This window comes from Actinomycetospora sp. CA-084318 (genome assembly GCF_050955885.1).
Taxonomy (GTDB): Bacteria; Actinomycetota; Actinomycetes; order Mycobacteriales; family Pseudonocardiaceae; genus Actinomycetospora.
The window spans coordinates 2,876,087-3,100,051 of the sequence record NZ_CP192098.1 but is presented as its reverse complement, the minus strand read 5'-3'; the positions used below and the strand labels follow the sequence as shown (position 1 = coordinate 3,100,051).

At 74.1% G+C, this 223,965-nt stretch carries 227 protein-coding genes, 4 tRNA genes and 3 pseudogenes (2 of these 234 only partly in view); 99 read left to right on the top strand and 135 right to left on the bottom strand.

Going from position 1 to position 223,965, the window contains the following annotated elements; genetic code table 11:
* The 4 genes in view from ACQPYX_RS15110 to ACQPYX_RS15095 are tightly spaced (at most 8 nt apart) and all read left to right on the top strand, a layout consistent with a single transcriptional unit that may run on beyond the window.
* On the top strand, nt 1-1,031 hold the 3' portion of the coding sequence (locus ACQPYX_RS15110) for an anhydro-N-acetylmuramic acid kinase (protein ID WP_433798166.1). 160 nt of this gene lie to the left of the window's left edge; the window shows 1,031 of its 1,191 coding nt (coding positions 161-1,191); the start codon falls outside the window, past its left edge; it ends in the stop codon at nt 1,029-1,031.
* On the top strand, nt 1,028-2,143 hold the full coding sequence (nagA, locus tag ACQPYX_RS15105; protein ID WP_433798165.1) for an N-acetylglucosamine-6-phosphate deacetylase: 1,116 nt from the start codon (nt 1,028-1,030) through the stop codon (nt 2,141-2,143). The genes ACQPYX_RS15110 and nagA overlap by 4 nt, the downstream gene beginning before the upstream one ends.
* Nucleotides 2,140-3,144 carry an SIS domain-containing protein gene (locus tag ACQPYX_RS15100; RefSeq protein ID WP_433798164.1) on the top strand — a complete coding sequence of 335 codons (1,005 nt, stop codon included), beginning with the start codon at nt 2,140-2,142 and terminating at the stop codon, nt 3,142-3,144. Before nagA ends, ACQPYX_RS15100 begins: the two co-directional genes overlap by 4 nt.
* Nucleotides 3,145-3,152: 8 nt before the next feature.
* Nucleotides 3,153-4,652, top strand: coding sequence for a sodium:solute symporter (locus ACQPYX_RS15095; protein ID WP_433798163.1), 1,500 nt, complete (start codon nt 3,153-3,155; stop codon nt 4,650-4,652).
* Between the two features lie 7 nt (nt 4,653-4,659).
* Here the strand turns inward: ACQPYX_RS15095 and ACQPYX_RS15090 are convergent, their stop codons facing one another.
* Nucleotides 4,660-4,872 carry a DUF397 domain-containing protein gene (locus tag ACQPYX_RS15090; protein WP_433798162.1) on the bottom strand — a complete coding sequence of 71 codons (213 nt, stop codon included), beginning with the start codon at nt 4,870-4,872 and terminating at the stop codon, nt 4,660-4,662.
* 56 nt (nt 4,873-4,928) lie between these two features.
* The gene (locus ACQPYX_RS15085) at nt 4,929-5,426 is read right to left on the bottom strand and encodes a MarR family winged helix-turn-helix transcriptional regulator (protein ID WP_433798161.1); all 498 of its coding nucleotides are present in this window, start codon (nt 5,424-5,426) and stop codon (nt 4,929-4,931) included.
* A gap of 85 nt (nt 5,427-5,511) precedes the next feature.
* Between ACQPYX_RS15085 and ACQPYX_RS15080 the strand changes: the two genes are divergently transcribed.
* On the top strand, nt 5,512-6,735 hold the full coding sequence (locus ACQPYX_RS15080; RefSeq protein WP_433798160.1) for an FAD-dependent monooxygenase: 1,224 nt from the start codon (nt 5,512-5,514) through the stop codon (nt 6,733-6,735).
* Here ACQPYX_RS15080 and prpB read toward each other — a convergent pair.
* Nucleotides 6,690-7,586 (bottom strand): methylisocitrate lyase, encoded by an 897-nt coding sequence (gene prpB / locus ACQPYX_RS15075; RefSeq protein ID WP_433798159.1) that lies wholly within the window; start codon nt 7,584-7,586, stop codon nt 6,690-6,692. The genes ACQPYX_RS15080 and prpB overlap by 46 nt on opposite strands.
* Before the next feature lie 45 nt (nt 7,587-7,631).
* On the opposite strand from prpB, the gene ACQPYX_RS15070 reads away from it, so the two are divergent.
* Complete coding sequence (locus ACQPYX_RS15070; RefSeq protein ID WP_433798158.1) at nt 7,632-8,021, top strand: ACT domain-containing protein; 390 nt, start codon at nt 7,632-7,634, stop codon at nt 8,019-8,021.
* 7 nt (nt 8,022-8,028) lie between these two features.
* On the opposite strand, the gene ACQPYX_RS15065 is transcribed toward ACQPYX_RS15070, so the two are convergent.
* Genes ACQPYX_RS15065 through ACQPYX_RS15045 form a run of 5 tightly spaced genes read right to left on the bottom strand, consistent with a single transcriptional unit; the run spans nt 8,029 to nt 10,021 of the window.
* Nucleotides 8,029-8,229 (bottom strand): hypothetical protein, encoded by a 201-nt coding sequence (locus tag ACQPYX_RS15065; protein ID WP_433798157.1) that lies wholly within the window; start codon nt 8,227-8,229, stop codon nt 8,029-8,031.
* A complete protein-coding gene (locus ACQPYX_RS15060; protein ID WP_433798156.1) occupies nt 8,196-8,384 on the bottom strand; it encodes a hypothetical protein in 189 nt (62 codons plus the stop codon). Before ACQPYX_RS15060 ends, ACQPYX_RS15065 begins: the two co-directional genes overlap by 34 nt.
* A gap of 51 nt (nt 8,385-8,435) precedes the next feature.
* Nucleotides 8,436-8,762, bottom strand: coding sequence for a DUF6247 family protein (locus ACQPYX_RS15055; protein ID WP_433798155.1), 327 nt, complete (start codon nt 8,760-8,762; stop codon nt 8,436-8,438).
* Between the two features lie 24 nt (nt 8,763-8,786).
* A complete protein-coding gene (locus ACQPYX_RS15050; RefSeq protein ID WP_433798154.1) occupies nt 8,787-9,638 on the bottom strand; it encodes an alpha/beta fold hydrolase in 852 nt (283 codons plus the stop codon).
* Nucleotides 9,639-9,697: 59 nt separating this feature from the next.
* Nucleotides 9,698-10,021, bottom strand: a complete 324-nt coding sequence (locus ACQPYX_RS15045) for a hypothetical protein (RefSeq protein WP_433798153.1) — start codon at nt 10,019-10,021, stop codon at nt 9,698-9,700.
* 91 nt (nt 10,022-10,112) lie between these two features.
* Here ACQPYX_RS15045 and ACQPYX_RS15040 point away from each other — a divergent pair, with 91 nt between their 5' ends.
* Nucleotides 10,113-10,655: a quercetin 2,3-dioxygenase gene (locus ACQPYX_RS15040; RefSeq protein WP_433798152.1), complete on the top strand. Its 543-nt coding sequence runs from the start codon at nt 10,113-10,115 to the stop codon at nt 10,653-10,655.
* Nucleotides 10,656-10,729: 74 nt separating this feature from the next.
* Here the strand turns inward: ACQPYX_RS15040 and ACQPYX_RS15035 are convergent, their stop codons facing one another.
* Together ACQPYX_RS15035 and ACQPYX_RS15030 are read right to left on the bottom strand one after the other, a co-directional pair.
* Nucleotides 10,730-11,917 (bottom strand): fatty acid desaturase family protein, encoded by a 1,188-nt coding sequence (locus tag ACQPYX_RS15035; RefSeq protein ID WP_433798151.1) that lies wholly within the window; start codon nt 11,915-11,917, stop codon nt 10,730-10,732.
* A gap of 14 nt (nt 11,918-11,931) precedes the next feature.
* Nucleotides 11,932-13,029: a ferredoxin reductase gene (locus ACQPYX_RS15030; RefSeq protein ID WP_433798150.1), complete on the bottom strand. Its 1,098-nt coding sequence runs from the start codon at nt 13,027-13,029 to the stop codon at nt 11,932-11,934.
* A gap of 222 nt (nt 13,030-13,251) precedes the next feature.
* Here ACQPYX_RS15030 and ACQPYX_RS15025 point away from each other — a divergent pair, with 222 nt between their 5' ends.
* The 4 genes from ACQPYX_RS15025 (at nt 13,252) to ACQPYX_RS15010 (ending at nt 16,572) form a co-directional block, all read left to right on the top strand.
* Nucleotides 13,252-13,776, top strand: a complete 525-nt coding sequence (locus ACQPYX_RS15025) for a hypothetical protein (protein ID WP_433798149.1) — start codon at nt 13,252-13,254, stop codon at nt 13,774-13,776.
* Nucleotides 13,773-15,029 (top strand): FHA domain-containing protein, encoded by a 1,257-nt coding sequence (locus ACQPYX_RS15020; RefSeq protein WP_433798148.1) that lies wholly within the window; start codon nt 13,773-13,775, stop codon nt 15,027-15,029. Before ACQPYX_RS15025 ends, ACQPYX_RS15020 begins: the two co-directional genes overlap by 4 nt.
* Nucleotides 15,030-15,033: 4 nt before the next feature.
* A complete protein-coding gene (locus ACQPYX_RS15015; RefSeq protein WP_433798147.1) occupies nt 15,034-15,819 on the top strand; it encodes a hypothetical protein in 786 nt (261 codons plus the stop codon).
* A gap of 231 nt (nt 15,820-16,050) precedes the next feature.
* Nucleotides 16,051-16,572 (top strand): MarR family winged helix-turn-helix transcriptional regulator, encoded by a 522-nt coding sequence (locus ACQPYX_RS15010; protein WP_433798146.1) that lies wholly within the window; start codon nt 16,051-16,053, stop codon nt 16,570-16,572.
* 6 nt (nt 16,573-16,578) lie between these two features.
* Here the strand turns inward: ACQPYX_RS15010 and ACQPYX_RS15005 are convergent, their stop codons facing one another.
* The 4 genes from ACQPYX_RS15005 to ACQPYX_RS14990 form a co-directional block, all read right to left on the bottom strand.
* The gene (locus ACQPYX_RS15005) at nt 16,579-19,116 is read right to left on the bottom strand and encodes a LuxR C-terminal-related transcriptional regulator (protein WP_433798145.1); all 2,538 of its coding nucleotides are present in this window, start codon (nt 19,114-19,116) and stop codon (nt 16,579-16,581) included.
* A 159-nt stretch (nt 19,117-19,275) separates the two neighbouring features.
* Nucleotides 19,276-19,746: a BLUF domain-containing protein gene (locus tag ACQPYX_RS15000; RefSeq protein WP_433798144.1), complete on the bottom strand. Its 471-nt coding sequence runs from the start codon at nt 19,744-19,746 to the stop codon at nt 19,276-19,278.
* A gap of 128 nt (nt 19,747-19,874) precedes the next feature.
* The gene (locus ACQPYX_RS14995; protein WP_433798143.1) at nt 19,875-20,183 is read right to left on the bottom strand and encodes a hypothetical protein; all 309 of its coding nucleotides are present in this window, start codon (nt 20,181-20,183) and stop codon (nt 19,875-19,877) included.
* A 22-nt stretch (nt 20,184-20,205) separates the two neighbouring features.
* Complete coding sequence (locus ACQPYX_RS14990; protein WP_433798142.1) at nt 20,206-20,613, bottom strand: hypothetical protein; 408 nt, start codon at nt 20,611-20,613, stop codon at nt 20,206-20,208.
* A gap of 88 nt (nt 20,614-20,701) precedes the next feature.
* On the opposite strand from ACQPYX_RS14990, the gene ACQPYX_RS14985 reads away from it, so the two are divergent.
* Entirely contained in the window at nt 20,702-21,040 is a 339-nt protein-coding gene (locus ACQPYX_RS14985) for a DUF1330 domain-containing protein (protein ID WP_433798141.1), read from the top strand.
* 54 nt (nt 21,041-21,094) lie between these two features.
* Here the strand turns inward: ACQPYX_RS14985 and ACQPYX_RS14980 are convergent, their stop codons facing one another.
* A complete protein-coding gene (locus tag ACQPYX_RS14980; RefSeq protein ID WP_433798140.1) occupies nt 21,095-22,312 on the bottom strand; it encodes a cytochrome P450 in 1,218 nt (405 codons plus the stop codon).
* Between the two features lie 84 nt (nt 22,313-22,396).
* Here ACQPYX_RS14980 and ACQPYX_RS14975 point away from each other — a divergent pair, with 84 nt between their 5' ends.
* On the top strand, nt 22,397-23,035 hold the full coding sequence (locus tag ACQPYX_RS14975) for a TetR/AcrR family transcriptional regulator (RefSeq protein ID WP_433798139.1): 639 nt from the start codon (nt 22,397-22,399) through the stop codon (nt 23,033-23,035).
* Nucleotide 23,036: 1 nt separating this feature from the next.
* Here ACQPYX_RS14975 and ACQPYX_RS14970 read toward each other — a convergent pair whose 3' ends face one another.
* The 6 genes from ACQPYX_RS14970 to ACQPYX_RS14945 form a co-directional block, all read right to left on the bottom strand.
* Nucleotides 23,037-23,894 (bottom strand): SGNH/GDSL hydrolase family protein, encoded by an 858-nt coding sequence (locus ACQPYX_RS14970; RefSeq protein WP_433798138.1) that lies wholly within the window; start codon nt 23,892-23,894, stop codon nt 23,037-23,039.
* Between the two features lie 86 nt (nt 23,895-23,980).
* Nucleotides 23,981-24,220: a hypothetical protein gene (locus ACQPYX_RS14965; RefSeq protein WP_433798137.1), complete on the bottom strand. Its 240-nt coding sequence runs from the start codon at nt 24,218-24,220 to the stop codon at nt 23,981-23,983.
* Nucleotides 24,221-24,357: 137 nt separating this feature from the next.
* Nucleotides 24,358-24,603: a hypothetical protein gene (locus ACQPYX_RS14960; protein WP_433798136.1), complete on the bottom strand. Its 246-nt coding sequence runs from the start codon at nt 24,601-24,603 to the stop codon at nt 24,358-24,360.
* 379 nt (nt 24,604-24,982) lie between these two features.
* Nucleotides 24,983-25,258 (bottom strand): hypothetical protein, encoded by a 276-nt coding sequence (locus ACQPYX_RS14955; RefSeq protein ID WP_179792317.1) that lies wholly within the window; start codon nt 25,256-25,258, stop codon nt 24,983-24,985.
* Between the two features lie 336 nt (nt 25,259-25,594).
* Nucleotides 25,595-26,323 carry a tyrosine-protein phosphatase gene (locus tag ACQPYX_RS14950; RefSeq protein WP_433798135.1) on the bottom strand — a complete coding sequence of 243 codons (729 nt, stop codon included), beginning with the start codon at nt 26,321-26,323 and terminating at the stop codon, nt 25,595-25,597.
* A gap of 344 nt (nt 26,324-26,667) precedes the next feature.
* A complete protein-coding gene (locus ACQPYX_RS14945; protein WP_433798134.1) occupies nt 26,668-26,817 on the bottom strand; it encodes an NUDIX domain-containing protein in 150 nt (49 codons plus the stop codon).
* On the opposite strand from ACQPYX_RS14945, the gene ACQPYX_RS14940 reads away from it, so the two are divergent.
* Nucleotides 26,806-27,762 carry a tyrosine-type recombinase/integrase gene (locus tag ACQPYX_RS14940; protein WP_433798133.1) on the top strand — a complete coding sequence of 319 codons (957 nt, stop codon included), beginning with the start codon at nt 26,806-26,808 and terminating at the stop codon, nt 27,760-27,762. The two genes, ACQPYX_RS14945 and ACQPYX_RS14940, sit on opposite strands and share 12 nt — an antisense overlap.
* Before the next feature lie 52 nt (nt 27,763-27,814).
* Here ACQPYX_RS14940 and ACQPYX_RS14935 read toward each other — a convergent pair.
* The 4 genes from ACQPYX_RS14935 to ACQPYX_RS14920 form a co-directional block, all read right to left on the bottom strand.
* Nucleotides 27,815-27,886, bottom strand: a tRNA-Val gene (locus ACQPYX_RS14935).
* Nucleotides 27,887-27,906: 20 nt separating this feature from the next.
* The gene (locus tag ACQPYX_RS14930) at nt 27,907-28,401 is read right to left on the bottom strand and encodes a TIGR02611 family protein (protein WP_433798132.1); all 495 of its coding nucleotides are present in this window, start codon (nt 28,399-28,401) and stop codon (nt 27,907-27,909) included.
* Between the two features lie 43 nt (nt 28,402-28,444).
* Nucleotides 28,445-29,296, bottom strand: a complete 852-nt coding sequence (locus tag ACQPYX_RS14925) for an anti-sigma factor domain-containing protein (RefSeq protein ID WP_433798131.1) — start codon at nt 29,294-29,296, stop codon at nt 28,445-28,447.
* Nucleotides 29,293-29,850: an RNA polymerase sigma factor gene (locus tag ACQPYX_RS14920; RefSeq protein WP_433798130.1), complete on the bottom strand. Its 558-nt coding sequence runs from the start codon at nt 29,848-29,850 to the stop codon at nt 29,293-29,295. Before ACQPYX_RS14920 ends, ACQPYX_RS14925 begins: the two co-directional genes overlap by 4 nt.
* 331 nt (nt 29,851-30,181) lie before the next feature.
* On the opposite strand from ACQPYX_RS14920, the gene ACQPYX_RS14915 reads away from it, so the two are divergent.
* From ACQPYX_RS14915 to ACQPYX_RS14890, 6 genes are all read left to right on the top strand, one after another.
* Nucleotides 30,182-30,601 (top strand): SsgA family sporulation/cell division regulator, encoded by a 420-nt coding sequence (locus ACQPYX_RS14915; protein ID WP_018330195.1) that lies wholly within the window; start codon nt 30,182-30,184, stop codon nt 30,599-30,601.
* 92 nt (nt 30,602-30,693) lie between these two features.
* A tRNA-Gly gene (locus tag ACQPYX_RS14910) sits at nt 30,694-30,766 on the top strand.
* Nucleotides 30,767-30,792: 26 nt separating this feature from the next.
* Nucleotides 30,793-30,864: transfer RNA gene (locus ACQPYX_RS14905), tRNA-Cys, on the top strand.
* Nucleotide 30,865: 1 nt separating this feature from the next.
* Nucleotides 30,866-30,937 (top strand) — tRNA-Val (locus tag ACQPYX_RS14900).
* Between the two features lie 341 nt (nt 30,938-31,278).
* Nucleotides 31,279-32,340, top strand: coding sequence for a hypothetical protein (locus tag ACQPYX_RS14895; protein WP_433798129.1), 1,062 nt, complete (start codon nt 31,279-31,281; stop codon nt 32,338-32,340).
* Nucleotides 32,341-32,395: 55 nt separating this feature from the next.
* Nucleotides 32,396-33,154 carry an IclR family transcriptional regulator gene (locus tag ACQPYX_RS14890; protein ID WP_433798128.1) on the top strand — a complete coding sequence of 253 codons (759 nt, stop codon included), beginning with the start codon at nt 32,396-32,398 and terminating at the stop codon, nt 33,152-33,154.
* Here ACQPYX_RS14890 and ACQPYX_RS14885 read toward each other — a convergent pair.
* From ACQPYX_RS14885 to ACQPYX_RS14860, 6 genes are all read right to left on the bottom strand, one after another.
* Complete coding sequence (locus ACQPYX_RS14885; protein ID WP_433798127.1) at nt 33,151-33,597, bottom strand: OsmC family protein; 447 nt, start codon at nt 33,595-33,597, stop codon at nt 33,151-33,153. The genes ACQPYX_RS14890 and ACQPYX_RS14885 overlap by 4 nt on opposite strands.
* On the bottom strand, nt 33,594-33,773 hold the full coding sequence (locus ACQPYX_RS14880; RefSeq protein ID WP_433798126.1) for a hypothetical protein: 180 nt from the start codon (nt 33,771-33,773) through the stop codon (nt 33,594-33,596). Before ACQPYX_RS14880 ends, ACQPYX_RS14885 begins: the two co-directional genes overlap by 4 nt.
* Before the next feature lie 39 nt (nt 33,774-33,812).
* Nucleotides 33,813-34,601 (bottom strand): alpha/beta fold hydrolase, encoded by a 789-nt coding sequence (locus tag ACQPYX_RS14875; RefSeq protein ID WP_433798125.1) that lies wholly within the window; start codon nt 34,599-34,601, stop codon nt 33,813-33,815.
* 44 nt (nt 34,602-34,645) lie between these two features.
* Nucleotides 34,646-35,632 (bottom strand): NADPH:quinone oxidoreductase family protein, encoded by a 987-nt coding sequence (locus ACQPYX_RS14870; RefSeq protein ID WP_433798124.1) that lies wholly within the window; start codon nt 35,630-35,632, stop codon nt 34,646-34,648.
* A 36-nt stretch (nt 35,633-35,668) separates the two neighbouring features.
* Complete coding sequence (locus tag ACQPYX_RS14865) at nt 35,669-35,836, bottom strand: hypothetical protein (RefSeq protein ID WP_433798123.1); 168 nt, start codon at nt 35,834-35,836, stop codon at nt 35,669-35,671.
* A 144-nt stretch (nt 35,837-35,980) separates the two neighbouring features.
* Complete coding sequence (locus ACQPYX_RS14860; RefSeq protein ID WP_433798122.1) at nt 35,981-36,640, bottom strand: NADPH-dependent F420 reductase; 660 nt, start codon at nt 36,638-36,640, stop codon at nt 35,981-35,983.
* Between the two features lie 88 nt (nt 36,641-36,728).
* On the opposite strand from ACQPYX_RS14860, the gene ACQPYX_RS14855 reads away from it, so the two are divergent.
* Together ACQPYX_RS14855 and ACQPYX_RS14850 are read left to right on the top strand one after the other, a co-directional pair.
* Complete coding sequence (locus ACQPYX_RS14855; protein ID WP_433798121.1) at nt 36,729-37,535, top strand: class I SAM-dependent methyltransferase; 807 nt, start codon at nt 36,729-36,731, stop codon at nt 37,533-37,535.
* On the top strand, nt 37,532-38,797 hold the full coding sequence (locus tag ACQPYX_RS14850; RefSeq protein ID WP_433798120.1) for an IS256 family transposase: 1,266 nt from the start codon (nt 37,532-37,534) through the stop codon (nt 38,795-38,797). Before ACQPYX_RS14855 ends, ACQPYX_RS14850 begins: the two co-directional genes overlap by 4 nt.
* A 91-nt stretch (nt 38,798-38,888) precedes the next feature.
* Here the strand turns inward: ACQPYX_RS14850 and ACQPYX_RS14845 are convergent, their stop codons facing one another.
* Together ACQPYX_RS14845 and ltrA are read right to left on the bottom strand one after the other, a co-directional pair.
* Nucleotides 38,889-40,970 (bottom strand): DUF222 domain-containing protein, encoded by a 2,082-nt coding sequence (locus ACQPYX_RS14845; protein WP_433798119.1) that lies wholly within the window; start codon nt 40,968-40,970, stop codon nt 38,889-38,891.
* Nucleotides 40,971-41,066: 96 nt separating this feature from the next.
* A complete protein-coding gene (gene ltrA, locus ACQPYX_RS14840) occupies nt 41,067-42,329 on the bottom strand; it encodes a group II intron reverse transcriptase/maturase (protein ID WP_433798656.1) in 1,263 nt (420 codons plus the stop codon).
* 687 nt (nt 42,330-43,016) lie between these two features.
* Between ltrA and ACQPYX_RS14835 the strand changes: the two genes are divergently transcribed.
* Nucleotides 43,017-44,423 carry a glycoside hydrolase family 28 protein gene (locus ACQPYX_RS14835; protein ID WP_433803646.1) on the top strand — a complete coding sequence of 469 codons (1,407 nt, stop codon included), beginning with the start codon at nt 43,017-43,019 and terminating at the stop codon, nt 44,421-44,423.
* On the opposite strand, the gene ACQPYX_RS14830 is transcribed toward ACQPYX_RS14835, so the two are convergent.
* On the bottom strand, nt 44,420-45,055 hold the full coding sequence (locus ACQPYX_RS14830) for a class I SAM-dependent methyltransferase (protein WP_433803645.1): 636 nt from the start codon (nt 45,053-45,055) through the stop codon (nt 44,420-44,422). The two genes, ACQPYX_RS14835 and ACQPYX_RS14830, sit on opposite strands and share 4 nt — an antisense overlap.
* A 103-nt stretch (nt 45,056-45,158) precedes the next feature.
* Between ACQPYX_RS14830 and ACQPYX_RS14825 the strand changes: the two genes are divergently transcribed.
* Nucleotides 45,159-45,404, top strand: a complete 246-nt coding sequence (locus ACQPYX_RS14825) for a hypothetical protein (protein ID WP_433803644.1) — start codon at nt 45,159-45,161, stop codon at nt 45,402-45,404.
* 16 nt (nt 45,405-45,420) lie between these two features.
* Here ACQPYX_RS14825 and ACQPYX_RS14820 read toward each other — a convergent pair whose 3' ends face one another.
* From ACQPYX_RS14820 to ACQPYX_RS14810, 3 genes are read right to left on the bottom strand one after another with little or no spacing between them, the layout of a single operon-like run.
* Entirely contained in the window at nt 45,421-45,798 is a 378-nt protein-coding gene (locus ACQPYX_RS14820) for a hypothetical protein (RefSeq protein WP_433803643.1), read from the bottom strand.
* Complete coding sequence (locus tag ACQPYX_RS14815) at nt 45,795-46,970, bottom strand: cation:proton antiporter (protein ID WP_433803642.1); 1,176 nt, start codon at nt 46,968-46,970, stop codon at nt 45,795-45,797. Before ACQPYX_RS14815 ends, ACQPYX_RS14820 begins: the two co-directional genes overlap by 4 nt.
* 8 nt (nt 46,971-46,978) lie before the next feature.
* Complete coding sequence (locus ACQPYX_RS14810; RefSeq protein WP_433803641.1) at nt 46,979-47,461, bottom strand: cation:proton antiporter regulatory subunit; 483 nt, start codon at nt 47,459-47,461, stop codon at nt 46,979-46,981.
* 81 nt (nt 47,462-47,542) lie between these two features.
* Here ACQPYX_RS14810 and ACQPYX_RS14805 point away from each other — a divergent pair, with 81 nt between their 5' ends.
* A complete protein-coding gene (locus ACQPYX_RS14805) occupies nt 47,543-50,074 on the top strand; it encodes a DEAD/DEAH box helicase (RefSeq protein ID WP_433803640.1) in 2,532 nt (843 codons plus the stop codon).
* A 57-nt stretch (nt 50,075-50,131) separates the two neighbouring features.
* Here the strand turns inward: ACQPYX_RS14805 and ACQPYX_RS14800 are convergent, their stop codons facing one another.
* From ACQPYX_RS14800 to ACQPYX_RS14765, 8 genes are all read right to left on the bottom strand, one after another.
* On the bottom strand, nt 50,132-50,992 hold the full coding sequence (locus tag ACQPYX_RS14800) for an exodeoxyribonuclease III (RefSeq protein WP_433803639.1): 861 nt from the start codon (nt 50,990-50,992) through the stop codon (nt 50,132-50,134).
* 9 nt (nt 50,993-51,001) lie between these two features.
* Complete coding sequence (locus tag ACQPYX_RS14795; RefSeq protein WP_433803638.1) at nt 51,002-51,493, bottom strand: hypothetical protein; 492 nt, start codon at nt 51,491-51,493, stop codon at nt 51,002-51,004.
* A gap of 34 nt (nt 51,494-51,527) precedes the next feature.
* Complete coding sequence (locus ACQPYX_RS14790) at nt 51,528-52,070, bottom strand: DUF6790 family protein (RefSeq protein ID WP_433803637.1); 543 nt, start codon at nt 52,068-52,070, stop codon at nt 51,528-51,530.
* Nucleotides 52,071-52,155: 85 nt separating this feature from the next.
* Nucleotides 52,156-53,958 (bottom strand): LuxR C-terminal-related transcriptional regulator, encoded by a 1,803-nt coding sequence (locus ACQPYX_RS14785; protein WP_433803636.1) that lies wholly within the window; start codon nt 53,956-53,958, stop codon nt 52,156-52,158.
* 67 nt (nt 53,959-54,025) lie between these two features.
* Nucleotides 54,026-54,487, bottom strand: coding sequence for an SRPBCC family protein (locus ACQPYX_RS14780; RefSeq protein WP_433803635.1), 462 nt, complete (start codon nt 54,485-54,487; stop codon nt 54,026-54,028).
* Between the two features lie 57 nt (nt 54,488-54,544).
* Nucleotides 54,545-54,943, bottom strand: coding sequence for an FKBP-type peptidyl-prolyl cis-trans isomerase (locus ACQPYX_RS14775; RefSeq protein WP_433803634.1), 399 nt, complete (start codon nt 54,941-54,943; stop codon nt 54,545-54,547).
* Between the two features lie 23 nt (nt 54,944-54,966).
* Entirely contained in the window at nt 54,967-56,778 is a 1,812-nt protein-coding gene (locus tag ACQPYX_RS14770; RefSeq protein WP_433803633.1) for a thiamine pyrophosphate-requiring protein, read from the bottom strand.
* Between the two features lie 30 nt (nt 56,779-56,808).
* Nucleotides 56,809-57,846 carry a glutathione S-transferase family protein gene (locus ACQPYX_RS14765; RefSeq protein ID WP_433803632.1) on the bottom strand — a complete coding sequence of 346 codons (1,038 nt, stop codon included), beginning with the start codon at nt 57,844-57,846 and terminating at the stop codon, nt 56,809-56,811.
* Nucleotides 57,847-58,120: 274 nt separating this feature from the next.
* Here ACQPYX_RS14765 and ppc point away from each other — a divergent pair, with 274 nt between their 5' ends.
* Together ppc and ACQPYX_RS14755 are read left to right on the top strand one after the other, a co-directional pair.
* A complete protein-coding gene (gene ppc, locus ACQPYX_RS14760) occupies nt 58,121-60,895 on the top strand; it encodes a phosphoenolpyruvate carboxylase (RefSeq protein WP_433803631.1) in 2,775 nt (924 codons plus the stop codon).
* 143 nt (nt 60,896-61,038) lie between these two features.
* On the top strand, nt 61,039-62,121 hold the full coding sequence (locus ACQPYX_RS14755; protein WP_433803630.1) for a sodium:calcium antiporter: 1,083 nt from the start codon (nt 61,039-61,041) through the stop codon (nt 62,119-62,121).
* A 73-nt stretch (nt 62,122-62,194) separates the two neighbouring features.
* Here ACQPYX_RS14755 and pqqE read toward each other — a convergent pair whose 3' ends face one another.
* The 9 genes from pqqE to ACQPYX_RS14710 all read right to left on the bottom strand — a co-directional run bounded on the left by pqqE (nt 62,195) and on the right by ACQPYX_RS14710 (nt 68,486).
* Nucleotides 62,195-63,283 (bottom strand): pyrroloquinoline quinone biosynthesis protein PqqE, encoded by a 1,089-nt coding sequence (pqqE, locus tag ACQPYX_RS14750; RefSeq protein ID WP_433803629.1) that lies wholly within the window; start codon nt 63,281-63,283, stop codon nt 62,195-62,197.
* Nucleotides 63,276-63,557, bottom strand: coding sequence for a pyrroloquinoline quinone biosynthesis peptide chaperone PqqD (gene pqqD / locus ACQPYX_RS14745; RefSeq protein WP_433803628.1), 282 nt, complete (start codon nt 63,555-63,557; stop codon nt 63,276-63,278). Before pqqD ends, pqqE begins: the two co-directional genes overlap by 8 nt.
* Entirely contained in the window at nt 63,554-64,255 is a 702-nt protein-coding gene (gene pqqC, locus ACQPYX_RS14740; RefSeq protein WP_433803627.1) for a pyrroloquinoline-quinone synthase PqqC, read from the bottom strand. Before pqqC ends, pqqD begins: the two co-directional genes overlap by 4 nt.
* On the bottom strand, nt 64,252-65,127 hold the full coding sequence (gene pqqB / locus ACQPYX_RS14735) for a pyrroloquinoline quinone biosynthesis protein PqqB (protein ID WP_433803626.1): 876 nt from the start codon (nt 65,125-65,127) through the stop codon (nt 64,252-64,254). Before pqqB ends, pqqC begins: the two co-directional genes overlap by 4 nt.
* The gene (locus ACQPYX_RS14730) at nt 65,124-65,888 is read right to left on the bottom strand and encodes a ribonucleotide-diphosphate reductase subunit beta (protein ID WP_433803625.1); all 765 of its coding nucleotides are present in this window, start codon (nt 65,886-65,888) and stop codon (nt 65,124-65,126) included. The genes pqqB and ACQPYX_RS14730 overlap by 4 nt, the downstream gene beginning before the upstream one ends.
* Entirely contained in the window at nt 65,885-66,070 is a 186-nt protein-coding gene (rd, locus tag ACQPYX_RS14725; RefSeq protein WP_343054021.1) for a rubredoxin, read from the bottom strand. The genes ACQPYX_RS14730 and rd overlap by 4 nt, the downstream gene beginning before the upstream one ends.
* A gap of 91 nt (nt 66,071-66,161) precedes the next feature.
* Nucleotides 66,162-66,242, bottom strand: coding sequence for a pyrroloquinoline quinone precursor peptide PqqA (gene pqqA / locus ACQPYX_RS14720; protein WP_179797660.1), 81 nt, complete (start codon nt 66,240-66,242; stop codon nt 66,162-66,164).
* 64 nt (nt 66,243-66,306) lie between these two features.
* Nucleotides 66,307-67,995 carry a PQQ-dependent dehydrogenase, methanol/ethanol family gene (locus ACQPYX_RS14715; protein WP_230753357.1) on the bottom strand — a complete coding sequence of 563 codons (1,689 nt, stop codon included), beginning with the start codon at nt 67,993-67,995 and terminating at the stop codon, nt 66,307-66,309.
* A 26-nt stretch (nt 67,996-68,021) separates the two neighbouring features.
* A complete protein-coding gene (locus tag ACQPYX_RS14710) occupies nt 68,022-68,486 on the bottom strand; it encodes an MSMEG_3727 family PQQ-associated protein (protein WP_433803624.1) in 465 nt (154 codons plus the stop codon).
* Between the two features lie 423 nt (nt 68,487-68,909).
* On the opposite strand from ACQPYX_RS14710, the gene ACQPYX_RS14705 reads away from it, so the two are divergent.
* Nucleotides 68,910-69,665: a hypothetical protein gene (locus ACQPYX_RS14705; protein ID WP_433803623.1), complete on the top strand. Its 756-nt coding sequence runs from the start codon at nt 68,910-68,912 to the stop codon at nt 69,663-69,665.
* Here the strand turns inward: ACQPYX_RS14705 and ACQPYX_RS14700 are convergent.
* Genes ACQPYX_RS14700 through ACQPYX_RS14685 form a run of 4 tightly spaced genes read right to left on the bottom strand, consistent with a single transcriptional unit; the run spans nt 69,662 to nt 75,358 of the window.
* The gene (locus ACQPYX_RS14700) at nt 69,662-72,904 is read right to left on the bottom strand and encodes a sensor histidine kinase (RefSeq protein WP_433803622.1); all 3,243 of its coding nucleotides are present in this window, start codon (nt 72,902-72,904) and stop codon (nt 69,662-69,664) included. The two genes, ACQPYX_RS14705 and ACQPYX_RS14700, sit on opposite strands and share 4 nt — an antisense overlap.
* Nucleotides 72,901-74,154, bottom strand: coding sequence for a hypothetical protein (locus tag ACQPYX_RS14695; RefSeq protein ID WP_433803621.1), 1,254 nt, complete (start codon nt 74,152-74,154; stop codon nt 72,901-72,903). Before ACQPYX_RS14695 ends, ACQPYX_RS14700 begins: the two co-directional genes overlap by 4 nt.
* Nucleotides 74,151-74,819, bottom strand: coding sequence for a response regulator transcription factor (locus ACQPYX_RS14690; RefSeq protein ID WP_433803620.1), 669 nt, complete (start codon nt 74,817-74,819; stop codon nt 74,151-74,153). Before ACQPYX_RS14690 ends, ACQPYX_RS14695 begins: the two co-directional genes overlap by 4 nt.
* Entirely contained in the window at nt 74,810-75,358 is a 549-nt protein-coding gene (locus tag ACQPYX_RS14685) for a histidine kinase (RefSeq protein WP_433803619.1), read from the bottom strand. The genes ACQPYX_RS14690 and ACQPYX_RS14685 overlap by 10 nt, the downstream gene beginning before the upstream one ends.
* 195 nt (nt 75,359-75,553) lie before the next feature.
* Between ACQPYX_RS14685 and ACQPYX_RS14680 the strand changes: the two genes are divergently transcribed.
* From ACQPYX_RS14680 to ACQPYX_RS14670, 3 genes are all read left to right on the top strand, one after another.
* Nucleotides 75,554-77,032, top strand: coding sequence for an Hsp70 family protein (locus ACQPYX_RS14680; RefSeq protein WP_433803618.1), 1,479 nt, complete (start codon nt 75,554-75,556; stop codon nt 77,030-77,032).
* Between the two features lie 115 nt (nt 77,033-77,147).
* The gene (locus tag ACQPYX_RS14675) at nt 77,148-77,342 is read left to right on the top strand and encodes a hypothetical protein (protein WP_433803617.1); all 195 of its coding nucleotides are present in this window, start codon (nt 77,148-77,150) and stop codon (nt 77,340-77,342) included.
* Nucleotides 77,342-78,103, top strand: coding sequence for a PIG-L deacetylase family protein (locus tag ACQPYX_RS14670; protein WP_433803616.1), 762 nt, complete (start codon nt 77,342-77,344; stop codon nt 78,101-78,103). Before ACQPYX_RS14675 ends, ACQPYX_RS14670 begins: the two co-directional genes overlap by 1 nt.
* 1 nt (nt 78,104) lies before the next feature.
* On the opposite strand, the gene ACQPYX_RS14665 is transcribed toward ACQPYX_RS14670, so the two are convergent.
* The 4 genes from ACQPYX_RS14665 to ACQPYX_RS14650 all read right to left on the bottom strand — a co-directional run bounded on the left by ACQPYX_RS14665 (nt 78,105) and on the right by ACQPYX_RS14650 (nt 82,670).
* Nucleotides 78,105-79,313: a hypothetical protein gene (locus tag ACQPYX_RS14665; protein WP_433803615.1), complete on the bottom strand. Its 1,209-nt coding sequence runs from the start codon at nt 79,311-79,313 to the stop codon at nt 78,105-78,107.
* Nucleotides 79,313-79,918 (bottom strand): hypothetical protein, encoded by a 606-nt coding sequence (locus ACQPYX_RS14660; protein ID WP_433803614.1) that lies wholly within the window; start codon nt 79,916-79,918, stop codon nt 79,313-79,315. The genes ACQPYX_RS14665 and ACQPYX_RS14660 overlap by 1 nt, the downstream gene beginning before the upstream one ends.
* Nucleotides 79,915-82,143, bottom strand: coding sequence for an ArnT family glycosyltransferase (locus tag ACQPYX_RS14655; protein WP_433803613.1), 2,229 nt, complete (start codon nt 82,141-82,143; stop codon nt 79,915-79,917). The genes ACQPYX_RS14660 and ACQPYX_RS14655 overlap by 4 nt, the downstream gene beginning before the upstream one ends.
* 86 nt (nt 82,144-82,229) lie before the next feature.
* Entirely contained in the window at nt 82,230-82,670 is a 441-nt protein-coding gene (locus ACQPYX_RS14650; RefSeq protein WP_433803612.1) for a hypothetical protein, read from the bottom strand.
* A gap of 101 nt (nt 82,671-82,771) precedes the next feature.
* Here ACQPYX_RS14650 and ACQPYX_RS14645 point away from each other — a divergent pair.
* Nucleotides 82,772-83,791: pseudogene (locus tag ACQPYX_RS14645) on the top strand (GNAT family N-acetyltransferase); the annotation flags it as partial.
* A 62-nt stretch (nt 83,792-83,853) separates the two neighbouring features.
* Here the strand turns inward: ACQPYX_RS14645 and ACQPYX_RS14640 are convergent.
* From ACQPYX_RS14640 to ACQPYX_RS14625, 4 genes are read right to left on the bottom strand one after another with little or no spacing between them, the layout of a single operon-like run.
* Nucleotides 83,854-85,068 (bottom strand): glycosyltransferase family 4 protein, encoded by a 1,215-nt coding sequence (locus tag ACQPYX_RS14640; RefSeq protein WP_433803611.1) that lies wholly within the window; start codon nt 85,066-85,068, stop codon nt 83,854-83,856.
* Nucleotides 85,065-86,102, bottom strand: coding sequence for a GNAT family N-acetyltransferase (locus tag ACQPYX_RS14635; RefSeq protein ID WP_433803610.1), 1,038 nt, complete (start codon nt 86,100-86,102; stop codon nt 85,065-85,067). The genes ACQPYX_RS14640 and ACQPYX_RS14635 overlap by 4 nt, the downstream gene beginning before the upstream one ends.
* On the bottom strand, nt 86,099-87,538 hold the full coding sequence (locus ACQPYX_RS14630; protein ID WP_433803609.1) for an oligosaccharide flippase family protein: 1,440 nt from the start codon (nt 87,536-87,538) through the stop codon (nt 86,099-86,101). The genes ACQPYX_RS14635 and ACQPYX_RS14630 overlap by 4 nt, the downstream gene beginning before the upstream one ends.
* 5 nt (nt 87,539-87,543) lie before the next feature.
* Entirely contained in the window at nt 87,544-89,391 is a 1,848-nt protein-coding gene (locus ACQPYX_RS14625; protein WP_433803608.1) for a glycosyltransferase, read from the bottom strand.
* A 182-nt stretch (nt 89,392-89,573) separates the two neighbouring features.
* On the opposite strand from ACQPYX_RS14625, the gene ACQPYX_RS14620 reads away from it, so the two are divergent.
* The 3 genes from ACQPYX_RS14620 to ACQPYX_RS14610 all read left to right on the top strand — a co-directional run bounded on the left by ACQPYX_RS14620 (nt 89,574) and on the right by ACQPYX_RS14610 (nt 91,886).
* On the top strand, nt 89,574-90,599 hold the full coding sequence (locus tag ACQPYX_RS14620; RefSeq protein ID WP_433803607.1) for a methylenetetrahydrofolate reductase C-terminal domain-containing protein: 1,026 nt from the start codon (nt 89,574-89,576) through the stop codon (nt 90,597-90,599).
* Between the two features lie 11 nt (nt 90,600-90,610).
* On the top strand, nt 90,611-91,375 hold the full coding sequence (locus tag ACQPYX_RS14615; RefSeq protein ID WP_433803606.1) for a class I SAM-dependent methyltransferase: 765 nt from the start codon (nt 90,611-90,613) through the stop codon (nt 91,373-91,375).
* Between the two features lie 175 nt (nt 91,376-91,550).
* The gene (locus ACQPYX_RS14610; RefSeq protein ID WP_433803605.1) at nt 91,551-91,886 is read left to right on the top strand and encodes a hypothetical protein; all 336 of its coding nucleotides are present in this window, start codon (nt 91,551-91,553) and stop codon (nt 91,884-91,886) included.
* Between the two features lie 69 nt (nt 91,887-91,955).
* On the opposite strand, the gene ACQPYX_RS14605 is transcribed toward ACQPYX_RS14610, so the two are convergent.
* Both ACQPYX_RS14605 and gltB read right to left on the bottom strand, forming a co-directional pair.
* Nucleotides 91,956-93,419 carry a glutamate synthase subunit beta gene (locus ACQPYX_RS14605; protein WP_433803604.1) on the bottom strand — a complete coding sequence of 488 codons (1,464 nt, stop codon included), beginning with the start codon at nt 93,417-93,419 and terminating at the stop codon, nt 91,956-91,958.
* Nucleotides 93,412-98,085, bottom strand: coding sequence for a glutamate synthase large subunit (gene gltB, locus ACQPYX_RS14600; RefSeq protein WP_433803603.1), 4,674 nt, complete (start codon nt 98,083-98,085; stop codon nt 93,412-93,414). The genes ACQPYX_RS14605 and gltB overlap by 8 nt, the downstream gene beginning before the upstream one ends.
* Nucleotides 98,086-98,793: 708 nt before the next feature.
* Here gltB and ACQPYX_RS14595 point away from each other — a divergent pair.
* The 14 genes and pseudogenes from ACQPYX_RS14595 to ACQPYX_RS14530 form a co-directional block, all read left to right on the top strand.
* Nucleotides 98,794-98,973, top strand: a pseudogene (locus tag ACQPYX_RS14595) (DUF3072 domain-containing protein); the annotation flags it as partial.
* Complete coding sequence (locus ACQPYX_RS14590) at nt 98,959-99,165, top strand: DUF3072 domain-containing protein (RefSeq protein WP_433803723.1); 207 nt, start codon at nt 98,959-98,961, stop codon at nt 99,163-99,165. The pseudogene ACQPYX_RS14595 and the gene ACQPYX_RS14590, both read left to right, overlap by 15 nt.
* Nucleotides 99,162-99,911, top strand: coding sequence for a pyrimidine reductase family protein (locus tag ACQPYX_RS14585; protein ID WP_433803602.1), 750 nt, complete (start codon nt 99,162-99,164; stop codon nt 99,909-99,911). The genes ACQPYX_RS14590 and ACQPYX_RS14585 overlap by 4 nt, the downstream gene beginning before the upstream one ends.
* Before the next feature lie 119 nt (nt 99,912-100,030).
* Nucleotides 100,031-100,516 carry an Asp23/Gls24 family envelope stress response protein gene (locus tag ACQPYX_RS14580; protein ID WP_433803601.1) on the top strand — a complete coding sequence of 162 codons (486 nt, stop codon included), beginning with the start codon at nt 100,031-100,033 and terminating at the stop codon, nt 100,514-100,516.
* Complete coding sequence (locus ACQPYX_RS14575; protein ID WP_433803600.1) at nt 100,513-100,950, top strand: hypothetical protein; 438 nt, start codon at nt 100,513-100,515, stop codon at nt 100,948-100,950. The genes ACQPYX_RS14580 and ACQPYX_RS14575 overlap by 4 nt, the downstream gene beginning before the upstream one ends.
* On the top strand, nt 100,947-101,288 hold the full coding sequence (locus ACQPYX_RS14570; protein WP_433803599.1) for a hypothetical protein: 342 nt from the start codon (nt 100,947-100,949) through the stop codon (nt 101,286-101,288). The genes ACQPYX_RS14575 and ACQPYX_RS14570 overlap by 4 nt, the downstream gene beginning before the upstream one ends.
* Nucleotides 101,289-101,316: 28 nt before the next feature.
* Nucleotides 101,317-101,496 (top strand): hypothetical protein, encoded by a 180-nt coding sequence (locus ACQPYX_RS14565; protein ID WP_018334428.1) that lies wholly within the window; start codon nt 101,317-101,319, stop codon nt 101,494-101,496.
* On the top strand, nt 101,493-101,924 hold the full coding sequence (locus ACQPYX_RS14560) for an Asp23/Gls24 family envelope stress response protein (RefSeq protein ID WP_433803598.1): 432 nt from the start codon (nt 101,493-101,495) through the stop codon (nt 101,922-101,924). Before ACQPYX_RS14565 ends, ACQPYX_RS14560 begins: the two co-directional genes overlap by 4 nt.
* Entirely contained in the window at nt 101,924-102,457 is a 534-nt protein-coding gene (locus tag ACQPYX_RS14555; protein ID WP_433803597.1) for a DUF6286 domain-containing protein, read from the top strand. Before ACQPYX_RS14560 ends, ACQPYX_RS14555 begins: the two co-directional genes overlap by 1 nt.
* Nucleotides 102,454-103,056, top strand: a complete 603-nt coding sequence (gene amaP, locus ACQPYX_RS14550) for an alkaline shock response membrane anchor protein AmaP (protein WP_433803596.1) — start codon at nt 102,454-102,456, stop codon at nt 103,054-103,056. Before ACQPYX_RS14555 ends, amaP begins: the two co-directional genes overlap by 4 nt.
* Nucleotides 103,057-103,083: 27 nt before the next feature.
* On the top strand, nt 103,084-104,148 hold the full coding sequence (locus ACQPYX_RS14545; RefSeq protein WP_433803595.1) for an ATP-dependent DNA ligase: 1,065 nt from the start codon (nt 103,084-103,086) through the stop codon (nt 104,146-104,148).
* A gap of 138 nt (nt 104,149-104,286) precedes the next feature.
* Complete coding sequence (locus tag ACQPYX_RS14540) at nt 104,287-105,852, top strand: alpha/beta hydrolase (protein ID WP_433803594.1); 1,566 nt, start codon at nt 104,287-104,289, stop codon at nt 105,850-105,852.
* Between the two features lie 115 nt (nt 105,853-105,967).
* Complete coding sequence (locus ACQPYX_RS14535) at nt 105,968-106,960, top strand: SDR family NAD(P)-dependent oxidoreductase (protein ID WP_433803593.1); 993 nt, start codon at nt 105,968-105,970, stop codon at nt 106,958-106,960.
* Between the two features lie 113 nt (nt 106,961-107,073).
* Nucleotides 107,074-107,613 carry a hypothetical protein gene (locus ACQPYX_RS14530; RefSeq protein WP_433803592.1) on the top strand — a complete coding sequence of 180 codons (540 nt, stop codon included), beginning with the start codon at nt 107,074-107,076 and terminating at the stop codon, nt 107,611-107,613.
* 6 nt (nt 107,614-107,619) lie between these two features.
* On the opposite strand, the gene ACQPYX_RS14525 is transcribed toward ACQPYX_RS14530, so the two are convergent.
* Nucleotides 107,620-108,570 (bottom strand): NADP-dependent oxidoreductase, encoded by a 951-nt coding sequence (locus ACQPYX_RS14525; protein WP_433803591.1) that lies wholly within the window; start codon nt 108,568-108,570, stop codon nt 107,620-107,622.
* A 91-nt stretch (nt 108,571-108,661) separates the two neighbouring features.
* Between ACQPYX_RS14525 and ACQPYX_RS14520 the strand changes: the two genes are divergently transcribed.
* Together ACQPYX_RS14520 and ACQPYX_RS14515 are read left to right on the top strand one after the other, a co-directional pair.
* Entirely contained in the window at nt 108,662-108,865 is a 204-nt protein-coding gene (locus tag ACQPYX_RS14520) for a hypothetical protein (protein WP_433803590.1), read from the top strand.
* 28 nt (nt 108,866-108,893) lie between these two features.
* Complete coding sequence (locus ACQPYX_RS14515; RefSeq protein WP_433803722.1) at nt 108,894-109,616, top strand: TetR family transcriptional regulator; 723 nt, start codon at nt 108,894-108,896, stop codon at nt 109,614-109,616.
* A 16-nt stretch (nt 109,617-109,632) separates the two neighbouring features.
* Here ACQPYX_RS14515 and ACQPYX_RS14510 read toward each other — a convergent pair whose 3' ends face one another.
* Both ACQPYX_RS14510 and ACQPYX_RS14505 read right to left on the bottom strand, forming a co-directional pair.
* Nucleotides 109,633-110,490, bottom strand: a complete 858-nt coding sequence (locus ACQPYX_RS14510) for a DUF2127 domain-containing protein (RefSeq protein WP_433803589.1) — start codon at nt 110,488-110,490, stop codon at nt 109,633-109,635.
* A 37-nt stretch (nt 110,491-110,527) separates the two neighbouring features.
* Nucleotides 110,528-110,863: a bifunctional 3-phenylpropionate/cinnamic acid dioxygenase ferredoxin subunit gene (locus ACQPYX_RS14505; protein WP_230753267.1), complete on the bottom strand. Its 336-nt coding sequence runs from the start codon at nt 110,861-110,863 to the stop codon at nt 110,528-110,530.
* A 233-nt stretch (nt 110,864-111,096) separates the two neighbouring features.
* Between ACQPYX_RS14505 and ACQPYX_RS14500 the strand changes: the two genes are divergently transcribed.
* The gene (locus ACQPYX_RS14500) at nt 111,097-112,533 is read left to right on the top strand and encodes an MFS transporter (protein WP_433803588.1); all 1,437 of its coding nucleotides are present in this window, start codon (nt 111,097-111,099) and stop codon (nt 112,531-112,533) included.
* A 13-nt stretch (nt 112,534-112,546) separates the two neighbouring features.
* Here ACQPYX_RS14500 and ACQPYX_RS14495 read toward each other — a convergent pair whose 3' ends face one another.
* On the bottom strand, nt 112,547-113,728 hold the full coding sequence (locus ACQPYX_RS14495) for an NAD(P)/FAD-dependent oxidoreductase (protein ID WP_433803587.1): 1,182 nt from the start codon (nt 113,726-113,728) through the stop codon (nt 112,547-112,549).
* Nucleotides 113,729-114,055: 327 nt separating this feature from the next.
* On the opposite strand from ACQPYX_RS14495, the gene ACQPYX_RS14490 reads away from it, so the two are divergent.
* Together ACQPYX_RS14490 and ACQPYX_RS14485 are read left to right on the top strand one after the other, a co-directional pair.
* Nucleotides 114,056-115,201 (top strand): aromatic ring-hydroxylating oxygenase subunit alpha, encoded by a 1,146-nt coding sequence (locus ACQPYX_RS14490; RefSeq protein ID WP_230753261.1) that lies wholly within the window; start codon nt 114,056-114,058, stop codon nt 115,199-115,201.
* Nucleotides 115,202-115,242: 41 nt separating this feature from the next.
* Nucleotides 115,243-115,431, top strand: a complete 189-nt coding sequence (locus tag ACQPYX_RS14485) for a hypothetical protein (protein WP_230753259.1) — start codon at nt 115,243-115,245, stop codon at nt 115,429-115,431.
* A 187-nt stretch (nt 115,432-115,618) separates the two neighbouring features.
* Here the strand turns inward: ACQPYX_RS14485 and purU are convergent, their stop codons facing one another.
* Both purU and ACQPYX_RS14475 read right to left on the bottom strand, forming a co-directional pair.
* Nucleotides 115,619-116,467, bottom strand: a complete 849-nt coding sequence (purU, locus tag ACQPYX_RS14480; protein ID WP_433803586.1) for a formyltetrahydrofolate deformylase — start codon at nt 116,465-116,467, stop codon at nt 115,619-115,621.
* A 10-nt stretch (nt 116,468-116,477) separates the two neighbouring features.
* Nucleotides 116,478-117,851 carry an L-serine ammonia-lyase gene (locus ACQPYX_RS14475; protein WP_433803585.1) on the bottom strand — a complete coding sequence of 458 codons (1,374 nt, stop codon included), beginning with the start codon at nt 117,849-117,851 and terminating at the stop codon, nt 116,478-116,480.
* A gap of 97 nt (nt 117,852-117,948) precedes the next feature.
* On the opposite strand from ACQPYX_RS14475, the gene ACQPYX_RS14470 reads away from it, so the two are divergent.
* Entirely contained in the window at nt 117,949-118,617 is a 669-nt protein-coding gene (locus ACQPYX_RS14470; RefSeq protein WP_230753251.1) for a GntR family transcriptional regulator, read from the top strand.
* Here the strand turns inward: ACQPYX_RS14470 and ACQPYX_RS14465 are convergent.
* Genes ACQPYX_RS14465 through glyA form a run of 7 tightly spaced genes read right to left on the bottom strand, consistent with a single transcriptional unit; the run spans nt 118,610 to nt 127,770 of the window.
* A complete protein-coding gene (locus ACQPYX_RS14465; RefSeq protein WP_230753249.1) occupies nt 118,610-119,110 on the bottom strand; it encodes a cyclodeaminase/cyclohydrolase family protein in 501 nt (166 codons plus the stop codon). The two genes, ACQPYX_RS14470 and ACQPYX_RS14465, sit on opposite strands and share 8 nt — an antisense overlap.
* A gap of 27 nt (nt 119,111-119,137) precedes the next feature.
* On the bottom strand, nt 119,138-121,609 hold the full coding sequence (locus tag ACQPYX_RS14460; RefSeq protein ID WP_433803584.1) for a GcvT family protein: 2,472 nt from the start codon (nt 121,607-121,609) through the stop codon (nt 119,138-119,140).
* A 25-nt stretch (nt 121,610-121,634) separates the two neighbouring features.
* Nucleotides 121,635-122,213, bottom strand: a complete 579-nt coding sequence (locus tag ACQPYX_RS14455; protein WP_230753245.1) for a sarcosine oxidase subunit gamma — start codon at nt 122,211-122,213, stop codon at nt 121,635-121,637.
* Nucleotides 122,206-124,971, bottom strand: coding sequence for an FAD-dependent oxidoreductase (locus ACQPYX_RS14450; RefSeq protein ID WP_433803583.1), 2,766 nt, complete (start codon nt 124,969-124,971; stop codon nt 122,206-122,208). The genes ACQPYX_RS14455 and ACQPYX_RS14450 overlap by 8 nt, the downstream gene beginning before the upstream one ends.
* On the bottom strand, nt 124,968-125,234 hold the full coding sequence (locus ACQPYX_RS14445; protein WP_433803582.1) for a sarcosine oxidase subunit delta: 267 nt from the start codon (nt 125,232-125,234) through the stop codon (nt 124,968-124,970). The genes ACQPYX_RS14450 and ACQPYX_RS14445 overlap by 4 nt, the downstream gene beginning before the upstream one ends.
* Nucleotides 125,235-125,266: 32 nt before the next feature.
* On the bottom strand, nt 125,267-126,478 hold the full coding sequence (locus tag ACQPYX_RS14440) for a sarcosine oxidase subunit beta family protein (protein ID WP_230753240.1): 1,212 nt from the start codon (nt 126,476-126,478) through the stop codon (nt 125,267-125,269).
* The gene (gene glyA, locus ACQPYX_RS14435; protein ID WP_230753238.1) at nt 126,475-127,770 is read right to left on the bottom strand and encodes a serine hydroxymethyltransferase; all 1,296 of its coding nucleotides are present in this window, start codon (nt 127,768-127,770) and stop codon (nt 126,475-126,477) included. The genes ACQPYX_RS14440 and glyA overlap by 4 nt, the downstream gene beginning before the upstream one ends.
* A gap of 115 nt (nt 127,771-127,885) precedes the next feature.
* On the opposite strand from glyA, the gene ACQPYX_RS14430 reads away from it, so the two are divergent.
* On the top strand, nt 127,886-128,104 hold the full coding sequence (locus tag ACQPYX_RS14430) for a hypothetical protein (protein WP_433803581.1): 219 nt from the start codon (nt 127,886-127,888) through the stop codon (nt 128,102-128,104).
* Between the two features lie 50 nt (nt 128,105-128,154).
* A complete protein-coding gene (locus ACQPYX_RS14425) occupies nt 128,155-129,519 on the top strand; it encodes a PQQ-dependent sugar dehydrogenase (RefSeq protein WP_230753234.1) in 1,365 nt (454 codons plus the stop codon).
* Here ACQPYX_RS14425 and ACQPYX_RS14420 read toward each other — a convergent pair.
* On the bottom strand, nt 129,495-130,586 hold the full coding sequence (locus ACQPYX_RS14420) for a glycerate kinase (RefSeq protein ID WP_433803580.1): 1,092 nt from the start codon (nt 130,584-130,586) through the stop codon (nt 129,495-129,497). The two genes, ACQPYX_RS14425 and ACQPYX_RS14420, sit on opposite strands and share 25 nt — an antisense overlap.
* Nucleotides 130,587-130,710: 124 nt before the next feature.
* On the opposite strand from ACQPYX_RS14420, the gene ACQPYX_RS14415 reads away from it, so the two are divergent.
* Complete coding sequence (locus ACQPYX_RS14415) at nt 130,711-132,012, top strand: MFS transporter (RefSeq protein WP_433803579.1); 1,302 nt, start codon at nt 130,711-130,713, stop codon at nt 132,010-132,012.
* Here the strand turns inward: ACQPYX_RS14415 and ACQPYX_RS14410 are convergent.
* Nucleotides 131,907-133,637, bottom strand: a complete 1,731-nt coding sequence (locus tag ACQPYX_RS14410) for an FAD-dependent monooxygenase (RefSeq protein ID WP_433803578.1) — start codon at nt 133,635-133,637, stop codon at nt 131,907-131,909. The genes ACQPYX_RS14415 and ACQPYX_RS14410 overlap by 106 nt on opposite strands.
* A 433-nt stretch (nt 133,638-134,070) precedes the next feature.
* Between ACQPYX_RS14410 and ACQPYX_RS14405 the strand changes: the two genes are divergently transcribed.
* Complete coding sequence (locus ACQPYX_RS14405) at nt 134,071-134,454, top strand: hypothetical protein (RefSeq protein ID WP_433803577.1); 384 nt, start codon at nt 134,071-134,073, stop codon at nt 134,452-134,454.
* 11 nt (nt 134,455-134,465) lie between these two features.
* A complete protein-coding gene (locus ACQPYX_RS14400) occupies nt 134,466-135,218 on the top strand; it encodes an MBL fold metallo-hydrolase (RefSeq protein WP_433803576.1) in 753 nt (250 codons plus the stop codon).
* A gap of 23 nt (nt 135,219-135,241) precedes the next feature.
* On the opposite strand, the gene ACQPYX_RS14395 is transcribed toward ACQPYX_RS14400, so the two are convergent.
* The 5 genes from ACQPYX_RS14395 to ACQPYX_RS14375 form a co-directional block, all read right to left on the bottom strand.
* On the bottom strand, nt 135,242-136,216 hold the full coding sequence (locus ACQPYX_RS14395; RefSeq protein WP_433803575.1) for a glycerate kinase: 975 nt from the start codon (nt 136,214-136,216) through the stop codon (nt 135,242-135,244).
* A gap of 394 nt (nt 136,217-136,610) precedes the next feature.
* A complete protein-coding gene (locus ACQPYX_RS14390; RefSeq protein WP_230753225.1) occupies nt 136,611-136,847 on the bottom strand; it encodes a hypothetical protein in 237 nt (78 codons plus the stop codon).
* Nucleotides 136,848-137,075: 228 nt separating this feature from the next.
* The gene (locus ACQPYX_RS14385; protein ID WP_433803574.1) at nt 137,076-137,240 is read right to left on the bottom strand and encodes a hypothetical protein; all 165 of its coding nucleotides are present in this window, start codon (nt 137,238-137,240) and stop codon (nt 137,076-137,078) included.
* A gap of 179 nt (nt 137,241-137,419) precedes the next feature.
* On the bottom strand, nt 137,420-137,698 hold the full coding sequence (locus tag ACQPYX_RS14380; protein WP_433803573.1) for a hypothetical protein: 279 nt from the start codon (nt 137,696-137,698) through the stop codon (nt 137,420-137,422).
* 531 nt (nt 137,699-138,229) lie between these two features.
* A complete protein-coding gene (locus ACQPYX_RS14375; protein ID WP_433803572.1) occupies nt 138,230-139,300 on the bottom strand; it encodes a hypothetical protein in 1,071 nt (356 codons plus the stop codon).
* A 219-nt stretch (nt 139,301-139,519) separates the two neighbouring features.
* Between ACQPYX_RS14375 and ACQPYX_RS14370 the strand changes: the two genes are divergently transcribed.
* Nucleotides 139,520-139,810 carry a hypothetical protein gene (locus ACQPYX_RS14370; protein WP_433803571.1) on the top strand — a complete coding sequence of 97 codons (291 nt, stop codon included), beginning with the start codon at nt 139,520-139,522 and terminating at the stop codon, nt 139,808-139,810.
* 25 nt (nt 139,811-139,835) lie between these two features.
* On the opposite strand, the gene ACQPYX_RS14365 is transcribed toward ACQPYX_RS14370, so the two are convergent.
* Both ACQPYX_RS14365 and ACQPYX_RS14360 read right to left on the bottom strand, forming a co-directional pair.
* On the bottom strand, nt 139,836-140,312 hold the full coding sequence (locus ACQPYX_RS14365; RefSeq protein WP_433803570.1) for a hypothetical protein: 477 nt from the start codon (nt 140,310-140,312) through the stop codon (nt 139,836-139,838).
* 137 nt (nt 140,313-140,449) lie between these two features.
* The gene (locus tag ACQPYX_RS14360) at nt 140,450-140,719 is read right to left on the bottom strand and encodes a hypothetical protein (protein ID WP_230753214.1); all 270 of its coding nucleotides are present in this window, start codon (nt 140,717-140,719) and stop codon (nt 140,450-140,452) included.
* A gap of 227 nt (nt 140,720-140,946) precedes the next feature.
* On the opposite strand from ACQPYX_RS14360, the gene ACQPYX_RS14355 reads away from it, so the two are divergent.
* Complete coding sequence (locus ACQPYX_RS14355) at nt 140,947-142,542, top strand: molybdopterin-dependent oxidoreductase (protein ID WP_433803569.1); 1,596 nt, start codon at nt 140,947-140,949, stop codon at nt 142,540-142,542.
* On the opposite strand, the gene ACQPYX_RS14350 is transcribed toward ACQPYX_RS14355, so the two are convergent.
* Complete coding sequence (locus tag ACQPYX_RS14350) at nt 142,529-144,031, bottom strand: arabinosyltransferase C-terminal domain-containing protein (RefSeq protein ID WP_433803568.1); 1,503 nt, start codon at nt 144,029-144,031, stop codon at nt 142,529-142,531. The two genes, ACQPYX_RS14355 and ACQPYX_RS14350, sit on opposite strands and share 14 nt — an antisense overlap.
* 322 nt (nt 144,032-144,353) lie before the next feature.
* Between ACQPYX_RS14350 and ACQPYX_RS14345 the strand changes: the two genes are divergently transcribed.
* Both ACQPYX_RS14345 and ACQPYX_RS14340 read left to right on the top strand, forming a co-directional pair.
* The gene (locus ACQPYX_RS14345; RefSeq protein WP_433803567.1) at nt 144,354-145,172 is read left to right on the top strand and encodes a hypothetical protein; all 819 of its coding nucleotides are present in this window, start codon (nt 144,354-144,356) and stop codon (nt 145,170-145,172) included.
* Between the two features lie 84 nt (nt 145,173-145,256).
* Nucleotides 145,257-145,997, top strand: a complete 741-nt coding sequence (locus tag ACQPYX_RS14340) for a class F sortase (protein WP_433803566.1) — start codon at nt 145,257-145,259, stop codon at nt 145,995-145,997.
* 325 nt (nt 145,998-146,322) lie between these two features.
* Here the strand turns inward: ACQPYX_RS14340 and ACQPYX_RS14335 are convergent, their stop codons facing one another.
* The 12 genes from ACQPYX_RS14335 to ACQPYX_RS14280 form a co-directional block, all read right to left on the bottom strand.
* A complete protein-coding gene (locus ACQPYX_RS14335) occupies nt 146,323-146,970 on the bottom strand; it encodes a hypothetical protein (RefSeq protein WP_433803565.1) in 648 nt (215 codons plus the stop codon).
* Nucleotides 146,971-147,099: 129 nt separating this feature from the next.
* Complete coding sequence (locus tag ACQPYX_RS14330; RefSeq protein ID WP_433803564.1) at nt 147,100-147,525, bottom strand: GNAT family N-acetyltransferase; 426 nt, start codon at nt 147,523-147,525, stop codon at nt 147,100-147,102.
* Nucleotides 147,526-147,553: 28 nt separating this feature from the next.
* Nucleotides 147,554-148,429 carry a carbohydrate deacetylase gene (locus ACQPYX_RS14325; RefSeq protein WP_433803563.1) on the bottom strand — a complete coding sequence of 292 codons (876 nt, stop codon included), beginning with the start codon at nt 148,427-148,429 and terminating at the stop codon, nt 147,554-147,556.
* 150 nt (nt 148,430-148,579) lie between these two features.
* Complete coding sequence (locus ACQPYX_RS14320; RefSeq protein ID WP_433803562.1) at nt 148,580-149,326, bottom strand: class I SAM-dependent DNA methyltransferase; 747 nt, start codon at nt 149,324-149,326, stop codon at nt 148,580-148,582.
* Between the two features lie 511 nt (nt 149,327-149,837).
* Nucleotides 149,838-150,068 (bottom strand): hypothetical protein, encoded by a 231-nt coding sequence (locus ACQPYX_RS14315; RefSeq protein WP_433803561.1) that lies wholly within the window; start codon nt 150,066-150,068, stop codon nt 149,838-149,840.
* 469 nt (nt 150,069-150,537) lie between these two features.
* Nucleotides 150,538-150,915: a PH domain-containing protein gene (locus ACQPYX_RS14310; RefSeq protein WP_433803560.1), complete on the bottom strand. Its 378-nt coding sequence runs from the start codon at nt 150,913-150,915 to the stop codon at nt 150,538-150,540.
* Between the two features lie 454 nt (nt 150,916-151,369).
* On the bottom strand, nt 151,370-151,789 hold the full coding sequence (locus tag ACQPYX_RS14305) for a hypothetical protein (protein ID WP_433803559.1): 420 nt from the start codon (nt 151,787-151,789) through the stop codon (nt 151,370-151,372).
* A gap of 28 nt (nt 151,790-151,817) precedes the next feature.
* A complete protein-coding gene (locus tag ACQPYX_RS14300; RefSeq protein WP_433803558.1) occupies nt 151,818-152,207 on the bottom strand; it encodes a DUF732 domain-containing protein in 390 nt (129 codons plus the stop codon).
* Between the two features lie 266 nt (nt 152,208-152,473).
* Nucleotides 152,474-152,869: a DUF732 domain-containing protein gene (locus ACQPYX_RS14295; RefSeq protein ID WP_433803557.1), complete on the bottom strand. Its 396-nt coding sequence runs from the start codon at nt 152,867-152,869 to the stop codon at nt 152,474-152,476.
* 93 nt (nt 152,870-152,962) lie between these two features.
* Nucleotides 152,963-153,430, bottom strand: coding sequence for a hypothetical protein (locus ACQPYX_RS14290; protein WP_433803556.1), 468 nt, complete (start codon nt 153,428-153,430; stop codon nt 152,963-152,965).
* A gap of 4 nt (nt 153,431-153,434) precedes the next feature.
* Nucleotides 153,435-153,986 (bottom strand): hypothetical protein, encoded by a 552-nt coding sequence (locus tag ACQPYX_RS14285; RefSeq protein ID WP_433803555.1) that lies wholly within the window; start codon nt 153,984-153,986, stop codon nt 153,435-153,437.
* 148 nt (nt 153,987-154,134) lie between these two features.
* Nucleotides 154,135-155,982: a hypothetical protein gene (locus ACQPYX_RS14280; RefSeq protein ID WP_433803554.1), complete on the bottom strand. Its 1,848-nt coding sequence runs from the start codon at nt 155,980-155,982 to the stop codon at nt 154,135-154,137.
* Nucleotides 155,983-156,422: 440 nt separating this feature from the next.
* Here ACQPYX_RS14280 and ACQPYX_RS14275 point away from each other — a divergent pair, with 440 nt between their 5' ends.
* Nucleotides 156,423-157,310, top strand: a complete 888-nt coding sequence (locus tag ACQPYX_RS14275) for a hypothetical protein (protein WP_433803553.1) — start codon at nt 156,423-156,425, stop codon at nt 157,308-157,310.
* Nucleotides 157,311-157,361: 51 nt separating this feature from the next.
* On the opposite strand, the gene ACQPYX_RS14270 is transcribed toward ACQPYX_RS14275, so the two are convergent.
* On the bottom strand, nt 157,362-158,318 hold the full coding sequence (locus ACQPYX_RS14270) for a hypothetical protein (protein WP_433803552.1): 957 nt from the start codon (nt 158,316-158,318) through the stop codon (nt 157,362-157,364).
* Between the two features lie 514 nt (nt 158,319-158,832).
* Here ACQPYX_RS14270 and ACQPYX_RS14265 point away from each other — a divergent pair.
* The gene (locus tag ACQPYX_RS14265) at nt 158,833-159,507 is read left to right on the top strand and encodes a hypothetical protein (RefSeq protein ID WP_433803551.1); all 675 of its coding nucleotides are present in this window, start codon (nt 158,833-158,835) and stop codon (nt 159,505-159,507) included.
* Nucleotides 159,508-159,933: 426 nt separating this feature from the next.
* Here the strand turns inward: ACQPYX_RS14265 and ACQPYX_RS14260 are convergent, their stop codons facing one another.
* From ACQPYX_RS14260 to ACQPYX_RS14250, 3 genes are all read right to left on the bottom strand, one after another.
* The gene (locus ACQPYX_RS14260) at nt 159,934-160,467 is read right to left on the bottom strand and encodes a hypothetical protein (protein ID WP_433803550.1); all 534 of its coding nucleotides are present in this window, start codon (nt 160,465-160,467) and stop codon (nt 159,934-159,936) included.
* 195 nt (nt 160,468-160,662) lie between these two features.
* Nucleotides 160,663-161,148 (bottom strand): hypothetical protein, encoded by a 486-nt coding sequence (locus ACQPYX_RS14255; RefSeq protein WP_433803549.1) that lies wholly within the window; start codon nt 161,146-161,148, stop codon nt 160,663-160,665.
* A 272-nt stretch (nt 161,149-161,420) separates the two neighbouring features.
* Nucleotides 161,421-162,581: a hypothetical protein gene (locus ACQPYX_RS14250; protein WP_433803548.1), complete on the bottom strand. Its 1,161-nt coding sequence runs from the start codon at nt 162,579-162,581 to the stop codon at nt 161,421-161,423.
* A gap of 411 nt (nt 162,582-162,992) precedes the next feature.
* Between ACQPYX_RS14250 and ACQPYX_RS14245 the strand changes: the two genes are divergently transcribed.
* From ACQPYX_RS14245 to ACQPYX_RS14230, 4 genes are all read left to right on the top strand, one after another.
* Entirely contained in the window at nt 162,993-163,844 is an 852-nt protein-coding gene (locus tag ACQPYX_RS14245; protein ID WP_433803547.1) for a hypothetical protein, read from the top strand.
* Between the two features lie 447 nt (nt 163,845-164,291).
* Nucleotides 164,292-164,684 (top strand): hypothetical protein, encoded by a 393-nt coding sequence (locus tag ACQPYX_RS14240; RefSeq protein WP_433803546.1) that lies wholly within the window; start codon nt 164,292-164,294, stop codon nt 164,682-164,684.
* The gene (locus tag ACQPYX_RS14235) at nt 164,681-166,741 is read left to right on the top strand and encodes a DEAD/DEAH box helicase family protein (protein WP_433803545.1); all 2,061 of its coding nucleotides are present in this window, start codon (nt 164,681-164,683) and stop codon (nt 166,739-166,741) included. Before ACQPYX_RS14240 ends, ACQPYX_RS14235 begins: the two co-directional genes overlap by 4 nt.
* Nucleotides 166,734-169,106, top strand: coding sequence for a hypothetical protein (locus ACQPYX_RS14230; protein WP_433803544.1), 2,373 nt, complete (start codon nt 166,734-166,736; stop codon nt 169,104-169,106). The genes ACQPYX_RS14235 and ACQPYX_RS14230 overlap by 8 nt, the downstream gene beginning before the upstream one ends.
* Nucleotides 169,107-169,363: 257 nt before the next feature.
* Here the strand turns inward: ACQPYX_RS14230 and ACQPYX_RS14225 are convergent, their stop codons facing one another.
* Nucleotides 169,364-170,461, bottom strand: a complete 1,098-nt coding sequence (locus ACQPYX_RS14225) for a tyrosine-type recombinase/integrase (RefSeq protein WP_433803543.1) — start codon at nt 170,459-170,461, stop codon at nt 169,364-169,366.
* Between the two features lie 328 nt (nt 170,462-170,789).
* A complete protein-coding gene (locus tag ACQPYX_RS14220; protein ID WP_433803542.1) occupies nt 170,790-173,156 on the bottom strand; it encodes a CDP-alcohol phosphatidyltransferase family protein in 2,367 nt (788 codons plus the stop codon).
* A gap of 48 nt (nt 173,157-173,204) precedes the next feature.
* Here ACQPYX_RS14220 and ACQPYX_RS14215 point away from each other — a divergent pair, with 48 nt between their 5' ends.
* The 6 genes from ACQPYX_RS14215 to ACQPYX_RS14190 are packed head-to-tail and all read left to right on the top strand — an operon-like array spanning nt 173,205 to nt 177,954.
* Entirely contained in the window at nt 173,205-174,179 is a 975-nt protein-coding gene (locus ACQPYX_RS14215; RefSeq protein WP_433803721.1) for a zinc-dependent alcohol dehydrogenase, read from the top strand.
* On the top strand, nt 174,179-174,577 hold the full coding sequence (locus ACQPYX_RS14210) for a 6-pyruvoyl trahydropterin synthase family protein (protein WP_433803541.1): 399 nt from the start codon (nt 174,179-174,181) through the stop codon (nt 174,575-174,577). Before ACQPYX_RS14215 ends, ACQPYX_RS14210 begins: the two co-directional genes overlap by 1 nt.
* Nucleotides 174,574-175,572 carry a glycosyltransferase family 4 protein gene (locus ACQPYX_RS14205; protein WP_433803540.1) on the top strand — a complete coding sequence of 333 codons (999 nt, stop codon included), beginning with the start codon at nt 174,574-174,576 and terminating at the stop codon, nt 175,570-175,572. The genes ACQPYX_RS14210 and ACQPYX_RS14205 overlap by 4 nt, the downstream gene beginning before the upstream one ends.
* Complete coding sequence (locus ACQPYX_RS14200) at nt 175,530-176,351, top strand: SAM-dependent methyltransferase (RefSeq protein ID WP_433803539.1); 822 nt, start codon at nt 175,530-175,532, stop codon at nt 176,349-176,351. The genes ACQPYX_RS14205 and ACQPYX_RS14200 overlap by 43 nt, the downstream gene beginning before the upstream one ends.
* Entirely contained in the window at nt 176,348-177,358 is a 1,011-nt protein-coding gene (locus ACQPYX_RS14195; RefSeq protein WP_230753081.1) for a lysylphosphatidylglycerol synthase transmembrane domain-containing protein, read from the top strand. The genes ACQPYX_RS14200 and ACQPYX_RS14195 overlap by 4 nt, the downstream gene beginning before the upstream one ends.
* Before the next feature lie 5 nt (nt 177,359-177,363).
* A complete protein-coding gene (locus ACQPYX_RS14190) occupies nt 177,364-177,954 on the top strand; it encodes a histidine phosphatase family protein (RefSeq protein ID WP_230753079.1) in 591 nt (196 codons plus the stop codon).
* Here ACQPYX_RS14190 and ACQPYX_RS14185 read toward each other — a convergent pair.
* Nucleotides 177,939-178,502, bottom strand: coding sequence for a dihydrofolate reductase family protein (locus ACQPYX_RS14185; protein ID WP_230753075.1), 564 nt, complete (start codon nt 178,500-178,502; stop codon nt 177,939-177,941). The genes ACQPYX_RS14190 and ACQPYX_RS14185 overlap by 16 nt on opposite strands.
* 78 nt (nt 178,503-178,580) lie before the next feature.
* On the opposite strand from ACQPYX_RS14185, the gene ACQPYX_RS14180 reads away from it, so the two are divergent.
* Nucleotides 178,581-179,081: a putative immunity protein gene (locus ACQPYX_RS14180; protein WP_230753073.1), complete on the top strand. Its 501-nt coding sequence runs from the start codon at nt 178,581-178,583 to the stop codon at nt 179,079-179,081.
* A gap of 192 nt (nt 179,082-179,273) precedes the next feature.
* Entirely contained in the window at nt 179,274-181,133 is a 1,860-nt protein-coding gene (nhaA, locus tag ACQPYX_RS14175) for a Na+/H+ antiporter NhaA (RefSeq protein ID WP_433803538.1), read from the top strand.
* On the opposite strand, the gene serA is transcribed toward nhaA, so the two are convergent.
* Entirely contained in the window at nt 181,130-182,335 is a 1,206-nt protein-coding gene (gene serA, locus ACQPYX_RS14170) for a phosphoglycerate dehydrogenase (protein ID WP_433803537.1), read from the bottom strand. The genes nhaA and serA overlap by 4 nt on opposite strands.
* Nucleotides 182,336-182,526: 191 nt before the next feature.
* Here serA and ACQPYX_RS14165 point away from each other — a divergent pair, with 191 nt between their 5' ends.
* Complete coding sequence (locus ACQPYX_RS14165) at nt 182,527-183,294, top strand: PfkB family carbohydrate kinase (RefSeq protein ID WP_433803536.1); 768 nt, start codon at nt 182,527-182,529, stop codon at nt 183,292-183,294.
* 6 nt (nt 183,295-183,300) lie between these two features.
* Here the strand turns inward: ACQPYX_RS14165 and ACQPYX_RS14160 are convergent, their stop codons facing one another.
* Both ACQPYX_RS14160 and ligD read right to left on the bottom strand, forming a co-directional pair.
* Nucleotides 183,301-184,239, bottom strand: a complete 939-nt coding sequence (locus tag ACQPYX_RS14160; protein WP_433803535.1) for a methionyl-tRNA formyltransferase — start codon at nt 184,237-184,239, stop codon at nt 183,301-183,303.
* Between the two features lie 33 nt (nt 184,240-184,272).
* Nucleotides 184,273-185,331 (bottom strand): non-homologous end-joining DNA ligase, encoded by a 1,059-nt coding sequence (gene ligD / locus ACQPYX_RS14155; RefSeq protein WP_433803534.1) that lies wholly within the window; start codon nt 185,329-185,331, stop codon nt 184,273-184,275.
* A 27-nt stretch (nt 185,332-185,358) separates the two neighbouring features.
* Between ligD and ACQPYX_RS14150 the strand changes: the two genes are divergently transcribed.
* Nucleotides 185,359-185,661, top strand: a complete 303-nt coding sequence (locus ACQPYX_RS14150; protein ID WP_230753057.1) for a hypothetical protein — start codon at nt 185,359-185,361, stop codon at nt 185,659-185,661.
* Nucleotides 185,662-185,680: 19 nt separating this feature from the next.
* The gene (msrB, locus tag ACQPYX_RS14145) at nt 185,681-186,100 is read left to right on the top strand and encodes a peptide-methionine (R)-S-oxide reductase MsrB (RefSeq protein ID WP_230753053.1); all 420 of its coding nucleotides are present in this window, start codon (nt 185,681-185,683) and stop codon (nt 186,098-186,100) included.
* A gap of 1 nt (nt 186,101) precedes the next feature.
* Here msrB and ACQPYX_RS14140 read toward each other — a convergent pair whose 3' ends face one another.
* The 5 genes from ACQPYX_RS14140 to hemE form a co-directional block, all read right to left on the bottom strand.
* On the bottom strand, nt 186,102-187,436 hold the full coding sequence (locus tag ACQPYX_RS14140) for a DUF2252 domain-containing protein (protein WP_433803720.1): 1,335 nt from the start codon (nt 187,434-187,436) through the stop codon (nt 186,102-186,104).
* 102 nt (nt 187,437-187,538) lie between these two features.
* On the bottom strand, nt 187,539-188,279 hold the full coding sequence (locus ACQPYX_RS14135) for an SDR family oxidoreductase (RefSeq protein ID WP_433803533.1): 741 nt from the start codon (nt 188,277-188,279) through the stop codon (nt 187,539-187,541).
* Entirely contained in the window at nt 188,276-188,965 is a 690-nt protein-coding gene (gene hemQ / locus ACQPYX_RS14130; RefSeq protein ID WP_433803532.1) for a hydrogen peroxide-dependent heme synthase, read from the bottom strand. Before hemQ ends, ACQPYX_RS14135 begins: the two co-directional genes overlap by 4 nt.
* Nucleotides 188,966-189,011: 46 nt before the next feature.
* Entirely contained in the window at nt 189,012-190,439 is a 1,428-nt protein-coding gene (gene hemG, locus ACQPYX_RS14125; protein WP_433803531.1) for a protoporphyrinogen oxidase, read from the bottom strand.
* On the bottom strand, nt 190,436-191,539 hold the full coding sequence (gene hemE, locus ACQPYX_RS14120) for a uroporphyrinogen decarboxylase (RefSeq protein ID WP_433803530.1): 1,104 nt from the start codon (nt 191,537-191,539) through the stop codon (nt 190,436-190,438). Before hemE ends, hemG begins: the two co-directional genes overlap by 4 nt.
* 106 nt (nt 191,540-191,645) lie before the next feature.
* Between hemE and ACQPYX_RS14115 the strand changes: the two genes are divergently transcribed.
* The 3 genes and pseudogenes from ACQPYX_RS14115 to ACQPYX_RS14105 form a co-directional block, all read left to right on the top strand.
* Nucleotides 191,646-192,254, top strand: coding sequence for a DUF3000 domain-containing protein (locus ACQPYX_RS14115; protein ID WP_433803529.1), 609 nt, complete (start codon nt 191,646-191,648; stop codon nt 192,252-192,254).
* Nucleotides 192,255-192,891: 637 nt separating this feature from the next.
* Nucleotides 192,892-193,587: a response regulator gene (locus ACQPYX_RS14110; RefSeq protein ID WP_372460436.1), complete on the top strand. Its 696-nt coding sequence runs from the start codon at nt 192,892-192,894 to the stop codon at nt 193,585-193,587.
* A 53-nt stretch (nt 193,588-193,640) separates the two neighbouring features.
* Nucleotides 193,641-194,834 (top strand): annotated as a pseudogene (locus ACQPYX_RS14105) (HRDC domain-containing protein); the annotation flags it as partial.
* A 131-nt stretch (nt 194,835-194,965) separates the two neighbouring features.
* Here ACQPYX_RS14105 and ACQPYX_RS14100 read toward each other — a convergent pair.
* The 3 genes from ACQPYX_RS14100 to ACQPYX_RS14090 all read right to left on the bottom strand — a co-directional run bounded on the left by ACQPYX_RS14100 (nt 194,966) and on the right by ACQPYX_RS14090 (nt 196,814).
* Nucleotides 194,966-196,183 (bottom strand): sensor histidine kinase, encoded by a 1,218-nt coding sequence (locus tag ACQPYX_RS14100; RefSeq protein ID WP_433803528.1) that lies wholly within the window; start codon nt 196,181-196,183, stop codon nt 194,966-194,968.
* A gap of 45 nt (nt 196,184-196,228) precedes the next feature.
* Nucleotides 196,229-196,414, bottom strand: coding sequence for a hypothetical protein (locus ACQPYX_RS14095; RefSeq protein ID WP_230753039.1), 186 nt, complete (start codon nt 196,412-196,414; stop codon nt 196,229-196,231).
* A gap of 100 nt (nt 196,415-196,514) precedes the next feature.
* On the bottom strand, nt 196,515-196,814 hold the full coding sequence (locus ACQPYX_RS14090; RefSeq protein WP_230753036.1) for a hypothetical protein: 300 nt from the start codon (nt 196,812-196,814) through the stop codon (nt 196,515-196,517).
* Between the two features lie 199 nt (nt 196,815-197,013).
* Here ACQPYX_RS14090 and ACQPYX_RS14085 point away from each other — a divergent pair, with 199 nt between their 5' ends.
* Nucleotides 197,014-197,922 carry a 3-keto-5-aminohexanoate cleavage protein gene (locus tag ACQPYX_RS14085; protein ID WP_433803527.1) on the top strand — a complete coding sequence of 303 codons (909 nt, stop codon included), beginning with the start codon at nt 197,014-197,016 and terminating at the stop codon, nt 197,920-197,922.
* The gene (locus ACQPYX_RS14080; RefSeq protein WP_433803526.1) at nt 197,919-198,536 is read left to right on the top strand and encodes an OmpA family protein; all 618 of its coding nucleotides are present in this window, start codon (nt 197,919-197,921) and stop codon (nt 198,534-198,536) included. Before ACQPYX_RS14085 ends, ACQPYX_RS14080 begins: the two co-directional genes overlap by 4 nt.
* Before the next feature lies 1 nt (nt 198,537).
* On the opposite strand, the gene ACQPYX_RS14075 is transcribed toward ACQPYX_RS14080, so the two are convergent.
* The 7 genes from ACQPYX_RS14075 to ACQPYX_RS14045 form a co-directional block, all read right to left on the bottom strand.
* Nucleotides 198,538-199,209 (bottom strand): response regulator transcription factor, encoded by a 672-nt coding sequence (locus ACQPYX_RS14075; protein ID WP_433803525.1) that lies wholly within the window; start codon nt 199,207-199,209, stop codon nt 198,538-198,540.
* Nucleotides 199,210-199,276: 67 nt separating this feature from the next.
* Entirely contained in the window at nt 199,277-201,283 is a 2,007-nt protein-coding gene (gene dxs / locus ACQPYX_RS14070; protein WP_433803524.1) for a 1-deoxy-D-xylulose-5-phosphate synthase, read from the bottom strand.
* 73 nt (nt 201,284-201,356) lie between these two features.
* Nucleotides 201,357-201,941 carry a class I SAM-dependent methyltransferase gene (locus ACQPYX_RS14065; protein WP_433803523.1) on the bottom strand — a complete coding sequence of 195 codons (585 nt, stop codon included), beginning with the start codon at nt 201,939-201,941 and terminating at the stop codon, nt 201,357-201,359.
* Entirely contained in the window at nt 201,938-203,257 is a 1,320-nt protein-coding gene (locus tag ACQPYX_RS14060) for a M20 metallopeptidase family protein (RefSeq protein WP_433803522.1), read from the bottom strand. The genes ACQPYX_RS14065 and ACQPYX_RS14060 overlap by 4 nt, the downstream gene beginning before the upstream one ends.
* Nucleotides 203,254-204,450 (bottom strand): amidohydrolase family protein, encoded by a 1,197-nt coding sequence (locus tag ACQPYX_RS14055; RefSeq protein ID WP_433803521.1) that lies wholly within the window; start codon nt 204,448-204,450, stop codon nt 203,254-203,256. The genes ACQPYX_RS14060 and ACQPYX_RS14055 overlap by 4 nt, the downstream gene beginning before the upstream one ends.
* Nucleotides 204,450-205,670 (bottom strand): class I SAM-dependent RNA methyltransferase, encoded by a 1,221-nt coding sequence (locus ACQPYX_RS14050; RefSeq protein WP_433803520.1) that lies wholly within the window; start codon nt 205,668-205,670, stop codon nt 204,450-204,452. Before ACQPYX_RS14050 ends, ACQPYX_RS14055 begins: the two co-directional genes overlap by 1 nt.
* A complete protein-coding gene (locus ACQPYX_RS14045; protein ID WP_433803519.1) occupies nt 205,667-207,727 on the bottom strand; it encodes an amino acid permease in 2,061 nt (686 codons plus the stop codon). Before ACQPYX_RS14045 ends, ACQPYX_RS14050 begins: the two co-directional genes overlap by 4 nt.
* Nucleotides 207,728-207,823: 96 nt before the next feature.
* Between ACQPYX_RS14045 and ACQPYX_RS14040 the strand changes: the two genes are divergently transcribed.
* The 6 genes from ACQPYX_RS14040 to ACQPYX_RS14015 all read left to right on the top strand — a co-directional run bounded on the left by ACQPYX_RS14040 (nt 207,824) and on the right by ACQPYX_RS14015 (nt 212,447).
* A complete protein-coding gene (locus ACQPYX_RS14040; RefSeq protein WP_433803518.1) occupies nt 207,824-208,489 on the top strand; it encodes a potassium channel family protein in 666 nt (221 codons plus the stop codon).
* Between the two features lie 4 nt (nt 208,490-208,493).
* Entirely contained in the window at nt 208,494-209,177 is a 684-nt protein-coding gene (locus ACQPYX_RS14035) for a potassium channel family protein (protein WP_433803517.1), read from the top strand.
* Between the two features lie 65 nt (nt 209,178-209,242).
* Entirely contained in the window at nt 209,243-209,659 is a 417-nt protein-coding gene (locus ACQPYX_RS14030) for a protein-tyrosine phosphatase family protein (protein ID WP_433803516.1), read from the top strand.
* Between the two features lie 17 nt (nt 209,660-209,676).
* A complete protein-coding gene (locus ACQPYX_RS14025) occupies nt 209,677-210,024 on the top strand; it encodes an ester cyclase (RefSeq protein ID WP_433803515.1) in 348 nt (115 codons plus the stop codon).
* Nucleotides 210,025-210,133: 109 nt separating this feature from the next.
* Nucleotides 210,134-210,784, top strand: a complete 651-nt coding sequence (locus ACQPYX_RS14020) for a GOLPH3/VPS74 family protein (protein WP_433803514.1) — start codon at nt 210,134-210,136, stop codon at nt 210,782-210,784.
* 25 nt (nt 210,785-210,809) lie between these two features.
* Nucleotides 210,810-212,447, top strand: a complete 1,638-nt coding sequence (locus ACQPYX_RS14015; protein WP_433803513.1) for an alpha/beta-hydrolase family protein — start codon at nt 210,810-210,812, stop codon at nt 212,445-212,447.
* Here the strand turns inward: ACQPYX_RS14015 and ACQPYX_RS14010 are convergent.
* Together ACQPYX_RS14010 and ACQPYX_RS14005 are read right to left on the bottom strand one after the other, a co-directional pair.
* Nucleotides 212,444-213,190 (bottom strand): SAM-dependent methyltransferase, encoded by a 747-nt coding sequence (locus ACQPYX_RS14010; RefSeq protein ID WP_433803719.1) that lies wholly within the window; start codon nt 213,188-213,190, stop codon nt 212,444-212,446. The genes ACQPYX_RS14015 and ACQPYX_RS14010 overlap by 4 nt on opposite strands.
* 11 nt (nt 213,191-213,201) lie before the next feature.
* Nucleotides 213,202-213,888 (bottom strand): maleylpyruvate isomerase family mycothiol-dependent enzyme, encoded by a 687-nt coding sequence (locus ACQPYX_RS14005; protein ID WP_433803512.1) that lies wholly within the window; start codon nt 213,886-213,888, stop codon nt 213,202-213,204.
* A gap of 158 nt (nt 213,889-214,046) precedes the next feature.
* Here ACQPYX_RS14005 and ACQPYX_RS14000 point away from each other — a divergent pair, with 158 nt between their 5' ends.
* The 5 genes from ACQPYX_RS14000 (at nt 214,047) to ACQPYX_RS13980 (ending at nt 220,056) form a co-directional block, all read left to right on the top strand.
* Nucleotides 214,047-215,477, top strand: a complete 1,431-nt coding sequence (locus ACQPYX_RS14000; RefSeq protein WP_433803511.1) for a DUF222 domain-containing protein — start codon at nt 214,047-214,049, stop codon at nt 215,475-215,477.
* Between the two features lie 90 nt (nt 215,478-215,567).
* A complete protein-coding gene (locus ACQPYX_RS13995; RefSeq protein WP_433803510.1) occupies nt 215,568-216,554 on the top strand; it encodes an iron-siderophore ABC transporter substrate-binding protein in 987 nt (328 codons plus the stop codon).
* Between the two features lie 24 nt (nt 216,555-216,578).
* On the top strand, nt 216,579-217,619 hold the full coding sequence (locus ACQPYX_RS13990) for a FecCD family ABC transporter permease (RefSeq protein ID WP_433803509.1): 1,041 nt from the start codon (nt 216,579-216,581) through the stop codon (nt 217,617-217,619).
* Nucleotides 217,616-218,662, top strand: coding sequence for a FecCD family ABC transporter permease (locus ACQPYX_RS13985; RefSeq protein WP_433803508.1), 1,047 nt, complete (start codon nt 217,616-217,618; stop codon nt 218,660-218,662). The genes ACQPYX_RS13990 and ACQPYX_RS13985 overlap by 4 nt, the downstream gene beginning before the upstream one ends.
* On the top strand, nt 218,659-220,056 hold the full coding sequence (locus ACQPYX_RS13980) for an MSMEG_1061 family FMN-dependent PPOX-type flavoprotein (RefSeq protein ID WP_433803507.1): 1,398 nt from the start codon (nt 218,659-218,661) through the stop codon (nt 220,054-220,056). The genes ACQPYX_RS13985 and ACQPYX_RS13980 overlap by 4 nt, the downstream gene beginning before the upstream one ends.
* 3 nt (nt 220,057-220,059) lie before the next feature.
* On the opposite strand, the gene ACQPYX_RS13975 is transcribed toward ACQPYX_RS13980, so the two are convergent.
* From ACQPYX_RS13975 to dut, 4 genes are all read right to left on the bottom strand, one after another.
* The gene (locus tag ACQPYX_RS13975) at nt 220,060-220,794 is read right to left on the bottom strand and encodes a DUF3159 domain-containing protein (RefSeq protein WP_433803506.1); all 735 of its coding nucleotides are present in this window, start codon (nt 220,792-220,794) and stop codon (nt 220,060-220,062) included.
* 114 nt (nt 220,795-220,908) lie between these two features.
* Nucleotides 220,909-221,286, bottom strand: a complete 378-nt coding sequence (locus ACQPYX_RS13970; RefSeq protein WP_433803505.1) for an OB-fold nucleic acid binding domain-containing protein — start codon at nt 221,284-221,286, stop codon at nt 220,909-220,911.
* Between the two features lie 84 nt (nt 221,287-221,370).
* Nucleotides 221,371-222,102: a DUF3710 domain-containing protein gene (locus tag ACQPYX_RS13965; RefSeq protein WP_433803504.1), complete on the bottom strand. Its 732-nt coding sequence runs from the start codon at nt 222,100-222,102 to the stop codon at nt 221,371-221,373.
* A 48-nt stretch (nt 222,103-222,150) separates the two neighbouring features.
* Nucleotides 222,151-222,684 carry a dUTP diphosphatase gene (gene dut / locus ACQPYX_RS13960; RefSeq protein WP_433803503.1) on the bottom strand — a complete coding sequence of 178 codons (534 nt, stop codon included), beginning with the start codon at nt 222,682-222,684 and terminating at the stop codon, nt 222,151-222,153.
* Nucleotides 222,685-222,777: 93 nt separating this feature from the next.
* Between dut and ACQPYX_RS13955 the strand changes: the two genes are divergently transcribed.
* A complete protein-coding gene (locus ACQPYX_RS13955; RefSeq protein ID WP_433803502.1) occupies nt 222,778-223,260 on the top strand; it encodes a DUF3093 domain-containing protein in 483 nt (160 codons plus the stop codon).
* A gap of 51 nt (nt 223,261-223,311) precedes the next feature.
* On the opposite strand, the gene ACQPYX_RS13950 is transcribed toward ACQPYX_RS13955, so the two are convergent.
* Nucleotides 223,312-223,614 (bottom strand): DUF4193 domain-containing protein, encoded by a 303-nt coding sequence (locus tag ACQPYX_RS13950; RefSeq protein ID WP_018334507.1) that lies wholly within the window; start codon nt 223,612-223,614, stop codon nt 223,312-223,314.
* Between the two features lie 321 nt (nt 223,615-223,935).
* Here ACQPYX_RS13950 and cei point away from each other — a divergent pair, with 321 nt between their 5' ends.
* Nucleotides 223,936-223,965, top strand: the start of a protein-coding gene (gene cei / locus ACQPYX_RS13945) for an envelope integrity protein Cei (RefSeq protein ID WP_433803501.1). The gene runs 606 nt beyond the window's last position; only the first 30 of its 636 coding nucleotides appear in the window; it begins with the start codon at nt 223,936-223,938; its stop codon lies off the right edge, out of view.

The window sequence follows — 223,965 nt, the reverse complement described above, 5'->3', positions numbered from 1 at the left end:
CCGCGACGACCACGGTCGGCGAGATCGCGGCGCTCGACCACGCCGTCGGGCGGGCGGCCGCGGCGGCCGCGGTCGGGTACGGGGCCGACCTCGTCGCGTGGCTGGGGCAGACCGTCTTCCACGGCGTCCACGACGGGCGGGCGACCGGTGGTCTCCAGCTCGGCCAGCCCGCCTGGATCGCGGAGGCCACGGGCGCGCCGGTGGTCAGCGACCTGCGGTCGACCGACATCGCGGCCGGCGGCCACGGCGCCCCGCTGGCGAGCACGCTCGACGCGCTCTGGCTCGCCGGCCCCGAGCCCCGCATCGCGCTGAACCTCGGCGGGATCGCCAACGTCACGGTCGTCGCGCCGGGCTCCCCCACCCCGCGCGAGGGGAACCCTCATGCCGCTGGAGCGCTCGCATCCTCCCCTCACGTCACCGCGTTCGACACCGGGCCGGCCAACTGCTGGCTCGACGTCGTCGCGCAGCGCGCCACCGGAGCCGCGTACGACGTCGACGGGGCCCTCGCGGCGGCCGGGACGGTGCACGCCGGGCTGCTCGACCATCTCCTCGCGGAGCCCTACTACGCCGCGCCGCCGCCGAAGACGACCGGCCGCGAGCTGTTCACCGCGCCCGCCCTGGACGCCGCCGTCGCGCACGCCGCGCCCGGGATCGGCGCCGCCGACCTCGCCGCGACCCTCGTCGCCCTGACCGCCCGGACCGTCGCCGACGCCTGCCGCGCGCACGGCGCGGTCGAGGTCGTCGGCTCGGGCGGTGGCCTGGCGAACCCGGTCCTGCGGGCGGCGCTCGCCGCGGAACTGGACCCGGTCCCGCTGGTGTCCGCCGACGAGCGGGGCCTGCCGTCCGACGCGAAGGAGGCCGTCCTGACCGCCCTGCTCGGCGCCCTGACCTGGCACGGCGTGCCCGGGGTGCGGCCCGGGGCCACCGGGTCGTCGACCCCCCGCGTCCTGGGCCGCATCAGCACCGGTCACCGCCCGCTGCGCCTGCCCGAGCCGGTCGCGGCGGTCCATTCCCTGGAGGTGCTCGCATGAGGCTCGGGGTGTCGGCCGCCCTCGTCGGCAGGGTGCTGCACCCGGGCGACGTGGCCGTGGTCGACGGCCGGATCGACGCCATCGGGCTGCCACCGGCGCCGGGCGGGGCGATCGCCGTGCCGGGTCTCGTGGACGTCCAGTGCAACGGCTACGCGGGCGTCGACCTCACCGCCGCCACCGACGCCGACGAGGTGCACGCGTTCCGCGCCGCGCTGGCCCGTGACGGGGTCACGGCGGTCGCGCCGACCGTCATCACCGCGGCGCCGGACACCACGGCGACCGCGCTGTCCGTCCTCGACGCCGCGCGGCCGGCGCCGGGCGGGGCCCGCCTGCTCGGCGCGCACGTCGAGGGCCCGTTCCTGTCCGCGGAGCGCCCCGGCACGCATCCACCGCGGTTCCTGCGCGCGCCCGACCCGGCGGCGTTCGGGGCGTTCCTGGCGGCGGGCGCGGTCGCCCTCACCACGATCGCCCCGGAGCTCGACGGTGCCCACGCGGTGCTCGCCGTCGCGCTGCGCGCGGGCGTCACGGTGATGGCCGGGCACAGCGACGCCTCGGCCGCGCAGGCCCGCGCGGGGTTCGACGCCGGGATCGCGGGCGCCACGCACCTGTTCAACGCGATGTCCGGCTTCGACCACCGGGCCCCGGGGCTCGCGGTGGCCGCCCTCGCCCACCCGGCCGCCGTGGTCACCCTGATCGCCGACGGCCACCACCTCGACCCCGACGTGCTGCGGGTGACCGCCGCCGCCGCCCGGGGCCGCTGGGCGCTGATCACCGACGCGACGGCCGCCGCGGGCATGCCCGACGGCACCTTCCGGCTCGGCGACGTCGAGCTCACCCTCGCCGACGGCGCGGTCCGCAACCCCGACGGCACCCTCGCCGGCAGCGCCGCCACCCTCGCCGGCTGCGTGCGGGTCGCGGTCGCCGCCGGGCTCGGGCTCGTCGACGCCCTCGTCGCCGCCACCGCCACCCCCGCCCGGCTCGTCGGCCCGGCGCACCGCCCGCACCCCGACCTCGGGGTGCTCCGCCCCGGCGGCGTCGCCGACGTGACCGTCCTCGACGACGCGCTGGGCGTGACCCGGGTGCTCCTCGCCGGGGAGGAGGTGGACCGGTGACGTCGGCCCTCGAGACCGAGCTGCACGCCCAGCCCGCCGCGCTGCGCGCCTTCCTGACGACGGCCGCGGCCTCGGCCGCCGCCGTCCGCGACCTCGCCGCCGCCACCTGCGGGGTCGTCGTCGCCGCCCGGGGCAGCTCGGACAACGCGGCGCGCTACGCGCAGTACCTGATCCCCCTGGTGGCGGAGCGGGAGGTCACGCTCGCGACGCCGAGCCTGGTCACCATGTACGGGACCTCGCCGGAGGTCTGGCGGCGGCTCGTCGTCGGGGTCTCGCAGTCCGGGCGCTCCCCGGACGTCGTCGCCGTGCTGCGCGACGCCCGGGAGCAGGGCGCGCCCACCCTCGCCGTCACGAACGACCCCGACTCCGACCTCGCCGCCCAGGCCGACCTGGTGCTCCCGCTGCACGTGGTCGCGGAGCGGTCGGTCGCCGCGACCGGCACCTACACCGCCTCGCTCGCCGCCCTTGTCGTCGTCGCGGCCGGCCTCGCCCCGGAGCCCGCCGCGGACGCGCTGCTCGCGGACCTCGACCGCGTCCCCGACCTCGTCGAGCGGGCGCTGGAGACCGACGTCGACGAGGCCGTCGAGGTGTTCGGGGGCTCCTGGCGGGGCGTCACCGTCGGGCGCGGGGTCAACCTCGCGACCGCGCACGAGGCCGCGCTCAAGCTCACCGAGCTGACCGGGTCGCTGGTCACGCCCTTCTCCCCCGCCGACCTGCGCCACGGCCCGATCGGCGCGGTCGGTCCGGCGACCCCGGTCCTGCTCGTCGCACCCGTCGACGAGGCCGCGAGCGCGTCGGTCCTCGACCTGCGCCCCGAGCTCCGCGAGCGCGGCGCCCCCGTCGTCGTGACCGGACCCGACCTGCCCGGGCCGCTCCCGGGCCTCGTCTCCCCGATCGTCGCCGTCGTCCCCGCCCAGAAGCTGGCCTGGCGCCTCGCGCTCGCCCGCGGGGTGGACGTCGACGCGCCGGGCGGGCTGCACAAGATCACGGAAACCGAGTAGGAGCCGGGATGCACGACGTCGTCAACCTGGCCGTCATCGTCGCCTACCTCGTGGCGATCGCGGTGATCGGGCTGAAGCTCTCCGGGCGCCAGCGTTCGGCCACCGACTACTTCACCGGCGAGCGGTCGCTGCCGTGGTGGGCGGTGATGTTCTCGATCGTCGCGACCGAGACGTCCACCCTCACCGTGATCAGCGTGCCGGGCGTGGCCTACGGCGGGTCGTTCTCCTACGTCGAGCTCGCCGTCGGGTACCTCGTCGGCCGCATCCTGGTCTCGTTCGTGCTGCTGCCGCTGTACTTCCGCGGCGGGTTCGTCTCGGCCTACCAGTACCTCGGCGAGCGCTTCGGCCGGCACACGCAGGGGCTCGCGTCGCTGACGTTCCTGGTGACGCGCCTGCTCGCCGAGGGCGTGCGGCTGTTCGCCGGGGCGATCCCGATCAAGCTGCTGCTCGCCGAGTTCGGGCTCGACGTCAACTACTTCGTCATCGTCCTGGCGATCACCGCGGTGACCGTCGCCTACACCTACGTCGGCGGCATCAAGGCCGTCGTCTGGACCGACTTCCTGCAGATGGGGCTCTACCTCGTGGGCGCCGTGATCTGCGTGGTGGTGCTCTCGCTGCAGGTCGGCGCGGGGGGCTGGGCCGCGGCGTGGGACGCCGGCAAGTTCACGGTGTTCGACTTCTCCAAGCCGATCCTGACGAGCCCGTACGCGTTCGTCACCGCGATCGTCGGCGGTGCGCTGCTGACGATGGGGTCGCACGGCTCCGACCAGCTGATCGCCCAGCGGGTGCTCTCCTGCCGGTCGCTGTCCGACGGGCGGAAGGCGATGATCGGCTCGGCCGTGGCGATCGGCGTGCAGTTCGCGCTGTTCTCGCTGGTCGGCGCGCTGCTGTGGGCCCGCAACGGCGGGGCGCCGCTCGCCTCGCTCGGGCTGACCAGCGACCAGGTGTTCGGCGAGTTCATCCTGCGGGACCTGCCGATGGGCCTGTCCGGGCTGCTCGTGGCCGGCATCCTCGCCGCGACGATGGGGTCGCTCTCAAGCGCGCTGAACTCGCTGTCGACCTCGACCCTGGCCGACCTCGTGCAGGCGTGGGGCCGGTGGCGCCCGGGCGAGGAGACGATGCTGCGCGTCGCGCGATGGATGACCGGCGTCTGGGCGCTGGTGATGGTCGGGTTCGCGTCGCTGTTCACCACGACCGACGACCCGGTGGTCGAGCTGGGTCTCTCGATCGCGTCGTACACCTACGGCGCGCTGCTCGGGGCGTTCCTGCTCGGGCTGATCGTGCGCCGCGCCGACGGCGTCGCCGCGTTCGTGGCGTTCCTCGCCACCCTCGTGGGGGTCGGCTGGGCGGCCCTCGGCATCTCGATCGACGGCTCGCCCCTGGCGTTCCCGTGGTTCGTGCCGCTCGGGGTGGTGATCACCCTCTTCGTCGGGGGCCTGATCTCGCTCGTGCGGCCGCGCCGCGAGCCGGCGCCGACCGGCGAGCCGGAGCCCGCCGTGCCGGCGTGAGCGGGGCTCAGTAGGCGATCGACCCGGCCTGGCCGGCCTTGGCGGCGGCGATGAACGCCTGCCACTCCCCGCGCGAGAGGGTGAGCGTGCCCTGGTCGTCGTGCCCCCGGTGACGCAGCTGCACCTGCCCGCCGTCGAACCGCCACTCCACGCGGCCCGGGCCGCCGCTCGAGAAGGTGCTCGACTGCCACTGCTGACGCTGCTGACGCTGCGCGTTCACTGCTGACCACTCCGGCCGTGTCGGAAACATGAACGTAACAAGCGTACGTGACCGGCTCAGGCCGACGGGGCTTCACCCGAGCGGGCGCCCCGTTCCATCGCCTGGCGCAGACGGTTGAGCAGATCGAGGGCGAACGCGCGTTCGGCGTCGGACAGCGCCGCGCAGATGTCGTCGATCTCCCGGATCGTGGGGTACCAGGCCGCCCGGTTCGCCTCCCGGGCCGCGGGCGTCTCGGTGAGGACCACGCGGCGGCGGTCGGCGGTGTCCCGGACCCGCTCGACGTGGCCGGCCCGCTCGAGGCGGTCGACGAGGACCGTCGTCGAGGCCTGCGTGATGCCCAGGCGGGCCGCGAGGCCGGTGGTGCCCATCGGGCCGAACTCGGCGAGCAGGTGCACCGCCGCCATGTCGGTGGTGTTCATCCCCATCGCGCGCGCGGCCCGCACCGTGAGCTCCCGGGAGGCGCCGATGACGTCGTTGACGGCGAGCGTCGCGTCGTCGAGGTCGGCGAGCCCGGGCAGTCCGCGGATCGCCGCGTGGCGTACCTCGTCGGCCACCCGTCCTCCCGATCTTCTTAGAGAAACGAAGCTTAGATGTTCTAAGAGAGGTTATCCCAGGCCCACACCGACCGGGAGGACCCCCGTGCACACTCCGAGCATCCTGATCTCCGGCGCGGGCATCGCCGGCCCCACCGCCGCCGCCCGCCTCGCGGCCGCGGGCTGGGACGTGACCGTCGTCGAGCGGGCCGACCACCTCCGCGAGGAGGGCCAGAACGTCGACGTCCGGGGCATCGGCCGCGAGGTGCTGCAGCGGATGGGCCTCGAGGACGAGGTCGCCCACCTGCACACCAGCGAGACGGGCCAGGCCTTCGTGGACGCCGACGGCCACACCTTCGCCGAGTTCCCCGCCGGCGCGGGGGACGCCGACGGCGCCCCGACCGCGGAGCTGGAGGTCCTGCGGGGCGCCCTCGCCCGGGTGCTGTACGAACACTCCGCCGACGACGCGGAGTACGTGTTCGGCGACCACGTCGTCGCCCTGCACGACGACGGGTCGGGGGTCGACGTGACGTTCGCCCACGGCCCCGGACGGCGCTTCGACGCGGTGGTGATCGCCGAGGGCGCCCGCTCGCGGACGCGGGATCTGGCGTTCGGTCACGTCGACCTGCACGAGCTCGGCCTCGTCTTCGCCTACCTGACGATCCCGCGCACGGCCGACGACGACCGTCGCTGGCGGGTGCACGCGGCGGGCCGCGGGCGGCTCGTCCACCTCCGCCCGGACGCCGTCGGCACCACCCGCGCCATGCTCAGCCTGTACACCGACCTGCGCGGCCTGGGCGCCCTCGACCGCGCCGACCAGGTCGCCCTGCTGCGCGCGACCTACCGCGACGTCGGCTGGGAGACTACGCGCATCCTCGCCGGACTCGACGACCCGTCCCTGCACGTCGACCAGGTCGCCCAGGTCCGCCTGCCGTCCTGGCACCGGGGCCGCGTCGCGGTCCTCGGCGACGCCGCCTGGTGCGCGGGACCGTTCGGTACCGGGACCACGAGCGCGCTCGCCGGGGCCTGGGTGCTCGCCGGGGAACTCGGGACGACGCCCACCGACGTCCCGGCGGCCCTGGTGCGGTACGAGCGGGTGCTGCGCCCCCTGACCGACCGGGCCCAGGAGTTCGTCATGGGCCCGGCGAGCCACCCGCGCACGGCCGGGCAGCTCCGGCTGTTCCGGGCGGGTCTGCGCGCGATGGCCGGGCCGGTCGCCGCCACCGTCGGGCGCTTCCGGTCGGTCGTGCCCGCGCCGCCGGTGGAGACCATCGAGCTGCCGGACTACTCCGGGCGGAAGCCGGCCACGGAGTCGTCGAAGGTGGCGTAGGCGTCGTAGTCGAGGAACCGGTAGAGCTCGTCGCGGGTCTGCATCCGCCCGACCAGCGCGGCCTGGGTGCCGTCGGCGGCCAGGGCGGCGAGCCCGTCGGCGACGGCGCCCATCGCGAGCCGCAGCAGGGTGACCGGGTAGATCACCGCGTCGATCCCGAGGTCGGTCAGCTGCGCGGCGGTGAGCAGCTCGCTGCGGCCGAACTCGGTCATGTTCGCCAGCAGCGGGACGTCGATCGCGGCCCGGACCCGGGCGAACGCCGCCGCGTCGGCCATCGCCTCGGCGAAGATCATGTCGGCCCCGGCGTCGACGTAGCGGCGGGCCCGCTCGATCGCCGCGTCCGGCCCCTCCACCGCGGCCGCGTCGGTGCGGGCGCACAGCACGAACCCGGGGTCGCGGCGGGCCCGCACCGCCGCCGCGATCGTGCGCTCCATCGCCTCGACCGGCCGGACGTGCTTGCCGGCGAGGTGCCCGCAGCGCTTGGGGTTCTCCTGGTCCTCGAGGTGGCACCCGGCCGCGCCGACGTCCTCGAGGACCTGCACCGTCCGCGCCACCGACAGCGGCTCGCCGAACCCGGTGTCGGCGTCGACGAGCAGCGGCAGGTCCGTCACCCGGGCGACCTGACCGGCCCGCCCGGCGACCTCGGTGAGCGTCGTCAGCCCGACGTCGGGCAGCGCTAGATCGGCCGCGACGACGGCCCCGGAGAGGTAGACGCCCTCGAACCCGGCGTCGGCGATCATCCGCGCGGCGAGCGGGTTCGGTGCACCGGGGAGGCGTTGCAGCGTCCCGGACGCGAGGCCCGCCCGGAACCTCGCCCGCCGCTCGGCGGCGGTCGTCGTCGTGTGCAGCACGCCCCGATCATCGTCCCGGCCCTCGTCGGCTGCGAGGCTGTCCGGGTGAGCGGCTCGACGGACCTCGCGCAGATGCTCGCCACGCTCGACGCGGTCGTGCGGGACGGGGAGTTCGTCGTCGCCACGGTCCCCGGCGGGCACCCGGCCGTCGCCCGCGCCCGGGCGGTCGTCGTCGAGGAGGAGGGCGTCACGCTCGTCCTGCCCCGCACCGACGCCGACGACCTCGGCGTGACCTACGGGTTCGTGGCGGCGTGGCTGACGCTGACGGTCCACTCCGCCCTCGAGGCGGTGGGCCTGACGGCGGCGTTCTCCCGCGCCCTGGCCGACGCCGGGATCAGCTGCAACGTGCTCGCGGGGTTCCACCACGACCACCTGCTGGTCCCGACCGGCGAGCGCGACCGGGCCCTCGCGGCGCTCCGGTCGCTGCGGGGCTGACCGGCCGTCAGGCGACCGCGGGCCGCAGGAGGTCGTCGAGGCCGATGCGGCGGTAGAACTCGGTGCGGACGCGGTCGCCGACGGCGTTGACGACCTCGGCGCCGTCGTCGGCGGGGTCGACGTGGACGCGGAAGGGCCGCTGACCGGCGGGGTCGGCGGTCAGAACACCACCTCTTACACGACGACCACCCTCTGGGGCTCCGCCCACTTCCCGAAGTAGACGATCATGGTCCGGTCGGGCCCGATGGCCTCGGTCCGCATCCCCTCGGGCCGGTCCGAGGACAACGGCACCCCGACGTCGTCCGGCGCGACGGTCAGTGCGGCCCGGAGCTCGAGGTAGGGCCCGAGGAGTTCGGTCGGCATCGACGCGAGGGTGTCGGCCACGGCGCTGTCGTCAACCTCGTACACCCTGGGCTAGAGGCCCGCCTTGGACCGGGTGACCTCGAAGGGCTCGTCCACCGGGCTCTCCTGCCCGGTCGCCAGAGCGGCCGCGGCCCGAACGACACGGTGGTAGGCGCTTCGATCACGCTGCAGGAGCGCGAGCCGTCGGAACTCCTCGAGCACGGTGAACACCGGCGTGAGGTCGAGGTCGCGGCGCATGCGCTCGGACGCGGCATCCAGCGCGCGGCGGAACCGCTCCTGGTCCGGACCGTCCAGCGCCGCGTGGATCGCCTCCGGCGACGCACCGGCCCCGAGCGGCGTCGTCGGTGGCTCCGCGTCGATGCTCCACGAGGCGGTCATGGTCGGAGAATAGCGGCGGGCAGGTCAGGAATGGCCGGAACGAGCGCCGACGGCGTCCTCCAGCGTCGCCGCGAACCCGGCCGGGTCCTCGAGGTAGCCCAGGTGGCCGCCCGGGACCTCCACGGGCTCCAGGCCCAGCTCGCGGCCGAGCACGAGGTTCGGGCGGCTCGCGAGCTGCCCCTCCTCGCGGCTCGTCGCGCCGATCGCGAGGACGAGCCGGTCGGCGAGGGTGCGTAGCGCGGCGACGTCGAGCGGGTGGGCCGGGTACGACCGGTACTCGTGCTCGAACCAGAAGGCGGTGTTCGCGGGCCACCGCTCCTGCATCGCGGCGAACTCCGGCGGCACCGACACCGGCTCGACCTCGGCCGGGTCGGGTCGGCGGACCCCGACCCCGGTGAGCTCGCCGAACTCCCCCATGGCGGCGACGAGGCCGTCACGCCGATACGTCTCCAGCACGGCGTCGAAGCGGACGGCCAGGGCGTCACGGTCCGGGAGCACCCCGAGCAGCGGTGGCTCGTGAGCCACGGCGACCCGCACCAGCTCGGGTCGGCGCACCACCAGCTCGAGGACGACGATCGCGCCCGAACTGCTCCCGAGCAGGACCGCCGGGCCGCCGTGTCGTTCGACGAGCGCGGCCAGGTCGTCGACGTCGGCGGACAGCTTGTCCGGGCCGACCGCGCCGTCGACCGGGCTGCGCACGAACCCGCGTCGGACGTAGGTGAGCACCGTCCACCGGGGCGCGAGCAGTTCCGCGAGCGGCGCGAACACCGTCGGGTCGCCGTTCCCGCCCACCACGCACACCAGCAACGGACCCGCGCCGCGCACCTCGGTGTACAGCCGCGCCCCGGGCACGTCGACGTCCGCCACATTCGTCACCGGGTCACGGTAGGCCCGGCGGTCCGTCCGACGGCAGGTACGACGACGCCGACCCGTCGTCAGCCGGGGGTGGCGGGTCCCCCCGTGTCCGGGGTGCCGGGCACCGCGCTGCCGTCGGGGGCGTCGGTGGACGCACCCGCCGTCGAGCCGCCGACCGGCGGGACGACGAGGCCGTCGCGGTAGTAGACCCAGGTGGTGCCGGGGTGGTGCGCGGTGCAGTCCGCGTCGGGCACGCGGACCGCCGCCGACGAGGTGCACACCTCGCGGGTGTCGGCGTGGGCCTGCAGGTACGCGGAGGTCGCGAACAGCGCGACGATCGCGGCGAGACCCACCCAGACGGTGACGACGAAGCCGCCCAGCGACTCGCGGATGCGCTCCCACACGCCGATCAGTGTGCCGTTCACCGGAAGGCCCGGCGTCCGGGGTCGGGGCCGCGCCGCATGCTGGCGCCCCACCCGAGCGAGACGAGGACCGATGACCGCCGAGTTCACCACCCCCGCCGTCGGGCCGTCGCCCCTGCCCGGCCGGCCCGCGCCGTACGTGCTGGAGGCGGGCGACGGCGAGCGTGCGCACCTGTTCGACCAGCTCTTCACCGTCCTGCTCTCCGGGGACGAGACGCAGGGCCAGTTCGGGGTGTTCACGATGGAGGCGCCGCGCGGTCCGGCCGTCCCGGTGCACTCGCACCCCGACGTGCACGAGATCTTCTACGTGCTCGACGGACGGGTGCGGGTCGTCGTCGAGGACGGCGAGGGCGGTCGCGTCGACCGGGTCCTGACGACGGGCGACTTCGGCTACGTGCCGGCCGGTCACCTCCACTCGTTCCGCGTGGAGTCGCACCGGGCCCGCACCCTCGGGGTGAGCACGGGCGGGTTCGAGCGGTTCTTCGCCGCGGCCGGCGAGCCGACCGGGGCCCGGATGCCGCCGGAGCGCCCGGTCGTGCCGTCGCCCGAGCAGCTGGGCGCGGCCGCCCGGCGGTTCCGCAACGACTTCCACCACGACGTGCGGCTGATCGACTGAGCCGCCGTCGGAACGAGCGAACGGCACCGTCGCAGCATCTTCGTGCGCGACGGTGCCGTTCGTTCCGATCAGTCCTACGCGGCGACCGGAGCCTCCGCGCGGGCGGCGGCCTCGGCGGCCGGGGTGCTGGTCGCGTTCTCGCGGCGCAGCCCCGCCGACTCGTGCGCGGCCTGCTCCTCCGCGGCCTTGCGGTTCGGGAGGGCGAGCCGCCAGATGGTGCGGATCGACTTCCAGAACTGCTTCGGGAACGGCCCGATGTTGTAGGGCAGGTCGTACTTCTCGCAGATGGCCTGCACCCGCTCCGCGATCTCCGGGTACCGGTTCGACGGCAGGTCCGGGAACAGGTGGTGCTCGATCTGGTACCCGAGCGAGCCGGACATGACGTGCATGAGCCGGTTGCCGGTGAAGTTCGCCGAGCCGAGCAGCTGGCGCAGGTACCACTCGCCCTGCGTCTCGTTCTCGAGCTGCTCCTCGGTGAACACCTCGGCGCCGTCGGGGAAGTGTCCGCAGAAGATGATCGCGTAGGACCACACGTTGCGGATGAGGTTCGCGGCCATGTTCGCCGTGAGCGTCGTCAGGAAGAACGGCCCGGTCAGCAGCGGGAACAGGATGTAGTCCTTGCCCATCTGCTTGCGCATCTTGCGCCCGACCTGCTCGAGCTTGGCCTTGAACTCCTCCGGGTCCTCGATGTCCCGGCGCAGCAGGCCCTCGATGTCGAGGTCGTGGATGGCCACTCCGTGCTGGAACAGCAGCATCAGCAGGGTGTTGAACACCGGCTGCCCGATGTTGATCGGGTGCCACTTCTGGTCGGAGGTGACCCGCAGGATCTCGTACCCGACGTCCTTGTCCTTGCCGATGACGTTCGTGTACGTGTGGTGCAGGTAGTTGTGCGAGTGCTTCCACTGCTCGGCGGGGCAGGTGTTGTCCCACTCCCACGTGGCCGAGTGGATCTCGGGGTCGTTCATCCAGTCCCACTGGCCGTGCATGACGTTGTGGCCGATCTCCATGTTCTCGAGAATCTTGGCCACGCCCAGCAGGGCGGCGCCCGCCATCCACAGCGGCGGCACGACGCTGCCGAACAGCGCCGCGCGCCCCGCGATCTCGATGCGGCGCTGGGTCCTGATGATCGAGCGGATGTACTCCTCGTCGGCCGCCCCGCGCGTCGCCTCGACGTCGCGCCGGATCTGGTCGAACTCCTCGCCGAGGGCCTCGACGTCGGCCTCGGTCAGGTGGGCGAATTCCTTGATGTCGGAGATGGCCATCCCTGGCTCCTCTCTTACAGGTCGACGGTGCAGTCACCGGATGCGGCGGTGACGCAGGTCTGGACGGTGCGGGTGGACTGGTCGGTGTCGGCCACGCGGTGCTCGGAGCCGTCGCGCAGGTCGCGGACGGCGCCGGAGCGCAGCGGGGCGACGCAGGTGTGGCAGATGCCCATGCGGCAGCCGAACGGCATCGGCACGCCGGCCTGCTCGCCGGCCTGCAGCACGGTGGTGGCGCCGTCGGTCTCGACGGTGCGCCCGGAGCGGGCGAACGTGATCGTCCCGCCCTCGGCGGACCCGGAGAACGACGCCGCGAAGCGCTCGAGGTGCAGCGCCTCGCCGACGCCCGCGTCGGCGAACGCCTTCTCGGCGTCGTCGAGCATCTCGGCGGGACCGCAGGCCCAGGTCTGGCGCTCCCGCCAGTCGGCCACGACCTCGTCGAGCCCGGCGGGCAGCGTCAGGTGCCCCTCGGTGCGCGTGTGGCGCCGGACGATCCGCCACGTCGGGTGGCGGCGGGCCAGCAGGTCGAGCTCGTCGGCGAACAGGGTCCGCTCGGCGTCGGGGGCCGAGTGCACGAGCACCAGGTCCTCGGCGGCGTCGGTGCGCCGGTCGAGCGAGCGCAGCATCGCCATGACCGGCGTGATGCCGGAGCCCGCCGTCAGGAAGAGGACCTTCCCGGGCAGCGGGTCGGGCAGGACGAACTCGCCGGCCGGCGGGGCCAGGCGCACGATGGTGCCCGGCGCGACGCCCGAGACGAGGTGCTGCGAGGCGAACCCGTCCGGCATGGCGCGGACGGTGATCACGAGGCGCTTGCCGTCCCGCGAGGGCGGCGTGGTGAGCGAGTACGAGCGCCACACGAAGCGCCCGTCGATCTGCACGCCGACGCCGATGTACTGGCCGGCGGCGTGCGGGAAGTCCCAGCCCCAGCCGGGCTCGACGACGATCGTCGCCGCGTCCTCGGCCTCGGGGGTGACGCTGACGATCCGGCCCCGCAGCTCACGGGCGGACCACAGCGGGTTGATCAGGGTCAGGTAGTCGTCGGGGAGCAGCGGCGTGGTGAGGCGGGTCGCCAGGTCACGCAGGCGCCGAACGCGTGGTGAGAGTGCGGCCGTCACGGTGTCTCCTCTGCTGGTGAACTTCTAGGTACCAGGGGTACCGGAGACCGCCGGTAACCGCTACCCAAGGTACCGGATCAACCGCACGATCCGGCTCACAGTCGTCGCTGTGCGCCCGCTCACGCAGGCTGGAGCAGCTCGGTAATTAGTTCCCGACGACGCGCCCCCGCGGCTCCCGCGGAATCGGTTGACTCGCTGGTGACCGACTCCTGAGGAGGACCCGTGACGCTCGTGGATCTGGTGGTGCTCGCCGTCGTCGCCCTCGCCGCCTGGCGCGGCTGGCGTCGTGGCGGGACGTCCCTGGTGCTCTCGTTGGCCGGCGCCGTCGTCGGGGTGATCGTCGGGGCTGCGGTGGCGGGCTGGTGGGACGCCGCGTCCACGCCCCTGCTGATCGCCTGTGTCCTCGTCGCCGGGCTGATCGGGCTGGGCCTCGGGCGCCGGCTCGCCGACACCCTCGCCGCGCGGGCCGGTGGCCGCTACGCCCGTCCGGTGCTGGTCGACCGGGCCGTCGGCGTGGTGGCCCACGGCGGCCTCGCGCTCGTGGTGTGCGTGCTGATCGGGGCCGCGGCGATCGCGGTCGGACCCGCCTGGCTCGGGCGGGCGGCGGAGGGCAGCGGCGTCCTGACGACGGCCGCGTCGCACCTCCCCACGCCCACCCAGGTGGCCGACCAGGTGCCGGGCCTGGACCGGGTCGTGGCGGTGGGAGACGCAGCGCAGCGGAGCTCGACCCCGGCGGTGGGCGAGTGACCCGCACCCGGCTCGTCGCCGGCGGCTCCGTCGCCGCGCTGCTCCTGCTCTGGTGGGCCACCGGTTCCCTGCTCGTCGCCCTGCTGATCTGCGTGCTCGTGGCGCTCGCCGCCGGGCTCGCGGTCGTCGTCGCTGCCTGGGCCCGTCCGCGGCCGGAGCCGCTGGACGCTCCCCCGTCGACCACCGCGACCGTCGACCTCGCCGTCGCCCCGCCGACCGCCGCGCCCGTGCGGCGGGCGCTGCGCACGGTGCTCGCGCGCCCGTGGGTGCACGGCGACGGCCTGCTGCGGGTCACCGCGGAGCGCCTCGACGGCGACGACGCCCTGGTCTGGACCCCGCGCGGCCAGCAGGTCGCGGCCCCGCACCTGTGGGTGGAGTGGAACCCCGTCGACGGCGCCGAGGTGGCCGGGCGCCGCCCGCTGGAGGCGCTCGCCCGGGAGCTCGCCGAGGGCTACGTCGAGCACGGCCGCGAGCGCGGGGTGCGCCGCCTCGCCGAGCGGACCTGGGTGCACCTGCTGGTCTCCGACGACGTGCCGCTCGGTCGCGTCGTCGTCACCGCGGCGTTCTCGGAGCCGCAACAGACCCCCGTCGCCGCCGCGTGTGCGTCGACGGCGGTCCCGCTCGCCCCGGCGCGGGGCGCGGGCGGGGGCCCGGCCGCACTCCGGCCGGGCACCGGGTGGGACGGCCGGGGCAGCGGGCCCGTCCCGCCCGGGGCCGGGGGCGGGAGGCGCGCCCCCGGCCACCCAGGCGAGGCCGGCGACCGGCCGACGTCGGTCGTCCGGAACGGCCCGCGGCCGCTGCCCGGCCGGGCCGGGACCGGGCTGGCGGCGCTCGCCACGCGGGTGACCGGGGCGGTGCCGGCCAGGCTGCGCACGCTCGTCGTCGGGAACCCCGTCCAGGCCGTCCAGGCCGTGCTGGTCGTGGAGGACGCGGCGGGCGCCCGGCTCGGCGACACCGAACTGCACGGCACGGTCGAGCTGGGCCGCGACCCGGCGGCCGGGCTGCCGGTCGAGCACCCGGGCGTCTCCTGGCGGCACCTGCGCCTCGCGCCGGACCGCTCGGGCGGCTGGACCGCGACCGACCTCGGCTCCACCAACGGCACGCGGGTCGACGGGCGGCGGATCGCCGGGCCGACCCCGGTCCCGCCCGGCGCCGAGATCACCCTCGGCAGCGACGGCCCGCGGCTGCGCCTGCTCGCGGCCGCGGACGCCGACCCGGCGACGACCACGCGGGTCGCGGCCCGGGGATACTGACCGGGTGCGGAGCCAGTCCGGGGTCGGACGCCTGCCCCTCGGGGGTCTGGCGCTGCTCGACGTGCGCACCGAGCGCCGGCTGTCGGTCCCCTGGGGCGAGACGGCGACGATCGGGCGCAACGGTGCGAGCGACCGGCACGTCCAGGTCGACGACGACCAGGTGTCCCGGGTCGCCGCCGAGATCGAGATCCGCGACGACGCCTACCTCGTCATCAACCGGCAGCGTCACGGCGGACAGCTGACGCTCGTGGTCCCGGGGGTCGCCGGGCAGGACCGGATCCGGGCCGGCAACGGCCTGCTCGTCCGCGACTCGCGCGCCTCGCTCGGGCTGTGGCTCGCCGACGGGCGCGAGGTGACGCTGGCCCTGCTCGCGTTCGCCCCGACGGCCGCGGCGGCCGATCGCGACGACCTCGCCGGCGGCCGGACCGTGAACGCCGCGCTGCCCACCGACGAGACCTGGTGGTCGGTGCTGGTGGCCGCCTGCGGGCCGACCCTCATCGCCGCCGCCCTGAGCCCGGACGGGGTCGCGAGGGACGTCCACGGCGACGCCGACCAGATCGCGCAGTGGCACCGCACGGCGGGGCGGCCGGCGCCCAGCCCGAAGACGCAGAGCGAGGCGTTCCGGCACGCCCAGCGCTGGCTGCGCGGCGTGCGGCTCAACGACAAGACGCGGGGCTGGCGGGTGGCCGTCGTCGACCAGGTGATCGGGCTGCGTCTGGTGACCCTCGACGACGTCCGGCGGCTCTTCCCGGCCGAGGTCCCGGCCCCGCTGCTCCCCCGTCCGTCCTGACGGTTCGCGGCGCGTCCGGACGGGTCCTCTCGCCTACCGGTGGGGTCACGTCGTAGCGTGCACGATGAAGTCGCGTCACGCGACGTGAAGGGGGGAAGCGTCGCCGTCCACGCCGGACGGGTGACGCGAGGTACGCGTCGGACGGAGGACGCGGTCGGTCTTCAGACCCGAGGACGACTCCTCGTGACCGCCCGCGCCCGTCATCCGGCGCCCGGGGGAACGAGGAACGGGATGAGCGGAGACGACGACGGGACCACGGCCGCGGGCGCGGCACCGACCCGCGACCAGGGCCGACCGGCGACGCCGGAACGGCTGCGCGGTTCGCCCGGGTTCCTGGCGCGGCGGATCTACCAGGCCTACTCGGCCGCCTGGCTGCGGCACGTGGACACCACCCTGACGGGCCCCCAGTTCGCGGTGCTGACGGCCGTGCGCGAGTACCCGGAGGTCGACCAGGGGTCGCTGGCCGCCTGCGTGGCCCTCGACCGCTCGACCATGGCCGACGTCTGCCGCCGGCTCGAGGACCGGTCGCTGATCCGGCGCGACACCGCGCCCTCGGACGGCCGCCGCAAGCTGCTCACGCTGACCGAGCAGGGCGCGGCGCTCTTCGACGACGTCACCGCGAAGGTGGCCCGCCTGCACGCCGAGCTCATGGACGTCCCCGACGGCATGTCGGACGACGAGGGCGCCCTCTCGGCGCTCCTCGCCGACCTGGACCGGCTCGCCGAGCGGTGGGAGAAGGTCGCGGAGGGCTGACCGGTCTCAGGAGAACGTCCGGCCGCGGAGCTCGCGGCGGGAGGTGATCCCGAGCTTGGCGAACACGTTGCCGAGGTGGAAGTCGACGGCCTTCTGGCTGACCCACAGGACCTCGGCCACCTCCCGACGGGTCATCCCGTCCGCGATGAGGCGCGCGACCTCCCGCTCCCGGGGGGTCAGCAACGGGGCGGACGTCGCCCCGGGCGGTCCGTCACCCGCGCGCCCCGCGCCGTCCAGCCGCGCGAGGCGGGCGTCGGCCGCCAGCTCGGTGAAGGTCGTTCGCGCGGCCGCGCGGAGCCGGGGGGCATCGGCGACGTCGGGGAGGTGCGCGAGCGCCGCCTGCAGGTCGGCGAGCTCGACGGGACACGTCCCCGCGACGCGGGCCCGGCGACGCTCCGCGATCGCGAGACCGGTCCGGTAGGCGGCCTCCGCCGCGTCGCGGTGACCGTCCTCCTGCTCGATCAGGCCGCGCAGGCGGTGGAGGGTCAGGGTCGCCCCGAGCGGCGCCTGCTCCCCGTCGGCGACCGCGAGCAGCGCCCGGGCGGCGGCGGTGTCGCCCGTCGCGACGAGGGCCTCGGCCCGCAGGAACCGCCACGGGACCCAGGGCCCGGTGGCCAGCCCGACGGGTCGCGTCGACGTTGCGAGTTCGGCGGTCGCGGCCAGGACGCCGACGTGGTCGCGCTGTTCCCGGGCGGCCACGGCCTCGGCCAGGGCGATCGTCGCGGTCGCCTGCGGGTTGTCGTGGTTCACCAGGCTCCGGCGGGCGAGGTCGAGTCGGGCCCGCGCCTCCTCGATGTGCCCGCGGGCGGCCGGCACCATGGCCGCCACGGCCTGGGCGCCCGCCCGCGCCCAGGGTCTGCTCCCGTCCGCGAACCACTCGAGCGCGATCTCGGCCTCCGCGGCGGAGAGGTCCCACTGCCCGGTGTGGAAGAGCGCCTCGGCCAGGTAGAGGTGGGCGCGGTGCACGCTGACCGAGGAACACCCCCGCCGGTAGCGACGCACCGCCTCCTCCAGTCGCTCGCGCGCGGCCGCGGGATCGCCCTGGGCCAGGAGGAACGTGCCCGCGGTGACCGCGAGGTCGGCCGTGAGCGCCCCGCGGAGCCGGCCGTCGAGCACGGCGAGCCCGGCGGCCGGTCCGTCGGTGAGGCCGCGGGCGATGGCCTGGAGGAACAGGGCCTGCTCGGCCCGCACGGGGTCGCGGGTCCGGTCCCGCACGACACCCGCGACGTCGTCGGCGTCCGCACCGCGGCCACGGAAGACGTGTTCCAGGGCCAGGCGGACCCCGGCGAGGCACGCGACCTCCCGGTCCGCGTCGTCCGCGTGCATCGCCGCCTGCAGGCGCACGACCGCCTCGGGCCGGTGCTCGTGCGAGAGCAGCAACCCGAGTGCGACGTCCCGCTCGGGGCCGGGCGAGGCCGCCCACACCACCGGCGCGAGCAGCGCGAGCTGCTCGGTGTCGTTCGCGTCCACCCACCGCAGCGCGGCCGCCAGGCGCCGCCGTTCCGCGTCGGCCGGCCGGTCGCTGAGGTCGGCGGCCGCCAGGAGCCGGGTGGCGGCCTCCTGGTGGTCGGCGGCCTCGGCCCGGGCCGAGGACTCGAGCGCCGCCGCCAGCGCCGGGTCCGGGCCGTCCGCGCCCGCGACGCGGTGGGCGAGCGCGGTCCGGCCGCTGCACGCCACGGTGGCCGCGCGCCGGTGCAGACGCCGGCGCTCCGCCGGATCGAGGGCCGCGGCGACGATCTCGGGGGCCGGGAGCAGGGGGCCCCGCCGACCGGCGGCCCCGCCCGCCGGGGCCTCCGCACCGATCAGACCCGCCGCGACGAGCTCCGCCCGGGCGTCGGCGAACTCGGCGGACGTCGACCCGGCGACGGTCCGCACCACCTCGTCGTCCGCCGGCTCGTCGTCCCCCTCGAGGACGGAGAGGGCGCCGAGCAGGCGTCGGGTGGCGGGCGACGACCGCCGGAGCCGCGTCTCCAGGCGCCGGGTCTCCGAGCGGTCGAGGTCCCCCAGCCACAGGGTGTCGTCGTCGGGTCCGCCGGCGAACGTCGCCTGCCACCGCGGACCGAGCCTCCCGGCGGACGTGGTGCACAGCAGCATCACCGGGGCGTCGCGGAGACGACCGAGGACCTGGACCAGCAGGACCACCGACAACTCGTCGACCAGGTGCAGCTCGCGGACGACGACGAGGAGCGGACGCCGACCCCGCCGCTCGACCAGGGCCTCGAGCACCCGCGCCCGCAGACTCGCGGCGGTGCCCTCGACCGGCGCGGGGAGGTCCAGCGCGCGCAGCAGCCGGTCGACGAAGGCGCCGGGGAGCCCCCCGACCCGGGCGGTGAGCGCGACGACGTCGCCGCCGTGGACCGCGTCCGCGACGAAGGCGTCGACGACCGACGGCCCGCTCACGCCGCCCCGGAGCAGGACGCGGACGGCGTCTCCCGCACGGGCACGTCCCCACCAGGACGCCAGGCGCCGGAGCAGTGGCGCGGCACTCGGGAGGTCGGTGTCCGCGACCGTTCCCGGGGGGCCCTGCGGCTGTCCCTGCGCCACCGCCACCATCCTGCCCACCGTCGGTCCGGACGCAGGCCCCCGCGCCCCCGACGAGCCCGATGTGATCGACAGGCTACCGGCCTGGGCCGTCCGTTGTACGGTCGTGCGCCCGTCGGTCGTGCCGGTCGGACCAGCCGGGCGTCCCAGCGCCCCGACGGGTCAGAGCGGCCTGATGTCCGGGTCGGCGTACTCCCGCATCAGGTCGAGGAGCATCTCCTGGCGCCGGTCCTCGAGCCGCGGGGTCGCGTGCGGGGCGTCGGTCGCCTCGGCCCCGCGCGCCGCGGGCAGGTCGGCGCCCTCGTCGTCGGACACGTGCGCCATCGCCCACCGACCGAAGGCGCGGGCCGAGACCACCCCCTCGTCCAGCGTCTCCACCTGCTGGTGCCGCTGGTCGGCGGCGATGGTGGCGTACAGCTCCCGCACCCGCGCCTCGTCACCCTCCAGGACCTGGACGAAGGTGTCCTGCCACACGAGCAGCGCCCCGCTGAGCCCGAGGTCGTGGTTCTTGCGGCGCGACACCTCGAAGATCTCCTCGAGCTCCGCCGGCCGGTTCGCGCTGCCCATCGTGGTGTGGCTGCGGTAGACGAGGCGGAACACCTGCTGCCCGAGGTCCGCGGTCGTGTCGGTCACGTCGTCGCACTCCTTCATCGCGCGGGGTGCCCGGTCGACCGGGTGCCCGCGCGCCGCCGTCGGGAGGACCGGGAGTGCCCGGGCCCGTGGACGACCACACGCCGGGGCGTCACCGGGGCGCGGCGAGGTCAGGAGGCCGCGGGCGCTCCACCGGGCCGCTCAACCCCCGCGAGCTCCGCGGCCTCGGCCGCCGCGACCTCCTGGCGGTGCGCCCGCATCAGCAGGAGCCCGATGCCGCTGACCCCGGTGACCATCAGCAGGACGATCGACACGAAGTAGGGCAGCAACCCGTCGCTGACCAGGGCGAACGTCAGCACGTACACCGACGCGAGGGCGGCCAGCGGGAAGGTGAGCCGGAACAGGAAGCGGTTCCGGTCGGTGTCCGGCGGGGGCCACGTGATCAGGCGGTTCAGCCGGGCGAGGAGCTCCGCGAGCATGGCGCGACGGTACAGGGACCCCTCAGGGGCGCTCCGCGCACACCATCCGCGCCCGGGTGACGCGCCCGCGCTTGATCGCGGTCAGGGTCACGACGACGAGCTCGACCGGCTTCCCGGTCGGCTCGCCCGGGAGCAGCCAGCCCAGTTCGCGCTCGTGGGTGAAGGCGAAGGTCTCCTCGTCGACCACGCGGAAGCGGTCGCCCGTGCGGGAGGTGCGACGGACGGTCAGGTCGCCCGGGAGCACGACGTGCTCGGCGACGAACCGCTCCACCTCGGCCGCGCCCGTCGCACCCACGCCGCCGGGCAGGACGTCGAACGTCGCGTCCTCGTCGAGCAGGTGCGCGACCGGCCCGCCGGCCCGGATCGCCGTGTGTAGGGCGTCGTGCACCCGCTCCACGGCGATCATCAGGTCCTGCACCGCCTTGGTCACGCTCCCACGGTGCGCGACCGACGGGGCCACGGCAACATGACCCGGCAGGTCATCGCCCCTGCGGGCGCACCGGACCACGCTCGTCGTCATGAACGCGTACGCGGTGGGCCTGCTCCACGACATCGACCAGAACGACGAGATCCTCGACTACCTGCGTCGCATCCAGGCGACGCTCGACCCGTACGGCGGGCGGTTCCTCGTCCACGGCGCCACGCCGGAGGTGCTCGAGGGCCCCTTCGACGGGGTGATGGTGCTGATCGGCTTCCCCGACCTCCCGTCGGCGCGGGCCTGGTACCGCTCCCCCGCCTACCGGGAGCTCCTCCCGCTGCGCACGCGCAACACCCGCAGCGTCACGTTCCTGCTCGAGGGCTGCGGCCCGGACCACGACAGCGCCGCGATGGCCGACCTGATCGCCGCCGCGCGGTGACGGCGACCCCCGGGGCCGAGGGGCGGCCCCGGGGTCGTCGTCGTCCCGACCCGGTCACCAGGTGACGGGCAGGGCCTTCACGCCACCGGTGAGGTGCTGGGTGCGCACGTCGATGTCCTCGAGGTCGACGGCCAGGCGCAGGTCGGGCAGCCGCGTCGCGAGCGTGCGGAAGACGGTACGCAGCTCGGTGCGGGCGAGGCTCGCGCCGATGCAGAAGTGTCCGCCGTGGCCGAACCCGACGTGGGCGCGCTCCTCGCGCTCCGGCTCGAACGCCTCGGCGTCGGCGAACGCCTCCGGGTCCCGGTTCGCGGCGTTGACCGACAGGATGACGGCGTCGCCCTCGTGGATGGTCACGCCGGCGACGTCGACGTCGGTGTGCGCGTAGCGCAGCAGGCCGAGGTCGCCGGGGGCACCGAGCCGCATGATCTCCTCGACGACCCGGTCCGTCCGACCCTCCGGGTCCTCGACCAGGTACTGCCACCGATCGGGCTGCGTGAGCAGCATGAGCACGCCGAGCCCGATGCGGTTGACGGTGGTCTCGTGGCCGGCGAAGAGCAGCCCGACCGAGAGCCGGATCATCTCGGCGTAGTCGTAGTTCTCGTCCTCCTCCTGGGCGTGCACCAGGTCGGAGATGACGTCCTCCTGCGGCGCGGCCCGCTTCTGCTCGGCCAGACCCGCCATGTAGCGGCCGAACTCCGCGCGTGCCGCCTGCGCGTCGTCCCCGTTGCCGTAGCTCGCCATGCGGTCGGAGAGGTCGCGGAAGTAGCCGGAGTCGTCGTGCGGGACCCCGAGCAGGCGGCAGATCACCGCGACCGGCAGCGGCACCGCGAGCGTCTCGTGCAGGTCGGCCACGCCGTCCGCGTCCTTCGCGGCGACCAGCGTGTCGAGGTAGCCGTCGACGAGGCCCTGCACGTCCTCGCCCATCTGCCGCATGCGCTTGGCGGAGAACGCCGGCGTGAGGAGGCGGCGCATCCGCGTGTGGTCGGCCTCCTCGGTCTCGTAGTTGCCCGAGGGACCCTCCTGCACGGCGCCGTCGGTGATGCGGGAGGCCTGTTCGGGGTGCGGGTGCGAGCGGCCCAGGCGCTTGTCGCCGAGCAGGTCGCGGACCTCCTCGAAGCGGGTGACCAGCCAGGCGGGGTCGCCCGCGGGGGTCGTCACGGCCGCGACCGGCGCCTCGCGACGCAGGACGTCGTAGAGCGGGGCGATCTCGAGGATGTTCGGACGCTCGAACGGCAGGTGGAGATCCGCGGTCCGGTCGGTGGTGGCAGTCATGATGCTCCTCAACGTGACGGCGACATCACCGACGGTACGTCTTTGTGGCAGTCAGTGCCATTAAAAGGTGGGTAAGGTGTGCGGATGACCACAGCTCCCGACGACGGGTCGGGCCACCGTCGTGGGCGACCGCCGGTCACCGAGGAACAGCGCCGACGGCAGCGGTTGGCGATCTCGCGGCACGCCGTGGCCCTGTTCCGCGAGCACGGGGTCGCCGAGACGACCGGGGAGCAGATCGCCCGCGCGGCGGGAGTCTCGGAGCGCACGCTGTGGCGGCTCTTCCGATCCAAGGAGGCGTGCGTCGAGCCGCTGCTGTCGCTGTCGCTGGACGCGTTCGTCGAGGTCCTGCGTTCGTGGCAGCCCGCGGACGAGCTCGGCGACCACCTGCGGTCGGCCTACACCGTGTCGCCCGAGGACCTCGAGGCCGTGCTCGCGGTGGTGCGGATGTCCCGCGACGAGCCGGGCGTGCGCGCCGTGTGGCTGGTCCTGCACGAGCGGGCCGAACCGGTGTTCGCCGCGGTACTCGGCCGGCGTCTCGGCCTGCCCGAGCACGACCTGACGGTCCTCGTCCGCGCGGCGGCAGTGAATGCGGCGCTGCGCGTGCTCACCGATGCGCTCGCGTGGTCGGACGACACCGACCCGTCGTCGGGCATCGACGAGCACCGCGACCGACTGGCCGAGGAGCTCCGCGCGCTGACGGAGCTCCCGGCCCGGCGGCCCTGAGTCAGACCCTCGCCAGGCCCAGCTTCGCGATCGCGTTGTTCGCCATCTCCCGTTCGCCGATCGCGTTCGGGTGCACCGGCGCGGCGTTGACCGGGATGACCGGCTCGACCCAACGGGTCCCGGGCAGCTGGCAGGCGTCGTGGCCGGTGGAGATGGCCGTGACGTCGAGGTAGGTGGCGCCCGTCCGCGCGGCGGCGCGCTTGACCGCGTCGTTCAGCGTGGCCTGCAGGTCGTTGAGGTAGGCCACGTCGCCCGACGCGACCGGCATGATCGGGAAGCAGCCCGTCGGCGAGAGGATCTGCAGGTAGCCCGAGATCGCGACGCGCGCCTTCGGCGCCTTCTTCCGCACGTCCTGCAGTGCCTTGACGAGGTTCGGGTAGGTCGTCTTGCGCACCTGGTCGACGAACGTGGTGCCGAACTTCTGCTCACACGGGTTGCCGCGGCCGAGCGACTGCAGGCCGAGCTGCGCGCACTGACCGAAGGCCGTGGTGAACACGTCCCCGTCGTTGCCGCCGATCGTCATCGTGACCAGCTGGGTGTCCGCCTCCAGCGCGTCGAGCTGCGGAGCGACGCCGGCCGACTGCGAGGCGCGGAAGTCCTTGGTCTTCGCGCCGCTGCAGGAGACGTCGGTGAGCTGCGCGCCCGTGTCGGACGCGATGTCGTGCGCCCAGTTCAGCTGCGACTGGCTGCACGCGGGCGCCGCCGCCGGGTCGGCCGGCTGGATGCCCGCGCCCGAGCTGTAGCTGTCCCCGAGGTTCACGTAGCGCAACGGCTGCGCCTGGTTCGCCCATGCGGCCGTCCCCACGAGGAGCAGCCCGATCACCGCCACCGCGGCGACCACGGCCCGACGTGCACCCATGCGATGTCCTCCCCGCCTCACCCGACGAGGTGACCGTAGAGGGACCCCCCGACAGTCGGAAGCACGGGTCGGTCGCGCCCCGCCGATCAGGCGACGGGGACCTCGTCGAGCCAGGACACGACGGTGCGCACGGTCAGCCCGGTCGACCTCGACAGGGCCTCACGCAGCAGCCGCGCCTTGCGTTGATCGGGGAGCTCGGTCAGCGAGCGTGCGAGCTCGAGGACGCGGACCCGACCCACGTCGTCGAGCCCCAGCTCGTCGATGTTCACCAGCGCCGACCATGCCGCCAGGCGAGCCCGCTCGCCCCACACCGTCCGCTCGTGCACGAGAGAGATACTAGAGCGTTCAACCGTTGGTGCAAGAGTCAGTGGCGCACAACCACTCCCGACGTCGTGGCAGCGAAGCGTCGTTGCCGGCGTCCAGTGGCAGGAACGCCACATCGTCACGTCCGGGCCGTGGCCGGCTACCGCAGGCGCCACTGCGCGCGGAGTCGACGGCCGGGCGTCGGGGCGGGCTCCCGGATCTCCTGCTGGACCTCGATGTCGACACGGGCCCGGGCTGCCGCGGGGTGCCACATCTCCTCGAACGGACCCATCGTCGTCCCGGTCGCCACGCCGCGGCGGCGAAGGCGTGCGGCGATCCACGGGAGACCGACGACGACCGCCAGAGCCACGAGCACGGTCCCGCCGATCGCGATCGCATCCGCCACGGCGGTCGGCGGTAGTGCGCGTCGTCGTTCTTCAGTGGCACGGAGGGCCCCAGCGGGCGCCCGGCGCCACTGACATTCCCGAGCCGGCACCGGCACGTCGTCGGGAACACCCCGGGAACGACGAAGGCCCGGCTCCCTGGACGGGAACCGGGCCTGCCTGCGTGGGCGATACTGGGATCGAACCAGTGACCTCTTCGGTGTGAACGGGCCTGCGGTCGATTCCGGGCTCTCCCCCGCTGCCGTTGCATGGGTGCTGACCTGCTGTTTCGTACTCCCACGTCCAGCGCCTGACGGCCTGCTGCTGGGCCTCGTGCTGCCTCAATGCTGCATTGATCTTGCACCGGCTACGGGTTGGACCGGCAAGCGGGCAGGGCGGGGATCACGAACTCCGGCGTACGCGCACCGTGTTCGAGTCGAGGTCGACGGCGGCGTCGCGACGGTGCGGGGGCTCGACCAGTTCGGTCGCCACCTCCTCGCGCCGTTCTGCCTTCTGCTGAATTCCCGGCATGTAACCCGGCACGTAGCCGATGGCCGGGCCGCTGGGAACCTCGCGAGGCTCGACATCGGCATCGCGGTGACGCCGCTGGTAGGTGATCCTCACCGCCCCGACGAGCACGAGCGCGATCATGACCACGGCCAGGACGATTGCGAGCATGGCGGCGCTCCTCCCTGCGGTGCCGCTGGGGCACCGGCGAACCAAGATCCTACGGGCAATCCGTCCGAACAGCTCGTATCGCCGAGGACCGGTCGATGCCTGAGGGCGTTGGCCAGCCGTGTCCCCGGCAGCTCAGAGCACCGCGCGGCAGGCGCTGACGTCCTTGCGCAGTACCTGACCGCTGCTGCCCGCCGAGGGCTGCGAGCTGCGGAGATGGTGCTGCTGCGGCGCCTGGCCCGCTTCGGTGCTTCGTGCGTTCCGTGCAGGACGCCTTACGTCCGCTCGCTGTCAGCTACGACCGATCACAGTGCTGCTGTCCGCCCCCGGTGGCTGCCCTCAGTGCCTCAGGCGGGCGCAAGCGGCAGCGAGTTCGCCGTCGGTGAGCCCGCCCCGAAGCAGGAGTTCGGGGACATCGACCTCGTCGAGGAACTCCTGCATCGCGCTTCGAGCCGTGCGCCCACGGGCTCGAAGGGCCATCTCCACGAGGGGCTGCTGACTAGGGCGCCCAAGCGCCGCGTCGAGAGCCGATTGAACGACGGCGCTCTGCTCGTAATCCTCGATCACCGCGTCAACGGTCACGTCGGCGAGCACGAGCAGCAACGCCGCGACCAAGCCAGTGCGGTCACGTCCCGCTCCGCAGTGAAACAGGACGGCGCCCGGTTCTGCCTGGGTGATGGCGCGGACGGCGTCGGCGGCCCGCTCGGGGTGGCGACCGAGCAGCAGCGAGTAGTAGAGCGGCGTGCCGTCACGTCCCTCCGCGGCGATCTGATCCCAGAGCGGTACGTCTTCGACGGCGTCGAGTGGCACCCGGACGTGGCTGATCTGTTGCGGGGCGACCTCCTGGCGAGCCCCTACTGCTGCAACCTCGTCATCGTTGAGGAGGCTGACGATGGTCCGGACGCCCGCTGCGTACGCGGCCTCCCAACCTGCGCGGGTCGCGAGGCTCAGGGCCGCGGAGCGATAGACCCTCGCGCGCTTAGTGCGCTGGCCGTCGACGGTCGGGAGTCCGCCCAGGTCTCGGACGTTGTAGAACCCCTCCCAGGCGATCGCTCGGTCTGCGGACACGCGCTCGCTCCCATCGCCTGCAACTGCTGGCCGGCCCTAAGCGTTCACCATCCCCCCGCAGCAAGGTCAAGTTCCACTGCACGCGGTCGCGTTAAGGGAGCCCGTGGGTCTACACCCGCGACGTTCGGCTTCGGGGTCTCTCCCTCGGCGGCGCGGGCTCTGCCCTGCCGGGCCGGTCGTGCGGGTGCAAGCGCCCCCGTCCTCGCGGACCGCCGGCTTTGCTGCTCGGTGGCGCTTGCGGCTGTGCGGGCGGTCTGGCAGCCCTGGGGCGCGTCGTCGTGGGTGAGACCCCGCCCCGACCACCTCCTCCCCCTGGTGCCGGGCCTGCTCGAGCTCGACCCCGTCTAAATACCAACGAGACCAGTCACTATGACTCGAACCCCGGTCTCCTCCTCAACTTCTCGGATCGCCGCACCTATCAATGACTCGCCGAGCTCCATCGCGCCACCGAGCACACCACCGCCGCCCGGGACCGCTCGGTGATGCGCACCCACGTGCTGCCGCAGTGGGAGTCCTGGCCGCTCGCCAAGATCGACCACCTGACGGTGCAGGGCTGGGTCAGCGACCTCGGCCGCCGACGCTCCCGGGCCACCGTCGCCGAGGCCCACCGGCTGACCTCGGCGGTGCTGCGCTCGGCGGTCCGCAACCGGCTGATCGCCTTCAACCCGGCCCTCGACGTCCGGGTCCCGAAGCGCCGCAAGACCGACACCGACGAGCAGATCATCAGCCGTCCGACCCTGCGCCACGTCCTGCTCCCCCAGGTCCCCGAGCGGCACCGCGCGCTCATCGCTACGGCCGCCGGCTGCGGGCTGCGCTGGGGTGAGGTCGCCGGGCTCATGGACGACGCCCTCGACCTGGGGGCGGGCGTGCTGCGGGTGGTCCGCACCGTCGTGGAGGTCGCCGGGCATCGGTCGTTCAAGCCGTTCCCGAAGTCGGTCGCCGGCCGACGGGACGTCCCGATCCCGGGCTGGGCGCGGACTCTCATCACCGAGCACGTCGAGCGGTGGCCCTCGCCGTCCACCTCGCCGGTCTTCGCCAACGAGATTCAGGGGCCGATCGGCCGGACCGCGTTCCGCGCGCGGGTCTGGCGCCCCTCGTTGGTGCGGGCCGGGTTCATCGGCGAGGTGAAGAAGCTCGGCGAGAAGAAGTTCGAGGCCCGCTGGCGCGACAAGGACGGCGACGAGCAGTCGTTGGGGACGAAGACCGAGTACCAGGCCGTGATGGAGATCGCCCGGCGCCACCACGGCGGGCTGCGCTTCCACGACCTGCGCCACTCCTACGCGACGTGGCTGGTCGACGACGGCGTCCCGCCGAACATGGTCCAACGTGTCATGGGTCACGAGCGGGCCTCGACCACGCTCGACCTCTACACCCGCCGGACCGCCGATCCGAGCCGCATCCTCGCCGCGCTCGGCGACGACGAGGATGGTCCGGAATGACAAAGGCCCTGGCCGGTGACTCTTGCGAGTCCCTGACCAGGGCCTTCCTGCGTGGGCGATACTGGGATCGAACCAGTGACCTCTTCGGTGTGAACGAAGCGCTCTCCCCCTGAGCTAATCGCCCGCAGCAGGGACAAGCCTAACTCACGCCATGATCGGGCTGTGCAGCCAGGTCCAGTGCCCGAGGCCGACCAGCTTCGCGACGATCCACAACGCGTCCAGCAACCACAGGGTCGCGAGCACGACGACACCCGTGGCCAGCGCCAGCAGCAGCTGCACCGCCGTGTTCTGCCGCTTCACCCACGCGACCCACCGGTCGTAGTAGCGCCGCGCGAACCGCAGCACGCGACCCGCCCACTCGAACTCGGTCGAGAGGATGCCGAGGCCGGTGAAGACGATCAGCCAGCCGGGCCCGGGATACGGGATCGCGATGACCCCGACGATCAGCACGACGGTGCCGATGAATCCGATGCCGAGGCGCCACGCGAGGTTCCAGTGCGGGCGGGCGCGCACCTTCATCCGGAAGGCGCGCAGCCGGACGCGCAGGCCGTGCAGGCGTCGTCGTGACGGCGGGTCGGTCCGCTCGGCCTGCTCGGTCGTGGTCGGTCGCTCGGAGGTGGTGCCCTGGTCCTGGGTCATCGCCTTCCCTGGCCTCGTCGTCGGTGCAGGCCCGGTCGCCGGGTCAGCCCGCCAGCTGACCGCTCGCGACGACCTGCGTCGGCGCGGCCGGCACCGTCCGTCCGGGTTCGTACGACACGGCGTACCCGGCGAAACGGTTGCCCGCCGCCGTCGAGGGTACGGAATCCGTCACCGGGCCCGAACCGGACATGTCGAACGTCCCCAGTCCGACCGGTCGGCCGTCGGCCAGACCCCAGAGCACGTAGGTGTGCGCGGCGTCGTTCGGCGGCAGCCCCGTCGCGAGGAACTCGGGCCCCGCGCCGCGGTCCACGACGAGCCCGACGAAGGCGCCCTCCGACGACGCCAGCACCACGTGCGGCGTCCCGGGCCGCGACGCCGCGTCGACGAGTTCGACGACCTGCCGGCTGCGGTCCGCCTGCGCCGCGGCCGCGTCTCGCTCCTGCGCGAGGTCCCGGTTCGCGGCCACCAGCCCGCCGATCACGACGACGAGCGCTGCCGCGGCCGCCACCGCGACCCCGGCGGTCGCCCGCCGCACCCAGCGCTGGCGCAGCGACACGACGTTCGACGATGTGGCGTCGCTGTCACTGGATGCAAGCAACGACGCTTTGCTGTTACCCGGCGAAGCCCCACCCGACGAAGCCTCACCCGGCGAAGCCTCGGCCTCGGCCTCGGCCAGGATGCGCGCGCGCAACGACGGCGGCGGCTCGACCGGCTCGACGGCCGCACCCAGCAGGGCACCGACCTCCTCGGTCCCGGCCACGATCTCGAGGCACCCGGCGCACTCGTCGAGGTGCGCCGCGAACTCCGCGTCCTCCTCGGGCTCCAGCATGTGCAGGACCCAGGCCACGGCGAGCTCGGGGTGGCCGTCGGGCTGCGGCTGCAGTGCTGCCCTCATGCCGTCCCCTCCCCTCGCTCGACCCGACCGTCCAGCAGTCCCCGCAACGTGCGCACCGCGGTGAACATGCGCGATTTCACCGTGCCCAACGGGACCCCCGCGATGCTCGCGACCTCCCGCTGGGTGAAACCACCGAAGTAGGCGAGGGTGAGCGCCTCCCGCTGTTCGGTGGGCAGCTGCCCCAGGGCCTCGCGGACGTGCCCGGCCACGACCCGGTCCAGCGCCGCCTCGTCGGCACCCGGACCGGAGGGGAGACGGTCCTGCGCGGACCACTCGTCGCCGTCCTCGCCCGGCGGCACCGTGTACTTGCGCCGGGTCGCCTCGCGGCGGACCGCGTCGACCGCACGGTGGTGGACCATCGTCATGAGCCAGGTCGCGACGCTGCCGCGCGAGGCGTCGAACCGCTCCGGGTGCCGCCAGACGTGGAGGAAGACCTCCTGCACCACGTCCTCGGCGATCGTCTCGTCGACGCAGATCCGGCGCGCGAGCGCGTAGGCCCGGCGGGAGAAGCGGTCGTAGAAGGCCTCGAGGGCCCGGGGCGTCCGCTCGGTCACGGCTCGCAGCAGTGTGGCGTCCGCCACGGCGTCGTCCGAGAGGCCGTCACGCTCCGCAGTCGGCTCGGATCGCCTCTGCGACGCCTCTGCCACGGGTCCACCTCCTCCTGTGCCCTCGTGTCCGGGTCCGACGAGGCACAGGTTAGTGCGGTCGGGTAGTGGCGGGCGCTCCGGCAGGGAGGGGCCGTCGTTACGGAGGCGGACCAGGTAAGGGCTCGACCGGGTACTCCTAAGATGGCCTCGGTGCGTGAGCCGGGTGAACCGGCGTCACAGGCTCGGCCGCCGGTCGTTCCCCTCTTCGACAGCAGCGTGCGCGAAAGGCAGCCATCGAATGCACAACGACCACGTGACGATCAGGTCCACGGCCGTGTTCGACCTGATCGGTCCGCCGAACCCGCCCGTGCCGGTCCAGGTCGAGCTCCGCTACGACACCCGCGACCCGTACGCCGTGCAGGCGGCCTTCCGGACCGGCCGGGCCGGCTGGGTGGAGTGGGTGTTCTCCCGGGACCTCCTCACCGAGGGCCTCATCGACGCCGCCGGCGACGGCGACGTCCGCATCCGCCCCTCCGAGGGCGAGTCGGTGGAGATCGAGCTCTCCTCCCCCTCCGGCCACGCGACGTTCCGCGCTCTCGCCCGGGAGGTCTCGGAGTTCCTCCAGCGGACCCACGAGGTGATCGAGCCGGGCGCCGAGGACGACTGGCTGGACCTCGAGCACGCGCTCGGCCTGCTGCTCTCCACCGACCCGAGCTGATCACCACCCCCCTGATCGGGGGGCGCGCACGATGCAGTAGAGTTCTCGTCGTCGGCAGGGAGAACGTTGAAAGAACTTCCCACCGATGACATGCGGACGTAGCGCAGTTGGTAGCGCATCACCTTGCCAAGGTGAGGGTCGCGGGTTCGAGTCCCGTCGTCCGCTCGGGGAGGCAGGCCTCCGAGGATCCCGGCGGAGTGGCCGAGTGGTTTAGGCAAGGGCCTGCAAAGCCCTGTACGCGGGTTCGATTCCCGCCTCCGCCTCGGGCGATTAGCTCAGTGGGAGAGCACTACCTTGACACGGTAGGGGTCACTGGTTCAATCCCAGTATCGCCCACAACAGGCCCTGGTCACACTTGTGACCAGGGCCTTTGTCGTTCCCGGGAGAACCTTCCCGACGACGCTCGGTGCGGCTCGGGCCCGCCCCCGCGACGAACGGCGCGACGACACCGTTGCTGAACCGTGACGTCGGCAGACGGAGCAACCCGACCCGCCGTCCGGAAGAACCTGCCGCCGTTCGCCGCGTCGAACGAGCCCCTGCTCGGTGTGTACGGCCGCTCGCTCTCAGCAAAGCGGGGTCGGCGACCCCGGGCTCCCTACCGTTCTCGCTGCGCCGCCGCGGGATGCCCCCGACTCCCGCGGCGGCACCGCTCCCCAGCGACCGGAGGTAGTACCCCCATGCGCCCCGATGTGCAGCAGGACCCCCGACCGGAGTTCGGCATCCCCGTGCCCCGGGAGGCCCGGCCGTACGACGGCCCCGACGCCGCCCCGCGCACGGGCGGCTACCCGGCCGCGCCGTACGGAGGGCCCGTGTCGGGTCCGCAGCCCGTGAGCCCGTACGGCTCCGGGGCCCACGCGGCGGTGCCGTACTCCGGTCCGCAGCCGGTGGCCGGCCGTGGCCCGGCCACCGGCGGCTGGCCCGCGGCGGAGCGCCCGCTGTCCGGGCCGCAGTCCTACCCGCGTGACCTCGGTCCGCGGGGCGCCACCGACCCCACCGTCCGTCGCCGGCTGGCCGACGACGTGGAGCCCCGGCGTGACCGGCCGGGCGACCAGCACCCGAGCGGTCCGCTGCCGATGACCGGTGGCCACCGGCGCGGCCGGGGCGGCCGCGGTCGGACCGCCCTGCTCGCCCTCGTCGCGGCGGGCGCGGTCGCCGCCGGGGCCGCCGGGTACGTCGCGATCGCGCACTGGGGCACGTCCGACCAGGCGGTCACCCCGACGGCGGGGGCGGGCCAGGTCGCGCCGACCTCGCTGACCGGTGCGAACCTCGCGACGCGGCAGACGCCGCTCGGCACCGTCGCCACCAGTGACGGCTACACGCTCTATTCGTTCACGAAGGACTCGAACAAGCCCGCGGCGAGCACCTGCACCGGCACGTGCGCCGAGCAGTGGCCGCCGGTCCTGGCCTCAGACGCCGACCCGTGGCTCAAGGGCATCGACGCCAGCCGCGTGGGCACCGTCGACCGCCCCGACGGCACGAAGCAGCTGACCCTCAACGGCTGGCCGCTCTACCGCTTCGCCAAGGACGCCGCGCCCGGCGAGACCGCGGGCAACGGTGTCGGCGGCACCTGGCGCGCCGTGGGCCCGGACGGCAAGCCCGTCGCGCCGAACGCGTCGGCCCAGAACGCTGCGCCGAGCAGCGGCGGGGCCCAGAGCGGGCAGGGTGGCTACTCGGCTCCGGCTCCGGCAAGTGGCGGCAGCAGCGGTTACGGGGACTCGGCCGGCTCCTCCGGCTACTGAGCTTCACTCGTTCAGCTCAGCAGCTCGTCACCCTGCGCGACCTAGACTCCGCAGGGTGACGACCGCTGCTCCCGCCGGCACCCTCCGCGCCCTGCGCCTGTTCGCCGCGAACCCCGACGGCTTGGACCTGCGCAGCGCCGGCCGGCAGCTGGGCCGCCCGACCGCCTCGGCCCGGCAGGCGGTGGACGCGCTCGTGGCCCGCGGGTACGTGGAGCGGACGTCCGCCGGCACCTTCCGGATGCGGCCGGGCCCCGATGCTCCCGCCGGTGCTCTCGCCGGTCCGATGGCGAGGGCGTCCGAGGTCCCGACGATGCTCGCGGACGCGGTCACCGAGCTCCACCGGCGGACGAGGGCGCGGGCCTACCTCGCGGAGTGGACCGACGACGACCACGTCGACCTGCTCGACGCCCGCGGCCACGAACGGCTCGCCCGGATCCCCGAGCTGCCCGCCCGGGTGCCGCCGACCATGGCCCACGCGGTCGCGGCCGCGAAGGTCCTCATGGCCTTCTCCTCCGCGCGCCGGGCCCGTCTCGAGGGCGGGTCCTGGACGCGCTTCACCGCCGCCACGATCACCGACCCGCTCAGCCTCGACGTCGAGCTCGCGACGATCCGCCGCGACGGCTACGCCCTCGACCGCGAGGAGTTCGCGGAGGGCTTCAGCTGCGTCGCCGCGCCCGTGGCGGACCCCGGTGGCCGGGTCGCGGCGTGCCTCGCGGTCTCCATGCCGACCCGCCAGCTCGACACCTGCCGCGCCGAGACGATCCGGGCCGTCACCGACGTCGCCCGGACCGCGCACCGGCTCTGGTACCGCTAGCTCTCCCCCACCCGCACCGGGAACGCCACGCTGCGGGCGATGAAGCACGCCTCGTGCGCGGCGTGGTGGAGCTTCTCCAGGTCGGCCGCCGCGCCCGTCGTCGTGACCTCCGGGTGCAGCACCACCGACTCGAAGGACCAGCCGCCGTCGTCGTCACGGGTCATCCGCCCGACGGGCGTGTCGGTGTACGCGGTCACGACGACGCCGGCCTCGGCGGCGACGTGCAGGAAGCTGAGCAGGTGGCACTCGGACAGAGCCGCCACCAGCAGCTCCTCCGGGTTCCACCGGGCGGCGTCGCCGCGGAAGGACCGGTCGGCCGAACCCTCGAGCGTCGGCTTCCCGTCCGCGGCGACCGTGTGGTTCCGCGTGTAGGACCGGTAGTCCACGGTGCCCGGGTCGTCCGACCAGGACACCGTGAGCCGGTAGGAGTGGGCCACCGTCACCAGTCCTCGCGGTCCCGGCGGTCCTCCTCCTCGGTCCGCTCGCGGGCGATCTCGAGCGCCCGCGCGGCCGTGTCCCGGTCGGGGTACGGACCGAGGCGGTCCGCCGCCCGGCACCCCTCGTAGGGCTCCACCGTGTTGTGCTTCAGGCAGTAGTACCACTCGTTCTCGTGGGCCACGGCCCGCAGCCTGCCACGGATCAGCACCCCTGCATGGGTTCAGACCCGGGAGAGTCGCGCGGTGCCGAGGATCAGCTCGGCGGTGAGCTCCGGGTCGTCGGCCATCGGGACGTGCCCGCAGCCCGGCAGCACGACGACGCGCGCATCCGGCAGCACGCGGCGCAGGCGCCGGATCTGGACGCGCGGGAGCAGATAGTCGCGGGCGCCCCAGCCGACCATCGTCGGCACGTCCGCGCGGCGGGGGGCGGTCCACGTGTCGAGCGCCGCGAGCATCGTCGCGAAGCCCTCGCGGGGACGGGCCAGCCCCTGCAGGTCGTCGCCCATCCCCGCGTAGTGGTCGCGGCCGGGGTGGGCGACCAGGGCGCTGAGCAGCGCGTACCGCCCCGCCTTCGACGCGAGCACGGCGTCGAGCCGCTCGCGCGACCAGGACTGCAGCAGCTTCGACGACGTCCCGAGCAGCGCCTTCGCCCAGGCCCGCCCGACGGGCGACCAGAACCCACCGGGCGAGAGCGCGGTCGCCGACCGGACCGAGCCGCGCGCCGCCATCTCCAGGGCGATGAGCCCGCCCAGCGAGTTGCCGGCGATGTGCGGGCGGTCGATCCCGAGGTCGTCCGCGAGGCCCTCGACCGCCTCGACGAGCGGGCGGGTCGAGCCGTCGAACCCGGGGTCGACGTCGGCGGACTCGCCGTGCCCGGGGAGGTCGATCGCGATCACCTCGTGCTCCCGCTCCAGCAGGGGCAGCACCGGATCCCACCCCTGGCGGCGGTGGGTGATGCCGTGCACGAGGAACAGTGGTTCCCCGCTCCCGGTGCGGCTGTGCGCGAGCATGATCGGACCTCCCCGACGTCGTTGTCGGACGGACCGTAGCCGGACTACTCCCGGGTGTGGATTACGACCTTGCCGGTGACCCGCCGCTCCGCCAGCTCACCCACGGCCGCGGCCGCCTCGGCGAGCGGGTAGACCCCACTGATGGGCGGCGCGAGACGGCCCGCGGCGATGTCGTCGAGGAGGTCGTCCCACTGGCGGCGCATGTAGCCGGGGTTGCTGAACGCCCACTCGCCCCACCCCGCGCCCACCACCTCGGTGTTGCGCAGCAGCAGCCGGTTGACCTTCACCGTCGGGATCTCGCCGCCGGTGAACCCGACGACGACGAGGCGTCCGCCGCGGGCGAGCGAGCGGAGCGAGTCGGTGAAGCGGTCCCCGCCGACCGGGTCGATGATCACGTCGACCCCACGCTTGTCGGTGAGCGCGAGGACCGCGTCCTTGAAGCCGGTGCCGTCGGCGTCGGTGACGAGCACGGCGTGGTCGGCCCCGGCGGAGCGGGCGACCTCGGCCTTGCCCTCGGTGGACACGACGGCGATGACCGTGGCGCCCCGCGCCTTGGCGAACTGGATGCAGGCGATGCCGACGCCGCCCGCGGCGCCGTGGACGAGGACGGTCTCGCCGTCGGCCAGCCGGCCGCGGCTCGCGACGACGAACTCGGCGGTCAGGTAGTTCATCGGCAGGCCCGCCCCGACGTCGAACGACACCGAGTCGGGCAGCGGGAAGGTCTGGTCGGCGTTGGCGGCGACGGTCTCGCCGTACGCGCCGGTGAGCGACAGCGCCGCGACGCGGTCGCCGGGCGAGAACCCGGACCCGTCGGGCGCGGTCCGCACGACGCCGGCGACCTCTGAGCCCAGGATGAACGGCAGCTCGGGCTTCATCTGGTACTCGCCCCGCGTCTGCAGCAGGTCGGGGAACACCACACCCGCCGCCTCGACGTCGATGAGGACCTGGTCGGGGCCGGGCACCGGCTCGTCGACCTCGACGACCTCGAGCGCCTCCGGACCCTCGAGCTTGCTCACCTGCACTGCGCGCATGGGCCGATCATGCCCCACCGCGCGGGCCGGCGGCCGCTACAGGCCGAGGACGTGCAGGTGCGACAGCGCGCCGATCAGGTAGATCGCCAGCAGGACGAGCAGGGCGACGCCGCCGCGGATCGCGCCCGGCGTGCGCAGCCACTCGCCACGCCCCGGCCGGTCGGTCCGGGTGTCGCGCTCGTCGGTCGTGCGTCCCGTCGTCATGGTGGTCTCCCTCCGTCGGCGGCCCCTCGCGGGCGGCGGTCGGAGAGCATCCGACCGCCGCACTCACCAGTGGGACGACTGCCGCGCGGGAATCGTCACGGACTCGACCGGATGGAGTACGTCACGATCGCGGGAGGACCGTCGTCAGGCGGAGAACTCCGCGGGACGCTCCGGCGGGGCCGCGGCCAGCGCCGCGCGGACGCCGTCGGCGTCGAGGTCCGTGCCGTAGACCGGGGTACCGGGCTGCTGGCGCCAGGACTCCTCGAGCGGTCCGGCGTCGACGGGGTCGAAGCCCAGGTCGTCGACGAGCGCCAGCACCGTCTCCTTGCCCGGGCCGTCGGCCCCGGCCACCGGGAGCGCGATGCGTCCGGCCTCGCCGCGCGGCCGGCCGCGGTTGAGCAGGTGCTCCCAGTAGATGCCGTTGAACGCCTTGTAGACCGGCGTCCCGAGCTGCTGGGAGACCCACACGCTCTCCGGCGTGCCGTCCTCGATCGCGTCGATCCGGCCGTCGCGCTGCTGCGGGTAGTAGTTGTTGGTCTCGACGACGGGTGCGCCGGGCTTCCGGCTCGCGACCACGCCCTCGGGCAGGTCCGGGGTGTTCTTCTGCGGGATGCTCAGGACGACGAGGTCCGCGTCCTGCGCGGCCTCCTTCGCCCACACCGCCGTCGCCCCGGTCTCCGCGGCCAGGTCCGCGAGCGTCTCGGGGTCGCGGGAGTTGGCCACCCGCACCTCGTGCCCCAGCGCCGTCAGCCGCCGCGTCAGCGTGCCCGCGATCAGGCCCGCTCCGATGATGCCGATCCTCATGCGCGGGCCAACCCCTGACCGGCCGACGGTGTTCCGGCCCGTCTCGTGGGTCACGCGCCGGTCCGGCCCGTCGGGCCACACTCCGGTCGTGTCCGGCTCCCGCGAGACCCTCCGTGCCACGTTCGACGAGGACGCGGAGCTCTACGCCCGGGCGCGCCCGGTCTGTCCCGACGTCCTGGTCGAGGCGATCGACCGTCGGCTCGCGACCGCCCACCCACGCACCCTGGAGATCGGGTGCGGGACCGGTCAGGCCACCGTCGCCCTCGCCCGGCGGGGCCACCGCGTCGTCGCCGTCGAGCTCGGTGGGGACTTGGCCCGGGTCGCGCGGCGCACCCTCGTCGCGTTCCCGCAGGTGGAGGTGGTGCACGCCGACATCGAGCGGTGGGAGCCCGCGACGGCCGGCTTCGACCTCGTCGTCTGCGCGACGGCCTTCCACTGGCTCGACCCGGCCACCAGGTTCGCCCGCGTCGCCCGACTGCTGCGTCCAGGCGGGCTGCTCGCCCTGGTGCAGACGCTCCACGTCTCGGGGCCGTCGGACGCGTTCTTCGCCGACCTCCAGTCGTCCTGCTACGCGCGGTGGATGCCCGACGCTCCGGCCCATCTGCCCCTCGTGTCGATCAGTGCGCTGCCCTCCCGCAGCGCCTACGGCCTCGAGGACGCCGAGGAGTTCACCGCCCCGGAGATGCTCCGCGTCCCGGTCGACCTGTCCTACGACGCCGAGCGCTACGTCGACCTGCTCCGGACCTTCTCGAACCACCGCGCCCTCCCGGCAGCCCGCCTCGACGGACTCCTGGCGTGCATCCGCGCGCGGATCGCCACCGAACGGGAGTGTCCGACTAACGGTGTAACTGGTCCTCTGGCTCCGGGCGTGTCCCGGGGGAAGGACCAGTCATGAGCGACACGATCGAGCCTGTGACGGCTCGGATCGATCAGCAGCAGCTCGCGAAGGAGTTGGTGGCCGCGGCCCGCGCCGAGGGCGTCGAGCTCGTCGGCCCGGATGGGCTGCTGGCGGGGTTGACCAAGACGGTGCTCGAGACCGTCCTCGAAGCGGAGGTGACCGAGCACCTGGGCTACGAGGCGCACGACGCCGCGGGCCGCGACGGCGGGAACTCCCGCAACGGCACCCGGACCAAGACCGTGCTCACCGAGATCGGGCCGGTCGAGATCGAGGTCCCCCGCGACCGCGACGCCTCGTTCGAACCCGTGATCGTCAAGAAGCGGCAGCGTCGCCTGGACGGGATCGACGAGATCGTGTTGTCGCTGACCGCCCGCGGGTTGACCACCGGTGAGGTCGCCGCGCACTTCGAGGAGGTCTACGGCGCGAAGGTCTCCAAGGACACCATCTCGAGGATCACCGACAAGGTCCTCGAGGAGATGACCGAGTGGCAGAACCGGCCCCTGGATGCGGTGTATCCGGTGCTGTTCGTCGACGCGATCCACCTCAAGGTCCGCGACGGGCAGGTGACCAACCGGCCGTTCTACGTGGTCATCGGGGTCACCGTCGACGGGCGCCGCGACATCCTCGGGATCTGGGCCGGCGAGGGCGGAGAGGGCGCGAAGTACTGGCTGCACGTGCTGACCGAGATCAAGAACCGTGGTGTCGTCGACGTGTGCATCGCGGTCTGCGACGGCCTGCCCGGGCTGCCGGCGGCGATCAACACCGTGTGGCCGCCGGCGCTGGTGCAGGCCTGCGTGCTGCACCTGATCCGCAACACCTTCCGCTACGCCTCCCGGCGCTACTGGGAGCAGATGGCCAAGGACCTGCGGCCGGTCTACACCGCCCCGACCGAGGCCGCCGCCGCGGAACGGTTCGCCGAGTTCATTGAGAAGTGGGGCGCGCTCTATCCGGCGATCGTCACGCTGTGGCGCAGCGCCTGGTCGGAGTTCGTGCCGTTCCTCGACTACGACGTGGAGATCCGCAGGATCATCTGCAGCACCAACGCGATCGAGAGCCTCAACGCCCGCTACCGGCGGGCGGTCAAGGCCCGCGGGCACTTCCCCACCGAGCAGGCCGCGCTGAAGTGCCTCTACCTGGTCACGAGATCCCTCGACCCGACCGGGAAGGGACGGGCCCGGTGGGCGATGCGCTGGAAGCCGGCCCTGAACGCCTTCGCGATCTCGTTCCCCGGCCGTATCGTCCCGTCAAGCACCTACTGACCCATCAACGCCAGTTACACCGGAAGTCGGACAGTCCCCACCGAACCGGACGGCGTCGTCCGGTCGGTGGCGTTCGAGCTCAGCACGGCGGTCAGGCGGCCGGCGTGACCTGCCAGGGGCGGTTGTGTCGGGGTTGTCGGGTGGGGTCGAGCCACTGCGGTGGGGTGAACCAGGGCAGGTGGTCGAGCATGTGGACCTGCCAGCCGCCGTGGTGGACGAGGTCGTGGTGGTATCGGCAGAGGCAGACGAGGTTGTCGGGTTCGGTGTGGCCGCCGTGGGCCCAGTGGATGATGTGGTGGATCTCGGAGTGCCGGGCTTTCTTGGCGCAGCCGGGGAACGCGCAGTGCCGGTCCCGTTTGACGACGGCACGGCCGGTGGCGGTGGGGATGGCCCGGGTCTTGCGGCCCACGTCCAACACCTCACCCTTGGAGCCCAGCACCATGGGGATGAGGTCGGCGTCGCAGGCCAGGCGGCGGGCGGTGTCGGGGCGGATCCAGGTGGAGTCCCCGAGCAGTGCCAGCGCTTGGCTGGTGTCGCCGAGTTGTTGGCGCAGCGTCTCGTAGTCCAGCGTCACGGTGAGGGTGACCCGTTCTCGTCCGGGTAGGGCCATCGTGTCGAAGTCCGGCGGTGTCCACGGCCGACACGGCGGCCGCTCCGGCTCCGGCTCGCCGTCAGCGTCGGTGCCCGGTTCTGGCGGTCCGGGGCCGAACAGGGGCGGCTCGCCGGGTTCCTCGGGGTCCGGCCCAGCGGGGTCTCCGGAACCGGTGCCGGTGGCATCGGATCCCGCGCGACTCGTGGGGTCGGCCTCGTCAGCGGGGTCGGTGTCCTCGGTGTCCACGGGCTCCGGCCCGGCCGGGTCGCCGGAACCGGTGCCGGTGGCACCGGTTCCCGCGTGGTTCCCGGGGTCGGCCCCGTGCTCGTCGGGCCGGTGCTCGACGGTGGCATCCGCCTCGGGTTCTCCGGCATCCCGGGAACCGGTGCCAGTGGCATCGGTTCCAGCGTGGCCCCTGGGGCCGGTCCCGTGCTCGCCAGCCTCGGCCGGGTCTTCGGGGTCGGGGGGCCAGGCGGTGGTGTCGAAGTCACGGTCCAGGCCGGGGAACGGCACCGCACCCGGGTGCTCAGGTTCGTTCAGCCCGGCGTGGTGACTCGCCGAAATCAAATCCAGCAGACCTGAGGCCTGACGGGACGCCTTGGAGCGGTCGGCCTCGTCCCGCGGGTCCTGCCCCCGCGCCCCGTCCTCGGACACCGGCGCCGCCCCGGTCTCCGGATCCGCCACCACCGACGAGACAGGCGCGGGGGTGGCGGCGCGGACCGCCTCCTCGAACAGGGAGGCGGCGACCCGCTCACGCAGGATCAGTTTCGCGTGCAGGTCCCCGTTGCGCCGCTTCGTGTAGTGCAGCTCGTTCCCGGCCGCGTGGTCGTCCTTCGGGGCCGCGCCGTCGGGGTCGAGCCGGTCGGCGATCCCCCGCGCCGCGGAGGCGAGCCCCTTCGGCGACAACGTCGCCGCCAACGAAGCCAACTGTTCCTCGGCGACCGCGCGGACGGCGTCGTCGAGGTCGGGGACCTTGTCGAGGCGTTCCATCGTCTTGCGGATGATCTCCACGTGCTGCTCGTCCACCAACCCGTCCTCGACCACCGAAGCGGTGGCGGGCAGGTCGGCGGGGGTGGTGGCGCCGGTCGGGGTGACGGTCTCGGACAGCGCGTCGGCCTGCCGCTCCAGGTAGGTGACGGTCTTCGGGTCGAGGCGCAGGTGGTCCTCGAGCAGCCGGCCCATCCGCCGATGCCCGGTCTCGGCCAGCACCTCCGAGCGGCGCAGCGCCCGCAGCGACCGATAGACCCGTGCCCCGGCCAGCCGCTGCGCACGCACTGCTGCAGCCGCCTCGGCCAGCAGAGCGGCGGACTCGGGCGACAGGCCCTCCTGCGAGGGCCCAGCCTCGCTCACCCCGGGCACCACCCACGGCGCCTCCGGATCAGCGGCCGGCGCAACCGGTTCCTCGTACTCGTACCCAGCCCACGGGAACACCGCGTCCCGCAGGACGGCGACGTTCTCGGCCTCCCAGCGGGCGACGTCCTCCGCCGAGGGCGGCACCCACGCCGGCTCCTCCGGTTCCCACGGCGGTGGCGTAGGCAGCGGCGACCCCGCCTCGGGGTCCCACCCTGCCTCGATCGCCATACCCCTATGAGTCGGGTGGCCCGGGGGAATCTCACCCCCGGGCTCCCACAGATCCCGGCGTGACAATCTCTTGTCACCGGGCTCTTGCCATCTTGTTCATCGGGCCGGAGGAACGCTGGCGACCCATTTCCAGTGCGCGAACAGGCGGGGATACCTTCCGATGATCCCCAGCCAGCACCGGACGGCCGCCTTCTGCGCTCGCAGTCGTTTGTATTTCTTGCGGATCCATCGCACCAGGTAGGCGTTGATGCGGGCGAACAGGCCATACAGCGCGGAGCGGTAGAACGCCCCGTAGTACTGCATCCATCCTCGCACCATCGGATTCACCCAGTGCGCGAGTTCGGAGAAACTCAGGCGTATGTGCCGGTGCAGTCGCCAGGACCGCACCTGCGCACTGATCCGTGTGAGGGCAGCCTTGCTGATCGCGGGAAGGAACCCAGAGAAGGTCCGCCCGCCGCGACCTTTGGCTTCGCGTTGACGGAAGGTGAACCCCAGGAACGTGAACGACGTATGCTCCGCGGAGCGACGCCGGTTCCCGTCCTGGCAGTAAACGATCCGTGTCTTGTCGGGATGCAGACGCAACCCGACCTGTTCCATGCGCTCGCCGATCGCCGCGACCATTGTCTCGGCTTGCTCGCGGCTCGTGCAGTGCACGACCGCGTCATCGACGTAGCGCTCGAAGGAGATACCGGGAAAGGCCCGGTCCATCCACGTGTCGAACGCGTAGTGCAGGAACATGTTCGCGAGCACCGGTGACACCGGCGACCCTTGCGGCGTTCCACGGTCGCGAGCGACGAGGTCACCGTCACGAGTCTGAATGGGTGCTTGCAGCCAACGCGTGACATACAGGACGACCCATCGCTGGTCGGTGTGCGCCTCGACCGCCTTGATGACGAGGTCCCACGGGACGCTGTCGAAGAACTTCTGGATGTCCAGATCGATCACCCAGTCGGTCTTCCAGCAGCGCTTCCTGCAGGTCTCGACCGCATCGAGGGCCGAGCGGCGCGGGCGGTAGCCGTAGGAGTCCGGGTGGAAGATCGGTTCGACCGACTTCTCCAGCCTCCGTGCCACCACAGTTTGCGCCACCCGGTCCGCCACGGTCGGAATACCCAGGACCCGTGTCCCGTCGCCGTGAGCTTTCGGGATTTCCACCGCCAGCACCGGCGAAGGTAGATAGCTACCCGAGGACATCCGATTCCAGATCTTGTAGAGGTTTCCCCGCAGATCCTTCTCGAACTCCTCGACCGAGCAGCCATCCACCCCCGCTGCACCCTTATTGGATCGCACCTGCTCCCAGGCCTGTTGCACCTCCCACTTCGAAATGACGAACGACTTGCCCGAGGACTTCAGTTCGCTCACTGCGATTCCTCCCGGCTAGATTCCGGTTGATCGAACGAACAAACCACAGATGGCCCGACCCCTTCGCTCCACTCCCACCGCGTCAAGCAGGAGATTCACAGCTACTACGAGTCGGTCCGCCGGCGCCCACCGCATCGGTACTCAGTCCCTCCCGGTTTCAGTCGGTCGGGATTCTCCCTCTCGCCACCGCAGAGATGGCAGTATCGGTGCACGCCTTCCCACGTTCCCCACCGGAGCAGCAGACCGGGCTCACGCCGCCTACATGCCGGGCACCGACTGGCCAATAAACGGGCTCCCGCCAGCCTCATCCCAGGATTGTTCGAACGTCCCGGTTCTGATGCCATCCACACTAATTACGACACTTCACAGGCTACGACGCAGCGTCTTCCCGATCCCCACCTGACACCTCACACGGTGCCTTTTCCCACATCGCTCACCACGACAGTCTTCAGCTAACGCAGCAGTGGGCGGTTTGGAGCCTCCCCCGTAGGTCGACTCCGAAGGGCCACAACCTTCATCTCCGATGGAGCAACACAAGAAACAGGACTCCGCCTACATCAGAGCCTCCTTCTTGTGCGCGTGGCACACTCGAACACCAGTTCGAGAAGATCCAGAGGCCGTTCGGAGCAATCTCGATCTCCCTGGGCGACACTGGACATTCCGGCGCCGACGAGGGAGGCAGCGCAGGTGCATCCGCGCCCCCTCCGTCGTCGCGAACTCCTCCGAGCCCTCCCGCTCGCGGTCGGCCTGGCGGCCCTCGTCGCGGCCGACGCCCGACCTGGACGGGCCACGTTCGACGTCCGCGCCTTCGGCGCCCGGGGCGACGGCCGTACCCGCGACACGGCCGCCATCCAGGCCGCCGTCGACGCCGCCGCGCACCGGGGCGGCACGGTGCTGCTCCCCGCCGGGACCTACCTCTCCGGGACCGTCGAGCTCCGGTCGCACGTCACGCTGCACCTCTCCCCCGGCGCCACCCTGCTCGGCAGCCCCGACATCGCCGACTACCCCGCGCACGACCTCGGCGTCCGTGACCTGGACATCGGCGGCCGGCAGGTCTGGGCGCTGCTCCACGCGCAGGACGCCGAGGACGTCACGATCGAGGGCCAGGGCACGATCGACGGCAGCGGCCGGGCGTTCCCGAAGGTCCCGACCCCGGACCCCGAGGTCGCCACCGGCCCGCGTCCCCGCATGGTCTTCGTCCGCAACAGCCGCTCGGTCGTCCTGCGGGACCTCACCCTGCGCGAGGCCGGCATGTGGACGGTCCACCTCGCCGAGACCGCGGGAATCCGGGTCGCGGACCTCGCCGTCACGTCCTCCCAGCACGTCCACCAGGACGGCATCGTCCTCGACAGCTGCTCCGACGCGCTCGTCACGGGCTGCCGGGTCGACACCCTGGACGACGCCGTCGTCCTGAAGAGCGCCTATCCCCAGCCGTGCCGCGACGTGGTGGTCCGGGAGTGCGAGCTGACCTCCCGCTGCGCCGGCCTGAAGCTCGGCACCCAGTCGCTCGGGGGCTTCCGCCGGATCCGGCTCGAGCGCTGCACGTTCCGCGACTGCCGCCTCGGTGGGCTCAAGCTCCAGACGGTCGACGGCGGCGACCTCGTCGACGTCGTCGCCTCGGACCTCGTCATGCACGACGTCGCCGCCCCGCTCAGCATCCGACGCGGCCGCCGGGGGTTCGACCACGGGCGCACCGACGTCGAACGGCCCCGTCCGGTCGGCGCCCTCCGCGACGTCCACGTCCGGAATCTCACGGCCGGGGTCACCCGCGCGGCCGGCCCGCCCGCCGGCGACGTCATGAGCATCGCGGGCCTCCCCGGCTTCCCGGTCGAGGACGTCACGCTGGAGGGCCTCCACGTCACGACGCCGGGCGGGGGCACTCCCGACGACGCCCGCCGGACCGGCATCCCCGAGCTCCCGGCCGCCTACCCCGAGCACACCATGTTCGGCGTGCTCCCCGCCCACGGCCTGTGGGTCCGACACGCGAGCGGCATCGCGCTGCGCGACGTGCACCTGACGCCCGTACGACCCGACGCCCGACCCGCCGTCGTGACCGAGGACGTCGTCGGGCTGGACCGGGGCCGGGACCGCTAGATCAACCGGTGCACCGTGGTCGGGGTGACCGCCCGGCCCTCCAGGTCCGTGGTGTCCGGCACGTCGTAGGTCGCGAGCGGCTCCACCCGGCGTCGGGGCAGGTACTCCCGCCCCGGGTCGCCCACGTAGACCTCGATGCCCACGCCCGTCGCCTCGTCCAGGAAGTCCAGCATGAGCCGGGCCATCGGCTGCTCGTAGAACACGTCCCCGGCGAGGATGACGTCGACGTCCACCACGAGGTCCGACTCCCCCACCAGGTCCCCGACGACCTCCACGGTCACGCCGTTCAGCGCCGCGTTGCGCGCCGTCGCGACCCGTGCGCGGGCGTCGTGGTCGGAGGCGACCACCGACGCCGCCCCGGCCTGCAGCGCCGCGATCCCGACGATGCCCGACCCGCTCGCCAGGTCCAGGACCGTCTTCCCGACGACGAGCTCGGGCCGGTCGAGCACGCAGCGCGCGAGCGCCTGCCCGCCGGCCCACGCGAACGCCCAGAACGGCGGCGCGGCCTCGTCGGTCTCCGACCAGGTGCGGTGGATGTCGTCGGCCAGCAGCAGCGTCACCTCCGGGACGAGCGGGGCCGTCCCGGGGGCGGTCCAGCTCGTGACCTGGGCATCGAGTTCGCCGTCCGTCACGTCGCCGTCACCGCTGGTCACGGGTTACCCCGGACGGACGCAGCGCACCGACCCGCACCCACCTACCCTGTTGCGGAACCGCGAGACCCCGGGGAGGCAGACGATGTCCGACGAGACGACCGATGAGGACGCCGTCCTGCTGTACCTGGGCGGCCCGCTCGACGGCCGCGTCGAGGTCCGCGAGGCCCGTCACGGCGCCCCGCTGCCCACGGTGACCCACACCCACCTCCACGACGGTCCGAAGGTCGTGCACCACTACGACCTGCATCCGCTCACCGACGGTGCCGGTGTCTACCACCTGCGCGTCGAGCCGGTGCCGGAACCCGCGGACGCGGCCGAGTCCGCCTGAGGGCGACGACCACCGCTCAGGCCAGCCACCAGCCCAACGCGCACAGCGCACCCCAGGCGCCCGCCACCGCGACCGCCTTCGTCCGGGCCTCACGGTCGGGCAGGCTCGTGCCGAGCAGCACCAGGTCGACCACGTCCGAGCCGACCCGCACGGCCGTCGCCGTCCGCAACGCCTCCCCGTCCGGCGCGAACGCCATCGCCAGCCCCGAGGCGAGGTCGCGGCCACCCAGCGCCCGGATGCCGATCGCGGTGCCGCGCGACAGCGAGCCGGCGTCGGGGGCGAGCTTGGTGGGGCGGGCGAAGAGCTCGGGCTTCGCGATGATGGCGACGCTGTAGGCCGCGGTCGCGGCGCCCAGCGCGCGGGGGAACCAGGGCGCCTTCGAGGAGGTGGTCATGCGCCGCGAGTACCCACTCGTCCGGCCACCGCCCCGTGGACCGGCACCACCACCCGCGCGAGCACGGGGCCGAGGACGGCCATGAGGAGCACGTAGGTCGTCGCCAGCGGCGCGAAGCCCGGGTCGATCGCCGCCGAGCTCAGCGCCAGACCGGCGATGACGATCGAGAACTCCCCGCGCGCCACGAGCGCGGTCCCGGCACGCCACCGGCCGAGCGACCCCACCCCGGACTGCCGGGCGGCGAACCAGCCGGTGCCGATCTTCGTCAGGGTGCTGACGACGGCGAGCGCGAGGGCGACCGGGATGACCGCCGGGATCGACGCCGGGTCGGTGTTCAGGCCGAAGACGACGAAGAACACGGCGGCGAACAGGTCCCGCAGCGGGCTCAGCACGCGGGTCGCGTTCTCGGCGGTGTCCTCGCTGATCGCGATGCCCAGCAGGAACGCGCCGACGCCGGCCGACACCTGCAGCTGCGAGGCGATACCGGCGACGAGCAGCGCCACCCCGATCACCCGCAGCAGGAACACCTCGGAGCTCGGCGAGTCGACCACCGCGGAGACAGCGCCCCCGAACCGCAGCGCCACCACGAGCACGACGACGAGCAGGACCAGGGCGATCGCCACCGTCCGCAGCCCCGCGAGGAACCCGAGCGAGGCGAGCACGGCCGTCGTCACGGGCAGGTAGAGCGCCATCGCGAGGTCCTCCATGACGAGGACCGAGAGGACGGCCGGGGTCTCGCGGTTGCCCAGGCGGCCGAGGTCGGAGAGGACCTTGGCGATGATCCCGGACGACGAGACCCACGTGACGCCGGCCATCGCCAGCGCCCCGACCGGGCCCCAGCCGAGCAGCAGCGCCGCGACCGCACCCGGCGTCGCGTTGAGCACCATGTCGACGATCCCCGCGAGCCACGACCTCTTCAGCCCGCCGACGAGGTCGGACGCCGAGTACTCCAGGCCGAGCAGGAGCAGCAGCAGGACGACGCCGACCTCGCTCGCGAGCTCGGTGAACCCCTCGATGCCCTCGAACGGCAGCAGCCCGCCCTGGCCGAAGGCGAGCCCGCCGAGCAGGTAGAGCGGGATCGGCGAGATGCCGATGCGGCCGGCGAGCCGACCGAGGACGCCGAGGCCGAAGAACAGGGCGCCGAGTTCCTCCAGGGCGAGAGCGGTCTCCACGGGAGCGCTCAGCCGGCCTCGAGGATCTCCGCCGCCTGCTTCAGGCCCTCGCCCGTCCCGACGATCACCACCAGGTCCCCGGCCGCGAACACGAAGTCCGGGCGGGGCGACGGGGAGACGACGTGATCGCGGACCACGGCGACGATGGACGTGGCCGTCCGGGTGCGCATCGCGGTGTCGCCGAGCGGCCGGCCCACGTAGGGCGAGCCCGCCGCGATGGGGAACTGGGCGGTGTTCACGCCCTCCACCTCGCGCTGCTGGTCGCCCAGCTTCGCGACGAGGTTCGGGGCGCCGAGCAGCGTGCCGAGCGCGTTGCACTCGGCCTCGGACAGCGGGACGGTCGCGACGCAGGCGTCCGGGTCCTCGCGGGCGGTCAGCAGCAGCTCCCGGTGCCCGTCGCGGTGGGTCAGCACCCCGACCCGGCGTCCGTCACCCGTGACGAACTCCTGCTTCGTGCCGATCCCCGGCAGCCTGGTCAGCTCGACGTCCACGCCTGCCCACGCTAACCGTCCGGTGGCCGACGGGTCGCCGGTCCCCGGGGTCGTCGCGCAGACCTGGGAGGATGGACGGCGATGAGCGCACCGTCCCTGCTCCCCACGCCCGGCGCCGACCCCGACGAGCTGTTCGAGGGCTTCTCCGCCTGGGCGGCCGAGCGCGGGCTGGAGCTCTACCCGGCGCAGGCCGAGGCGTTGATCGAGCTCGTCACGGGCGCGAACGTGATCGTCTCGACGCCCACCGGCTCCGGGAAGTCGCTGATCGCGCTCGGCGCGCACGTCGCCGCGATGTCGCGGGGTGAGCGCACGGTCTACACCGCGCCGATCAAGGCGCTGGTAAGCGAGAAGTTCTTCTCCCTCGGCGCCCAGCTCGGCTACGCCAACGTCGGCATGCTCACCGGCGACGCGGCGGTCAACCCCGAGGCGCCGGTCATCTGCTGCACCGCCGAGGTGCTGGCCAACTGGGCGCTGCGCGAGGGCGCGGCCGCCGACATCGGCCAGGTCGTCATGGACGAGTTCCACTTCTACGCCGACCCCGACCGCGGGTGGGCGTGGCAGGTGCCGCTGATCGAGCTGCCGCAGTGCCAGTTCCTGCTGATGTCGGCGACCCTCGGCGACGTCTCGTTCTTCCAGGAGGACCTGACGCGGCGCACCGGACGCGAGACCGCGGTCGTCGCGAACACCGAGCGCCCCGTGCCGCTGTCGTTCCGCTGGTCGACCACGCCGCTGCACGAGACGATCTCCGAGCTGATCACCGGCAGGCAGGCGCCGGTCTACATCGTGCACACCACGCAGGCCGCGGCCATCGAGCAGGCGCAGGCGCTGATGAGCCTGAACGTCTCGACGAAGGCCGAGAAGGAGCAGATCGCCGAGCTCATCGGCTCCTTCCGCTTCACCGCGGGCTTCGGGAAGACCCTGTCGCGCCTCGTGCGCCACGGCATCGGGGTGCACCACGCCGGGATGCTGCCGAAGTACCGCCGGCTCGTGGAGACGCTCGCCCAGGCCGGCCTGCTCAAGCTGATCTGCGGCACCGACACGCTCGGCGTCGGGATCAACATCCCGATCCGCACGGTGCTGTTCACGGCCCTGACGAAGTTCGACGGCCAGCGGGTCCGGCACCTGCGCGCCCGCGAGTTCCACCAGGTCGCGGGCCGGGCGGGGCGCGCGGGCTACGACACCGCGGGCTTCGTCGTCGTGCAGGCCCCCGAGCACGAGGTGGAGAACGCGAAGCGCCTCGCGAAGGCCGGCGACGACGTCAAGAAGCAGCGGCGGGTCGTGCGGGTGAAGGCGCCGGACGGGTTCGTGTCGTGGTCCGAGCGCACGATGGAGAAGCTGGTCGAGGCCCAGCCCGAGCAGCTCACGAGCCAGATGCGCGTGACGACGGCGATGCTGCTGCAGGTCGCGCAGCGCCCGGGCCCGTACTTCCCGGCGATGCGCCACCTGCTCGAGGAGAACCACGCCGACCGTCCCACCCAGCGCAGACTGATCCTCCGCGCGATCCAGCTCTTCCGCGGCCTCCTCGAGGCGGACGTCGTCGAGGTGCTGAAGGTTCCGGACGAGGCCGGGCGCACGGTCCGGCTCGTCGACGACCTGCAGGTCGACTTCGCGCTCAACCAGCCGCTCTCGCCGTTCGCGCTGGCTGCCTTCGAACTGCTCGACGACGAGTCCCCGACCTACTCGCTGGACCTCGTCAGCGTCGTCGAGTCGACGCTCGACGACCCGAAGCAGGTCCTGCGCGCCCAGGAGAACGCAGCGCGCGGCGAGGCCGTCGGCGCGATGAAGGCCGAGGGGCTCGAGTACGAGGAGCGGATGGAGCGCCTCGAGGAGATCACCTGGCCGAAGCCGCTCGTGGAGCTGCTGGAGCCGGCGTTCGAGACCTACCGCAAGGGCCACCCCTGGGTCGGCGACGCGGAGCTCTCCCCCAAGGCCGTCGTCCGCGACCTCTACGAGCGCGCCATGACGTTCGTCGAGTTCGTCTCGCACTACAAGATCGCCCGGTCCGAGGGCCTCGTCCTGCGCTACCTCACCGACGCCTACCGGGCACTGCGCCAGACGATCCCCGAGTCGGCGGGCACCGACGACCTCGACGACCTCATCGCCTGGCTCGGCGAGCTCGTCCGCCAGACCGACTCGTCATTGCTCGACGAGTGGGAGACGCTGTCCAACCCGACGGAGCTCGACGCGGCCGGCACCGACGCCGCCCCGATCGACCAGGGGCCGCCGCCGGTCACCCGCAACGAGCGGGCCTTCCGGGTGCTGGTGCGCAACGAGATGTTCCGGCGCGTCGAGCTGTTCGCCCGGCGGGTGCCGGGCGACCTGGCCGAGCTCTCCGACGACGAGGGTCCCTCGCTGGAGACCTGGTCGCAGGCGATGCTCGACTACTTCGACGAGTACCCCACGCTCGGCGCCGGCCCGGACGCCCGCGGCCCGGCGCTGTTCCGCGTGGTCGACCGGGGCCGCACGTGGGAGGTCCGCCAGGTCTTCGACGACCCGGAGGGCGACCACGACTGGGGCATCACCGCCACCGTCGACCTCGACGCCTCGGACGAGGTCGGCTCGGCGGTCGTCCACGTGACCCACGTGGGGCCGTTCGAGACGGTCTCCGACTGAACGAGCGGCACTGTCGCAGCATCCATGTGCGCGAGAGTGCCGTTCGCTCGGTGGGCCTCAGGCCTTCTTCCGCCGCGGGGCGCCCTTCTTCGCGCCGAGCGAGGGCGGCGGGACGACCGGGCCGATGTCGCCGTCCGGGGCGGCGTCGAGGTCGACGATCACCGGGGCGTGGTCGGACGGGCCGGTGCCCTTGCGGGCCTGGCGGTCGACCCAGGCGGCCTGGCGGCGCTCCGCGACCGGCGCGCCCGCCAGCACCAGGTCGATGCGCATGCCGCGGTCCTGGTGGAAGGCGCCGCCGCGGTAGTCCCAGTAGGTGAAGGCGGGGACGTCGACCCAGCGGTCGCGGATCACGTCGTGCAGGCCGGTCTTCTCGATCGCGGCCAGCGCCTCGCGCTCCGGCGGCGTCACGTGGGTGGACTCGGCGAACGCCTCGACCGAGTACACGTCGAGGTCGGCCGGGGCGATGTTGAAGTCGCCCGCGACGATCGTGCGGTCGGGGTCGCCCGCCTGGACCACGTCGCGCAGCACACCCAGCCACTCCAGCTTGTAGGCGTAGTGCGGGTCGTCGACGGTGCGGCCGTTCGGCACGTACACGCTGGTCACCCGCAGGTCGCCGCAGGTCGCGGTGACCGCCCGGGCCTCCTGGTGCGGGTAGCCGGGCGCCCCCGGGAGCCCGTTCACCACGTCCTCGAGACCGACGCGGGAGAGCAGGGCGACGCCGTTCCACCGGCCCTCGCCGTAGTGGGCGACCTGGTACCCCCGCTCGGCCAGCGCGGCCCCGAAGGTCTCGTCGAACGCCTCGTCGGAGAGCTTGGTCTCCTGCAGGCACACGACGTCGGGTGCGCGCTCGTCGAGCCAGCCCAGCAGGCGCGGCTCGCGGGCCTTCGCGGAGTTCACGTTCCAGGTCGCCACTCGCACGCCCCCACGCTAACGGGCGGCCCCGACGGCGTCCTTCGAGGACTCCCGCGCCCCCAACGGCAGCGCGCGGCGCCAGACCAGCTCGGCCTGGAACGCGACCATCACCGCGATCATGAGCAGGACCTCGCCGATCCCGCCGTTGTCGCTGATGCCCTCGACGTACGCCAGCGTGCCGAGCGCGAACTTGACGACGACCATGCCCAGGAACAGGCCGATCGTCAGCGACGTGCCCTGGGCGTAGACCCGGCCGCCCTCCGGCCACACCCGGGTCAGGCGGCCGCGGGCGAGCCCGACGACCACCGACAGCGCGATACTGGCGCCGAGGAACGTCCAGGCGAGGCCGCTGGTCGGGGCGTGGTAGCCGCCGATGGCGATCCCGACGACGCCGTAGATGATCGCGAGCTTGAAGCGGGACGACCCGACGATCTCGTGGCGCTGGGTCTGCTTGTAGATGGCGTAGGCGATCATCGCGACGATGATCAGCCAGGAGGTGGCGGGCATGGTTCCTTCTTCCTGACGACGGGTCGCTGCGGGCTCAGGCCGGCACGCGGGCGGGGGTGGCGCCCTCGTGGGCGCCGGGCGTGGTGTGGCGGGCGGCGGCGCGGCGCGCGGCCCAGGTGGTGATCGCCGCGACGAGCGGCACGAGGAAGCAGGTGGGGATCGCGCCGACGTTGTCGGGTGCGGTGTTGCCGTGCATCAGCCACTGCGTGACGTGCTGGATGCCGTCGAGCCACAGCTGTACGAAGGCGACGAGGATCGTCGCGCTCATCCAACCGCCCCGGAACCGCGTCCGGACGACCGCCAGGGCCGCGAGCCCCACCGCCAGGTCGGAGCCGCCGTTCTCCCACTGGAAGGGGGACGGCGACCAGCCGATGCTCTCCGCGGCCGCCGCCGCGCCCGGCCCCATGTGCACCAACCCGGCCAGCACGCCGTTCACGCCGAGCCCGACGGCCACGAACCACAGCGACGTCAGCTGCAGGATGCGGCGACCGCTGCGACGGTCAGGAGACCGGTCGAGGATCACGTGGAGTACCAGACCGCCGAGCAGGACGATCCACATGAACAGGAAGAAGGACATCGCCACCCTTTCGTCGCAGCACGTACGACTCAGCGTGACCGAGATCCGTCGCCGGAACATCCGTGCGATGACGTAGACGGACGCGTCAGCCCGGGTGGTGCCTCGCCGCCGTCGTCGCGAGCTCGACCCGGGTGCGCAGACCGAGCTTGCGCAGGGCGTTCGAGACGTGGGTCTGCACGGTGCGGGGCGAGATCGCGAGGCGGGCGGCCATCTCCGGACCCGCCACGCCCTCGGCGACGAGATCGGCGACCCGACGCTCGGTGGGGGTGAGCGCGTCCCAGCCCTCCGGCGGGCGACCACGCCGGCCACCCGCGCCGAGCCGCACCCCGAGGGAGCGCAGCCGGTTGGCCAGCCGACGGGACACGCCGTCGGCGCCGACGTGGTCGGCCGTCTCCCGGACGCGGCTCGCGAGGGCACGGGCGGCGTCCGCGTCGCCCAGACGGGCCGCCAGGCAGGCCGCCTCCTCGCGGGCCGCCATCGCGCCGGGTACGTCACCGGCGGTGTCGAGGGCGTCGGCGGCGGTCAGGACCGCGGGCAGGTCGTCGGCGGCGAGGCCGACGACGAGGTCCACGACGGGCGCCAGGAGCACGCCGTCGGGCGGGTCGGCGCGCAGGGCCGCGGCGAGGTCGTCGAGCACGTCGCGCCGATCGGCCCGCAGGGCGAGGCGGGCCACGTCGGTGCCGTACATCGCGACCGGCGCGACCCGGCCGTCCCGGTGCGCGGCCCGCCACGCGGCGTCCGCGCGGCGCAGGCCGGCGTCCGGTGCCCCGCGGGCCTCGTCGAGCACCGCGGTGGCCAGGGTGACGGCGGGGAGACCGAACTGCTCGGTCAGCGTGGCCGCCCGCTCGAGCGCGGCGGCGGCGGCCGGGGTGTCGCCGCGGTCGAGGTCCAGCCGGGCGCGCCCGGCCACGGCGAGCGAGGTCCAGCCCGTCCCGGTGCCGGCCGCGGCGGCCAGACCGCCGTCCAGCTCGGCGCGCGCGTCCGACCAGCGCCCGGCGACCGCGTGCACACGGGCCGCGACGAAGTCGTGGTACGGCCCGAGCCAGAGGTGCCCGGCGCGGGCGGCCCGGTCGCGGACCTCGCGGGCGTCGCGGTCGGCCGCCGCGGGCCCCTCGGCGAGCAGGCGGCACCACGCGGGCCACACCGTCGCCGTCGCGGCCTCGGCCCAGGACTCCCCCGCCCGCGCTTCGACCGACGCGACCGCGAGCTCGGTGGCGCGGACCGTCCGCCCGCGGAGGAAGGACGCGATGGCGGCGTTGAGGAGCGCGGTGGGGTTGCCCTCGACCGGGTCGGCGGCGGGCACCGGGCCGTCGCCGGCGAGGAGGTCGACCCACGTCCGCAGGTGGGTCAGCCGCTCCTGCTGCTCGCGGGGCAACGGGAGGGCGAGCACCGCGTCGAGCTCCGCCCGGGCGTCCGCCACGCGCGCCGCGCTGATCAGCGTGAACACGAGGAAGGAGCGGAGCCGGGCGCGGACCGCGGGGTCCTCGCAGGCGGCGAGCTCCCCGCGGGCGACCCGGACCGCGTCGTCGACCCGACCGGCCCCGGCGAGCGTCGCCGCCCGCGACAGCGCGTCCGCGCTCTCCAGGGCGGCCGCGTGCGCGGAGTGCAGGAGTCGACGCAGCGGCCGCGGGACGTCCGCGTACGCCGCCTCCCGGTCCTCGGTGCGGACGAAGTCGAGCCGCTCGTCGTCGCACCAGAGGAGCACGTCCGCGTCGACGGCCTCCCGCACGGCGCGCAGCATCGCGCCGGCGGGCAGCCCCGACACCGCGGCGAGGTGCTCGACGGTCGCGGCGCCGCCCCACACGGCGAGCGTCGCCGCCAGGTCCGCCGCGGGGCCGTCGAGTCCGCCCACGCCGGTCCGGGAGGACCCGTCGTCGGGAAGGACCACGCCCCGATCCTGACGAGCGGGGAGGAATCCGCCAGTCACGTCACCCGGTCGGGCTACTACCGACCGGTCAGCCCTCGACGCGCGCCTTCACCGTGGCGAGCGTGCGCGCCATGCCCTCGCGGTTGTGCGACGGGCTGTCCGAGGTCCGGCCCTTGCCGACCAGCGACGCGATGGCCGTGCGCTTGTCGATCCAGCGCTGCGTGACCTTCGTGCCCGCGCCCTCGGGCTCGAGGGTGAAGCTCCAGCGGGCGACGGACTGTCCGACGACGTCGACGTCCCAGCTGATGTGGCGGGCGGGGTCGTACTCGGCGACCGTGCTGGTCGTCGGCCAGCGCAGGAGACCCTTGCGGTTCCAGCCGATGAAGCGGGCGCCGGGCCTCGGGCCCGTGGCACCGCCGAGCCAGCGGATCGAGTAGCACTCGGGCGAGATCTCGCCGATGCGGGCGGGGTCGCCGACGAGCTCCCACACCTTCTCCGGTGGGGCCGCGATGGTCTCGCTGACGACGACGTCTGGCGCCTTCTCCGGCACGGTCGACCTCCTGGGTGCGCAGTGGTACCGCTCGGTACCGCTGCGCACCCTAGAGGATCAGTTGACCTTGACGAGGTCCACGACGAACACCAGGTGGGCGTTCGGCGGGATGACCCCGCCCGCGCCCTGCGGGCCGTAGCCCTGGTGCGGCGGCACGACGAGGATGCGGCGCCCGCCCTCGCGCATGCCGGAGATGCCCAGCTTGAACCCGTCGATGACCTGCCCGAGCGGGAACTCGACCGGGGCCCCGCCGCGGCTCCACGACGAGTCGAACTCGCTCGAGTCCGACACGAGCCGGCCCTCGTACTGCACCTGCACGGTGTCGCGGTGGCTCGCCTCGGCGCCGCCGCCGACGACGAGGTCGGTGATGTCCAGGTCGTTCGGGAGGGTGTCGGGGGTGACCGACGCGCCCGGCGCACGGGTCAGGTCGTCGGCGTTCTCCACGGTGACTGCCATGGCTCCACCGTAGGGGTCGCCGCTCAGTCCTTCGGCGCCAGGCCGAGCAGCGAGCGGGCCTTGGCCCCGACGGTCTCCTTCACGCCGTTGGCGATGATCGACAGGGCGTCGGGGTCGCCCGCGACCTGCGAGCGCGCCGTGTTGACGGCCTGCGAGAGCGTGACGTGCGGCGGGACCAGCGGGATGTCCTTGTCGACCTTCGCGTCGATGACGAACGGCCGGTCGGCCGCCAGCGCGGCGTCCCACACCGACCCGATGTCGGCGCGGTCGGTCAGAGTGGCCCCACCGAGCCCGAGGAGCTTCGCCCACTCGGCGTACGGCACGTCCGGGATCGCCTGCGACTGCGGGTCGGGGGCCTCGCCGAGCATCCCGCGGGTCTCCCACGAGACGTAGGAGAGGTCGTCGTTGGAGAGCACCAGCAGGACGAACCGCGGGTCGGCCCAGGTCCGCCAGTAGCGCTGCACGGTGATCAGCTCGTTGACCCCGTTCATCTGCATGGCCCCGTCGCCCACCAGCCCGACGACGGGTCGGTCCGGGTGCGCCGTCTTCGCCGCGATCGCGTAGGGCAGGGCGCCGCCCATCGACAGCAGGGTGCCCGACAGCGATCCCCGCTGGGTGGGCCGCAGGGACAGGTCGCGGGCGTACCAGGAGGTGGCGGTGCCGCAGTCCACGGCGACCTGGGCGTCGTCGGGAAGGCGGTCGGAGAGCTCGCGGACCACGAGCTCCGGGTTCAGCGTCGTCGTCCGCTGGTGGGCGCGCTGCTCGGAGTAGTCGTCCCAGGAGGCGGTCCAGCGCTCGACGTGTGCCCGCCAGGTCGGGTCGGTCTTGTCCTCGAGCAGCGGCAGCAGGGCCTGCAGCGTCAGGGCGGCATCGCCGGTGAGGTTGACGTCGGTGTCGTAGCGGATGCCGCAGCGGGCTCCGTCGACGTCGATCTGCACCGCCCGCGCCTGGCCCGGCGCCGGGTAGTACTCGGTGTAGGGCATCGTCGAGCCGACGATCAGCAACGTGTCGCACTCACGCATGAGGTGCCACGAGGCCGTCGTGCCGAGCAGGCCGATCGCCCCGCAGTTCCAGGGCGAGCGCTCGTCGACCACGCCCTTGCCGAGCAGCGCCGTCGACAGGCCCGCGCCGAGCCGGTTGGCCACCTCGGTCAGCTCGGTCGACGCGCCCAGCGCGCCCGCACCCGCGAGGATCGCGACCTTCTCCCCCGCGTTGAGCACCGCGGCCGCGGCCTCGAGCGCGGCGGGTGCCGGGGCGCCCGGGTCGGAGGACGGGACGGCGGAGGTCTGGTAGTAGCCGTGGGCGTCCGGCGGCTCCGGCACGGCGTCCTCCTCCAGCACGTCGCTGGGCAGGATGACGACGGAGACGGTGCGGTCGGCGAGCGCGGTCCGGCAGGCGCGGTCGATCACGTGCCGCACCTGCGAGGGATCCTTCACCTCGGCGACGTAGCCCCCGACGTCGGAGAACAGCGTGCCGAGGTCGACCTCCTGGTAGTAGCCGCCGGCCTGCGCGGTCTGCGCGGTGTGCCCGAGGAGGGCGACGACGGGCTGGTGGTCGAGCTTGGCGTCGTAGAGCCCGTTGAGCGCGTGGATCGCCCCGGGCCCGCTGGTCACCGCGCAGCAGCCGATCGGCGAGCCGCCGTACTTGACGTCCGCGCACGCGGCGAACGCGGCCGTCTCCTCGTGCCGGACCTGCACGAACTCGGCGTCGTCCCGCTCGGGCAGGGCGGTGAAGATCCCGCCGATGCCGTCGCCCGGGTAGCCGTAGAAGCGGTGGACACCCCAGGCCGCGAGGCGGTCGAGGACGTGCTCGGCGACGTTCTTCGGTGCACTCACGCCGCGCGGCTACCCGGGGCGGCCCCGCCCTCACATGTCGATCGGGCCCAGCGGGCGCAGCGGGTGCTCCAGCGGCTCGGGCGCGCTGCCCTCCGGGCCGAACGGCGACCCGCCGAGCTCCTCACGGTGGTGCGGCGTGTCCCAGGCGGTCAGGGGGCCGAGCGGGACGACCTGCGTCGGGTTGATCGTCGTCTGGACCATGTAGTAGTGCCGCTTGATGTGGTCGAGGTCGACCGTGTCGCCGAACCCGGGGGTCTGGTAGAGGTCGCGGGCGTAGGCCCACAGGGCCCCGAACTCGGCCAGCTTCTGCCGGTTGCACTTGAAGTGGCCCTGGTAGACCGCGTCGAAGCGGGCGAGCGTGGTGAACAGGCGGATGTCGGCCTCGGTGATGCTCTCGCCCACGAGGTAGCGCTGGTGCTCGAGCCGCTCGTCGAGCTCGTCGAGGCGGGCGAAGAGGGCGTTGTAGGCCTCCTCGTAGCGGGTCTGCCTCGTCGCGAACCCGGCCTTGTAGACGCCGTTGTTCACGTCGTGGAAGACGCCCTCGTTGACCTCGTCGATCTCGTCGCGCAGGGCCTCGGGGTAGAGGTCGGGCGCCCCGGCGCGCTGGTGGGCGCGCCACTGCTGCCCGAGGTCGATCGTGATCTGGGGGTAGTCGTTGGTGACCAGGGCGCCGGAGGCGATGTCGACGACCGCGGGGACGGAGACGCCGTTCTCGGTGCCGTCCTCCGGGTCGCGGGCGAGGTAGGCCTGCTCGAGGTGGGTGTAGCCGAGCACGGGGTCGACGCCGCCCTCGTCGAGGGAGAACCGCCACGACCGGTCGTCCTGCAGCGGGTCGGTGATGGCCAGCGAGATCGCGTCCTCGAGCCCCATCAGCCGCCGCACGATCACCGAGCGGTGCGCCCACGGGCAGGCCAGCGAGACGACGAGGCGGTAGCGGCCCGGCTCGGCGGGCCACTCCCCCGGCCCGGACGGGTTCGCGACGATGCGGTCGGTGAACCGGGGTCCGCGGCGCTTGAACGAGCCGCTGGAGTCGGCGTAGGCCTTCGTGTTGCCGGCAGTGGTGCTCACGGTGGGGACATTCCCGTCGTGGCGGTCCCCGACGCGCGCGCCCCGGCATTCCCGACGAGGGCGCGGTCGGCTCGGCGCCCCGTAGACAGTTGATCATGTCGAGCGCGACGTCCGTCCGTGTCGCGCTCGGCATGATCATCTGCCTACGCGCCCGATCTCGGTCACAAGACGTCCGGCCGGGAAGGTGTACGGGAACCGGCTTCCGGGGAACGATGGCCGACGTCCCCCGCCGTCGTGGGCGTCCCGTGAACCCGCCCGCGAGGAGACGCCGCAGATGAGCACCGGCCGCCGTTCCGACTCCGTCTCGACCGAGACCAGCGTGTCCTCCGAGTCCGAGCACTCCGCACTGCGCACCGACATCCGGCGCCTCTCGACGCTGCTCGGGAAGACCCTGGCGCGGCAGAACGGCGAGGACATGCTCGACCTCGTCGAGAAGGTGCGTCACCTCGTCCGGGAGGTGCCCGAGCGCGGCGACACCGAGATCCGCGACCTGCTCGCCTCGCTCGACCCCGGCACCGCCGCGGTCCTCGCCCGGGCCTTCGCCACGTACTTCCACCTGGCGAACGTCGCGGAGCAGACCCACCGGGCCTCGGAGCGCCAGGCGGTGCACGACGGCGGCGAGGGCCCGATCCACCTGCTGGCCGAGCGACTGGTCACCGAGGCCGACCCCGACGAGGTCGCGACCGCGCTCTCCCGGCTGCAGCTCAAGCCCACGTTCACGGCCCACCCCACCGAGGCGCAGCGGCAGTCGGTGCTCGGCAAGCTGCGCGCGATCGCGGGCATCCTCGGCGACGGGCTCTCCGAGGAGGCGGCGGAGACGAAGCTCGAGCGCCTCGTCGACCTCATGTGGCAGACCGACGAGATCCGTCCCGAGCGGCCCACCGTGCTCGACGAGGCCCGCTCGGTCTCCTACTACCTGGAGCAGCTGGGGCGCCACGCCGTGCCCGAGGTGCTCACGGTGCTCGACGAGGAGCTCGACCGCGTCGGGCTCCACCTGCCCGAGGGCGCCCGGCCGCTCGTGCTCGGCTGCTGGGTCGGCGGCGACCGCGACGGCAACCCGAACGTCACCGCCGAGCTCACCCGCGACGCCATGGCGGTGTACGCCGACCGCGGGGTGCGGATCCAGATCGGGCTGATCGAGGAGCTCGTGCAGGAGCTCTCGGTGTCGACGCGGCTGGTGGGCGTCAGCGAGGACCTGCGGCGCAGCCTCGCCCGCGACCGCCGGCACCTGCCCGAGATCTACGACCGCTTCGTCCGGCTCAACGCCGAGGAGCCCTACCGGCTCAAGTGTTCCTACGTGTACGCCCGGCTGGAGAACACGCGCGCCCGCTACGCGGACGGTTCGCCGCACGTCCCCGGCCGCGACTACCTCGGCTCGGCGGAGTACCTGGCCGACCTCGAGGTGATGGACCGCTCGCTGCGCTCGCACCAGGGCGACCGGATCGCCGACGGGATGCTGCGCGACGTCATGCGCACCGCCAACGCGGTGGGCCTGCACCTGGCCTCGGTCGACGTCCGCGAGCACACCAAGCTCCACCACACCGCGCTCGCGGCCCTGTTCGACCGGCTCGGGGAACTGGAGACGCCCTACGGCGACCTCGACCACGCCGGCCGCATCGAGGTGCTCTCCCACGAGCTCGCCGGGCGCCGGGCGCTGACCCCGCGCCGCAACTGGCAGGACATCGGCGACGACAGCTTCCGCGAGACCCTCGACGTCTTCGACACCATCCGCGAGGTGCAGGAGACCTACGGCGAGGAGGCCCTGCACACCTACATCATGTCGATGGCCCAGAACGTCGACGACGTCCTCGCCGTGGCGGTGCTCGCCCGAGAGGCGGGGCTGATCGAGCTCAGCGTCGACGGCGCCCGGTCGTCGCTCGACATCGTGCCGCTGTTCGAGACCGCGACCGAGCTGAAGATCTCCGGTGACCTGCTCGACGGGATGCTCTCCGACCCGTCGTACCGCGCGATCGTCGCGGCCCGCGGGGACGTGCAGGAGATGATGCTGGGCTACTCGGACTCCAACAAGGGCGCCGGCATCACGACGAGCCAGTGGTCCATCCACACCGCCCAGCGCCAGCTCCGGGACATCGCCGCCAAGCACGGGGTCCGGCTGCGGCTCTTCCACGGCCGCGGCGGCTCGGTCGGGCGCGGCGGCGGCCCGGCGGCGGAGGCGATCGCGGCGCAGCCGCACGGCGTCGTCGACGCGGTGATGAAGGTGACCGAGCAGGGCGAGGTCATCTCCGACAAGTACTCGCTGCCGAGCCTCGCCGAGGACAACCTCGAGATCATGCTCTCGGCGGTGCTGGAGGCGACGCTGCTGCACCAGACCAGCCGCGTGCCGACCGACCAGCTGCAGCGCTGGGACGAGGCGATGGACGTCATCTCGGACGCGGCCCAGGAGGCCTACGGGGCGCTCGTCGGCCACGAGGGGCTGCCGAACTTCTTCACCCAGGCGACCCCGGTGGACGAGCTCTCGATGCTCAACGTCGGGTCCCGCCCCGGCAAGCGGCCCGGCGCCGGTGGCGACGCCTCGCTCGACGACCTCCGCGCGATCCCCTGGGTGTTCGGCTGGACGCAGACCCGGATGATCGTCCCCGGCTGGTTCGGCCTCGGCTCGGGTCTGAAGGCCGCCCGCGAGGCCGGCTACGGCGAGGTGATCGACGAGATGCGGGACTGGGCGTTCTTCGCCAACCTGCTCTCCAACGTCGAGATGACGCTCGCGAAGACCGACATGCGCATCGCCGGCTTCTACGTCGCCGAGCTCGTCGACCCCGAGCTGCAGGACGTCTTCGAGATCATCAAGACCGAGCACGCGCTGACGCTGCGCGAGGTCCTCGCCCTCTCGTCCGGCGACGCGCTGCTGGCGAACAACCCGCTCCTGCGCCAGACCCTCGAGGTGCGCGAGAGCTACCTGGAGCCCCTGCACCACCTGCAGGTGCACGCGCTCGCCGAACGGCGCACGGTCGACGAACCGGACCCCGATCTGCAGCGCGCCCTGCTGCTCACGGTCAACGGCATCTCGGCCGGAATGCGCAACACCGGATAGCGCACCACCGGAGCTCGCCCGATCGTCCGTGATCGGATCCCCGACTTTCGACCCGTTGTGTTCACCGGTGATCCCGATCACCATGGCCCGCGATCACATCGTGGCATTCGACATCGTGGCGATCATCGGCGGGGAGCACCGGTATGGAATCGATCTTGTTGTTCGTGATCGGCATCGCGGTGCTGGTCTTCAGCGCCGAGAAGTTGATCGGTTACCTCGTCGGGGTGGCGAGTCGCTGGACGATCTCGCTGTTCCTCATCGCGGTGATCTTCACGGGCATCGAGTTCGACGACCTCGCGTTCGGGATCGTGCTCAATCTCGAGGACCTGAGCAACGTCGCCCTCGGGACGGTGATCGGGACGACCGTGGCGATGACGGGGATCGTGCTCGCGATCTCCGCCATCGTCGCGCCCTGCGAGGTCGAGGTGCCGCGCAGCTATCTCGTCCTGTTCGTGCTCGCGCCGATCGTCATGCTCGCGTTCGCCCTCACCGGGTTCTTCACCGTGGCGTCCGGGATCGTGCTGCTGGCCGCGTTCGTGGCGTTCGTGGGCTTCGTCGCCTGGCGCGAGTACGCGGCCCGCAAGCCGGTCTTCCGCAACGCCGAGGTCTACGAGCAGCTCGAGAAGGTCGGCGCCGGGGTGGGCGGCGGCGGGTCGGTCGCGCTCCCCGACGGGCCGCCGGCCGACGGCGGTCACCACTTCACGCTGCCGCCCGACCTGCGGATCGACCAGGGCTTCCTCAAGGCCCGCTCGCACTCCCCCGGGGTCGGGCTGGGGCTTGCGGTCCTCGCCCTGATCGGCCTCGTCATCGGCGCCGTCGCCGCCGGGCAGGCCACCGAGGGCGTCATCGAGACCCTCGGGATCGAGGGCACCGTCTTCGGCGTCACGATCGCGACGCTGGCCCTCTCGCTCGAGGACATCTTCCTCACCGCCGAGCCGCAGCGCCGGGGCGCACCGGAGATCGCGGTCGCCAACGTGATCGGCAGCGTCGTCTTCTCGGTGACCGGCAAGCTCGGCATCATCCTGCTCACCGGCGGGGCCATCGCCGTCGACGAGGACGTGGTGGCGTGGCACCTGCCCGTGCTCATCGTCATGACGGCGATCGCGGCGGGCTTCCTCGCCACCGGCCGGCTGCGCCGCTGGCACGGCATCGTGCTGCTCGTCCTGTACGTCGCCTACTTCGTGGTGAGCCTCGTGGCGTTCGGCGGCGTGCCGATGGACGACTGAGAGGTGCGCTGCGCGCCCGTGAGTACTCATCCGTGCCAGGGCACGGATTAGTGCTCACAGGGCCGAAGGCCACCTATGCGTGCGGGCGCGCCACCAGCGGCAGTTCGACCGGGCGGGACTCCTCGTTCGCCTCGGCCACGGCGGCCTCGACGATGCCGTGGTCGGGCGCGAGGTGGCAGACCGGGTCGGTGCGGGTGGCGTCCCCGGTGAGGGCGAACGCCTGGCAGCGGCAGCCCCCGAGGTCGACCTCCCGGCGCGAGCACGAGCGGCACGGGTCCTGCATCCAGTCCGTGCCGCGGTAGGCCGAGAACATCGGCGAGTCCCGCCAGATCCAGGACAGGTCGTGCTCGCGCACGTTCGCGGCCGGCAGCGGCAGGTCGTGCGCGGCGAGGCAGGGCAGGGCGTTGCCGTTCGGCACGACGACGAGCTGGCGGGCACCCCAGCCGCCCATGCACGGCTTCGGGTAGGTCGCGTAGTAGTCCGGGATCACGTAGATGATCTCCATGCGCCCGCGCAGCCGCTCCTTGGCCTCGCGGACCACCACCTCGGCGGCCGCCAGCTGCTCGCGCGAGGGCAGGAGCGACGCCCGGTTCACCGCCGCCCAGCCGTAGTACTGGGTGTTGGCGAGCTCGATGCGGTCGGCCTCGAGGTCCTCCGCCGCGGCCAGGATCTCCGGGATCCGGTCGATGTTCTGCCGGTGCAGGACGACGTTGAGCGTCAGCGGCCAGCCCAGCTCCCGCACCCGGCGGGCGGCGTCGATCTTGCGCGCGAACGACGGCGAGCCCGCGATCCGGTCGGACAGCGTCGGCTCGTCGGCCTGCAGCGACACCTGCACGTGGTCGAGCCCGGCGTCGTGCAGCTCGGCCGCCCGCTCGGGGGTGAAGCCGAGGGCGCTCGTGACGAGGTTGGTGTACAGGCCCTGGTCGGAGGCGGTCCGCACCAGGTCGACGAGGTCCCGGCGCAGCAGCGGCTCCCCACCCGAGAGGTGGCACTGCAGCGCCCCCAGCTCCGCGGCCTCGGTGATCACCCGCTGCCACTCGGCGGTGGTGAGCTCCTCGCGGTAGGCCGCGAGCTCGGTCGGATTCGAGCAGTACGCGCACGCCAGCGGGCACCGGTAGGTCAGCTCCGCGAGCAGGCCGAGGGGCCCGTCCACATCAGTCATCGAGGATCTCCAGGTGTCGACGCTCGGCGAGCTTCGCGAGGTAGGCCACGACCTGCTCCTCGGGGACCTCGCCGTACTGCTCGCGCAGCGCGTCGACGATGTCGGCCACGGTCCGCCGCCCGTCGCAGAGCTCGAGGATCGCGGTACCGGTGGCGTTGAGGACGACGACGGTCTCGGGCAGCAGCAGCACGTGCCGCTCCCGGGCCTTGTCGTACCGGAACTTCACCCCGCGCCCGAGCCGCGGGACCCCGGTCACGGACACCGGGGTCGTCACGAGGGGTACGCCGCGTCGATCGCGTCCATCATCGACCAGAGCACGTCGTTCTTGAACGCCAGCGCGTCGTAGGCGGCCTGCTCGAGCTCCGGGGTCCGGCAGTGCTCCAGCACCACCTCGAGGGCGTGCTCGGAGTCGCGCGGGGCCTGGTGCAGGCGGTTGCGGAAGTACTGCAGGCCGGCCGGGTCGATCCAGGTGTAGTACTTCTCGAACGCGGCGAGCCGGGTCGCCATGAGGTCGGGCGCGAACAGCTCGGTCAGCGACGACGCCACGGCGATCGGCCACGGCTTGGTCCGCGCGAAGGTGATGTAGGCGTCGACCGCGAACCGCACGCCCGGGCGCAGGTGCACGTGCGAGGTCATCTCCTCGCGCGGCACGCCGCACGCCTCGCCGAGGCGCAGCCACGCCTCGATGCCGCCCGGGTCGTCCCCGACGCCGTCGTGGTCGGTGATCCGCCGGATCCACCGCCGCCGCACCGTGACGTCCGGACAGTTCGACAGGATCGCCGCGTCCTTGATCGGGATGGCCTCCTGGTAGGCGAACCGGTTCGCCACCCAGCCGCGGATCTGGGCCGGGGACAGCTCACCGTCGTTCATGCGCACGTGGAACGGGTGCGCCGCGTGGTACCGGGAGGCCTGCGAGCGCAGGCGGTCGGTCAGCGTCGAGTCGGTCAGCGTCGAGTCGGCGAGCGCCGTCATGCCGAGATCTCCGTTCCGTCGGTCCCGATCTCCACCCCGGCCTTCCCGACGACGAGGCCCTCCGCGGCCCCGGGCAGGAGGATCGGGTTCGAGTTGTTCACGTGCACGAGCACCACGCGCGGCACGCCGAGGTCGGCGAACGCGTCCAGCGAGCGCTCGAGCGCGACGTGGCCCATGTCGGCCGCGGTCTTGCGGCCGAGCCCGAGCCGGACGAGCTCGTCGTCGTGGAAGCAGGTCCCGTCGACGAGCAGCACGTCGGCGCCGCCGCACGCCGCGCGCAGCGGCGCGAGATCGGCCACGCCGGGGGCGTAGACGACGACGCCGCCGGTCCGGCGGTCGTGGAAGCGGTAGCCGACGACGCGGCCCTCCTCCGGCCCGGAGGTCGGGAAGCGCGGCGTCTTCCCCGTGGGCAGGTCGAACGCGGAGTAGGTCAGGTCGTCGGTGAGCGCGTGCTCGACGCCGATCGCCACGGGCACCACCTCGACGGGGCAGTAGGCCTCCAGCGTCGTCAGGAAGCCCGTCCCCTCGCGCAGCACCGCCTCCGAGGCGGCCGTGGCGTGCACCGTCACCCCCGAACCCTCCCGCAGGATGAGCAGGCCGAGCGTGTGGTCGATCTCCGCGTCGGTCAGCAGGATCGCCTCGACCGGGCTGCGCCGCGTGCTGCCCGGGTGCAGGTCGACCGCCGCCGTGAGCTGCTGGCGGACGTCGGGCGAGGCGTTGACCAGGAACCACCGATCCTCGTCGCCGACCGCGATGGACGACTGGGTGCGCGGCTCCACGAGGCCCGCCCGGGCGGCCGTGCAGCCGGCACAGGAACAGTTCCACTGCGGGAGTCCGCCGCCGGCGGACGACCCGAGGACGCGGACCTTCACCAGAACTTGATCCCGACGGACTTCAGGCGGCGCTTGTGCAGCTGCTCCACCTTCTCGATGTCCTGACGGTCGATGAGCTCGCCCCACGCGTTCGCGGCCTTCATGCCCTGTTGGAGCAGCTCCTCCATCTCGTCGGAGACGACGTCGGCGCTCTGGATCACCCGGGAGCCGAAGCCGATGTGCCAGCGCTCGTCGCGCAGCACCAGTTCCATGCCCTTGTGCACCCCGGGCATGCTCACCGAGCACCGGTCCAGGGCGGCGAGCAGCGCGTGCTGGCCCGCCGTGAGCACCACGCCCTCCAGGATCATGTGGTAGAGGCTCACCGCCGCGGTGAGGTCCTTCTCCCCGGCGGCGAGGTCCGCGGCGAGGGTGGGCAGGCGCTCCTCGAACAGCTCGAGCAGCTCCGGGCTCACCCGGTCGCGCAGGGTCTCCAGCCGGTCGGCGAGGCTCTCGCCGGGGATGCCGACCACCTCGCCGGCGACGCGGTCGAAGAAGCGCGCGTGCCGGGCCTCGTCGCGCGCCTGGGCGCGGAAGCAGCCGGCCATCTGGTCGTCGGTGGTCGCACGGTCCTCGAACGACCCGAGGTGGGTCGCGACCGACATCTCCCCCACGCAGAACCCGGCGATCAGGCCGAGCACGCGTTCGCGCTCGTCGTCCTCGAGCTTGCCCCACGCCTCGACGTCGCCGGTGAGATCGATGGCCTTCTCGTCCCACTGCAGCGATTCGGCGAGTTGGACGAAGTGGCCGTACCCGGTGATCATAGATCGAGATCCTCTCCCGGTTGCACCTCGCGGAAATCCGCCTTCTCGGCGCCGCAGATCGGGCACATCCAGTCGTCGGGAATGTCCTCGAAGGGCGTCCCGGGCGGGATGCCGCTGTCGGGGTCACCCTCCTCCGGATCATAGATGAGCCCGCACATCTCGCAGATCCACTTGCTGGCCACGGGCGGCGCACTCATCGGGTTCCCCGTTTCTCGCTCCACACGCCGACCAGGGGCGCCGGATTTCTCCGACGCCCCTGGCGGCATTACCAGATCAGTCGTCCATCTGGGCGACGTACATCGTCACCTCAGGGGCGACACCGATTTCGGTGAACTCCGGGGTCTCCCACGTCATGTCAGACCTCCCTTCCTCGAATTCGGGCGTCCTTGAATTGGACAGGGCCTATTGTCCCTCGGACTCAGTCCTCGGGCAGTGCGAAACAGAACAGCGCGTCACCCGCGGCGGCGCCGAGCAGACCGGGCAGGAAGCCCTCGACCCAGCCGCCCCAGCCGGTCGGCACGGCCACGTACTGGCGCCCGTCGACCTCGAAGGTGATCGGGCTCGAGTGGTGGCCGCTGCCGCACTGGAACTGCCACAGCTTCTCGCCGGTCTGCGCGTCGAGGGCCACGAACTCGCCGCTCGGCGTGCCCTGGAAGACGAGCCCGCCCGCGGTCGACACGTTCGACGCGCACATCGGGTACTCGTGGTTCCAGCGCCACTTCTCCTCGCCGGTCAGCGGGTCGACCGCCGACACGAAGCCGTAGTGGTCGTCGAGGTCGACGGCCACGCCGGCGCCCCAGTAGGGGATCGACTCCTTGAACTCCCGACGACGCCGGGTGGCGGTCGCGCCGACCTCCTGGACCGGGATGTAGATCAGCCCGGTCTCGGGGTTGTAGGACATGTGCGTCCACTCCTTGCCACCGGCCGGGCCGGGCCAGAAGTGGACGGGGACGCCCTCCTCGTCGGGGTAGATCTTCGGCGTCACCTTGCCGTCGGGGCTGATCTCGCCCCAGGTGATGCGGTCGACGAAGGGGAAGACCCGCACGAGCTCGCCGTTGGTGCGGTCGATGACGAAGAAGTAGCCGTTCTTGTCCGCGTGGGCGAGCAGCTTGCGCCCGTCCGGTGCGTCGAAGAGCAGGTTCTCCATCGTCGAGTCGTAGTCCCACAGGTCGTGCGGGGTGAACTGGTAGTGCCAGCGGATCTCGCCGCTGTTCACGTCGATCGCCACGACCGAGTCGGTGTAGAGGTTGTCCCCGGGACGCACGCCGCCGTCGAAGTCCGGCGCCGGGTTGCCCGTGCCCTGGAAGAGCAGCTCGAGCTCGGGGTCGTAGGTCGGGGTGATCCAGCAGTTCGCGCCACCGCGCTGCCAGGCCTCGCCGTCCTCCGGCCACGTCTCGGAGCCGGGCTCGCCCGGCTTCGGCACCGTGTAGCAGCGCCAGCGCCGCTCACCGGTCTGCGCGTCGAAGGCGTCGAGGTGGCCGCGGACGCCGAACTCGCCGCCGGCGCTACCCACGACGACCATGTCCTTGACGATCAGCGGGGCGGCCGAGCCGCTCTCGCCGGCGCGGACGTCACCGTTGGTGGTGTCCCAGACCTTCTCGCCGGTCGTCGCGTCGAGCGCGATGAGGTGGGCGTTCAGGGTGTACATGTACACCTTGCCGTGGCCCACGGCGACGCCGCGGTTGACGTTGCCGCAGCACAGCGAGGTGTCGAACGGCGACGCGTGCTTGTAGCGCCACAGCTCCTCGCCGGTCTTCGGGTCGATCGCCCAGACCTTGCCGTCGGGGCCGGAGACGTACATGACGCCGTCGACGACGAGCGGGGTGGCCTCGAAGGAGTACGTGGACGCGCCCGAGTGCATACCGGTCGAGCCCGCCTGGAACACCCAGGCCGGCACCAGCTTGCGGACGTTGTCCTTGGTGATCTGGTTCAGCGTCGAGTAGCGCTGTCCGTCGTAGGTGCCGTAGTACGTGAGCCAGTTCTCCGGCTCCGACCGGGCACCCTGGATGCGCTCGTAGTCGACGTTGCGCGTCGCGGGCGCCTCGCCCTTGACGTTGGAGAGCGTGCGGTGCGCGACGGCTTCGCCGGCGTCAACGTAGTCGGTCATCGTGTGCTCCTCTCGGGTGCGGACGCTCAGGGACGGGGCTGCGGCGGACGGTCGAGCTTGGCCGAGTCGGGGACCTCGCCCCCCATGACCAGGGCGGCGGTCAGGCCGCGGCCCTCGTCGTTGCCGGTGGTCGAGCCGTACCAGTACGCCCCGGGACCGTCGAGGTTGAGCCGCGCGGTGCCCTTGGAGTGGTTGACCAACCAGATGATCTTCGGGTCACCGTTGTGCGGCAGGAGCGCGCAGTGGGTGTTCTTGTCGTCGTTGATGATCGTGAGCTCGATGTCCCCACCGTGCGGGAACACGATGATGCTCGGGCTGAAGATCAGCTGGTCCTCGGGGATGGTGACCGTGGCGCGCATGACGCCGTCGTCGCCCTCCTCCGCGTAGCCGACGTCGCCGGTACCGAGCATCCGTCCCAGCGTGGTGCGGTTCTGGCCGTCCAGTCCCGCCTTGTGGAGCACGTCAGCTCGATCGTCTGCCGTGGCCGTCATCGGCCGTCCCCTCCTCGTTCACGACTGCACTGGACTCCGCGCGCCGGAGAGCGCGTCGGAGTGGGCGGCGTCGAGCGGGGCGGGCCGGGTCGGACCCGGCTCGCCGGCCGTGTGCCTGCGCAGGGTCCCGGGAAGTGCGCACACGAAGCCGCCACGGTCTGATCGACCGCTCGGCCGACGACGTCGGCCGTTGGGCGGCAGGACACGCCACGGACGGCGACGACTGCACATGATCAGTCGCCGAGCGGTGTGTGCTGAGCCACTTCCGACCATAGATACCGCACCGGTCGACGGCAAGTGGATCGTGGACGGCGCGTCGGATCTCGATCACGGCGCGCCTCTTATCGCGGCCCGGGAGAGGCCCTAGAGTCGACGCCCGACGGGTCGACGCGGACCGTCGCCACCTCTGCCGGCGGGAGGACCGTGGCCAGGTTCGGGATGCCGGAGGCCCTGTCGGAGTTGACGGCCGCGCAGGGCCTCGCCGACTCGGTCGAGCTGAAGACCCTCCTGGCCGGTCCGGCCGGGCCGGTCGCCGAGGTGCTCACCGGACGCGCCGCGCCGACGTGGAGCACCCGCCGCAGCTACCTCGTGGACACCCCCGCGCTCGACCTGCTGCGCGCCGGGGTGGAGGTGCGGCTGCGCCGCCGCACCCGCGGCCGGTACGACCTCGCCGTGTCCGCCCGCCGGGCGGGGTCCTCGGCGCGGTGCGGCACGCCGCGCGGGGGCCGGGTGGAGCTCGACGTCGTGCCCGGGGGCCTGTGGCTCGACGTCGAGGTGCGCGGCGAGGTCGACCCGCGGGTGGCCGCAAGGGTGATCGAGGGGGCGGGCGCCGGCGCCGAACTGCTCTCCCCCGCCCAGCGGGCCTGGGCCTGCCGGGGCGGCGACGGTGCCGTCGACGAGCGCCGGCTGCGCGACCTGCGGGTGCACGGCCCGCTCGTGGTCAGCCGCGTGAAGGTCGCCGCCGCCCGCTGGGGCCTGCGGCGCGCCGACCTGGAGCACTTCCGCTTCCCGAGCGGCCGGGAGCGCGTCGAGCTCTCCACGCACTGCGTCCCGCACGAGGTCGCGGACACCGTCCCCGCCTTCGAGCGGATGCTCGACGAACACCCGGTGGTGTGCGCGGCCGCCTACCGGCCCCGCACCGCGGAGTGGCGCGCGGAGCTGGCCGACCGCGCGAACTAGCGCCCGGCCACCGTCCCCAGCACCCCCTCGCACGCCGCGGCCAGCACCGTGGCGGCCTCGCGCACCGCGCGGCCCGTGCCCGGGTGCCCGGCCAGGCGCGCCCACCCCGCCCGCTGCTCCCGGGCGAGCCGGGCGAGTTCGACCGGGTCCGTGCCCGCGTCCGCCCCGAGCCGCAGCGCGGGGTCGCCGCCGGCGAGCAGACGGACCGCCGCCTCCCGCCGTCCGCCCGGGAGCTCCACCCGCCCGGTGTCGAGGTCGTCGGCGAGCGCCGCCTCGGCGAGCTCGCGGGCGCCCGACGACCGCACCCGGTCGAGCTCGACGGCGAGCCACCGCGTCCAGGGGCGGCCGGGCGCCGCGGCCACGAGCCGGTCGGCCGCGTCCAGGGCCGCCGCCGCCCGGCGGCGCGCCGCCCGCGGCCGGCAGCGGGCGACCAGCGTCGTCGCGAGCCGGCCGACGTTGCGTCCCCCGAGGGCGCCGGGCCCCGGCAGGGCCACGCGGACGACACCGGTGAGCGGGTCCTCGACCGACACCGACACCGCGGGCACCACCCGGGCCGCGACGGACGGGACGTCGGCCAACCAGTCCGGCACCCGCGTGCCGGAGTCGTCCTCGGCGAGCAGCACGAGCGCGTCGACGAGCTCGTCCGCGGTGAGCGGCCCCAGGGCCGCCCGGGCGGCGAGGTCCACGACGACGGCGGGTCGCTCCACCACCCCGGCCACCGCGGCCGCGACGGCGGCGGCGTCGGACGGGGTCGGCCCGGTCACCCCGTAGCGCCACGGGGCGACGACGACGGCCGCGAGGTCGGTCACCGCCGCCGCGCCCGGATCGCCGACCGGGACCTGGTCGACGGCCCGGCGCAGCAGGGCCTGGGTCGCGTCGAAGAGCCCGGACCCGGCGTCGGGCAGGGGCGGACCGACGATCCCGCCGGAGGTCCGGGGGCCGGCGACGAGGCCGGGGACGACGGCGAGCAGCCGGGTGTCGGCGACCTCCGGGGCGGTGCGCGTCGGCGGTGGCGCGACCTGCGCGACGAGCGCCCGGGCCCCGGCCGCGACCCGCTCCCGCGCGGCGTCCCGCGCCCCCGTTCCCGCCCCCTCGACCAGCGCCGCCACCAGGCCGGGGGCCCCGACGGCGGGTGCGGCCGGCGCCTGCTCCGGCTCCCGCTCCGCCGGGGCGGCGGCCACCGGCAGCTCCGCCCGGATCGTCGTGCCCTCCCCCGGGGCGGACGTGACCCGCACCTGCCCGCCGACGCGGGACAGGCGGGCGTCGAGGTTGCGCAGCCCCCGCCCCGGGCCGTCGTGGCGCACGGTGAACCCCGGGCCGTCGTCGGCGACCTCGAGGTGCAGGACGGCGGGCCGGCCGGTGAGCCGGACCCGCACGGGCGCACCGCCCGCGTGCTTGCGCGCGTTGTTCACCGCCTCCAGGCAGACGAAGTACGCGGCGGCCTCCACCTCCGGGTCGTACCGGGCGACGCCGTCCGCGGTGAGGGTGACCGTCGGGTCCCCGGCGAGGTCGGCCTCGAGGGCCGCGACGAGCCCGAGCCGCGCCACCGCCGCCGACGAGACGCCGCTCGCGGTCTCGTCGAGCACCGACGCGGCGGTGTCGAGCTGGTCGAGGAGCACGTCGAGCCGGGCCCGGGCGTCGGCGAGCCGGCCCGCGCCGACGAGGTGCTCGACCAGGCCGAGGGTGAGCCGCAGCGAGACCAGGTGGTGCTGGGCGCCGTCGTGCAGGTCGCGTTCCAGGCCGCGCCGCTCGGCGTCGGTCTCCGCGACGAGGCGCCGCCGGGCGGCGGCGATCCGCTCGGCGTGCGCGATCCCGGCCCGGAGCTGGCGTTCCAGTTCGATCTCGAGCCGGTGCGCCGCGAGGACCCCGCCGAGGCCGTCGGCGACCTCCGCGACGAGCCGCGCGCGATCGCTCCCGGCGAGCGCCTCGGCGTCGACGGCGAGCGCACCGATCTCGCGCCCGCCGTGGTGGATCCCGAACCGGACCTCCTCCTCGCCGGCCCCGGGCTCGCGCCAGGTCAGCACGCGGTCACGCAGACCGTCGCGGTGCACGGTCAACCGCACGGCCCGCGCGCCGAGGGCCCGCCCGACGGCCTCGGGCACCGCGTCGAGCGGCGCGTCGCCGCGGGTGGAGGCGCCGAGGGTGGCGAGGACCCCGGCCGGCGTGGCCCGGTCGCCGTAGAGGAGACGCTCGGCGAGCCGGTCGGCCGCCCGCCCGGCCGGGAGCCACAGCGCGGCGACGACGGCGGTGGCGGCGACCCACCCGGTGACCGTCCCGCCGGTGGCGCGGCCCAGCAGCGCGGACACCAGGGTCGCGAGCAGCACCGCGAGCCCGCCGAGCGCGACCACCGTGAGCAGGGCCGCGAGGCCGCGGTGCAGCAGCCGCTCCGCCGAGCGGGCCCGCCGCGCCGCCAGCACGGCGAGCGCGACGACGGCCGCGGTCAGCCGGGCGAACCAGAACAGCAGGGCGAGCGGCAGACCGGCGCCCGCCCCGCCGTGGCGGGCGGTGGGGTCGTCGATCGTCAGCCCCGGGCGGTCGAGCAGGGCCAGCACGAGCGTCAGCACCGCGAGCACCAGGGCCGCCCCGAGCGCGGCGGCCAGCACGCTCGTGAGCAGCCGGGCTCGTGCGCGGGCCTCCGGGTCCGGGCCGCGGCGCACGGCGGGCCCGACCGCGGCGAGGCCGAGCAGCGGCACCCCGAAGCCGAAGAACACCACGCAGCTCACGGTGTGCGGCAGCAGGGCCGTCCCGAGGCCCGCGAGGAACAGGACCGCCGCCACCACCGGCACGAGCACCCGGGACCGCCGCCGCGCGGATCCGTCGACGAACGTCAGCAGCGCCCCCGCGTACGCCGCGCCCGCGATGCCGTGGAGCAGCACCTGGTGGAGCTCGCCGATCTCCACCCCGGTCACCGCGCGGACCGCGGAGGTGGCCGCGTGCGCCTGGAGGTTGAACGCGCCCGCCGTCCCGACCATCGCGAGGGCGAGCAGCCGGGTCGGCCACGCGGGGCCGCCGAGGCGCAGCAGGATCCCGGCGACGACGAGGGCCACCCCGCTCGCCAGGTAGTCCACGACCGCCTGCCCGGGCGGCTCGTTCAGCGCCCCCGGCCCGGTCGCGCCCGAGACCGCGACGGCCGCGCCCACGGCCAGCCAGACCAGGGTCATCGCGGTGACGACGCCGAGCACCACCCAGTACGCGACCCGCGCGGGCGATCGGCCGTGCACCGTCCCGACCGTGCTCATCCGGCCGCCGGGGCCAGCTCGACGGGGAGCCAGGCGCGCAGGCCGCCGGCGTCGACGTCGAGCGCCCCGCCGAGGCCCGTGAGCCGGTCGGCCTCCGCGGCGAGCCCGTCGGCGACGGCCGCGGGATCCGGCGTGCCCTCCCCCGGCGGGAGCGTCACCGCCACGGTCGCCCGGTCGCCCGCCCGACCCAGGGTCACCTCGAGCGGGGCGTCGCCGGGGACGGCGGCGAGCACCGCGACGGCGGCGTAGTACAGCCCGGACTCCACCTCCCACGGCAGCCGCTCGGCCCAGCGGCCGGCGAGGTGGACCGGGCGGGGCAGGTCGGCCACCACCTCCTCCAGGGCGGCCCGCAGGCCCTCGTCGCGCAGCACCGCCGGGTGCACGCCGCGGGCGATCACCCGGAACCGGTCGAGGAGCTCCTCGAGCCGGGTACGGGCGCCGTCGAGGTGGTGGCGGGCCAGCCCGGCGGCCTCGTCGCGGTCGGCGTCGTCGGCGTCCGGCGCCAGCCCGTCGTCGAGCACCTCGCCGGTGTCCTCGACGGCCCGGCGCAGCGCGGCGAGCCGGCCGCCGGTGGCCTCCGCCAGCTCACCGGCGAGCCGCCGCCGCTCCACCTCCCGCGCGTGGCCGAGGCGGCGCCGGGACTCCTCGGTCTGGTGGGCGAGCTCGGCGACCCGCGCCACCCGGCCACGGAGCTCCTCGCCGCGGGCCAGGCCCCGGACGAGCAGGGTGGTGGCGTCGGCGACGTCGGCGACCAGGGCGCGGTCGGCCGCCGTGACCGGGCGGCCGGGCTTGCCGACCGTCAGCACCGCGCGCAGTTCCGGCCCGGTCGAGCCGACCGGCCGGTCGAGGACCGGGTGGGCGTGGTCGACGTCGGGGCGGGCGAGCAGCGTCGCGAGGTCCGCGACCCGCTCGCCGGTGCGCCCGACGAGGCCGTCGCCGCCCGCCAGCCACACGTCGGCGTGCGGGGCGCGGGTGCCCTCCTCCAGCACCCGGGCGAGCGCCGGGAGCGACCCGACGTCCCCGGTCGCGGCGGCGAGGACCGCGGACCGTCCGACGTCGGCCGACCGCTCGGCGCCCGGCCGGGCGAGCCCGGTGCCGGCGAGCACCGCGGCCGCGAGCGCGACCCCGGCGAACGGCGCGAGCACCGGGCCGGCCGGGCCGAGCACGAGCTCGCCGGCCACCACCGCGAGCAGGAGGCAGATCGCGACGACCCCGGCGACGGCGAGGGCGCGCAGCGCGCCCGGCGTCACGACCGCTCGCCCTGCTGCGAGCGCAGGTAGGTGAGCACCGCCAGCACGCGCCGGTTGCTCTCGGTCGCGTCGGCGTGCAGCCCGAACTTGTCGAAGATGCTCGCGATGTGCTTCTCCACCGCCTTGCCGCTGACGAACAGCTCGCCCGCGATCGCCCCGTTCGAGCGGCCCTCGGCCATCAGCCGGACCACGTCGCGCTCGCGCTCGGAGAGCGCCGCCACCACGTTCGCGCGGTCGGTGCGCGGCTTCTCGACGAGCCGCCGGGCGAGCACCGGCTCGATGACGATCTCGCCCTCGACGATGCGGGTCAGCGTGTCGGACAGGACGTCGACGCTGCCGACCTTCTCCTTGAGCCGGTAGCCGATCCGCTCGGTGCCGATCTCGAGGATGCGCACGAGGTAGTGCGACTCGGCGTAGTGGGAGAGGAACAGCAGGCCGGTGTCCGGGTGGCTCGCGCGCAGCCGCTCGGCCGTGACCAGCCCGCCGTCGGGCTCGGGCGGCATGCGGATGTCCAGCACGGCCACGTCCACGGGCCGGCCGGCGAGCGCCCGGAGGAGCTCGTCGCCCCCGGGTTCGACGGCGACCACCTCGTGCCCGGCCGCCTCCAGCAGCATCACCAGGCCCTGCCGGAACAGGGCGCCGTCCTCGGCCAGTGCTACCCGCACGGGAACCTCCCGACGATCTGCGACGACGTGACGGCGACGTCCCCGCCGAGCGGCCCGGCCTCGTCGGCGAACACGGCGGCGAGCGCCGGATCGGCGCCGGCGACCACGACGACGAGGGTGGCGTCCTCCCGACCGACGGTGACGGCGAGCGGGCCCGGGGCGGCGGCGAGCACCTCGACCAGCGCGAAGTACGCGGCGCCCTCGGCCGCCGGGCCGCAGCGGTCGTCGGCGACGTCGAGCGCCACGTCGGCCCCGGTGGCCCGGACCCGCTCGAGCAGGGCCGGCCCGAGCCCGGCCTCGTGCAGGAGCGGCGGGTAGATCCCGGCGGCGACGGCGCGCAGTTCGTCGAGCGCGGCCGCCACCTCGTCCTGCAGCGCCTCGATCTGCTCCCGCGGCACGTCGAGCACCCCGAGGCGCAGCGCGAGGGAGGAGATCCGCACCGCCGCGCCGTCGTGCAGGCGGCGCTCGAGCCGTCGGCGGCGCGCCCAGTGCTCCCGGCGCACCTCCGGACGGCGGGTGGGGTCGTCCGCCGTCGTCATGGCCGCGAGTCTGGGGCGCGGGCGCAGGGCCGCGGCAGGGGGCGGATCCCCGTAGATCGTAGGGACGGCCCCCTTGACCCGGCCGGCACGTGACGATGCGTGGCGCATCCGCGCATCGTGCCCGAAGTACTCGCCCGTCCGCACCATCCCCGGTTACGATCCGTGCTCGTCATCAGTGTCCTCCGGGGAGCGGCCGTGTCCTACGTCCTGGGTGTGGACCTCGGGACGACGACGGTCGCGGCCGCCGCCGGGGACGGCGACCGGGCGGACGCGGTGGCCCTGGGCGACGCCGCCCTGCTCGCGCCCGCCGTGGTGGCCCGGCGCACCGACGGGGCCCTGGTCACCGGCGACGCGGCGCTGCGCCGGGCGGTGGGCGACCCGGACCGGGTCGCCCGCGCGGTCCGCCGCCGCCTCGGGGACCCGACGCCGGTCCTGCTCGGCGGGGAGGGCGCCTCCCCCACCGACCTGCTGGCCGCCCTGCTGCGGGGCGCGGTCGACCGGGCCGTCGCGGCCCGCGGCGGGCGGCCCGACCGGGTCGTGCTCACCCATCCCGCGTCCTGGGGGCCCTACCGCCGCGGTCTGCTCGACGACGTCGCGGCGTCGGCCGGGGTCACCGACGCGCACACCGTGAGCGACCCGGAGGCCGCGGTCCGCCAGGTCGGGGCCGTCCGCGGGCTCCCGGAGGGGCCGGTGGCGGTGCTCGACGTCGGCGGCACGTCGTGCGAGGCGGCGGTCGTGGCCGGCGGCGCGGTGCTCGGGGTCCCCGTCGCCGTGGAGCGGCTCGGCGGCGACGACCTCGACGAGGCCCTCGCCGCGCTGGTCGACGAGAGCGCCGGCGGGTTGCTGGCCGACCTCGACCCGGAGGACCCGTCGTCCGGACCGACCCTCGCCCGCTTCCGCGCGGACTGCGTGGCCGCGAAGGAGGCGCTCTCGGTCGACGACGAGGTCGCGGTGCCGCTGCTGCTGCCCGGACGCCACGTCGACGTGCCCGTGCGCCGCGCGGCGTTCGAGGAGCGGATCGCGCCGGTGGTCCAGCGGGCGGTGGCGACGCTGCAGCAGGCCCTGGACGGCGCTGACAGCGCTGACGGCGCCCCCGCTCCGGTCGCGGTGCTCGTGATCGGCGGGTCGGCCCGGGTGCCGCTGCTGGTGCGGGCGGTCCGCTCCGCGGTGGCCGCGCCCGTCGTGGTGGAGGCCCGCCCCGACCACGTCGTCGCGCTCGGCGCCGTGCGGCTCGGCGCGGCCCGACCCGCCGTCGCGACCCCGACCGCGGTCGAGGACGGGCGGACCACGCTCACCCCGCTGCGCCCGGCCATCGAGGATGCGCGGACGACGACCGTCCGGACGACCCCCGGCGCCCCGACCCGTCCGGCGCCGCCCGGACCCGGGCGCCCGATCGCAGGGACAGGGCCGTTCCGGGTGCCCGGGCCGTCTCCGTTCGCGGGCCCCGTCCGCCCGGGTCCGCCGACCGGGCCGTTCCGCCCGGGCCCGCCCGGCCCGTACCCACCGGGGCCACCGCGACCACCGGGTCCGTCGGGCCCCTACCCACCTGCTCCTCCCGCTCCGGCCCCGGCCGCGGGCGCGGGCGGACGACGCCGCACGGTGCTGCTCGTCGTCGTGGTCGTGCTGGTCCTGACCGCGCTCGCCACGGGGGTGGTCCTCCTGCTGGGGGGTTGACCCCCCCTGGTCGGAGGGTCCGCACCACCGCGGCGCAACCCCGACGGCCGTCAGGCTTCTCCTCATCACCGACGACCCCACCCGCCGACCCGGCGACGCCCCCGAGGAGCCCACCGTGACCGCCACCCTCACCACCCCCGCCGCCGCCCTGTCCGCCCGGGACCGGGCCGTCCTCGCGGCGATCGCCGCCGGCCGTGGGACGGTCGTGGCCGGGCGCATCCTCGTCGACGGCCTGCCGCTGGCCGACCAGTTCGTCGCCGCCCGCCTCCGCGCGGCCGGACTGCTGCACGCCCCCGACCGGGCCGCCTGATGCTCCCCGCGCCGCTCGACGACGCCCGCCGCGGCGGCGCCCGGGTCCTCGTGCTGTCCCCGCACCTCGACGACGGGGTGCTCTCCTGCGGCGGCCTGCTCTCGACGCTCACCGGCAGCGAGATCACCGTGCTCACCCTGTTCACCGCGTGCTCGCCCGGGCCGCACACCCGGGCCGCCCGCTCCTTCCTGCGCCAGTGCGCCCACCCGGACGCCGCCTCCCTGTTCGCCGCGCGCCGCGCGGAGGACCGGGAGGTGGTGGACCGGCTCGACGCGCGCGCCGAGCACGCCGGGCACGTCGACGCCCTGTTCCGGCGTCGCGCCGTCCCCGACGCCGTCGGTCGCGTACTGCCCGAGCTGGCGCACCGGTACCCGACCTACCGCCTCGACATCGCCCGCGGCCGGGTCTCCCGGGGCGACCGGGCGCTGCGCGCCGCGCTCGCCGCGGACCTCGTCGCCCGCGCCCCCGGGATCGACCTCCTGCTCGCCCCGCTCGGCGTCGGCCGCCACGTCGACCACCTGATCACCCGCGACCTCGGCCCGACCTGGCCCGGGCCGGTCGTCTACTACGCCGACTTCCCGTACTCGCTCACGCACGCGCCGGACCCGGCCTTCGTGCGCCGCGAGGGGTTGCGGCCGTCCGTCGTCGACGAGGGGCTCGACCGCAAGGACGCCCTGGTCCGCGGGTACCGCACGCAGGTCGACGCGCTCTTCCCGTCCGGCGTGATCCCGCGGGCCCCCGAGACCTACTGGTCGTCCTGACTCACCCCCGCGCCCGGTCGGCGAACGCCGCGAACGGCAGCGTCCCGTCCCAGAGCTGCCGGTCGTGGGCCCAGGAGAGCGTGCGCAGCCCGCACGAGCGCGCCTGCCGCCACGCCGTGGCGGCCATCCCCTGCTCCGAGGGGTCGCGGTAGGCGGCGTCGAGGTCCGCCGACGCGCCGTGGCCGGGGTTCTCGCCGGTCACGGCCAGGCCGTGCTCGCCGGCCACCCGCGTGATCCACCGGGTCGCCGACCATCCCGCGACGGCGGGGTCGTCCAGCGCCACGGACCGGTCGTCGGGCGTGCAGGGATCGTCGTCGCCGGACCCGTCGGCCACCGACGTCACCGAGGCGACCACCCGCCCGTCGCGCGGCAGCGCCGCGTACAGCGCGGCCCAGGCCGCGCCCGTGCCGAGGCGGCCCTCGGGCAGACCCCGCGCCACCGCGTCGTCGTACGCCGCGGGCACCACGCCGACGCCGGGTGTCAGCACCTCGAACGAGCCGCCGAACCCCAGGCCGGACAGCGTCGTCATCTGCCAGCGCACCACGTCGGCGAGCGCCCCGACGTACCAGTCGGCCCACGCGCGGACGCCGTCGTCGGGCAGGCCACCGGAACCCGGCACCCAGCCCGGCGCCGGGTTGGGCGGCAGGGAGGGCGGCCGGTCCGGCCCGTTCTGCGCGTTGCGGTCGAACGCCCACCACCCGCCGTCGGGATAGAGGACCTCCCCGAGACCGCCCGCGCCGAGCCGCACCGAGTCGACCGCGCGCAGGTCGACCACGGCGGCGACGCGCGCGAGGTAGGCCTCCGCGAGCTCACGCAGCCGCTGGTCGAACACGAGCGCGGCGTACGGCGAGGCGACGCCGGACGCGTCGACGAGGCGGGCGTCGGGGAGGGCCAGGACCCAGTCGGGGGTGTCGTGCAGCCCGAGCCCGAGCGCGACCGTCCGCCCGTCCCGGCGCAGCGCGTCGACGTCGGCGCGCAACGCGCGCAGCGCCGCGTCGTCGAACCGGCCGGGCGCGGGCTCGATCCGCGACCACGACAGCTCGACCATGGCGGCCCGCACGCCGGCGGCCGCCTCGGCCGGCGAGTGCTCGACGACCGAGAGCAGCGTGCCCGCTGTCGGCGTCCCGACAACGGCGGCGGTGGGCGTCACCGACGCCCCGCACCCGACGAGCAGGCAGCCGGCGAGGAGCCCGGCGAGCAGCGGGCGCATCACCGCCCCCGCAGCACGGCGTAGGGGCTCCCGGGGCGCGACCCGTCGACGGCGCCGGCCACGTCGGCCAGCGCGCGGCGCTGCTCGGGGGTGAGCCGACCGGTCTCCGCCGGGGTCAGCCGGGCGGCGACGTCGGCCGCGGGGACCCCGCGGACGAGCTGCACCATCCCCGCGAGGACGGCCACGACACCGTCGCCGGTGTCGTCGTGCAGGAACACCGGGCCGGGCAGCCCGAGGACGGTCGCGACCTGAGCCGGGGTGGGCACGCCGTCGGCGCCGACCGCGAGCTCCACGAGCCGCAGGCCGAGAGCGCGCGCGGTCGCCTGTTCCTCGACGCCCGCCCGGGTGACCGCGACGACCGTGCGGACGCCGAACGTGTCACGCAGCAGCACCAGGTCGGACTCCCCCGGTGCCGTCGCCCGCAGCACCCCGGGCACGACGACCGCGCCGCCGGGCATCGGGGGCGCCTCCGGCGGAGGCGACGACAGCAGCCCACCGGCCTTCACGACGACGACGAGGACGGCGAGGACCGCGAGCACCGCCACCCGCAGCAGCACCGTGCGGCGCGACGGGCGGGCGACGACCCCGAGGGCGGGCGGGCTCATGGCTGCTCCCTGTGGTGGTGGTGCGGCGGCGCGCCGGGCGTGCGCCGGCGGGCGAGGACGACGACGGCGGGCACCCCGGCCACGCCCACGAGCAGGACCAGCAGGGCCCCGGCGAAGCCGCGCAGGCCCGACGGCCGGTCGGGGGCCGTCTCCCCGGCCAGCGGCGGCGGGGCCACGGGGACGGTGGACTCCGCGGGCAGGGGCACCAGGCCGGCGCGCACCGCGAGGTCGCCGACCGGCGCCGCGCGGACGACGTCGGACCCCGCGGCCCGGGTGAGGACGACGGCGGCGAAGGCCTGGGAGACCGACCCGTCCGGATTCGTCGTTGGGAGCCCGAGCGGGGCCCCGAGGCGGTTCGCGGCCGAGGTGAAGGCCCCGGGTGTGCCCTCCGGCGCCCGCAGGTAGGCGGCGCGGATCGCGGGGTCGGTGAGGGCGCCGTCGTCGAGGCCGCCGGGGGAGGTGACCGGGGGCAGGCCCGCCGCGGCGTACGCGGCGGGGTCGGTGGCGGCGAGCTCGCGGACGACCGGGCGGGCGCCCGCGTCGGTGAGGACGGCCCCGGCGAACACCTGCGTCGTCCCGGACGCGGAGCCGCGGGGCGGACCGAGCACGCCCTTGCCGCCGCGCTCCTCCCACCGGGCGGCCAGCGCGCCGAGGACCGGGTAACCGCCGCAGCGGGACCCGACCGTCGTCACGAACACGCCGTCCCGCGTCGGTTCGACGTCGGCGAGCGGGTCGAACGGGTCGGCGGGCACCTCCCAGAGCTCGAGGCCGCCGTAGGTGGCGCTCGGGAAGCTCGCGAGCCGCGTGCCGTGCGCGGTGATCCAGGCGGGGAGTTCCGGGAGCGCGTTCCCGACCGCGGGGTCCTTGCCGGAGACGAAGAACAGGTGCACGCCGTGGCTCGCCGCGGCCTGCCCGGTGCCGAAGTCGGTGAGCTCGCGGCCGGGCAGCAGCGGCGCCCACTTGCCGGAGTCGCCGATGCCGTTGACGACGTCGCAGGCCGCGCGGGTGTCGCGCAGGTACGCCGCCGAGCGGAAGACGCCGTCGCCGTCGACGACGTCGTTGCGGACCCAGCCACCGAGCGAGAAGCCGACCGCGACGACGACGAGCCCCAGGGCGACCGCGCGGGCCGGACGGGCCCGGGCGACGAGCGCGTCGCCGACGAGCACCGTGCCGACGACGGCGGCGGGCACGAGGTAGACGAACAGGTGCTCGTTGAGGCTGCCGAACGCGACCATGTAGCCGCCGAAGCCGTAGCTGGTGAGCAGCCAGGCCAGCAGCCACCGCGACCCGCCGTCGGGAACGCGCAGGAGCAGCCAGACGAGCGCGAGGCCGCCGCCGAGCAGCACGAGGTAGGACGTGCCGTAGTCGCGCCCGGCGATCGCGGTCGCCTCGAGCAGCGAGCGCGAGGAGAAGCCGGGGCGGTTCCAGCCCGTGGTCTGGACGATGCCGAGCAGCCGGTAGAACAGCAGCAGCTTCTCGTCGGCGAATTCCCGGGCAAGGCCGAGCCCGACCGCCCAGGCCGGGAAGGCCAGCCACACCACGCCGCCCACCGCGAGGGCGCCGAGCGCCCGCTTCGCGCGGGTCAGGTCGCGGGCGAGGACGGCGGCCACGAGCGGGGTGGCGACGAGGAAGACCGACATCTCCTTCGTCAGGAGCGCGAGGCCGGTCAGGGTGCCGATCAGCGGGACGTACACGGCGGGCCGGCGGGCGTCGAGGCGCATCGCGAGGTAGAGCACGAGCAGCGACAGGCCCACCGCGAACGGCTCGATGATCGCCATCCGCAGGTAGCGCAGCATGATCGGGTCGGTGGCGGCGAGCGCGACGATCACCACGGTGAGCACGGCGCGGTGCCGGGGCGTGGCCGCCGTCATGAGGCGCCGGGCGATCAGGGCGGTGAGCACGACGATGCCGACGGTCGCGAGCCCCGCGAACACCCGGGCGCCGCGCACGGAGGTCTCGAGGTCGGCGTCGGCGAGGCCCCACAGCCACTGCCAGCCCGCCTGGAGCACGAACGACAGCGGCGGGTGGACGAAGACGGGCTGGTTCGACCAGGTGTAGTCCCCGCCGAGCGCGATGTTCCGCATCGCCATGACGTAGGAGACCTCGTCGAACATGGTGTCGGGCGAGGAGCCGACGTTCCACAGGATCGGCACGGCGCTCGCGGCGGCCACCACCAGCGCGACGACCCACTCGGGCGCCGGCCCGCGGCGTCCCAGGGTGCGCACGGCGGTGAGCCTCGACCGCGGCCGGGTCGTCCCGGGAGGGGGCGCACCCCCCTGTGACGGATCCGGGCGCAGGGCTCCACGCACCGTCACCGGGCACCGCCGACCACGGCGCCGGTGGAGTACGCGGGGCCGACGCTGAAGCCGACGTAGGCGGCGATCCCGCCGCCCACGAGCAGCACGAACACGAGCAGGGCGACGAGGACGGCGGTCGCGGGGCGGCGGGCGCGGACCGGCGGGGCGACCGGGACCGGCCCCGACGGCGGGCCCCACGGCACCGGGGCGCCGGCCAGGCCGGCGGGCCCGGACGGCGCGACGAGCGGCGGGACCGGGTAGGCGCGGGGCCCCGGATACCCGACCGGGACCCGGGGCGGGAGCGCCCGGGGAGGAGGAGCACAGGGCACCGGGCGGCGCACGCCGACGACCGGCGCGGGGACTCCCAGCGGCACCGTCGCCTCGGGGTCCCGGGTCGGCACCGACACGGTGGGCGCGTCGAGGGCGGAGGGCCGGGGGAAGGCGATGACGGTCATGGCGGGCTCCTCGCGGATCGGGCGGCGGGCTGGGCGGCGGGCTGGGTGGCGGGCTGGGCGGTGCGGCCCCTGAAGCGTCGCGTCGCGCGGCCCGCCGGCCGATGGTGCGAGCCCTGCGACCGGGGTGGGGCCAGCCCCACCCGTGGCCCGTCACGCTCCCCGCCCGGGCCGCCACGGAGGGCAACGCCGCTGGTCAGGGGCCTGCGGGGCCGCTAGCGTCCCGACGGGTGGTGAGCCGAGCGCTGCGTGTCCCCGACCCGGAGCTGGCTGCGCGCTGGGACGCCCTCGCCGTCGCCACCGGGGCCGCGCCCTTCGACCGGCCGGGCTGGCTCGACGCCTGGGCGCAGGCCTTCGGCCGGGCGGACGCGATGCGGGCGCTGACCGTCGAGCGCGGTGGCGAGCTCGTCGCGGTGCTGCCCCTGACCGCCCGTCCGTGGGGGCTCCGCTCCCCCACGAACCACGAGACCGCGCGGTTCACCCCGGTCGTCGCCGACGCGGACGCCGCCGCCGAGCTCGCCGACCGGCTCGCGCACCTCGGCCGGCCGGTGGACCTGTCCGCGCTCCCCGCCGAGCACGTCGCGACGGCCGCGCTGCGCGCCACCGGGCGGCCGGTCCTCGAGCGGCCGGTCTGCCGGTCCCCCTGGATCGACACCACCGGCACCCCCGAGGCGTTCCTGCGACGGCTCTCGAAGAACCGCCGCCACGGGCTGCGTCGCCTGCGGCACCGGATGGCCGACGCCGGCACGGTCACCCTCGACCTCGACGACGGGTCGCGGGACCTCGCCGCGCGACTCGACGAGGGGTTCCGGCTCGAGGCCCGCGCGTGGAAGCTCGCCGCCGGGTCCGCGATCCGGTCCTCCCCCGCCGCGGTGCGGTTCTACTCCGAGGCCGCCCGGTGGGCCGCCGGGCACGACCTGCTGCGGCTCGCGTTCCTGCGCATCGACGGCCGGGCGGTGGCCTTCGGCTACTGCCTGCGCGCCCACCGCACCCTGCACTTCCTCAAGCTGGGCATGGCCGACGACGCCGCGAAGCTCGGGCCGGGGGTGGTCCTCACCCACCACCTCGTCGACCACTGCTGCGCCGACCCGGAGCTCGACGACCTCGACCTGCTCGGCGACGCCGAGGCCTACAAGGCCGACCTCGCGAGCGGCGTCCGCGCCCAGGTCCGGCTGCAGCTCTTCGGTCACCGCCTCACGGGCACGGCCCACCGCACCGCCCTGGCGACGGCCGCGCGGGCGCGCACCGGGATCGTCGCGCGGCTGACCCCGGAGACCCGCGACCGGCTCTCGACCGCCCGCAACCGGCTCCGCTCGGCCACCACCAGGTCGTCCACCAGCGCCGACCAGCGCTCCTCGGTGATCCTCCGGTCGTAGGCGAGGCTCCGCTCCCGCGCCGACCGACCCGCCGCCGCCCGCCGCCCGGGGTCCGCGAGCAGGCCCGCGATCGCCGCCCGCAGCGCCGGCACCGAGAACGCGGGCACCGCGACCCCGGCCTCGTCGCCGATCCACCCGAGCCGTTCCAGGTCGAAGTGCACCACCGGCCGGCCGTGCGCCATCGCCTCGAGGGCGGTGAGGCAGAACGTCTCGTACCGCGACGGCACGACCATCACCGCGCACCGGCGCAGCGCGGCCTCCTTCGCGGGCCCGTCCACCCGGCCCAGCCGCCGCACGCGCGGGTCGTCGGCGACGAGCGCGTCCAGCCGGGCCTCCTCGGCGGGGGTGCCGGCGCCCGCGATCTCGAGCCACGCGTCGTCGGGAAGGGCCTCGAGCAGCAGGTCCAGCCCCTTCTGCCGCACGTCGATCCGCCCCAGGAACAGCAGCCCGGTCCCGACGGCGGGGGTGGTCGTCGCCGGCAGGTCGACGCCGTTGGGCAGCACGGTCACCGTCGCGCGTGGAGCGGCGGTCGCGACGAGGGCGGCGTCGACGTCGTTCAGCACGACGAGGTGGCGGTACAGGGCGAGCCCGCGGCGCTCGACGGCCTCGAACGGCAGGTGGTAGCGGCGCGCCATGTCCGCGCCGCACAGCATCTGCACCAGCCCCACCACCGGGCAGCGCGCCGTGAGCGGCAGCAGGCTCGCCGACACCGGCGGGGTGAGGCTCTCGATCCACAGGTGCGGGCGCACCACGAGCGCGAGCAGCGGGACGAGCAGCGAGAACACGACCTGTCCGCCGCGCGGGCCCGCCCAGCCGACGGGCAGGTGGACGTAAGGGACGCCGTCGCGCTGCCCGGAGCGCGCGCCGCGGTAGGAGCCGCAGTAGACGGTGACGTCGTGCCCGTCGGCGTGCAGCCGCGCCGCGACCCGGGCGACCACCGCGGCCCCGCCGCCGCCGTAGTGCGGGTTGCCGACGTCGTCGTAGATCGACAGCACGACCCGGCCCACGCGGCCCGCCCGGCTCACGACGCCCTCCGCCACCGCGACACCGCACCGAGGGCCGACCGCGCGGCCTGCTCGGCGCGGGAGAACGGCAGCCGCTCGAAGCGCAACGCGGCGTAGGGCACGGCCACGGCACCGAAGTAGCGCTTGAAGTGCTCGGGGCCCGACCCGGCGTCGGACTCGCCCATGTGGAACCACCGGGCGCCGGCGGCGCACGCGTCCTGGATGGCGAGCGAGTGCAGCAGGTAGGTCGCGAGCGTCTCGCGGGCGATGCCGGTCGTGTCCATCGCGCACATCCAGCCGAGCGCGTGGCGGGTGCCGGGCTCGTGCAGCACGACGTTGGCCGCGACCGGCGCGCCGTCGCGCAGCACCGACCAGACCACGCACCGCTCGCCGAGCGCGCGGGCCGCGGCGGCGACCTGACCGGGCCGGTCACGGCGGGCCGCGAGGGCGCGGGCGAGCGGGAGGGGCTGCCCCCGGTCCGCGGCCCAGCGGTCGACCGACTGCGCGTAGAGCGTGCGGAAGACGTCGAGCCCGCGCGGGTCGGGGTCGGCGCCGGTCTCGCGGCGGACGTCGAGCTCGAACCGCTCGGCCTTGCGCACCGAGTTGCGGGCCTGGCGGCGGAAGCCCCTGGCCCAGAGCTCGTCCCAGCCGGGCGCGAGGTCGACGACCTGTGCGGTGTACGGGACGCGCGTCGCGTCGGCGCCGGCGGCCTCCGCCCACACCGCGCCGCGCAGCGGCATCGGGACCACGGAGCGGAGCAGCGCGGGCCGGCGGCGCAGGTCGGCGAGGACGTACCGCGCGTCGGCGACGGTGAGCTCCCCGCCCTCGACGATCGCGCCGCCGTAGCCCCAGGCGTAGGGCCACGACTCCTCCGACAGCCCGGTGCGGCCCACCAGCGGCAGCACCAGGCGGCGGCCGTCGGGCAGCGTGTGGAGCCGGGACGCGTCGCGGTGGCCGCGGGCTGCGAGGGCGTCGGACCAGGCCGGGGACTGGGTGACGACGGCGTCCGGGTCGGCGTCGTACACCTCCTGGTGGACGGTGCGGGGGACGGTCATCGGGTCACCTCGGTCGGACGGGCGAGCAGGAGCGGGAGGACGAACAGGGCGTAGGCGAGCAGGCCCGCCCCGACGACGGCGAGGGCGGCCGGGGTGGGCAGACCCGCGGCGAGCAGGAGCACCACGACGAGGACCGCCACCGCCCCGCTCCACCGGGCCGCTCCCGGCGTCCGGAGCGTGGGGCGCAGCTCGCGCAGGACGGCCGCGCCGAGCAGCACGACCGTGGTCCAGGTGCCGACCGCGAAGGCCCCCGCGGCGCCGAGGGCGCCGTGCGCGGGGACGAGCAGGAGCAGCGCAGCGGCCTGCGCGGCCACCGCGACGGGCACGCGGCGGGCCACCGTCGCGGCGTGGCCGCGGGCGAACAGCGCCTTGAGCAGCATGTCGGCGAGCAGCAGGCCGGTGGTGCCGAGGGTGAGCACGCGGACCGGGCCGGCGGCGGCGGCGTAGGCGCCGGGCAGGACGACGTCGAGCACCGGGCCGGGGGCGACGAGCAGCACGAGCTGCCCGGGGACCAGGACCAGCGGCACCCAGCGCAGCGCGCCGAGCAGCGCCCGCCGGGCGGCCGCGGCGGTCGGGGCCGCGGCGATGAACGGGAACGCGGCGTCGGAGAGGGCCGACCCGACGAAGAACGGCGCCCGGGCCAGGACCGCGGCGGCCTGGTAGACCCCGACGACGGCGAGCGGGACCCCGGCGACGCCGAGCGCGAGCACGTCGAGGGTGCCCAGCAGCCCGAACCCGGTGGTGCTGACCGCCATCGGCACGGCGGCCGCGACGACCCCGGGGCGGCGGCCGGACCCGGGCCGGGCCGGGCGGCGCAGCCGGTCCGCGCCGGCGACGGCCGCGACCAGTGCGGCGGCGACGGCTCCGGCGAGCAGCGCGGCGGCGACCCCGCCCACGCCGTACCCGGCGACCCCGACGGCGCCGAGCGCGGCGAGGACCTTGACCACGATCTCGGCGACCCGGGTCGCCCCGACGGCGTCGAACCGGCGGGCGCCCTGGAGGGCGCCGACCAGCACCGCGACGACGGCGAGGACCACGATCGTGGCCGCGGCGAGCAGCGTCGGGACGGGCCCGACACCCGGCAGGACGACGCCGGTGGTCAGCTGCACCGCCGCGAACGCCCCGGCGAGCACGATCCCGAGGACGACGTTGCCGACCAGGGCGGCGCGGACGGCCGCGGGGTCGGGCCCGGTCTCCGCGCCCCGGGCCGTCGCGCGGGCCAGGGCCCACGGGAAGCCGGCGGCGAGCACCGAGGTGGCGAGCAGGAGCAGGTTCAGCAGGACCCCGACGGCGCCGAAGCCCTCGGTGGGCAGGAGCCAGGCCAGGGCGAGCCCGAGGCCGTAGTTCAGCGCGGCGGTGGTGGCGACGGCGCCGAGCAGGACGACGCTGCCGCCGCCCGCCCCGCGCTGCGTGCGGAGCACGCCGACGGTGGACATCGCGCTCACCCGGCCCGGCGCAGCGTCGGGGCGGCGGTCCGGACGCGGCGGCCGCGGGCCCGGAGGGTGGCCGTCACGGCGGCCTCGTAACGCTCGACGCAGGCGTCCCAGCCCAGGCCCTCGGCGCGGCGGCGGGCGCGGCGGGAGAGCACCGCGAGCCGGGCGCGGTCCCCGGCGAGGGCGAGCAGGGCCGCCCCGAGGGCGTCGGCGTCCCGGGTCGGGACCACCACGCCGGCGTGGTCGACGAGGTCGCGGACCCCGGGCAGGTCGGACACCACCGGGACGCACCCGGCCGCCATCCCCTCGAGCACGACGAGGCCGAACGCCTCCGCCCGGGTGACCGAGGGCAGGACGACCACGTCGTGGGTGTCGTACGCACGGTGCAGATCCTGGTCGCTGACCCGGCCGAGGAACAGGACGTTGTCACTCGAATCGGCGAGTCGCTCGTAGTCGACTCGATGCGCTCCGTCACCGATGAGGGTGAGCTGCAGCTCGGGACGGCCGGCCACGGCCGGGATCAGCCACTCCAGCCCCTTGTACGGGCGCATCTGGCCGACGAACAGGACCTTCAGGGGCCCGTCGGTCCGGGGGCGGGTCGGCAGCGGGCGCAGGTCGACGCCCCAGGGCACGACCTCGACCGGCGGGCCGCCCGCACGGCGCTGCGCGTCGGCGTAGTACTGCGAGGTGGTGAGGATGCGGTCGGCGCGACCGGACAGGACCCGGTGCAGGCGGTTGTAGAGCTCCGACAACGTCTCGGCGCCGCGCACGGCCAGGGCGCTGTGGTGGGTGTAGACCACCGGGACGCCGCGCCGGGCGCCCGCGAGGAGCAGGACGACGTCGCTCATCGTGGGGACCGGCCCGTGCAGGTTGACCACGTCGTACTGCGCGATCGTGCGGGCGACCCGCCGCCAGTGCGCGAGGAGCGGACTGAAGCGGTACTCGCCGAGCATCAGCCGCGGCATCTGGACCGAGGACAGGACGTCGACGGTGTGCCCGCGCCCGCGCAGGCCGACGGTGAGGCGCTCCACGCAGCGCGAGATGCCGGAGACGATCGGCGGGGCCTCGCTGGTGATCACGAGGATCCGGAGGGGCCCGTCCGCCGCCGGCGCGACGACCGGCGTCCGACGCAGGGCCCGGAGGTGGCGCAGGAAGCGCAGGCCCTCCCGCGCGGTCGACTTCGAGGCCTCGGCGTGGCGCGGCGCGAAGGTGAACGGCACCTCGGCGATCCGGGTGAGCCCGGAGCGGACCACCAGCTCGAGCAGGATCTTGTAGCCGATGGGGTCGACGGCGTCGAGGTCGAGCGCGGCCCGGCGCACCGCGAAGAAGCCCGACAGCGGGTCGCTCATCGCGCCGACCGCTCCGCCGAGCAGCTGCGCGGCGAGCGCCTTCGACGCCCGCGACACGACGTGCCGGTAGGTCGAGCCGAGCCCCGATCCGTCGCCGTTCCCGGCGTAGCGGGTCGCGACGACGACGTCGTGCCCCGGGGCGGCGGCGAGCAGCCGGGGGATCGTCGCGGGCGGGTGCTGGAGGTCGCCGTCCATGACGACCGCCCAGTCGGCCCGCGCGGCCCGCAGACCGACCACGACCGCGCCCCCGAGGCCGCCGGTCGGCTCGTCGCGGTGGACGACCGTGAGCGCGAACGGGACGCGGTCCGCGGCGGCGCGGGCCCGGGCGGCGGTGTCGTCGCGGGAGTCGTCGACGACGATCACCTCGGCGCCGGCGGGCAGCGCCGCGGCGAGCCGGTCCATCAGGGCGTCGACGTTGCCCGCCTCGTCGAAGGTGGGGACGACGACGGACACGACCGGGTGGCCGACGGCGGGGGTGGCGGGGTGCGGGGCGGTCGCGGTGAGCATGGTGTCGGGCCTCCTCGGTGGTCGTCGCGATCCGGCGGTGACGAGGAGAACTCTGCTGGTCAGAGGCTTGCGCGCCGATCGGGTCGCCCCCCGCGGCCTCGGGGCGGACCCCCGGATCCGAGGTAGGGAGGACCCCCTGTCGGGCAGGGGTGCGACGGGTCCGCACGGGGCACCCCGGCGCGGTGATCAGCTGTCCGAAGCGGATGCGGTTCGGGCCGTGCGGCGGGGTCCGCCCCTCCGGGGCCTGCGAGCTCGACGAGGCACTGCCCTGCCCGTGGACGTCCGGCTCGCCGGTGCTCGCCTGGGACGGCCCGGAGCCGGACGCCCCCGCGGTGGTCGACCCGCCGCTCGTGCTCTCCGACCTCTCGGTGCCCGCCCGCGACCCCGCCACCCTGCGGGCGGTCGCCGACCGGCTCGCCCTCGGGTCGGACGCGGTGCTGGTCGCCGACCTGCACGACCGCGCTGACTTCCCGCCGACGATGCTCGCCGCCGCGCTGCTCGACGCCGGCGTCCGGCCGTGGGTCACCCTGACCTGCCGGGACCGTAACCGGGTGGTGCTCGAGCAGGAGGTCGTCGGCCTGGCGGCGCTCGGCGTCGGCGGGGTGCTGTGCGTGACCGGGGACAGCCGGCCCGGCAGCGGCGCGGGCACCACGGTCGGGGCGGGGGCCACCCAGGTCTTCGACCTCGACGCGACCCGGCTCGCGCACCTCGCGGCCTCGGCCGGGCTCGTCGCGACCGTCACCGCCGCCCCGGCCGCGCCGCCGCACGCGGGCCGCGCCGCGGGCCTCGCGGCCAAGCAGGCCGCCGGCGCCCGGCTCGTCGTCACCAACCACGTCGCCGCACCGGCCGTGCTCGCGGACTTCCTGGCGGCGGGCCGCGCGGCCGGGGTGGACCTCCCGGTGATCGCCGGGGTCGCCGTGTTCACCGACGCCGCCACCGCCCGCGGGCTGGCCGACCTGCCCGGACTCGACCTCGACCCGGAGGCGGTCGCGACCGTGCTCGACGCCGACGACCCGGTCGAGGCCGGGATCGCGGTGGCCGTCGCGGAGGCCCGGGCACTGCTCGCGCTCGACGGGGTCGTCGGGGTGAATCTCTCCGGTGTCGGCTCGAGCGCCGGCTGGGTACCAGCGGCCGATCTGAAGGCCGAGGTGGGGCGACGCGTGCGCGCGGCCCACCAGGCGGAGAGCGCGGCCCTCCGCCCCGGGTGAGGGAGCGTGGGGTGCAGGAGGCGCTGGAGGTCGAGTTCGACACCGTCGCGGCGTGGACCGAGGAGGCGGTCGCCGAGCTCGGGACCGACTACGCGATCCCGGCCGCGTGCCGGGGGTCCGGGCGGCCCGCCGACCTGGCGTGGCTCGCCGACGGTCTGGAGCTGACCGACGGCGACCGGTTCCTCGACGCCGGGGCGGGGCTCGGCGGACCGACCGCCTGGCTGGTGACCGAGTACTCGTGGCGCTGGCGGGGGCCGGTGGTGCTCGCCGAACCGATGGTGCACGCCGCGACGGCCTCGGTCCGGCTCTTCGGCCACCCCGCCGTCGCGGCCTGGACCGAGGAGCTCCCCCTCGCCGACGACGACGTGGACGCCGCGTGGGCCCTCGGCGTGCTCGACACGGTGCCGGACAAGCGGGCGGTGCTCACCGAACTGCACCGGGTGCTGCGCCCCGGCGGGCGGCTGGGCCTGCTCGTGCTCGTCGCCCGCGGGGAGCGGGCGGCCGAACTGGAGTCGAACTCCTTCCCCACCGACGTCGACCTGCACCGCGACCTGGCCGCCACCGGGTTCCGGGTGCACGACCGGGTCGAGGCTTCGACGCTGCCCGACGCGCCGGCGCCGTGGACCGAGCGCGCCGACACCGTGGAGCGGTTCCTCGCCGACCGGCACGCCGACGACCCGGCCTGGCACCAGGCGCAGGAGCAGACGGCCGTGCTCGGCGGGCTCCTCGACTCCCGCGACGTCGTCATCGTGCTGCTGCGCTGCTCGGCGGAGTGAGCTCCGCCCCAGCGCCTGACGGTACAGCCGGTCGAGTGACCGCCGGTGGAGTGGACCGCCGGACGCGGAATCGGTTCAGCCCGGCGCGGGTACCTGCGTGTCGGCTGGCCCGCGGGGGCGTTCTGCCGTTGTCCTGGACAGGCCGCTCCCACCCCGGGGGCAGGAGGAGGAATCCGTGACGTACGACGCGGTCAGCGCCTACACCGTGCTGCTCGGGGACGGGGTCGGCCCGACCACCGTGAGCGTGCACGGCAGCGCCGTGGACGCCTGGGCGGCCCTCGCGGCCGCCGTGGGGGCGACCCCGGCCGCGGCCCCGCGCCGCCGGTTCGGCTTCCGCCCGGCCGTGGCGGTCGTGCCCCGCGACGGGCTCGCGCAGGACGAGGTGCACGACGCCGCCGAGGCGTGGCGCACGGTGGACCCGGAGCGCCGGTTCTGGCAGGTGACCTCGCACCGGCTGCAGGTCACCGTGCCGGCGATCAACACCGAGCCGCTGGTGAGCCGTTCGGCCTAGTCCCCGAACGAGCGAACGGCACCCTCGCAGCATCTATGTGCGCGAGAGTGCCGTTCGTTCGGAACAGGGTCAGGCGAACGCCCGGTCCCCCGGGTTGATCGGCCGCGGCAGCACCGTGCGGCCGGTCAGCTTCTCGTCCACGCCGCGGGCGGCCGAGCGGCCCTCCGCGATGGCCCACACGATGAGCGACTGCCCGCGCCCGGCGTCGCCGGCCACGAACACGTTCGGCACCGAGGTCTCGTAGGACGCGTCCCGACGCACGTTGCCGCGCTCGTCGAGCTCGACCCCCAGCGCCTCGACCAGGCCCTCGCGCTGCGGGCCGAGGAAGCCCATCGCGAGGAACACCAGGTCGGCCGGGAGCTCGCGCTCGCTGCCCTCGACCGGCTCGAACGTCCCGCCGACCCGCTGCACGTCGACGAGCTTGAGCGCCCGCAGGTTCCCGTGGTCGTCGCCGAGGAACTCCTCGGTGTTGACCGAGAACAGCCGCTCGCCGCCCTCCTCGTGCGCCGAGGACACCCGGAAGATCGCCGGGTAGGTCGGCCACGGGTTGGTGGCGGGCCGCTCGGAGGGCGGGATCGGCATGATCTCGAGCTGGGTCACCGACGCGGCGCCCTGACGGTGCGCGGTCCCGACGCAGTCGGCGCCGGTGTCACCGCCGCCGATCACGACGACGTGCTTGCCCTCGGCGTCGATGTCCGAGCGGGAGTAGTCGCCCTGCTGCACCCGGTTCGACGGGGGCAGGTACTCCATGGCCTGGTGCACGCCGTGGTTCTCCCGGCCCGGGATGGGCAGGTCGCGCCAGGCGGTGGCCCCGACGGCGAGCACGATGGCGTCGAACCGCTCCTGCAGCTCGGCCACGGAGAGGTCGTGCTCCCCCGCGCCGCCGATCTCGACGCCCGCGACGAAGCGCGTGCCCTCGGCCGCCATCTGCCCGAGGCGCCGGTCCAGCCGCCGCTTCTCCATCTTGAACTCGGGGATGCCGTAGCGGAGCAGCCCGCCGATGCGGTCGGCCTTCTCGTAGACGGTGACGTCGTGCCCGGCCCGGGTCAGCTGCTGGGCGGTGGCGAGGCCCGAGGGCCCGGAGCCGATCACGGCGACCGAGAAGCCGGTCTTCGTCTCGGGGAGCTCGGGGCGGACCCAGCCCTCCTCCCAGGCGCGGTCGATGATCTCGATCTCGACCTGCTTGATCGTCACCGGGTCGTTGTTGATCCCGAGCACGCACGCCGCCTCGCACGGGGCGGGGCACAGCGTCCCGGTGAACTCCGGGAAGTTGTTCGTCGCGTGCAGGCGCTCGATGGCCTCGGACCAGTCGTCGCGCCAGACCAGGTCGTTCCACTCGGGGATCATGTTCCCGAGCGGGCAGCCCTGGTGGCAGAACGGGATGCCGCAGTCCATGCAGCGCCCGGCCTGCTTCTTCAACGTGGTCTCGTTGAGCTCCTCGTAGACCTCGTGCCAGTCCTTCAGGCGCAGGTCGACGGGCCGGCGCCGCGGCAGTTCGCGGCCGGTGGTCATGAAACCGCGGGGGTCAGCCACGAGCCGCCTCCATGATCGCGTCGTTGACGTCACGACCGTCGCGCTCGGCGTCGGCGGTCGCCTCCAGCACCCGCTTGAAGTCCACGGGCATCACCTTGGTGAACCGCATCGCGGCGGCCTCCCAGTCGGTCAGCAGACCGTGCGCGACGGCGGAGTCGGTCGCCGCGTAGTGCTTCTCCACCAGGGCGCGCAGCTCGTCGAGGTCGGCGGCGCCCGGCACCTCCAGCTCCACCATCTGGTGGTTCACCCGCTGCTCGGGCAGGTCGAGCACGTAGGCCACGCCGCCGGACATGCCGGCCGCGAAGTTCCGCCCGATCGGCCCGAGGATCACCGCGCGGCCGCCGGTCATGTACTCGCAGCCGTGGTCGCCCACGCCCTCGACGACCGCGTGCGCCCCGGAGTTGCGCACGCAGAAGCGCTCGCCGACCTTGCCGCGCAGGAAGATCTCGCCCTCGGTGGCGCCGTAGGCGATGACGTTGCCCGCGACGATGTTCTCCTCGGCGACGAGCGGGGCGTCCGGGTGCGGCCGCACGCTGATGCGCCCGCCGGAGAGGCCCTTGCCGCAGAAGTCGTTGGTGTCGCCGACCAGCCGCAGGGTGACCCCGCGCGGCAGGAACGCACCGAACGACTGCCCGCCGGAGCCGGTGAAGGTGACGTCGATGGTGTCGTCGGGCAGACCCGCACCACCCCACCGCTTCGTGACCTCGCTGCCGAGCATCGTGCCGACGGTGCGGTTGACGTTGCGCACCGGCAGCTCGAGGCGCACCGGCGACCCGTCGGCCAGCGCGCCCTCGGCGAGCTGGATGAGGGTGTGGTCGAGCGCCTTCTCGAGGCCGTGGTCCTGGTTCTTCGAGCAGTACAGGGTCTGCTCGGCGTAGGACCCGTGCAGCTCCGGGCGGTGCAGGATCGGCGCCAGGTCGAGACCCTCGGCCTTCCAGTGCGACTCCGCCGCGCGGGTGTCCAGCACCTCGGTGTGGCCGATGGCCTCCTCGAGGGACCGGAAGCCCAGCGCCGCGAGGTGCTCGCGCACCTCCTGGGCGATGAACTCCATGAAGGCGACGACGTAGTCGGCCTTGCCGTCGAACTTCGCGCGCAGCTTCGGGTTCTGCGTCGCGACGCCGACCGGACAGGTGTCGAGGTGGCAGACGCGCATCATGATGCAGCCCGAGACCACCAGCGGCGCCGTCGCGAAGCCGTACTCCTCGGCCCCGAGGAGCGCGGCGATCATCACGTCGCGACCGGTCTTCAGCTGGCCGTCGGTCTGCACGACGATCCGGTCGCGCAGCCCGTTGAGCAGCAGCGTCTGCTGGGTCTCGGCGAGGCCGAGCTCCCAGGGCCCGCCCGCGTGCTTGATCGACGACAGCGGCGAGGCGCCGGTCCCGCCGTCGTGCCCGGAGATGAGCACGACGTCGGCCTTGGCCTTCGACACGCCGGCCGCGACCGTCCCGACCCCGACCTGGCTGACCAGCTTCACGTGGACCCGCGCCGCCGGGTTGGCGTTCTTCAGGTCGTGGATCAGCTGGGCGATGTCCTCGATCGAGTAGATGTCGTGGTGCGGGGGTGGGCTGATCAGGCCCACACCCGGCGTCGAGAACCGGGTCTTCGCGATCCAGGGGTAGACCTTGTGGCCGGGCAGCTGGCCGCCCTCGCCGGGCTTGGCGCCCTGCGCGATCTTGATCTGGATGTCGTCGGCGTTGACCAGGTACTCGCTGGTCACGCCGAAGCGCCCGGAGGCCACCTGCTTGACGGCGGACCGGCGCGAGTCCCCGCTCGGGTCGCGGGTGAAGCGGGACGGATCCTCCCCGCCCTCGCCGGTGTTCGAGCGGCCGCCGAGGCGGTTCATCGCGATCGCGAGGACCTCGTGCATCTCCTGCGAGATCGACCCGTAGGAGATGGCGCCGGTGTTGAACCGCCGGACGATCGCGGAGACCGGCTCGACCTCCTCGATCGGCACCGGGGTCCGCTCCCCGTCCTTGAACCCGAACAGGCCGCGCAGCGTGAGCAGCGAGCTCGACTGTTCGTCGACGGCGCGGGTGTACTCCTTGAACGTGTCGTAGTTCTGGGTGCGGGTGGAGTGCTGCAGCTTGAACACCGTGTGCGGGTTGAACACGTGCAGCTCGCCCTCGCGGCGCCACTGGTACTCGCCCCCGACCACGAGCTCGCGGTGCGCGGCGTGCACGCCGTCGGCCGGCCACGCCACCCGGTGGCGGACCGCGACCTCCTCGGCGAGGACCTCGTAGGAGATCCCGCCCAGGCGCGAGGTGGTGCCGGCGAAGCAGTCCTCGACGACCTCGTCGCCGAGACCGATCGCCTCGAAGATCTGCGCCCCGATGTAGGACGCGACCGTCGAGACGCCCATCTTGCTCATGATCTTGCGGACGCCCTTGGCGAGCGCCTCGACGACGTTGCGGGTCGCGGTGGGCACGCCGACCCCGGTGATGACGCCGCGGTCGATGAGGTCGGCGACCGAGTCGAGTGCGAGGTAGGGGTTCACCGCGGAGGCGCCGTAGCCCAGCAGCAGCGCGACGTGGTGGGTCTCGCGCACGTCGCCGGCCTCGACGACGAGGTCGACCCGGGTCCGGGTCTTCTCCCGCACGAGGTGCTGGTGCACCGCGCCGGTGAGCAGCAGCGACGGGATCGGCGCGAACCGGGCGTCGGAGTTGCGGTCGGACAGGATGATCACGCGGGCGCCCTCGGCGATCGCGGACGACACCTCGGCGCGGATCTCGGCCAGCCGGGCGCGCAGCGCGTCGCCGCCGCCGGCGACCTCGTAGAGCCCGGACACCACGTGCGGCGCGAACCCGGGCAGGTTGCCGTCGTCGTTGATCCCGACCAGCTGCGCGAGCTCGTCGTCGTCGATCACCGGCAGCGGCAGCACCACGCGGCGGCAGGACGCGGGCGAGACCTCGAGCAGGTTGGTCTCGGAGCCGAGCTGGACCTGCAGCGAGGTGACGAGCTCCTCGCGGTAGGCGTCCAGCGGCGGGTTCGTCACCTGGGCGAACAGCTGGGTGAAGTAGTCGAACAGCGACCGGCTGCGGGCGGAGAAGGCCGCGAGCGGGGCGTCGTTGCCCATCGAGCCGGTGGCCTCGGCGCCGCCGGTGGCCATCGGGCGCAGGAGCAGCGTGAGCTCCTCGCCGGTGTAGCCGAAGGTCTGCTGGCGGCGGACCAGGACGTCGTGGTCGAACGGCACGCGGTGGCGGGCCGGCAGGTCGGCCAGCTCGATCATCCCGGCGTGCAGCCACTCGCCGTACGGGTGCTCGGCGGCCAGCTCGCCCTTGATCTCGTCGTCGTCGACGATGCGCCGCCCGACGGTGTCGACGAGGAACATGCGGCCCGGCTCCAGGCGGCCCTTGCGGACGATCGCCGACGGCTCGATGTCGAGCACGCCGACCTCCGACCCGAGCACGACCAGGCCGTCCTCGGTGACCCAGTAGCGGGCGGGGCGCAGGCCGTTGCGGTCGAGCACGGCGCCGATCACGGAGCCGTCGGTGAACGCCGCGAGGGCGGGGCCGTCCCAGGCCTCCATCAGCGTGGAGTGGTACCGGTAGAAGGCCCGGCGCGCCGGGTCCATCTCGGTGTGGTTCTCCCACGCCTCCGGGATCATCATCAGCACCGCGTGCGGCAGCGACCGCCCGCCCAGGTGCAGCAGCTCGAGGACCTCGTCGAAGCTGGCCGAGTCGCTCGCGCCGGGCGTGACGATCGGGAAGAGCCGGTCCATGTCGTACTTGGAGAAGGCGCCGGTCGAGAGCATCGACTCGCGGGCCCGCATCCAGTTGCGGTTGCCGCGCAGCGTGTTGATCTCGCCGTTGTGGGCGAGGTAGCGGTACGGGTGCGCGAGGCCCCAGGCCGGGAAGGTGTTCGTCGAGAACCGGCTGTGCACCAGCGCGATCGAGCTGGTGGTCCGCTCGTCGGTCAGGTCGGCGTAGAACGGGCCGAGCTGCTCCTCGGCGAGCATGCCCTTGTAGACCACGGTGCGGCTGGACAGCGACGGGAAGTAGGTCTCGCAGCCCGCGTCCCGGGTCTCGTGCTCGGTGCGCTTGCGCAGCGCGAAGGCGCGCCGCTCCATCGTCAGCTCGATGCCGGCCTCGTCGTCGCCCGCGTTCGGGGTGTCGACGACGGTGTCCACCTCGGCGGGGAGGCCGATGAACAGCTGGCGGAACGTCGGCATGACCGTCCGGGCCGTCGGGCCGATGCCCGCGCCGTCCGGGTCGACCGGCAGGTCGCGCCAGGCGAGGACCTCGACGCCCTCCTCGGCGGCGAGCCGCTCGACGACGGCGGTGGCCTCGGCGGCGCGCTCCGGGTCCGCGGGCAGGAACGCGATGCCCGCGGCGTAGCGGCCGACCTCGGGCAGCGTGACGCCCTGCTCGGCGAGCACCGGACGGTAGAGCCCGTCCGGGAGCTGGATGAGGATCCCCGCGCCGTCGCCGGTCGCGTGCTCGGCGCCGCGCGCGCCGCGGTGCTCGAGGTTGATCAGGGCGGTCAGGCCCTTCGCGACGATCCCGTGGTCCCGGCGGCCCGCGATGTCGGCGACGAAGGAGACCCCGCACGCGTCGTGCTCGTGGGCCGGGTCGTAGAGGCCCTGGGCGGCGGCGCCGCTCGTGGGGCTGGTGGCAGGGGTCGTGGTGGCGGCGGTGCCGTCGGCGGCAGCCCCGGAGGTGATGGTCACGGCCTCGTGCCCTCCCGTCGTCGTCGTGTGGTGGTCCCGGACCTGGTCCGGGGGGAGACTCTGTGCCGGGTCGGTCCCGGAGCGGGTCGGTGGGCGGCACGCTGGTGCCGCCCGGCGGCGGGCGGTGTCGGGTCGGGCTGGGTTCGGGCCGGCTCCGGCGGCCGGGACGCGTCCGTGCGGCCCGCGCCGGACGTCGTGGCCGTGTGGTGGCCGAAGCAACCTGACGTTAACGGTGGTGATCGCCGAGCGCACGCGTGCGCAGGGGATTCGAATCGTGCTGATCGCCACGTTCCGGCAACGGTCCCGTCGCCCGGTGGTCCCCCGGCCGTGACGACGCTGTCACGCGGGACGGTGCTGCGTGGTGGGGTGCGGCGGCCGGCGCCCCGCGCGGGATCACCGCGGCGGGCGGCCGGTCCCGGTCGTCCGACGGCGCCTGCCGCAGCCCGATCTGCGGGGTCCGTCGGGTATCGGGACCCCGGTGTCGGGGTATGCCGCTACCGTGTCGAACGGGTGTTCGACCGTGTGGCGGGTCTGTGCCGACCCGCGGTCCGGTCGTCGCCCGTCACCAGCCGACCACGCCGCACGACGGCCGAGACCTCGGGAGCCATCATGAGCGAGACCGACACGCGGGACAGTCTGCCGGGCGACACGCCGTCCGGCCAAGACCCCTCCCGTCACGCGGGCGTCACACCTCCGGATCCGCACGAGGTGAAGCAGCAGGGCGAGGGCTCCGCCGCGGAGAAGGATCCGGCGAACTGGGTCACCGGCGACGAGCCGATGACCGGTCCGCAGGCCAGCTACCTGGAGACCCTCGCGCAGCAGGCGGGCGAGGAGCCGCCCACCGGCCTGACGAAGGCGCAGGCCTCCGACGAGATCGAACGCCTGCAGGGCTCGGCCGACCCGTCGACGCAGGAACGGCCCACCGGCGAGTGGGTCACCGGGGACGAGCCGATGACCGGTCCGCAGGCGAGCTACCTGGAGACGCTGGCCCAGCGGGCCGGGGAGGAGCCGCCGGCCGACCTGACCAAGTCGCAGGCCTCCCGCGCCATCGACGACCTGCAGAAGCGCACGCAGGAGTGAGGCACGTCTGGCCGCCCGGGGGTCCCGACGGCGAGCTCGACCGGGACGCCCTCGCGGCGCTCTACGCCCACCCGGCGCCCGCCGACCGCCCGTTCGTCCGGGTGAACTTCGCCGCCAGCGCCGACGGCGCGGTCAGCGTCGACGGGCGCTCGACGGGCCTCGACGCCCCCGGCGACCGGACGGTGTTCGGCCTGCTCCGGGAGCTGGCGGACGTGATCGTGGCCGGGTCGGGGACGGTCCTCGCGGAGGACTACCGCGGGGCCCGGACCTCGGAGGCGCTGCGGGCCCGCCGGCGGGCGCGTGGTCAGGCCGAGGTCCCGCCGGTCGCGGTCGTCACCGCGTCGCCCGTCCTCGACCCGGCGGCGGCGTTGTTCACCGACACCACGGTCCCCCCGCTGGTCGTGACGACCGCCGCGGCCGCCCCGGCGGCCACGCACCGCTACGGCGCGGTGGCCGACGTCGTCGCCGCGGGCGACCTCTCCCCCGCGGCCGTGCTCGACGCCCTCGCCGCCCGGGGGCTGCACCGCGTGCTGTGCGAGGGCGGGCCCGCCCTGTTCGGCTCGTTCGCCGCGGCCGGACGGGTCGACGAGCTCTGCCTCTCGGTGGCGCCGTCGCTGGTCGGGGCCGGGCCGGGCCGCATCCTCGCCGGTCCGGAGCTGCCCGCTCCGGTCGGCCTGCGGCTCGCCGCGGCCCTCGCGCACGACGACGGCCTCCTGCTCCGGTACACCGTTCGTCCGTTCGGGTGACAATCCGTGACGTCTCCCGGGCGCCCGGCGTCCGACGGGTAGTCGGCCGCGCACACGCGGCCGCACCGTCCGGCAGGACACGGACCGTCCCCGATCCCCTGCGCAGAGGAGCGCCCCTCATGACGACCCCTTCCGACTCGGCCACGACCACGCCGGCCGCGCCGCGGACCGGCGGCGCCACTCCGTCCCGCCTCGCGGACGACTCGGGGCAGGGCAAGACCACGATCGCCTCCGGCGTCGTGCAGAAGATCGCCGGCATCGCCGCGCGCGAGGTCTCGGGCGTCTACTCCATGGGCGGCGGCGTCTCGCGCGCCTTCGGCGCGATCCGCGAGCGCATCCCCGGCGGCACCGGCACCTCGCAGGCCGCGGGCGTCCAGGTGGAGGTCGGCGAGAAGCAGGCCGCGATCGACCTCGACATCGTCGTCGAGTACGGCGCCGGCATCGTCGAGCTGGCCCGCGCGGTCCGCCGCAACGTCATCGGTGCCGTCGAGCAGATGACCGGCCTCGAGGTCATCGAGGTCAACATCGCCGTCAACGACATCCACATGCCCGGCGACGAGGACGACGCGCAGCCCGCGCCCGCCCCGACCTCGCGGGTCGAGTGAGCGGCCCCGCCGGGCGGGGCCCGGCCCCCGGCGCCGTGCCGCCCCGCGGGCCGCAGGTGGACACGGCCGCGGCCGCAGGCGTGCGGGCCATGTCGCCCGGGTCCGCCGACGCGCCCGGCCGCGGCTCGCTCTCCGAGCGCGTCGCGGGGGCCCTGCTCGCCCACCCCGACGTCGTCCGGCTCTCCGGCGGCACCTTCGGGGCGGTCGCGACCTACCTGCCCGGACGCCGGCTCGTCGGGGTCGCCCTCGGTGACGGGGACGAGCCCGCGCGGATCAGCGTGGTGCTCCGGCTCGGGGCGCGCGTGCGGCCCACCGCCGAGGCACTGCGCGCGCTGGTGGCCGCCGAGACCGGTGCCCGCCGGGTCGACGTCGTCGTCACCGACCTCGCCGACCCGACGGACCCGACCGACCCCGCCGCGGCGCCGGCACCGTGAGCGCCCCGCAGACCCCGGCCGGCGAGTTCCGGGCCTTCGTCCGCCGGCACCACCCCGACGTGGGCGGCGACCCGGAGGTCTTCCGCCGGGGTCTGGCGGCGTTCCGCGCCGGGCGGTCCCCGTTCGAGGCCGTCGGGACCTCCGTGGGCGATCCCGACGGCGGCTCCGGCCCCCGCACCGACGTGCCGCACGGGTGGCGGATCGCCGACGACGACCCGCGGCTCGACGCCCCGATCGTCGCGGTCTCCGGTCACGTCGTCCCCCGCACCCTGCGGGCCGGCCGCCGCTGGCTGGGCCGCGCCCCCCTCAACCCGGTCCGTACCCGCCGGGTCGTCTGACCCCCACCCTCGATCTCGGGAGCACACCATGAGTGCCACCACGGCCGGCCTGTTCGTCGGCCTCCTGCTGGGCGTCGCGGCCGCCGCCGGCGGTCTCGTCGGGTTCTTCATCGCCCTCGTGCTCGGCATCCTGGGCCTCGTCGTCGGGCGGGTGCTCGACGGCGAGCTCGACATCACGCAGTTCACCGGCCGCGGTCGCGACCGATGAGCACCCCGGCCTCGGACGCGACGACGCCCGTGCCCGTCGTCGCGTCCCCGTCCGTGCGGGCCGACGGTGACGAGGCGGGCGAGCGCGGGCGGCTCGACATCTCCTTCGGCGTCGTGCGCCGCATCGCCGAGCACGCCGCCGACTCGACCGAGGGCACGGTGCGCACCGAGCGGCGCGTCGCCGGACTGGGCTTCGGGGAGGCCGGGGCGTCCGCGAAGGTCTCCGGCTACGGCGACCAGGTCGACGTGCGCCTCGAGGTCCCGCTGGCCTACCCCGCGCCGATCGCGCTGACCGTCGACGCGGTGCGCGGCAACGTCCGGGAGCGCGTGCAGACGCTCACCGGGTACGCGGTGCGCTCGCTCGACGTCACCGTCTCGGCCCTGTCCGTCCCGGCCGGTCCCGCGGCCCCGACCTCCCGGGTGCAGTGATGCGTGTCCTCCTGCGGCTGCTCTCGCCGCTGCTCGGCCTGCTCGTCGCCGCCGTCGGCGTGCTCACCGCGCTCGAGGTGATCGTCGCCTGGGTCGCGCCGTCGTCCTCGCCGCTGGTGGTGCCGTGGCCGACCTGGCAGGCCGCCGTGCAGGGCCTGACCTGGTCGTCGGGCACCGTCCGGGGCATCGCGATCGGGGTCGCCGTCGTCGGGCTGCTCGTGCTGCTCGTCGGCCTGGTCGCCCGCCGCCACGACGTCGCGCTCACCGAGCCGGTCCCCGAGGTCACCGTGACCACGTCGCCGCGCTCGCTCGCCCGCGCCGTGGGCCACGAGGTCCGCTCGCACGCCGAGGTGGTCTCCGCGTCGGTGGTGGCCTCGCAGAAGAAGGTCGTGGTGCGCGCCGGGACCCTCGACACCCCGGAGGAAGTGCGGACCGCGGTGCGCGAACGCGTCGACGAGGTCCTCGGCCGGCTGCCCCTCGCCCGTCGCCCGCGGGTGTCCGTCACCGTCGCCGCCACGAAGGGGGTCAAGTGAGCCGCCGCTCCCGGGCCGCCGTCGCCCGCTCCGCCGCGGGCGACCGCACGCTCGTCGTCCTGTCCGGGCTCGTCCTGCTCGCCCTCGGCGTGCTGGTCGTCCTGCTCGGGGCGGGCGTCTTCGGGTCCAACCGCGCCCAGCGCCCGCTGTTCGACCCCGTCCTCACCGGGTGGGTCTCCGCGAACGTCGACGCGAGCCGCTGGATCGCGATCGCCGCGGGCGTCGTCCTGCTCGTCCTCGGGCTGGTGTGGGCGGTGCGCTCGCTGCGCCCCGAGCCCCGGCCCGACGTCGTGCTCTCCGAGACCCCCGGGGAGCGCCTCACGGTGGACCACTCCGCCATCGCCGACGCCGTCCGGCACGACGCCGAGGCCATCGACGGGGTGAGCCGGGCCCGCGTGCGGATGGTCGGCACGGAGCGGAGGCCCGCGCTGCGGATGTCGCTGTGGCTGATCGAGGGCACCGACGTCCGCGACGTGTGGGCCGACATCGACGGCCGGGTCCTCGCCCGCGCCCGACAGGCGTTCGCCGTGGACGCGCTGCCCACCGCGGTCCGGCTCGAGCTCGACGCCGCGGCCTCGCGCAGCCCGCGCGTGCAGTAGCCGCGCCGCGTTCGGGAGACTGTCGCGGTGGACCTGCCCGTGATGCCGCCGGTGCTGCCGATGCTGGCCAAGCCCGTGAAGTCGATCCCGGAGGGCCAGTGCTTCGAGCCGAAGTGGGACGGCTTCCGGGCCGTGGTATTCCGCGACGGCGACGAGGTGGAGATCGGCAGCCGCAACACCAAGCCGATGACGCGGTACTTCCCCGAGGTGGTGGCGGCGCTGCGCGAGCACCTGCCCCCGCGGTGCGTGGTCGACGGCGAGATCATCGTCGCCACCCCCGACGGGCACGGCCTCGACTTCGAGGCGCTCCAGCAGCGCATTCACCCCGCCGTCTCCCGCGTCACGCTGCTCTCCGAGCAGACCCCCGCGTCGTTCGTGGCCTTCGACCTGCTCGCCCTCGACGACGAGGACCTCACGCGGCGTCCGTTCAGCGAGCGCCGCGCGCGGCTCGTCGAGGCGGTCGACGACCGGGCCCCGGTGCACGTCACCCCGATGACCACCGACCACGACCAGGCGCAGGACTGGTTCGTCCGGTTCGAGGGCGCGGGACTCGACGGGCTCATCGCGAAGAAGCCCGACCTGACCTACCAGCCCGACAAGCGCGTCATGAGCAAGATCAAGCACGAGCGCACCGCCGACTGCGTCGTCGCGGGCTACCGCGTGCACAAGTCCGGGCCCGACGCGCTCGGCTCGCTGCTGCTCGGCCTGCACACCGCGGACGGGACGCTCGCGAGCGTCGGGGTCGTCGGGGCCTTCACCATGGCCCGGCGGCGCGAGCTCATGGCCGAGCTGCAGCCGCTGGTGACGACGTTCGACGAGCACCCCTGGAACTGGGCCGCCCACGAGCAGGGCGAGCGGACCCCGCGCAAGAACGAGACCAGCCGCTGGAACGCCGGCAAGGACCTCTCGTTCGTGCCGCTGCGCCCCGAGCGGGTGGTCGAGGTCCGCTACGACTACCTCGAGGGCGACCGCTTCCGGCACACCACGCAGTTCGTCCGCTGGCGCCCGGACCGCGACCCGTCCTCGTGCACCTACGACCAGCTCGAGCAGCCCACCAGCTTCGACCTCGCCGACATCCTGCCGCCCGCCTGACCCCGCCCGACCCCGCCTGACCCCGAGGCGCGCGGCCCGGGCCCTCACCGCGGGTCGACCCGGCCCCGGGCATCATGGGCGCCGTTCCCCGCCCCGTCGAGAGGTGCCGCCATCCGTCGTCCCAGGTGGTTGCTCCTCGTGCTGCTCGCCGTGCTCCTCGCGGGCTGCGCCGTGGGCCCGAGCCGCCGCCCGCCGGTGGCCACCGTCAACAGCGACGAGCCGGCCGCCCCGGCACCGAGCAGCGCGGCGCCCCCGCCCGCGCCGCCGTCCCTGCTGCCCCCGCTGGTCGCGTCCACCCCGCAGCTCGACTTCACCGAGTGCACCGCCGGACAGGTCGCCCGCCTCGGCGGAACCGCGGCACTCGGCGGCCGGGACCTGCGGCTGGGCTGCGCGACGGTGCCGGTCGGTGGCGGCTACGCGAGCGGGTCCGCCACCAGCGCGGCCGAGGTCGACGTCACCCGGGTGACCCTCGGGCCCGCCCCGACGACGCCCACGGTGCCGATCGCGGTGCTCGGCGACCCGGGCCGACGGACCGGGGTCGAGCAGGCCGTGCGCCTCGCGGCCCGGGCGCCGGCCGACCTCCTCGACGGGCGGGCGCTCTACGGCGTCGACGTGCGCGGCGCGGCCGCGGGAGGCGTCGACTGCATCACCCCGACCACCCGCGCCGCCCTGTCCGACGCCGACCCCGCGGCCGCCGACCCGGTCGCGCTCGCCCCTCTCGCGACCGCTGCGGCCACGGCCGCCCGGACGTGCTCGCAGCTGCTCGAGGACTCCCTCACCGAGTACGGCACGGCCACCGACGCCGACGACCTCGACGAGGTGCGGCGGGCACTCGGGGCCGTGCGGCTCAACGCCGTCGGTCTCGGCGGCGGGGCCGGCACGCTCGCCCGATGGGCCCAGACCCACCCCGAGCAGCAGGGCCGGCTCGTCCTCGACGCCCTCCCGGACCCGACCGCCGCCGTCGGCCTCACCGCCGACCAGCGCGCCGACGCCGCCCGCCGCGCGCTCGACGCCTTCGCCCAGAACTGCGTGGCGACCGGGTGCGCCCTGGGAGCCGACCCGCGGGGCGCGGTGACCGACCTCGTCGCGCGGCTGCGGACCGCCCCCCTGCCGGCCTCCCCGAGCGCGACCGGGTCGGTACCCGGGCGGGAGGTCACCGCGGGCACCGTGGTCAGCGTCCTCGTGCCACGGCTGGCCGACCCCGACTCCTGGCCCACCCTCGCCACCGCCCTCGCCGGGGCGCGGTCCGGCGACCCGGCCGGGGTCCTGGCCCTGGCCGAGCAGTCCGAGAACGACGGCGGGTTCGACCTCGGCCTGGTCTCCGCGTGCAACGACCAGTCCGAACGGCCCACGGTCGACCAGGTGGCGCAGGCCGCCGCCCGCGCCCGCGGGGTCGACCCGGTGTTCGGCGGCTGGTTCGCGCAGCAGGCGCTCGTCTGCTCGTCGTGGCCGGTCCCGACCGACGCACCGGCGCCGCTCGCGGGCACCGCCGTCCCCACCCTGCTCCTCGGCACCTCGGCCGACCCGCTCGTGCCGCTCGCCGAGAGCCAGCGGGTGGCCGCAGGGATGCAGGGCGCGGCCCTCGTCGCCTGGCTCGGCACCGGGCACGGCGCCTACCCCGCCACGCCGTGCATCAGCGGGGTGGTGGACGACTACCTGCTGCGCGAGGCCGTCCCCCGGGAGGGCACGGTCTGCCCGCCGTGAGACGGAGCGCAGCGGAGCTCGAACCGGATCGACCGTTAGACGGAGCGCAGCGGACGGACACGCCGGAGATGATCACGACCTGCCCCGGCACGGCGTCGCCCGTAGGGTCGGCGCCGTGCCGCTCCCGCGACTCCCCCGCCTCGTCGACGCCGTCCTCGACCGCCTCGTCGTCCCCGGGTACTCCCGGCTCGGCTACCTCGCCCGCTCCGCGGGGTGGACCGACCTCCCGGCGGACGCGCTCGCGGGCCGCACGATCGCCGTCACCGGCGCCAGCTCGGGCCTGGGGACCGCGACCGCGGTCGGGCTCGCCGGGCTCGGGGCCGCCGTGGAGCTCGTCGTCCGGGACCGGGGCCGCGGGGAGGACGCCCGGGCGACGGTGCTCGCGGCGCACCCCGCGGCGCAGGTGACCGTCGCGCGCTGCGACCTGTCCGACCTCGCCGACGTCCGCCGCTACGCCCTCGACGCCCGCGACCGCCTGCTGGCGCTGCACGGCCTGGTGCACAACGCCGGGGTGCTGCCGGCCGAGCGGACCGAGACCGCGCAGGGCCACGAGCTCTGCCTCGCCACCCACGTCCTGGCCCCGTTCCTGCTCACGCGCGAGCTCCTGCCGCTGCTGCGGGCCGGGTCCCCGCCCGACCGACCGGGCGCGCCCGCCCGCGTCGTGTTCGTCTCCTCCGGCGGGATGTACACGGCGTCGCTGCACACCGACGACCCGGAGTACGCCGAGGGCCGGTACTCCGGCGGCGCGGCGTACGCCCGGACCAAGCGCATGCAGGTCGTGCTGGCCGAGCTGCTGGCCGACGACCTCGCCGCCGCCGGGGTGGTCGTGCACAGCATGCACCCCGGCTGGGCCGACACCCCCGGCGTCGCCGACTCGCTGCCCGGCTTCCACCGGGTCACCGGCCCGCTGCTGCGCACCGCCGAGCAGGGCGCCGACACCGCGGTGTGGCTGCAGGCCGCGACCGAGCCGGGACAGTGCAGCGGCCTGTTCTGGCACGACCGTCTCCCGCGCCCGACGCACTACCTGTTCGGCGAGGAGACCGCCGCGCAGCGCGCGGCCCTCTGGGCCCTGTGCGTCGACGCAACGCAGGACGCCGACGCCCGCTGAGGGTCGGTTCACCCGATCCGGCGCTCTGCGTTAACACGCGCGGCCCCGCCGACGATGCGCCGGTCGAGGGCCCCGTGACGGAGCGGGGCCGCCGACGCCATCGGGGGCGAGGCATGAGTCAGGGCACACCGCAGCAGCCGGGAGCGGACGAGCGGGACGGTGCGGTGCTCGAGCGCCGGGCGCCGCAGCCCGCTGCGCGCCCGACGACGGGCGGCCCGCGGCACGCCCCGCACCCGGCTCCGCCGTTCCCGCCGCCGGGGATGCCCCGGCAGGCCCCGCCCGGCTACGGCGGCTGGGCGCCCCCGACCGGCGGGTGGGCGCCCCCGACCGGCGGGTGGGCGCCCCCGACCGGCGGGTGGGCGCCGATCGTCGAGGACCCCTACGACGTCGAGGACCCCCGCAGCCCCGGGAACCCGGCGGCCGCCCTGTCCGCGGTCCTCGGCGTGCTGGCCCTGCTCGTGAGCCTCCGCCCGTTGGCGTTCGGCAGCATGGCGCTGTCCTGGGACGGCATCGTCGGGATCGCGATCGCCCTCGTCGCCGTGCTGGCGGGCGCGGTCGGGCTGCGCACGCCGGTCCGGCGTCCGGTCGCGGTCGTCGGGATGGTGCTCGCCGTGGTCGCGCTGCTCGTCGTGGCGGTGCTCCCCACGTTCTGAGCGGGGTCAGAAGGTGATGACGAGCCGCCCGCGGACACCGCCGGCCTCGAGCCGGCGGTGGGCCTCGGCGGCCCGCTCCGCGGGCACGGTCCCGGCGACCCGCAGCGTCACCCGGCCCTCCTCCACCTGCTCGCGCAGGCGGTCGAGGGCGGCGCGGTTGCGGGCGTAGTCGCGCACCCACACCGGGTGCCAGGTGATGCCGCGTCCGCTGCCGCCCTCCGGCCCGCCGTAGCCGCGCACGGTCGCGATCCGCCCGCCGTCGGCGAGGGCGGGCACGAGCTCGTCGGTCTGCAGCGACCCGTCCGCGATCCCGGCGACGCCTCCGCCGACCGCCTCGCGGATCCGGTCGGCGACGCCGTCGCCGCGACGGACCACGAGGTCCGCGCCGAGGTCCCGGACGAGGTGCTCGTCGGCCTCCGCGGCGTCGGCCACGACCCGCAGCCCGTCCTGGGTCGCGAGCTGCACCACGTAGCCCCCGAACGCGCCCGCCGCGCCGGTGACGGCGAGCGTGGCGCCCGCGGGCAGCGCCAGGAGGTCCAGCGCGAGCCGGGCGGTGAGCCCGTTCATCGGCAGCGTGGCGGCCGCCGCGTGCTCGGTCCCGGCGGGGGCCGGAGCCACCGAGTCGGCCGGGAGCGCGATCCGCGAGGAGTAGCCGCCGTGCGACCCGGACGGCACGACGATGCCCATGACCCGGTCGCCGACCGCGAGCCCGGCGTCCCCGGTCCCCTCCCCGAGCGCCGCCACCGTCCCCGCCACGTCCATCCCCGGCACGTAGGGCGGCGGGTCCTTCCGCAGCACCTCGGCCCGGGCCCCGTTGCGGGTGAAGGTGTCGGTGGGGCTGACGGCGGCCGCCGCGACCTCCACCACGACCTCGCCCGGCCCCGGCTCGGGGTCGGGCAGCTCGATGACGTGCAGGGCCTCCGGCCCTCCGAACTCGGTCACTCCGACGACGCGCACGCCCCGGGTGTCCCCCGACGGGCGGACCGCCACGCCCCGTTGTGATGACGGCCCTGGGCGGGGGCGCCCGGCGCTGGCAGCGTCGTCGGACATGTCCACCGACCTCGGCGCGTTCCGGACCACCCCGATCTTCGACGAGGTCGACCGCTGGGCCCACCGCGGCGCCGGGACCGCTCCGACGATGCTGTCGTTCAGCCGCGGGCGCCCCACGCCCGGGACGGCGCGGACCGTGCTCGCCCTGCTCGCGGCCGCCCGGGAGGAGCACACCCCGCGCCACGCCCTGCGACGGTCATGATCGTCCGTGGTCGTACGATGCGCGCGTGATGCCGTCCGAGTCCGCGCCGCCGGTCCCGGAGCTGCCCGTCCCCGTGTCCGCGTGGGCCGACGAGGAGGTCGGCGACCGCACCCGCCGGACCCGGCGCCGGCTGCTGCTCGCGGCCGCGACCGTGTTCGACACCCACGGCTACAGCGGCGCCGCCCTGAGCGACATCCTCGGCCTCGCCGGCCTCACGAAGGGCGCGCTGTACTTCCACTTCGAGTCGAAGCACGCCCTGGCGGAGGCGTTGCTCGTCGAGGTCTGCGCCTCGTGGTTGCAGCTCGTGGAGGAGATCGGGCGGCTCGGCGTCGACCCGATGTGGCGGCTGCTGCTCGAGACCGACGCGTACGTGGCCCGCTGGATGTACGACCCGCTCGTGCGCGGCATCAGCCGGGCGATCTCGGAGCCCGACCTGCGGCAGCGTCGCCTGGAGTGGCTCTCCGGCTGGGAGCACGCGACGGCCGAACGGCTGGGCCAGGCCGAGGCGGCCGGTCTGCTCGCCCCCGGCGTCGACCCGGTGCGCGCGGCCCGCGCGGTGGTCGCCGTCGCCTCGGGCAACCACAGCGTCGCCGACGGTCCGGACGACCTGTGGACGCGGATGTCCGAGTCCTGGGAGGGCCTCGTGCCGATCCTGGCCTCGCCGGAGTGGACGGCGAGGTGGCGGGACTCGGGCTGGCACGACCGGCCCCGTCCGGACGGCGCGCGGTACCGGGCCTCCCGCGAGCCCTGACCGGACCCGGCGGGCGTCAGGCCGGTGCGGTCCGGGCGAGGGCGTCCCAGCCCTGGTCGGCCGCGCGGGCGTCCTGTTCGGCCCTCGCCCCGCCACGAAGGCCGAACAGGCGCTTCGCGACGAGCAGGTAGATCACGACCGCGACGTTGACGACGAGGGCCACCACCTTCGTCGGGGTCACCCGCACCGTCAGTTCGTAGATCTCGGGGATCAGCAGCACCGAGGTCGCGACGAGCGTGAGGTACTCCGCCCACCGCCGGCCGCGCCACAGCCCGATCGCCTCGACGCCCTCCAGCAGGGCGTACGCGGCCAGGGCGGTCCCGACGAGGATGATGGTCCGGTCCTGCGCGGTGAAGGCGCTGGTCAGCTCGCCGAGGATGCCGTCGCGCAGCGAGTCGCCGAACCCGAGGGTGGTCCGCAGCGTGTCGAGCACGGCGAAGAACGGCGTGCGCAGGGCCTCGCGGTCGGCGAGGAAGACGAACACCGCCACGGCGGCGAGGGCGAGACCGAGGAAGTGCAGCAGGCGGTCGATCGCGATCAGGCGCAGGACGAAGCGGTCGCGCAGGGCCCGGCCGCGCAGCGGGAGGTCGACCTCGCGACGCGCGGGCAGCCGGTCGGTCGTGGGGGCCTCCGGTGGGGGCAGGGGCACCCAGGAGTCGCACCGCAGGCAGCGGTGCCAGCGGCACCCGTCGCCCGCCCGGACGACCAGGCCGACGTCGAACCCGTCGTCGTCGGAGGCGAGGGTGGCCGCGTCGGTCCCGAGCAGGGCGTGCCCCCGGAGCCCGCAGGTGATGAGTTCGTAGTGGAAGCGCGGTCGGAACCGCGCCGGGGGGACCGTGCCGGGCGGACGGGGCACCACGACCTTCGTCGTCACCCCGTGATGGTAGGACCGCGGCGGGCGCGGCCCGACCTCAGACGGCGGGCGCCATCTCCGCGGCGGGGACCCCCACCGTCTCCTGCACCCACACCTGGCCGTCGGCGACGGACACGGCGTGCGTGCGGACCGGCTTCTTCGCCGGTGGCCCGTCCGGGCGCCCGGTGCGCAGGTCGAAGCACGCCGCGTGCAGCGGGCACTCGACCGCGCACCCCTCGAGGAACCCGTCGGAGAGCGACGCGTCCTGATGGGTGCAGGTGTCGTCGATGGCGAAGAACTCGCCCTCGACGTGGAAGACGGCGATCGCCACCGTCCCCTCGACCCGCACCGACTCGCCGTCGGGGATGTCCGCGAGCTCACCCACGTAGATCATGATGTCTCCTGTTGCGTATTACGCACTGCGTCCTGCCATCCGCAACATGAGAGTGACGATTCGCGAAACCGCCGTCAAGAGGCCCGGGCAACGATTCGCGGTCCGTCTGTTGCCATTGGATGACACGGCTGGTACTCGACTGATATGTCAGTGTGCCGGACACCCGTGCGCAATCCGGGTGACACACTGCCCGCGCACGGCCGTGTCCGTCTCGTGCCCGTCGGGGGAGCCGCATGATCGACCCACCGCCCCCGTGGCACCGGGGCGGGGCCCACGCCCCGGCCGTCGAGGGCGAGCACGTGCTGCGTCGGGCCGCGGCCGCCGCCGCCGTCGGCAACGTCGCGGAGTGGTACGACTTCGGCCTCTACTCCTACCTCGCGGGCACGGTGCTGAGCCGGGTGTTCTTCCCCGACGCGGGGCCCTGGGCGTCCGTGTACACCCTGGGGGCGTTCGCCGCGGCCTTCGTCATGCGCCCGCTGGGCGGCCTCGTCTTCGGCCCGCTGGGCGACCGGATCGGACGCACCAGGGTCCTCTCCGCGACCGTCGTGCTCATGGCGGCCGCCACGCTGCTGCTCGGGCTCGTGCCGGGCCACGGGACGATCGGCGTCGCCGCACCGATCCTCGTCCTGGCCATCCGCATGCTGCAGGGCTTCTCGGCGGGCGGGGAGTACGTCGGGGCCCTCACCCTCATCGCCGAGTACGCCCCGGACCGCCGGCGGGGCTTCTTCGGCAGCTGGCTGGAGTTCGGCACGCTGACCGGCTACACGCTCGGGGCGGGGGCGAGCGCCCTCGTCATCGCCCTCCTTCCCGACGAGGCCCTGCTCGCCTGGGGCTGGCGCATCCCGTTCATGCTCGCGCTGCCGCTCGGGATCACCGGCATCTACCTGCGCCTGCGCCTCGAGGACACCCCGGCCTTCCGCCAGCTCCTCGACCGCTCCCCCGCCGTCTCCGGGATGCCGCTGCGCCGGGCCCTGACGATCGTGCTGGTGCGCTACCGGCGCGGGGTGCTGGTCGCGGGCGGGCTCGTCGTCGCCTGGAACGTGGCGAACTACGTGATGACGAGCTACGTGCCGACCTACCTCACCAGCACGCTCGTCGAGTACGGCGAGGCGGGGACGGGCACCGCCGGGGCCACCGGGCTGCAGGTGGCCGTCATGCTCTTCATGCTCCTGGCGATCACCGGCGTCGGTCGGCTCAGCGACCGGATCGGCCGGCGGCCCCTCCTGTTCGCGGGCAGCATCGCCCTGGTGGTCACCGGGCTGCCCTCGGTCTGGCTGCTCCGCCAGGGCCTCGCCGGCCAGGTCGGCGGCCTGCTGCTGATGGGGACGTGCCTGCTCTGCTTCGCCGCCGTCGCCCCCTCGACGCTGCCCGCCGTGTTCCCGACGCTGGTGCGCTACGGCGGCCTCGCGCTGACCTTCAACGTCGCGGTGTCGGTCTTCGCCGGCACCTCCCCCACCGCCATCGCGGCGCTCACGACGTGGACCGGGAACCTGGACTGGGCCGGCTGGTTCCTCGTCGGGGCCGGGGTGGTCGGCATCGTCAGCGTGGCGTTCCTCGAGGAGAGCGCCGGGCGCCCCCTCGCGGGCGCCCGTCCGCTCGCCTCGAGCGCGGAGCTGCCGCCGCCCGAGCGCTCCCCGGACGGCGTCTTCCTCGAGCACCCCCGGGACTGACCCCGGCGGGCGCTCAGCGCGCGCGGGGCAGCTCGGAGCGCCGCAGCCGCCCGAACGCCCGCGGCTCGCCCAGGCCGAACAGGCCCGTCGTCGTGCCGTCGACGCCGCGGTAGCGGGCCACGAACCGTCCGGCGTCCGGCTCGCCGTGCAGCACCTCGACCGCGTCACCGGGGTCGGGGTGCCCGGCGAGCTGGAGCATCCGCCCGTACTGCTCGGACCAGACGTAGCCCGAGGGCGCGACCCGCCGCACCGTGCTGCCGGCCAGCAGGTTGGCCGCGGCGACCTCCGCCTGCTCCCCCGCGCTCGTCCAGTGCTCGTGGCGGTGCGAGGACGTCCCGCGGGTCCAGCGGGCGACGTCGCCGACCGCCACGACGGTGGGCACGTCGGTGACCAGGCCGTCGTCGGTGCGGGCGCCGTCGTCCACCTTGACCCCCGACCCCTGCAGCCACGCGGTGTTCGGGGTGATCCCGACGCCCACGACGACGACCTCGGCCGGGACCTCCCGCCCGTCGCGCAGCCGCACGCCGGTGACCCGCCGGGTCCCGTCGGCCGTCGCGGCGGTGGCGAACCCGTCGACGGCGGCTCCGGTGTGCAGCGTCGTGCCGTGCTCGGCGTGCAGCGCGACGCAGGACGCGGCGAGGGTGGGACCGAGGACCGGCGCCAGTGGCGTGGCGAGCCCGTCGAGCACCGTGACGTCGAGCCCGAGGGCTCGGCAGGTGGAGGCCACCTCGGCCCCGATGAACCCGCCGCCCACGACGACGACCCTGGCGCCGGGCACCAGCTCGGCCCGCAGCGCCCGGGCGTCGTCGAGGGTGCGCAGGGTGTGCACGCCCGCCAGGTCCGCCGTCCCGGGAAGGCGCCGCGCGGACCCGCCGGTGGCGAGCACGACGCCGTCCGCGGCGAGGTCCGTGCCGTCGGCGAGGCGCAGCGCGCCCGCCGCGGTGTCGAGGGCCGTCGCCCGGACCCCGGGGCGCAGGTCGAGGTCGAGGTCGGCGAGGTCCTCGGCGTCGAGGAGCGCGATCCCGGCCTCGTCGGTGGTCCCGGCGAGGAACGCCTTGGACAGCGGCGGCCGGTCGTAGGGGGCGTGCGGATCGTCCCCGAGCAGCGTGAGCCGGCCGTCGAACCCGGCCGACCGCAGGGCCTGGGCGGACCGCACCCCGGCCACGGAGGCCCCCACGATGGCGATCGTCTGCATGCGCGCTCCTCGGTACGCGAGAGGACCGCCGGGCGTCGTGGCCCTCGCGGGTCCGTTCCCTTGTTGCGTTCTCCGCGCACGTGATCCTTCATGCGCAACTCAGACCGTGGGAGACGCCCTCGGCGTTGTCAAGCGGCGATTCGGATTGCGAGATCGGCGACCGGACCCGCCCGGCTCTTGACACGGGTCGTTCGGACCGTGGACCGTTTTCGTTGCGCGATGAGCAATGGTGTTCAACATAGCGCAACACGCGGGAGTCGATGTCCGAAGTGTCGGGCGTCGACGGTCCGCTCGCCACGGCCGGGCACCACATCGAGGAGCAGTACGATGACCACTGGCGAGTACGTCGGCGCGATCGCCGACCCCCAGCTCCCGGCGAGCCTGCGGGAGACCCTGCCGGGGCGGTACTACACCGACCCCACGATCTTCGCCGCCGAACAGGCCCTCATCCTCGAGGAGGGCTGGTTCTGCGCGGTCCTCGCGGCGGACATCCCCACCGCCGGGGACTTCGAGACCGTGCAGGTCGGCCGGGAGAGCGTGATCGTCGCGCGCGGGCGCACCGGCGACGTGCACGCCTACCTCAACGTGTGCCGCCACCGCGGTGCCCGGCTGTGTACCGAGGAGAAGGGCTCCGTCCGGCGGTCCTTCCAGTGCCCGTATCACGCGTGGACCTACGGGCTCGACGGCAAGCTGATCTCCGCGCCGAACATCGCGTCGATGCCGGACATCGACCGCCGGGCCTACGGGCTGAACCGCGTCGCGGTCCGCGAGTGGCTCGGCTACGTCTGGGTCTGCCTCGCCGACGAGCCGCCGTCGTTCGCCGACACCGTGATCGGCGACGTCACCGCCCGGCTCGGCTCCCCGGACGCGATCGTCGGCTACGACGTCGCCGGACTGAAGCTCGGCCGCCGCATCTCCTACGACGTGCGGGCGAACTGGAAGCAGATCGTCGAGAACTTCATGGAGTGCTACCACTGCGGGACGATCCATCCCGAGCTCACCGAGGTGCTCCCCGAGTTCGCCGACGGCCTCGCCGCGCAGTACTTCGTCGGCCACGGCGCGGAGTTCGGCGAGGACGTCCAGGGCTTCACCGTCGACGGTTCGGCCGGGCTCGCCCCGCTGCCCGGCGTCGGCGCCGAGCAGGACCGTCGGTACTACGCCATCACCGTCCGGCCGCAGGTGTTCGTCAACCTCGTGCCCGACCACGTGGTCTTCCACCGCATGTTCCCGCTGGCGCCGGACCGGACCCTGGTCCTCTGCGACTGGCTCTACCTCCCCGAGGTCGTCGACTCGGGCGCCGACCTGGACCGCTCGGTGGAGCTCTTCCACCGCGTCAACCAGCAGGACTTCGACGCCTGCGAGCGCTGCCAGGTGTCGATGGACTCGCGCTCCTACGCCCGCGGCGGGGTGCTGGTGCCCAGCGAGCACCACATCGGCGAGTTCCACGACTGGGTGCGCGAGCGCATCGGCTGACCGTTCCCCCGTCCCCCACCCCTCCGCCGAGACGAGCCGCCATGCCCCACCACCCCGACCCCGCCCCGCACCCGGTCGCCCCCGAGCCGCTGGCCGACGCCTTCGCGGTCGCCGACCAGCTCGCCGTGCACGGCAGCGACTGCGTCTGCCCGCGCTGCGCGGGCCGGCTGCCGTTCCTGCTGCGCGACCTCGCGCGCGCCCTCGACGCCGAGGACGACGCCCGGGCCTGAGCAGCGCACGTTCGCGGGGTCCGGCCACCGGCCGGGCCCCGCATCGGCGCGCCCGCACCACTCCCGCCCATGCCGCGAGGTGTACGTGAGGCAGGCCGCGCGCCTCGTCGGGATGCCTGGTGTCCCTCTCGCGCCCCGGCACGAGCGCCGGCCGAGCCCGACCCGGGAGCTCGACCGACGCCCCGAGTCAGCGCAGGACGACGGTGCTGTGCCCGTCGAGCAGGACCCGGTGCTGGCAGTGCCAGCGCACGGCGCGCGAGAGCGCGAGCGCCTCGGCGTCCCGGCCCACCAGCTGCAGGGCGTGCGGGTCGTAGGAGTGGTCGATCCGGATCACCTCCTGCTCGATGATCGGGCCCTCGTCGAGGTCGGCGGTCACGTAGTGCGCGGTGGCGCCGACGAGCTTCACACCGCGGTCGTAGGCCTGGTGGTAGGGCTTCGCGCCCTTGAAGCCGGGCAGGAACGAGTGGTGGATGTTGATCGCCCGGCCGCGCAGCGCGGTGCACGTCGCGTCGGAGAGGATCTGCATGTAGCGCGCGAGCACCACGAGCTCCGCGTCGAACCGGTCGACCACGGCGAGCAGCTCGGCCTCCGCGTCGGCCTTCGTCGCGGGCGTCACCGGCAGGTGCACGAACGGCAGCCCCGCCGCCTCGGCCATCGGGCGCAGGTCCTCGTGGTTGGACACCACCCCGACGAGCTCCGCCGACAGCCCGCCGGAGCGCCACCGGAAGATCAGGTCGTTCAGGCAGTGCCCGAGCTTCGACACCATGACGAGCACGCGGACGTCCCGCGCCGGGTGGAACTCGTACTCCATCCCGAACTCCGTGGCGACCTCGACGAAGCCGTCGGCGACCTCGTCCACCCCGGTGCCGTCGGGCACCGCGATCGCCGTGCGCAGGAAGAGCCGCCGACGCACCGCGTCGTCGAACTGCTGGTGCTCCACGATGTCGCAGCCCCGCGCGGCGAGGTGCCGCGACACGGCGTGCACGATGCCGCTGCGGTTCGGGCAGCTCAGGGTGAGGGTCAGGGTCTCGCTCACGTTCGCCTCCTCAGCACTCGACCACGGTGAGGGCGAGACCCCCGCGGGCCGTCTCCTTGTACTTGACCTTCATGTCGGCCCCGGTCTCGCGCATCGTCCGGATGGCCTTGTCGAGCGACACGTGGTGCGCGCCGTCCCCGCGGACGGCCATCCGGGCCGCGGTGATGGCCTTGACCGACGCCACCGCGTTGCGCTCGATGCACGGGATCTGGACGAGGCCGCCCACCGGGTCGCAGGTGAGCCCGAGGTTGTGCTCGATCCCGATCTCGGCGGCGTTCTCCACCTGCTCCGGTGTGCCCCCGAGCAGCTCCGCGAGGGCGGCCGCGGCCATCGAGCAGGCCGACCCGACCTCTCCCTGGCAGCCGACCTCCGCGCCGGAGATCGAGGCGTTGCGCTTGAACAGCATGCCGATCGCGCCCGCGGTGAGCAGGAAGCGCACGACGTGGTCGTCGGAGAACCCCGGCAGGACCGCCGCGGCGTGGTGCAGGACGGCGGGCACGATGCCGGCCGCGCCGTTGGTCGGGGCGGTGACCACCCGACCGCCCGCGGCGTTCTCCTCGTTCACCGCGAGCGCCCACAGCGCGACGTGGTCCGTCGGCTGGGTGTCCGCGCCCGCGGCCGCGTCCTGCTCGAGGCGCCGGCGCATCGCCGCGGCGCGGCGCCGCACCCGCAGGCTGCCGGGCAGCACGCCCTCGGCGGTGCTGCCGCGCTCGACGCACTCCCGCATCACGGCCCAGAGGTGCAGCAGGCGGGCCCGTGTCTCCGCCTCCGGGCGGTACGCGGCCTCGTTCGCGAGCATCACGTCGCTGATCCGCAGCCCGGCCGCACTCGCCCGCGCCACGAGTTCGTCGCCGCTCGCGAAGGGGTGCGGCACGGGGACCTGCGCCTCGCGCAGCACCGGCCGGCCGGTCTCGTCCTCGTCGACGACGAAGCCGCCGCCGACCGAGTAGTACTCGCGGCGCTCGACGAGCGCACCGTCGTCGTCGTGGGCGGTGAAGACCATGCCGTTGCTGTGGAACGGCAGCGTCGCCCGGCGGTGCAGGACGACGTCGTCGTCGACGTCGAAGGCGATCGGGTGCTTGCCCGCGAGCAGGAGGGAGGCGTCGGCCCGCACCGCCTCGACGAGCGGACCGGTCGCGGCCGGGTCGACCAGGTGCGGCTGCTCCCCGAGCAGACCGAGGACGACGGCGGGCACGCTGCCGTGCCCGTGGCCGGTGGCCCCGAGGGAGCCGTACAGCTCGCACCGCACGCGCCCGACCCGCGCCAGCGCCCCGGACTCGCGGAGCCGGGTGGCGAACAGGAACGCCGCGCGCATCGGCCCGACGGTGTGCGAGGAGGACGGCCCGATCCCCACCGTGAACAGGTCGAACACCGAGATGCTCATCAGGGGCTCCCACCCGCCGGGCGACTTCGTACCCAACTAGTATATTAGTCTTCGGCAGCGAGGTGAAGACTTCGCGACGACGGGGTATGATCAGCGGGTGACCGCTCTCCCGGAAGCGCCGACCACGCGTGGCCCGCTGTCGCTGTCCGAGCAGGCCTACGCCGCCATCCAGGACAAGCTGATCATGCTGGACATCCCCCCGATGTCCCCGATCGACGAGGTCGGCCTCGTCGCCTCCCTCGGGGTCGGCCGCACTCCGGTGCGCGAGGCGTTGAAGCGGCTCGAGGTGGACCGGCTCGTCGTCTCGTACGCCCGCCGGGGCACCTTCGCCACGGCCGTCGACATCACCGACCTCGCCTACATCTCCGAGATCCGGGTCCAGCTCGAGCCCCTGGCCGCCCGTCGGGCCGCGGACGGCAGCAGCGCGGACCTCCGGGACGAGCTGCGCGAGCTCGCCGACGCGACCGAGCGCCTCGACGTGCCGACCCTGACCCGCGACGAGCTGATGCGGTGGGACCTGCGGGTGCACCGCGCGATCTACCGCGCGGCGGGGAACCCGCACCTCGAGGACACCCTCGTGCGCTACGACAACCTCGCGACCCGCATCTTCTGCCTGTTCCTCGACCGCATGCCGGACTTCGTCTCGCACGTCGAGGAGCACGCCGGCCTCCTGCGCACCATCGCCGACGGGGACGGCGACGGTGCCGCCCGCCGGGCCCGGCAGCACGTGCAGGGCTTCGAGAAGGCGGTCCGCGCGGTCATCTGACCAGCTGCTCCCGCACGGCGGCCGTCACCTTGGCCGCCCGCAGCACGAGGTCGTCGACGTGGTCGGCGACCTCGAGCAGGTCCGCGCGCTCGGCCGCGTCGGTGACGCCCGGCAGGGCCGCCTCGATCCGCACGCGCGCGGTGCCGGCCGCCGCGCGCAGCACCTCGGCGGCGGCCGCGACATCGCCGAGCACCGCCCGCCGGGCCACCGGACGCAGCGTCTCCGCCAGGGCGAGGACCTGCCCGACGAGGGTGACCACGCGGACCGGGTCGGCCGCGTCGACCAGCTCCAGCGCCGAACCCCGGAGCTCGTCGGCGCGCCGCCGGACCGTCGCCGCGACCTCGTCGGGCCCCTCCCCCGCGCCCAGCCGCGCCGCCAGCGCGACGAGCGCCGCCCCGTGGGCGGCGTGCAGCGCGGCGGCGGCGCCCCCGCCGGCGGCGGGGGCGCGCGTCGCCAGGTCCTCCAGGAACCCCTCGACGGTCCGGTTGCGCACGGATGGCCTCTCGACGGCGGGTCCGGGTCAGCGCCGGATGCGGGTCATCTCGGGATCGACGAGCGGCTCGGCGGCGACCGTGGCCCGCACGGGCGCCCCGAAGTACCGGATGTCGACCGCGTCGCCCGACACGAGCCCCGCGGGCAGCCAGGCGTAGGCGATCGGTCGGCCGATCGTGTGCCCGAAGGCCGCCGAGGTCACGTAGCCGGCGGGCTCGCCGTCGACGGACACCGGCTCGTGGCCGAGGACGACGCTGCGGCCGTCGTCGACGGTGAGGCAGGTGAGCCGGCGCCGCACGGTGTCCGGCCCGCGTCCCTCGAGCGCTGCGCGGCCGACGAAGTCGCCCTTGGTCTGCGGCCGGACCGCGAAACCGACCCCGGCCTCGTACGGGTCGTGCTCCGTGGTCATGTCCGTGCCCCAGCTGCGGTAGCCCTTCTCCAGGCGCAGGCTGTTGAAGGCGGCGCGGCCGGCCGCGATCACACCGAGCGGCTGCCCGGCCGCCCAGAGCGCGTCCCAGAGCCGCTGCCCGTACTCGGCGCTCGTGTAGATCTCCCACCCGAGCTCGCCGACGTAGGACAGGCGCATGGCGACGACGGGCACCCCGGCGATCGTCGCGCGGACCGACCGGAAGTACTTCAGGCCCTCGTGCGAGAGGTCGGCCGACGTCAGCGGCTGGACGAGGTCGCGGGCCAGCGGGCCCCAGACGCCGATGCAGCAGGTCCCGCCGGTGACGTCGCGGACCCGGACGCCCGGGTGGTCGGCCGCGACGCGCTGCAGGTACTCGACGTCGAGCGGGCCGTTCGCGCCGACCTGGAACTCCTCGGCCCCGAGCCGGGCGACGGTGAGGTCGCTGCGGACCCCGCCCGCCGCGTCGAGGGCGAGCGTGTAGGTCACCGACCCGACCGACTTGTCCATCTTCCCGGTGGTGACGTGGTCGAGCATCGCCACGGCGCCGGGTCCGCTGACCTCGACGCGGGTCAGCGGCGTCATGTCGTACATCGCGACGGCGGTGCGCGTCCTCCACGCCTCGACCGCGGCGATCGGCGAGTGGAAGCGCGCTGCCCACGGGTCGCGCTGCGGCGGTGCCCACTCGGCCGGCAGCTCGGCGACCAGCGGCGCGTTGGCCTCGTACCAGTGCGGCCGTTCCCAGCCGTGGGCCTGGAGGAACACCGCGCCGAGTTCCTTCTGGCGCGTGTGGAAGGGGCTGACCCTGACGTCACGCGGCGAGAGCCGCGGCTGCAGCGGGTGCACGATGTCGTAGATCTCGACGAAGTTCTGCTGGGCGGTCTCGGAGACGAACTCGTCGGTCGTCTCGAACTCCTCGAAGCGGTGCACCGAGCAGCCGTGCAGCTCGGTCTCGCTGCGCCCGTCGACGAGCAGCTGCGCGACGCTGCGCGCGACGCCCGCGGAGTGCGTCACCCACACCGCCTCGGCGATCCAGAAGCCGGCGACGTCGCGGGACTCCCCGATCAGCGGCCCGCCGTCGGGGGTGAAGGAGAAGATGCCGTTGAAGCCGTGGTCGACCTTCGAGTCGCGCAGCGAGGGCAGCAGCGCCTGGCTGTGCTCCCACTGCGGGGCGAAGTCCTCCTCGGTGAACGGCAGCATCGACGGCTGCCGGGACTCGCTGACGTCGACCCCGACGTCGGGCAGCTCGTCCAGCGACACCGGCATCGGCCGGTGGGCGTAGGAGCCGATGCCCAGGCGGTCGTCGTGCTCGCGGAAGTAGAGGTCCTGGTCCTGGTGGCGCAGGATCGGCAGCCGCGCCTCGACGTCGGCGTCGTTGCGCCCGACGAGCGCGGGGACCTGGCCGGTGTAGACGTACTGGTGGGCGAGCGGGAGCAGCGGCACCCGCATCCCGACGAGCTCGCCGAGCGCCCGGCCCCAGAACCCGCCGCAGGACACCACGACGTCCGCCGGCACCTCGCCGGCGTCGGTCTGCACCCCCGTCACCCGCCCGCCCTGCTGCGAGACGCCCGTGACCCGAGTGGACCCGCGGAAGACCGCGCCCCGCGCCTGCGCGCGCCGGATGAGGGCGGTGACCGTGCGCGAGGCCTTCGCCAACCCGTCGGTGGGGGTGTGCAGGCCGCCGAGGACGAGCTCGGGGTCGATCAGCGGGTGCAGCTCGAGGCAGCGCGCGGTGTCGACGACCTCGGCCTGCACCCCCCAGGAGGTGGCCCACCCCTGCTTACGGTGCAGGTCGGCGAGCCGCTCGGGGGTCGTCGCGAGCTCGAGGCCGCCGACCGGGTTGAAGCACCAGGCCCCGTCGACGTCCAGCGTCGAGAGCTTCTGCTTGGTGTAGGTGGCGAACTCGGTCATGGTCTTCGACGCGTTGGTGGCGAAGACCAGGCCGGGGGCGTGCGAGGTGGACCCGCCGGCCAGGGGCAGCGGTCCCTGGTCGAGGACGGTGACGTCGGTCCAGCCGCGCTCGGTCAGCTCGTCGGCGAGGTTGGCGCCGACGATGCCGGCGCCGATGACGACGACGCGGGGGGTGGTGCTCATGGCGTCCCTCTTCAGGTCGGGCGGATCAGCGGAGCGCGGCGGCGTCGACGAGGCGGTCGGCGACGTAGCCGGAGAAGGAGCTGCGGACGAACAGGTGCAGGTCGTCGTCGGCGTGGGCGACGAGCAGGACGGGCGCCTGGCCGAACAGGGTCTGCGCGCACCGGCCGCGGCCGAACCGGCCCGGGCGCAGGTCGATCGAGCAGCCCGAGGCGAGCAGCTCGCGGGCGTGCGCGCCGTGCAGCCGCAGCGCGACGCGCTGGGCCGAGACGTCCACGGCCATGCCGCCGAACGGGGCGGCCAGGGAGTCGACCCGGTCCTCCCAGCGGTGCGGGTCCGTGCCCGCGCTGGTGAGCAGCCACTCGTCGGGGCCGAGGCGCAGGGCCTCGCCGTCGCCGATCCCGGTCCAGGTGTCCACGGCGGTCGGCAGTGGGCCGCCGAGCGCCGCGGCGAGGGCGTCGAGCGCCCCGCCGTCCGGGTCGACGCGCAGGTCGACGGCGCTGACCAGCGGTTCGAGGGTGATCGCCGGGTCGCCGACGAGGGCCTCGAGCGCGGCCCGCCGGCTCTCCAGCGGGTGGCGTCGGGTGAGGACGCTGGTGTCAGCCATCACGGCGGGCTCCTTCGGGGTCGACCAGGACGGTGTCGCCGATCTCCACGGCCACGAGCTGGTCGCCGACGGGGACGGCCACGACCTCGCCGACGCGGTCGCGTCCGCCGCGGACGAGGGCGAGCGCGAACGGGCGGCCGAGCTCGGCGCTGCGGTAGCTCGAGGTGACGTGGCCGAGCATCGCCACGGGCGGCGGCGGTAGGAGGCCGTCGTCGGGAAGATCGACGATCTGCGAGCCCTCCGGCAGCATCGTCGCCGCGTCGGTGGGCAGCAGGGACACCAGGTGCTTGCGCTGCGGGTCGGCGTTGAGGGGGCGGGCGAAGGACCGCTTCCCGACGAAGTCGGTCTTCTTCTTCGACACCGCCCACGCCATGCCGAGGTCGTGCGGGGTGACGGTGCCGTCGGTGTCCTGCCCGATGATCGGGTAGCCCTTCTCGGCCCGGAGCACGTGCATCGTCTCGGTGCCGTAGGGCGTGATCCCCCACGGCTCGCCGGCGGCCAGGAGCCGGTCCCAGAGGTCGGCGGCGTGCCAGGAGGCGACGCTGACCTCGAAGGCGAGCTCACCCGAGAACGAGATGCGCGCGAGGCGCACCGGCACCCCGTCGAGCTCGGTGTCCTGCCAGGTCATGAAGCCGAAGGCGTCGTTCGAGACGTCGACGTCGGCGAACACCCGCCCGATCACGTCGCGGGACCGGGGGCCGGCGACCGCGAGGATCGACCACTGCTCGGTGACCGAGGTCAGCCGCACGCGCAGCTCGGGCCACTCGGTCTGGACCCACTCCTCCATCCAGTCGAGGACGTGGGCGGCGTTGCCCGTCGTCGTCGTGACGAGGAAGCGGTCCTCGGCGAGCCGGAGCACGGTGCCGTCGTCGAACACCATGCCGTCGTTGCCGCACATCACGCCGTAGCGCACGCGGCCGACCTTCAGGGTGCTCATCAGGTTCGTGTAGAGGTGGTCGAGCAGCACCCCGGCGTCCGGACCGCGGACGTCGATCTTGCCCAGCGTCGAGCCGTCCATCATGCCGACCGCCCCCCGCACCGCCGCGCACTCGCGGAGCACGGCGGCGGCCATGTCCTCGCCGGGCCGCGGGTAGTGCCGGGCGCGCTTCCACTGCCCGACGTCCTCGAACTCGGCGCCGAGGGCGACGTGCCGGTCGTGCACCGGGGTGGTGCGGACCGGGTCGTACAGGTCGCCGCGGTCGCGCCCGGCCAGGGCGGCGAACGGGACCGGCGTGTACGGCGGGCGGAACGTCGTCGTGCCGAGGGCACCCACGGGGCGGCCCAGCAGCTCGGCGGTGATGCCGGAGGCCAGGATGCCGGAGGTCTTGCCCTGGTCGTGCGCGGTGCCGATCGTGGTGTACCGCTTGACGTGCTCGACCGAGGTCATCCCGGCGCCCACGGCGCGGGCGATGTCGGCGACGGTCGCGTCGCGGGCGATGTCGACGAACTGGCGGGCCGGGTCGCCCGGCGTGCGCCAGAGCGTGCCGCGCGGCGTGATCTCCTCCGGCTCGGCGTGCGGGGCGTCCGCGGCCGATCCGGTGGCCGCGGCGCCCTCGCGCAGGACGTCGGCGAGGGCGTAGGTGCCGTGGGCGGCGCCGACGACGGCGGTGCCCGGCAGGTCGCCGGCGGGCCGGAAGCCGACCAGCTCGTCGTCGAACGCGAGGCGCCCGCCGACGTGGCCGAACAGGTGCGCGGTGGGGTTCCACCCACCGCTGACGAGCAGGAGGTCGCAGGGCACCTCGCGCCGGGCCTCCCCGACGAGCGCGGCACGGACCCGGTCGTCGCCGAGCGTGCCGCGGACGTCGGTGCCGGCCTCGACGACGATGCCGGCGTCGGCGCAGCGCCGCGCCCAGCCCGCCGGGGCCTCGGCGCGGGCGTCGACCACCCGGACCGCGGCGCCCGCCCGGTGCAGGTCCAGCGCCGCCGCGTACGCGGAGTCGTCGACGGTGAACACGACGACCTCGCGGCCGGCGAGCACGCCGTGGCGGTGCAGCAGGTCGCGGGCCGCGGACGCGAGCATCACGCCGGGGCGGTCGGCGTCCTCGAACACGATCGGGCGCTCGAAGGCGCCCGCCGCGACGACGACCCGGCCGGCCCGGATGCGGTGCACCCGCTGCCGCGGGTCGCTCCCCTCCCCGCACCGCTCGAGGGCGAGCACGAAGCCGTCGTCGTAGTGCCCGAAGGCCGTGGTGGCCTGCAGGTGGATGACGTGCGGGGCCGCCGCGAGCTCGGCGGCAACGGCGTCGACGAACTCGAGCGCCGGGCGCCCGTCGATCATCTCGGTGCCGGTGAGGGTGCCGCCCGGGGTGGGACGGTCGTCGACGAGCACGACGTCCTGCCCGGCGCGGGCCGCCTCGCGGGCGGCGACGAGACCGGCCGGGCCCGCCCCGACGACGAGCACGTCGCAGTGGAGGTGGCGGTGGTCGTAGCGGGCGGTGTCGGCGACCTCGGCCAGGCGACCCCGCCCGGGCACCCCGCGGGCGACGAGACCGTCGACGACGTCGACTGTCGTGGCGAGCAGCATCGGCTCGGGGAACGGCTCCTCGATCTGGACGAGGCCGCAGGGGTCCTCGGTCCACGAGCCCAGGACGCCGCGGGGACGGCCGAGCCGGACGCTCGTGCCGAGCGTGGTGACGCCGTGGGCGAGCAGCGCGGAGGCGAGCGTGTCGCCGGGGTGGGCGGTGCGGACGACCCCGTCGAAGGTGAAGGACAGGGTCCGGGCGCGGTCGATGCGGCCGTAGCCGGCCACGCGGGTCATGCGGTCCTCCCGTACGGACGCGTCTCGGCGAAGACGTAGGTGCGGGTGTCGCGGACGGCGCGCAGCCAGCGGCGGCACCCGGCGTCGTGGCACCAGCGCTCCGCGAAGGCGCCCTCCGGGTTGTCGCGGAAGAACACGAACCGGGCCCACTGCTCGTCGTCGAGGTCGGACGGGTCGGCCGGGTAGGCGAGGTCGGCCTGGCCGCCGTAGCGGAACTCGGTCTCCTCGCGGGGCCCGCACCAGGGGCAGGTGATGAGTTGCACGGGGGTCTCCGGGGTCGGTGCGGGTGGTGGGCTCAGTGCGCGACGCCGGCGGCGCCGTGCTCGTCGACGAGGGCGCCGGTGACGAACCGGTCGAGGGCGAACGGGGCGACCAGCGGGTGCGGGCGGCCGTGGGCGACGGTGTCGGCGAAGGCCCACCCGATCCCGGGTGTCGCCTTGAACCCGCCGGTGCCCCAGCCCGCGTTGACCAGCACGTTCTCGTAGGGGGTGTGCCCGACGACCGGGCTGGCGTCCGGGGTGACGTCGACGATCCCGGCCCAGCTGCGCAGCAGGTGCGCGCGGGCGAAGACGGGGAAGAGCTCGACCGCGGCGGCCATCTGGCGCTCGATGACGTGGAAGGCACCACGGCGGCCGTAGCCGTTGTAGCCGTCGACGCCGGCGCCCATCACCAGCTCGCCCTTGTGGGCCTGGGAGACGTACACGTGCACCGCGTTCGACATGACGATCGTGGGGTGCACGGGCTCGAGCAGCTCCGAGACCAGCGCCTGCAGCGGGTGGGACTGCAGCGGGGTGCGGACGCCGAGCCGGTCGAGCAGCACCGAGGTGTGCCCGGCCGCGCAGAGGGCGACGGTGCCGCAGGCGATGTCGCCGCGGGAGGTGCGCACCGAGGTGACCCGGTCACCGTCGACGACGAAGTCGGTGACCTCGCAGTTCTGGATGATGTCGATGCCGGCCTCGTCGGCGCGGCGGGCGAAGCCCCAGGCCACGTAGTCGTGCTTCGCGATGCCGGCCCGCGGCTGGTAGGTCGCGCCCTGGACGGGATAGCGGATGCCGTCCGAGACGTTGACGATCGGGCAGATCTTCGCGACCTCGTCGGGGCCGAGCCACTCCGCGTCGATCCCGTTGAGCCGGTTGGCCTCGACGCGGCGCACCGAGTCGCGGACGTCCTGCTCGGTGTGCGCGAGGTTGAGCACGCCGCGCTGGCTGAACAGGATCGGGTAGTCGAGGTCCTCCTCGAGGCCCTCCCAGAGCTTGAGGGAGTGCTCGTAGATCGCGGCCGACTCGTCCCACAGGTAGTTCGAGCGGATCAGCGTCGTGTTGCGGGCCATGTTCCCGCCGGCGAGCCAGCCCCGCTCGAGGACCGCGACGTTCGTGATGCCGTGGTTGCGGGCCAGGTAGTGCGCAGTGGCGAGGCCGTGCCCGCCGCCGCCGACGATGACGACGTCGTAGTGCCGCTTCGGCTCGGGCGTGCGCCAGAGGAAGTCCGGGTGCTCGGGAGTGCTCATGGCTGCAGCTCCGGGTAGAGGGGGTGGCGGTCGGCCAGCGCGGCCACGCGGTAGGCCAGGGCGTCGAGCTCGATCTCGGTGACCTCGGGGCGCAGGGCGCGGGCGATCACCTCGGCGACGTCGCGGAAGTCCTCGGTGGTGAACCCGCGGGTGGCGAGGGCGGCGGTGCCGATCCGGACCCCAGAGCTGACCATCGGCGGGCGGGGGTCGAACGGGACGGCGTTGCGGTTGACCGTGATGCCGACGCGGTGCAGCCGGTCCTCGGCCTGCCTGCCGTCGAGCGTGTGGTCCCGGAGGTCGACGAGCACGAGGTGCACGTCGGTGCCGCCGGAGACGACCCCGACGTCGGGTTCGACCACCAGGCGCTCGGCGAGGACGCGGGCGCCCGCGAGGGTCCGCTCGCACCGCTCCCGGAACTCCGGCGTGCCCGCGAGCTTGAAGGCCACGGCCTTCGCGGCGATCACGTGCTCCAGCGGCCCGCCCTGCTGCCCGGGGAAGACGCTCGAGTTCAGCTGCTTGGCGAGCGTGCGGTCCGCCGCGAGGATCACGCCGCCGCGGGGGCCGCCGAGGGTCTTGTGGGTGGTCGAGGTGACGACGTGGGCGTGCGGCACGGGCGAGGGGTGCAGCCCGGCGGCGACGAGGCCCGCGAAGTGCGCCATGTCGACCATGAGGTAGGCGCCCACCTCGTCGGCGATCCGTCGGAACGCCGCGAAGTCCTGCTGCCGCGGGTACGCCGACCAGCCCGCGATGATCAGCTTCGGCCGGTGCTCCCGGGCGAGGCGCTCGACCTCGTCCATGTCGACCCGGTGGTCGTCGGCGCGCACGTGGTAGGCGGCGACCTCGTAGAGCCGGCCGGAGAAGTTCAGCCGCATGCCGTGGGTGAGGTGGCCGCCGTGGGCGAGGTCGAGGCCGAGGATCGTGTCGCCGGGCGTGAGCAGCGCGGCCATGGCCGCGGCGTTCGCCTGGGCCCCGGAGTGCGGCTGGACGTTGGCGTACTCGGCGCCGAACAGGTCCTTGAGCCGCTCGATCGCGAGGGTCTCGACGACGTCGACGTGCTCGCACCCGCCGTAGTAGCGCCGGCCCGGGTAGCCCTCCGCGTACTTGTTGGTGAGGACCGAGCCCTGCGCCTCCATCACCGCGACCGGCGCGAAGTTCTCGCTGGCGATCATCTCGAGGGTGCGGTGCTGGCGGTCGAGCTCGCGCGTCACCGCGGCGTGCACCTCGGGATCGACCTCGGCCAGGGACCCGTCGAGGACCGGGCGGGTGGCCTCCCGCGCCGTCGTCGTGCTCATCGCCGCTCCAGATCGCCGACTGATATATCAACTGCCGAGGACTGTAGACACGCGTGTCGACGAGGGTCAACACTCGTCTCGCAGTGAGCGCCCGACGACGCGAGGAGGAGTCCCCATGACGACCGGGACGCAGCAGGAGGTCCGCGACGAGGTCGCACGGCTGGACGGCTGGTTGCGCGCCCGCGCGGTGCCCGACCGCCCGCTGGGGTGCACGATCCGCGCGAGCGACCGGGACGCCGTGGAGGCGGTGGCGGACCGGTACGGCTACGCGCTCCTCGTGCGTGCGGTCGAGGAGCCCGACGCGCTGTGGGCGGAGTTCCGGCCGGTGGGCTGACCCGCCCCGAGTGGTGATCGCGGCCGGCACGGGTCACGCTGGCGGGTGCCATGACCGCACCCCGTCACGCGCGCGCCCGCCGTCTCGGCCTGGCCGGTGCCGCCGCCCTGCTCCTGCTCGTGTCCGCCTGCTCGTCCGACGGCGGCGGCTCGTCCCCCGGCAGCCCGCCCTCGCCGGTGGCCGCGACCGCGCCGGTCGCCGCCACCCCGGACGGGCTCGTGCAGACATCCGTCACCGTGCCGTCCGGGATGGGTGACGCGCCCTTCGACACCCCGCGCTCGGTGCTCACCCCGCCCGGGTGGACGGTCTCGGTGTGGGCACGCGTGCCGAAGGCGCGCCTCGAGACGTGGGCGCCGGACGGGTCGATGCTGGTGTCGCTGCCGGGCAGCGGCGAGGTGATCCGGCTCGTCCCCGGCGCGAACGGCGCGGCGCCGCAGCAGTCCACGCTGATCTCGGGCCTCACCCAGCCGCACGGCATGGCCTTCGACGGCAGCACGCTCTACGTGGCCGAGAGCGACCAGATCTCGGCCTTCGAGTATGCGAACGGGACAGCCACCGGGAAGCGCGTCGTCGTGCCCGGGCTGCCCGACGCCAAGAGCCCCGACCTGCGCGGCGCCTACGCGCACGCGCTGAAGACCGTGGTCGTCGGGCCGGACAAGGCGCTCTACGTCTCGGTCGGCTCCACCGCGAACGTGTCGCCCGAGGATCGGGACGCGAACCCGCAGCGGGCGGCGATCCTGCGTGTCCCGGCCGGGTCGAGCACGCCCGAGGTCTTCGCCCGCGGCGTGCGCAACGGCACCGGGCTGGCCTTCGCGCCCGACGGACGGCTCTGGACCGCGGTGAACAACCGCGACAACATCGCCTACCCCTGGCCCGGGCCGCAGTACGGCCAGGTGCTGCCGGAGTACGTCAACGACCACCCGCCGGAGGAGCTGGCCGCGCTGACGCCCGGCCGTGACCTCGGCTGGCCGTACTGCAACCCCGAGCCCGACGTGCGTCCCGGGCAGGCCGACTCGCCGATGCGCTCCGCCGACCTCCCGTTCACCCGCGACGTCGAGACCAACGCCGACGGGTCGAAGCTCGACTGCGCGTCGCTGCCGCCGCTCGAGCAGACCTTCGGGGCGCACTCGGCGCCGCTCGGTCTCGCGTTCGCCGACCTCCCGGGGCTCGGCGAGGGCGCGGTCGCCGGAGTGCACGGGTCGTGGAACCGGACGGCGCCGCGGGCGCCCGAGGTGTCCTTCTTCCCGTGGAACGGCGGCCGGATGGGCGACCAGCGCACGCTCGTCGGCGGCTTCCAGGCCCCCGACGGGTCGCGGTGGGGCCGACCGGTCGCGGCGGTCCCGGGGCCGGACGGCGCGCTCTACGTCTCCGACGACGGGGCCGGGGCGATCTACCGGGTCGCGCGCAGCAACTGATCGACGCTGCGTGTGATCAGCCCGGCCGCGTCCGCCTGCGAGCGGGCGAGGTCGGGCTCCAGGTCCGCGAGCGCCGCACTCCCGACGATGCCCGCGCCGGCCAGCTCGGTCGGGTCGAGGTCGACCCGCCCGGCCACGGCCAGCACCGGGACCCCCGCCGCGCGGGCCCGGGCGGCCACCCCGGCGGGGCCCTTCCCGCGCAGCGTCTGGGCGTCCAGCCGGCCTTCGCCCGTGACGACGAGGTCGGCGCGCGCCAGGCGCTCGTCGAACCCGAGCAGGTCGGCGACGAGGTCGAAGCCGGGGCGCAGCCGGGCGCCGAGCAGGGCCATCAGCCCGAAGCCCGCTCCCCCGGCGGCGCCGGCCCCGGGCACCTCGGCGACCTCCCGCCCGACCACGTCGGCCCAGTGCGCGAGGGCGGCGTCGAGCACCTCGACGTCCTCGGGCCCGGCGCCCTTCTGCGGGCCGTAGACGGCGGCGGCGCCGTGCGGGCCGAGGAGCGGGTTGTCGACGTCGCAGGCCACCTCGATCGTCGCGGCGAGCGCGGGCGGCGGGTCGACCCGCACCACGGCCGGTAGTCCCCCGCCGCCGATCCCGCCCGGGAGCTCCCGCCCGTCGGCGTCCCGCAGCACCACGCCGAGCGCCTGCGCGAGCCCGGCGCCGCCGTCGGTCGACGCGCTGCCGCCGAGACCGAGGACGATCCGGGTCGCCCCGGCGTCGAGCGCGGCGCGCACGACCTCGCCGAGGCCGAACGTCGAGGACGCGTACGGCTCGAGCACGCCACCGGGCAGCCGCACCAGCCCGCACACGTCGGCCAGCTCGACGACGGCCGTGTCCCCGGACCGCGCGAACGAGGTCTCGACCGTTTCGCCCGTCGGCCCGGCCGCCGTCAGCGGACGCCGCTCGAACCCGGCCGCGACCGCCGCGTCGACCGTGCCGTCCCCGCCGTCGGCGATCGGGCAGAGCTCGACGGTGTGGCCGTGGGCGGTCAGGGCGCGGGCGATCGCCTCGGCGACCCCGACGGCGTTCAGCGAGCCCTTGAACTTGTCCGGCGCGACGAGGACGTGCACGCGCCAGAGCATCCCGTGGACGCGGGCGGGACGCGAGGGCGCCGGCGTCCGAGGCCTTGACTTCGACCGCGCTCGAACTCCTAGCGTCCGGCGCCGTGCGCACCGTCTCCGCCGCGACGCCCCGGTGACCGACGCCCGGGTCGACCCCGTCCCGCGCTGGGCGTTCGGCGCCCTGTCGCTGTCGCTGCTCGTCCTGGGCGCCGCCGCCGGCGTCCCGGCCCCGCTCTACGTCGTCTACCAGCACGAGTACGGGATCCTGCCGTCCGGGCTGACCGGGGCCTTCGCCATCTACATCCTCCCGTTGGCCGGCGCGCTGCTGGTCTGCGGCCGACTCTCCGACCACCTGGGCCGACGCCCGGTCGCCGTGGTGGCCCTGCTCCTCGACTCGGTCGCGTGCGGGGTCTTCACCCAGGTGGACTCGACCGGGGTGCTCCTGCTCGCCCGGAGCATCCAGGGGCTCGCCACCGGGCTCGGGCTGACCGCGATCGCCGCGTTCGTCATCGACCTGGGTCCTGCGCGATGCCCCGGGCTCGCAGGAGCCGTGACCGGCGCCGCCGCTCCGGGCGGACTCGCGGCCGGCGCCCTGGTCTCGGGCGCCCTCGTCGCCCACGGCCCGGCACCCCTCGTCCTGGTGTACGTGGTGTTCGCCGCTCTGCTCGGTCTCGCCGCCGTCGCGGTCGTCCTCGCTCCGGAGAGGGCGAGCCGCACCCCCGGCGCCCTGCGGTCGCTCCGGCCGTCGGTCCGGGTGCCGGACGGGGCGTACCCGCTGTTCGCGACCGCCTGCCTCTGCTTCATCGCGAGCTGGGCGCTCGCGGGGTATTACCAGGCCCTGGGCCCGTCCGTGGCCGCCGGCGTCCTGGGCGCGACGAGCCCGCTGGCCGGCGGACTCGTCCTCGCCGCCCTCACCGGCACGTCCGGCGTCACCGGGCTGGCCGTGTCCGGGGTCGGTCACGACCGGGCCATGCTCGGTGGCCTCGCCGCCCTCCTGCTCGGGGTCCTCGGCGTCGTCGGCTCGCTGGCCGCCGGACTCACCGCGGGCTTCTTCGCGGCCACCGTCGTGGCCGGGGCCGGGTTCGGCGCCTCGTTCACCGGGGCCATGCGGTGGGTGCTGGCCGGTCGGTCGGCGGCCGAGCGGACCGGGCTCCTCGCCGCCGTCTACCTCGTCAGCTACCTCGGCTCCGCCGTGCCCAGCTACCTCGTCGGGCTGACCGTGCCCGCGTGGGGCCTGCTCGGCTCGACCGCGGCGTACGGCGGCCTCGTCGCCCTCCTCGCCCTGACCAGCGCCGCGGCCGCCGTCCTGCTGCGCCGCCGCACCCGGCGTCAGGCGTGGGCGAGCCCCGGCTCCGGCTCGGCCGGCCGCGGGCCCGTCGCGAACGACTCCCGCTCTCCCGGCGCCGGGGCGGGCCCGACGATGCGGCGCCAGTAGGCCGTGAGCCGGGCGGCGTCGTCGTGGCCGGCGCGGAACGCGATGTGGCCGTCGGGCCGGACGAGCACCAGGGCCGGCCGCCGACGCAGACCGTAGGCACGGTGCGCGACCAGGTCGACGTCCCGCAGGACGACGCCGGCGTCCGCGCCGGGGCTGCCCGGGTCGGCCAGGACGAGGTGCACGCGGATCCCCCGGCGTGCCGCGGCCTCCGCGGCCCGTCGCAACGCGGCCACGGTGGCCCGGTCACCGCCGTCGAAGGCGAGCAACGACCACGACCACGTCGGCGCGTCCCCGGCGTCGTAGAGATGGCGGAAGAGGGTGGCCGCCCCGTCGGGTCCGACGACGTGGGCGTCCGGGGCACGGTCACCGGCTCGGGGCGCGTTCCGCGGCCGCCGCCCGAGGTGGTCCTCGTTCAGCGGGCTGTCGGGGTAGGCCACGGAGAGCTGCTGGAGTTCCTCGGCCCCGAGCAGACGCGTGCCGATGTCGGGGACCGTGGCGGCGACCAGTCGCAGGGCCTCGTCCTGCCAGCGGCTGCGGTACATCAGCCGGTCGAAGCCGCGGACCTGCTGGCGGCCCAGGCGCCGGTGCTCGGCCTGACGTTCGACGGCGTAGCTGTCCAGCACGACCTCGCCCCCGCCGCCGTCGAGCGTCATCGCGATCCGCCAGGCCAGGCCGAGGGCGTCCTGGATCCCGGCGTTCATGCCCTGACCCCCGATGGGCAGGTTCACGTGCCCCGCGTCGCCCGCGAGCAGGACCCGGCCGACGGCGTGCGCGGCGGCGACCCCGTGCTCGAAGCGCGTGTGACTGGTCCACCCCGGGTCGGACAGCGTCAGGGTCGGATCCCCCGTCACCTCGCGGGCCCGCTCCTGCATCTCGGCCAGGGTCGGCTCGCGGTCGGGCATCACCGCGTCGTCCTCGACGAAGAACAGGCGGTGCCGGTCGCCCTCGATGGGCATCACGCCCGCGAGACCGCGGCGGTACACGAAGAACCACAGCGTGTCCCGGGCCGGGGAGCGACGCCAGCTCAGCACCGCGTCGATCTGCCGGGTGGCCCGCCCGGGGAACTGCTGCCGGGGCAGGTCGAGACCGACCGCGGCGCGGACGGCGCTGTCGGCGCCGTCGGCCCCGACGACGTAGCGGTACCGCCGCCGCGCGACCGTGCCGTCGTCGCCTCGGAGCACCACGTCGACGCCGTCGTCGTCCTGCTCGAGGGACTCGAGACGCGTGCCGCCCTGCACCGGGCGCCCCTGGTCGGCCAGGACCTCGCGGACCCGCCGTTCGATCCCCGCCTGGCTGCCGTAGAGGACCGCCGGGTACGGGCTCGCGGCGTCGGTGAACCGGACCGTGTCCACCGGACGGCCCTCGATCACGAACTCGGCGCGCACGACCTCGTGGGCGCCTCGGGCGAGCAGGTCCCGCAGCCCGACGGCGGCGAGCAACTCCTGCGGGCGGGCCCACAGGTTGTTGGCCCGCGACGAGTCCCGCGGGGCGGTGCGCCGGTCGACGACGTCGGCGCGGACGCCGTGGTGCGCGAGGGCCGCGGCGAGCACCAACCCGACGGGGCCCGCGCCGACCACCAGGACGTCGGCGGGCGTCGTCGTGAGGACCGGGTGCGTGACTGACATCTGGTTCACCTCGCTGTCTCCTCGCCGACCCGTCCGCGCGAGTCGGCGCTGCTCCAGCCGTACCCCGGGACATCCTCGATCCAGCCCCGGGAATCGCTGCGATCCTCTTCACCGCATCCCGACGGGACAGGCGTCGTCCGACCTGCTCTGCGATTCGTCGTCGAATGTGCCGCCACGGTTGACCGGCGGCCCGACGCCTGCTCGGGACGCGTCCGACACGGCGGCGACGCATTCCGGCGAGAACCGTTCGATGGCGAATTCCACGCCGATCCCGCGACCGATGGGAATGGTCGGCGTGCCCGAACCCTCCGTCGCGTCGTCGCCCTCGAGCAGCCCGAGTCGCTCGTCGAGGAGATCCGGGGCTTCCGCCTCGTCCGGTGATCGTCGGCCCGGTACGTTCTCGCGGGTCGGTTCGACGGAAGGCGGTGCAGCGGTGCGGAGACCTTCGGTCCGCGACGCGCGGAACGTGTGGCTCGCCGGGTTCTCGCTGGCCGCGGTGCTCCAAGGGGTGTTCCGGCGACCGTTCGGCCGGGGCAGCGCGTGGGACTACAACGCCGGGTGGCAGCGCGAGATCGCGGTCTGGAACGTCGGGACCCTCGTGACGGCGGCCGGGCTGGCGACCCTGGGGCCGGAGGCGGACCGCGCCCAGGTCCGGGGCTACGCGGTGCTGTCCACCCTGTTCGGGATCAACCACCTGGTCGCGGCCTGGCGCGCACCGCGCAGCGGGAGCAACTGGTTCGGCGCCGGGCTCAACGCGGTCGGGATCGCGGTCGGGATCGCCGCCCTCACCGGTCCCCGGGCCGGCGGCGGGGACTGAGGTCGCTCGTCGTGAGAGCTCCGGCGGTGGAGGAGGTCGAGCGCGACGTCTTCCTCGTCACGGGCACCGACGTCAACTGGGTGCTGCTGCGCGAGGGCGACGACCTGACCCTGGTCGACGGCGGCTACCCCGGGGACCTGCCGGCGGTCGAGTCCTCCGTCCGGACCCTCGGGCGCCGCCCCGAGGACGTGGTGGCGATCCTCGTGACCCACGCCCACGTCGACCACCTCGGCGCGGTGAACACCTTCCGTGCCCGCTACGGCACCCCGGTCCTCCTGCATCCGATCGAGGTCGCCCACGCGCGCCGCGAGCGCCTCGAGCAGCTGACGCCCGCCCGCGTGGTCGCGAACCTGTGGCGTCCGCGGGTCCTGCCGTGGGCGCTGCGCGTCGCCCGTGCGGGAGCGGGCCGGGACGTCGCCGCGCCGCACGCGGAGCCCTTCCCCACCTCAGGGGCGCTCGATCTCCCGGGGGCGCCGGTCCCGGTGCTGACCGGCGGCCACACGTCCGGCCACACCGCCTTCCACCTCCCGACGGCGGGCGTCGTGCTCACCGGCGACGGCCTCGTCACCGGACACGCCCTCTCCCCGACGAGCGGGCCGCAGCTGATCGCGCCGTGGTTCGACCACGGCACCGACGCGCAGATGGACGAGGCGTTGACGGTCCTGCAGGGCCTGGACGCCGACCTGGTGCTGCCCGGGCACGGGCCGGCGCACCGCGGGTCGCTCCGGGCGGCCGTGGACGAGGCACGCGACCGGGCGAACTGACCGCCGCATGACAACCATCCGGTCTATTTCACGGACGGGTCACGCGGATCGAGCGACGGGCGTCGGCACCGGCCGCCGTCGGGGCACGAACTGCGGCCGAGGCCGAGGACGATCCGCCCCGCCCCGGCGTCGAGGGCGGTGCGCACCACCTCGCCCAGACCGAAGGTCGAGGACGCGTACGGCGCGAGCACCCCGCCGGGCAGCCTGACGAGCCCGCCACACGTCGACCAGCCCGACGACCGCCGTGTCCCCGTACCGCGGGAACGAGGTCGCGACCGGCTTTCCCCGTCGGCCCGGCCGCCGTCACCGGGCACCGCTCGACCCCGGCCGCGACCGCCACGTCGAGGGAGAGGACGACGCTGAGACAACGCCGAGACAACGCTGAGACGCCGCGCCACCTGGAAGTGTGCGGAGCTCTGGGCGCCGTGCAGCAGAGCGGCGGCCTGCAGCCCGAAGATCGCGGCATCACCCCGTGCGGCGGGGCCGAACACACGGGGTTCGCGGGCGTAGAGGTTCAGCACGGAGTGCCGCGGACCGCGGATCGAAAGTCCGATCGACAGCAACGACCGATACCCGGCGGCGACCGCCGCGGGCGCGAACCGCGGCCAGCGAACGGCGTCATCACCGGCGAGGTCGTGCGCCACGACGACACCGGAATCGGGCGGATCGTCGGCTGCGGTGACGCACGGCCCCTCGGCCAACAGCGACTGCAGATGATCGAGCTCGGCGATCGTGATGTCGGTCGGATGGCTGGAGCTGACGACGCCCCGTTCGGTGCGGGAGATGCCGCCCCCGTCGGCGCCGGGGACCGTGGCCACCGCCGCGGCGAGCAGGCCGGACAACGTCGCGTCGACGTCGCGGATCCCGCGCCCGGCGGTGATATCGACGGCGGCACGGCGCAACGCGGCCACCAATCGGTCGGCCTCGGAGCCGCGATTGCGCTGGCGATGGTCGGGGGCGGTCGAAGGACCAGTCGTGTCATCGGCGCAGGACGCCATGAGACCCACCAGAGGTCGGGGGCGGAAACCGACCCCGAGGGCCGGGCTGGTCCGGCCGTTGTCCTCGACCGATCCGTCGACCGTACAGATCCATCAGCCCGCGAGCAGCGTCGATGCCGCCGCCGCCGTGGCGCGGTGGCCGGTGGTCATTCCCGGCGGAGCGACGATCGCCGGGGCGGGAGCGGTTCATCAGGTTCGGCAGTGTCTCAAGACCTGATCGCGGACTCCGGCCGAGCACGGCTCCGGCTCCGCCAGCCGCCGGTCTTCCTCGATGATCGCCGGCAGGAGGTGCCCGACGTCGACCTCCCCGTCGTGGTCGTGGTCGTCGCGGCGGCTCTAGGCAGCCGCCGTGGCAAGGATCTGTCGGAACGGGGTGGGTACCGGCTCCCGGCGTTCACCGCATGTCCTCGAGGTCCATCCCGTTGAGCAGTCGCCGCTCCTCCCGCCACCGCACGCCCCACCAACCGGCGCCGCCGAGCAGGAACCCGACCAGCGCGAGGACCCCGACCACCACGCCCGCCCACACCGGCTCCCACGGCAGCGTCACCAACGTGGCCACCAACACCACCAGCGACACCACCACCAAGACCCGGTAGACCGGCTTGTCTCTGCTGCGCAATCCGACGGCCACCCCCGCCACCGTACGGATCTTCATCAGTGGCCGGTGGAGCGACTCGACCGGCGCAAGCGCGCGTCACGGTCGAGTCCTCGGAGTCTCCTCGAGCCGACCCGGCACGGTCACCGACTCCGGACCGCTCAGCTCGTCGAGCAGCCCCACGGGCCTTCGGCGTCGCCTCCACACCCGTGCCGTCCGGCCCCGGCCCTCGTGCGTGCGGGGTGGAACCCCCGTCCGGGCGCACTAGTTCGCCCGGACGTCGAGCGTCGGCGGTAGACCGAAGAAGCGACGCAACGCGAGGACGACGCAGCCGCTGAGCGACGGGTCGTGCCCCGGCATCCGACGCACCCGAGCGTCGATGTCGATCTCCCGGCCGAGGTCCTCCTCGAAGCCCGCCGGGCGTTCCACGGGGGTCGGCGGGCAGTCGAAGAGAGCGAGTCTGGTGCACGTCCTACACATGGGGAACCTCCACGGGGCCGAGAAGCGATGAGTGCGTGCTCGCCCCCTGGTGTGGAGCCACAGTTGTCCTTCGTTGCGGCGCCGGCGTCCGGATCGACAGCGCCGCCCGGCATCAGTCGGACCGCTGGTCAAGGAGCGGAGCCGAGGGCCTCGTCGAGTTGGCGCAGAAGGGCGATCGCCATCGGGCCGGAGAGGACCGCGATGAGGTCCCACAGGCCCAGACCGTGCACGCGTCGGCGCTCGGGGAACGCTGCGAGGTGAGCCGCTCGGGCGGTGAGCGCGAGGGCGTGGGTGGTGACCTGGTCGGCCGCCGCGCGACAGAGCCCCTCGAAGATGGGCCCGTCGACGTCGCGCAGCACCGCGCGGGCGGCAGCGCACAGCAGGTCCTCGCCGGTCGCAGCGCTCACCGAGAGCACCGAGGGCGGGCGCCGCGAAGGTGCGGGCTAGGCATCGCGGCGCACCGAGGACAACATCGGACGTCGGGAACGCCGCGCAGCACGAGCCAGGTCGGCGAGGTGGCTGGCGTGCTGGGCCCGGACCCATTCCGACAGCAGAGGTCCGTCGGGCGATCGGTCGTCGAAGAGGTCGGACAGTGAGACATCTGGAGGCACGATCGCTCCTGCCGCGGCGCACGACCGCGAGGTAGGAGGGGGCAGGACGCCGACGGGAAGCCGGCGTGCCGCAGGGGGCCACAGCGAGCCCGGACCGCGACACGAGGTCGGTGCGCGGGTCGGGGGTCGCTGCGCGAGGCGGCCGGGGTGGGCCCCGCATCGGCTCGGGCGTGCAACCGACTACCGGCTCATCTCGAGAACCGGACGCTGGGGAGCGTGAGATCCGATGGTGCCCGACCCGTCCGACGACGCAAACGTCGCGCTTCGGTCGCCGCGCACTCGGTGACCACGCGCACCGGGTGACACCCAGAGCAAAGGAGACTGCAGTCAGCGCAGCGCCTCCGGGTAGGGCACGAATTGGAGTTGGCCGTTCGTGGTGGATCCGGTGGTCACGGTCTCGCCGGTGGTGGGGTCGACGGCGACGCTGTTCGGTTGGCGCACCGTCGGGATCGAGACCTGGTGCGCGACCTGGGTTCCCGAGAGCGTGAGCCCGAGGAGTTGGTTGCTGCCGGTGAGCGTGACCCACAGCGTGTGGCGGACGGTGTCGTAGGCGTCGCCGTAGGGCCTGGAGCCCGCCCCGGTGGGGATGGACGCCACCTGGCGCGGCCCGGTGGGGGTCGCCTCGAAGCCCAGAACGGCATCGCCGTCGGTGTCGTTGACCCAGAACAGGCCGTCCTCGCCGGCCACGGTGTGGGTGGGACCGGCGCCGCAGTCTGCGGTGCCGACGATGTCACCGGTCGCGGTGTACTCGGTGATCTGTCGACCCCGCACGCCCACTCCGACCGCATAGCGGCCGTCGGAGGTCGCGGCGCCCCCACCGGGCTGCAAGGGGGTCGACACGGTGCGGACGACCCTGCGGTCACGGATGATCGAGAAGGAGTTGCCGAACTCGTTGGCCACGAAGATCGTGCTCTGCCCGACGGCGAAGGCCTCGTGGGGCGCCGGCCCGGTCGTGGGCACCGTGTAGGCGATCTGCCCGCTGGGCAGATCGATCACCGACAGGGTGCCGTCCTTCTCCCCGGCCGACAACGCCGGGCCGTCGGGGCCGGCCAGGGTCAGGTGCCGCCCCTCGCTGCGCAGGGAGACGAACCTCGGGGTCGTCGTCGTCGCGGCCGCGCTACCGGGAGGGATGGGCAAGATGTCGAGGCCGTCGGGGTTGCGGACGTTGACCGCCACCGTGCCCGCCGCCGTCACCGCGATCCCCTCCGGCGCTCCCGTCAACGGGATCACCGTGCCCGGCAACGAGGCCTGCGCGGGCGGGGACGTCGCCGGCTCGGGGGCTTCGGCCAGCGGGGTCGGCGGAGCGTCGGCCGTGGGAGCAGATGCGGGGGTCGGAGTGGAGGCACCCGGCGAGCCGCAGCCGGCGAGCAGACCGGCGGTGACCACGAGCGCCGACACGGCAACGCCCGTCCTCCGCCGTCGACCGCCGGTTCCCGTGGCGGAGGGGTGGGGACGATCCCGGGTGACGGCCATGGTCCACGTTCGGCGCGGACGACGTCAGGGTTCTCCGCGGCCCGGTGGCCGGAACAGGTGTCCGCCCCACCTCGTCGTGCGCGCGGACGCACGGGGCGACGCGCTGTGGCCCGCGGTTCCGACCCATGGGCGGCGACAGCGGAGGTGTTCGCGTTCACCGCCGTCCACCTGCTCATCGCGCAGACTGGCGGCGTGCAGTTGTGGGCGTCGGAGCCGGTCGGATGCTCGGGTCTCGTGGTGCTCGCTGCCGCCGACGATCGTCAGGTCGAGGACGGCTTCGAGCCGAGGAGTCTGCCGTCGACCTGGCTGGTCGACGAGGCGACCGCGGATCGCGCCGTCGAGATGCTGCAGGACGCCGTGGCGACGGGCCACGACGTCGACATCGACCACATCGTCGTCCGGGCAGCGCACGCAACCGGGGGACACCTCGCCTGAGAGTCTCGCAGCGGATGCTAGCGAGTCACGGCGTAAGGGCGCCCCGCTCCGGGGTGAGGGCGGCGGGGGTCCCGTCGGTCTCGCTCGACGAAGCGACCGACGGTGGGACGGGGGTGTCCCGGGTCGAGCTCGCGCGCGGGACGGCGAGGCCGTGGAGCCCGTCCTCGGGGACCGGCGCCGGGTGGGTGACCATGAGCGCCACGCCGCCGAGGACCACGATCCCGAGCCCGATCAGCTGGATGAGCCGGGCGAGGGGCGGGATCGCCGTCCCGAGGGGCATCATCGCGCCGGCGACGGCCGAGACCGCGATGCCGGCACCGAAGGTGGCGACCGCGACCCCGAACGCCCGGCCGACCGGGTCGGGAGTCCATCCGACACACCACCGCACCCCGCGCCTGGTCCACAGCATCGGTCGAAGGCTTGCGGCGATTCCCCAACCGACGACCAGGACGCCGAGCAACAGCGCGGCGAAGACGCCCAGCGTGCGCAGATGCAGGTGCATCACCGAACTCCTTCCGACGGGCCTGTCGGGTGCAACGTCTGCAGGCGGCGACGGTGACGTCGTGACCGGGGGTTCGCCTCGTCCGGGGCGGCGGGCCGCACCACGTGAGTGTCGGCGAGCGGTGGCGGCCACCACGGTCACGCACTCAACGGAGGCTCGAACTGCTCGCGAACCACGTCGAGGAAGCCCTCCACCCGAGCCACGACCAGGAACGCCCTGCGATCGCCCTCGAGGTCGTGCACGACCTCCACCGGTCGAGCCCACGCCCGGGCCAGCTCGCTGAGCAAGCTCGCGACCCGGGTCGCGGTCTCTCGACCGGTGGCACCGGGCGCGGTGCGGGCCACGACCATGCCCTCGGTGATCAGGGTGGCCGACCAGGACCCGGCAGGGTCGAATCGGTATCGCACGGACACCACCACCGCAGATTCCCCCTCGGGCCGGAGCCACAGCAACGCGCCGGGATCGGACGATGCGTGCCGTGCAGCGTCGCACCGACACCGACGATCACGTGCAGCAGGACGGAGCGGCCGACGAGGCACGAGGAGGACCGGCTGCACGCCGTCGGCTCCTGGGGAAACCCGCTTCCGCCGGCGCCGGGTTCGAACTCGAGCCGCCCGGGCGGCGAAGCAGCGGTATGTCGACCGACACCGATCCTCCGGCGGGAACGACGCTGTCCCGTCGGACCACGATCCCGAGTCCGGTCGCCGCGGCGATCGGCGTGCTCGCCGTCGGGATGGCGCTCGGGCTCGGCGACCTCGTCGCCGCGCTCACCGCGCCGCCGTCCTCACCGTTCCTCGCGGTGGGCGACCAGTTCATCCGGCTGACCCCGGAGGCGCTCAAGGAGTTCGCGACCAGCACCTTCGGCGTCCACGACAAGCAGGTGCTGCTGGCGAGCATGGCCGTGGTGATCGCCCTGGTCGCCGTGATCGGCGGGCTCCTCTCGCGGCGCAGCGCCCTGCCGGGGACCGTGCTCGTCGTCGTCCTGGGGCTCGCCGGGTTGTCGTCGACCCTCGCCTCCCCCACCTTCACCGCGGCCTACCTGATCGCCCCGCTCGTGGCACTCGTCGGCGGTGTCGCCACCTTCGTGGGACTGCACCGCCTGGCTTTGACGTCCGCCGGGAGAACAGGGGCCGAGCCGGGCGCCGAGGCCGATCACGCCCGGAATCCGCGACGGCGGCTCGCTCTCGGGCTCGGGGCGGCCCTGGCCGGAGCGGCCGTCACCGGGCTCCTCGGTCGCATCCTGGCGGCCGCCGGAGGGGCCGAGGCCTCCCGGAACGCCGTCGGTCCGCTGCCGTCGCCGGCGGGACAGCCGGCCGTCCCTCCTCCCGACGCGGACTTCGCCGCATCGGGCACCCCGACCTTCATCACCCCGAACGCCGACTTCTACCGCATCGACACCGCCCTGCAGGTCCCGCAGGTCTCCGCCTCCTCCTACCAACTGCGCATCCACGGAATGGTCGACCGGGAGGTGACACTGACCTACGACCAGCTGCGGGCCAGAGCGCAGCTCGAAGCGCCGATCACGATGTGCTGCGTCTCCAACGACATCGGCGGGAACCTGATCTCGAACGCGGTCTTCCTCGGCGTCCCGCTGCGCGACCTGCTCGCCGAGGCCGGCGTGCGGCCGGGCGCCGACCAGATCGCCTCCACCAGCGTCGACGGCTTCACCACCGGCACGCCGGTGGCCGCCTGCACCGACGGCCGCAACGCGATGCTCGCCCTGGGCATGAACGGACAGCCCCTGCCCGTGGAACACGGTTTCCCCGTCCGCATGGTCGTCCCCGGGCTCTACGGGTTCGTGTCCGGTTGCAAGTGGATCACCGACATCGAACTCACCACCTTCGACGCCTTCCAGTCCTACTGGCAGCAACGCGGATGGGCCGCGCAAGCACCGGTCAAGACCCAGTCCCGCATCGACGCGCCGCGCGACGGCGCGACCGTCCCCGCCGGGCGGGTGACGGTGGCCGGGACCGCCTGGGCCCAACACCGCGGCGTCGCCCGCGTGGAGGTCCGCGCGGACTCCGGGCCGTGGCAGACCGCCGCCCTCGCCGCCGAGGTCTCGATCGACACCTGGCGGATGTGGCGCACCGAGCTCGACCTCGCCCCCGGGCCGCACTCCCTCCAGGTCCGCGCGACCGACGCCACGGGCGCGACGCAACCCGAGGCGTTCAGCCTGACGATCCCCGACGGCGCCACCGGCTGGCACACCGTGGATCTCACGGCGCGCTGACGAGCCCTCCGACATCCGGCGGCGGATCACCCGCGGTGCCGGGCACCGTCGCCGTCGTCCGGGCGACGGCGTACCGGTCGGCCGCGAGGTCGTCGAGCTCGGGCACGAGGACGCGTCCCCATCTCCGACCGGGCTCGGAGGACAGGCGCGTGTCGAGTTCCCGGAGATCCCCGTCGGCCGACAGTCCGGCGAAGCTGCCGCCGGAGTCCTGGCCGAGCGTGAGTCCGTCGGCGCCCTGGGTCCACCGCTGCGGGAGCAGGTCGCCGATCGGCCCCACGGCGGCCGTCCGTTCCCCGGGGATCAGGTCGGCGGGCCCGGTCGGTGCGGTGATGAACGCCCCCGGCGTCTGTGCGACCCCACCGTCCACCCGCGGGAGCGGACCGGTGCACGGCCACGCGAAGGCGATCGCCCAGTCGACGAGCACCGGGCCCCGCCCCGCGAGCCATCGCCCGAGCGGGACGACGTCGACGACCCGTGGTCCGGTGAGCGCGATCCAGCCGTTCTCGTCCGTGCGGTCGTCGACGGCCACGAGGCGCACCCGGTCGGCGCCGTCGGGCACCGCGGACGGTTCGAGGGTGAGGGTGCGCCAGCCGACCTGCGGGTTCGCCCGGTCCTGCAACCGTGCCTGGTCGGGGTCGGCGGCATAGCCCCGGTAGCCCCGGTCCGGTTCGGGGGTCTCGACGACGGGGCGGGAACCGACCACGCGGTCGCCGTCACCGAACTGCCAGGTCAGGGATGTCCCGTCGGAGGTCCGGCCGGCGACCGAGGTGGCCAGCTCCTGTCCGGGGCGCAGCGCCGGGAGCCCGAACCACCCCGTCGTCAGGGACCCGACCGAACCGTCTCCCGCGGCGCGGCTCCCCCAGGTGAAGCGACCGTCGCGGGTGTCCGGCTTCCCGTCGGTCCCGCCGGACTTCTGCGCCGTCGGGGCGTTGTCGAACCAGGCGGGCGTCCGGGCCTCCAGCGACAGACCTGACGCGTCGTCGCCAGCCAGGTCGGTGGTGGCCGCGAAGACCTCCGGGACGGCGAGCCCGGGCACGGTGACCGTGGGCGACCCTGCCGGATCGCCCACGGTCACCCGCATACCCGCGGCGTCGGCGCGGATCGTCAACGCGCAGTCCTCGTCGGGAACGTCCACGGGGATCCGCCGTCCCGACGCGAGAACGTCCACGGTCGGCTCGCCCGGGCCGCCCTCGGTGGGCGTGGTCCGGACCGACAGCCCTTCGGCCGGCCCGCCCAGCACCGTCGCCAGGATCGTCGTCGCGCCGGAGCGGCCACGCGCCGCCGTGATCGCCCGGCACGGCACGGCCGCGTCGAGGGTGGCGGGACGGTACGGCACCAGCAGCAGCGTGGTCGGTTCCGGCGCCGCTCCCGCCGGTGGCCACGAGACGGTGGAGGTGGACGACTCGACGGCGGCCGCCGGGACCATCGCCGCGAGCACGACGGCCACCACCCCGGAGAGCAGGGCGGCCAGGACGACGACCAGCCGCACGATCCGCCGGGCGCGAGCACCTGGGCTCGAGGAAGGCGCCGCCGCCGACCCTCCTGCCTCGGAGTCGCCGGCCGAGGGCCGCACACGGATCGCCTCGGTCGGTGCGGTCGTGGCCAGCGGACGCTCCCTCGAGCAACGGGTGGACCCGATGTTCGCCGTCGGCTCCGTCCCGGTTCGACGCCGCAGGGTTCCGCTCGATGACCGACAGCGGTGGGCCGTGAGGCCTATGTGAACCGGAAAAACTGGTCCGAACAGCTGTGACCCGGCGGACGTAGACCAGGCGCGACCCGGCGGCGAGGCCGGGCACGACGAGGGAGACGAGATGAAGCTACGCACGATGACCGTGGCCGCTGTGGCCGCGCTGGCGCTGACCGGCGTCGGTTCCGGGTTCGCGATCGCCCAGAGCGGACCGCCGCCGGTGGCCTCGATCCCGAGCCTGACCGGGAAGAGCACCTCGGTGAAGCTCGACTCCGGCTTCACCGACGCCCTGAAGTCCCTGGACGTCACGCCGGCCCCGACCGGCAGGGCCACCGTGGAGGACGGCACCGCGTCCTTCCCGATCACCGGTGGCAACGTCACCGTCTACAAGCCGGGCGAGGTCACCCCCTACGTCCAGGGCATGATCATGCATGACGGGTCGGGTCTGTCCCTGACGAAGGGCGACACGAAGGTCACCCTCGAGAACTTCGTCATCGACCCGGGTCAGCCCGCCACCCTCAAGGGCAAGGTCTCCGCCAACGGCTCCACCGTCGCGGACTCGGTGACCCTCTTCGACCTCGACGGTTCGACCCTCAAGCCGATCACCACCGACGCCGCGGCCGGTACCGCCACGCTCACCGGCACCACCGTCAAGCTGTCCAGCGACGCCGCGGCCGCCCTGAACAAGGCGTTCTCCACCGACGCGCTCAAGGGCGGCACCACCGTCGGCATCGCGACCATCGTGGTCAACCTGCCCGGCAAGGGCGGGGACAGCGCCGCCATGCCCGGCGCCATGCCCTCCGGTGGGGCGGAGACCGGCGGTGGCTCCACCGCCTCCGGATCGACCGACGACGCCCTCGTCGCCGGCGGTGTCCTCGCCCTCGCCGTCGCCGGCGGAGCACTGATCGTCGTGCGTCGCCGCCGCTCGGCCGACCAGCACTGAGGCCCTTCGCCTCATCCGGACCGGGCTCGGGACCACCAGGTCCCGGGCCTGGACCACTCCCCGACGACGCCCGCGAGGACGGCGATGACCACGACCAGCGATCAGCCCGGCGCGGATCGGACCACGAAAACGCCGCCGGGTCGGCGTGGTCCGGGCCGCCGCAGCGCGGTCGTCGTCGGGATCGTCGTCCTGGCGGTCGTCGGGGTCGTGCTGGTCGTCCTCGGCCTCCAGGGAGCCGGCACGTCCCGCTCGGCCGCGCCGATCGTCCCGGCCGACGGGCGGGCCCCTGTGGCCGTGACCGGCCCGACCACCACCAGCGCTGCCGGCGCGGCGGGCGTCGAGCTCCCGGCCTCACCGCCCCGCCGCATCGACATCCCCGCCATCGACGTGCACTCGGCGATCAACCCCGTCGGCCTCAACCCCGACCGGACCGTCCAGGTCCCCGCCCCCGGCCCGCTCTACGACCAGGCCGCCTGGTACACCGGGTCGGCCTCCCCGGGACGCAACGGACCTTCGGTCATCCTCGGGCACATCGACTCGGCCGCCGACGGTCCCTCGGTGTTCTACGCCCTCTCCCGGCTCGAACCCCTCGACGAGTTCACCGTCACCCGCGACGACGGGCGCGTCATCACCTACAAGGTCAACTCCGTCCGCCAGTACCCCAAGGACGCCTTCCCGAGCCAGGACGTCTACGGCCCCACCACGCGCCCGGAGATGCGTCTGATCACCTGCGGCGGTCCGTTCGACGACAGCGCGCGGTCCTACCGCGACAACACCGTCGTCTACGCCAACCAGATCGACCCGCCGTCCTCCTCGTCACGGTGACCCCGGCGACGCGGTCCACCGCCGACGCCCTCCATCAGCGACGCCCCTCCGGCACAGCCACGACCCCCGAGAACGTGGCGCCGGGCTGCGACAACTGATCCGAACTCACGTACTGGATCGGCCCGTTATGTCAGGCCTCCGGCGCGCCGAACCGCTATCGCAACAATTCCCTATATCGACACGACGCTCGCCGAATGATTCTCAATGAACCTTCACCGTCATAATCTAGGTTATCGGATGCACGTCGCCGCAGCTCAGCGCGGCTTGCTGACATAATACTGTCGACGTCGAAGCCAGCCGAACAGGCGTTCCGCGGCGTGGCGGATCACGCTCGGCGCTCTCGGAGTCGTCGCTGCAAGTCCGCGACGTCAAGCTCTGGCGGTGGGTCGGCCAGTTGGTCAATGAGCCGGAGCGCGTCGGCGGCGTCGACCCTCCCGTAGTAGTCGTGGACGGCCTGTCGGACCGCTTGCCAGATCAGCGGATGCCATTCCGGCATCGACAGGACCACGCCAAACGTCAGGGCCTTCGCTGGCCACGGCACGGGACCACTCGCGTCGAGCAGGCGCCGCAGGCGAACCTCCGGGGCGTCCGCGGTCAGCTGGTGCCAGGCCGCGGTGGACCGTTGCTCGTCCTCTTCGAACGGGCCGCACCACAGCCAGTAGGAGACCGGGTCGGCCAACGCGTCGTCGGGTTCGTCGAGCAGCGTGGCGAGCTCGGCGAGCAGCTCGGGGCGCGGCGCCCAGTGGTCGAGATACATGAGGTTCGCGTAGCAGGGCATGGCGCGGTACAAGGCGATCGCCAGGCCCAGATCGCCCTCGACGAACTCGGCGAGGTCGTGTGGAAGGTCAGGGTCATCGGGTTCGGACACGTCGAAGGACCGACCCGTGCCGGGAGCATCGCGATAGGCCTGGGCGCACGCGCGGCGGAACCGATCCTCACCCACCCGCCGGGCCAACTCGACGAGGTCGTTCACCAGGGCCTCCCCGGTACAGGTCCCTCTCGTTGTCGCCCTCGGCGGCGATCGTGCTCCCTGCTTGACCACGGTGGGGCAACGGCGATGAGCGAGGACCGACCACGGCCCGACGACCCGGGACCGTGTGGCTCAGTCGACCTGGTGTACCCAGCGCCGCCAGTTCGGCTGGGGCGAGTAGCCGAGCGAGGCCCAGAGTCGCCGGCCGTCGTCGTTGCCCTCGAGGACCATCGCGTCGAGACGGACCGCGCCGAGCGCGACCAACCGCTCAGAGGCGGCCTCCAGCAGCGCCCTCGCGATCCCCCGGCGTCGTCGCTCAGGCAGCACCGCCAGCCGGTACAGATGCGCGCGCCATCCGTCCCATCCGGCGATGACGGTCCCGACCAGCCGACCGCCCTCGGCCGCGACCAGCAGCGCGTCGGGGTCGCGCTCGAGCAGCCCCCGCAGCGCCTCAGGGCGGTCGGTCGGGCGATCAGCGTTCTCCCCGGCCACCTGCCACAACGCCAGGACCCGGGCTACATCGTCGACGCGTCCCGTCCGGATGCTCCACTCGCCCACCGGTGACACCGTCCACGGCCCTCGTCGGTCAGGACAACCCGGTTTCGGGGTGGGGAACTGCTGCCGCCGCGCCCACCCAGACCTGGCGGGCGGCTCGGTGGTCGGCGAGTGTGATGCCTTCGCTCTGCATGGTCTCGCGCAGCGAGGGGTCGGTGAGCGCGACCAGATCGCTGTGCCGGACCCGCCACTGCGGGTCTTCGGCTCGGGACACCTCGTCGTCGGAGCCGGGGTGCACCGCCCACTCCGTGAGCCCGGGCCGCAGCGCGCGGACCCCGGCCCGGTAGACGTGGGTCTTGGTGGTGGTGTCAAGGGAGAAGCTGTCGAGGAAGTCGTGGTCGACGACCGGGAGACCCCGCGCGGTCGCAGCGCGCCGTCTGGTGGGCAGCCACATGCGTGCGGCGAGCCCGAACTCGACGGCCAGGTCGAGGGTGAGCCCGGTGATGTCGGCGCGACCGCCGTCGGCCAGGCAGTGCCAGTCCAAGTGGGTGGGCTGAAGACCACGCTCGAGGACGACGGCGAGCTGGGCTCGCATCTCGCGTTCGACCTCGTCGAGGCGGGCGCGGGCGAGCAGCCCGTCGCGGTCGGTCTGCGCGCGCAGGAAACCGGCGCCGTCGTGCAGCGACCCGACGTCGGACGCCGCCGCCGACCAGCGCCGGGTCGGGCTCTCGCTGACCAGGGTCAGGTGGACCCCGAACGGGACGTCCGGGCGCTCGGCGAGCACGTCCAGAGCCGCGCCGGTGCCCGGGCACACCGTCAGCAGGCTGCACGAGGTGACCACTCCTCGGTCGAACGCCTCGATGACCGCCCGGTTGACCCCGCCGCTCATCCCGAAGTCGTCGGCGTTGACCACCAGCACCCGCGCGTCCCGGTCGAACCCGAGCAACTCCACCGTTCGCGGCGCCACCCCAGCATGGTCGCCGACGTCGTCAAGCAGAAAACAGCAGCGGTGCAACAGCCGTGTCCCGCCTAGGCGGGGCCGCCCTCCCCCAACGCCTTCTCGACCCGTGACCTCGATGCCCTCGGCATCGTCGAGTTCGCGGGCCGGGTGGATGGGTCACTCGCCGTTCTCGTCGGGGAGCGCCCAGACCGACACGTGGGACCTGCTGGTGTCGGTGAAGGGGGTGCGGTCCCACCAGGCCCAACGATGCTGCAATGTCATCCCGGCCAGGCGCGCCATGAGGTCGAGCTCGGCGGGCCAGGTGTAGCGGAACGGCAGTGAGCGGCGCCGGCCGTGGCCGTCCGGGCCGAGCGAGACGTGGTGGGACCACATCTGCTGGGTGGCCCGGTCGTACTCGTCGTAGCCGACCCCGCGCGCGTCGTGGCGGAACACCCCGAACCTCTCGGTGGGTCCGATCCGGGCCACGCCCGGTATCTGGGTCTCGACGACGAACCGGCCGCTGGGGCGCAGGTGAGCAGCGGCGTTGGCGAAGGTCGCGACCTGCGCTTCCTGGGTCACGACGTTGCCGATGGTGTTGAACACCAGATAGACCAGATCGAACCGGCCGGGCACGCGGGTCGTGGTGAAGTCGCCGGCCACGACCGGGATGTCCCCGGTCTTGGTGCGCAGCACCGCGAGCATCGCCGCGGACAGATCGATCCCGTGCACCTCGACGCCCCGCTGTTGCAGCGGCACCGCGACCCGCCCGGTCCCCACCGCGAACTCCAACGCCCGACCTCCCCGCCCGGCCAACTCGGCGAGCAACCCCGCCTCGAGGGCGAGGTGCTCGGCGGTGAACCGGACGTCGTCGTCGCGGTCATAGGCCTCGGCGATCGCCGGGCCGAACCAGTCAGTTCCCTCCACGACACGAGCCGACCACCCGGCCTCCGAGCCTCGCAACGACATTCCACCGACCCCCGGGGCGGATCGCACTCAGCAACTCCCCCGGGCGACATCGGCTCGCCCCCGGAAAGCGAACGGCACGCCGATCATCGACGGGCCGCTGGCGCGGCCGGGTCGCTGTCCCGGAGTGGGTCCTTGAGCTGCCGGGTGTCGAACCCGCCGGTGCGGTGGCGCTCTCCCTCGAGCCGAGCAAGCAGAAGCGCTGCACCAGGGGTGGCCGCACCTCCGTTGGTCCCCGTTCGGGCAACCACGTCTTCGACCGGTAACGGCTCACTCCCGAGACGCGAGGACATGCCGTGACCGCCACCAACCGCCACCGGCCATCACTCGTGCTACGGCGGCGCGTCGCAGTCGTCGCGCTGGCCTTGGCAGCCCTCGCTTCCGGCGCCGGCGGTGTATACGTCGCGGCGGGCGCCACCCCGGCTCCCGGCCCGGAGTCAGCAGCCGCAGCAGCGCCGGCCCCCGCTGCCCCTCATAGCGCTCCCCCGACCACGCCCGCAGCCAGCAGCGCACCGACAACGACAACGACAACGACAACGACAACGACAACGACAACGACAACGACAACGACAACGAAGCGCGCAGCCTCCACCCCGACGACCAAGACCCCCAGCCGAACAAAGACGGCCTCGGGCAGCGACCCGGCAGACTCACCGTTCTGCTCGAAGAACCCGGACCTATGCACGAACGGCGTGCCCGACAAGAAGTCAGATCGCGCCGCCTACCAGGACGACCCCCGGTCGAACGCTGAGATCAACAGTGACCAGCCGATGTACGCACCGGAGGGGACCTGCCCAGGTGGCTACGCCCGCATCGCGGGCATCTGCTGACCCACCCGATATGGCGCGCGGCCGCTGATGCCGTAATAGACGGCGTCGCCGTCCACGACGCGACCGCCACCACCGCCCAGGTCGACTACCACGCCCACGAGGTCGACGTGTTCCACCTCCGTGGTGAACAGATCGCGGAGTTCTGGTCGTTCTCCGAGGACCAGAACGCGGCGTCGCCCTGCCCGTCGACGCCGGATACGCCGTGAAGTGACCGCCCAGCAGTGCTGACCTCCGGGATACCCGCAGTCCGCGCCCGAGAGAAATCTCAGCGCTCCGATCCGGATGAGCCGCACGTCTTCCCAGCCACGACACCTTGCACAGTGCCGCGATCAACCCAGGGCGTCAACGAGCCACGTAAGCGCTGAGTAAGGCCTGCACCTCATAAACATCGACACCCTTCCCGAACTGCTTCTGGATCGGCGTCGGAGAACCGGAAAGATAAATCTTCAACTCCGCATCCAGATCGAACGTCCCCGCAGTCTCCACGCTGAAATGCGTGATGCTCCGATAAGGAACCGTGTGATATTCGATCTTGCGTCCCGTCATGCCCTGCTTATCAACGAGGATGAGCCGCCTGTCAGTGAAGAGAAAGGCGTCACGAATCAGCAGGTAAGCGGCCTGGACCTGCTCTCCGTGCGCGAGGAGTCTGCCGTATTCCTGCGCCGCTTGGTTCGGGTCGACCCGCGACGCGTTCCCCAACAGCCCGTCGAACAATCCCACGGCTCCCCCTAGCAGTCGTCGATCAGCTCGCTGGCACCAGGCTATCGAAGGGACTGTAGGGCACGTCACCGAGGTTCGGACGGCGAACTCGCCGGGCTTCTGCGCGCCCACTCGAGCCCCCGGAGCGACTGAACGCTGTCGTCGAGGACTTCCTCGGCTCAATGAGCTGGACCTCGCAAGGTAGGGCCGTTCCTCTACAACCCTTCACTTGACGAGCAGCGGGTTGGCGCCGCCGGAACCTTGGATCGGCACGACAACACGCTCGGGGACGGCCACGACCATTCCCTGATCCAGTGATCAGCTTCGCAAGACTTGCGCGAACCGAGAACGCGGCTCATGTCAGACGCAACCCACGATACGCCGTCTGTTGCGTCCCCATTTGGTCCCGCGCGAATTGCCGACCAGCTTTGCGTTCCGGCCGACACGTTGCCGACTGGGCCCTGCTTTCTGGGCCCTACTTGATGGCTGGCGTCTTCCGCACGATAAACGCGTGGGCGATGACGGTGTAGGCGGTGAGCGCGATCAGCACGACGGCGATGACGATGCTGGCTCCGCCGGTGTTGATCGACCCGGGCACGATCGTGGCCGCGGCGAGGAGCGCGGTCACCACAGGGGTGGCGTGGGCGGTCCGCCCGTACTGCGGCCGGAGCCGTTCCAGGGCGAGAAGCGTCAGCCAGACGAGGACGTCGGCGGCGAGCAGGACCATGCCGATGATCAACCAGGTCGACCCGAACAGGGTCGTGTAGGGACCGACGACGGCGATCCTGACCAGCGCCCCGACCGCGATGAAGGTCCATCCGAGTCGAAGGCCGTAGCCGATAGTGCTGACGCGCAGCCGACGTGGCGCCACCCAGGCGTTGTTGTCTGGTGTCACGCGGATGCCGTCCCCTCGCTCAGAATGTTCATCCGACGCTCTGGCGGAGCTTGTCGAGGGACTGCGGGCAGTAGACGGACACTGATGCCCCCAGGACGTAGGCGGCGTTGCCCGCGTCGAGGCCGGTGAGTTGCTGCACGTCAGCCACGATCGCCGGGGCCGGATCGTTGCGGTCGAAGCCGGCGCAGACCTGTCCCGCGACCGCGGCCGGCGCGGGGATGCTCAGAGACCGCTGGGCCAGAGTGTTCTGAAAGACCTGCGCTTTGGTCGAGTCCGGCAACGGCGCGACGCTGGTGGGGATCAGGTCGGCGTTGCTCGGTTGCGCCGGCGGTTGGTCCGAGCTGGAGCAGCCGGCGAGGAGCGCTGTCGCGAGACCGGCGGTCGACAACGCGGCGACAATCGCTTTCGGCACGGTCATCGGTCCCCTTCCTCTTGCGCTACGTGAAGAACATGCGCGATGAACTCGCGGTGCGGAGCCGCGCGCAGGTCTCGACCACACACCCACCAACGTGGTCGTTGAGGCTGCGGGAATCTTTATCGAAGGATGCCGCCGAAGAGCTTCAGGGTTCCGACAACCGGCCACAGGGCACATGGCGCGAAGCCCGGTGACTGCTGCCGCTCATTCGTGGGCTGCGAGTCCCCTTTTGCGGGCAGGTGAGGTGGCCAAGAGCTGAGCTGGGCTGCTCAGTTGCTCTTGAGCTTAGGCAGGTTGTTCGGGCAGTAGATCGCGGTGGCTGCTCCGATGATGAAACCGGTGTTCTCCGGGGTGGGACCGCCGAGGGCTTCTTGTAGCTGCCCGGCCAGAGCGGGCACGGTGACCCCGGAGTCCAGGGACTGGCAGATCGACGCGGCTACTTGAGTGCGCGTGTCCGGGTCGCCGACCTGCAGGCCTTTACTGGTGAGGGCGTTGACGAAGGCGGAGTCGCGTTGCTCGGGCGCAAGGGATGGTGCTTCCGACGGCGACGGGATGGTTGCTGTTGTCGACGCGGAGGCGGGTGCGGCTTGCGTCGCGGGCGGGTCCTGTTCGGCCCCGCTGCATCCTGCCGCGGCGAAGAGAGCCAGGACCAGCGACCCGGCCAATGCCGCTGCTTTCAGCGGACTGCCGAGTCGCCTGCAATTCATTCTCATGCTTTCTCCAGTAACGGCGTAACGGAAAGTTCGTACACAGTGGTTTCACATGGACAGCGCGCGCTGCCGCCAGGTCCAACCCGAGGCGGTGACCGTGTCACGGAGTGGGTCCTTGAGCTGCCGGGTGTCGAATCCTCCGGTCCTGACCACCCGCAGTTTGCCGTTCGCGTCGCGCTCGATCGTTCCGCTGAAGCCCCGGCGACTGACGTTGCCGCCCTGCCCGTACCGCGCGCCACCGCCGGGTCCGTCGGACTGCCAGAGCCGGTCGAGCGCGATGACTTCGTGAAGGGCTTCGTCGAGCCTGAGAACGATCATGTATCGGAAGTGCTGTGGTCCGGTGGTGTCGGTCCACTCGGCGACGAGGTCGGCGCGCTCCGCGGCGCCGGAACGGATCGACCACGGGACATCGTTCCGGTCGAGGGCGGCGATGGCGTCGTAGAGCTGGCGGGCAGGGAGGGCCGGTGTCCCCGCCTGTGGCCGACGGGTGCCTGTGAGCCGATCGAGGATGCCCATGTGCTTACCTCTTCCTCGCGGGGTCGATGTCGGTCACCGAGACGCTCTTGACCATCGCCTGAAAGGCGGCGGCGACCTCGTCGTGTTGCTCGGATGCAGCGGTCAGGACGAGCCGGACGACCGCGCGCAGCGACGGGTCACCTTGATCGACGAGGCCGAGGTAGACCTGGTCCTGCACCAGGTCTCGCAGCTCCCCGCCGACGATGCTCCGGAGCGCAACCCGCTGTGTCGTGGCTGGCGCCGACGTGGTTCCGACGTGCTCACGAGCCAGCACGACGATGTCCTGGCATCCCGCACCGGCGAGGCGCTCGACCACCCGCGAGGCGACGTCCTCGAGGGACTCGTGGGGCGACCACGTGTCGCCGTCCATCGTGATCGTTGCTCTCACCCCCCGGTCGGGAGATGGGTGCCCGACCGCGAACGCGACCCCTGGGGGCAGGGTGGTCGGGTGCTCCCATCCAGGCGGTGCCTCGACGCGCACCGGCACGGGCAGCGCCGTCACTAGAACCTGGCTCACGAAATCTCCAACAATGTACGTTGAGTGACCGCCGGTCATTGAAACACACCTGCTACTCCGTCGCGCACTCCCTCGTACAGATCGCCGACGTCCTCCGCCCGAGCGTGAATTGTCTTTCCAGCCTCGCCAATTCCGTGGGAAATCGCGTCTCCTGCTTCTGAGGCGGTCTTCTTGACTTCGTTGGGGTCTACCGAGACTTCGAATCCGAGCTTGCCGCCCACGACCGGAGAGGCTCCGGCGCTGCCGCCGAACTCGTACTTGCCGTTCTCCTGCTTGCCGAACTTGATCCCGGCCTCGGACCGACCCAACCCTCAGCGGTTCCGGACAGCCCGATACCACCGACGTCCGCGCCGCCGGAGGTTCGTCCCTTGGCGCCCGCGAACGCCCCGGCATCCAGGGCGAGGCCCTCGCGGCTGAGCTTCGCCGCGCCTTGCGCCTCGGCGCCCGCGAAGCCCGAGGCCCGTCCGTCGAGCCCGACCGGTCCCTTCGAGACGCGGCCGGCGGCGTCCACCGAAGCACCGAGTGTTGCCTTCGCGGTCAAGCCCAGGCCCGTGGTCTGCCACTCGTGGGTTGCCTTGTCCCGTGTCTTCGACAGCCCGGCCGCCAGACTGGCGTCCGCTCCGACCTTGCCTTCGACATTGCCCGTCGCCTTGAGATCACCTTGCTGAACCAGGCCCTCCGCTCCCACGCTCCCGAGGTAGGCCCCGGCCTTCGGGCCGGCGAGAGACCCACCGCCCTGGGCGAGGTTCGGACCAGCCTCGGCGAAGGAACCGCCGGCCCACACGTGACCGGCCGCGGTCATCGGCTCTCCACTCGGGAGCAGGCTCAGCCCGCGCTCGGTACCGGGAAGTTGACCCGGTCGCTCGCCGTTCGGTCCCGCACCGTCAGGTAGTCCTGCGCCCGGGATCGTCCTGGTGCCTCCCGTCTCGAACCCGGGCTGCCCAGGACGTAGGCCGGGCTTGAAGACCGGAGCCCCCGGCGCGGTGGGAGCGCCGCCTGCAGGCGGCAGGTTGGACTTGTCGTTGCCGACGTTGCGGTCGCCGCGGTTGCGGTCGCCGCGGTTGACCGATCCCTGGTTGTCGTTCCCGACGTTCGCGTCTCCGCGGTTGCGGTCACCGGAGTTGTTGCTGCCCCGGTTGCCGTCGCCGACGTTGCTGTTGCCGCGGTCGTTCGTGCCGCGGTTGTCGTTCCCGACGTTCGAGTTTCCGCGGTTGCGGTCACCGGAGTTGAGCGATCCGTGGTTGTCGTCCCCGACGTTGAGATGGCCCTCGTTGCGGTTGCCGCGATTCAAGACCCCACGGTTGTCGTTACCTTCGTTGTCGTTGCCGACGTTGCGGTCTTCGACGTTGCCGTTACCGACGTTGCGACTGCCGCTGTTGTCGTCACCCACGTTCTGGTTCCCGCGGTTGCGGCTGCCGCGATTCTCATTGCCGACGTTCTGGCTCCCGCGATTCCGGCTTCCGCGGTTGGCGTTTCCGATGTTGTCGTCACCGGCGTTGAGGTGGCCCTGGTTGCGGTTGCCGCGGTTCAGCGATCCGTGGTTGTCGTTTCCGACGTTGAGGTGGCCCTCGTTGCGGTCGCCGCGATTCAGAGACCCATGGTTGTCGTCGCCCACGTTCTCGTTCCCGCCATTGCGATTGCCGTCGTTGTCGTCGCCGACGTTCTGGTTCCCGCGGTTGCGGCTGCCCTGGTTCCCCGAGCCGCGGTTGTCGTCACCGCGGTTGGCGTTGCCCTGGTTGCGGTTGCCGCGGTTGTCGTCGCCGATGTTGCGAGCTCCCTCGTTGCGCGACCCGCGGTTCTCGTCGCCGCGGTTGTCGTCGGTGGGCGCAGCTTCGTCGCCAGTGACCCCGCCGCAGCAACCGAGGCGTTGGCGGCGTTGCTCAACACCGACGAGGCAGGCGCACGCGCGGTCGTCGGTCTGCCTCGGTACGGCGTTCGCCCCTCGTCCGCAGCCAACTGGCCCGGAACGACCTCGATGACGTGCGCCGTGCTGTGGCAGCAATCGAACAACCGTGACCGAAGCGGTCGAAGACATCCGACCTCTGCGTATCTGTCGTGAACGGCCCCCAAGGGCGGCGCTCGCCGGACTCGTGGGGCGTCTCGGACACCGGCCCCGGGCGATGGATTGCCCTGACCGCCGGCGGCGTCCCCGCGAGGCGCCGGGTTGGGTCTACAAGGCCCGATGCCGGGCCGCGCTGCACCTGGGGATCGCCCCGCCGCCATCACCGACTGGTTCTCACACCACGCCAGACCCGGCCTGACCAAGCCTCCCCTGGCCCCGCTTCCGATCTGGGCGACCACGCCGGAGACCCTGGTCCGGCACGGGGGCGGCGTTCCCGACACGTGCTCGCCCTGGGGCGGCGCGTCGGTGCGACCTCCGGAACGAATAGGGAGGTGAAGACGATCAGTCCGGAGGGCCGGCCGCCTGGTCGGCGAGCCGGCTCCCTCTAGGAACTCATCTGCGAGGAGGTCGTGGTGGCGGTCGTCGTGACGTGGAACCCCGAGGCGTGGGACTTCCCGGACGGTCAGTACGAGGCGATGGTCGCGAAGACCCAGGCTGGCGGCACTTACCCCGACGACTGGAGCGTGGGGCGGCGAGTGAAGGGCATCGACGTCGGCGACCGGGTTTTCCTGTTCCGCCAGGGCCACGACCGCCGCGGGTTGGTCGCCGCCGGCACCGTCTCGCCCGGGCCTGAGGCCGGGTCGCCGATCTACCCCCGCGAGCATTGGGACGGCAGTGGGGCTCTGACGCCGTTCGTCAACGTCGAGTGGGACCGGGTCGTCGAGGTCGACGACAGGCTCCCGGTCGAGACGCTCCTCGAGGCACACGCCGGGTTTCACTGGAACTCGGTGTACCAGTCGGGCCGCGCCATCGACGGTGGGGCCCTGACCGCACTGGAGGAGCTGTGGCAGGCCTGGACCGGACCTGTGAGCAGCGTCGACACCGTCGTCGCGGTCACCCCCGAGCGGCACCAGCTCGAGCAGTACTGGTCCCGCGGCAGCGACGAGGGGCCCCGCGAGCTCGCCGAGGCGCAGCTGTGTCAGCGCTACCTCGCCCACCTCGAAACCGAGGGCAGCACCGGGCACCGCCACCGCATCACGACCGGCGAGGGCACGGTGCTGTGGACCGACCTGTTCGACCCGGCCCGCGGCGAGCTCCTCGAGGCCAAGAACGCCACCAGCCGCCCGGCGATCCGGCTCGCGATCGGCCAGCTCTACGACTACCGCCGCTACCTCGACCCCGAGCCCGCCCTCGCGGTCCTGCTACCCGATCGGCCCGGCGCGGACATGCTCGCGCTGCTCACCGAGCTGTCGATCACCGCGGTCTGGCCCGACGACACCGGCGGCTTCACCCGCCGCTGACCCACGCCCACGACCAGCGAGATCGGGGGTGCATCGCGATGGTGGGTGGGGTCAGCAGAACTCGCGGATGCCGTTGAGGTGGCAGGCGGCCCACCGGGACGCGGGGGTGGTCGGGTTGTGCTTGCCCTCGGCGGTGAGCCGGTACTGGCATGGGTTGTCGGCGCTGATGGCGTTGAAGTCGCAGCCGTAGGGGTTGGCCTTGCTGACCACGCCCTCCTGGTAGCCAGCGGGGCAGGTCGGGAGGTCGGGCGCGCACCTGCCAACGGCGCCCCCGGCGGTTCCGGTGCCCTGCGGGCTGGGGGCGGCCGGCTCGGGGGTGGCGCAGAACTTGCCGGCCAGCGCCTTCGGCAGCGTGGTGCCGATCTCGGTGCATTCGGTGCCGGCGGGCCAGGGCTCGACCCGGTACCGGCCGCCGGATTGCGGGAGCAGCGCGACGTAGGTGGAGTCACTCTCGGGCTTCGAACCCTGGGCGAGCGCGATCCCGCGGCTGCATCCCTCGAGTCGATAGCTGGTGAGGTTGCGGCGGGCGCTGAAGCCGGGCGAGGTCTGCTCGAGGACCTCCCGGAACGCCGCCGCACTCGCACACGGGTTCGACGCCGTCGGCGGGGTCGTCGTCGCAGCCGGCGGCGTCGCGGGGACGACAGCCACCGAGCTCACGGTGGGGGCTGCCGTCACGGGCCGGGCGGCGTCGACGAGTTCCGGATCGCCGCCGTGAAAACCCAGGCCGACGAGCACCAGGCCGGCGGCGACGACCAGACCACACACGATCGCGACCACCAGCAGGCGGCGACGTGACCTTGTCGCCGACGAGTTCGGAAGCGCGAAAGCTTCGGTCGGGGCGTCGTCGTCGACCTCGACGGCCGGCCCGGCTCTGTGACGACTGTTCATCGGCCCCCCAGCCACGATCCCCGTTTCACCGTCGCTGTCGGTCGTGCCGGTCGCCTCGTTACCGCCGGACGGCGCGGCCGGTTCCGGGTCGGGGCGCCGGTCGGCGTGCTCCCCGCCCACTGCTCGCCCTCCCGACGGTCGGCGGCTCGGACGGGCCGCGGTCCCGCCGCCCACGCTGCCGTGAGCGACGGGACCGCTGTGCCCGGGTCTCCCGATAAAAAGGTCACCCCGGGGGGATGATCACCGGGCGAACACCTCGCCGAAGCGGACGGCAAGCCGCTCGTAGTCGGCGAGGACTCCGGCATCATGCGCGGCTGACCACGCGAGCCGTGTCCCCTGCGAGGGCCCACGCCGGCTGCGGCGTTGGGCAACACGGCCGCAGCAACCCCCACAGCGGGCTCGCCACGGTCTCCGCGGTGCACCGATCGACGTTCTCGGCCGCCGTCGAGGCCCTGCTCCATCGGCACCCCGCCGACCGCGACCCGAAGCCGGACAGGCAGGCGCTGGCGGCTCCGACCATCTCACCCGGACGAGGACTCGCTGTCGGCGTCACCGAGCTGGCAGGTTGGCGGGCCTCGCCGACCGTCCCCGTCTCGCTCGGTCGGCGCGGCCAGACGTTCCGGGGGGAACCGCCATGTTCGAGCTTGCGCCGCGCTTCGTCACCGCGCAGTCCTGGTGGATCGCGAGCGAGATCGCCCGACGCCACCCACACCTGCAGCTCATCGAGACCCACCCCGGCGGCGGTCTCTACGACTGCCTCACTCTTATTTCGCCTGGACCCACGAACCTCCTGGACCTCAACCGGGAAGGTTCGATCCACGCGCGGACCTTCAAGCTGACGTGGGTCGATGCGCTCGCCGCGCCCGGCGGGCACGACCTGATCAAGCGGCTGGAAGCCGACCTTGACCTCTCCCACAACGCCACAACACCGGCGACGACCGCCCGCACCCTGACCTACCGCGTCCTCGCACGAGTCCTGACCTCGCTGGTCGACGACCGCCACCGCTGGGACGCCCGCAACGGCTACTACGACTCCTCCGGCGGCGACGGCGGACAACGCACCGAGCTGCAACAGTTCCCGACCGTGGTCGACGCCCTCGAGGACCGCCGACCCGACGACCTCCTCGGCATCCCCGCCTACCGGTTCTGGGTCCTGCTGCGCGACGACGACCCCGTCGCCGTGCTCGACACCGACGGCCGGCTCCACCAGCCCGACCAGCCTTGCGTCGAGTTCCTCCCCCTCTACCGCCGCCACCAGTCGCGGCTCACCGCCACCATCGGCGCCGCCCTCGGACACCTGCTGCCCTGACAGCGGCTCGAGCGGCCGCCGCGACGGATACATCGACGTGTCTCGCCCCCGCGCACGGTGGCCTACCGGTCGGGGCCCACCTGATCGGGCCTCCGCCCGAGCCCCGCAGAAGCGGGGCGGCCGCGGCACATCACTACCGCCACCATTCGCCGGCGCCTCCGCCAGGCGTCGTCCACATCAAGGCCTTGCAGTTCCTCTACTACGTCGACGGGCGGTCCCATGTCTCTACGCCATCGCTCGCCAGCCAGCGCCTCCGAATCAGCGCCACCGACCACTGGCCTGCAGGCGCTGCGAGGTACCCCGGGTTGGTCGAGTGCGACGGAGAAGATGCCGGTCCAGTCCCGCGGCCCCCAGAACGCGATGTCCCCGCCGTCGGCGGCCGGGCCGACGAACTGAAAGCCCAGCGGCACCAGGGGCCCAACCGTCTCATTCGAGTAAGCCGAGTAGGGTCCGCCAATCGGTGTGCGGGGCGATCTTGTTGAAGGCGGCCATGTCCGGCCAGCGCCCCTGGAACACCTGGCCTCGCTTTGTGGTGTCGACGATGTCGACCGTGAGCATCTCGGCGATCTCTTCGTTGGAGATGCCGGGAGTCGAGAAGCTGACTTCGAGCACCTTGCCGATCTCGTTGAAATAGCTTTGCCTGAACCGTCGCTGGAACTGGCGCTGCGGGAGCTTGTAGGCGTAGCCCTTCACGACTGGGCCAGGGCCGTCGTGGACGAGTCGGAGCCAGCCGATGGCCTGGCCGTAAGGGAAGTGCCCGATCTGGCTTCGAAGCTGTTCCTGCAGGATCGCGAAGTGACGCTGCTTCGATTCCGCTGGCAGGCCATCGGCGTAAGGATCAACGGCAGCCCAGGCTTGGGCGTCGAGCTCCGCGAGCTCGTTGTGCCAGCGCTCTGGCGCAACGCGGTAGATCGCGATCTCGAAGAGCGGCTCACCCCACGAGCTACCGATGTTCTTCATCGCGGGCGTTTCTACCGCCTCCAAGCCTCCCGGCACTCCGTCGAGGGATTTTAGGGCGCGCTCCCGGTAACCCTGAGACCTGAACCTTCTCAGGCTCTTCCTGGGTCTTCGGGTGGGCTCGCGGGGCCATGACTGCGGCGCCGAGCGCGGTTTGCCTGGTGCGGCCTTCGCCGCAGCTCGTCGATCGGAGACGAGTCAGCGCCCGCCGAGAGCGTCCTGATACTGCTTGGCCGCGTCCGGGTCGAGGTTCTTCGTGACGCGCACGAGCACGGGGCCCGACAGGTAGTCGTACTCGGCCGCGAGCGGCGTCTGCTTCGCCAGGCCCTGGATGTAGTCGTATCGGCTCTTGGCCTCGTCCTCGGAGGCAAAGACCTCGACTTTGCCGCCGTTGTCCGTCGAGAGCTGGTCCGGGTTCTGGCTGTCCTTCGGCACGCGGGAGTCGGTGAAGATCGCCGCGGAGGTGTATTGGCCTGGACGGCCGAGGAGCTTGTTCGGGGCGTTCTGCGCGGTGATGACCTGGCCCGGCTTCGCGGTGCCGATCTTGGCGGTGAGGTCCGAGACGATCTGCTGGGCGGTCTGAGGCGGCGGCGCATCGGGGGTAGACGAGCAGCCGGACAGGAAGAGGGCGACAGCGAACGCAGCGATCAGGACTGCGGCGCCGCGACGTGAGGGGAGCTTCACCGTGGGTACGTCTCCAGAGATCCCTCAGTCGTTACTCGTCCTCGGTGTCCGGATGCCCGCAGCGAAATCCTTGATCACCCCAGGTCAGCTAGGGCCGTGCACCCGCCATGGTGCAGGCTTCCTCGACCTGCTGTCCGCCCCCGACCTCGTTAGCCAAGCCATTCTCGAGCTCCTCTCGGCTACTCGGTCCGGCGAGTGGGGCGAGTCCGAGAGCACGCATTCCTCGGCCGGGACGACCCGCGGACCTTCGCTTGACTTGCCTCGTGTCGGTGTCAGAGGTGCTCTCGTGCCCGGCGTGCAGTGGCCACCGAGAGGCCGAGGGCACTGAGCCCGGCCGCCGCGAGCCCGATGTGAAAAGGGTTCACTCCGCTTCCAGGGCCGTCGCCGGCTTCGACCCCGCCGACGGGGAAGCGCGCTGCGCCGCCCACCTCTGGAACCGGCGACGTGGTCGCGTCGGCCGGCGAGAGCGGGCTCATGGCATCGTCGAGCTTGACACCATGGCCTGCGGCGGAGAACCAGGCGGCCGTGGTGGAGGGCGGTGGGTTCCCGGGGCTGTTGCCGGGGAGTCCCGGGTTGCTGGTCGACCCGCTGTCAGTCGGGGTAGGGCCGGGGATGGTGCCGCCATTGACCGGGGGCGGGGTGGGAGGCGAGCCAGGCGTGACCGGCGGGCAGAACGCCTGCGCGGCGGCTCGCGCGTGGGTGAGTTGTGCGAGCGCGGCTGTGGCGATCCGCTGGGCAGGGTCGAGCTCGGCGCGGCGCTCGAGGAGGTTCGATTCGAACACCGCCAGCAAGCGGGCGCTTCCGCTCACCCCCATCTCCGCCAACCGGACCCGATCCCGGGCTTCGGCGATCTCGCGCTCCCAGATCAGCTGGCCCACCGGATCCGATACGAGGTCACCGGGTATCGACGACTTTGGCGGCGGAACCGTAGCCAGCAGCCGGTCGAGCCGGCTCTGCTTGTCCGACAGTTCCTTCTCCGCGGTCGCCACGTTGCGGGTCTCGGTGCGCACATCGTGCTCCGCGTCGGCCAGCGCCTTCCGCGCCGCTCGCAGCGCCACGTCGGCCCGGGCGTGCGCGAGCTCGGCCTCCCTCAGAGCTGTCTGGGCATCGCGAACCTCCACGCAGTCCGTGCTCACGCCTGGCGGCAGCACGATCGGGGCAGGCCTCACCGGCTGAGTCCCGATCGGCGCGCCCGGCCGGGTCGGGAGGCTCTCGCAGGCGAGCCCGTCGTCGTCGGCGTCGAGCCCGAACGGGTCGGCCGGCGCATAGCGCTGATACACCGCCTGGGCGTCCTGCTGATAGGTGAAGTCGGTGCAGTTGACGTCCCCCGGAGCCGCCGAGGCGACCCCCGTCGAGGGGAACACGCCCAGGAGCGCCAGCCCTGTGATGCTTGCCGAGGTCCACACCCGCCGGCCCGCCACCAACCGCCCCACGCGATCCCCTTTGTCCGCTCTGTGACCTGTTGGTCACCTGATCGTGAGCAAACCCGTCAACGTTTCAGCCCGAACCGAGCACGGACGAATCGCCGTCCACCTCGCTCCCTCCTGGTCACGGCCGCCCTCCCGCCGCCCCGCGACGCCAACTGACGGCGGGTTGCCGGGCGACACGCTGCTCCTCGGTCTCCCTCGCCGGCGCCCAGCGGGACCCGGACATGCACCGCCACGGCGACGCCGGCGCGAGGCGGTGGACCGCGGGTCATGGCGCGGTCCCGGTACGGGCGCTCGATCGGGTGAACTGCGCCGAGACCGGTAACCGCAGCTGGGATCGCTGCGACACCGTGGCCGGTAGATCCGACTCGGGGGTGGGTCATGGCGGGGACTGCTGTGCGCGCGGGGCTGGGGGCGGTGACCGCGCTGCTGCTGGCGGCAGGGATGTTCACGGCTTGCTCGGGTGTGCCGTCGGAGGCCGGAGAGCTGTGTGGGCGCCTCGATGGCGGAGTTGTGCCGATTCAGGCGATCGGGCAGATGCCGGGCGCGGACCTCGACCCGAACGGGACGTTGGCCCGCGCGAGGGACGCGATTCGGTCGACCTGCCCGCAGCACGAGGCTGCCGCCGCTTCCGCGGATGCGGTGCTCGGGCTGGCTGGGGCTCCGGAGGCGACGCCGCCGGTGGCGCAGTCGATCGAGATGCGCGTGGAGGGCACCGCGTCCCGCGCGCAGGTCACGTTCGGCGCCGGCGGATCGAATGGCGGCGGCGACCTTCAGAGGCTGCCGTGGTCGCGCACCGTGACGGTGACCACGCAGGACGTGGTGACCTTGTCGGCGGTGACGCCGACGGGCAGCAGCGGCGCCGTCGCGTGCACGATCACCGACACCGCGACCGGCGAGATCCTCTCGCGGCAGGTCCGCGAGTCCGGGGGCGGTTCGATGGGCTACGCGTCGGTGGTGTGCTCATCCGGGCAGTTCGCCGGCCCGCGGACGGTTGACCCGCCGCTGGCGACCACGACCGCGGCGAAGCCTACGACGACGACGCCGACCCGGAAGACCCGCGATGCCGCCGACGCCGAGTCCGACCGGATCAAGTCCTGCATGGTGAAAACCGGGCAGACCGAGGCGCAGTGCCGCGACCGCCGCGGCGAGTCGAAAGCCGTGACGGACTCGCGTGCAGTCGGCGGGGGGCTCGCCGCTTGCATCGACCAGACCGGGATGACGGAGGCGCAGTGCCGCGCCGCCTCCGCCGCAGGGTTAGGTGGCTGACCCAGGTCCGGTGGCAACACCCACGCTGCACCTTGGGCGCGCGACGACGAACGGGGCGTGCGAGACGCACCTCCTCCCCTCCGACGGCGCCTCACCTGCCACTCGCCTGCGAAGCGGCGACGTTGGTCAAGAGCACGTAACAGATCTCTGTCCAACGATCGATGCTGCTGACGAGCCGGCCGGAGCCGGAGACCCCCTCGGGAAGGCGCCGGACATGCATGCTTCGCTCGCAGTGAGCGCACGGTGACCCTTCGACCGACGGCGTGGTTCAGGAGACTCGCGGACGTTCCCGGCGCGGGGTATGCGGGGAGCCCGGGCGTCGACAGGCGACGACTTCCCGGCCACAACTCCGTACCCGAGGTCGACGCGGAGTGGGACAGCCTCTTCTGGAACGACCGCACGAGCGAGTCACCCGCTTCGGAGTACTCCTCGCATGAGGACACCCGCATGTACAGCGCCGACCAGATGGTGCAGCACGTTCGTGAGGCAATCGAGCTCCCTGGCACGCCCGAGGACTATCACTTCATCCTGCAAGGCGGGATCGAGCACCTGTGGCGTCTTCGAGCCGAGAGCACCAGCAGCCTCGAGATGCTCGAAGAGTTCGCGCTGCTCGATCTGCAGCTGATCGAGGCCGCTCCTTGGAGCGTCGAGTGGTCTGACGGAGCCGACGGCACGAGCTTCGTCTCGCTTCCCGGCCTCGACCGCTTCATCGTGTTGTTGGAACGGGAGGGTGCGCACTGCGAGGCACTAGCGATCGCCGAGCGCCTCGCCAAGTTCGACAACACCAAGCGCCTTGAGCGCCTGCGTGAACGGGTAGCCACCCTGGACAGTTTCGCGTGACACCGCACCCCATCCCGAGCTCCTCCTATCTGGAGGAGGCGTTTGTACGTTGGGTCCTCACTCCGGCGACCACTGACTCGATCATCCCCCGAATCGAGCCACAGGCCGCCGTCGAGCGTGACGGTCGCTCCTACCGCATCGACTACGTCATTCATGGTGCAGCCATGCAGGTTGCCGTCGAACTCGACGGCTTCCAGTTTCATTCTTCGAAGAAGGCCTTCAGCTACGACCGCGTGCGCCAGAACGATCTGTCGGCCCTCGGCTATACGATCCTGCGCTACTCCTATGAGTCGGTCCGTCTGGACACCGCACGGTGCGTGCAACAGCTGCAGGCCGTGCTGCGCAACGATCCGCTCCTTCGCCGCAGTCTGGTGCTCAACCCCGACGTGATCGCGCCAGATATGATCACGTCACCTCTGCAAGCCGCCGCCCCGCCATCCAGCAGCGCACCCAGCACAGACACCTTCTTCGCCACCGCCCGGGCACTCCTGGACCGACGCACCCTCCGTCCCTGCCAGGACGACGCGCTTACCTCGCTCGTCAACTACTTCACCAACGGAGGACGCAAGGCCGCTTGTGTCATGTCCGTTGGCGCCGGGAAGACTGCGCTCGGGGTGGCGGCCTCCTTCGCTGGCGCCCATCGTCGCGCCCTATTCGTCACACCGGGCTCGGTTATCCGGGGCACCTTCGACGCAGCCCTCGATCCCCATAACAGTCGCAACGTCCTCTATGCCCTGCCCTCCGGCCCGATGATCCCGGGATGTAGGCCGCCACGCGTGGCGGTCCTCGACGCTGATGAGGGCCCGATCCGTCACGTCACAAGAGAACGACTTCTAGCGAGTGACATCATTGTCACCAACTTCCACTCCCTAGGGACAGGGCAGGACCCGCAAGACCTCCTCGCAAAACTTGAGCCACAAGACGTCGACTTCATCGTCGTCGACGAGGCCCACATCGCCGCGGCGGAGTCCTATCAGCGGCTCTTCGCACGGTTCCCGAACGCACGATGCCTCCTCATGTCGGCCTGCTTCACCCGACTCGACGGCAAGCCCATCGACGCCGACGTCGTTTACCGCTACCGCCTCATCGACTCCGTCGACGACGGCCACGCCAAGAACCTCCGAGTTCACCGCTTCGATCCAGACGCGGCCCGCACCGTGTACGAGATCGCCTGGCCTGACGGACGACGCGAGGAAGTCGTCGGCCGCGAAGCGGTCCTGCGCGTCCTGCACGACGAGCGCCGCCTAGCGCGGATCACAGTCCGGTCAACCGAATCGGTCCACCGCCTAATGTCGATCGTCCGGCGATGTCTCGACGCTCAGGAGGACCTCCTCTACCCGGTCAAACCCCGGGTCCTGTTCGCCACGCTGGGCGAGAAGCACGCAGAGCAGATCTCGCAGATCGCCTCCGAGCACGGCATTCCTTGCGCCTCACTGCACCACAGCATGACGACCGCGACGATCCGGCGCGTCATGGATCGTTTCGAACGCGACTCGGGCGACCTGAAAGCGATTGCGCAGCTCAAAATGCTGGGACAAGGCTACGACTTCCCACCGATCACGATCGTCGTGCCCATGCGACCCTACGGATCGTTCGGGGAGTTCTATCAGTTCGTCGGTCGCGGTGTACGAACGATCAACCACCCTGCATTGACCGGTCGCGTCACCCCTGAGCAGCAGTATCTCGACCTCGTCTTCCATGCCGAGCTCGGACTCGACCCGCACCTCGATCGCATTCGAGACGAGAACGACATGGACCCAATCGTCCTCGCCACCGACGACGCTGCTACCACCTCCCAAGACACTGTGGAGGACCCCGATGCGAGCACGTACGGGCTTTCGGGCGTCGACACGGTGAGCCACCCCGACGCTCTGGTGCTGCTCGAATGCGGCCGCACCAACCAACACATCGTCTACGACGAAGACCGCGTCGAGGCGCGACGCGAGGAACGCGAACGTGAAGCCCTCGCCCAGCGGTACGCGGAATATGCCGCCAGCACCGCCAGTCCCGCGACGTTCGAACAGTTCGTGGCCGTCATCAGGAGCGCTCGTGGCTGACCAAACCATGTCCGAGGTCGCGACCGCGGCCACCGTCGAAGTCCTGCTGGCTTGGGAGAATGCCCGCGACAAGAGCAGCCAGTTCTACGAGACCGACCAGATGATCGCAGCCGCTCTCGACGCCGCCTGGCACGGGCGCCCCGTCATCGCGGTCCGACCCGACCCTGCCGGGCGACGAAACAAGGACGCCATCGAGGTCCTCGGGCTACCGCCAGGTCACGAGCCTGCGCTCGAGCAGCACTACGCCCTCGGACAACAGCAGCGCCGCGGCGCTTGGTACATCCCCGACAACCTCTCGATCAAGCCGTGGGGCGCTGCGTTGCCGACCCACCTCTCCTCCACGCCTCGGCACGCGCTCACGCTCGCCCATGACATCTCAGCCAGCCTCGATGCCAGCACCACATCCGCAGCAGCCGTCTGGCTGTGGAGCACCGTCGAGCCCACACTCGAACTACTACTGCGCCCCATCACGATCTGGGCCGGCGAACGGGCACTACTTCGCGGCCACGACGACGCGCAAACCGGTTGGACCACCCTTATCGCCGACCTGGAGCGACTCGGACTCGGTCTCCACGAGGACGCCGCGTCCTTCGCCCTGTCCCGTTGGGCCCGAACCAACCGAGCAGATCAACAGCAAGCCCGCCTGACCTACCTCGCCGCGCTCCGAGCAACCGATCCCGTCGACGTTGCCCGACGCGTACGAGCATCGCGTACCCAAGACCTCCTCGCGGCCCTAGCCAAGAAGACCAAAGGCAAGACCCAAGCGCCCCTCGCGCGGACTGCCCTGACCAAGAACCTCCAGCCGACACTGTCCGCCTACTTCGGCGGAAGCTGGCTGGACCTGCTCGACTACGCCGACCTGCACCCACATCCCAGCGAAGAACTGATCACGGCGCTGCCCGAACCAGCGCTGCTGGTCAACACCAACCACGTGGCCGTCGACCACATCGCCCAAGCCCAGAATCTGGCCGCCGATGACGTCGAGGCGATCCTCGCCGCCTACCTCGGCACCAAGCCGCGGCAACAGTCGCCAATCGACGAGCGCCTCGACGCGCTCAAGCGATGGTGGGCCGATTTCGACAAGATTCACGCCGCGCAAAGCCCCGGAATGCCCGAGCTTTACGGGCTCATCGACGACGGTCTGCCCCTGGTCACCTTGCACGGACCGGCCCGCCCCTGGGCTCGTGCCTACCGGGCCTTCCTTTCCGCCGAGACCATCTCCGAGGTCAACCGGCTCTGGGACGGTCTGACACTGCCGCAGTGGCCCGAGAACATCGTCAGCGAGCCCCACCCTCACCGGTTGATGGCAGACGCACTCGGCCCGGCCGCCCGGTTCTGGCACGGAGTCGCCCTCACCGCCTGGTACGAGACGCAGAACGAGTACAGCCGGAACACCCTCGACGAGGTGGCCGAGGCCTTCCGTGCCGACCTCGCCGCACTCGATGAACTCGGACAGGGGATCGACCCGACCCTCTTCAACGACCTGCGCACAGCCCAGGCCGCCTTCGGCGAGCCTCGCAAAGTCCGCGGCGCCATGACCACACGGACCCTCGGCGACGGCCGCACCGTCGAGCACTGGACCGGAAGCTGGGCACGACGCGACGGGTTCGAACGCGCACGCGACGTCATCACCCGGCATCGCAGGGCCTGGGCCGACACCCACCTCGCCGACTACTTGGCAGCGAGATGGCGCCAGGACCTGACTCAGGCCGTCAACAGCTTTCACAAACACCTCGCCGTCAAGGGCAAGGCACCGACCTTCAAACAATTCTCGAAAATGGCGGCGTCCGCCGCGAACCGATGGTTCAACGGAGACCTCTCTGGCATCTACCGGGCCATGGGCGAGAGCGCCCCGCACACCCCCCGCCGTGTTGACGAGCTCCCCGTCGACGCCCTCGACTTCGCCGTCGCCGTCTACGTCGGACTGGGAGGGCAGTTCGTCGACAGCTCCTACGAATCAATCAGCCATTATGGCCAGGACGAGTATCACCGGATGTGGGAACTGTCGACCCTGGCAAACAAGAGCGTCGTCTACGTTCAGCTCCGCGAAGCCATGGGCGAGACCCCTGAACCCAAGCGCATCGTTAAGAACGACATTTGGACGGCGATATGGCCTGGCGGCCTCGAGGAGGGTTGGCCGATCTTTACTCAGTACATCGACGGCCTGCGAGAAGCCGATGCTCGGGACTTCCCGCGAGCGGCAGACCTCATCGAGAGCGCGACTCCCGAGGACGAGGCGCTGCTCGATCCGACCAAGCCGGACGGCTCCAACGTCGTCAGGGTTTCCTTCGGGGGCGCTTCATCGCCCCGAACTGGCGGGCACCGGACAGCGCCGGGTACGCGTACCGCGCCCGACCTGAACTAGGACTCCGCGTCGGAGACGAGGTGCTCGTAGAAAACGAGTGGAGCAACACACCGGAGGTCGCCACCGTCGTGGCGCTGACCAGGGGCGACACCGGATACGACGGCCCTCTGAAGAAAGTGCTCAGCCGCTCGACGAAAGCCTAGGACGACCAACAACACCACCGACCTCCCTCACCCGCACATCGCTTCCGCGCCTCTGCGTCCCACCGCGCCCTCCAACAGGAGATTGCCGCGGCGCCGGGACGGTTATGACGGCAGTCAGGTGAGCCAGTGGGTGGGGTTGGTGGGGTCGAAGGTGCGGGCGGCGTCGATGTAGGGGTCCATGGAGGCGCGGGAGCGCCAGCGGCCGTGGCGTTGGACGTCGCGTTCGGGGACGCCGGCGGCGATGGCTTCGGTGGCGAACCCGCGGCGGAGGCTGTGTCCGTTCCACAGGTCTGCGTCCTCGAGCCCGGCGGCGGCGGCGCGGCGTTTGATGATCTCGGCGATCGAGTTGCGGTGCAGTCCGCCGGCGCGGGGGCGGCGGCCGTAGCGGTCGATCCCGCGCCACGCGGGACCCTCGAGGATTCCGTGGGAGCCGAGCAGATCGCGCCAGCGGGTCCAGGCCGCACCGGCGTCGAGCAGCGTCGATTCGCCGCTCCCCTCCCCCACCACTGATTCCGGGGAGGGCGCGGCGATGCCGACGGTCGTGCCCGCGCCGTGCTGGTCGGTCTTGGAGCGGGACAGGTGCACCGACAGTCCATGGTCGGAGGGATGCAGGTCGTCCATCTGGAGGCGGGCGAGGTCGTCGGTGCGCAGCGCCGCCTTCCACCCGATCAACAGCAGGGCGTGGTCGCGGGCGTCGGCGAGAACCTCGTCGGGCCGCAGCAGCCGCAGCACCTCGACCAGCGGCTCCCGGCGGGCCGCAGCGCGGCGGCGGGTGGGGGCGACGCCGGGGTGGCGGCGGATGCCGGTGATGGTGCGGCGGACTGCTTCGGCCTGGACGGGATTGTCGAGCTGCGCGGTCTGGTGCACCACCGAGATCGCCGCCAGATACCCGGACAACGTGCCCGGTCGGAGCCCGTCCCGCTCACGCACCTGGCCGGCCACCACCGAGCTCGACGGATCCGCCGGGGTCGCGGGCCGCCACACCGGGGCGAGGTCGGCCAGGAACCGGGCGACGGTCAGCGGATCGGCCGGCATGGCCCGCTCCCCCGCGGCGGCGCACCAGGTCTCGAAGCGGCGCCACTGCCGATCGTAGGCCGACCACGTGTTCGCCGCCCGGGCGCCGCGGGCGTAGGACTCGGCGCGCGCCGTGAGCTCGTCGCGATGCTCGACGAGCTCCCCGGAACCGTCCTCGTAGAGCTCCGCGGCGGTCACCGGAACAGCCTCTCAGCCCCGAACGACGGCGTCGGGGAGGCGCGCCGCGCCTACCGGGCAGATACGGCGGTTGCGCACGGTTGGTGACGTCGAGCGGGAGAAACCGTCCGGTCGGTTCCACGGACGGGTTACGCTGATCGAGCGACGGGCGTCGGCACCGGCCGCCGTCGGGGGACGGCCGGGCCGGTGCCCGTCGCGCGTCCCGCCCGGATCGGGCCCGGAACGTGAACGAGCCCGGGCCGTCAGGTCGGGGGTCTGACGGCGCCGGGCTCGCAGATGGATTCGCTCGCGGCGGCCCTGATGTTATCGAGCCGTATTGTGACGACGGTCACTGTGCAGGCGCACCCGAGTACGCCCCGAGGAACCGGTCGCGGAACGCCTCCATCGGCCAGGTCGGCGCCTCCGGCGTCGGGCGCAGGCCGGGGGTGAAGCCCCAGGCACCGACGCGGTCGAGCACCGCGGGGTCGCGGCTGAGGATCGACACCGGCACGTCGCGTCCCGCACCCGGCCCGGTCACGGTGAGCGCCGGCTGGTGGTCGCCGACGACCACCACGACCAGGTTCGGATCGGCCGAGCGCTGCACCCACGAGGTCAACGCGTCCATCGTGTAGGCCACCGAGCGGGCGTAGTCGGCGCGGACCTGCGCGTCCGTGCGCCCCACCGCGCCGGGGGCCGCCTGCGCGTGGAAGCCGGAGCCGTCGCCGATCGCGTCCCAGTCGACCATCCGCGGCAACGGCGTCCACGGCGCGTGGCTCGAGACCAGGTCGACCTCGGCCATCACCGGCCCCCGGTCCGCGCGGTCCAGTTCGAGACGCGAGAGCCGGTCCAGCACGACCTGGTCCGGCATGGACGCCCAGCCGAACGCCGGGCCCCGGTAGCCGAGGTCGTGCACGGAGTACGCCCGCTGGTAGCCGTAGAACCGGCCCTCCGGCCAGGCGCGGGTCGTGCCCGGCTGCATCGCGACCGTCTCCCACCCGGCGCGCGCGAAGGCGGCCGACAGCGTGAACCGGTCCGACGAGGTCAGCGTGAGGTAGCGCTGCTGGTTGTCCACCCGCAGACCGGAGAGCAGGGTGGCGTGCGCGAGCCAGCTGCCCGATCCGACCACGCTCGACGTCAGAAAGCCGCTCCGGGCGCCGTAGCCCGCCCCGTCGAGGCGGGCCTGTCCGGTGTCGAGGGCCGGGTCGACGGTGCCCGCCAGGCCCGGGTCGGTGAGCGCCGAGCGCCCGTAGCTCTCGACCACCGCGACGACGACGTCCTTGCCGCGCAGCGCGCCGAGCAGGTCCGGCCCGGGCGTGGCGGCCCAGGCGTCGGAGCCGGCCTCGGCCCGGAACCGCTCGGCGTCGGCGAGCGCGGTTCGGGTCCGGTCGACGCGGTCGACGGCCGCGGAGGCCGCGGTCGCCGCCGCGACCGGGACGCCCGGAGCCGCGGTGAGCCCCGCGACCGCCCCGACGAGCCACACCCCGGCCAGCGCCGCGAGCACCCGCAGCGAGCCCCGCCGGTGCCGGGCCGCCGCCACCGCGACGCGCCGCGCGGCGAGCCCGACGCCCCCGACGAGCACCACGGCGAGGACCACCGCCCCCACCAGGGCCGCGACCTCGGCCGCCGGGCCGTAGGTCGAGCCGACGAAGCCGACCCCGTCCTCGATCAGGGAGCTGTCCAGGATCGGGTCGAAGGGGCGGGCCAGCACCGAGACGAACCCGACGTCGAAGGCCGTGAGCACCGCCCCGAGCCCGGTCGCGACCCCCGCCACCAGCGCGAGCGGCCGACGCCACCGGTCGGGCAGGAGCAGCAGCAGCGCGAGCCCGGCGATCCCCTCGATCGGCAGCCGCAGGTAGGAGCCCCACACCAGCGCTGACGGATCCCGTGGGGCCGCGAGCGCGACGGCGAGGACCAGCACGGCCAGCCCGGTCGCCAGCCCCCGCCACCACGAGAAGTCCTTCCCGACGACGGGGGTGGTCCGCTCCGTCGGTCGGGAGTGGCGCGCCAGGTACTCCACGGACACCCCGAACGACCACACGAGCGCGGCCAGCGCGGCCCCGACCAGCGCCGCCTCCGCCCACCCCGGCAGGAGCCGGGTGCTCGCGACGACGAGCGCGACGCCCTGGAGGGCGGCGACGACCTTGGCCGAGTACCGGGTCGGGAGCTCCCCGCGTAACCACGGCCACACCCAGCCGGCGGCGACGAACAGGTAGCGCATCCCGCCGACCAGCAGCACCCACGGCCCGAGGTCGGCCGCCACGTGCACCGCGAGCAGGAGCAGCAGGAACGCGTCGGTCTCCATGTCGAAGCGTGCGCCGAGGTCGGTGCAGGTGTCCGTGCGCCGCGCGACCCACCCGTCGACGGCGTCCAGCGCGAGGGCGGAAACGGCGAGCCCGACGAGGACGGCGGTCGGGATGGGCCGACCTGCGAGGTGCTGGACCGCGAGGGCCGCGACGCCGGCGACGAGGACGAGTCGCAGCAGCGTCACGCTGCCCGCCGGGCCGAGCGAGCGGACGCCGCTGCGCGCCAGCAGGGCGGTGCCCAGGACCAGCACGAGGAGCCCGCCGAGCAGGCCCACACCGCCCAGGCTCGTCGTCGTCCGGAGGACCGCGAGCAGGCCCAGACCGAGCGCACCCGCCGTCGTCAGCTGGACCGCGAGCGGGGGGCCCGGCAGCGGTCCGGGGGTCGCTGCAGGGGTCGCGTCTGTTCCGGACATGGATGACCATCCTCCCGGAACCCGTGTCCGAATCGCGTTGGAGGAACCCTGTACTCCGCCCGCTCGTTCCGCGTGCTCCGTCCTGGGGAGAGCGCGATCGTCGACGTCGACCTCCCGCCGCCCGGACCCGACGACGTGGTGGTGCGGACCCGCTGGTCGGCGATCTCGCGGGGCACCGAGCTGCTCGTGTACCGGGGCGGGGTGCCGGCCGGGCAGGCGGAACGGATGCGTGCGCCGTTCCAGGTCGGGGACTTCCCCGGCCCGGTGACCTACGGCTATCTCGCGGTCGGCGTGGTCGAATCGGGGCCGGCGGAGCTCCTCGGCCGCGACGTGTTCTGCCTGCACCCGCACCAGACGCGGTTCGTCGTGCCGGCCTCCGCGGTGAGCGTGGTGCCCGACGACGTGCCCGCCGGCCGGGCGGTGCTCGCGGGCACCGTGGAGACCGCGGTGAACGCGCTGTGGGACGCGGGCCCGCGGGTCGGTGACCGGATCGCCGTCGTCGGGGCAGGCATGGTCGGGTGCTCGGTCGCGGCTCTGCTCGCCCCGATCCCGGGCGTGGAGGTGCAGCTGGTCGACGTCGACCCCACGCGGGCCGAGGTCGCGGCGGCGCTCGGCGTCGGGTTCGCGGCTCCGGAGGACGCGCGCGGCGGGTGCGACCTCGTGGTCCACACGAGCGCCACCCAGGCCGGCCTCGCCCGCTCGTTGGAGCTGCTCGGCGTCGAGGGCGAGGTGATCGAGATGTCCTGGTACGGCGACCGGCCGGTCTCGGTGCCGCTCGGCGAGGGGTTCCACGCGGGGCGGCTCGCGGTGCGGTCCAGCCAGGTCGGGATGGTCTCGGGGGCCCGCCGGGCCCGTCGCACCTACGCGGACCGGATGGCGCTCGCGCTGCGGCTGCTCGCCGACGACCGGTTCGAGGCGCTGATCACCCGCACCGTGCCGTTCGAGTCGCTGCCCGACACGATGGCGGACCTGGCCGCCGGGGCACCCGGGCTCGCGGTGCGCGTGCAGTACGGAGGCAGCTGATGTTCTCGGTCACGGTCCGCGACCACGTCATGGTCGCCCACAGCTTCCGCGGCGAGGTCTTCGGACCTGCGCAGGCGCTGCACGGCGCGACCTTCGTCGTCGACGCCACCTTCCGGCGCCGGGAGCTCGACGCGGACAACATCGTCGTCGACATCGGGCTCGCCACCACCGCCCTCGGCACGGCGCTGGCGGACCTGCGCTACCGCAACCTCGACGAGGTCGACGAGTTCGCCGGCGAGAACACCACGACGGAGTTCCTGGCGCGGGTGATCGCCGACCGGCTCGTCGCCGCGATCCACGCGGGCGAGCTCGGTGAGGGCGCCCGGGCGATCGGGACGGTCGCGGTGGAGCTGCACGAGTCCCACGTCGCGCGGGCGGGGTACGAGCGCTCGGTGTGAGCGTGCACATGGTCGTCCCCGACGACCTCGACGCGGTGCCCAGCGGCGGCAACGTCTACGACCGCCGGGTCCTCGCGCTCTCCGGGTGGCGCGAGCACCGCGTGCCGGTCGGGGACGCCGCCGCGCTCGACGCGGCGCTCGATGCCGTTCCCGACGACGCGTCGGTGCTGGTGGACGGCCTCGTCGGCGGCTCGCTCCCGGCCGTCGCCGCGGCGCACGGCGAGCGGGTGCGGCTCGTCCCGCTCGTGCACCTGCCCCTCGCCGACGAGCGCGGGCTCTCCCCCGCCCGCGTGCGGCGGCTGCGCGACCTCGAGACCGCGACCCTGCGCCACGCGAGCGCGGTGGCGGCGACGAGCCGGTGGACGGCACGGCGGCTGGCCGCGTTCGGGGTCGAGGCCGACCGGGTCGTCGTCGCTCCTCCCGGCACCGACCCGGCGTGCACCGCCCCCGGTTCGATGGTGGCCGGTGGGCGCCCGCGCCTGCTCTGCCTCGGGGCGCTGACGCCGACCAAGGGCCAGGACCTCCTCGTCGCCGCGCTCGCCCGGCTGCGCGACCGGGACTGGACCTGCGCGCTCGTCGGGCCGCTGTCGCGCGACCCCGGGTTCGTGGTGCGGCTGCGGGCGGCGGTCGTCGCGCACGGGCTCACGGACCGGGTGTCCGTGCTCGGCCCGCGGACGGGCGCGGCCCTCGACGCGCTGTGGGCGACGACCGACCTGCTCGTCGTGCCGTCGCGGACGGAGACGTTCGGCATGGTCGTCACCGAGGCGCTCGCGCGCGGTGTGCCGGTGCTGGCCGCCGACGTGGGCGGGATCCGCGAGGCGGGGCCGACCGCCTTAGTGCCCGCTGAGAACGTTGGTGCGCTCGCCGGAGCCCTGCAGGACTGGCTGGTGGATCCGGTGCGGCGGAGCGGGTGGAGACTCTCAGCCCACGGACGGCGAGGCACGCTGCTGCCGTGGACCTCGACCGTGGACCGACTGCGCCTCGCGCTCGACTGAGCGAACCCGGCTCCCCCGTCTGCACCCCGGACTGGCTGGCGCTGCGCGAGCCCGCGGACCACGCGGCCCGCTCCGAGACGCTCGCCGCGGCCCTCGACGACCGGCTCGCCGGGCACGACCTGCTCGTGGTGCGCGACCTGGGGTGCGGGCTCGGGTCGATGGGCCGGTGGCTCGCGCCGCGGCTGCGGGCGCGGCAGCAGTGGTTCGTCCACGACCGCGACGCCGACCTCGCACGGCGGGCCGCCCTCTCCCTCGCCTCCCTGCCGGTCCCGGCCACCGCCGTCGTCGGGAACGTGGCGGACGTCGACCTGACCGGCACGGACGTGGTGGTCTGCTCGGCCCTGCTCGACCTGCTCACGGCGGCCGAGATCGGGGCGCTCGCGGAGGCCTGCGCGACGGCCGGCGCGGCGGTGCTGTGCACGCTGTCGGTGTCGGGGCGGGTGCGCTTCGACCCGGCCGACCCCGACGACGCCCGGATCGCCGCCGCGTTCGACGCCCACCAGCGGCGGGACGGCCTCGCGGGCCCCGACGCGCCCGACCTGGTCGCCGACGCGCTCGCCCGCGCGGGATTCGTCGTCCGGCGGGAGCCGTCGCCCTGGCGCCTCGCCGGCGGGAGCGCGGCGGGCCGGCCGCTCGCGGAGGAGTGGCTGCGCGGCTGGCTTGACGCGGCGGCCGAGCAGGACCCCGACCTGGACGTCGACGCGTACCTCGCCCGGCGCCTCGCGGCCCCGTTCACGGTCGAGGTCGGTCACGTCGACGTGCTGGGGCTGCCGCGGTGAAGGTGGTGAAGCTGCTGGTCGGGGCGCTGCTGGTGGGCGCCGTCGTCGTGCACCTCGGGACGGGGCCGGTGCTCGACGGGCTCCGGGCGGTGTCGGTGGAGGCGGTCGTCGCGGCTCTCGGGCTGGGATTGGTGACGACGGCCGCGTCGGCCGCGCGGTGGTGTCTCGTCGCGCGCGGGGTGGGTCTGCGGCTCGGGTTCGGCCGGGCCCTCGCCGACTGCTACCGGGCGCAGTTCCTCAACTCGGTGCTCCCCGCGGGGGTGCTGGGCGACGTGCACCGGGCGGTCGACCACGGTCGCCGCAACGCGGACGTCGCACGGGGGGTGCGGGCGGTGGTGATCGAGCGGGTCGCGGGGCAGGTGGTGGTGATCGCGGCGTGCGCGGCTCTGCTGCTGGTGCTGCCCGGGCCGGTCCGGGACGTGGTCGACCCCGCCGCCGTGCTCGGGGTGCTCGCCGTCGTGGCGGCCGTGGCGCTCGGTGTGGTGCCCGCGCTCCGTCGCCGGTCCTCGGTGGTGGTCCCGGCGCAGCGGACCGGCTCGGCGGACGGATCGCGGGCCCACGGTGCTCTGGCGGCCCTCGGTCGGGACCTCCGGGCGGGCCTGTTCGCGCGGCGGACCGGGCCGGGCGTCGTCGTGCTGTCCCTGGTCGCGACGGCGGGGCACCTGGCGCTGCTCGCGGTCGCGGCCGGGCCCGTCGCACCGCTCGGGGTGCTGCTCCCGCTGCTGGCGTTGGCGCTGCTGTCGATGGGCCTGCCGGTCAACGTCGGCGGGTGGGGGCCGCGGGAGGCCGTGACGGCCGCCGCCTTCGGGGCGGCCGGCCTCGGCGCGGCGACCGGTCTGACGGCGGCCGTGACCTACGGCGTGCTGGCCCTCGTCTCGTGTGCGCCGGGTCTCGGGGTGCTCCTGCTCGGGCGAACGGCGTTGGCCCGTCCGGTGCAGCGGGAGGCGACCGGCACGCGGAACTCCACTCGCCTCACGTTTCGGACACGCCCCGCGTCAGTAGCGTGAGCGCGATGCTCATCCTCGTGCGCCACGGCCAGACGCAGGCGAACCGGCACGGGCTCCTGCTCGGGCGCGCCGACCCGCCGTTGTGCGAGGCGGGGATCGAGCAGGCCGCGGTCCTCGCCCGGGGGCTCCCGCGGCCCGCGCGGCTCGTCTGCAGTCCGTTGACGCGGGCCCGGCAGACGGCGGCGATGGTCGGGGTGCCGGTGGAGATCGACGACCGGTGGATCGAGATGGACTACGGCGCCCTCGACGGCGAGCCCGCCTCCGCCCTCGACCCGGCCGGGTGGCAGGCCTGGCGCGACGACCCCCACCACGTTCCCGCCGGCGGCGAGTCGCTCGCCGCCGTGGGCGCGCGGGTGCGCGCCGCGTGCGCCGACCTCGCGGCCGACGCGGCGACGGCGGACGTGATGGTGGTCAGCCACGTGTCCCCGATCAAGGCGGCCATCGCGTGGGCGCTCGGGGTCGGGGACGAGGTGGCGTGGCGGATGTGGGTCGAGGACGCGGCGGTGTGCCGGATCGACACCTCCGGCTCCACCCCGCGGCTGCTCGCCTTCAACGACCACGCCGTCCACGCGGGAGCGCTTCAGCCCCTGCGGTAGGTGCAGACGAGGGTGCCGGTCGCGGCGGTGACGGCCTGGACGAGCTCGAGACCCCGACTGTTCCCGCCGCGCGGGAAGATCGACTTGCCGCCGCCGAGCAGGACCGGCTCGATCATGAGGCGGTACTCGTCGACCAGGTCGGCGTCGACCAGCTCACGGACGACCGACGGGCTGCCCATGACGAGGAGGCGACCCTCGCCGGTGGGGACCGACCGGGGGTCGTCGATCACGGTGGAGTTCGCCCAGGCGCTCGCATCGGTCAGGGTGCGGCTCACGACGTACTTCGGGATCGCGTTCATCCGGTCGGCGAAGGGGTCGCCCGCCTGGGCCGACCACGCCGGACCCGACACCTCCCAGGTCCGGCGACCGAAGAGCATCGCGTCGGCCGAGGCCAGGGCGTCGTTCCAGGCCGCGCCCATGACCTCCGGGTCGAAGTACCGCATCGACCAGCCGCCGTGGGCGAACCCGCCGTCGCGGTCCTCGTCGGGGCCGCCGGGCGCCTGGACGACGCCGTCGAGGCTGGTGAAGGCGGTGACGACGATGTGCATGATGTGCTCCTCGGAGATCGTGGTCCACCAGTGCGTCGAACGGGGGCGACGGTCTTCGACAGTCGATCGGAGGAATTCGTGATCCTCTCGACCGAGCGCGACCCGCGGCTCGTGACGATGCGGCGCGGCGGCACGCTCACCGACGAGGACCACCGTCTCCTGGCGCTGTGGGCCGCGGTCTGCGCCGAGCACGTCCTGGGCCTCTTCGAGGACGTCCGTCCCGACGACCGCCGCCCGCGCGAGGCGATCGAGGCGATCCGCGCCTGGGTCCGGGGCGAGCTCCGGATGATGGAGTCCCGGGCCTCGGGTGGCCACGCGATGGGCGCCGCCCGGAACCTGCGCGGCGCTCCCCGCTTCGCGGCCTATGCGGCGGGCCAGGCGGGAGCGGTCGCGCACGTCGCCGAGCACGACCTGGGCGCGGCCGCGTACGCGATCAAGGCGGTCCGGGCCGCCGAGGGCGACGACGCCGGCCGCGCGGAGTGCGCGTGGCAGCGGTCGCAGCTCCCGGCGCCGGTGCGCGAGCTCGTGCTGTCCGACCAGCGACGACGCAACGACCTGTGCTGGGGCGTCTTCACCTGACGGCGCCTAGAAGGGTCACGGTCGCCTTCGCAGCAACACCAGCGGCACCACGTCCACGAGAGGCACACGAGGCAGGAATCCGAGGCCCGGACCCTGCCCCACGTCACCCTCGCGGCCCCGAGCCCCGCCCGTACGACAATCACGCCCGAGCGACTCCCGCGCACGACCCGTCGTCGGGAAGAATCATCCCCGATGACCGATACCACCGTCCGTGGGCCCGGCCGGCTCCACGGCGTCCTCGAGCGCATCGCCGAGGCCCGACGCGGCGACTCGTCGGAGACCCTGGCCGCGGTGTTCCTGCTGGTCGCGACCCTGCTCGCGCTGATCTGGGCGAACTCGCCGTGGGCCTGGACCTACGACGTGTTCTGGCACGGCCGCATCGCCATCTCGATCGGCGGGGTCGGCATCGACCTGGACCTGCAGCACTGGGTCAACGACGGCCTGATGGCGCTGTTCTTCTTCGTCATCGGCCTCGAGGTCAAGCGCGAGCTCGCGATCGGCGAGCTGCGCGACCGGTCGCAGGCGATGATCCCGCTGGCGGCGTCGATCGCCGGGCTCGCCCTGCCCGCGGTGCTGTTCCTGCTGCTCAACCCCTCCGGCCCGGCCGCGGGGGCCTGGGGCGTCGTCATCTCCACCGACACGGCGTTCCTGCTGGGCGCGCTCGCGGTGGTCGGCCCGGGCCGGGCGGAGCGGCTGCGCATCTTCCTGCTGACGCTCGCGGTCGCCGACGACGTCGGGGCGCTGGCGATCATCGCGCTCGTCTACACCGACGAGCTGCACTGGATCCCGCTCGCGGTCGCGATCGTGGGGCTCGCCGCGGTCTGGCAACTGCGCCGGCTGCAGGTCTGGCGCGGCGGCGCCTACCTGGTGGTCTCCCTGGTGACGTGGGTGGCGCTGCACGAGTCGGGCGTGCACGCCACGCTCGCCGGGGTGCTCATCGCACTGCTCCTGCCGGTCTACCCGCCGAAGCGCCGCGAGGTGGAGCGGGCGGCCGAGCTGACGCGGCGCTTCCGGCAGTCGCCGAACCCCGAGTACGCGCGCACGGCACGGCTGGGGCTCGACCGCGCGGTGAGCGTCAACGAGCGCCTCATGCGGCTCTACCAGCCCTACACCGCGTTCATCATCGTGCCGCTGTTCGCCCTCGCGAACGCCGGCGTCGCGCTCGACGGCCCGACCCTGCTCGCTGCGGCCACCTCGCCGCTGACCTGGGGCATCGTCCTCGGCCTCGTCGTCGGGAAGTTCCTCGGGATCAGCGGCGCGACGGCGCTCCTGCGACGGAAGCTCCCGCCCGGCCTGACGATGCCGCAGGTCGCGGGCGGCGCGGCGCTCTCGGGCATCGGCTTCACGATCTCGCTGTTCATCGTCGACCTCGCGCTCGACGACCAGCCCGAGCTCGCCGACCAGGCGCGGATCGGCGTGCTGGCCGCATCGGCGCTCGCGCTGGTCCTCGGCGCCGTCGTGTTCAAGGCGGCTCCGCAGCCGGAGGGCCCGTCGCTCGACCTGCTCCGCCCGGTCGACCCGCGCCGCGACCACGTCCGCGGCCCGGTCGACGCGCCGCTGACGATCGTCGAGTACGCCGACTTCGAGTGCCCCTTCTGCGGCAAGGCGACGGGCAGCATGCGACAGGTCCGCGAGCACTTCGGCGACCGGCTGCGCTACGTCTTCCGGCACTTCCCGCTCGACGAGTACCACCCCGACGCCCGGCAGGCCGCCGAGTTCGCCGAGGCCGCGGCCGAGCAGGGCCGCTTCTGGGAGGCGCACGACCACTTCTTCGCCCACGCCGACGCCCTCGACCGCGACAGCCTCTACGAGCACGCCGCCACGCTGGGGCTCGACCAGGAACGCCTCGAGGACGACCTCCGCGACGGCGACACGAGCAATCGGGTCGCCGACGACGAGATCGACGCGCGGGTCAGCGAGCTGCCCGGCACCCCGACGTTCTTCCTCGGGGTCACCGGACGGACGCCGCGGCGCCTGGAGGGTCCGCACGACGCCGCGACCCTCATCGCCGAACTGGAGGCGATGGAGGCCGCGGCGCGGCAGCGCGACTAGACCTGGGGCTCCCAGAACCGCAGCCACAGCGTCTGCGGGGCCCGGTTGAGCTCGGTGAGCACGTGCTCGGCCAGCGGCTTGTCGGTGTCGGTGACGACGTAGCCCTGCTCGCCCCGGGTGGACAGGGCCTGTCCGATGACGTTGGCCCCGCTGTCGGCGAGGAGCCGGTTGAGGCCGGCGAGAACGCCGGGCTCGCTGGAGTGCAGGTAGCCCATCCGGTAGGCGCCGGGCGGGTTCGGAGGCATGACCTCGGGCAGGTTCACCGACAGCGCGGTCGACCCGCCCCCGACGAAGCCCAGCAGCTTCGTCGACACGAAGTGCCCGATCTCCTCCTGCGCCTCGGCGGTGGAGCCGCCGACGTGCGGGGTGAGGATGACGTTGTCGAGGCCGCGCAGCGGGGACTCGAAGGCGTCGCCCTGGGCCTTCGGCTCGACCGGGAACACGTCGATCGCCGCGCCCGCGATGTGGCCGGACTCGATGTTGGCCCGCAGCGCGTCGTAGTCGACGACCATGCCGCGCGAGGCGTTGATGAAGATCGCGCGCGGCTTCATGGCGGCGAACTGCTCGGCGCCGAACAGGCCGGCGTTCCCGGGGCGGCCGTCGACGTGGAGGCTGACGACGTCGGCCTCGGCCAGCAGCTCCTCGAGCGAGCCCTTGCGCGCGGCGTTGCCGTGCGCGAGCCGGTCGGCGGTGTCGAAGAAGATGACGCGCAGCCCGACGGCCTCGGCGACGTTCGACAGCTGGGTGCCGATGTTGCCGTAGCCGACGATGCCGAGCGTGCGCCCGCGGATCTCGTGGCTGCCCTTCGCCGACTTGTCCCAGATGCCCTCGTGCATCCGCTGCGTCTTCTCGGTGAGCCGACGCGCGAGCGCGATGATCTCGCCGAGGACGAGCTCGACGACGCTGCGCGTGTTGGAGAACGGCGCGTTGAACACCGCGATCCCGCGCTGCGCGGCGGCGGCGAGGTCCACCTGGTTGGTGCCGATGCAGAAGCAGCCGACGGCGAGGAGGTCCTTGCCGGCGTCGAGCACCTCGGCGGTGATGGTGGTGTTCGAGCGGATCCCGAGCAGGGACACCCCCTCGAGCGCCTCGACGAGCTCCGGGCCGGACAGCGACCCGGGCCGGGCGTCGACCTCGAGGCCGGCGCGACGGAACGCCTCGGCGGCGGTGGGGTGGATGTTCTCGAGCAGGAGCACCTTCACCCGGAGCACCCTAGGCGCGTCCCCCGTCCCTGTCGGCCCCCTTCAGGGCAGCGCACGCCGCTGACCGGCGTAAAGACGCCGCGGGACGCGACGCAGGTCACGTTCCCCGGTCCCCGTCCCGACGACCGGTCGGGGCGGCAGATGCTCGACGATCATGACAAGCGGGTCCACCGCGGGCCAGGATGCCGCTCGTGAGCGAACCCGCTGGTGCTCCCGTCGTCGCCGTGGTCGGCGCCGTGCCCGGCACGGTCGCCGACGCCGCCGTCGCCGCCGTCCGGCTGGGGGCCGAGGTCCGGGTCGTCGGGACGGCGACCGACTCCCGCGCCCGCGACGACCTCGCCGCCGAGGGCGCGGACATGGGCGCGGTGACCACCGACGACCACCTCGACGCCGACCCGGTCCGGCACACCCTGGAGGCGATCGGGGGGCTGGGCGCGGTCCTGGTGGGGACCGACCAGTCGGCGGCGGTCGTGGCGGCCGCCGTGGGCACGGCCGCGCAGCGCCGCGTCCCCTGCGTGCTCGACCCCGACCCGGTCATCCCGACGGTGCTCGGCCTGCTCGACCTCGGGGCGGTCCTCACCCCCGACGAGGGCGAGCTCGCCGACCTGGTCCGGCGGGGCGCGAGCCCGGAGGCGGCGCAGCGCCCGCCCGCGGAGGCGGCCGCGACCCTGCACTCGTGGAGCACCGCACCCGTCGTCGTGACCCTCGGGGCGGACGGGGTGCTGCTCGCCGCGGACGGCCGGGTCCGGCGACTGTCGGCGCACCCCGTCGAGGTGGTCGACCCCACCGGGGCGAAGAGCGCCCTGCTCGGGGCGCTCGCGACCCTGCTCGCCGCCGGTGAGGACCTCGAGGACGCCCTCGGGGTCGCCGTGGTGGCGGCCGGGCTGGCGGCGGGAGCGGCCGGGGGCCGGACGAGCCTCCCGACCGGGGACGCGCTGCAGGCGGCGCTGGAGGAGTAGGAGCGGTCAGCGGCCGACCGGGACCGGCGCGGTGAGCACCGCCCCGTCCCGCAACACCTCGCGTGGCGACGTCGACCGGCCGCCGAGGGTCAGCCCGAGCATGCGGACCCAGCCGTCCCCGGTGGCGACGTCGACGTGCTCGTCGTCGACCCGCACCCGACCCGGCTCCGCGCACGCGGCACCGGGCGCAGCCGTGAGCCGCGGAATCCCGATCTCGCCCACCTCCGGTGCCGCCGCGCGGGCCGGGCCCCAGGGCGACGGGAAGGGCCGGTAGTCGAAGGCACGGACGAAGGCGAGGACGTCCGCCGTCGGCAGGCTCCAGGGAATCCACCCGTCCTGCGGGACCTCGCGGCCGTAGTAGTGCCGGTCGGCGAGGTCCTGCGGGGCGCGCGGGACGGCGGCGGGGTCGTCGTCGAGCCGGTCGAGCAGGGCGCCGACGAGCTCGACGCCCTCCTGCGCGCAGCGGGTCGCGACGGACAGGCCGGTGTCGCACGGGGTGAGGTCGAAGTCGGCCCGGGCGACGACGTCGCCGGTGTCGATGCCCGGCTCCATCCAGTGCAGCGTGACGCCGTGCCGGGGCGCGCGGTGCAGCACCGCCCAGCTCGGGACGTTCAGGCCGGCGTAGGCCGGCAGCGGCCCCGGGTGGAGGTTGAACGCGCCGATCCGCGGGGCCGCCAGCACCTCGCGGCGGACGATCGCCAGGGAGTGCACGTTGAGCAGGACGTCGACGCCCAGCGCGCGCAGCTCGTCGGCCAGCGCCGCGTCCCGCACCCGCCGGCCCGGGAGCACCGGGGCGCCCGCGCCGGTCGCGACCGCCGCCACGGAGCCGCGCGTCGTCGGCGACGAGTCGGTCAGGGCGCAGACCAGCTCGTGGTCACTCGCGACCACCCGCCCGACCGCCCGGGCCCCGGCGGCCTCCTCCCCCACGAATGCGATACGCGCCACGCCCGTCAGGATAAAGCAGACGAATCGGACGGATCAGACCTGCTTGCCGGTGGTGTCCGCGCGCGCCTTCGAGGGCTGCACCCGCTTCGGCTCGCCGGGCATCTTGGGGTACTCGGGCGGGTAGGGCAGGTCGCCGAGGCCGTGGTCGCGCTGGTCGCGCTCCACCCACTCCAGCACCGTCTCCAGCCCGGCGGGCTCGTCGTGCAGACCGGCGTGGACGTCGCCGCGCTCCGCGTACAGGCCGGGCGCGGTGAGCACGGTGAAGTCGTCGGGCTCGGCGTCGGGCAGGTCCGCCCAGGTCAACGGGAACGAGACCGTCGCCCGCGGCGTGCCGCGCACCGACCACGCGGACGCGATCGTGCGGTCGCGGGCGGCCTGGTTGAAGTCGAGGAAGACGCGCTCGCCCCGCTCCTCCTTCCACCAGTCGACGGTGGCCGCGTCCGGGAGTCGCCGGCAGACCTCGCGGCCGATCGCGATGACGCAGCGGCGGACCGCGACGAAGTCCCACTCGGCCCGGATCGGGACCGTCACGTGGATGCCGCGGCCGCCGGAGGTCTTCGGCCAGCCCACGAGTCCGGCGTCGGTGAGGACCTCCCGCAACGTGGCCGCGACGACCGCGGCGTCGGCGAAGTCGGTGCCCGGCTGCGGGTCGAGGTCGATCCGCAGCTCGTCCGGGGCGTCGACCTGCGGGCGGCGGACCGGCCAGGGGTGGAAGTCGAACGTGCCGAGGTTCGCGGCCCAGGCCAGGACGGCGGGCTCGGTCGGGCAGAGCACGTCGGCGGCGCGGCCGGAGGGGAAGCGGACCTGCACGGTCTCCACGTAGTCGGGCGCGCCCTTGGCCAGCCGCTTCTGGTAGAAGAACTCGCCGGTCACGCCGTCGACGAACCGCTTGAGGTGGGTCGGCCGGTCCCGGAGGACCCCGAGCAGGGGCCCGGCGACCGCGACGTAGTACTCGACGACCTGCCGCTTGGTGATCCCCGGCTCCGGGAAGTAGACCTTGTCGGGGTTCGAGACGCGCACCTCGCGCCCACCGACCTCGAGCTCCACCGCCGCCGACCGCGCCACGGCCGCGCAGGTTACCGTGACCGGCATGACGGCTGGGCGAGCGGAGCGACGGGCATGACCTGGGCTGCTCGTCCGGATCCGGCCCGCCGATTCCACGACGACCTCGTCGGCCTCGACCCCGAGGACCCGGAGGCGCGCGCCTTCGCCGAGCACCTCGACCGCATGGAGCGGGTGCGCCCCATGTTCACCGTCGAGGGCGAGCTCAACGGCGTGCGCGACTTCGCGGAGTCGGCCAACCGCAGCGGCGGCCTGCAGCGCTGGGCCGCGTGGCTGCTCGTGGTGCTGGTCCTGCTCGGCGCGGGCTACGTCATCTACGGCGTCCTGGAGTTCGTGCTGAGCACCTACCTCGGTGGATGAGCCGTATTAGCCTGGACGCATGAGCAGTGCGATCGGCAAGCCGAAGGTCGAGAAGTCCGACGCCGAGTGGCGGGAGCAGCTCTCGCCCGAGGAGTACCACGTCCTGCGCCAGGCCGGTACCGAGCGCCCCTTCACCGGGGAGTACGACGAGACGTTCACCGAGGGCGTCTACCACTGCCGGGCCTGTGACGCGGAGCTGTTCCGCTCCGAGACCAAGTTCGCCAGCCACTGCGGGTGGCCGTCGTTCTACGCGCCGTCGGGCGACGACAACGTCATCCTGCGCGAGGACTCGTCGATGGGGATGCGGCGCGTCGAGGTGCTGTGCGGGACCTGCCACTCGCACCTCGGCCACGTCTTCCACGGCGAGGGCTACGGCACCCCCACCGACGACCGCTACTGCATGAACTCGGTGTCGCTGCGCCTCGAGCCGAAGGCCTGAGTCACTCCGTCCCGCTGACGCCGGGGATCCGGTCGGAGCGGAACGCCTCGACGAAGCGCCGGTGGTCGTCCCGGACCACCTGCGCGTAGGCGTGCGCGAACCCGACGAGGTCGGCGACGAACTCGTCCTCGCGGCCCGCCACCACCTCCAGCACGGCGTCCTCGACCTGGAACCCGACGAGGTCGGCGTCCTCGGCGTCTCGGTCGGCCACGGCGTGCGCCCGCGCCGTGGCGTGGCCGAGGTACCCGAGGACCTGCTCCACGTCGTCGGGCTCGGTGACGTCGTCCCACTCCAGGTCCGCCTCGTAGGGCGAGAGCTCGGAGACGACGTAGCCGACGCCGCGCAGTTCGGTCCAGCCCAGCAGCCGGTCGGCGTGGGCCTGCAGCGCCCGCTGGGACACCGCGGTCCGCTGCCCGTGGTGCACGAACGCCGAGGCGATGCGCTCGTCGGTGACCACGCGGCTCGGCGCCGCCACCACGGCCTGCTTCATGCTGATGACGACGTCGTTGTCGAGGGCCTCGTTGAACCCCTCGATGAGCACGTTGTAGGCGGGCAGCCCGGCGCTGCCGATCCCGAAGCCGCTGCGCCCGACGACGTCGACGACCTCGTAGGCCACGTCGGAGAGCCGCTTGTCGGCCGGGATGGTGTCCAGGTAGCGCCCGAACGCCTCGACCACCTCGGCGCGCTCGCCGTCGTCGAGGCGCCGGACGCCGGGGCCGGAGCGGAAGACGCGGTCGTCGCCCTCGATCTCGGTGACCCGCGCGAGCAGCGCCTCGCGGCTCGACTCCCGCGAGCGCTGCAGGGCGTCCCGGACGGCGCCGTCGACGCCGGAGCGCCGCAGCGCGTGGGAGAGCTCGCCGGCGTTGCCGTGGAACGACCGCAGCGCGGCCAGGTAGGCCCGCACGTACGTCGTGACCAGCGCCGACACCGTCTCGTCGGAGAACGCCTTCGACCAGCCCAGCAGCGCCGCGCTCGCCACGAGCCGGCGCAGGTCCCAGGTGAAGGCGCCGAGGTAGGCCTCGTCGAAGTCGTTGAGCGCGAACACGAGCGCCCCGTCGCCGTCCATGTAGGTGCCGAAGTTCTCGGCGTGCAGGTCGCCCTGGATCCACACCCGCGAGGTCCGCTCGTCGGCCCACGGGTCGTCGAGCCGGACGACGTCGGCGTAGAACAGGCAGGCGCTGCCCCGGTAGAACGCGAACGGGTCGGCCGCCATCTTGCGGAACTTCGACCGGAAGGCGGCGGGGCTCGCCGCCATGAGGTCGGCGAACGCGTCGGTGAGGGTGTCGACGATGAAGCCGGTGCGGGCCTCGTCGTCATCGGTCCCGAGGGCGGACAGGTCGGCGTGCTCGGTCTCGGCAGGCGCGGTCTCGGCAGGCGCGGTCTCGGCGTGCTGGGTCACCGCGCCATCCTGTCGCGCCCGATCGGTCCCGGGTACTCCCTATTGTCCGCCGGAGATCCGCAGGGTCTGGCCCGTCATCCAGCCGCTCTCCGGCGAGGCGAGGAAGCGGACCAGGGGCGTGATGTCCTCCGGCTCGCCGTAGCGGCCCATCGGCCACGAGATCGGCGCGAGGTCGTTGTCGTAGTGCTTGCCGTTCTCGGCCGACATGTCGCTCGTGGTGCCACCGGGGGCGATCGCGTTGATCGTGATGCCCCGCGGCACGAGGTCGAGCGCGAGGACCTTGACCATCGCCTCGACGGCGGCCTTCGACCCGGCGTAGAGCGCGTGCCCCGGGACCGGGGTGGAGGCGGCGATCGAGGAGGTGCACACGATGCGCCCGCCCGGTCCCATGTGCGCGGCGGCGGCCTGGACCGCGAGCAGCTGACCGCGGGTGTTGACCGCGAAGACGTGGTCGAACTCCTCGGGCGTGATCGTGCCGAGCGCGCCGAAGTGCTCGATGCCGGCGTTGGACACCAGCACGTCGATCCCGCCGAGCAGCTCGGCCGCGCGGTCCATGAGCGCGGTGATTGCGGCCGGGTCGGCCATGTCGGCCCCCACGGCGTGGGCCTCCCCACCCGCGTCGGTGATCTCGGCGACGACCGCGTCGGCGGCCTCGGCGTTGCGGCCGTAGCCGACGACCACGCGGGCGCCCTCCGCGGCGAGCGCGAGCGCCTCGGCGCGGCCGATGCCGCGGCTCGCCCCGGTGACGACGGCCCGGGTGCCGGCGACGAGCCCGCTCACGAGAGGGCGAGCAGCGCGCCCGGCTCCACCCGGGGGCCGGTGAAGAACGGGATCTCCTCCCGCACGTGCCGGCGGGCCTCGGTGGCCCGCAGGTCGCGCATCAGGTCGACGATCCGGTCGAGCTGGTCGGCCTCGAAGGCCAGGATCCACTCGTAGTCGCCGAGCGCGAAGGCGGGCACGGTGTTGGCGCGGACGTCGGCGTAGCCGCGGGCGGCCTTGCCGTGGTCGGCCAGCATCTGGCGGCGCTCGGCGTCGGGCAGCAGGTACCAGTCGAGCGAGCGGACGAACGGGTAGAGGCAGAGGTAGCCCTTCGGCTCCTCACCCGCGATGAACGCCGGGACGTGGCTCTTGTTGAACTCCGCCGGGCGGTGCAGGGCGGTGTTCGACCACACCGGCTCCGAGGCCCGCCCGAGCGTGGTGCGGCGCAGCGCGGTGTAGGTGGCCTGCAGCGCCTCGACGTCCTGCGCGTGCGTCCAGACCATCCAGTCGGCATCGGCGCGCATGCCCGCGAGGTCGTACACCCCGCGCACGACGACGCCCTTGGACTCCTGCTCGTCGATCGCCGCGGCGAACTCCTCGGCGGCGGTGCGCCGGTCGTCGGGGAGCTTCGCCTGGTCGGTGCGGAACACCGACCACATGGCGTAGCGGATCGTCGAGTTCAGCTCGTCGTAGTTCAGCCTGGCCACGGTCCCCATCGTGCCACGCAGCCGTGAGGGGAGGAGCCGAGCGCTCTCACGGCGCCAGGGTTCCCCTCGCGCCGGAAGACAGGTGCTCGACGATCCGCGCGGCGGCCGCGTCCCCGGTCGCGAGACAGGCCGGCACCCCGACCCCGTGCAGCGTCGCGCCGGCCACCGCGAGCCCCGCCGGCAGCGCCTCGAGGCGGGCCACCCGCCCGGCGTGGTCGACGGCGTACTGCGGCAGGCCGCCGCCCCAGCGCGCGACCACCGTCTCGAGCGGCTCGGCGGTCAGGCCGAGCAGCTCGGCGAGGTCGGAGCGGGCGGCGGCGACCAGTTCGGCGTCGTCGCGCTGCAGCGCCTCGGGCTCCCCGTACCGCCCGATCGACGCCCGGACCACGACCGCCTCGGAGCCCACGAGGTGCGGCCACTTCACCGACGACACCGTGACCGCCTTGATCGTCCACGGCGTCCCGTCCGGGCGCCGCTCCCCCGAGCCGATCAGCACCCCCGAGCGCGTGCCGAGGTCGGTGTCCGCGGGGAGGGCGAGCGCGACGACGGCGGACGACGCCAGCTCGATCCCCCCGGCCGCGGCCGACGCGTCCGGCGCGACGTCGGCGAGCAGTCGGCGCAGCGCGGGCGCGGGCACGGCGAGCACCACCCCGTCGGCGTCGAGGGTCTCGATCCCCGCCGGGCCCGCCACGACGACCCGCCACCCGGCCCCGCGGCGTTCCAGGGCCGTCGCGGTGCGGGCGAGCCGCACGTCCGCGCGGGCGGCGACGGCGAGGGCGGGCGGGAGGTCGGCGAGGGAGGTGCGCAGCGTCCCGAAGACCGGCGCGGGCGGCGTGGTGCCGGCGGGCAGCGCGCTGCGGGCGGCCGCTACCAGCGACGACGGGTCGCGGTCGAGCGCCGCGGCCAGCGCGGGCACGGTGGCGCGCACGCCGAGCGCGTCCGCGCGCCCGGAGTACACCCCGCCGAGCAGCGGGTCGACGAGCCGGTCGGCCACCTCGTCGCCGAGCCGGGCCCGGACGAGCCCGCCGACGCTGTCGTCCCCGGACCAGGCGACCGGCCCGAGCTCCGCGTCGGCCGCCAGCGCGGCGCGCCCCGCGGCGGACAGCAGGGCGCCGACGGCGGGCGGGTCGGCCGGCACGCCCATCACGGTCCGCGGGGGCATGGCGTGGGTGGCGCCACCCGCCCGCAGCCCCGAGGAGGCGCCGGAGGGGTGCACGAGGTCGTCGGCGAGCCCGAGCTCGACGAGCCGGTCGGACGCCTCCGGACGCCGGGCGAGGAACGCCTCGGCCCCGACGTCCACCCGCAGCCCGCCGAGGTCGACGGCGGCGAGCTTGCCACCCAGCACCCGCGCGGACTCGAGAACCGTGATCGTCGCGGCGTCGCCCAGCGTGGTGCGCAGCCGGTGCGCGGCCGCGAGACCGCTCACCCCGCCGCCCACCACGACGACGTGCGGCGCGGCCGCCGCGGGGCTCACGCGCGCACGGGCAGGGAGTGCACCGTCTCGACGACGCGCAGCAGCGCGTCCGGGTCGGTCTCGGGCAGCACCCCGTGGCCCAGGTTGAACACGTGCGCGGGCGCCGCGTGGCCCTCCGCGACGATCCGGCGGACCTCGGCGTCGACGACCTCCGGGCCCGCGAACAGGACCGCCGGGTCGAGGTTGCCCTGCAGGACCTTCCCCGGCGCGCGGCGGGCGGCGGCGTCCAGCGGCACCCGCCAGTCGACGCCGACGACGTCGGCGCCCGCCTCGCCCATGGCGCCGAGCAGTTCCCCGGTGCCCACCCCGAAGTGGGTGCGCGGGACGCCCGCGTCGGCGAGGCCCTCCAGGACCTTCGTCGAGTGCGGCAGGACGAGCCGGCGGTAGTCGCGCTCGGAGAGGGCGCCGGCCCAGGAGTCGAAGAGCTGCACCGCGTCCACCCCCGCCTCGACCTGCACCCGCAGGAAGGTCAGCGTGAGGTCGGCGAGGTGGTCGAGCAGCGCGTGCCAGGTCCCGGGCTCGGCGTGCATGAGCGCCTTCGTCCGCTCGTGGTTGCGGCTGGGGCCGCCCTCGACGAGGTAGGAGGCGAGCGTGAAGGGGGCGCCCGCGAAGCCGATGAGCGGCGTCGCGCCGAGCTCGCCGGTGAGCAGCCGCACCGTCTCGGCCACCGGCTCCGCCTGGGCGGCGTCGAGCCTCGGCAGCGCCGCCACGTCGGCCGCGGTGCGCACCGGGGCGTCGATCACCGGGCCGGTGCCGGCCACGATGTCCACCCCGATCCCGGCGACCTTGAGCGGTACCACGATGTCGGAGAACAGGATCGCGGCGTCCACCCCGTAGCGGCGCACCGGCTGCAGCGTGATCTCGCAGGCGAGGTCGGGCGTCAGGCAGGACTCGAGCATGCCGGTGCCCTGCCGGACGCGCCGATACTCCGGCAGCGAGCGGCCCGCCTGGCGCTGGAACCAGACCGGCACGTGCTCCGGCGTCCTGCCCCGCGCCGCCGTCAGGAAGGCCGATCCGGGCAGGTCGCGCCGGCGGCCGGCCGGGCCCGTCGGGGCGCCCGGGGCGCCGGGGTTCGGGTCGGGCTGCGTCGGCGCGCTCATGGTGGCTCCAGTCTGCCAGCCTGCGGCGACGCCCGTCCGGTCGGCGTGGCGGCCGCCCGGCGCGTCGGCCTCCCGCCCGGAGCGCGGGCGACCTACGCTCCCGCAGGTGACGGCACCCGCGACCGCCCCCGAGACGTTCCGCCGGGCCGTGGAGTCGCTCGCCGCTCTGCGCCCCCGCCCCGAGATCGAGCTGGCCGAGATGCGCCCGCCGCAGCGCCTGGCGCCGTGGTCGGCCGCCTGGAGCGCCGAGGTCGTCTCCCCCACCGCCCCGGGCGAACCGGAGCCCGAGGTCCTCGTCACGGGGCGGCTGGTGCTGCTGCACGACCCGGAGGGCCAGGAGGCCTGGGACGGCACGCTGCGCCTGGTCACCTTCGTCCGCGCCGAGCTCGACCCCGAGCACGCGAACGACCCGATGCTCCCCGAGGTGGCGTGGTCCTGGCTGACCGGCGCGCTCGAGGAGTCCGGCGCCGCGGCGACCGCCGTCGGCGGCACCGTCACGCAGACCTCGTCGGTGCGCTTCGGCGACATCTCCGGCCCCGCGCAGGTCTGCGACCTCGAACTGCGGGCGTCGTGGACCCCGGTGCTCCCCGACGACGCGGCGGACGACGCGGCCGACCTCACCGACCACGGCGGCGCCTTCACCACGGTGCTCGCCACGGCGGCGGGGCTGCCCCCGGTCGGGGTCGCGACTTTCGGCGCCCGCCGCCTCGGCTGACCGACCCCACCCGCCCCACCGGCCTCACCCGTCATCGGCACGTGCATCCGCCGGTGCGTTCGGGGAGTGGCGCGCGCGGGTGTGCGCGTTCGAGACGACGACGGTTCTGACGTCTCAAGTCGGGACCCGATGCGGTTCACCATTCAGCGAACTCTCAGCACTTTCCCGGTACCACTGGTGCCGATTCGAGCATTTCCGCAGGTCGTCCCGCGCGCGCGGGCACTGCGGAGGGCGGGTGAACGCCCAGCAGCGAGCGGGTCACGGGCCGGACTCCGAACGCGGTCGTCGTGTTGCGTCCGTTACTCGGATGAGATTGGACCGATGAGCGCAAGGGTGCTGCGGCGATCGGAGCCTTTGGCGACGCTGCGTCACATTGACTACACAGAGTGTCACTGACAGCACACGGAGAGTACGAGGGTCACACCAAGGAGTGACCGTGGAGCCGTAACGGGCGAAACTCCACCGAGCGAAGTTGGCCCTAATGCTCTCGTTAACTCGCCAGGGGGGATATGTTCTCTCGCGACGCACTTCCTCGGCCGTTCGGCGGCGCGGTCGGCGACCGGGGTTCCTGGTGTGTCCGTCGGGGGGCAAGACCGACTTCAGGGAGGTAGTTGACGTGGCTACCGTGGGCCCAGGCATGGCACTTCGCGGCGTCGCGAGTGGCCTGCTGCCACCGGCCATGGTCCCGCATCCGCGGGAGGAGATGTTCTCGGTGCTGGTGGTCGACGACCACCCGCTGTTGCGCGAGGCGATCGCGCAACGACTCACCTCGATGGGCGCGGGCACCGTCCACGAGGCGGCCTCGATCTCCGAGGCCAGGACCCGAGCACTCGCCTCCGGCCCGTGTGACCTCGCGATCCTCGACCTCGGTCTCCCGGACGGTTCCGGGCTCGACCTGATCGCGGAGCTGCGGGCGCAGGGCTGGAACCGCGTGGTGGTGCTGGCCGCATCGGACGACCCGTCCGCGGTGCGGGCGGCGTTCCAGGCGGGGGCGCAGGCCTATCTGCTCAAGTCCGCCTCGCCGGGCATCGTCACCGACGGCGTGCGGCGCGTGCTGGAGGGCGGCCTCTACGCCGACCCCTCGGTCGCCCCGCTGCTCGCCGCGGGCACCCGGGTGCCGGCGACCGACAACACCCCGCGGGAGCTCTCGGCCCGCGAGGTCGAGGTGCTGCAGCTGGTGGCCGACGGCCGGTCGAACAAGGAGATCGGGGAGGCGTTGAGCCTCTCGGCCCTCACGGTCAAGAGCCACCTCTCCCGCATCGGTCGCAAGCTCGGCACGGGCGACCGGGCCCAGATGGTCGCGCTGGCGATGCGAGCCGGCGTCATCCGCTGAGCACCGCACCGACCCCGGAGCCGCTCGGCGGGGGCGAGGAGCCCGGTGAGGACATCACCGAACTCCTCGCCCCCGCCGAGGGCGTTCCCGAGCTGATCACCGATCGGGACCGTCTCTCGGCGCTCGCCGACGACCTGGCCGCGGGCAGCGGTCCGGTCGCCGTCGACGCCGAGCGGGCCTCCGGCTTCCGCTACTCCGCCCGGGCCTACCTGGTGCAGCTGCGCCGGGAGGGCGCCGGGAGCGCGCTCGTCGACCCCATCGCCCTCGACGGCGACCTCGCCGTGCTCGGCGACGCCCTGCGCGGCGTGGAGTGGGTGCTCCACGCCGCGTCGCAGGACCTGCCGTGCCTCGCCGAGGTCGGCATGCGGCCCGACGCGCTCTTCGACACCGAACTGGCCGGCCGCCTCGCGGGCTACCCGCGCGTCGGGCTCGGCCCCCTCGCCGAACGGCTGCTCGGCGTGCGCCTGCGCAAGGGCTACGGCGCCGCGGACTGGTCGACGCGACCCTTCCCCGACGACTGGCTGGTCTACGCCGCGCTCGACGTCGAGCTCCTCGTCGCGATGCGCGACCTGCTCGCCGCCGACCTCGAGCGGCAGGGCAAGGCCGAGTGGGCCCGCCAGGAGTTCGAGGCCGTGCGCCTCGCCGGGCCCCCGCCCCGCCGCGCCGAGCCGTGGCGTCGCACGTCCGGGATGCACAAGGTGCGCCGGCCGCGTCAGCTCGCGGTGGTGCGTGCGCTCTGGGAGTCCCGTGACGAGCTCGCCGAGTCCCGCGACGTCGCGCCCGGGCGGCTCCTGCCCGACGCCGCGATCGTCGACGCCGCCCTGCGCGAGCCCGCGGACAAGGCGGCGCTCACCGAGATGCCCGTCTTCAAGGGCAGCCGCCAGCGCCGCCTCGCCGACCGCTGGTGGCGCGCGGTGCGGACCGGCCGCGGCCTGCCGGCCGACGAGCTGCCCGACCCCTCCCCCGCCGGCGACGGCCCGCCCCCGGTCAACCGCTGGGCGGACAAGGACCCGGACGCCGCGGCGCGGCTCACGGCCGCCCGCGCCCACCTGGCGGCGCTGGCCGAGCAGTGGGACACACCGGTGGAGAACCTGCTCCAGCCCGACCTCGTGCGCCGGCTCTGCTGGACCCCGCCGGCCCCGGCGGACGCGGAGGCCGTCGACGCCTTCCTGACGACGGGCGGTGCCCGACCCTGGCAGCGCGAGCTCGCCCTGGACGGGCTGGTCGCCGCCCTGGCCGAGACCGCCCCGGCACCCGCGGACCCACCCGCCGTCCGGAACGGGGCCCCGGGGAACGGGTCGGACGAGGACCCCGAGGGGACCCGTCGGTCACCGCGGCGGCGCCGGCGGCGCAGCACGAGCGCGGGCGGGACGCCGGCTCAGGTCGGGACGGTCACGCCGGTGTTCAGCGACCCCGAGACCTGACCGGGGAGCCCGACCCGCACGGAGAGACCGCCGCCGTCGACCGGTTCGGCGGACACGGTGCCCCCGTGGGCCCGGACCACCGCGCGCACGATCGACAGCCCGAGCCCGGAGCCGGGACCGACCCGGTCGGCGCCGCGGCGGAAGGGCTCGAAGAGGTCGGGGACCCGGGCCGGGTCGAGCACCGGGCCCGAGGAGCTCACGACGAGGTCGACCCGCCCGTCCACGCTGTCGGTGGTGACGGTGATCCAGCCGCCGTCGACGTTGTGCCGGACCGCGTTCTCGACGAGGTTCCCGACGACCCGCTCGAGCAGGGCCGCGTCGCCGACCACCACCGCGTCGGCGCCGGGACGGACCTCGACCCGCAGCCCGCGACCCTCCACCTCCGCGCGAACCGCGTCGAGCGCGCCGCGTGCGGCGAGGTCGAGGTCGACCGGCTCGTCGCCGTCGGACGCCCGCCGCGGCGCGGCCTCGGTGCGCGCGAGCAGGAGCAGGCCGTCGACGAGCCCCTCGGCGCGCTTCGTGGCGTCGCGCAGCACGGCGGCCATGCGGCGCAGCTCGTCGACGTCGGCGTCGGGATCGGCCAGCGTCACGTCGATCTCGGTGCGCAGCACCGCCAGCGGGGTGCGCAGCTCGTGGCTGGCGTTGGCGACGAAGCGGCGCTGCGCGTCGAACGCGGCCTGCAGCCGGTCGAGCATCTCGTCGAAGGTGTCGGCGAGCTCGGCGACCTCGTCGCGCGGGCCCTCGAGATCGATCCGCGCGTCGAGCGACTCGGCGGAGAGCCGGCGGGCGGTGGCGGTCACGTCGTGCACCGGCCGCAGGACGTGGCCGGTCAGCACCCACGACACCACGGCCGCGGCCAGCACCACGAGCGCGAACGCGATCGAGCCGACCTGCAGCACCTCCGACCGGGCACTGTGACCGAGCGCGGCGGCGATCTCCCCCGCCGGGACGGAGACGCCGTCGACGAGCACGGGCGTCCCGGGGGCCAGGGTCGGGAGGCTGGCGGCGACCTCGCCGACGAGCATCCAGCCCAGCCAGAGGAGCAGGGCGCTCACGGCGGCGACGAGCCCGGTCGCGAGCAGTGTCAGCCGGACCCGCAGCCCGGGTCCCCGACGGCGGCGGGCCCGCGCGGGGCGCGCGGCGCTCCGGTCATCGCGACGCAACACGGTCACGGAGCCTACGACCGCCGGGGCAGCGGGGACGTGAAGGTCGCCGCGTCAGCGCGCCCACGCCCGGTACAGCGGGTCGCGCTCCAGCTCCGCGAGCACCACGGTGGTGACGGCGAGCGCGGCCCGCGCGGCCGTCGGGTCGTCCTCGTCGAGCCAGCGCCGACCGAGCTCGAGCTCCGCGTGCTCGTCGCCCTCGAGCGCCGCGGCGAACAGCGCGGTCACCTCGTCGCGCACGCCTCCCCCTCCCCACGAGCAGCGTCGGACGGCACAGACACCACGGGCCCGGCGCCGTGCCCCTCGTGGGGACGCGGCCCGGGCCCGGGTGACGACGCGACTAGTTGATCGCGTGGATCGGGGCCTTGCAGCTCTTGGCGATACCGGCCGAGTTGCCGTGCTTCGCGTCCGAGCCGACCGGGACGCTCGCGGCGTTGTCCTGGACCGGGACCTGGACGCCGAGGGCGTTGACCGGCACGTCGTTGTTGCAGACGTTGACGGGGGTGTTGGGGGCGAAGTCGGAGGAGTTGACCAGGCCCTTCTGGACCGTGTCGCCGCCGTGCTCGTGCGCCATCGCCATGCCGGCGGTGGAGACGAGGCCCGAGCTGATGAGGGCGGACGCCAGGACGGCCTTGCGCATCATCGACATGATGTGGGGGTTCCTCTCACGTGGGGAGCTTCCGGACGTCCACGAGGAGTGACCGTCCGAATACGTGTGGTGAACGAGGCCGAAGATCCGTGGGACACGGTTTGCGACACCTGTTCCGCCGAACGGGTGATCATGCCCGGCTAACGTGTCGTCTTCTGCCTGGTCAGACGGGTGCGGCATGCTCGGCGTCATGAGTCCCGCGACGCCGCCCGAGGCCGTGATCGTCGAGGTGGCCGTCAACGGCTCCACCACCCGCGAGGCCAACCCGCACGTCCCGCGGACGCCCGCGGAGATCACCGACGACATGCTGGCCTGCCTCGGCCGCGGCGCCGCGATCGCGCACAACCACAACGACGAGCCGATGTTCACCGCGGACGCCGTGCACTCCCCCGACCCCTACGTGCAGGCCTGGACGCCCGTCGTCGAGGCGCACCCGGACGCCCTGCTCTACCCCACGATGGGTGCCGGGGCGCGCGGGATCCCGGTCGAGCAGAAGTGGGCGCACGTCGAGGAGCTCGCCCGGCGGGGGCTCGGCGGGATGACGCTGGTCGACCCCGGCTCGGTGAACGTCGGGCTGCTCGCCTCGGGCGAGTGCGCCCCCGCGGCGGCCGCGGAGCCCTACCAGAACAGCATCGCCGACACCGAGTACATGTTCCGGCGCACCGGCGAGTTGGGCGCGGCACCGTCGATCTCGATCTTCGAACCGGGCTTCCTGCGCACCACCCTGACCCTGCAGCGCCACGGCCGGGTGCCGCGCGGCGCGATGGTCAAGCTGTACTTCGGGGGCGACCTGCAGTTCGGGCTGCCCCCGACCGAGCGGGCGCTCGACGCGTACGTCGAGCTGCTCGAGGACTCGGGTCTGCCCTGGTCGGTCGCGGTGCTCGGCGGCGACGTCGTCGGGTGCGGGCTGGCCGCACTCGCGCTGGAGCGCGGCGGACACGTGCGGGTCGGCCTCGAGGACTACGCCGGCCCGCGGACGCCGTCGAACGCCGAGCTGCTCGACGAGCTGCTGGAGCTGCTCGCGGCGTCCGGGCGCCGGCCCGCCACGTGCGCCGAGACGCGGGCGCTGCTCGGGGTCGACGCACGGGAGGACCGATGACCGGCCCGGACCACGACCGACGGGCGGCGGGCGCCCCTCCGGGCACCATCGGCGCGGCCACGACCACCCACCGGCGCCGACGGCGGCCGTGGGCGTGGCTGGTGCCGGTCCTGGTCGGCGTCGTGGTCGTGGTCGTGGTGCTGCTGTTCGCCACCCGGTGCGGGGGTGCGAACCCGTCCGGCGCTCCGACGACGACGGCTCCGATCCTGCCGACGACCGCTCCGGCCGTGCCCACGACCACGCCGACGGGCGGCGCCGCGGACGTCGCCGGGGTGTCCGCCCGGATCGGGCAGCTCCTCGCGGCCTCCCCGATCACCTTCCGGGGCGACAGCGCGGACCTGACCGACGCCGACGCCCGGACCGTCGACCAGGTCGCCCGCGAGCTGGCGGCGGTGCCGACGGCCCGCGTCACCGTGACCGGCTACACCGCGCCCGTGAGCCGCGGTGTCGGTCCGGACGCCCAGGAACTCTCCGACCGCCGGGCGGCCACGGTGGCGGACCGGCTCGTGGCCGGCGGCGTCGGGGCGGACCGGCTGCAGACCCGCGGGGCCGGTGCCAGCAACCCGTTGCCGAGCACGGCGGCGAGCCGCCGGGCCGACATCACGGTGTCCTGACTCAGACCCCGGCGTGCGCGTCGCTGCGGACGCGGTAGCCCGAGCCCACGACGGTGTCGATGATGCCGGGCTCGCCGAGCTTCTTGCGCAGGGTCATCACGGTGACCCGCACGGTGGTGGTGAAGGGGTCGGCGTTCTCGTCCCACACCCGCTCGAGCAGCTCCTCCGAGGACACGACCGCCCCACCGGCGGCCATGAGCACCTCGAGCACGCCGAACTCCTTGCGGGTGAGGTCGACCGTGCTGCCCTCGCGCACGACGGTGCGCTTGGCCGGGTCGAGCACGACCCCGGCGGCCTCGAGGATCGGGGGCGTGGCCGGCACGGCGCGGCGGCCGAGGGCCCGGATGCGCGCTACCAGTTCGGGGAAGTCGAACGGCTTCGCGAGGTAGTCGTCCGCGCCGAGGGCGAGGCCGGCGACCTTGTCGCGCAGCGTGCCGCTCGCGGTCAGCATGATCACCCGGGTGACGCCGCCGGCGATCTCGGCGCACAGGTCGTCGCCCGAGCGCCCCGGCAGGTCGCGGTCGAGCACGACGACGTCGTAGCGCGTCACCGACGCCTTCTCCGACCCGGTGTCGCCGTCGTAGGCGACGTCGACGGCCATTCCCTCGCGCCGCAGCCCGCGCGCCAGCGCGTCGGCCAGGGCCTGCTCGTCCTCCACGATCAGAATCCGCACGTCATCCACTGTGCCACCGGGTGGCTGAACGGACGCTGAGAATCAGCTGGGGGCAACCCGTCGGTCTCTAGGACGCCGACTTCTCGTCGCGGGTCAGCGTCGCCTCGTCGCCGCCGCGCGCCGCGGCGACCCACTCGGTGACCCGTCGCGCGACGTCCTGGTCGGTGAGTCCGGCGGCCGCGAGCAGCGCGCCCCGGCTGTCGTGGGTGAGGAACTCCTGCGCGAGCGCGATCCGGCGCACCGGCACGTCCACCTCGGCCTCGGCGAGCGCGTCGGCGAACGCCGAGCCGAACCCGCCGTGGCGTCCGCCGTCCTCGACGGTGACGACGAGGCGGTGCGCGGCGGCGAGGTCGAGCAGCGCCGCCGGGACGGGCTGGAGCCAGCGCGGGTCGACCACGGTGACGCCGATGCCCTGCGCGGTGAGCCGGTCGGCGGCCTCGACGCCGAGCTGGCCGAACGCGCCGATGCAGACGAGCAGGACGTCGGGCACCTGCGGCGGCTCGTCGTCGGGGTCCCGCTCGAGCCGCTCCACGGCGGTCGGGCGCGGGGCCGCCCGCGAGAGCCGACCGGGCTCGGCGAGCACGTCGACACCGCCCGGGCCGGTCGCCGGTCCGAGCCGGCGCAGCGCGGGCACCTCGCTGGGCACGGCGCCCTTGGACCAGCGCAGCGCGGTGGGGCCGTCGGCGATGTCGACCGCCTCGCGGAGCTCCTCGCGCAGGCTCACCGCGTCGCGCGGGGACGCGACCCGCAGCCCGGGCACGATGCCCATGACCGACAGGTCCCACATGCCGTTGTGCGAGGCGCCGTCGTCCCCGGTGACCCCGGCCCGGTCGAGCACCACCGTGACCGGCTCGCGGTGCAGCGCCACGTCCATGAGCAGCTGGTCGAAGGCACGGTTGAGGAACGTCGAGTAGATCGCGACGACGGGGTGCAGGCCGCCGTGCGCGAGCCCCGCCGCCGAGGTGAGGGCGTGCTGCTCGGCGATGCCGACGTCGAACAGCCGCTCGGGGTAGACCTCGCCGAACGCCGCGAGCCCCGTGGGGCCGGGCATCGCCGCGGTGATGGCGACGACGTCCGAGCGCTCGCGCCCGAGCTCGAGCATGGTGTCGGTGAACTCGGCGGTCCAGCTGCGGGGCTTCGGCCCCACCGGCAGCCCGGTCTCGGGGTCGATGACGCCCACGGCGTGCATCTGCTCGGCGAGGTCCTGCTCGGCCGAGGCGAACCCGCGGCCCTTGCCGGTGACCGCGTGCACGATCACGGGCCCGCCGAAGGCCCGCGCGGCCCGCAGCGCCGTCTCCAGCGCCGCGGTGTCGTGCCCGTCGACGGGGCCGAAGTACTTCAGCCCGAGGTCGGAGAACAGCGCCTGCGGGGTGAAGGCGTCCTTGACCCCGGCCTTGGCCGCGTGCATCGCCGAGTAGAGGGTGTTCCCGACGACGGGGATCTTCTGCAGGGCCCGGCGGCCGTGCTCGAGGACGTCCTCGTAGCGCGGCGCGAGCCGCAGCGTCGAGAGCCGCTCGGAGAGCCCGCCGATGGTCGGCGCGTAGGAGCGGCCGTTGTCGTTCACCACGATGACGACGGGGCGGTCCGAGCCCGCGATGTTGTTCAGCGCCTCCCAGCACATGCCGCCGGTCAGCGCGCCGTCGCCGACGACCGCGACGACCGAGCGGTCGCGCCCGAGCAGCTGGTCGGCCTTCGCGAGCCCGTCGGCCCAGGACAGGGCGGTGGAGGCGTGCGAGTTCTCGACGAGGTCGTGCTCGGACTCCGCGCGGCTCGGGTAGCCCGACAGGCCCCCGCCCTGGCGCAGGCCGTCGAACTCCCCGGCCCGACCGGTGACGATCTTGTGGACGTAGCTCTGGTGTCCGGTGTCGAACAGCAGCGCGTCGCGCGGCGAGTCGAAGACCCGGTGCAGGGCGAGCGTGAGCTCGACGACCCCGAGGTTCGGCCCGAGGTGTCCCCCGGTCCGGCAGACCTTGTCGATCAGGAAGTCCCGGATCTCCGCCGCGAGGGCGTCCACCTCGCCGGCGTCCAGGGACCGCAGGTCGGCCGGGGTCCGTACGCGCTGGAGCAGACTCACGGCGGCCAGTCTACGGAGACCGCCGGAGGCTGGCGGGGCGAGCGGAGCGACGGGGATCCCACCGCAGGCCCGTTCAGCTGGTGCGGGGCCGCCGCGCGACGTACACCACGGCCGGGGGCGCGTTCAGCCACACCGTGCGGCTGACCACGACCTCCTCGAACGTGGCCTCGAGGTTGCGCTGCACCTGCTTGGCCGTGGGGAAGAAGCGGATCCAGGCGTGCGCGAGCTGCGTCACGGCTCCGCCCGGGGCGGCCAGGCGGGCGAGCAGCGGGAAGATCGAGCGGTCCTTCGGGGCGGTGGCGAGCCACGGCAGCCCGGACACCGAGAGGTCCGCGCGCACGCCCTCGGCCAGCAGTTTCTCCACCGCGGTGTGGGCGTCGGTGCACATCACCTCGACGTCGGGGTGCCGGCGCGCCAGCACCTCCGCCATGTCCTCGTCCATCTCGACGGCGATGTGGCGGCCGCGACCCTGCAGCCGCTTCTGGATCTCGTCGGTGACCGAGCCGGTCCCGGCCCCGAGGTCGAGCACGACGGGGTCGCCGGTCTCGGGCAGCGGGGCGATCGCCTGCCGGCACAGCGGGGGGAAGCTCGGGAAGAGCGCGGCGACGTGCAACGGGTCACGCAGGAAGGCGGTCGAGAAGTGCCGGATCTCGGTCACGAGGTCCCTCCGTCGGGGCTCGGGCGCTGGGGAGCGTGGCTGGCAGGCAGAGTCTGGCCCGCCGCCACCACGGCGGCGAGCAGGGCGCGTGCGACCTCGCCCACCATCGCGTCGTCGGGCGAGAACGCCGGGTGGTGCAGGCCGGGGGCGCGGCCCGGCACCGCGTCGGGCTCGGCGGTGCCGACGAACAGCATCGTGGCGGGGATGCCCGCCGCCGAGTAGTGCGAGAAGTCGTCCGCGCCACACGAGCGGAAGCCGGTGTCGAGCCGCAGCCCGGTCGGCGCCGCCCGCTCCGCGCCGCGCCGACCGCCCAACGTCGCGGCGATCGCCGCGGTGAGGCGCTCGTCGTTCACGACGGCGGGTTCGTTCGGCACCACGGTCACCTCGCCCGTGCAGCCGTGGGCGGCGGCGGTGTGCGTCACGACCTCCCGCACCGCGGCCAGGAGGTCGTCCCGGTCGGCGTCCAGGGCCCGCACCGTGCCCCGGGCGGACGCCGAGCCGGGAACGACGTTCGGGGCGGAACCGGCGGTGATCTGCCCGACGGTGACCACCCCGGCCTCGAGCGGGTTCACCCGGCGGGCGACGATCTGCTGCAGCGCGACGACCACCGCGGCGATCGCCAGGACGGGGTCCCGGGTGCGGTGCGGGTAGCCGCCGTGGCCCGCCTGCCCGGCGACCGTGATCTCGATCTCGTCGGCCGAGGCGTTCACCGGGCCGGGGCGGGCGGACACGACGCCGCGGGGCAGTTCGGGCTGGACGTGCACGCCGAGCATCACGGCCGGGTCGTGGTCGCGGAACGCCGCGTCGGTGACGACGTCGGCGGCACCGCTGGGCGCGGCCTCCTCCCGCGGCTGGAACACCGCGAGCAGCGGCGCGCCGAGCAGGTCCGGGGCCGTGGCCACCGCGCGGGTGAGCGCGACCAGGGCGGCGGTGTGGACGTCGTGGCCGCAGACGTGGGCCACGCCGTCGCGCCGGGAGGCGAACGGCAGGCCGGTGGCCTCGTGCACGGGGAGGGCGTCGAGCTCGCCCCGGACGGCGACGGCGGGGCCGGCGCCGCCGAGCCGCAGCAGCCCCCCGGTGCCCGCGACCGGCTCCAGGGTCCGGCCGAGGGCGTCCGCGACCGCGTCCCGGGAGTCGGTCTCGTCGCCGGAGACCCGCGGCTCGCGGTGCAGGGCGTGGCGCAGGGCGACGGCGGCCGGCAGCTCAGCCTCCAGGGCCTGCACCAGCGCGGCCGGGACCGGCACCGGCCCGGGGCCGCGCGCGGGCTCCTCGTCGGGAACGTGGGGACCGCCCGAGATCGGGACCTCCACCGTCACGCGGGGATCCGCGGGTAGATCCGCAGGGCGTTGTCGCGCGCGATCATCGTGGCCACCCGTTCGGCGTCGGCGGGAGAGAACTCGTCGGTCGCGCAGAGGTGCTCCAGCAGGCCGCCCAGGGCGGCCCGGAAGCGCAGCGCGCCGAGCAGGTGCAGCTCCGGCAGCCCGTAGGCGTCCGAGGCGTAGAGCACCTTGCCGAAGGGTGCCAGCTCCAGCATCTCGGCGATCACCTCGGGGGCCCGGCTGCCCACGTACGGGACCGCGAGGCTGACGTCGGTGTAGACGCACGAGAAGACCTGCGCGAGCCACGCGGCCTGGCGGTGGTAGGGGTAGGTGTGCAGGAGCATGAGCGGCACGCCGAGCGGCTCGACGAGGCGCGCGAGGCCCACGAGCAGGGCGGGGTCGGCCCGGTGGAGGTCCTCGTCGGGGTCGCCGAAGCCGGTGTGGATCTGCAGCGGCAGGCCGGTGTCCAGGCCGGCCCAGAGGCCGTGGCGCAGCAGCACCGGGTCGCGCAGCGGTTCCCGGTCGCGGGCCCGGCGGGGCAGCCACGCGTCGGCGGCCTCGGCGACGGCGGCGGGCCCGGGACGGTGCGGGTCGACGTCGAGTCCCGCCCGGTAGGCCAGCACCGTCTTGCAGGCCACCGGCACCGGACGCCGGACCGGGTCGGTCCGGCGGGCGACCTCGGCCGCCACCGCGTCGCCGAAGCCCGCGGCATCCACCCCGGCGTCGGCGACCTCCTCGGCCACGGCCTCGAGCCGCACCACCTCGCCGACCGGCACACCCGCGACCCCGGCGAGCCCGTCGAGGCCCAGCAGCCCGTCGGCGGCGAACCCGTGGTCGACCAGCAGGACGTCCGAGCCCGCGGCCCGCAGCATCGCCCGCGACACCGCCTCGGCCCCCAGCTCCGCGCGCCGGTCGACGTAGTCCTGCGCCGGCGCGTGCGGGGGCAGGCCGAGCACCGGGGCGCACCAGCGGCGCACCGAGAACCCGAGCCGGGAGTCGAAGGCCGACAGGCCCGGGGCGGGTCCCGGGCCCTCGGTCAGCAGGGCCTCGAACCCGTCCCGGTCGAGGTCCTGCGCCACCACCGAGTGGCAGTGGTGGTCGACGAGCGCGACCCCGTCGAGGAAGCTCACCGGTCCCGCGGGCACCAGCCCGAGCGACACGAGCGAGCCGCCGTCGGGGGCCACGCACATCACCCGCTCGCGACGAGCGTCGCCACGCACTCCACGTGGTGGGTCATCGGGAACGCGTCGAACACGCGCAGGTCGGCGAGGGCGTAGCCGGCCTCGCCGAGGGCCGCGACGTCCCGGGCGAGGGCGGCCGGGTCGCAGGCCACGTGCACGATCCGGCGGGCGCCGACGGCGCCGAGGCGGCCGGCGAGCTCGCGGCCGAGACCCTTGCGGGGCGGGTCGGCGACGATGACGTCGGGCGGGGTCGTGCGGGCGAGGGAGTCGAGCACCTTCTCCACCCGACCGCGCACGACGCGGGCGGCGGGCAGGTCGGCGAGGTTCTCGCCCGCCGCCGCGGTGGCGTCGGGGTCGGACTCCACGTCGACGACGGTGCCGGCGCGCTCGGCGAGGGCGGCCGCGATCAGCCCGGCCCCGCCGTAGAGGTCCCAGACCACGTCGTCGGCCGACAGCTCCCCGACCCCCTCGACCGCCGCCGCGACCACCGCGTCCGCGGCGCCGGGGTGGACCTGCCAGAAGGCGGGCGCGGGCAGCGTCCAGTCGCGCCCCGCGGCGTGCTCGTGGGCGGTGCCGGAGCCGATCTCGAGCTGCCGGGCGCCCTCGAAGAGCTCGGTGGCGTGCGTCTCGCCCGCGGCGTCGGCGACGATCTCGATCTCCGCGGTGGGGGTCCAGGTGTGGGCCAGGACCGGGTCGAGGGCGCCGCCCACCGCGATCGGGCAGTCGCCGACCGGCAGCACCTCATGGCTGCGGTGCACGCGCAGGCCGGGCCGGCCGTCGTCGGTCACGGCCATCCGCATCCGTGTCCGCCAGCCGAGCGGGCCGCCGGGCAGGGCCTCGCACACCACGTCGCGCTCGATGCCCGCCAGGCGGGAGAGCTGCTCGGCGACCACGGCCGCCTTCAGCGCGCGCTGGGTGTCGTGGTCGGCGTGCTGCCAGTCGCAGCCGCCGCACCCGCCGGGACCGGCCCAGGGGCAGGCCGGCTCGACCCGCCCGGGCGCCGCCTCGAGCACGGTCACCGCGTCGGCCCGGCAGAACGACCCGCCGTGGTCCTCGGTGACCACGGCGTGCACCCGCTCGCCGGGCAGGGCGTGCCGCACGAAGACGACCCTGCCCTCGTGCCGGGCCACGCAGTGCCCGCCGTGCGCGACCGGACCCACCTCGACGTCGAGCATCCGGTCGGTCCAGTCGAGCCGCGGCTCACCCGTCGTCGTCCCGACGCTGCTCATCGCACGTCCGCCCGCTCGGGACCCGACGGCGGCGGCGCGGAGGTCGACCCGGGCCGGACCCCGTTGCCGGGCGGCGGCTCGTAGCCGCGGCGGGCCAGCCCGGGGGCGCCCTGCGGGCGCGCCGCGGCGAGTCGGTGGGACGACTCCAGCTGCCACGGCACGGACACGACCATGACACCCTTCTGGAACAGCAGCCGTCCCTTGAGGCGTAGCGCACTCTGGTTGTGCAGCAGCTGCTCCCACCAGTGCCCGAGCACGTACTCCGGGATGAACACGGTGACGACGTCGCGCGGGTTGTCGGTCCGGATGCGCTTGACGTACTGCAGGATCGGCCGGGTGATCTCCCGGTAGGGCGACTCGAGGACCTTCAGCGGGACCGGGAGGTTGCGCCGCTCCCAGTCCGAGGTGACGCGGCGGGTGTCGGCGTCGTCGACGTTGACCGTGACCGCCTCCAGGACGTCCGGGCGGGTCGCGCGGGCGTAGGCGACCGCCCGCAGCGTCGGCTTGTGCACCGTCGAGACCAGCACGATCGCGTGGTTGCGGCTGGGCAGCACCGCGTCGATGACGTCGGGGGCGGCGATCTCCTCGGCGACCCGGTCGTAGTGGCGCCGGATCGAGAGCATGAGCAGGAACGCGACCCCGCCGGCGACGATCGCGATCCAGGCGCCGACCAGGAACTTCGTGATCAGCACGACGACGAGGACGACGCCGGTCATGGCCGCGCCGAAGCCGGAGATCAGCCGGGAGCGCCGCAGCCCGGACCGGGTCTCCTCCTCGGTCTCCGTGGCGAGCAGCCGGTTCCAGTGCCGCACCATGCCGAGCTGGGAGAGCGTGAAGGAGACGAAGACGCCCACAGTGTAGAGCGGGATCAGGGCCGTGACCTCGGCGGAGAAGCCGACGACGAGCACGATCGCGAAGAACGCGAGGAACAGGATCCCGTTGGAGAACGCCAGCCGGTCGCCGCGGGTGTGCAGCTGGCGGGGCAGGTAGCGGTCCTGCGCGAGGATCGAGCCGAGCACGGGGAAGCCGTTGAACGCGGTGTTCGCGGCGAGCACGAGGATCAGCGCGGTGAAGATCGTCACCGCCCAGAAGCCCGGCGGGAACCCCGAGAAGATCGTCTCGGCGAGCTGGGCGATCAGCGTCTCCTGCTTGTAGCCCGGCGGGGCACCGACGAGCTGGTCGTTCGACTCCGCCATCTTCACGCCGGTGGCCCGGGCGAGGGCGAGCATGCCGCCGAACATGACGACGGCGATCAGACCGAGCATCGCGAGCGTGGTCGCGGCGTTGCGCGACTTCGGCTTGCGGAACGCGGGGACGCCGTTGGAGATCGCCTCCACCCCGGTCAGCGCCGCGCAGCCCTGGGTGAACGAGCGCAGCACGATGAACATCAGCGCCAACGACGACAGCTGGTGGTCGGCCTCGGCCCGCACGTCGAAGCCGGCGCTCGGCGCCACCATGTCGTGGCCGAGCAGCAGCCGGACCACCCCGACCACGATCATCGAGGCCAGGGCGACGATGAAGCAGTAGGTCGGGACGGCGAACGCGATGCCCGACTCCCGCACGCCCCGCAGGTTGATGGCGGTGAGCACGCCGATCGCGAGGACGGCGAAGAGCACCTTGTGCTCCCCGACGAACGGGATGAGGGCGCCGAGGTTGTCCGCCGCCGACGACACCGACACGGCGACGGTCAGCGTGTAGTCGACGAGCAGCGCCGACCCGACGGTCAGCCCCGCGTACTTGCCGAGGTTCGTCGTCGCGATCTCGTAGTCGCCGCCGCCCGAGGGGTAGGCGTGGACGTTCTGCCGGTAGCTGACGACCACGGTCGCCAGCACCACCACGACGGCGAACCCGACCCACGGGGAGAACACGTAGGCCCCGAGGCCGGCCAGCGAGAGGGTGATCAGCACCTCCTGCGGCGCGTACGCCACGGAGGAGAGGGCGTCGGAGGCGAACACCGGCAGCGCGATGCGTTTGCGCAGCAACGTGTCCGACAGCTCGTCGCTGCGGAACGGCAGTCCGAGGACGAGGCGTTTCGCGGCGGTCGCGAGCCTGGGCACCCGCAGAGCGTAGGCCGAGCGGGTGGTGCCGTGGGATCGGTGGGTGCACGGGATACCGTGCGCGCGTCAGGTGCTGGTGAGCCGACCGGAGGTCGTGTGCACATCGTCGTCATGGGCTGCGGCCGCGTGGGGTCCGCGCTGGCCCTGTCGCTGGAGCGCCTCGGCCACGAGGTCGCCGTCGTCGACCGGGACCCGCAGGCCTTCCGCCGGCTGGGCAGCGACTTCCACGGCCAGGAGATCGTCGGGGTGGGGTTCGACCGCGAGGTCCTCACGGCGGCCGGGATCCACCGCGCCCAGGCCTTCGCCGCGGTGTCCTCGGGCGACAACTCCAACATCATCTCCGCGCGCGTCGCCCGGGAGACGTTCGGCGTCGAGACCGTCGTCGCCCGGATCTACGACGCCAAGCGGGCCGCGGTCTACGAGCGGCTCGGCATCCCCACGGTCGCGACGGTGCCCTGGACCACCGACCGCTTCCTGCGGATGCTGCTGCCCGACGGGGTCGCCACGGCCTGGCGCGACCCGTCCGGCACGGTCGCGATCATGCAACTGCCGTTCCACGAGGACTGGTCGGGCCACCCGGTCACGGCCCTCGAGGAGGCCACCGGCTCCCGGGTCGCGTTCATCGTGCGGTTCGGCACCGGGGTGCTGACCCGCCCGGACACGGTCATCCAGGCCGACGACGTGGTGTACGCGGCCGCGGTCAGCGGCACCGTCGCCGCGGTGACCACCGCCGCGCTGACGGCGCCGGCGGAGCGGGGGTAGCGGGATGCGCGTGACGATCGCCGGGGCCGGCGCGGTGGGCACGTCCATCGCCGCCGAGCTGATCGAGAACGGCCACGAGGTGATGCTCATCGAGCGCGACCTCGCGGAGGTGGCGCCCGAGGCGGTGCCGCAGGCCGAGTGGGTGCACGCGGACGCCTGCGAGGTCGCCTCGCTCGAGGACGCGTCGGTGCAGAACTGCGACGTGGTGATCGCCGCGACCGGCGACGACAAGGTCAACCTCGTCGTGTCGCTGCTCGCGAAGACCGAGTTCGCGGTGCGCCGTGTGGTGGCGCGGGTGAACAACCCGCGCAACGAGTGGCTCTTCACCGACTCCTGGGGCGTCGACGTCGCCGTGTCGACCCCACGCATGCTGGCGGCGATGGTCGAGGAGGCGGTGTCGGTCGGCGACCTGGTCCGCCTGCTGACCCTGCGCCAGGGCAAGGCGAACCTCGTCGAGGTCACGCTGCCGGAGGACACCGCCCTCGCGGGCCGCCCGGTCCGCGACGTCCCGCTGCCCGCCGACGCCGCGCTCGTGGCGATCCTGCGCGGGGGCCGGGTGATCGTGCCGCAGTCCGACGACCCGCTCGAGCCCGGCGACGAGATGCTCTTCGTGGCGGGCGAGGGCGTCGAGGAGGAGATCCACTCGGTGCTCACCTCGGGCGATCCCGGCGGGCGCGAGCTGATCTGAGCCCCCTCCCGGTGCCAGCAATGCGTCACTGCTTGCGTCCAGTGACAGGAAAGGCGGCTCCGTCGATGCTCGAACTCCCCGGCGGCCGCCCCGTCCGCGCCCGGTCGCTGCGGGTGCCGCCCGCGGAGCCGCCCGCCTTCGGCCTCTACCTCGGGTCCGGGCGCGCCGCCCGCCGGCACGACGCCGTGATGACCTGGCCGCGCCGCTGGCTCGTCTGGCCGGACTTCCGCACCCCGCGCCATCCCGACGAGGCCGCCACCGCGATCGAGGCGCTGCACGAGCGGGCGGCCGCGGAGCTCGTCGAGGTGGCCTGCGGCGGCGGGATCGGCCGCACGGGCACCGTCCTCGCGTGCCTGGCGACCCTGGACGGACTGGGTCCCGACGAGGCCGTGGCCTGGGTCCGGGCGCACCACCACGCCCGCGCGGTGGAGACGCCGGGCCAGCGTCGGTGGGTGCGCTGGTTCGCGGACCGACCCCGCTAGCTGGCAGGGTGCGCCCCATGGACCCGCGGGCGCTGTACCTCCGCTGGATCGACGAGCTGTGGAACGGCTCGGTCGACGTCGCCGGCGAGATCGTCGCGGACGACTTCGTCGGGCACTGGCCCGACCGCACCGTGCACGGCCCGGCCGAGCTCGCCGCGATCATCGACGAGACGCACGGGATGCTCGACGTGCTGAGCTTCGTCATCGAGGTGGGCCCGCTCGTCGACGGCGACCTGGTGGCGGGCCGCTGGCGCGGACGCGGAGCCCAGGACGGGAACCCGGTCACGTTCGTCGGCAACGACCTGCTGCGCGTCGTCGACGGCCGCTTCGTCGAGTACTGGGTCGCGTCACTGCCGCTGCCGTAGCCGGTCCTGCTGCGACGGTGGTCGCCGCCGTGCCCGACCGACTTTCGTCGGACACGGGTGCACCTTCGTCGGTGCCGGGCCGGCCCCCCGAGCCCGCACGATCACCGTCGTGACCGTCACCGACGAGCTGGCGCTGCTGCTCCACGCCCCGTCCGGACGGCGGCTCGTGGCGCGTCCGACACTGCCCCGGCTGCTCGGCGGCGCGCAGCTCGTCGACCTCGTGCTCGCCGGGCGCGTGGCCCTCGCGGGAGGGCGCTCGCACGTGCAGGTACTGCACCGGATCAGCACCGGCGATCCGGTGCTCGACGTGGCCCTGGACCGGGTGCCCGCCGCCGCGACCGTCCCGGCCGCGCTCGCCGCGCTGCGGCCCGGGTCGGTCGAGCGGGTGATGACGCACCTGGTGGCCGCAGGGGCGGTGACCGCGGCCCGACCGCGGGTGTCGCTCCTCGTCCGGGACCCGCACTGGCCCTCCGCCGACCCCACGCGGCGCGCGGCCCTCGTCGCCCGGCTGCGCGCCACCCTGCTCGACGGGGCCGCGCCGACCGACCGGGACGCCGCCCTCGCCGCCCTGCTCGACGCGGGCGGCGCCCTCCCCGGGATCGTCGGCGGGTCACGCCGGGCCCTGCGGCGGCGCGCCACGGAGATCGCGACCGTCGACGGGGTGCCCGCCGCCGCCCGCCAGGCCGTGGTCACCGCCCGCGCGGTGCGGCTCGCGGTGGTCGCGACCGGCGCGGCGACCGCCGGTCGCGCGGGCGGATGATCGTCCGCCGGGCAGACTGCGGGGCGTGCCCCCGCCCTCCGCGCGACGCCGCCGGTCGCTGCACCCGCTCGGGCTGACGCTCGGCGTCGGCCTCGCGGCGCTGGGGTGCGCCCCGACGCTCATCCCCCGCACCGGGGTCTTCCAGGGTCTGGTGAGCGGCGTCCTGCTCGCGGCCGGCTACCTGCTCGGTGTCGCGCTCGCGCGGCTCGGCCGCCGCTGGTGGCGCGTGTCGCCCTCCCCCGTCGCCCGCGCCGTGGGCTGGGTGCTCCTCGCGATGGTGCTGGTGCCGGTCGTCGTGCTGGCGATGGTCTCCGGGTACCGCGGGCAGGTCGCGCAGGCGGCGCTGCTCGGGGTGCGGGCGCCGACGGTCCCGGACTGGCTGCTCGCGGTCCCGGTCGCGCTGGGCGTGCTCGTGCTGCTGGTGGCGATCGTGCGGGGCGTGCGCGCGCTGCCGCGGTGGCCCCGGCGCGTGGTGGTGGGGCTCGGCGTCGTCGTCCTCGCGCTCGCGCTCGTCTCCGTGGCCGGCATCCCCGGGGTCAACCCGGCCCGCGCCGCCCTCGACCCGGCCTTCGCCGTGCAGGACGAGGGGACCTTCGGCGGTGCCACTCAGCCCACCTCGCCACTGCGCTCCGGCTCCCCCGCCTCGCTGCTCTCGTGGCGGTCCCTCGGTCGCGGCGGGCGCACGTTCGTCTCGTCCGGCCCGACCCCGACCGCGCTGGCCGAGGCCTCCGGGCGGCCCGCCGTCGAGCCGATCCGGGTCTACGTCGGCCTGGGGAGCTCGGACGACGCCGCCGAGCGGGCGCGGCTCGCCGTCGACGAGCTGCGCCGCACCGGGGCCTTCGACCGGCCGGTGATCGCGGTCCTGACGACGACCGGCACCGGCTTCGTCGACGCGGAGGCCGTCGACGCCCTCGAGCTGGCCTGGGGCGGGGACACCGCCGTCGTCACCAGCCAGTACTCGCTGCTGCCGAGCGCGCTCTCGCTGCTGCTCGACGGCGACCGGGTCACCGCGGCCGGCACCACGATGTACGACGCGGTGCGCGCCGCCGTCGACGCGCTGCCGCCGGGACGGCCGCGCCCGCGGGTCGTCGTGTTCGGGGAGTCGCTGGGCGCGCTCGGCTCGCAGGCGGCGTTCTCCGACGTCGGCGAGGTCCGCGACGGCGCGCTGTGGAACGGCCCGCCGAACTCCTCACCGCTGTGGCGCTCCCTCGTCGCGGGCCGGGACCCCGGCACCCCGGAGGTCCGCCCCGTCGTCGGGAACGGGCGGCAGGTGCGTTTCGGCGGCGGCTCGGCCACGCCCTTCCTGACGACGAGCCCTCCCGCGCCCTGGCCCGCGCCGCGCACCGTCTACCTGCAGCACCCGAGCGACCCGGTGGTCTGGTGGTCGCCGCGGCTGCTCCTCGCCCGGCCGGACTGGCTGGCGGAGCCGCGCGGCGACGACGTGCTGCCGACCGTGCGCTGGTACCCGCTCGTCACGTTCTGGCAGGTCACGATGGACATGATCCGGGCGCAGGAGGTGCCGTTCGGGCACGGCCACAACTACGGGCCGGAGTCGCTCGACGCGTGGATGGACATCGTCCCGCCGCCGGGCTGGACGTCCGCCGACACCGCGCGGGTGCACGCCGTGCAGGAGGCGGGCGGGCTGCCGACCCCCGGCGCCTAGACCTTCCGTCCCACCAGCGCGTAGGCGCCGACCGCCTCCTCGCCCGTCGGCTCCGGCCAGGCCACGACGTCGACCATCGACGGCTCGACGAGGTCGTAGCCCGCGACCGCGCGGGCGAGGTCGGACCGGTCGCGCAGGTGGACCGGCGAGGCGCTCGTCCGGTACCCCTCCTGGATGGCTCGGGTGCGGGCCGCGAGCGCCGGCTCGTCGTGGTCGGCGCTGCCGTGGCTGATCGCGAGGACGCTGCCCCCGACCGTGGCGTCGCGGTAGGTGCCCAGGATCGCCGCGATGTCGTCGTCGACGAAGTGCAGCACCGCGATCGCCAGCACGACGACGGGTCGGCGCAGGTCGAGGTGCCCCCCGACCGCCTCCAGCACCTGGTGGGGCACGGTGAGGTCGGCCTGCACCACCGTGACGGTGTCGAGCCCGGCGGTCAGCTCGCGGGCGTACTCGACCGCGACCGGTTCGACGTCGACGTACGCGACGCGCGCGTCCGGCGCGATCTCGTGCACGTTGCCGACCGTCGGGATGCCGGACCCGAGGTCGAGGAACTGGTCGTACCCGTGCGCGGTGCACCAGCGGACCACCCGCCCCAGGTAGGACCGGTTCGCGCGGCAGGTGTGGGCCATGTCCGGGTTGCCGGCGAGGATCCGCTCGGCCTGCACCCGGTCGGCCTCGAAGTGGTGCGCCCCGCCGAGGAAGTAGTCGTAGATCCGGGCGGCGTTGGCCCGTTCGACGTCGATGGTCGTCCTCCCTAGATGTGCGGCCAGGACCGCAGGACCGTGCCGTCGCCGCCGACGTGCAGGGCCAGCGGGTCGCGACGGTGCCAGAGGGCCAGCACGACGTCCGACGCGGTCCCCCGGACGACCGTCTCCTCGCCCGGGTTCGGGAGGTCGTACCGGAGCGTCTCGTCGAGGTCGGTGAGCTCGAGGACCAGCGTCGCGTCCTTCGGCGGCATCCGGCCGTAGCCGAAGGCGGTCGCGACGAAGGCCTCGAAGAACTCGGCGATGCCGTCGCGGGCGACGTCGGCGGGGATCGCGGCGGGCTCGTCGTCGGTGGTGGTCGCGGCGTCCCACCGGTGGATCGCGAACTCGTGGGCGGCCCGCCGGAACCAGTACGCCGCGTCGTCGGCGCGCACGCTCCAGTTCACGACGTGGGCGGCGGGGTCGGTGGTCGAGAGGAGCTGCAGGAGAGCCGCGAGGTCGTCGTCGAAGGAGGCGAGCGCCTCGTCGCGCCGGACCTCGACGGCGGGCTCGCGGGCGTCGCGGCCGCCGGCGAACAACGCGCCGAGGGTGCGACAGAAGCCGGCGGAGTGGGCGAGGAGGTCGGCGCCCGTCCAGTCCGGACAGCTCCGGACCACCGCGTCGGGCCGCTCGCGGCAGAGCCGACCCAGCTCGCGTCCGTCGGTCTCGACCACCTCGGTCCAACGTCGGGTGTCCATGCGCCCAGGGTGGCGTCGCGACCGGGTTCGTGACCAGAGGTGGGCGGCGTCGACGACGAATTGCTCCGTTCGACAGGACGGAGGATGCCGAACGCTGATCGAACATGCGTTCGAACAGCGGCTGTTCGTGCAGGTCACCGGCCCCTACACTGATCGACATGAGCATCAGCGCCGCCGACGAGGCGGTGATCGACCGGGCCCGGCAGGCCATGACGGCCGCCCGCCTCGCCGAGCACGCGCTCCTCACCGCCATCGCCGAACTCGCCCAGACCGCCGCCTGGACCGCCACCGGCCACCGCGACCTCGGCCGCCTCCTCGAAGAACTCTGGCGCGTCGACCACGCCCACGCCACCCACCTGCTCCGCCACGCCGAGCACACCCAGCCGACGGTCGCCCTGTCCGGCCAGGACCTACCGCCCCGACCCCCCGCCGGCGCCCGAGCCGCCGCCGAGGGTGCGCTCGGCGAGGAACACCTACGCGTGCTCGTCCGGGCGATGGACCGCGTCCGCGCGATCCACGACATCGAGCCCGAACAGATCGCGGCCGCCGAGGACCTCCTCGCCCAGACCGCACGCCAGCTCTCCCCCCGCGGACTGGAACGAGTCGCCGCCCGACTCCTCGCCACCCTCGACCCCGACGGCGCCGCTCCGGACGAACCCGACGAGCCCGACGACGAGTGGCTGCTCGTCCAGCGCCGCGACGGCAGCCTCGCCTTCACCGGGCACATCCACGGCGCCGCCGACGTCGAACTGCTCCTCGAGACCCTCGACGCCCTCTCCGGACCCGCCGGCCCCGACGACACCCGTCCCCTCGCAGCCCGCCGCGCCGACGCCCTGCTCGACCTCTGCGCCGCCGCCCACACCCCCACCGGCGTCATCGACCCCCACGACCCCGAAGCCCACGACCGCCCCTGGGACGACCGGGCCACTGACGACGAGGGCGAGGACTCCGACCTCGCCCGCCGCCACGGCCGCCTCCACCTCGTCCCCGACGACCCCGACGACCCCGACGGGGCTGACGGGGCTGCCGCTCCGGGGCCACCACCCGCCCCCGAACCGACTCGTCCCGGCGCCCACCGGGCGGCGCGGCTCCCGATCCCCGCCCGCGCCCAGATCGCGGTCACCATCCCCCTGGACTGGCTACGCGCCCAGGTCGGCCACGCCGAGTTCGACACCGGCCGCGCCCTCGACCCCGCCACCGCCCGCCGCCTCGCCTGCGACGCCCGGATCCTCCCCGCCGTCCTCGGCACCCGCAGCGAACCGGTCGAACTCGGCCGCGCCGCCTACGCCGTCACCGAAGCCCTACGCCGCCTGCTCACCATCCGCGACCGCGGCTGCGCCCACCCCGGCTGCACCCGCCGACCCCGCCGCTGTCACGCCCACCACATCCGCCACTGGATCGACGGCGGCCCCACCGACCCCGACAACCTCGTCCTGCCCTGCCGCTACCACCACCACCTCGCCCACCACAGCGGCTGGGAGATCCACATGCTCGACGACCGCCCGTGGTTCACCCCACCCCGCTGGATCGACGCCGAACGACAACCCGTCCCCGGCGGCGGCAGCCCACCCGGCACCGTCGCCGCCTGAGGCGTGGTGGTGCGTCACCCGAATGCACCACGGCGCGGCGGCAGCAGTTAGGTTAGGCGGGCCTCACTCGCTCTGCCCGAAAGGTCCCCGGTGCGCAGATCGCTCGTCGCCGTCGTCGCCGTGCTCCTCGCCGTCCTGGCGGGCTGCTCGTCCGGCCCGGAACAGTCGCCCTCGGCCGCCCCCGCCGGCGACGGGACCTTCCCGGTCACGATCCCGACCGCGTTCGGCGACGTCACGGTCCCGCAGGCCCCGCAGCGGGTGGTCGCCCTCGGCTGGAGCGACGCCGAGACCGCTCTCGCCCTGGGCGTGCAGCCGGTCGGGGCGTCCGACTGGCTCGCCGTCGGCGGCGACGGCCTCGGCCCCTGGGTGACCCAGCGCTACACCACGCCTCCGCAGACGCTCGGCACCCTCGAGGTGGACCTGGAGCAGGTCGCCGCCCTGCAGCCGGACCTGATCCTCGACACCCGCGCCTCGGGCGCGCGGGAGCGCCACGACCAGCTCTCCCAGCTCGGGGTCCCCGTCGTCGGCATCCCGGCGGGCGGGGAGAACTACCTGACCCCGTGGCGCGACCAGCTGCGGATGGTCGGCGCGGCGCTGGGGAAGACCCAGGAGGCCGCCGCCCTGCAGTCCCAGCTCGAGTCCCGGTTCGCCCAGGCCCGCCAGCAGAACCCGGCCCTGAACGGCGCCACCGTGGTCTCCGGCGCCAAGAACACCCTCGGCGAGTACGCCGCCTACGTCGGCCGCACCGGCCGGGTCGAGTTCCTCCGCGAGCTCGGGCTGGTCAACTCCCCCGCCGTCGAGAACATCCCGACCCAGAGCTTCTCGGTCCCGGTCAGCCGCGAACAGATGAACCTCCTGGACGCCCGCGTGACGATCATGCAGGCGATCAGCGGCAACGCCACCGACATCACCGGCGACCCGCTGTGGGGCACGGTGCCCTCGGTCGCGGCCGGCCGCGGGATCGTGCTCGACGACGAGGCCCTCTCGAACGCGTTCGCCAGCTCGTCGGTCCCCGGCCAGCTCTACGCCCTCGACCGCATCGTGCCGCCGATCGCCGCGGCGGTCGCCAAGCCGTGAGCCACCAGCCGTGAGCCACCAGCCGTGACCGCCGTCGCCACCGCCGCCCCCGAGCCGCCCCGCACCCGCCGCGGCTCGGGCACGGCGACGACGCTGCTCGTGCTGGCCGCACTCCTCGTGGCCGTCGTCGCGAGCCTCGCGATCGGGCCGCGGGCGCTGCCGCCGTCGGTGGTGCTCGACGCCCTGACCGCGTTCGACCCGACGAACCCCGACCACCTCGTCGTCACCGAGGTCCGCCTCCCCCGCACCGTGATCGGTCTGCTCGCCGGCCTCGCCCTCGGCCCGGCCGGGGTCCTCGCCCAGGGGCTGACCCGCAACCCGATCGCCGAACCCGGCATCCTCGGCCTCAACACCGGGGCGGCCCTCGCCGTGGTGCTCGCGATCGGGCTGCTGGGCATCCGGTCCCTGACCGCCTACGTGTGGTTCGGCTTCGTCGGCGCCGGGCTCGCCGCGCTGATCGTCGCCGGGGTCGCCGGCGTCGGCGGGCGCTCGGCGACCTCACCCGCCACCCTCGCGCTCGCCGGGGCCGCCCTGACCGCCGGGCTCGGGTCGGTGACCACGGCGATCCTGCTCACCGACCCGAACGCCTTCGAGGACTACCGCTTCTGGCAGGTCGGCTCGCTCGCCGGCCGCGACCTCGGCATCGCCGCCCAGGCCGCGCCCTTCGTCGCGGCGGGCCTCGCCCTCGCCCTGCTGTGCGGCCCGACGCTGAACGCGCTCGCCCTCGGCGACGACGTCGCCCGCTCCTTCGGCCGGCACGTCGGGCGCGACCGCGCGGTCTGCGGCGTCGCCCTCGTCGTGCTCGCCGGGGCGGCGACGGCCGCGGCCGGGCCGATCGCCTTCGTCGGGCTGACCGTCCCGCACCTCGTCCGCGCGCTCGCGGGCCCCGACCACCGCAAGCTCCTCCCGCTCGCCGCCCTCGCGGCCCCGACCCTGCTGCTGGTCGCCGACGTCGTCGGCCGGGTCGTCGCCGCGCCCCGGGAGGTGCAGGTCGGCATCGTCACCGCCGTCCTCGGCGCACCGGTCTTCGTCTGGTTCGTCCGCCGGAAGCGGTTCGTGCGATGAGCGCGCCCGCGCTGGCGGCCCTGCAGACCACCCGGGCCCGGTCCCGACGACGGGTCGGGCTGGTCGGGGCCGTCCTCGCCGCGGCGGTGGTCCTCGCGTTCCTGACGACGGTGTCGCTCGGCGAGTACCCGATCGGACCGGGCGACCTGCTCACCTCCCTGGTCGGCGCCGGACCGGCCCGCGTCGAGTTCGTCGTCACCCGGCTCCGGCTCCCCCGGGCCCTCGCGGGGCTGGCGGTCGGCGCCGCGCTCGGCCTCGCGGGCGCGCTCTTCCAGCGGCTGCTGCGCAATCCCCTCGCCAGCCCGGACGTCATCGGCGTCGGCGCCGGGGCGAGCGCGGCCGCGGTGACCGCCCTGACCGTCTTCGGCCTCTCCGGGTTCGGGGTCTCCGCGGCCGCCGTCGTCGGGGCCGCCGGCACCGCCGCGCTGATCGTCGTCCTCGCCCAACGCGGCGGCTCCGGGGGCGGCCTGCACGGCGTCCGGTTCGTACTGATCGGCGTCGGGATCGGGTCGGCGCTGCTCGCCGTCGTCTCCTGGCTGATGACGACGGCCTCCCTCACCACCGCCCAGCAGACCCTGCTGTGGCTCACCGGCAGCCTGAACGGCGTCACGTGGGCGGCCACCACGCCGCTGCTCGTGACCGTTGCCGTCCTCGTCCCGCTCGCCCTCGTGGCCGCGCGCGCCCTGCCCCGACTCGAGCTCGGCGACGAGGCCGCGGCCGCCCTCGGGCTGCCCGTCGAGCGCGCCCGCCTCGCCCTGCTGGCCGCCGGCGTCCTCCTCGTCGCCGCCGCGGTCGCCGTCGCCGGGCCGGTCTCGTTCGTCGCCCTGGTCTCCGGTCCGGTCGCCGCCCGCCTCGCCGGTCCCGACCGGGCCTCGCTGCCGCACGCCGCCCTGGTCGGCGCGCTGCTGGTGCTCGTCGCCGACCTGATCGCCCGCCACCTGCTCGGCGACATCCCGCTGCCGGTCGGTGTGGTCACCGGGGTCGTCGGCGCCCCCTACCTGCTGTGGCTGCTGGCCCGGTCCCGCACGAGAGGAGCGACATGAGCCTGAGCGCCGAGCGCCTCACCCTGCGCTACGACGACCGCGTGGTGGTCGACGGGCTGTCGGTGCGCCTCCCCGCGGGCCGGATCACCGCGATCGTCGGCCCCAACGCGTGCGGCAAGTCGACGCTGCTCCGCGGCCTGGGCCGGTTGATCGCGCCCGCCGCGGGTCGGGTCCTGCTCGAGGGGACCGACGTCCGCGAGCTCCCTGCCCGTGAACTGGCCCGGCGCCTCGGGCTGCTGCCGCAGTCGCCGGTCGCCCCGGAGGGCATCACGGTCGCCGACCTGGTCGAGCGCGGACGCTCGCCGCACCAGGGCTGGTTCGGCGGCCGCACCGCCGCCGACGACGCGGCGGTCGCGCGCGCCATGACGGCGACCGGGGTCGCCGAGCTCGCCGACCGGGCGGTCGACGAGCTCTCCGGCGGCCAGCGCCAGCGGGTGTGGATCGCGATGGTGCTCGCGCAGGACACGCCGACCCTGCTGCTGGACGAACCCACCACCTACCTGGACATGGCGCACGCCGTCGAGGTGCTCGACCTGCTCGTCGACCGCAACCTCGGCGAGGGCACGACGGTGGCCGTCGTCCTGCACGACCTCGACCTCGCCGCCCGCTACGCCGACCACCTGATCGCCATGCGCGACGGCGCCGTGGTCGCCGAGGGCACCCCCGCGGAGGTCGTCACGGAGGCGACCGTCGAGCGGGTCTTCGGGATCCCGGCGCGCGTGGTCCCCGACCCGGTCTCGGGCACCCCGCTCGTCGTCCCGGTCGGCAGGCACCGGGTCACGCCGCCCGCGCCGGTGCCCGACGCGACGGACGCCCTGCCCGACGACGGGTGCGGGTCCACCACGCCGTTCACCTCCGAGGCCGACCTGCGCGCGGTGGTGGACGAGCCGCACCCGCTCGCCGTCGCGAAGGTCGGGGACCGGGTCGACGCGACCGCCGCCGAGTTCGTGGCCGCCGCGCCCCTCGTCGTGCTGGCCTCGGGCCGGGCGGACGGCGGCCTGGACGTCTCCCCGCGCGGCGACCGGGCGGGGTTCGTCCGCGTGCTCGACGACGGGCGACGGCTCGCGCTGCCCGAGCGCCCCGGGAACCGTCGGATCGACACCCTGCGCAACGTCGTGGAGCGGCCGGGGGCGGGCCTGCTGTTCCTCGTCCCCGGGGCGACCCACGTGCTGCGCGTCTCCGGTCACGGACGCGTCGTCGACGACCCGGCCGTCCTGGGGCTGTGGGACGAGCCGCCGCCGCTGGCGCTCGTCGTCGAGGTCACCGACTGCTTCGTGCACTGCTCGCGCGCGCTGACCCGCTCGGCGGTGTGGGCGGGGATCGAGCCGGCCACCGACGTGCCGGGCGTGAAGGCCCTCGCGGAGGCCGCCATGGCGGGCCGCGAGGACGCCTGAGGGTCAGGCGGTGGCCGGCCCCGCCTCCGCCTTCCCCGCCTTCGCGGCGTCGGTGGCGCGCCGGATCGCCCACACCGTCACGGCGGCGGCGAGCAGGGCCAGCGGTACGCCCATGGCGAGGCGGACCCAACCGAGCCAGGTCTCGGCGTAGGCGGAGTCGTAGAGCCAGCGCTGCACCACGAACCGCGCGCCGAACACGACGACCCAGGCCAGGGTGGCGAGGTCGTAGGCCCGGAGCAGCGCCGGCGAGCGGCGCCAGCCCTGCCCGTCGCCGTTCACCAGGTGCCACAGCACCCCGACGAGCGGCCGCCGCGCGAGCACGGACACCAGGAACACGCCGCCGTAGATCAGGCTGGTCCAGATCCCGAGCAGGAAGAACCCCTTGGCCTCCCCGGTGCGCCACGCGATGAGTGCGCAGACGGCGACGCCGAACAGGCCGGACAGCGCCGGCTGGACCTTCTCGCCGCGGACGAGCCGCCAGACCGCGACCGCCACGGCGGAGGCCACGGCCGCGACGATGGAGGCGACGAGGTTCTTGAACACCGCCTGGACCAGCACGAACACGACGACCGGCACGGCCGAGGTGATCACCCCGGCGACGCCGCCCATCTGCTCGAGCAGGGTCGGCGCCCGCTCCTCGCGTTCCTCGCGCTCCTCGACCTCGCCAGCGTCCCCGGTCGGCTCGGCCGCCCCCGCCCCCGGCCCCGCGACGGGGGCGGTCGGGAGGTCCGGCCGCACCGGGGCGAAGGCGACGGTGGGCGGCTCGTCGGGACCGGGGCGGTGCCGCGGTGGCCCGACGGGCGGTCCGGCGGGGTGTCCGGCGCGGTGCTGGGGGGTGATGACGCGCTCCTGTCAGGGGGCTCGCTGCAGCTCGTAGTACGGGTTGTAGATGACCTTGCGACCGTCGCGGACCGCCACCCGCCCGCTCGCGCGCAACGTGCGGCCCGGCTCGATCCCGGGGATGCGGCGTCGGCCCATCCACACCAGGGTGACACCGTCGGTCCCGTCGAAGAGCTCCGCCTCCAACGTGGCGACCGAGTCCCGCGGGCAGATCTCCACCGACCGCAGACGACCCTTCACGGTGATCGCCTCGCCCGTCCCGGAGCACTCGCTGGCCTTCTGGCAGCCCGAGCGCTCGACCTCGGCCGAGAGGTCCTCCGCGTCCAGCTCGGACACGTCGGAGGTGAGCTTCTTGACCATCCGCGACATGAACCCAGGGCTCTTGCCCATCCGGCTGCTCCTCGCTGCAGGCACCCGGGAACGACCCCGGCTGCCACCCTCGGCCCCTCGGGGCCCGTCGTCAGGATAACGCGATCAGGAACGCCCGGGGGACGTCCCGGAGTCCGCCTTCTGCGGCAACATCATGGGGATCACGGGCCCGTCCTGCCCGGCGATCTGCCGCGGGCGGGTGGGAAGGGTCTGGTAGAGCGTGTCGCGGAACGGCTCCGGCACGTCGTCGGGCACCTCGAGGGGCAGCAGCGAGCGCACCGGCAGCGGGTCGGGCGAGCGGACGATCACCGTGCCGCGGACCATGTCGCGCAGCATCCCGTGCAACGTCAGGGCGTGCTGGGCCGGCCCGGTGCCCACGCCGCGCAGCAGCCAGCGGGGCCCCTCCACGGCGACGACGCGGGCGACGACGTCGCCGTTGCGCGCGACGAGCTCGCGACCCCACTCGCCGCGGTCGCGGCGGATGGTGGCGCCCTCGTTGTGCAGCTGCGTCGCCAGCTCCTCGACCAGCTCGGCCCAGAGCCCACCCGTGCGGGGCGCGGCGAAGGCGCTCACCGTCAGGCGCCCCTCGGGGACCATGACGTGGACCGCCCGCAGCGGGCCCGACGGGTCCGGCTCGGCGATCAGGGTGGCACCGGGCGGCACCGGCAGCTGCACGGAGCCGAGGTCGAGGCGCAGCCGACCGTCCCGCGGGGCGTTCTCGGCGTCCCACGGCCCGTGGTGCTGGTGGTGCCGGCGGCCCGCGGGCTCACCGTGCCCGGGCACCTGGGCGATACGGCCCTTGCGGTGGCGCCCGCGCGCCGGCTCGGTCGCGACCACTGCCTTCAGAGCTCCCTCGTCACCGGCCACGGGGGGTGGCCGTCCCGGTCATGCGTCGACGTGTCCATCGGCGGAACCCGCCGTGTTCTCAATACCCTGCCCGTGACCTTCTCGTGATGTAAACGGGCGAGGGTCACGCAGGTTGTCACCCGACCCGGTCGACCCGAAGCCGCCCTCGCCGCGGGCGGACCCGGGCAGCGCGTCCACCACCCGGACCATCGGCAGCTCCACCCGCTGCACGAGCAACTGGGCCACGCGGTCGCCGCGGCGCAGGTCGACCGCCGCGTGCCGGTCGTGGTTGACCAGGCAGACCCGGATCTCGCCGCGGTACCCCGCGTCGACGACCCCGGGGGCGTTGACCAGGCCGATCCCGTGCCGGGCGGCGAGCCCGGAGCGGGCGCAGACGAGGCCGACGTGCCCCGGCGGCAGCGCGATCGCCACCCCGGTCCCCACCAGCACCCGCTCGCCCGGGTCGATCCGGACGTCGGCGGTGGTCCGCAGGTCGAGGCCCGCGTCGTCCGGGTGCGCGCGCTCGGGCGGCGGCAGCCCCGGATCGAGACGGACGAGATCGAGCTCGGACACGACGCACGAGGGTAGTCGCGGGCGGCCACCGGTCCGCAGCCCTCCCCGGCGCCTGGTCCGTCGCCGGGGGCACCGCGTCCTACCCTGGAGGGCGTGACCCGAGCACCCGCCCCGAGCGCGTCCCCGGCCGGCCTCGAGCGCCTCCGGCTGCCCTGGTGGGCGTGGCCGCCGTCGCTGCTGGTGGCCGGGCTGCTCGCGGCCGAGGTCCACATGGGGTTCCCCGGGGTGCGTTCCTGGCTGCCCTACGTGGTGCTGCTGCCGCTCGCGGTGCTGATCCTCAGCCGGATCGGCCGCACGCGGGTCGGGGTGGCCACCGACGCGGACGGTGAGCGCGAGGTCTGGGCCGGGCCGGCCCACCTGCCCACCCGCTTCGTCGGGCGCGCCGACGTGGTGCGCGGGGAGAGCAAGCAGCGGGCGCTCGGACCGCAGCTCGACCCGGCGGCCTTCGTCCTGCACCGGCCGTGGGTGCCGAGCGCGGTGCGCCTGGAGGTCGTCGATCCCGACGACCCCACGCCCTACTGGGTGATCTCCACCCGCCACCCCGAGCGCCTGCTGGCGCAGATCCGGGGCGCATGACGACGGAGCCCGGTCCGGGAGTCCCGGACCGGGCTGGGTGATCGGTGTGTGTCAGGCCGCGCAGTCGCGGCAGATGAACGCGTTGCCGCGGGTCTCGGCGAGGCGGCTGCGGTGGTGGACCAGGAAGCAGCTGCCGCAGGTGAACTCGTCCGCCTGCTTGGGCAGCACCCGGACCGTCAGCTCCTCCCCGGAGAGGTCCGCGCCCGGGAGCTCGAAGCTCTCGGCCGTGTCGGTCTCGTCGACGTCGACGGCCGCGGACTGCGCCTCGTTCCGGCGGGCCTTCAGCTCCTCGAGCGAGTCCTCCCCGAGTTCGTCGGACTCGTTGCGGCGCGGGGCGTCGTAGTCGGTCGCCATATGGTGTGTCCCACCCTCGTCATGCGGAGTTCTCGGTCGTGCGCCCGCACAACGCGGGACGTCCACGGTTTGTGCCGGTCGTCGGAGTGACCCGGGTCTCACCGGCAGGGGGTCGGGAGACCGGCCCGGGAGGTGCCGACCGTGCTCGACCGTGCCGTGGAGCGGCGGAAGGGTAGCCGACCACGGTGACGGATGCCCACGCGTCCGCTCGTCCATCCGTGTGGTCCGCCCGACAATTCGATCGCGCACGACCGAGGACGGCCGAGGCTGCCGGTGCGGCGGACACGCCGACGCCACGGCGGGGCGTCTACGCTCGCCGCCGTGGCCGCCTCGTCCTCCCTCCCGCGTGCC

Coding starts and splice junctions, on each gene's coding strand:
- nagA (WP_433798165.1), top strand. CDS start 1,028: ATGAGGCTCGGGGTGTCGGCCGCCCTCGTCGGCAGGGTGCTGCACCCG.
- ACQPYX_RS15095 (WP_433798163.1), top strand. CDS start 3,153: ATGCACGACGTCGTCAACCTGGCCGTCATCGTCGCCTACCTCGTGGCG.
- ACQPYX_RS15060 (WP_433798156.1), bottom strand. CDS start 8,384: ATGCCGACCGAACTCCTCGGGCCCTACCTCGAGCTCCGGGCCGCACTG.
- ACQPYX_RS15055 (WP_433798155.1), bottom strand. CDS start 8,762: ATGACCGCCTCGTGGAGCATCGACGCGGAGCCACCGACGACGCCGCTC.
- ACQPYX_RS15040 (WP_433798152.1), top strand. CDS start 10,113: ATGACCGCCGAGTTCACCACCCCCGCCGTCGGGCCGTCGCCCCTGCCC.
- ACQPYX_RS15035 (WP_433798151.1), bottom strand. CDS start 11,917: ATGGCCATCTCCGACATCAAGGAATTCGCCCACCTGACCGAGGCCGAC.
- ACQPYX_RS15010 (WP_433798146.1), top strand. CDS start 16,051: ATGAGCGGAGACGACGACGGGACCACGGCCGCGGGCGCGGCACCGACC.
- ACQPYX_RS14995 (WP_433798143.1), bottom strand. CDS start 20,183: ATGCTCGCGGAGCTCCTCGCCCGGCTGAACCGCCTGATCACGTGGCCC.
- ACQPYX_RS14985 (WP_433798141.1), top strand. CDS start 20,702: ATGAACGCGTACGCGGTGGGCCTGCTCCACGACATCGACCAGAACGAC.
- ACQPYX_RS14980 (WP_433798140.1), bottom strand. CDS start 22,312: ATGACTGCCACCACCGACCGGACCGCGGATCTCCACCTGCCGTTCGAG.
- ACQPYX_RS14975 (WP_433798139.1), top strand. CDS start 22,397: ATGACCACAGCTCCCGACGACGGGTCGGGCCACCGTCGTGGGCGACCG.
- ACQPYX_RS14970 (WP_433798138.1), bottom strand. CDS start 23,894: ATGGGTGCACGTCGGGCCGTGGTCGCCGCGGTGGCGGTGATCGGGCTG.
- ACQPYX_RS14955 (WP_179792317.1), bottom strand. CDS start 25,258: ATGCTCGCAATCGTCCTGGCCGTGGTCATGATCGCGCTCGTGCTCGTC.
- ACQPYX_RS14940 (WP_433798133.1), top strand. CDS start 26,806: ATGCGCACCCACGTGCTGCCGCAGTGGGAGTCCTGGCCGCTCGCCAAG.
- ACQPYX_RS14930 (WP_433798132.1), bottom strand. CDS start 28,401: ATGACCCAGGACCAGGGCACCACCTCCGAGCGACCGACCACGACCGAG.
- ACQPYX_RS14925 (WP_433798131.1), bottom strand. CDS start 29,296: ATGAGGGCAGCACTGCAGCCGCAGCCCGACGGCCACCCCGAGCTCGCC.
- ACQPYX_RS14915 (WP_018330195.1), top strand. CDS start 30,182: ATGCACAACGACCACGTGACGATCAGGTCCACGGCCGTGTTCGACCTG.
- ACQPYX_RS14895 (WP_433798129.1), top strand. CDS start 31,279: ATGCGCCCCGATGTGCAGCAGGACCCCCGACCGGAGTTCGGCATCCCC.
- ACQPYX_RS14875 (WP_433798125.1), bottom strand. CDS start 34,601: ATGCTCGCGCACAGCCGCACCGGGAGCGGGGAACCACTGTTCCTCGTG.
- ACQPYX_RS14870 (WP_433798124.1), bottom strand. CDS start 35,632: ATGCGCGCAGTGCAGGTGAGCAAGCTCGAGGGTCCGGAGGCGCTCGAG.
- ACQPYX_RS14865 (WP_433798123.1), bottom strand. CDS start 35,836: ATGACGACGGGACGCACGACCGACGAGCGCGACACCCGGACCGACCGG.
- ACQPYX_RS14860 (WP_433798122.1), bottom strand. CDS start 36,640: ATGAGGATCGGCATCATCGGAGCGGGCCTGATCGCGGGCACGCTGACG.
- ACQPYX_RS14850 (WP_433798120.1), top strand. CDS start 37,532: ATGAGCGACACGATCGAGCCTGTGACGGCTCGGATCGATCAGCAGCAG.
- ACQPYX_RS14845 (WP_433798119.1), bottom strand. CDS start 40,970: ATGGCGATCGAGGCAGGGTGGGACCCCGAGGCGGGGTCGCCGCTGCCT.
- ACQPYX_RS14825 (WP_433803644.1), top strand. CDS start 45,159: ATGTCCGACGAGACGACCGATGAGGACGCCGTCCTGCTGTACCTGGGC.
- ACQPYX_RS14820 (WP_433803643.1), bottom strand. CDS start 45,798: ATGACCACCTCCTCGAAGGCGCCCTGGTTCCCCCGCGCGCTGGGCGCC.
- ACQPYX_RS14805 (WP_433803640.1), top strand. CDS start 47,543: ATGAGCGCACCGTCCCTGCTCCCCACGCCCGGCGCCGACCCCGACGAG.
- ACQPYX_RS14795 (WP_433803638.1), bottom strand. CDS start 51,493: ATGCCCGCCACCTCCTGGCTGATCATCGTCGCGATGATCGCCTACGCC.
- ACQPYX_RS14790 (WP_433803637.1), bottom strand. CDS start 52,070: ATGTCCTTCTTCCTGTTCATGTGGATCGTCCTGCTCGGCGGTCTGGTA.
- ACQPYX_RS14775 (WP_433803634.1), bottom strand. CDS start 54,943: ATGGCAGTCACCGTGGAGAACGCCGACGACCTGACCCGTGCGCCGGGC.
- ppc (WP_433803631.1), top strand. CDS start 58,121: ATGAGCACCGGCCGCCGTTCCGACTCCGTCTCGACCGAGACCAGCGTG.
- ACQPYX_RS14755 (WP_433803630.1), top strand. CDS start 61,039: ATGGAATCGATCTTGTTGTTCGTGATCGGCATCGCGGTGCTGGTCTTC.
- pqqE (WP_433803629.1), bottom strand. CDS start 63,283: ATGACTGATGTGGACGGGCCCCTCGGCCTGCTCGCGGAGCTGACCTAC.
- pqqC (WP_433803627.1), bottom strand. CDS start 64,255: ATGACGGCGCTCGCCGACTCGACGCTGACCGACTCGACGCTGACCGAC.
- ACQPYX_RS14730 (WP_433803625.1), bottom strand. CDS start 65,888: ATGATCACCGGGTACGGCCACTTCGTCCAACTCGCCGAATCGCTGCAG.
- pqqA (WP_179797660.1), bottom strand. CDS start 66,242: ATGACGTGGGAGACCCCGGAGTTCACCGAAATCGGTGTCGCCCCTGAG.
- ACQPYX_RS14715 (WP_230753357.1), bottom strand. CDS start 67,995: ATGACCGACTACGTTGACGCCGGCGAAGCCGTCGCGCACCGCACGCTC.
- ACQPYX_RS14710 (WP_433803624.1), bottom strand. CDS start 68,486: ATGACGGCCACGGCAGACGATCGAGCTGACGTGCTCCACAAGGCGGGA.
- ACQPYX_RS14700 (WP_433803622.1), bottom strand. CDS start 72,904: ATGAGCACGGTCGGGACGGTGCACGGCCGATCGCCCGCGCGGGTCGCG.
- ACQPYX_RS14685 (WP_433803619.1), bottom strand. CDS start 75,358: ATGACGACGGCGGACGACCCCACCCGCCGTCCGGAGGTGCGCCGGGAG.
- ACQPYX_RS14670 (WP_433803616.1), top strand. CDS start 77,342: ATGCTCCCCGCGCCGCTCGACGACGCCCGCCGCGGCGGCGCCCGGGTC.
- ACQPYX_RS14665 (WP_433803615.1), bottom strand. CDS start 79,313: ATGCGCCCGCTGCTCGCCGGGCTCCTCGCCGGCTGCCTGCTCGTCGGG.
- ACQPYX_RS14660 (WP_433803614.1), bottom strand. CDS start 79,918: ATGAGCCCGCCCGCCCTCGGGGTCGTCGCCCGCCCGTCGCGCCGCACG.
- ACQPYX_RS14650 (WP_433803612.1), bottom strand. CDS start 82,670: ATGACCGTCATCGCCTTCCCCCGGCCCTCCGCCCTCGACGCGCCCACC.
- ACQPYX_RS14635 (WP_433803610.1), bottom strand. CDS start 86,102: ATGACCGTCCCCCGCACCGTCCACCAGGAGGTGTACGACGCCGACCCG.
- ACQPYX_RS14630 (WP_433803609.1), bottom strand. CDS start 87,538: ATGTCCACCGTCGGCGTGCTCCGCACGCAGCGCGGGGCGGGCGGCGGC.
- ACQPYX_RS14625 (WP_433803608.1), bottom strand. CDS start 89,391: ATGCTCACCGCGACCGCCCCGCACCCCGCCACCCCCGCCGTCGGCCAC.
- ACQPYX_RS14580 (WP_433803601.1), top strand. CDS start 100,031: ATGACGACCCCTTCCGACTCGGCCACGACCACGCCGGCCGCGCCGCGG.
- ACQPYX_RS14565 (WP_018334428.1), top strand. CDS start 101,317: ATGAGTGCCACCACGGCCGGCCTGTTCGTCGGCCTCCTGCTGGGCGTC.
- ACQPYX_RS14560 (WP_433803598.1), top strand. CDS start 101,493: ATGAGCACCCCGGCCTCGGACGCGACGACGCCCGTGCCCGTCGTCGCG.
- ACQPYX_RS14555 (WP_433803597.1), top strand. CDS start 101,924: ATGCGTGTCCTCCTGCGGCTGCTCTCGCCGCTGCTCGGCCTGCTCGTC.
- ACQPYX_RS14530 (WP_433803592.1), top strand. CDS start 107,074: ATGAGTCAGGGCACACCGCAGCAGCCGGGAGCGGACGAGCGGGACGGT.
- ACQPYX_RS14520 (WP_433803590.1), top strand. CDS start 108,662: ATGTCCACCGACCTCGGCGCGTTCCGGACCACCCCGATCTTCGACGAG.
- ACQPYX_RS14515 (WP_433803722.1), top strand. CDS start 108,894: ATGCCGTCCGAGTCCGCGCCGCCGGTCCCGGAGCTGCCCGTCCCCGTG.
- ACQPYX_RS14505 (WP_230753267.1), bottom strand. CDS start 110,863: ATGATCTACGTGGGTGAGCTCGCGGACATCCCCGACGGCGAGTCGGTG.
- ACQPYX_RS14500 (WP_433803588.1), top strand. CDS start 111,097: ATGATCGACCCACCGCCCCCGTGGCACCGGGGCGGGGCCCACGCCCCG.
- ACQPYX_RS14495 (WP_433803587.1), bottom strand. CDS start 113,728: ATGCAGACGATCGCCATCGTGGGGGCCTCCGTGGCCGGGGTGCGGTCC.
- ACQPYX_RS14490 (WP_230753261.1), top strand. CDS start 114,056: ATGACCACTGGCGAGTACGTCGGCGCGATCGCCGACCCCCAGCTCCCG.
- ACQPYX_RS14485 (WP_230753259.1), top strand. CDS start 115,243: ATGCCCCACCACCCCGACCCCGCCCCGCACCCGGTCGCCCCCGAGCCG.
- ACQPYX_RS14475 (WP_433803585.1), bottom strand. CDS start 117,851: ATGAGCATCTCGGTGTTCGACCTGTTCACGGTGGGGATCGGGCCGTCC.
- ACQPYX_RS14460 (WP_433803584.1), bottom strand. CDS start 121,609: ATGAGCACCACCCCCCGCGTCGTCGTCATCGGCGCCGGCATCGTCGGC.
- ACQPYX_RS14455 (WP_230753245.1), bottom strand. CDS start 122,213: ATGGCTGACACCAGCGTCCTCACCCGACGCCACCCGCTGGAGAGCCGG.
- ACQPYX_RS14450 (WP_433803583.1), bottom strand. CDS start 124,971: ATGACCCGCGTGGCCGGCTACGGCCGCATCGACCGCGCCCGGACCCTG.
- ACQPYX_RS14440 (WP_230753240.1), bottom strand. CDS start 126,478: ATGAGCACTCCCGAGCACCCGGACTTCCTCTGGCGCACGCCCGAGCCG.
- glyA (WP_230753238.1), bottom strand. CDS start 127,770: ATGAGCACGACGACGGCGCGGGAGGCCACCCGCCCGGTCCTCGACGGG.
- ACQPYX_RS14430 (WP_433803581.1), top strand. CDS start 127,886: ATGACGACCGGGACGCAGCAGGAGGTCCGCGACGAGGTCGCACGGCTG.
- ACQPYX_RS14425 (WP_230753234.1), top strand. CDS start 128,155: ATGACCGCACCCCGTCACGCGCGCGCCCGCCGTCTCGGCCTGGCCGGT.
- ACQPYX_RS14410 (WP_433803578.1), bottom strand. CDS start 133,637: ATGTCAGTCACGCACCCGGTCCTCACGACGACGCCCGCCGACGTCCTG.
- ACQPYX_RS14395 (WP_433803575.1), bottom strand. CDS start 136,216: ATGGCGTCCTGCGCCGATGACACGACTGGTCCTTCGACCGCCCCCGAC.
- ACQPYX_RS14365 (WP_433803570.1), bottom strand. CDS start 140,312: ATGCACCTGCATCTGCGCACGCTGGGCGTCTTCGCCGCGCTGTTGCTC.
- ACQPYX_RS14355 (WP_433803569.1), top strand. CDS start 140,947: ATGTCGACCGACACCGATCCTCCGGCGGGAACGACGCTGTCCCGTCGG.
- ACQPYX_RS14345 (WP_433803567.1), top strand. CDS start 144,354: ATGAAGCTACGCACGATGACCGTGGCCGCTGTGGCCGCGCTGGCGCTG.
- ACQPYX_RS14340 (WP_433803566.1), top strand. CDS start 145,257: ATGACCACGACCAGCGATCAGCCCGGCGCGGATCGGACCACGAAAACG.
- ACQPYX_RS14300 (WP_433803558.1), bottom strand. CDS start 152,207: ATGACCGTGCCGAAAGCGATTGTCGCCGCGTTGTCGACCGCCGGTCTC.
- ACQPYX_RS14290 (WP_433803556.1), bottom strand. CDS start 153,430: ATGGGCATCCTCGATCGGCTCACAGGCACCCGTCGGCCACAGGCGGGG.
- ACQPYX_RS14285 (WP_433803555.1), bottom strand. CDS start 153,986: ATGACCGGCGGTCACTCAACGTACATTGTTGGAGATTTCGTGAGCCAG.
- ACQPYX_RS14280 (WP_433803554.1), bottom strand. CDS start 155,982: ATGTCTTCGACCGCTTCGGTCACGGTTGTTCGATTGCTGCCACAGCAC.
- ACQPYX_RS14265 (WP_433803551.1), top strand. CDS start 158,833: ATGTTCGAGCTTGCGCCGCGCTTCGTCACCGCGCAGTCCTGGTGGATC.
- ACQPYX_RS14260 (WP_433803550.1), bottom strand. CDS start 160,467: ATGAAGAACATCGGTAGCTCGTGGGGTGAGCCGCTCTTCGAGATCGCG.
- ACQPYX_RS14240 (WP_433803546.1), top strand. CDS start 164,292: ATGTACAGCGCCGACCAGATGGTGCAGCACGTTCGTGAGGCAATCGAG.
- ACQPYX_RS14220 (WP_433803542.1), bottom strand. CDS start 173,156: ATGTCCGGAACAGACGCGACCCCTGCAGCGACCCCCGGACCGCTGCCG.
- ACQPYX_RS14210 (WP_433803541.1), top strand. CDS start 174,179: ATGTTCTCGGTCACGGTCCGCGACCACGTCATGGTCGCCCACAGCTTC.
- ACQPYX_RS14190 (WP_230753079.1), top strand. CDS start 177,364: ATGCTCATCCTCGTGCGCCACGGCCAGACGCAGGCGAACCGGCACGGG.
- ACQPYX_RS14185 (WP_230753075.1), bottom strand. CDS start 178,502: ATGCACATCGTCGTCACCGCCTTCACCAGCCTCGACGGCGTCGTCCAG.
- nhaA (WP_433803538.1), top strand. CDS start 179,274: ATGACCGATACCACCGTCCGTGGGCCCGGCCGGCTCCACGGCGTCCTC.
- ligD (WP_433803534.1), bottom strand. CDS start 185,331: ATGCCGGTCACGGTAACCTGCGCGGCCGTGGCGCGGTCGGCGGCGGTG.
- ACQPYX_RS14150 (WP_230753057.1), top strand. CDS start 185,359: ATGACCTGGGCTGCTCGTCCGGATCCGGCCCGCCGATTCCACGACGAC.
- msrB (WP_230753053.1), top strand. CDS start 185,681: ATGAGCAGTGCGATCGGCAAGCCGAAGGTCGAGAAGTCCGACGCCGAG.
- hemE (WP_433803530.1), bottom strand. CDS start 191,539: ATGAGCGCGCCGACGCAGCCCGACCCGAACCCCGGCGCCCCGGGCGCC.
- ACQPYX_RS14110 (WP_372460436.1), top strand. CDS start 192,892: ATGGCACTTCGCGGCGTCGCGAGTGGCCTGCTGCCACCGGCCATGGTC.
- ACQPYX_RS14090 (WP_230753036.1), bottom strand. CDS start 196,814: ATGCGCAAGGCCGTCCTGGCGTCCGCCCTCATCAGCTCGGGCCTCGTC.
- ACQPYX_RS14085 (WP_433803527.1), top strand. CDS start 197,014: ATGAGTCCCGCGACGCCGCCCGAGGCCGTGATCGTCGAGGTGGCCGTC.
- ACQPYX_RS14080 (WP_433803526.1), top strand. CDS start 197,919: ATGACCGGCCCGGACCACGACCGACGGGCGGCGGGCGCCCCTCCGGGC.
- ACQPYX_RS14055 (WP_433803521.1), bottom strand. CDS start 204,450: ATGTGCGTGGCCCCCGACGGCGGCTCGCTCGTGTCGCTCGGGCTGGTG.
- ACQPYX_RS14050 (WP_433803520.1), bottom strand. CDS start 205,670: ATGAGCAGCGTCGGGACGACGACGGGTGAGCCGCGGCTCGACTGGACC.
- ACQPYX_RS14035 (WP_433803517.1), top strand. CDS start 208,494: ATGCGCGTGACGATCGCCGGGGCCGGCGCGGTGGGCACGTCCATCGCC.
- ACQPYX_RS14030 (WP_433803516.1), top strand. CDS start 209,243: ATGCTCGAACTCCCCGGCGGCCGCCCCGTCCGCGCCCGGTCGCTGCGG.
- ACQPYX_RS14025 (WP_433803515.1), top strand. CDS start 209,677: ATGGACCCGCGGGCGCTGTACCTCCGCTGGATCGACGAGCTGTGGAAC.
- ACQPYX_RS14005 (WP_433803512.1), bottom strand. CDS start 213,888: ATGGACACCCGACGTTGGACCGAGGTGGTCGAGACCGACGGACGCGAG.
- ACQPYX_RS14000 (WP_433803511.1), top strand. CDS start 214,047: ATGAGCATCAGCGCCGCCGACGAGGCGGTGATCGACCGGGCCCGGCAG.
- ACQPYX_RS13985 (WP_433803508.1), top strand. CDS start 217,616: ATGAGCGCGCCCGCGCTGGCGGCCCTGCAGACCACCCGGGCCCGGTCC.
- ACQPYX_RS13980 (WP_433803507.1), top strand. CDS start 218,659: ATGAGCCTGAGCGCCGAGCGCCTCACCCTGCGCTACGACGACCGCGTG.
- ACQPYX_RS13970 (WP_433803505.1), bottom strand. CDS start 221,286: ATGGGCAAGAGCCCTGGGTTCATGTCGCGGATGGTCAAGAAGCTCACC.
- ACQPYX_RS13950 (WP_018334507.1), bottom strand. CDS start 223,614: ATGGCGACCGACTACGACGCCCCGCGCCGCAACGAGTCCGACGAACTC.